Origin of the sequence: Citrobacter sp. Cc139, assembly GCF_030334645.1 — a bacterium.
Taxonomy (GTDB): domain Bacteria; phylum Pseudomonadota; class Gammaproteobacteria; order Enterobacterales; family Enterobacteriaceae; genus Citrobacter; species Citrobacter werkmanii.
The window spans coordinates 1-224,788 of sequence record NZ_JAOWDM010000091.1 but is presented as its reverse complement, the minus strand read 5'-3'; the positions used below and the strand labels follow the sequence as shown (position 1 = coordinate 224,788).

The 224,788-nt window shown below is 52.5% G+C and carries 200 protein-coding genes and 2 tRNA genes; 120 read left to right on the top strand and 82 right to left on the bottom strand.

Going from position 1 to position 224,788, the window contains the following annotated elements; genetic code table 11:
• Both OGV69_RS19150 and OGV69_RS19145 read left to right on the top strand, forming a co-directional pair.
• Positions 1–180: Ogr/Delta-like zinc finger protein (locus tag OGV69_RS19150; protein ID WP_286469234.1), on the top strand; the 180-nt coding region annotated here is incomplete at its 5' end.
• Between the two features lie 634 nt (positions 181–814).
• A complete protein-coding gene (locus OGV69_RS19145) occupies positions 815–2,683 on the top strand; it encodes an ATP-dependent nuclease (RefSeq protein WP_069323369.1) in 1,869 nt (622 codons plus the stop codon).
• Here OGV69_RS19145 and OGV69_RS19140 read toward each other — a convergent pair whose 3' ends face one another.
• From OGV69_RS19140 to OGV69_RS19130, 3 genes are all read right to left on the bottom strand, one after another.
• Entirely contained in the window at positions 2,684–3,850 is a 1,167-nt protein-coding gene (locus tag OGV69_RS19140) for a tyrosine-type recombinase/integrase (RefSeq protein WP_069323629.1), read from the bottom strand. It abuts the gene before it with no gap.
• Positions 3,851–4,010: 160 nt separating this feature from the next.
• A tRNA-Arg gene (locus tag OGV69_RS19135) sits at positions 4,011–4,085 on the bottom strand.
• A 75-nt stretch (positions 4,086–4,160) separates the two neighbouring features.
• Complete coding sequence (locus OGV69_RS19130; protein WP_110498802.1) at positions 4,161–5,093, bottom strand: formate/nitrite transporter family protein; 933 nt, start codon at positions 5,091–5,093, stop codon at positions 4,161–4,163.
• A gap of 297 nt (positions 5,094–5,390) precedes the next feature.
• On the opposite strand from OGV69_RS19130, the gene mlaA reads away from it, so the two are divergent.
• Complete coding sequence (mlaA, locus tag OGV69_RS19125; protein WP_038642393.1) at positions 5,391–6,146, top strand: phospholipid-binding lipoprotein MlaA; 756 nt, start codon at positions 5,391–5,393, stop codon at positions 6,144–6,146.
• 63 nt (positions 6,147–6,209) lie between these two features.
• Here the strand turns inward: mlaA and fadL are convergent, their stop codons facing one another.
• Positions 6,210–7,490, bottom strand: coding sequence for a long-chain fatty acid transporter FadL (gene fadL, locus OGV69_RS19120; protein ID WP_038642391.1), 1,281 nt, complete (start codon positions 7,488–7,490; stop codon positions 6,210–6,212).
• Between the two features lie 371 nt (positions 7,491–7,861).
• On the opposite strand from fadL, the gene OGV69_RS19115 reads away from it, so the two are divergent.
• The 4 genes from OGV69_RS19115 to sixA all read left to right on the top strand — a co-directional run bounded on the left by OGV69_RS19115 (position 7,862) and on the right by sixA (position 12,475).
• A complete protein-coding gene (locus OGV69_RS19115; RefSeq protein ID WP_038642389.1) occupies positions 7,862–8,146 on the top strand; it encodes a YfcZ/YiiS family protein in 285 nt (94 codons plus the stop codon).
• A 176-nt stretch (positions 8,147–8,322) separates the two neighbouring features.
• On the top strand, positions 8,323–9,633 hold the full coding sequence (fadI, locus tag OGV69_RS19110) for an acetyl-CoA C-acyltransferase FadI (RefSeq protein WP_069323371.1): 1,311 nt from the start codon (positions 8,323–8,325) through the stop codon (positions 9,631–9,633).
• Complete coding sequence (gene fadJ, locus OGV69_RS19105) at positions 9,633–11,780, top strand: fatty acid oxidation complex subunit alpha FadJ (protein ID WP_069323630.1); 2,148 nt, start codon at positions 9,633–9,635, stop codon at positions 11,778–11,780. The genes fadI and fadJ overlap by 1 nt, the downstream gene beginning before the upstream one ends.
• A gap of 209 nt (positions 11,781–11,989) precedes the next feature.
• Positions 11,990–12,475 carry a phosphohistidine phosphatase SixA gene (gene sixA, locus OGV69_RS19100; protein ID WP_069323372.1) on the top strand — a complete coding sequence of 162 codons (486 nt, stop codon included), beginning with the start codon at positions 11,990–11,992 and terminating at the stop codon, positions 12,473–12,475.
• Positions 12,476–12,549: 74 nt separating this feature from the next.
• On the opposite strand, the gene smrB is transcribed toward sixA, so the two are convergent.
• Positions 12,550–13,101: an endonuclease SmrB gene (gene smrB / locus OGV69_RS19095; RefSeq protein ID WP_006683613.1), complete on the bottom strand. Its 552-nt coding sequence runs from the start codon at positions 13,099–13,101 to the stop codon at positions 12,550–12,552.
• Positions 13,102–13,267: 166 nt separating this feature from the next.
• Between smrB and prmB the strand changes: the two genes are divergently transcribed.
• From prmB to OGV69_RS19065, 6 genes are read left to right on the top strand one after another with little or no spacing between them, the layout of a single operon-like run.
• Positions 13,268–14,200 (top strand): 50S ribosomal protein L3 N(5)-glutamine methyltransferase, encoded by a 933-nt coding sequence (prmB, locus tag OGV69_RS19090; protein WP_038642381.1) that lies wholly within the window; start codon positions 13,268–13,270, stop codon positions 14,198–14,200.
• 39 nt (positions 14,201–14,239) lie between these two features.
• The gene (gene aroC / locus OGV69_RS19085) at positions 14,240–15,325 is read left to right on the top strand and encodes a chorismate synthase (protein WP_038642369.1); all 1,086 of its coding nucleotides are present in this window, start codon (positions 14,240–14,242) and stop codon (positions 15,323–15,325) included.
• Between the two features lie 3 nt (positions 15,326–15,328).
• Positions 15,329–16,153 (top strand): penicillin-insensitive murein endopeptidase, encoded by an 825-nt coding sequence (mepA, locus tag OGV69_RS19080; protein WP_038642368.1) that lies wholly within the window; start codon positions 15,329–15,331, stop codon positions 16,151–16,153.
• Positions 16,153–16,962, top strand: coding sequence for a sulfite exporter TauE/SafE family protein (locus tag OGV69_RS19075; RefSeq protein ID WP_038642367.1), 810 nt, complete (start codon positions 16,153–16,155; stop codon positions 16,960–16,962). Before mepA ends, OGV69_RS19075 begins: the two co-directional genes overlap by 1 nt.
• Complete coding sequence (locus OGV69_RS19070) at positions 16,962–17,510, top strand: elongation factor P hydroxylase (protein WP_069323373.1); 549 nt, start codon at positions 16,962–16,964, stop codon at positions 17,508–17,510. The genes OGV69_RS19075 and OGV69_RS19070 overlap by 1 nt, the downstream gene beginning before the upstream one ends.
• Before the next feature lie 32 nt (positions 17,511–17,542).
• Positions 17,543–17,818, top strand: coding sequence for a YfcL family protein (locus tag OGV69_RS19065; RefSeq protein ID WP_038642363.1), 276 nt, complete (start codon positions 17,543–17,545; stop codon positions 17,816–17,818).
• Between the two features lie 126 nt (positions 17,819–17,944).
• On the opposite strand, the gene mnmC is transcribed toward OGV69_RS19065, so the two are convergent.
• Complete coding sequence (mnmC, locus tag OGV69_RS19060; RefSeq protein WP_069323374.1) at positions 17,945–19,945, bottom strand: bifunctional tRNA (5-methylaminomethyl-2-thiouridine)(34)-methyltransferase MnmC2/FAD-dependent 5-carboxymethylaminomethyl-2-thiouridine(34) oxidoreductase MnmC1; 2,001 nt, start codon at positions 19,943–19,945, stop codon at positions 17,945–17,947.
• Positions 19,946–20,104: 159 nt separating this feature from the next.
• Here mnmC and fabB point away from each other — a divergent pair, with 159 nt between their 5' ends.
• Both fabB and OGV69_RS19050 read left to right on the top strand, forming a co-directional pair.
• Positions 20,105–21,319 (top strand): beta-ketoacyl-ACP synthase I, encoded by a 1,215-nt coding sequence (fabB, locus tag OGV69_RS19055; protein WP_003028160.1) that lies wholly within the window; start codon positions 20,105–20,107, stop codon positions 21,317–21,319.
• A gap of 235 nt (positions 21,320–21,554) precedes the next feature.
• Positions 21,555–22,733 (top strand): MFS transporter, encoded by a 1,179-nt coding sequence (locus OGV69_RS19050; RefSeq protein WP_038642354.1) that lies wholly within the window; start codon positions 21,555–21,557, stop codon positions 22,731–22,733.
• On the opposite strand, the gene flk is transcribed toward OGV69_RS19050, so the two are convergent.
• The gene (gene flk, locus OGV69_RS19045; RefSeq protein ID WP_069323375.1) at positions 22,730–23,737 is read right to left on the bottom strand and encodes a flagella biosynthesis regulator Flk; all 1,008 of its coding nucleotides are present in this window, start codon (positions 23,735–23,737) and stop codon (positions 22,730–22,732) included. The genes OGV69_RS19050 and flk overlap by 4 nt on opposite strands.
• Before the next feature lie 108 nt (positions 23,738–23,845).
• Here flk and pdxB point away from each other — a divergent pair, with 108 nt between their 5' ends.
• The 15 genes from pdxB (at position 23,846) to hisP (ending at position 37,978) form a co-directional block, all read left to right on the top strand.
• A complete protein-coding gene (gene pdxB / locus OGV69_RS19040) occupies positions 23,846–24,982 on the top strand; it encodes a 4-phosphoerythronate dehydrogenase PdxB (RefSeq protein ID WP_038642351.1) in 1,137 nt (378 codons plus the stop codon).
• 67 nt (positions 24,983–25,049) lie between these two features.
• A complete protein-coding gene (locus OGV69_RS19035) occupies positions 25,050–26,063 on the top strand; it encodes an aspartate-semialdehyde dehydrogenase (protein ID WP_038642349.1) in 1,014 nt (337 codons plus the stop codon).
• Entirely contained in the window at positions 26,063–26,875 is an 813-nt protein-coding gene (gene truA, locus OGV69_RS19030) for a tRNA pseudouridine(38-40) synthase TruA (RefSeq protein ID WP_038642347.1), read from the top strand. The genes OGV69_RS19035 and truA overlap by 1 nt, the downstream gene beginning before the upstream one ends.
• 24 nt (positions 26,876–26,899) lie before the next feature.
• Positions 26,900–27,559: a DedA family protein gene (locus OGV69_RS19025; RefSeq protein ID WP_003028140.1), complete on the top strand. Its 660-nt coding sequence runs from the start codon at positions 26,900–26,902 to the stop codon at positions 27,557–27,559.
• 149 nt (positions 27,560–27,708) lie between these two features.
• Positions 27,709–28,623, top strand: coding sequence for an acetyl-CoA carboxylase, carboxyltransferase subunit beta (gene accD, locus OGV69_RS19020; RefSeq protein ID WP_006683629.1), 915 nt, complete (start codon positions 27,709–27,711; stop codon positions 28,621–28,623).
• Between the two features lie 69 nt (positions 28,624–28,692).
• A complete protein-coding gene (gene folC, locus OGV69_RS19015) occupies positions 28,693–29,961 on the top strand; it encodes a bifunctional tetrahydrofolate synthase/dihydrofolate synthase (RefSeq protein WP_069323376.1) in 1,269 nt (422 codons plus the stop codon).
• Positions 29,951–30,607: a cell division protein DedD gene (gene dedD, locus OGV69_RS19010; RefSeq protein WP_069323377.1), complete on the top strand. Its 657-nt coding sequence runs from the start codon at positions 29,951–29,953 to the stop codon at positions 30,605–30,607. The genes folC and dedD overlap by 11 nt, the downstream gene beginning before the upstream one ends.
• A gap of 202 nt (positions 30,608–30,809) precedes the next feature.
• A complete protein-coding gene (gene cvpA, locus OGV69_RS19005) occupies positions 30,810–31,298 on the top strand; it encodes a colicin V production protein (protein WP_038642339.1) in 489 nt (162 codons plus the stop codon).
• Positions 31,299–31,331: 33 nt separating this feature from the next.
• Positions 31,332–32,849: an amidophosphoribosyltransferase gene (gene purF, locus OGV69_RS19000; protein WP_005129677.1), complete on the top strand. Its 1,518-nt coding sequence runs from the start codon at positions 31,332–31,334 to the stop codon at positions 32,847–32,849.
• Positions 32,850–32,946: 97 nt separating this feature from the next.
• Positions 32,947–33,516 carry a UbiX family flavin prenyltransferase gene (locus OGV69_RS18995; RefSeq protein WP_038642336.1) on the top strand — a complete coding sequence of 190 codons (570 nt, stop codon included), beginning with the start codon at positions 32,947–32,949 and terminating at the stop codon, positions 33,514–33,516.
• Between the two features lie 285 nt (positions 33,517–33,801).
• Positions 33,802–34,584 (top strand): lysine/arginine/ornithine ABC transporter substrate-binding protein ArgT, encoded by a 783-nt coding sequence (argT, locus tag OGV69_RS18990; protein ID WP_006683634.1) that lies wholly within the window; start codon positions 33,802–33,804, stop codon positions 34,582–34,584.
• Between the two features lie 247 nt (positions 34,585–34,831).
• Complete coding sequence (gene hisJ / locus OGV69_RS18985) at positions 34,832–35,614, top strand: histidine ABC transporter substrate-binding protein HisJ (RefSeq protein WP_003028120.1); 783 nt, start codon at positions 34,832–34,834, stop codon at positions 35,612–35,614.
• A gap of 186 nt (positions 35,615–35,800) precedes the next feature.
• Positions 35,801–36,487 carry a histidine ABC transporter permease HisQ gene (locus tag OGV69_RS18980; RefSeq protein WP_038642334.1) on the top strand — a complete coding sequence of 229 codons (687 nt, stop codon included), beginning with the start codon at positions 35,801–35,803 and terminating at the stop codon, positions 36,485–36,487.
• Positions 36,484–37,191 carry a histidine ABC transporter permease HisM gene (hisM, locus tag OGV69_RS18975; protein WP_038642332.1) on the top strand — a complete coding sequence of 236 codons (708 nt, stop codon included), beginning with the start codon at positions 36,484–36,486 and terminating at the stop codon, positions 37,189–37,191. Before OGV69_RS18980 ends, hisM begins: the two co-directional genes overlap by 4 nt.
• Positions 37,192–37,204: 13 nt before the next feature.
• A complete protein-coding gene (hisP, locus tag OGV69_RS18970; RefSeq protein WP_038642330.1) occupies positions 37,205–37,978 on the top strand; it encodes a histidine ABC transporter ATP-binding protein HisP in 774 nt (257 codons plus the stop codon).
• 33 nt (positions 37,979–38,011) lie between these two features.
• On the opposite strand, the gene OGV69_RS18965 is transcribed toward hisP, so the two are convergent.
• The 4 genes from OGV69_RS18965 to yfcG all read right to left on the bottom strand — a co-directional run bounded on the left by OGV69_RS18965 (position 38,012) and on the right by yfcG (position 40,564).
• The gene (locus OGV69_RS18965) at positions 38,012–38,527 is read right to left on the bottom strand and encodes a GNAT family N-acetyltransferase (protein WP_074458484.1); all 516 of its coding nucleotides are present in this window, start codon (positions 38,525–38,527) and stop codon (positions 38,012–38,014) included.
• Positions 38,528–38,598: 71 nt separating this feature from the next.
• On the bottom strand, positions 38,599–39,492 hold the full coding sequence (locus OGV69_RS18960; RefSeq protein WP_069323378.1) for a TIGR01777 family oxidoreductase: 894 nt from the start codon (positions 39,490–39,492) through the stop codon (positions 38,599–38,601).
• Between the two features lie 19 nt (positions 39,493–39,511).
• Entirely contained in the window at positions 39,512–39,874 is a 363-nt protein-coding gene (gene folX / locus OGV69_RS18955) for a dihydroneopterin triphosphate 2'-epimerase (RefSeq protein WP_038642324.1), read from the bottom strand.
• A gap of 54 nt (positions 39,875–39,928) precedes the next feature.
• Positions 39,929–40,564: a GSH-dependent disulfide bond oxidoreductase gene (yfcG, locus tag OGV69_RS18950; protein ID WP_069323632.1), complete on the bottom strand. Its 636-nt coding sequence runs from the start codon at positions 40,562–40,564 to the stop codon at positions 39,929–39,931.
• A 134-nt stretch (positions 40,565–40,698) separates the two neighbouring features.
• On the opposite strand from yfcG, the gene yfcF reads away from it, so the two are divergent.
• From yfcF to yfcD, 3 genes are read left to right on the top strand one after another with little or no spacing between them, the layout of a single operon-like run.
• A complete protein-coding gene (gene yfcF / locus OGV69_RS18945) occupies positions 40,699–41,343 on the top strand; it encodes a glutathione transferase (RefSeq protein ID WP_069323379.1) in 645 nt (214 codons plus the stop codon).
• 55 nt (positions 41,344–41,398) lie between these two features.
• The gene (gene yfcE / locus OGV69_RS18940; RefSeq protein ID WP_069323380.1) at positions 41,399–41,950 is read left to right on the top strand and encodes a phosphodiesterase; all 552 of its coding nucleotides are present in this window, start codon (positions 41,399–41,401) and stop codon (positions 41,948–41,950) included.
• A gap of 56 nt (positions 41,951–42,006) precedes the next feature.
• Positions 42,007–42,561 carry an NUDIX hydrolase YfcD gene (yfcD, locus tag OGV69_RS18935; RefSeq protein ID WP_006683645.1) on the top strand — a complete coding sequence of 185 codons (555 nt, stop codon included), beginning with the start codon at positions 42,007–42,009 and terminating at the stop codon, positions 42,559–42,561.
• 56 nt (positions 42,562–42,617) lie between these two features.
• Here yfcD and yfcC read toward each other — a convergent pair whose 3' ends face one another.
• The 3 genes from yfcC to ackA all read right to left on the bottom strand — a co-directional run bounded on the left by yfcC (position 42,618) and on the right by ackA (position 47,762).
• Positions 42,618–44,138, bottom strand: coding sequence for a putative basic amino acid antiporter YfcC (yfcC, locus tag OGV69_RS18930; protein ID WP_069323381.1), 1,521 nt, complete (start codon positions 44,136–44,138; stop codon positions 42,618–42,620).
• Between the two features lie 200 nt (positions 44,139–44,338).
• Positions 44,339–46,483, bottom strand: coding sequence for a phosphate acetyltransferase (gene pta, locus OGV69_RS18925; protein ID WP_069323382.1), 2,145 nt, complete (start codon positions 46,481–46,483; stop codon positions 44,339–44,341).
• Between the two features lie 76 nt (positions 46,484–46,559).
• A complete protein-coding gene (gene ackA, locus OGV69_RS18920) occupies positions 46,560–47,762 on the bottom strand; it encodes an acetate kinase (RefSeq protein ID WP_006683648.1) in 1,203 nt (400 codons plus the stop codon).
• A 339-nt stretch (positions 47,763–48,101) separates the two neighbouring features.
• Between ackA and yfbV the strand changes: the two genes are divergently transcribed.
• The 4 genes from yfbV to OGV69_RS18900 all read left to right on the top strand — a co-directional run bounded on the left by yfbV (position 48,102) and on the right by OGV69_RS18900 (position 51,716).
• The gene (gene yfbV, locus OGV69_RS18915; protein ID WP_038642312.1) at positions 48,102–48,557 is read left to right on the top strand and encodes a terminus macrodomain insulation protein YfbV; all 456 of its coding nucleotides are present in this window, start codon (positions 48,102–48,104) and stop codon (positions 48,555–48,557) included.
• Between the two features lie 84 nt (positions 48,558–48,641).
• Complete coding sequence (locus OGV69_RS18910) at positions 48,642–49,136, top strand: YfbU family protein (protein ID WP_038642310.1); 495 nt, start codon at positions 48,642–48,644, stop codon at positions 49,134–49,136.
• A complete protein-coding gene (locus tag OGV69_RS18905) occupies positions 49,129–49,806 on the top strand; it encodes a sugar phosphatase (RefSeq protein WP_129694839.1) in 678 nt (225 codons plus the stop codon). Before OGV69_RS18910 ends, OGV69_RS18905 begins: the two co-directional genes overlap by 8 nt.
• A gap of 77 nt (positions 49,807–49,883) precedes the next feature.
• Complete coding sequence (locus OGV69_RS18900) at positions 49,884–51,716, top strand: SLC13 family permease (RefSeq protein WP_069323384.1); 1,833 nt, start codon at positions 49,884–49,886, stop codon at positions 51,714–51,716.
• A 48-nt stretch (positions 51,717–51,764) separates the two neighbouring features.
• On the opposite strand, the gene yfbR is transcribed toward OGV69_RS18900, so the two are convergent.
• Together yfbR and alaA are read right to left on the bottom strand one after the other, a co-directional pair.
• The gene (gene yfbR / locus OGV69_RS18895) at positions 51,765–52,364 is read right to left on the bottom strand and encodes a 5'-deoxynucleotidase (RefSeq protein ID WP_042307093.1); all 600 of its coding nucleotides are present in this window, start codon (positions 52,362–52,364) and stop codon (positions 51,765–51,767) included.
• A 97-nt stretch (positions 52,365–52,461) separates the two neighbouring features.
• A complete protein-coding gene (alaA, locus tag OGV69_RS18890; RefSeq protein WP_005129483.1) occupies positions 52,462–53,679 on the bottom strand; it encodes an alanine transaminase AlaA in 1,218 nt (405 codons plus the stop codon).
• Between the two features lie 927 nt (positions 53,680–54,606).
• On the opposite strand from alaA, the gene lrhA reads away from it, so the two are divergent.
• The 14 genes from lrhA (at position 54,607) to nuoN (ending at position 71,282) form a co-directional block, all read left to right on the top strand.
• A complete protein-coding gene (gene lrhA, locus OGV69_RS18885; RefSeq protein ID WP_286469445.1) occupies positions 54,607–55,545 on the top strand; it encodes a transcriptional regulator LrhA in 939 nt (312 codons plus the stop codon).
• Between the two features lie 626 nt (positions 55,546–56,171).
• Positions 56,172–56,615, top strand: a complete 444-nt coding sequence (nuoA, locus tag OGV69_RS18880) for an NADH-quinone oxidoreductase subunit NuoA (RefSeq protein WP_003028077.1) — start codon at positions 56,172–56,174, stop codon at positions 56,613–56,615.
• Positions 56,616–56,630: 15 nt separating this feature from the next.
• Positions 56,631–57,293: an NADH-quinone oxidoreductase subunit NuoB gene (gene nuoB / locus OGV69_RS18875; RefSeq protein ID WP_003028075.1), complete on the top strand. Its 663-nt coding sequence runs from the start codon at positions 56,631–56,633 to the stop codon at positions 57,291–57,293.
• 85 nt (positions 57,294–57,378) lie between these two features.
• The gene (nuoC, locus tag OGV69_RS18870) at positions 57,379–59,181 is read left to right on the top strand and encodes an NADH-quinone oxidoreductase subunit C/D (protein WP_006683659.1); all 1,803 of its coding nucleotides are present in this window, start codon (positions 57,379–57,381) and stop codon (positions 59,179–59,181) included.
• 2 nt (positions 59,182–59,183) lie between these two features.
• A complete protein-coding gene (gene nuoE, locus OGV69_RS18865; RefSeq protein ID WP_006683660.1) occupies positions 59,184–59,684 on the top strand; it encodes an NADH-quinone oxidoreductase subunit NuoE in 501 nt (166 codons plus the stop codon).
• Complete coding sequence (nuoF, locus tag OGV69_RS18860; protein WP_003839356.1) at positions 59,681–61,018, top strand: NADH-quinone oxidoreductase subunit NuoF; 1,338 nt, start codon at positions 59,681–59,683, stop codon at positions 61,016–61,018. The genes nuoE and nuoF overlap by 4 nt, the downstream gene beginning before the upstream one ends.
• Before the next feature lie 81 nt (positions 61,019–61,099).
• Positions 61,100–63,826 (top strand): NADH-quinone oxidoreductase subunit NuoG, encoded by a 2,727-nt coding sequence (nuoG, locus tag OGV69_RS18855; RefSeq protein WP_069323633.1) that lies wholly within the window; start codon positions 61,100–61,102, stop codon positions 63,824–63,826.
• Positions 63,823–64,800 (top strand): NADH-quinone oxidoreductase subunit NuoH, encoded by a 978-nt coding sequence (nuoH, locus tag OGV69_RS18850; RefSeq protein WP_003028063.1) that lies wholly within the window; start codon positions 63,823–63,825, stop codon positions 64,798–64,800. The genes nuoG and nuoH overlap by 4 nt, the downstream gene beginning before the upstream one ends.
• 14 nt (positions 64,801–64,814) lie before the next feature.
• A complete protein-coding gene (gene nuoI / locus OGV69_RS18845) occupies positions 64,815–65,357 on the top strand; it encodes an NADH-quinone oxidoreductase subunit NuoI (protein WP_003028062.1) in 543 nt (180 codons plus the stop codon).
• Between the two features lie 11 nt (positions 65,358–65,368).
• Positions 65,369–65,923, top strand: coding sequence for an NADH-quinone oxidoreductase subunit J (gene nuoJ, locus OGV69_RS18840; RefSeq protein WP_003028059.1), 555 nt, complete (start codon positions 65,369–65,371; stop codon positions 65,921–65,923).
• Positions 65,920–66,222, top strand: a complete 303-nt coding sequence (gene nuoK, locus OGV69_RS18835; protein ID WP_006683663.1) for an NADH-quinone oxidoreductase subunit NuoK — start codon at positions 65,920–65,922, stop codon at positions 66,220–66,222. Before nuoJ ends, nuoK begins: the two co-directional genes overlap by 4 nt.
• On the top strand, positions 66,219–68,060 hold the full coding sequence (nuoL, locus tag OGV69_RS18830) for an NADH-quinone oxidoreductase subunit L (RefSeq protein WP_069323385.1): 1,842 nt from the start codon (positions 66,219–66,221) through the stop codon (positions 68,058–68,060). Before nuoK ends, nuoL begins: the two co-directional genes overlap by 4 nt.
• Positions 68,061–68,288: 228 nt before the next feature.
• Positions 68,289–69,818: an NADH-quinone oxidoreductase subunit M gene (gene nuoM / locus OGV69_RS18825; protein ID WP_003027692.1), complete on the top strand. Its 1,530-nt coding sequence runs from the start codon at positions 68,289–68,291 to the stop codon at positions 69,816–69,818.
• A gap of 6 nt (positions 69,819–69,824) precedes the next feature.
• Complete coding sequence (nuoN, locus tag OGV69_RS18820; protein WP_038642295.1) at positions 69,825–71,282, top strand: NADH-quinone oxidoreductase subunit NuoN; 1,458 nt, start codon at positions 69,825–69,827, stop codon at positions 71,280–71,282.
• 55 nt (positions 71,283–71,337) lie between these two features.
• On the opposite strand, the gene OGV69_RS18815 is transcribed toward nuoN, so the two are convergent.
• From OGV69_RS18815 to rbn, 3 genes are all read right to left on the bottom strand, one after another.
• The gene (locus OGV69_RS18815) at positions 71,338–72,774 is read right to left on the bottom strand and encodes a hypothetical protein (RefSeq protein ID WP_069323386.1); all 1,437 of its coding nucleotides are present in this window, start codon (positions 72,772–72,774) and stop codon (positions 71,338–71,340) included.
• Positions 72,775–72,967: 193 nt separating this feature from the next.
• Complete coding sequence (locus OGV69_RS18810; RefSeq protein WP_038642291.1) at positions 72,968–73,972, bottom strand: chemotaxis protein; 1,005 nt, start codon at positions 73,970–73,972, stop codon at positions 72,968–72,970.
• A 64-nt stretch (positions 73,973–74,036) separates the two neighbouring features.
• A complete protein-coding gene (gene rbn / locus OGV69_RS18805) occupies positions 74,037–74,954 on the bottom strand; it encodes a ribonuclease BN (RefSeq protein ID WP_069323387.1) in 918 nt (305 codons plus the stop codon).
• Positions 74,955–75,021: 67 nt separating this feature from the next.
• On the opposite strand from rbn, the gene OGV69_RS18800 reads away from it, so the two are divergent.
• The 9 genes from OGV69_RS18800 to pmrD all read left to right on the top strand — a co-directional run bounded on the left by OGV69_RS18800 (position 75,022) and on the right by pmrD (position 83,370).
• Positions 75,022–75,483, top strand: a complete 462-nt coding sequence (locus tag OGV69_RS18800; RefSeq protein WP_038642287.1) for a GNAT family N-acetyltransferase — start codon at positions 75,022–75,024, stop codon at positions 75,481–75,483.
• 63 nt (positions 75,484–75,546) lie between these two features.
• Positions 75,547–75,852 carry a stress response protein ElaB gene (elaB, locus tag OGV69_RS18795; protein ID WP_006683669.1) on the top strand — a complete coding sequence of 102 codons (306 nt, stop codon included), beginning with the start codon at positions 75,547–75,549 and terminating at the stop codon, positions 75,850–75,852.
• A 104-nt stretch (positions 75,853–75,956) separates the two neighbouring features.
• Entirely contained in the window at positions 75,957–77,255 is a 1,299-nt protein-coding gene (menF, locus tag OGV69_RS18790) for an isochorismate synthase MenF (RefSeq protein ID WP_069323388.1), read from the top strand.
• Between the two features lie 87 nt (positions 77,256–77,342).
• On the top strand, positions 77,343–79,013 hold the full coding sequence (menD, locus tag OGV69_RS18785; protein WP_069323389.1) for a 2-succinyl-5-enolpyruvyl-6-hydroxy-3-cyclohexene-1-carboxylic-acid synthase: 1,671 nt from the start codon (positions 77,343–77,345) through the stop codon (positions 79,011–79,013).
• Positions 79,010–79,768, top strand: coding sequence for a 2-succinyl-6-hydroxy-2,4-cyclohexadiene-1-carboxylate synthase (menH, locus tag OGV69_RS18780; protein WP_038642280.1), 759 nt, complete (start codon positions 79,010–79,012; stop codon positions 79,766–79,768). The genes menD and menH overlap by 4 nt, the downstream gene beginning before the upstream one ends.
• 14 nt (positions 79,769–79,782) lie before the next feature.
• Complete coding sequence (gene menB, locus OGV69_RS18775; protein ID WP_038642278.1) at positions 79,783–80,640, top strand: 1,4-dihydroxy-2-naphthoyl-CoA synthase; 858 nt, start codon at positions 79,783–79,785, stop codon at positions 80,638–80,640.
• On the top strand, positions 80,640–81,602 hold the full coding sequence (menC, locus tag OGV69_RS18770) for an o-succinylbenzoate synthase (protein ID WP_038642276.1): 963 nt from the start codon (positions 80,640–80,642) through the stop codon (positions 81,600–81,602). The genes menB and menC overlap by 1 nt, the downstream gene beginning before the upstream one ends.
• Positions 81,599–83,011 carry an o-succinylbenzoate--CoA ligase gene (gene menE / locus OGV69_RS18765; protein ID WP_069323390.1) on the top strand — a complete coding sequence of 471 codons (1,413 nt, stop codon included), beginning with the start codon at positions 81,599–81,601 and terminating at the stop codon, positions 83,009–83,011. Before menC ends, menE begins: the two co-directional genes overlap by 4 nt.
• Before the next feature lie 95 nt (positions 83,012–83,106).
• Positions 83,107–83,370, top strand: coding sequence for a signal transduction protein PmrD (gene pmrD, locus OGV69_RS18760; protein ID WP_038642272.1), 264 nt, complete (start codon positions 83,107–83,109; stop codon positions 83,368–83,370).
• Positions 83,371–83,372: 2 nt separating this feature from the next.
• Here the strand turns inward: pmrD and arnF are convergent, their stop codons facing one another.
• The 8 genes from arnF to nudI form a co-directional block, all read right to left on the bottom strand.
• Complete coding sequence (arnF, locus tag OGV69_RS18755) at positions 83,373–83,759, bottom strand: 4-amino-4-deoxy-L-arabinose-phosphoundecaprenol flippase subunit ArnF (RefSeq protein WP_069323391.1); 387 nt, start codon at positions 83,757–83,759, stop codon at positions 83,373–83,375.
• A complete protein-coding gene (gene arnE / locus OGV69_RS18750) occupies positions 83,759–84,094 on the bottom strand; it encodes a 4-amino-4-deoxy-L-arabinose-phosphoundecaprenol flippase subunit ArnE (protein WP_069323392.1) in 336 nt (111 codons plus the stop codon). The genes arnF and arnE overlap by 1 nt, the downstream gene beginning before the upstream one ends.
• Positions 84,091–85,746 (bottom strand): lipid IV(A) 4-amino-4-deoxy-L-arabinosyltransferase, encoded by a 1,656-nt coding sequence (arnT, locus tag OGV69_RS18745; RefSeq protein WP_069323393.1) that lies wholly within the window; start codon positions 85,744–85,746, stop codon positions 84,091–84,093. The genes arnE and arnT overlap by 4 nt, the downstream gene beginning before the upstream one ends.
• Entirely contained in the window at positions 85,743–86,645 is a 903-nt protein-coding gene (gene arnD, locus OGV69_RS18740; RefSeq protein WP_069323394.1) for a 4-deoxy-4-formamido-L-arabinose-phosphoundecaprenol deformylase, read from the bottom strand. Before arnD ends, arnT begins: the two co-directional genes overlap by 4 nt.
• Complete coding sequence (arnA, locus tag OGV69_RS18735; protein ID WP_069323395.1) at positions 86,642–88,624, bottom strand: bifunctional UDP-4-amino-4-deoxy-L-arabinose formyltransferase/UDP-glucuronic acid oxidase ArnA; 1,983 nt, start codon at positions 88,622–88,624, stop codon at positions 86,642–86,644. Before arnA ends, arnD begins: the two co-directional genes overlap by 4 nt.
• The gene (gene arnC / locus OGV69_RS18730; RefSeq protein ID WP_069323396.1) at positions 88,621–89,604 is read right to left on the bottom strand and encodes an undecaprenyl-phosphate 4-deoxy-4-formamido-L-arabinose transferase; all 984 of its coding nucleotides are present in this window, start codon (positions 89,602–89,604) and stop codon (positions 88,621–88,623) included. The genes arnA and arnC overlap by 4 nt, the downstream gene beginning before the upstream one ends.
• Positions 89,605–89,606: 2 nt before the next feature.
• Entirely contained in the window at positions 89,607–90,746 is a 1,140-nt protein-coding gene (gene arnB, locus OGV69_RS18725; RefSeq protein WP_069323397.1) for a UDP-4-amino-4-deoxy-L-arabinose aminotransferase, read from the bottom strand.
• A 292-nt stretch (positions 90,747–91,038) separates the two neighbouring features.
• Positions 91,039–91,464, bottom strand: coding sequence for a nucleoside triphosphatase NudI (gene nudI, locus OGV69_RS18720; protein WP_069323398.1), 426 nt, complete (start codon positions 91,462–91,464; stop codon positions 91,039–91,041).
• 316 nt (positions 91,465–91,780) lie between these two features.
• Between nudI and OGV69_RS18715 the strand changes: the two genes are divergently transcribed.
• Together OGV69_RS18715 and OGV69_RS18710 are read left to right on the top strand one after the other, a co-directional pair.
• On the top strand, positions 91,781–92,323 hold the full coding sequence (locus OGV69_RS18715; RefSeq protein WP_038642254.1) for a YfaZ family outer membrane protein: 543 nt from the start codon (positions 91,781–91,783) through the stop codon (positions 92,321–92,323).
• Between the two features lie 79 nt (positions 92,324–92,402).
• On the top strand, positions 92,403–93,599 hold the full coding sequence (locus OGV69_RS18710) for a nicotinamide mononucleotide deamidase-related protein YfaY (protein ID WP_042307141.1): 1,197 nt from the start codon (positions 92,403–92,405) through the stop codon (positions 93,597–93,599).
• Between the two features lie 38 nt (positions 93,600–93,637).
• Here the strand turns inward: OGV69_RS18710 and OGV69_RS18705 are convergent, their stop codons facing one another.
• From OGV69_RS18705 to glpA, 4 genes are all read right to left on the bottom strand, one after another.
• Positions 93,638–94,567 carry an Rpn family recombination-promoting nuclease/putative transposase gene (locus tag OGV69_RS18705; RefSeq protein ID WP_069323399.1) on the bottom strand — a complete coding sequence of 310 codons (930 nt, stop codon included), beginning with the start codon at positions 94,565–94,567 and terminating at the stop codon, positions 93,638–93,640.
• A 183-nt stretch (positions 94,568–94,750) separates the two neighbouring features.
• Positions 94,751–95,941, bottom strand: a complete 1,191-nt coding sequence (gene glpC / locus OGV69_RS18700) for an anaerobic glycerol-3-phosphate dehydrogenase subunit GlpC (RefSeq protein WP_069323400.1) — start codon at positions 95,939–95,941, stop codon at positions 94,751–94,753.
• Positions 95,938–97,197 carry a glycerol-3-phosphate dehydrogenase subunit GlpB gene (gene glpB / locus OGV69_RS18695; RefSeq protein WP_069323401.1) on the bottom strand — a complete coding sequence of 420 codons (1,260 nt, stop codon included), beginning with the start codon at positions 97,195–97,197 and terminating at the stop codon, positions 95,938–95,940. Before glpB ends, glpC begins: the two co-directional genes overlap by 4 nt.
• Positions 97,187–98,815 (bottom strand): anaerobic glycerol-3-phosphate dehydrogenase subunit A, encoded by a 1,629-nt coding sequence (glpA, locus tag OGV69_RS18690; protein WP_038642246.1) that lies wholly within the window; start codon positions 98,813–98,815, stop codon positions 97,187–97,189. Before glpA ends, glpB begins: the two co-directional genes overlap by 11 nt.
• Positions 98,816–99,085: 270 nt before the next feature.
• On the opposite strand from glpA, the gene glpT reads away from it, so the two are divergent.
• Together glpT and glpQ are read left to right on the top strand one after the other, a co-directional pair.
• Positions 99,086–100,444 (top strand): glycerol-3-phosphate transporter, encoded by a 1,359-nt coding sequence (gene glpT / locus OGV69_RS18685; protein ID WP_038642244.1) that lies wholly within the window; start codon positions 99,086–99,088, stop codon positions 100,442–100,444.
• A 3-nt stretch (positions 100,445–100,447) separates the two neighbouring features.
• Positions 100,448–101,515, top strand: coding sequence for a glycerophosphodiester phosphodiesterase (glpQ, locus tag OGV69_RS18680; RefSeq protein WP_069323402.1), 1,068 nt, complete (start codon positions 100,448–100,450; stop codon positions 101,513–101,515).
• Positions 101,516–101,575: 60 nt separating this feature from the next.
• Here glpQ and OGV69_RS18675 read toward each other — a convergent pair whose 3' ends face one another.
• Positions 101,576–102,454 carry a LysR family transcriptional regulator gene (locus tag OGV69_RS18675; protein ID WP_069323403.1) on the bottom strand — a complete coding sequence of 293 codons (879 nt, stop codon included), beginning with the start codon at positions 102,452–102,454 and terminating at the stop codon, positions 101,576–101,578.
• 161 nt (positions 102,455–102,615) lie between these two features.
• Here OGV69_RS18675 and OGV69_RS18670 point away from each other — a divergent pair, with 161 nt between their 5' ends.
• Positions 102,616–103,806, top strand: a complete 1,191-nt coding sequence (locus tag OGV69_RS18670; protein WP_069323404.1) for an MFS transporter — start codon at positions 102,616–102,618, stop codon at positions 103,804–103,806.
• Between the two features lie 3 nt (positions 103,807–103,809).
• On the opposite strand, the gene yfaE is transcribed toward OGV69_RS18670, so the two are convergent.
• The 4 genes from yfaE to ubiG form a co-directional block, all read right to left on the bottom strand.
• Complete coding sequence (gene yfaE, locus OGV69_RS18665; RefSeq protein ID WP_038642236.1) at positions 103,810–104,064, bottom strand: ferredoxin-like diferric-tyrosyl radical cofactor maintenance protein YfaE; 255 nt, start codon at positions 104,062–104,064, stop codon at positions 103,810–103,812.
• Positions 104,064–105,194, bottom strand: coding sequence for a class Ia ribonucleoside-diphosphate reductase subunit beta (gene nrdB / locus OGV69_RS18660; protein WP_038642234.1), 1,131 nt, complete (start codon positions 105,192–105,194; stop codon positions 104,064–104,066). The genes yfaE and nrdB overlap by 1 nt, the downstream gene beginning before the upstream one ends.
• A gap of 111 nt (positions 105,195–105,305) precedes the next feature.
• A complete protein-coding gene (nrdA, locus tag OGV69_RS18655; protein ID WP_038642232.1) occupies positions 105,306–107,591 on the bottom strand; it encodes a class 1a ribonucleoside-diphosphate reductase subunit alpha in 2,286 nt (761 codons plus the stop codon).
• Between the two features lie 420 nt (positions 107,592–108,011).
• Entirely contained in the window at positions 108,012–108,740 is a 729-nt protein-coding gene (ubiG, locus tag OGV69_RS18650; protein WP_038642230.1) for a bifunctional 2-polyprenyl-6-hydroxyphenol methylase/3-demethylubiquinol 3-O-methyltransferase UbiG, read from the bottom strand.
• Between the two features lie 158 nt (positions 108,741–108,898).
• On the opposite strand from ubiG, the gene gyrA reads away from it, so the two are divergent.
• Complete coding sequence (gene gyrA, locus OGV69_RS18645; protein WP_069323406.1) at positions 108,899–111,535, top strand: DNA topoisomerase (ATP-hydrolyzing) subunit A; 2,637 nt, start codon at positions 108,899–108,901, stop codon at positions 111,533–111,535.
• Between the two features lie 42 nt (positions 111,536–111,577).
• Here the strand turns inward: gyrA and OGV69_RS18640 are convergent, their stop codons facing one another.
• The 6 genes from OGV69_RS18640 to atoS form a co-directional block, all read right to left on the bottom strand.
• Complete coding sequence (locus OGV69_RS18640; protein ID WP_069323407.1) at positions 111,578–112,762, bottom strand: acetyl-CoA C-acetyltransferase; 1,185 nt, start codon at positions 112,760–112,762, stop codon at positions 111,578–111,580.
• A gap of 30 nt (positions 112,763–112,792) precedes the next feature.
• On the bottom strand, positions 112,793–114,115 hold the full coding sequence (locus tag OGV69_RS18635; RefSeq protein WP_038642224.1) for a TIGR00366 family protein: 1,323 nt from the start codon (positions 114,113–114,115) through the stop codon (positions 112,793–112,795).
• A complete protein-coding gene (locus OGV69_RS18630; RefSeq protein ID WP_038642222.1) occupies positions 114,112–114,762 on the bottom strand; it encodes a 3-oxoacid CoA-transferase subunit B in 651 nt (216 codons plus the stop codon). The genes OGV69_RS18635 and OGV69_RS18630 overlap by 4 nt, the downstream gene beginning before the upstream one ends.
• Positions 114,763–114,764: 2 nt before the next feature.
• Positions 114,765–115,424: an acetate CoA-transferase subunit alpha gene (gene atoD, locus OGV69_RS18625; RefSeq protein WP_069323408.1), complete on the bottom strand. Its 660-nt coding sequence runs from the start codon at positions 115,422–115,424 to the stop codon at positions 114,765–114,767.
• 197 nt (positions 115,425–115,621) lie between these two features.
• The gene (atoC, locus tag OGV69_RS18620; protein ID WP_069323409.1) at positions 115,622–117,007 is read right to left on the bottom strand and encodes an acetoacetate metabolism transcriptional regulator AtoC; all 1,386 of its coding nucleotides are present in this window, start codon (positions 117,005–117,007) and stop codon (positions 115,622–115,624) included.
• Positions 117,004–118,842 (bottom strand): two-component system sensor histidine kinase AtoS, encoded by a 1,839-nt coding sequence (gene atoS / locus OGV69_RS18615; protein WP_069323634.1) that lies wholly within the window; start codon positions 118,840–118,842, stop codon positions 117,004–117,006. Before atoS ends, atoC begins: the two co-directional genes overlap by 4 nt.
• Positions 118,843–119,010: 168 nt before the next feature.
• Between atoS and rcsC the strand changes: the two genes are divergently transcribed.
• Positions 119,011–121,857 (top strand): two-component system sensor histidine kinase RcsC, encoded by a 2,847-nt coding sequence (gene rcsC, locus OGV69_RS18610; RefSeq protein ID WP_286469444.1) that lies wholly within the window; start codon positions 119,011–119,013, stop codon positions 121,855–121,857.
• A gap of 87 nt (positions 121,858–121,944) precedes the next feature.
• Here rcsC and rcsB read toward each other — a convergent pair whose 3' ends face one another.
• Both rcsB and rcsD read right to left on the bottom strand, forming a co-directional pair.
• Positions 121,945–122,595, bottom strand: a complete 651-nt coding sequence (gene rcsB / locus OGV69_RS18605; RefSeq protein ID WP_003027592.1) for a response regulator transcription factor RcsB — start codon at positions 122,593–122,595, stop codon at positions 121,945–121,947.
• A gap of 16 nt (positions 122,596–122,611) precedes the next feature.
• Positions 122,612–125,281 (bottom strand): phosphotransferase RcsD, encoded by a 2,670-nt coding sequence (rcsD, locus tag OGV69_RS18600; protein ID WP_038642214.1) that lies wholly within the window; start codon positions 125,279–125,281, stop codon positions 122,612–122,614.
• Positions 125,282–126,022: 741 nt separating this feature from the next.
• Between rcsD and OGV69_RS18595 the strand changes: the two genes are divergently transcribed.
• From OGV69_RS18595 to mgtE, 6 genes are all read left to right on the top strand, one after another.
• Positions 126,023–127,123: a porin OmpC gene (locus tag OGV69_RS18595; RefSeq protein WP_038642212.1), complete on the top strand. Its 1,101-nt coding sequence runs from the start codon at positions 126,023–126,025 to the stop codon at positions 127,121–127,123.
• 115 nt (positions 127,124–127,238) lie between these two features.
• Positions 127,239–128,291, top strand: coding sequence for an FAD:protein FMN transferase ApbE (gene apbE / locus OGV69_RS18590; RefSeq protein WP_069323411.1), 1,053 nt, complete (start codon positions 127,239–127,241; stop codon positions 128,289–128,291).
• A gap of 79 nt (positions 128,292–128,370) precedes the next feature.
• Positions 128,371–129,435: a bifunctional DNA-binding transcriptional regulator/O6-methylguanine-DNA methyltransferase Ada gene (gene ada / locus OGV69_RS18585; RefSeq protein ID WP_069323412.1), complete on the top strand. Its 1,065-nt coding sequence runs from the start codon at positions 128,371–128,373 to the stop codon at positions 129,433–129,435.
• Complete coding sequence (alkB, locus tag OGV69_RS18580) at positions 129,435–130,085, top strand: DNA oxidative demethylase AlkB (protein WP_069323413.1); 651 nt, start codon at positions 129,435–129,437, stop codon at positions 130,083–130,085. The genes ada and alkB overlap by 1 nt, the downstream gene beginning before the upstream one ends.
• Before the next feature lie 75 nt (positions 130,086–130,160).
• Complete coding sequence (locus OGV69_RS18575; RefSeq protein ID WP_069323414.1) at positions 130,161–131,804, top strand: multidrug ABC transporter permease/ATP-binding protein; 1,644 nt, start codon at positions 130,161–130,163, stop codon at positions 131,802–131,804.
• Positions 131,805–131,909: 105 nt separating this feature from the next.
• Complete coding sequence (gene mgtE, locus OGV69_RS18570) at positions 131,910–133,346, top strand: magnesium transporter (protein WP_069323415.1); 1,437 nt, start codon at positions 131,910–131,912, stop codon at positions 133,344–133,346.
• Here the strand turns inward: mgtE and OGV69_RS18565 are convergent.
• Positions 133,309–134,553 carry a SulP family inorganic anion transporter gene (locus OGV69_RS18565; protein WP_069323416.1) on the bottom strand — a complete coding sequence of 415 codons (1,245 nt, stop codon included), beginning with the start codon at positions 134,551–134,553 and terminating at the stop codon, positions 133,309–133,311. The genes mgtE and OGV69_RS18565 overlap by 38 nt on opposite strands.
• 277 nt (positions 134,554–134,830) lie before the next feature.
• Here OGV69_RS18565 and mqo point away from each other — a divergent pair, with 277 nt between their 5' ends.
• Complete coding sequence (mqo, locus tag OGV69_RS18560) at positions 134,831–136,492, top strand: malate dehydrogenase (quinone) (protein WP_204563734.1); 1,662 nt, start codon at positions 134,831–134,833, stop codon at positions 136,490–136,492.
• 93 nt (positions 136,493–136,585) lie between these two features.
• On the opposite strand, the gene eco is transcribed toward mqo, so the two are convergent.
• Positions 136,586–137,083 carry a serine protease inhibitor ecotin gene (gene eco / locus OGV69_RS18555; protein ID WP_286469446.1) on the bottom strand — a complete coding sequence of 166 codons (498 nt, stop codon included), beginning with the start codon at positions 137,081–137,083 and terminating at the stop codon, positions 136,586–136,588.
• Positions 137,084–137,496: 413 nt separating this feature from the next.
• Between eco and napF the strand changes: the two genes are divergently transcribed.
• The 15 genes from napF to OGV69_RS18480 all read left to right on the top strand — a co-directional run bounded on the left by napF (position 137,497) and on the right by OGV69_RS18480 (position 149,681).
• Complete coding sequence (gene napF, locus OGV69_RS18550; protein WP_069323418.1) at positions 137,497–137,988, top strand: ferredoxin-type protein NapF; 492 nt, start codon at positions 137,497–137,499, stop codon at positions 137,986–137,988.
• Complete coding sequence (gene napD / locus OGV69_RS18545; protein ID WP_038642193.1) at positions 137,978–138,241, top strand: chaperone NapD; 264 nt, start codon at positions 137,978–137,980, stop codon at positions 138,239–138,241. Before napF ends, napD begins: the two co-directional genes overlap by 11 nt.
• A complete protein-coding gene (gene napA / locus OGV69_RS18540) occupies positions 138,238–140,724 on the top strand; it encodes a nitrate reductase catalytic subunit NapA (RefSeq protein WP_038642191.1) in 2,487 nt (828 codons plus the stop codon). The genes napD and napA overlap by 4 nt, the downstream gene beginning before the upstream one ends.
• A 6-nt stretch (positions 140,725–140,730) precedes the next feature.
• Entirely contained in the window at positions 140,731–141,426 is a 696-nt protein-coding gene (gene napG / locus OGV69_RS18535) for a ferredoxin-type protein NapG (protein ID WP_038642189.1), read from the top strand.
• Positions 141,413–142,276 carry a quinol dehydrogenase ferredoxin subunit NapH gene (gene napH / locus OGV69_RS18530; RefSeq protein WP_038642187.1) on the top strand — a complete coding sequence of 288 codons (864 nt, stop codon included), beginning with the start codon at positions 141,413–141,415 and terminating at the stop codon, positions 142,274–142,276. The genes napG and napH overlap by 14 nt, the downstream gene beginning before the upstream one ends.
• The gene (napB, locus tag OGV69_RS18525; protein WP_038642185.1) at positions 142,273–142,722 is read left to right on the top strand and encodes a nitrate reductase cytochrome c-type subunit; all 450 of its coding nucleotides are present in this window, start codon (positions 142,273–142,275) and stop codon (positions 142,720–142,722) included. The genes napH and napB overlap by 4 nt, the downstream gene beginning before the upstream one ends.
• 9 nt (positions 142,723–142,731) lie before the next feature.
• Positions 142,732–143,334, top strand: coding sequence for a cytochrome c-type protein NapC (gene napC / locus OGV69_RS18520; RefSeq protein ID WP_003027548.1), 603 nt, complete (start codon positions 142,732–142,734; stop codon positions 143,332–143,334).
• Between the two features lie 20 nt (positions 143,335–143,354).
• Positions 143,355–143,975 carry a cytochrome c biogenesis heme-transporting ATPase CcmA gene (ccmA, locus tag OGV69_RS18515; RefSeq protein WP_038642182.1) on the top strand — a complete coding sequence of 207 codons (621 nt, stop codon included), beginning with the start codon at positions 143,355–143,357 and terminating at the stop codon, positions 143,973–143,975.
• On the top strand, positions 143,972–144,631 hold the full coding sequence (gene ccmB, locus OGV69_RS18510; RefSeq protein WP_038642180.1) for a heme exporter protein CcmB: 660 nt from the start codon (positions 143,972–143,974) through the stop codon (positions 144,629–144,631). Before ccmA ends, ccmB begins: the two co-directional genes overlap by 4 nt.
• Before the next feature lie 75 nt (positions 144,632–144,706).
• Complete coding sequence (locus tag OGV69_RS18505; RefSeq protein WP_006683732.1) at positions 144,707–145,444, top strand: heme ABC transporter permease; 738 nt, start codon at positions 144,707–144,709, stop codon at positions 145,442–145,444.
• Positions 145,441–145,653 carry a heme exporter protein CcmD gene (gene ccmD / locus OGV69_RS18500; RefSeq protein ID WP_005129320.1) on the top strand — a complete coding sequence of 71 codons (213 nt, stop codon included), beginning with the start codon at positions 145,441–145,443 and terminating at the stop codon, positions 145,651–145,653. The genes OGV69_RS18505 and ccmD overlap by 4 nt, the downstream gene beginning before the upstream one ends.
• Positions 145,650–146,129, top strand: a complete 480-nt coding sequence (gene ccmE / locus OGV69_RS18495) for a cytochrome c maturation protein CcmE (RefSeq protein ID WP_069323419.1) — start codon at positions 145,650–145,652, stop codon at positions 146,127–146,129. Before ccmD ends, ccmE begins: the two co-directional genes overlap by 4 nt.
• Positions 146,126–148,081, top strand: coding sequence for a heme lyase CcmF/NrfE family subunit (locus OGV69_RS18490; protein WP_069323420.1), 1,956 nt, complete (start codon positions 146,126–146,128; stop codon positions 148,079–148,081). Before ccmE ends, OGV69_RS18490 begins: the two co-directional genes overlap by 4 nt.
• The gene (gene dsbE / locus OGV69_RS18485) at positions 148,078–148,635 is read left to right on the top strand and encodes a thiol:disulfide interchange protein DsbE (protein WP_069323421.1); all 558 of its coding nucleotides are present in this window, start codon (positions 148,078–148,080) and stop codon (positions 148,633–148,635) included. The genes OGV69_RS18490 and dsbE overlap by 4 nt, the downstream gene beginning before the upstream one ends.
• Positions 148,632–149,681, top strand: coding sequence for a cytochrome c-type biogenesis protein CcmH (locus OGV69_RS18480; RefSeq protein WP_038642171.1), 1,050 nt, complete (start codon positions 148,632–148,634; stop codon positions 149,679–149,681). The genes dsbE and OGV69_RS18480 overlap by 4 nt, the downstream gene beginning before the upstream one ends.
• 104 nt (positions 149,682–149,785) lie before the next feature.
• On the opposite strand, the gene narP is transcribed toward OGV69_RS18480, so the two are convergent.
• From narP to OGV69_RS18445, 7 genes are all read right to left on the bottom strand, one after another.
• Positions 149,786–150,430 carry a nitrate/nitrite response regulator protein NarP gene (narP, locus tag OGV69_RS18475; RefSeq protein WP_069323422.1) on the bottom strand — a complete coding sequence of 215 codons (645 nt, stop codon included), beginning with the start codon at positions 150,428–150,430 and terminating at the stop codon, positions 149,786–149,788.
• A gap of 490 nt (positions 150,431–150,920) precedes the next feature.
• Positions 150,921–151,421, bottom strand: a complete 501-nt coding sequence (locus tag OGV69_RS18470) for an Hcp family type VI secretion system effector (RefSeq protein WP_069323423.1) — start codon at positions 151,419–151,421, stop codon at positions 150,921–150,923.
• 2 nt (positions 151,422–151,423) lie between these two features.
• Positions 151,424–151,756, bottom strand: a complete 333-nt coding sequence (locus OGV69_RS18465; protein ID WP_069323424.1) for a putative T6SS immunity periplasmic lipoprotein — start codon at positions 151,754–151,756, stop codon at positions 151,424–151,426.
• Entirely contained in the window at positions 151,753–152,316 is a 564-nt protein-coding gene (locus tag OGV69_RS18460) for a type IV secretion protein Rhs (protein ID WP_069323425.1), read from the bottom strand. Before OGV69_RS18460 ends, OGV69_RS18465 begins: the two co-directional genes overlap by 4 nt.
• Positions 152,317–153,049: 733 nt before the next feature.
• Positions 153,050–153,126 (bottom strand) — tRNA-Pro (locus OGV69_RS18455).
• Positions 153,127–153,200: 74 nt separating this feature from the next.
• Positions 153,201–154,961 (bottom strand): LPS biosynthesis-modulating metalloenzyme YejM, encoded by a 1,761-nt coding sequence (gene yejM, locus OGV69_RS18450; RefSeq protein ID WP_038642064.1) that lies wholly within the window; start codon positions 154,959–154,961, stop codon positions 153,201–153,203.
• Positions 154,962–154,992: 31 nt separating this feature from the next.
• Complete coding sequence (locus OGV69_RS18445) at positions 154,993–155,220, bottom strand: YejL family protein (RefSeq protein ID WP_003027506.1); 228 nt, start codon at positions 155,218–155,220, stop codon at positions 154,993–154,995.
• Positions 155,221–155,354: 134 nt separating this feature from the next.
• On the opposite strand from OGV69_RS18445, the gene yejK reads away from it, so the two are divergent.
• Positions 155,355–156,362 carry a nucleoid-associated protein YejK gene (gene yejK, locus OGV69_RS18440; protein ID WP_110497382.1) on the top strand — a complete coding sequence of 336 codons (1,008 nt, stop codon included), beginning with the start codon at positions 155,355–155,357 and terminating at the stop codon, positions 156,360–156,362.
• 118 nt (positions 156,363–156,480) lie between these two features.
• Here yejK and rplY read toward each other — a convergent pair whose 3' ends face one another.
• Together rplY and radD are read right to left on the bottom strand one after the other, a co-directional pair.
• Positions 156,481–156,765 (bottom strand): 50S ribosomal protein L25, encoded by a 285-nt coding sequence (rplY, locus tag OGV69_RS18435; RefSeq protein WP_006683755.1) that lies wholly within the window; start codon positions 156,763–156,765, stop codon positions 156,481–156,483.
• Between the two features lie 124 nt (positions 156,766–156,889).
• A complete protein-coding gene (gene radD / locus OGV69_RS18430; protein WP_069323636.1) occupies positions 156,890–158,650 on the bottom strand; it encodes a DNA repair helicase RadD in 1,761 nt (586 codons plus the stop codon).
• A 151-nt stretch (positions 158,651–158,801) separates the two neighbouring features.
• Here radD and rsuA point away from each other — a divergent pair, with 151 nt between their 5' ends.
• From rsuA to OGV69_RS18415, 3 genes are all read left to right on the top strand, one after another.
• Positions 158,802–159,509 carry a 16S rRNA pseudouridine(516) synthase RsuA gene (rsuA, locus tag OGV69_RS18425; RefSeq protein WP_069323428.1) on the top strand — a complete coding sequence of 236 codons (708 nt, stop codon included), beginning with the start codon at positions 158,802–158,804 and terminating at the stop codon, positions 159,507–159,509.
• 15 nt (positions 159,510–159,524) lie between these two features.
• A complete protein-coding gene (locus OGV69_RS18420; RefSeq protein ID WP_042307254.1) occupies positions 159,525–160,715 on the top strand; it encodes a Bcr/CflA family multidrug efflux MFS transporter in 1,191 nt (396 codons plus the stop codon).
• Between the two features lie 334 nt (positions 160,716–161,049).
• Positions 161,050–161,394: a YejG family protein gene (locus OGV69_RS18415; protein WP_029139605.1), complete on the top strand. Its 345-nt coding sequence runs from the start codon at positions 161,050–161,052 to the stop codon at positions 161,392–161,394.
• 3 nt (positions 161,395–161,397) lie between these two features.
• On the opposite strand, the gene yejF is transcribed toward OGV69_RS18415, so the two are convergent.
• From yejF to OGV69_RS18370, 9 genes are all read right to left on the bottom strand, one after another.
• Entirely contained in the window at positions 161,398–162,987 is a 1,590-nt protein-coding gene (gene yejF, locus OGV69_RS18410; RefSeq protein ID WP_069323429.1) for a microcin C ABC transporter ATP-binding protein YejF, read from the bottom strand.
• Position 162,988: 1 nt separating this feature from the next.
• The gene (locus OGV69_RS18405) at positions 162,989–164,014 is read right to left on the bottom strand and encodes an ABC transporter permease (protein WP_061382084.1); all 1,026 of its coding nucleotides are present in this window, start codon (positions 164,012–164,014) and stop codon (positions 162,989–162,991) included.
• Positions 164,014–165,108 carry a microcin C ABC transporter permease YejB gene (locus tag OGV69_RS18400; RefSeq protein ID WP_003834575.1) on the bottom strand — a complete coding sequence of 365 codons (1,095 nt, stop codon included), beginning with the start codon at positions 165,106–165,108 and terminating at the stop codon, positions 164,014–164,016. The genes OGV69_RS18405 and OGV69_RS18400 overlap by 1 nt, the downstream gene beginning before the upstream one ends.
• Positions 165,109–166,923, bottom strand: coding sequence for an extracellular solute-binding protein (locus OGV69_RS18395; RefSeq protein ID WP_069323431.1), 1,815 nt, complete (start codon positions 166,921–166,923; stop codon positions 165,109–165,111).
• 100 nt (positions 166,924–167,023) lie between these two features.
• The gene (locus tag OGV69_RS18390) at positions 167,024–168,583 is read right to left on the bottom strand and encodes a cyclic di-GMP phosphodiesterase (RefSeq protein WP_069323432.1); all 1,560 of its coding nucleotides are present in this window, start codon (positions 168,581–168,583) and stop codon (positions 167,024–167,026) included.
• A 168-nt stretch (positions 168,584–168,751) separates the two neighbouring features.
• Positions 168,752–169,321: a bifunctional murein DD-endopeptidase/murein LD-carboxypeptidase gene (gene mepS / locus OGV69_RS18385; RefSeq protein ID WP_003027474.1), complete on the bottom strand. Its 570-nt coding sequence runs from the start codon at positions 169,319–169,321 to the stop codon at positions 168,752–168,754.
• A gap of 413 nt (positions 169,322–169,734) precedes the next feature.
• Positions 169,735–170,448 (bottom strand): phosphatase PAP2 family protein, encoded by a 714-nt coding sequence (locus tag OGV69_RS18380; RefSeq protein ID WP_069323433.1) that lies wholly within the window; start codon positions 170,446–170,448, stop codon positions 169,735–169,737.
• Positions 170,449–170,482: 34 nt separating this feature from the next.
• Positions 170,483–171,469, bottom strand: a complete 987-nt coding sequence (locus OGV69_RS18375) for a CobW family GTP-binding protein (protein WP_069323434.1) — start codon at positions 171,467–171,469, stop codon at positions 170,483–170,485.
• Positions 171,470–171,588: 119 nt separating this feature from the next.
• The gene (locus tag OGV69_RS18370; protein WP_069323435.1) at positions 171,589–173,055 is read right to left on the bottom strand and encodes a mannitol dehydrogenase family protein; all 1,467 of its coding nucleotides are present in this window, start codon (positions 173,053–173,055) and stop codon (positions 171,589–171,591) included.
• Between the two features lie 202 nt (positions 173,056–173,257).
• On the opposite strand from OGV69_RS18370, the gene uxuA reads away from it, so the two are divergent.
• On the top strand, positions 173,258–174,448 hold the full coding sequence (gene uxuA, locus OGV69_RS18365; RefSeq protein ID WP_069323436.1) for a mannonate dehydratase: 1,191 nt from the start codon (positions 173,258–173,260) through the stop codon (positions 174,446–174,448).
• A gap of 45 nt (positions 174,449–174,493) precedes the next feature.
• On the opposite strand, the gene pdxR is transcribed toward uxuA, so the two are convergent.
• Positions 174,494–175,966, bottom strand: a complete 1,473-nt coding sequence (gene pdxR, locus OGV69_RS18360; protein ID WP_069323437.1) for a MocR-like pyridoxine biosynthesis transcription factor PdxR — start codon at positions 175,964–175,966, stop codon at positions 174,494–174,496.
• Between the two features lie 165 nt (positions 175,967–176,131).
• Here pdxR and torC point away from each other — a divergent pair, with 165 nt between their 5' ends.
• The 3 genes from torC to torD are packed head-to-tail and all read left to right on the top strand — an operon-like array spanning position 176,132 to position 180,398.
• Positions 176,132–177,265 (top strand): pentaheme c-type cytochrome TorC, encoded by a 1,134-nt coding sequence (torC, locus tag OGV69_RS18355; RefSeq protein ID WP_069323438.1) that lies wholly within the window; start codon positions 176,132–176,134, stop codon positions 177,263–177,265.
• A 9-nt stretch (positions 177,266–177,274) separates the two neighbouring features.
• Entirely contained in the window at positions 177,275–179,776 is a 2,502-nt protein-coding gene (gene torA, locus OGV69_RS18350; RefSeq protein WP_069323439.1) for a trimethylamine-N-oxide reductase TorA, read from the top strand.
• Positions 179,766–180,398 (top strand): molecular chaperone TorD, encoded by a 633-nt coding sequence (gene torD, locus OGV69_RS18345; RefSeq protein ID WP_069323440.1) that lies wholly within the window; start codon positions 179,766–179,768, stop codon positions 180,396–180,398. Before torA ends, torD begins: the two co-directional genes overlap by 11 nt.
• An 800-nt stretch (positions 180,399–181,198) precedes the next feature.
• Here the strand turns inward: torD and yeiP are convergent.
• A complete protein-coding gene (yeiP, locus tag OGV69_RS18340) occupies positions 181,199–181,771 on the bottom strand; it encodes an elongation factor P-like protein YeiP (protein WP_038642029.1) in 573 nt (190 codons plus the stop codon).
• Positions 181,772–181,928: 157 nt separating this feature from the next.
• On the opposite strand from yeiP, the gene OGV69_RS18335 reads away from it, so the two are divergent.
• Entirely contained in the window at positions 181,929–182,183 is a 255-nt protein-coding gene (locus OGV69_RS18335) for a YkgJ family cysteine cluster protein (protein WP_005129254.1), read from the top strand.
• Here the strand turns inward: OGV69_RS18335 and setB are convergent.
• Positions 182,180–183,361 (bottom strand): sugar efflux transporter SetB, encoded by a 1,182-nt coding sequence (gene setB, locus OGV69_RS18330; RefSeq protein ID WP_038642028.1) that lies wholly within the window; start codon positions 183,359–183,361, stop codon positions 182,180–182,182. The two genes, OGV69_RS18335 and setB, sit on opposite strands and share 4 nt — an antisense overlap.
• A 367-nt stretch (positions 183,362–183,728) precedes the next feature.
• Here setB and fruB point away from each other — a divergent pair, with 367 nt between their 5' ends.
• From fruB to OGV69_RS18310, 4 genes are all read left to right on the top strand, one after another.
• The gene (gene fruB / locus OGV69_RS18325; RefSeq protein WP_069323441.1) at positions 183,729–184,859 is read left to right on the top strand and encodes a fused PTS fructose transporter subunit IIA/HPr protein; all 1,131 of its coding nucleotides are present in this window, start codon (positions 183,729–183,731) and stop codon (positions 184,857–184,859) included.
• Positions 184,859–185,797 carry a 1-phosphofructokinase gene (fruK, locus tag OGV69_RS18320; RefSeq protein WP_006683781.1) on the top strand — a complete coding sequence of 313 codons (939 nt, stop codon included), beginning with the start codon at positions 184,859–184,861 and terminating at the stop codon, positions 185,795–185,797. The genes fruB and fruK overlap by 1 nt, the downstream gene beginning before the upstream one ends.
• 16 nt (positions 185,798–185,813) lie before the next feature.
• Positions 185,814–187,502, top strand: a complete 1,689-nt coding sequence (gene fruA / locus OGV69_RS18315) for a PTS fructose transporter subunit IIBC (protein ID WP_038642023.1) — start codon at positions 185,814–185,816, stop codon at positions 187,500–187,502.
• A gap of 145 nt (positions 187,503–187,647) precedes the next feature.
• Complete coding sequence (locus OGV69_RS18310) at positions 187,648–187,884, top strand: YgdI/YgdR family lipoprotein (protein WP_069323442.1); 237 nt, start codon at positions 187,648–187,650, stop codon at positions 187,882–187,884.
• 64 nt (positions 187,885–187,948) lie between these two features.
• On the opposite strand, the gene OGV69_RS18305 is transcribed toward OGV69_RS18310, so the two are convergent.
• Together OGV69_RS18305 and cuyB are read right to left on the bottom strand one after the other, a co-directional pair.
• Positions 187,949–189,247 carry an anaerobic C4-dicarboxylate transporter gene (locus OGV69_RS18305; RefSeq protein WP_038642019.1) on the bottom strand — a complete coding sequence of 433 codons (1,299 nt, stop codon included), beginning with the start codon at positions 189,245–189,247 and terminating at the stop codon, positions 187,949–187,951.
• Positions 189,248–189,320: 73 nt separating this feature from the next.
• Entirely contained in the window at positions 189,321–190,040 is a 720-nt protein-coding gene (cuyB, locus tag OGV69_RS18300; RefSeq protein WP_038642017.1) for a cysteate racemase, read from the bottom strand.
• Between the two features lie 353 nt (positions 190,041–190,393).
• Between cuyB and hypT the strand changes: the two genes are divergently transcribed.
• The 4 genes from hypT (at position 190,394) to OGV69_RS18280 (ending at position 194,820) form a co-directional block, all read left to right on the top strand.
• Positions 190,394–191,305, top strand: a complete 912-nt coding sequence (gene hypT, locus OGV69_RS18295) for a hypochlorite stress DNA-binding transcriptional regulator HypT (RefSeq protein ID WP_069323637.1) — start codon at positions 190,394–190,396, stop codon at positions 191,303–191,305.
• 303 nt (positions 191,306–191,608) lie between these two features.
• Positions 191,609–192,550, top strand: a complete 942-nt coding sequence (locus tag OGV69_RS18290) for a pseudouridine kinase (RefSeq protein ID WP_227409067.1) — start codon at positions 191,609–191,611, stop codon at positions 192,548–192,550.
• On the top strand, positions 192,538–193,473 hold the full coding sequence (locus OGV69_RS18285; protein WP_038642013.1) for a pseudouridine-5'-phosphate glycosidase: 936 nt from the start codon (positions 192,538–192,540) through the stop codon (positions 193,471–193,473). Before OGV69_RS18290 ends, OGV69_RS18285 begins: the two co-directional genes overlap by 13 nt.
• A gap of 96 nt (positions 193,474–193,569) precedes the next feature.
• Complete coding sequence (locus tag OGV69_RS18280) at positions 193,570–194,820, top strand: NupC/NupG family nucleoside CNT transporter (RefSeq protein WP_038642011.1); 1,251 nt, start codon at positions 193,570–193,572, stop codon at positions 194,818–194,820.
• Between the two features lie 43 nt (positions 194,821–194,863).
• Here the strand turns inward: OGV69_RS18280 and OGV69_RS18275 are convergent, their stop codons facing one another.
• The 3 genes from OGV69_RS18275 to OGV69_RS18265 form a co-directional block, all read right to left on the bottom strand.
• Complete coding sequence (locus tag OGV69_RS18275; RefSeq protein ID WP_069323444.1) at positions 194,864–195,952, bottom strand: sugar kinase; 1,089 nt, start codon at positions 195,950–195,952, stop codon at positions 194,864–194,866.
• Positions 195,953–195,954: 2 nt separating this feature from the next.
• On the bottom strand, positions 195,955–196,812 hold the full coding sequence (gene nfo / locus OGV69_RS18270; RefSeq protein ID WP_038642007.1) for a deoxyribonuclease IV: 858 nt from the start codon (positions 196,810–196,812) through the stop codon (positions 195,955–195,957).
• Positions 196,813–196,884: 72 nt separating this feature from the next.
• On the bottom strand, positions 196,885–197,934 hold the full coding sequence (locus OGV69_RS18265; RefSeq protein ID WP_038642005.1) for a YeiH family protein: 1,050 nt from the start codon (positions 197,932–197,934) through the stop codon (positions 196,885–196,887).
• A 244-nt stretch (positions 197,935–198,178) separates the two neighbouring features.
• On the opposite strand from OGV69_RS18265, the gene yieE reads away from it, so the two are divergent.
• Together yieE and lysP are read left to right on the top strand one after the other, a co-directional pair.
• Positions 198,179–199,060 carry a DNA-binding transcriptional regulator YeiE gene (yieE, locus tag OGV69_RS18260; RefSeq protein WP_069323445.1) on the top strand — a complete coding sequence of 294 codons (882 nt, stop codon included), beginning with the start codon at positions 198,179–198,181 and terminating at the stop codon, positions 199,058–199,060.
• A 195-nt stretch (positions 199,061–199,255) separates the two neighbouring features.
• Entirely contained in the window at positions 199,256–200,725 is a 1,470-nt protein-coding gene (gene lysP / locus OGV69_RS18255; protein WP_038642000.1) for a lysine-specific permease, read from the top strand.
• A gap of 62 nt (positions 200,726–200,787) precedes the next feature.
• On the opposite strand, the gene OGV69_RS18250 is transcribed toward lysP, so the two are convergent.
• Both OGV69_RS18250 and fghA read right to left on the bottom strand, forming a co-directional pair.
• Positions 200,788–202,773 (bottom strand): ligand-gated channel protein, encoded by a 1,986-nt coding sequence (locus OGV69_RS18250; RefSeq protein ID WP_069323447.1) that lies wholly within the window; start codon positions 202,771–202,773, stop codon positions 200,788–200,790.
• Positions 202,774–203,051: 278 nt separating this feature from the next.
• Positions 203,052–203,888 carry an S-formylglutathione hydrolase gene (gene fghA, locus OGV69_RS18245; protein ID WP_069323448.1) on the bottom strand — a complete coding sequence of 279 codons (837 nt, stop codon included), beginning with the start codon at positions 203,886–203,888 and terminating at the stop codon, positions 203,052–203,054.
• A gap of 319 nt (positions 203,889–204,207) precedes the next feature.
• Here fghA and folE point away from each other — a divergent pair, with 319 nt between their 5' ends.
• The 6 genes from folE (at position 204,208) to mglC (ending at position 211,126) form a co-directional block, all read left to right on the top strand.
• A complete protein-coding gene (folE, locus tag OGV69_RS18240; RefSeq protein WP_003027410.1) occupies positions 204,208–204,876 on the top strand; it encodes a GTP cyclohydrolase I FolE in 669 nt (222 codons plus the stop codon).
• Between the two features lie 14 nt (positions 204,877–204,890).
• Positions 204,891–206,048, top strand: coding sequence for a DUF418 domain-containing protein YeiB (gene yeiB / locus OGV69_RS18235; RefSeq protein ID WP_069323449.1), 1,158 nt, complete (start codon positions 204,891–204,893; stop codon positions 206,046–206,048).
• 144 nt (positions 206,049–206,192) lie between these two features.
• The gene (gene galS, locus OGV69_RS18230) at positions 206,193–207,218 is read left to right on the top strand and encodes an HTH-type transcriptional regulator GalS (protein ID WP_038641992.1); all 1,026 of its coding nucleotides are present in this window, start codon (positions 206,193–206,195) and stop codon (positions 207,216–207,218) included.
• A gap of 292 nt (positions 207,219–207,510) precedes the next feature.
• On the top strand, positions 207,511–208,509 hold the full coding sequence (gene mglB, locus OGV69_RS18225) for a galactose/glucose ABC transporter substrate-binding protein MglB (RefSeq protein WP_006683804.1): 999 nt from the start codon (positions 207,511–207,513) through the stop codon (positions 208,507–208,509).
• A gap of 70 nt (positions 208,510–208,579) precedes the next feature.
• Positions 208,580–210,100: a galactose/methyl galactoside ABC transporter ATP-binding protein MglA gene (gene mglA, locus OGV69_RS18220; RefSeq protein ID WP_005129207.1), complete on the top strand. Its 1,521-nt coding sequence runs from the start codon at positions 208,580–208,582 to the stop codon at positions 210,098–210,100.
• A gap of 15 nt (positions 210,101–210,115) precedes the next feature.
• Positions 210,116–211,126: a galactose/methyl galactoside ABC transporter permease MglC gene (gene mglC / locus OGV69_RS18215; RefSeq protein ID WP_006683806.1), complete on the top strand. Its 1,011-nt coding sequence runs from the start codon at positions 210,116–210,118 to the stop codon at positions 211,124–211,126.
• Between the two features lie 57 nt (positions 211,127–211,183).
• Here mglC and preA read toward each other — a convergent pair whose 3' ends face one another.
• The 8 genes from preA to OGV69_RS18175 all read right to left on the bottom strand — a co-directional run bounded on the left by preA (position 211,184) and on the right by OGV69_RS18175 (position 218,139).
• A complete protein-coding gene (preA, locus tag OGV69_RS18210; protein WP_069323450.1) occupies positions 211,184–212,419 on the bottom strand; it encodes an NAD-dependent dihydropyrimidine dehydrogenase subunit PreA in 1,236 nt (411 codons plus the stop codon).
• The gene (locus OGV69_RS18205) at positions 212,413–213,654 is read right to left on the bottom strand and encodes an NAD(P)-dependent oxidoreductase (RefSeq protein WP_069323451.1); all 1,242 of its coding nucleotides are present in this window, start codon (positions 213,652–213,654) and stop codon (positions 212,413–212,415) included. The genes preA and OGV69_RS18205 overlap by 7 nt, the downstream gene beginning before the upstream one ends.
• A 233-nt stretch (positions 213,655–213,887) precedes the next feature.
• Entirely contained in the window at positions 213,888–214,127 is a 240-nt protein-coding gene (locus OGV69_RS18200) for a DUF2542 family protein (RefSeq protein ID WP_038641982.1), read from the bottom strand.
• A gap of 2 nt (positions 214,128–214,129) precedes the next feature.
• The gene (gene sanA, locus OGV69_RS18195) at positions 214,130–214,849 is read right to left on the bottom strand and encodes an outer membrane permeability protein SanA (protein ID WP_038641981.1); all 720 of its coding nucleotides are present in this window, start codon (positions 214,847–214,849) and stop codon (positions 214,130–214,132) included.
• A 135-nt stretch (positions 214,850–214,984) separates the two neighbouring features.
• The gene (gene cdd, locus OGV69_RS18190; protein WP_038641979.1) at positions 214,985–215,869 is read right to left on the bottom strand and encodes a cytidine deaminase; all 885 of its coding nucleotides are present in this window, start codon (positions 215,867–215,869) and stop codon (positions 214,985–214,987) included.
• A gap of 148 nt (positions 215,870–216,017) precedes the next feature.
• Positions 216,018–216,713, bottom strand: coding sequence for a CidB/LrgB family autolysis modulator (locus OGV69_RS18185; protein WP_038641977.1), 696 nt, complete (start codon positions 216,711–216,713; stop codon positions 216,018–216,020).
• Entirely contained in the window at positions 216,710–217,108 is a 399-nt protein-coding gene (locus OGV69_RS18180; protein WP_038641975.1) for a CidA/LrgA family protein, read from the bottom strand. The genes OGV69_RS18185 and OGV69_RS18180 overlap by 4 nt, the downstream gene beginning before the upstream one ends.
• A gap of 122 nt (positions 217,109–217,230) precedes the next feature.
• Positions 217,231–218,139, bottom strand: a complete 909-nt coding sequence (locus OGV69_RS18175) for a LysR substrate-binding domain-containing protein (RefSeq protein ID WP_042307328.1) — start codon at positions 218,137–218,139, stop codon at positions 217,231–217,233.
• A gap of 126 nt (positions 218,140–218,265) precedes the next feature.
• On the opposite strand from OGV69_RS18175, the gene mhbT reads away from it, so the two are divergent.
• The 6 genes from mhbT (at position 218,266) to dusC (ending at position 224,263) form a co-directional block, all read left to right on the top strand.
• Positions 218,266–219,624 carry a 3-hydroxybenzoate transporter MhbT gene (mhbT, locus tag OGV69_RS18170; RefSeq protein ID WP_038641973.1) on the top strand — a complete coding sequence of 453 codons (1,359 nt, stop codon included), beginning with the start codon at positions 218,266–218,268 and terminating at the stop codon, positions 219,622–219,624.
• 11 nt (positions 219,625–219,635) lie between these two features.
• Positions 219,636–220,673 (top strand): gentisate 1,2-dioxygenase, encoded by a 1,038-nt coding sequence (gene gtdA, locus OGV69_RS18165; protein WP_038641971.1) that lies wholly within the window; start codon positions 219,636–219,638, stop codon positions 220,671–220,673.
• Positions 220,674–220,688: 15 nt separating this feature from the next.
• The gene (locus OGV69_RS18160) at positions 220,689–221,390 is read left to right on the top strand and encodes a fumarylacetoacetate hydrolase family protein (protein ID WP_038641969.1); all 702 of its coding nucleotides are present in this window, start codon (positions 220,689–220,691) and stop codon (positions 221,388–221,390) included.
• A gap of 8 nt (positions 221,391–221,398) precedes the next feature.
• On the top strand, positions 221,399–222,043 hold the full coding sequence (maiA, locus tag OGV69_RS18155) for a maleylacetoacetate isomerase (protein ID WP_069323452.1): 645 nt from the start codon (positions 221,399–221,401) through the stop codon (positions 222,041–222,043).
• 14 nt (positions 222,044–222,057) lie between these two features.
• Entirely contained in the window at positions 222,058–223,251 is a 1,194-nt protein-coding gene (locus tag OGV69_RS18150) for a 3-hydroxybenzoate 6-monooxygenase (protein WP_069323453.1), read from the top strand.
• 61 nt (positions 223,252–223,312) lie between these two features.
• Positions 223,313–224,263: a tRNA dihydrouridine(16) synthase DusC gene (dusC, locus tag OGV69_RS18145; protein ID WP_069323454.1), complete on the top strand. Its 951-nt coding sequence runs from the start codon at positions 223,313–223,315 to the stop codon at positions 224,261–224,263.
• The last annotated feature ends 525 nt before the right edge of the window (positions 224,264–224,788 follow it).

Sequence of the window (224,788 nt, the reverse complement as noted above, 5' to 3'; positions counted from 1 at the left end):
TGCTATTGCTCTAATGTGGAGTGCGGTCACTCGTTTGTGATGAATGTTGCTTTCTCCCATTCCGTTAGTCCAAGCGCGCTGAATGGGCAGGGGAGGGTTAAAGAGCTAATTGATGCCATTCCACCCGAGGAGCGGGAAAAGGCTTTAAAGTTGCTGCTGGCTGCGCAAAAGAATGGGTAAAGTATGCGTCGGGAATGGCCGATCCGTTCCCGGAACCTGAACACAGGATTTCAGTTTATGCGGACATAAAATTATTATTTTTCATATTGTTATATTTTTCGTGTTTCACGAACCTCCATAAAATTACACACCTAAAATAAATTATCCATTTAATATCATAGTGTTATGTATTCAGGCCACAAATGCGACGGACAGTAAAACTGAAAAAAGCTGAATTTCTTTTCATTCTTTTCAGTTCCTGTCTCGCAGAGCATCCCCAGAACGGGCGCGGGCTGGTGGTATCGTTTGTAAAAAATCACAACTGAAAAATTTTAGTGATATGAAAACCGCAGGCGGGTGCGGTGTAGTGCGATTTTGGTCATTTTGATAATTTTTTGCTGAAAAGTGCAATACTTTGGACTTCTGTTAAGTCCTCTTGATTGCTATTTTGTTAGTGATGTTCATTTTATGAGCATGCAGCATTGTGATTGATTAGGTACAAAAATTGATAAATTGTGATGGATATCATTAATTTTTACTGATAATTAAAACAGTGTATGTAAAGCCAGGTTTAGATACTAGCTTTTTAAGTTGAATTAATGCCTCATTCTTTTTAAGATAATTCCTCTTTTGTTTTTCATAATAGGGAATTTTCATGAGACTCAAATCGCTAAAAGTAAAAAATTTTCGTGCTATAAATGGTGAGAGTAATGTTTTGCAGTTTGATAATAACAATATTGTTTTTTTGTTCGGTAAAAATAATATTGGGAAGTCGAGTATGTTGCATGCGTATAAATATTTTGCAGCCCCAACTCAAAAGGCATTAATTACAGATTTTCTTGATTACGATGAGGGCAATAACATTGTAATTGAAGCAGTATACATCAAAGAAGATTCAGATACCCAAAATTTTGCAGATAAAGGTCTTGATAAATGGGTTAGTGTCAAGACTAATGAAATTAGGTTTAGGAAAACTTGGATAAAAAGGGATCAGGTGGCGAAAAAAGAAACCTTTAACCCTAGCGAAGAGGTTAATGGTTTTGTGGATAATGGTTTTGGAGGTTTGGAGCAAATACTGACTAATGCTACTCCGGTAATTATTTTTATAGAGGCCATCCCTAACATTAAAGAATTAACTGATTGGTTAGATAAACAGATAAAAAGTAATCTATTGGCAAAAATAAAAACATCTTATAATGAAGAATATGAAGAAGCAGCTAAGGCAGTAAAACGGTTACAAGGTAAAATAGAAAGTGCGAATTTTTTAGGTGAAATGAGCAATGCGGCAAATAAATATTTTTGCGAAACATTTCCTTCCTTGGAAATGAGGATTGCATCACTACCCTATAAAGAATCAGATATCGCTAAGATTTTCGAAAAAGATTTTAGCGTTACTATTGGACCTCGTTTAATTCAAGAGCAGGAGCAGGAGCAGGAGCAGGAGCAGGAGCAGGAGCAGGAGCAGGAGCAGGAGCAGGAGCAAGAACAAGAACAGACTGCTCTTACGGAAGAACAGGTAAAAGTAGCTGTTGAACAGGTTTCATTGATCAAAGAGCAGATAGCGGAAATTGAAACAAGGGGAAATGATGGTTACAGGTCTTTTGATCTACAAGGACATGCACTAATTAGACAGGCACTAGTTACCCTTTTAGGGATTTTTAAAAATACGGAGGATGGGAAAAAACATATTATTCTTTTTGAAGAGCCTGAGCTTTATTTGCATCCAAGCAATAAAAGAAAATTCAGAGAGACTCTATATAAACTTGCTAATGGGGATAATTATCAAGTAATCTGCGTTTCACACGATCCTCAATTGATTGATCTCAGTAAACCACATACATCTTTAGCAAGGTTTATTAAAGGTGATGATGGGAAGACTGAGATATATCAAACTGATGAGGACTTATTCGTTAAAGATGTTGAGACAAAAGATAGAGTTCAGATGCTTAACCGCTTTAATCCTCATCTTTGTGAGAGTTTCTTTTCTGATGAGGTTATTTTAGTCGAGGGTGATACTGAAGCAATTATAACGAGGCAGTTACTATTAGAGCATTTCCCAGAAAAAGAAATATTTGTAGTTAATACTGGATCAAAAAATAACATTCCTTTCTTTATTAATGTATTGAGCAATTTTAAGATAAAACAACATATCATTCATGATTCTGATGAACGTTACTTGTATGAGAAAGGAGTTGTTAAATATAATAATGATGGCGAAAAAACATCTAATAGTGCATGGACAATGAATGAAAAAATATGGGATGCAATGCAAATTGCGAGTGCAAGGAATGGCTGCGAAATCAATAGGTATGTTTCAATAAGGAATTTTGAGCATGCACATAATTATTCACACGATTCCAAAAAGGGCAAGCCGTTATCCGCCTTTGAATATGCGAAGACATTAGATATTAATGATGATTCCTTATCAATCGTCAACCAACTTAAAAAAATTGTCGGTGCGATAGAAAATGATGTTGTCTATGATCAGCAATATTTGGAAGACAAAGTTGTAGAGCCATTTTGATCATGAATAGACAATATCAGAGTAGTATTGGATCATAATCTGGCGCTGCTTAATATATTGCGCATGGTTGTAAGTCCCTCGAATGGAGTTCTTATCAACATGCGCAAGTTGCATTTCAATCCATGCGCTTTCAAAACCATGTTCATGCAAAATAGTACTCATGGTATGCCTGAAGCCGTGACCCGTTAACCGACCATGATAGCCCAGTAGTTTTATCACTTTGTTGATACTGGCTTCGCTCATTGGTTTTCTAACGTCGTTTCGTCCAGGAAAAACGAGGCTGTAATTCCCAGTTATTTCTTGCAGCTTTTTCAGGATGCTGATCGCCTGAGTAGATAACGGAACCAGATGGGGGCGGCGTTTCTTCATCCGTTCTTTGGGGATCTCCCATAAGGCATTATCTAAATCAAACTCAGTCCATTCCGCTGCACGTAGTTCAATTGTTCGCACGCCTGTTAGCATCAACAGCTGCGTGGCGTATTTGGTGACTAAACTGCCCTGATAGTTATCCAGAGCATTGACGAACTCGGGCAACTCGCTTTCAGTCAGGAACGGGAAGTGTTGAGTTTTAGGTTTGTTGAGTGCGATAGCTAAATCGGGTGCAAAATTATACTTTGCTCTTCCAGTGGCAACAGCATAACGAAGCACCTCACCACAACGGCGGCGGATCTTGCTGGTTTGCTCTAGCGCACCTCTTTTCTCTATTTTTTGCAGGACGGTTAGCAGCTCTAGTGGTTCAATCTGCTCAATTGGGCGCTGACCGATAAAAGGAAAAATATCCTTTTCCATGCAGTTGAGAACCTCTTTTGCATACCCCTCTGACCAGGTGGTTTTTTTCGATGAGTGCCATTCTCTGGCCACAGACTCAAAGCTGTTCTCATGCGCGAACTGCAAAGCAATCTTATTTGCTTTTCTGGCTTCACTTGGGTTGATCCCTTTGGCTAACATCGAACGCGCTTCATCACGTTTAGCACGTGCCTGTGCCAATGACACATCGCCATATACGCCGAAGGAAATCATCTTAGGCTTACCTGCAAAGCGATAGCGGAAACGCCAGCCTTTACTGCCCGCTGTGTCGATGAGGAGTGATAGCCCCATACCATCGTTAAGCGTATAGGGTTTGTCCTTCGGTTTTGCTCTTTTTATTTGGATGTCAGATAGCAGCATGTGTATAGAAAAAAGATCGAACTCAGTTATACACAATGTTATACGCAAAAATGTATAGATTCCATTAGAAATAATGGCACTTTACTGGACGAATAAAATAAAAGGTATGAACTAAAATCAATGAGTTATGTACTGTGTTGGACTTTGTGAGAAGTGTTCATGGTGTCCCCTGCAGGAATCGAACCTGCAACTAGCCCTTAGGAGGGGCTCGTTATATCCATTTAACTAAGGGGACGAAGCGGCACGAGTATAGCGTTTTTTACCCTCAACGGTAAGTCTCAAGCCGCCTGACTGCTCAAACAGTCACCATTCAAGCCTGTTTTTTCTGGTTTTTCTGTTTTGATTCTTCGCGTTTTGCTTGCTGCCTGGCTTCTTCCTTGCGTTTGTTGCTCATATCATTGCGGATCTGCGCGTGGCTCATCAGCGCAAAGATAAACGTACCGCCGCAGATATTTCCGGCGAGTGTCGGTAACGCAAAGGGCCAGAAGAAATCACTCCAGTGCAGCGTACCATTAAAGACCAGATAGAGAATTTCCACCGAGCCGACGACGATATGCGTGGTATCGCCCAGCGCAATCAACCAGGTCATCAGAATAATGACCACAATCTTCGCCGCACCGGCCGCAGGGAACATCCAGACCATTGTAGCAATCAGCCAGCCAGAAATAATCGCGTTAGAAAACATCTCTGTTGGGCTGTTTTTCATCACGTCCATACCGATTTTGACAAAGGCGTCGCGGGTCTCTTCATCAAAAATCGGCATATATTCAAAGGCCCATGCCGCAATGCCGGTACCGATAATATTACCCAGTAAAACCACCCCCCACAGGCGCATTAGCAGACCAAAATTGCCGAGGGTAGGGTTTTGCATAACCGGTAGTACGGCAGTGACGGTATTTTCGGTAAAAAGCTGTTGGCGGGCCATGATGACGATGATAAACCCGAAGGTATAACCAAGGTTCTCGAGTAGAAATCCACCTGGCACGCTTTCTAATTGCACGTGAAAAATCCCTTTTGCCAGTAACGAAGCGCCCATCGACAGCCCGGCAGCGATGGCCGACCACAGCAGCGCCATCGCATCGCGTTCCATCTCTTTCTCCCCATCCTGGCGGATATGTTCATGAATCGCCATGGCGCGCGAGGGGAGTCTGTCCTCATCGACCTCTATCTTTTTACCTTCTAACTTTTCATCACTTTCGACCTGGATTTCGTCGCTGTGCCGATCAATTTTTTCTTTCTCAATATCATTCATAGCCGAATCCTGCATAAGCACGTATTGCTAAAGCGTAGCGGTTTTTATCCGAAAATCAGCGGGAGAAAGTCTGAGATAGCAAAAATGGTAACGTTTGTTTTTATTGGGTTAGCTAAAATAGAACCGCCGCGTAGTGTGCATAACCAGGCTATGATCAAATCAGTAAGACCGGGTATATAGACATCGTTTGACGTGCTGTTACAATCGCTCACATCTTAACAGGCGGATACGTCATCGTTCCGTCATGGATGGCAATCAGCGATAGCCATATTACACAGGGAGACACTTATGAAGCTTCGCCTGTCGGCGCTTGCGCTGGGAACCACACTTTTGGTGGGGTGTGCGAGCTCCGGTACTGAACAGCAGGGGCGTTCGGATCCATTTGAAGGGTTCAACCGCACAATGTACAACTTTAACTTTAATGTGTTAGATCCCTATGTTGTTCGACCGGTAGCAGTAGCCTGGCGTGATTATGTCCCGCAGCCGGCGCGTAATGGTTTGAGCAACTTTACGGGCAACCTTGAAGAGCCAGCCGTCATGGTCAACTATTTCCTGCAAGGCGATCCTTATCAGGGGATGGTGCATTTTACCCGTTTCTTCCTGAACACCTTGTTGGGTATGGGCGGCTTTATCGATGTGGCGGGTATGGCGAATCCGAAGCTACAGCGCGTTGAACCACACCGCTTTGGCAGTACGTTAGGCCACTATGACGTGGGTTACGGACCGTATATGCAGCTTCCGTTCTACGGTAGCTTCACGCTGCGCGATGATGGTGGCGATATGGTGGATACGCTGTATCCGGTACTGTCCTGGCTGACCTGGCCGTTGTCGATAGGTAAATGGACAGTCGAAGGGATTGAAACCCGCGCACAGCTGCTTGATTCCGACGGTCTGCTGCGTCAGTCTTCCGATCCTTACATCATGGTACGTGAAGCCTACTTCCAGCGTCATGACTTCATCGCGAACGGCGGGAAACTTAAACCAGAAGAAAACCCGAACGCGAAAGCCATTCAGGATGATTTAAAAGATATTGATTCCGAGTAAGGAATTGAGGCAAATAAAAAGGTGAGCTAAAAAAAGCTCACCTTTTTTAATGTCTGCAGAAAATCAGAATGCGTAGTTGAAGTTGGTACCGAACAGCCAGGCTTTACCTTCAGAATCGAAAGTATACGGGCCTTCTTTGACGGTCACTTTCTGACCGTGCATATAAGAAACACCAACATCAATAGATGCGTCATCATTGAATGCGTAAGTCGTACCCGCGCTCAGCCACAGGCGGTCCTGGTCTGGAATGGAGATGGAACGCTTGCTTGCAGGAACCGGGCTGTCGTCATAGGCGATACCGGTACGGAAGGTCCAGCTTTTATCCATATAATAGGTCGTGCCCAGCGCGATGCGGTAAGAATCCTTAAAGCCTTCTTCTTTATAGAACAGCGTCTGGCCGTTGGTGCCGGTTGCTTTCAGCTCCTGGAACTGGCTCCAACTGGTATAAGCCATGCTGTAGTGAATAGCCCATTGCGGAGCGATGCGGTTATAGCCCGACAGTTCCCACATTTCCGGCAGGTTCAGCGTCAAAGAACCCGGGACGGTGGCATTGGTTGTGCCCCATGGGAACGCGGTGCCTGCGCCAGGTAACGCATTGGCCTGGGAACGAATACCGCTTTTGTAATCACCATCGAAGTCGATTTTAACTTCAGAGCGGTAGGTCAAGCCGTAACGGTTATTTTTATCCAGCTCGTACAAAATACCGGCGTTCCAGCCGTAGCCCCATTCGTCACCCTTCAGGCTGGCGATCTTCTGGCTTACTTTCGGCAGTGCGGCGGTCTGCTCACCGGAATAACGCTCAATTTTTGCATCGGCGTAAACGGCATTAAAACCAACACCAAAGCTCCAGCTGTCATTCAGACGGTAGGCACCGCTCAGGTTAAGGTTGACCGTTTTAAGATCAGTCTTCCCACCGTACTCACCGACGATATAGCTGTCATTAAACTCGGTTGCCAGACCATAGTTTGAGGTGACAGAAGCCCCCCAACCAAACTGCTCGTTGATAGGCATCACGAAGTGAGCGTTGGGAACCCACGCTGTAGGGGCGATGTTATCTGCGTCGGTACTACGTCCGGTGAATGGCGATTTACCGGAAATATTAACGTCTGGATCGATATACACCGCGCCCGCAGAAAAAGTGGGGCGATCGAACATCATAATCAGTGCCGGGTTACGACTGGCGTTACCTGCATCATCTGCAATAGCGCCTTCACCCGAATATGCCCGGCCAAGGCCAGAGGAAGAAAATTCGTTTAACTGAAAGCCTGCAGACCAGGCCTGTGTGGAGATAATTGCCACTGCGACTGCGAGAGCAGACTTTGTAAACAGGGTTTTCTGGCTCATGACCATAACCTCATAGATTTATTTTTATACAAACAATGTTACATACCGTAACAGGAGCGCGAAGTGTAGGGTCTGAGGTACGACATAGAAATCAGACCAGTGCCGAGAGTATAGGTCTGACCAGCTGAAATGTTGCAAGTATGTTTATAAATATTTTCAATTCTGATCTCGGAAACGCGATCCAGCTGGCAAAATTGCGGGTATGCGCACTCACCTGTTTGGGTGATTTTTGTTTTAGATCATTTTTAAGTGTGATTTCGGTCACTTATCGCATTTCATACAATTAACGACTGGAGAGGCGAAAGAGGGGAGCGTAAAATATCCCTATCGTTTATCTGGCACCTCAGGTGCGAATACAGAGGAAATCTACAATGAGTAAATGCAGTGCTGATGAAACCCCGGTTTGCTGCTGTATGGATGTTGGCACCATCATGGACAACTCCGATTGCACCGCGTCATACAGCCGTGTGTTCGCGAATCGCGCAGAGGCAGAAGAAACGCTGGCCGCTCTGACTGAAAAGGCGCGTGGCGTGGAATCTGAGCCTTGCCAAATCACCTCTACCTTTACCGAAGAATCAGATGGTGTGCGTCTGGATATTGACTTTGTTTTTGCTTGTGAAGCTGAAACGCTGATTTTCCAGTTGGGCCTGCGTTAATCCCTTCTCTTTATACCCTTGCTGCCTGGTAGCAAGGGTATTTTCGTAACAGTCAGTGATTATTCACTGTGTCTTAGCTCCCACTTTCTTTTCTCTCCGCTTGGCTAAATGTAAAAAATTGGTTAAGACTGTGATCAGGTCAGACCACTTATTTTTATTTTTTACAGGGGAGTGTTATGAGTCAGGCTTTACCGCTGGTTACCCGCCAGGGCGATCGCATCGCCATTGTAAGCGGATTGCGTACGCCATTTGCCCGTCAGGCAACCGCATTTCATGGCATTCCCGCCGTAGATTTGGGGAAAATGGTTGTTGGTGAACTGCTGGCGCGTAGCGAAATACCCGCTGATGTGATCGAGCAACTGGTCTTTGGTCAGGTGGTACAAATGCCTGAAGCCCCCAATATTGCTCGTGAAATCGTACTGGGAACCGGTATGAATGTGCACACGGATGCCTACAGCGTAAGCCGAGCCTGCGCTACCAGCTTCCAGGCAGTAGCGAATGTCGCGGAAAGCCTGATGGCGGGGACAATTCGCGCCGGAATTGCCGGCGGGGCGGACTCGTCGTCTGTCCTGCCGATTGGCGTCAGCAAAAAGCTGGCGCGCGTGCTGGTGGATGTCAATAAAGCCCGCACAACAGGGCAACGCCTGAAACTGTTTTCCCGGCTGCGTTTACGTGACCTGATGCCTGTACCCCCCGCCGTCGCTGAGTATTCTACCGGCTTGCGCATGGGGGATACGGCCGAGCAAATGGCGAAAACCTATGGCATTACGCGCGAGCAGCAGGATGCCCTGGCGCATCGTTCTCACCAACGTGCCGCTCAGGCATGGGCTGAAGGAAAGCTCGCCGATGAGGTGATGACCACCTACGCGCCACCGTTTAAAGATCCTCTTTCCGAAGATAACAATATTCGCGGCAACTCTACGCTGGCCGATTACGCCAAACTGCGTCCGGCGTTTGACCGAAAGCACGGCACCGTCACTGCGGCGAACAGTACCCCGCTGACGGACGGCGCAGCCGCGGTGATATTGATGACGGAGTCGCGTGCGAAAGAGCTGGGACTGGTGCCGCTGGGGTATTTACGCAGCTATGCTTTCACCGCAATTGATGTCTGGCAGGACATGCTGCTGGGACCGGCGTGGTCAACACCGCTTGCGCTGGAGCGAGCTGGACTGACGATGACGGATTTAACCTTGATCGATATGCATGAAGCCTTTGCCGCACAAACGCTGGCGAACCTTCAGTTGCTGGGCAGCGAACGTTTTGCCCGCGAAGTGTTGGGTAGGGCACATGCCACTGGCGAGGTTGATGACAGTAAATTTAACGTGCTGGGTGGGTCTATTGCCTATGGGCATCCTTTCGCTGCTACCGGTGCGCGAATGATCACGCAAACCCTCAATGAATTACGCCGGCGTGGCGGCGGCTTTGGTTTAGTCACCGCCTGTGCGGCAGGTGGTTTGGGTGCGGCAATGGTTCTGGAGGCGGAATGATGGAAATGACATCGGCTTTTACGCTAAACGTGCGTCTGGATAACATTGCTGTTGTCACCATTGATGTGCCCGGAGAGAAAATGAATACCCTGAAAGCGGAGTTTGCTTCTCAGGTTCGGGCCATCCTGAAACAAATTCGCGACAACAAAGCGCTGCGCGGTGTGGTGTTCATTTCAGCGAAACCCGATAACTTCATCGCCGGAGCAGATATCAACATGATTGGTAGCTGCCGCAGCGCGCAGGAAGCCGAAACGCTGGCCCGCCAGGGGCAGCAGATTATGGCGGAAATCCATGCGTTGCCGATCCCGGTTATCGCCGCGATTCATGGCGCATGTCTGGGCGGTGGCCTGGAGATGGCGCTGGCCTGCCATAATCGTATTTGTACCGATGATGCTAAAACCGTACTGGGTTTGCCGGAAGTCCAGCTTGGTCTGTTGCCCGGCTCCGGCGGCACGCAACGCTTGCCACGCCTTATTGGCGTCAGTACTGCGCTGGATATGATCCTCACAGGGAAACAATTGCGCGCAAAACAGGCGCTTAAAGTGGGGCTGGTGGATGAAGTCGTGCCGCTGTCCATTTTGCTGGAAGCTGCCGTTGAACTGGCTAAAAAAGACAGTTCCTCACATCGGAGTCTGCCCGTACGTGAGCGGGTATTAGCGGGGCCGCTGGGGCGAGCGCTGCTATTCCGTATGGCCAGTAAAAAGACGGCGCAAAAAACGCAGGGAAATTATCCCGCGACGGAACGTATCCTTGAGGTCATTGAAACCGGCCTTGCCCAGGGAAGCAGTAGCGGTTATGACGCAGAAGCCCGCGCATTTGGGGAATTGGCGATGACACCCCAGTCTCAGGCGCTGCGGCACATCTTTTTTGCCAATACCGACGTGAAAAAGGATCCAGGTAGTGATGCAAAGTCCGGTCCGCTAAACAGTGTCGGCATTCTGGGTGGCGGTCTGATGGGCGGAGGTATCGCCTATGTGACGGCCTGTAAAGGTGGCTTGCCAGTACGTATCAAGGATATTACTGCTAAGGGAATCAACCACGCGCTGAAGTACAGTTGGGATCAGCTTGAAACGAAAGTTCGTCGCCGTCATATCAAAGCCAGCGAGCGCGATAAACAGCTGGCGTTAATTTCTGGATCTACCGATTATCGCGGTTTTGCGCATCGCGATCTGGTTATTGAAGCCGTGTTCGAAGATCTGGCGTTAAAACAACAGATGGTGGCAGAAGTTGAACAAAATTGCGCACCTCACACTATTTTTGCTTCCAACACCTCATCTTTACCAATTAGTGATATTGCGGCTAAGGCTGCCAGACCTGAACAAGTGATTGGTTTGCACTTTTTTAGCCCGGTGGAAAAAATGCCGCTGGTTGAGGTCATTCCGCATGCAACGACCTCTGAGCAAACTATTACAACAACCGTCAAGTTGGCGAAAAAACAGGGTAAAACACCGATAGTCGTCAGAGATAAGGCCGGATTTTATGTTAACCGCATTTTAGCGCCTTACATCAATGAAGCTATACGCCTGTTAACCGAAGGCGAGCGGGTTGAAGCCATTGACGCCGCGCTGGTTAAGTTTGGTTTTCCGGTTGGGCCAATCCAACTTTTGGATGAGGTCGGAATTGATACGGGCACTAAAATTATACCTGTGCTTGAAGCGGCGTATGGAGAACGTTTTAGCGCGCCTGCAAATGTTGTTGCTTCAATTTTGAATGACGATCGCAAAGGTAGAAAAAATGGTCGTGGTTTCTATCTTTATGGGGCGAAAGGGCGTAAAAGCAAAAAACAGGTCGACCCTGCAATTTATACGCTTATTGGCGCTCAGGGCCAGGCTCGACTCACCGCCACGCAAATTGCTGAGCGGTGTGTCATGTTAATGCTCAATGAAGCAGCTCGCTGTTTCGACGAGAAGGTCGTCCGCAGCGCCCGTGATGGCGATATCGGCGCTGTATTTGGTATTGGTTTTCCGCCATTCCTCGGCGGCCCGTTCCGCTATATGGATTCCCTCGGCGCGGGTGAAGTAGTTGCGGTTCTGCAACGGCTATCAACACAATATGGCTCGCGGTTTACGCCGTGTGAGCAGTTATTGCTGATGGCGGAACGCGGTGAAAGATTCTGGAATAGTAGGGAAACTGACCTGAATTCATGAGGTCAAAGGTAGGATGAATCCGCACTGAATGTATGGCTCATGCTCAAAATGTAAACAGAGATTGACTATACTTACGCCGTTGAGGTAAAAAACAGCGTTTCATTCGGTGAATGGATAAGGCACAATGCCGGCCACCATATCGTTACCACGGTCAATAGGGGACGTGATTAACTGGTGTTGGTGATTCTGGTTAACAAAAGCGGTGCAATATGCAAGTTTTTATCATGCGTCACGGCGACGCGGCCCTCGATGCCGCCAGTGATTCGGTTCGTCCTTTAACCTCTTGTGGTTGTGACGAATCTCGCCTGATGGCGAACTGGCTGAAAGGTCAAAAAGTGGATATCGAACGTGTTCTGGTGAGCCCGTTCCTGCGAGCCGAACAAACGCTGGATGTGGTGGGGGAATGCATGAACCTGCCAGGCGGCGTGGATGTTTTGCCGGAGCTGACTCCCTGCGGCGATGTTGGTCTGGTCAGCGCCTATTTACAGGCTCTGGCCAATGAAGGTATCACCACGGCGCTGGTGATTTCTCACTTACCTTTAGTGGGGTACCTGGTGTCTGAGCTTTGCCCAGGCGAAACTCCGCCGATGTTTACCACGTCAGCGATTGCCAGCGTTACGCTTGATGAAAGCGGAAAAGGGGTTTTCAACTGGCAAATGAGCCCGTGTAATCTCAAAATGGCGAAAGCGATATAAGTAGGCCGAATAAGGCACAACCGCCATCCGGAAAATAAAAGAGCCGCAAACGCGGCTCTTTCTGTTTTTCTGCATCAGGGAAGTTCTGGCGGCAGCCACTCTTCCACTTCAATCAGCACCAGCAGTGCGGCGTCGCCACCATACTCTTTCGGTGCCTGATGAAAGGCCATCACGTGCGGATGCTGTGCCAGCCAGAGAGGCGTTTGCTGTTTAAGAATATGCTTTCCGTGGCCATGCATAACGCAGGCGCAAAACACATGCTCACGACGACAGGCGGCGATCAGCGCGCCTAATTCCTGTTTGGCCTGTTGCTGGGTCAGTCCATGCAAATCAAGAAACAGCTCCGGGGAGTAGTCGCCACGGCGCATTTTTTTGAGTTCGAAATGGCTGACGTCGGCACGTAGATATCTTACCGGGCCGTCTGTGTTCAGCAACGGCTGAAATTCGTCAGAAAAATAGTGGCTGGCATCAGCCTGTTCCTGCAACAGCCTTTTAACCGGGACCTCGGTGATTTTTTTACGTAGCGGTCGGTGAACAATAGTGTCTTGCTTAATTTTACGCGTGCCGGTCATCAGCTGGCGAAACAGCGTCTGATCCTCCTCGCTGAGCGATGTTTTCTTTTTCATTCGAGAGTCTCATCTTTTATTTTCCGTTAGTTTAACCCGACTCGACGGGCATCCGATCGCTTAAAACGCAATTTTCGCGTTCAGGCCCGGTGTGGATGCTGATTTATCGCCGTCTTCGTGGCAAACTAGCCGCCGAAATTAATACGAGCATGCCCTGGAGGAATACGTGGATAAAATTTTCGTCGATGAAGCAGTGAGTGAACTGCATACCATTCAGGACATGTTGCGTTGGGCGGTCAGCCGTTTTAGCGCGGCGAATATCTGGTATGGCCATGGCACGGATAACCCATGGGACGAGGCCGTACAGCTGGTGCTGCCGTCGCTCTATTTGCCGCTGGATATACCTGAAGATATGCGCACCGCGCGTCTGACCTCCAGCGAGCGCCATCGTATTGTTGAACGCGTGATTCGCCGCGTCAACGAGCGTATCCCGGTTGCTTATCTGACCAATAAAGCCTGGTTCTGCGGGCATGAGTTTTATGTTGATGAACGCGTGCTGGTTCCACGCTCACCGATTGGCGAACTGATCAATAATCGTTTTGCGGGCCTCATCAATGAGCAGCCGCAGCATATCCTCGATATGTGTACCGGCAGCGGCTGCATCGCTATTGCCTGCGCGTATGCTTTCCCGGAAGCCGAAGTGGATGCGGTGGATATTTCCACTGACGCGCTGGCGGTGACCGAGCACAATATTGAAGAACATGGTCTGATCCATCACGTGACGCCGATCCGCTCCGATCTGTTCCGCGATCTGCTGAAAGTGCAGTATGACCTGATTGTGACCAACCCGCCGTATGTCGATGCGGAAGATATGTCCGATCTGCCAAACGAATATCGTCATGAACCTGAGCTGGGTCTGGCGTCCGGTAGCGATGGGCTGAAACTGACTCGCCGCATTCTGGGGAACGCTCCAGATTACCTGGCAGATAACGGTATTCTGATTTGTGAAGTCGGAAACAGCATGGTACATCTGATAGAGCAATACCCGGATGTACCGTTTACCTGGCTGGAGTTTGACAACGGCGGTGACGGTGTATTCATGCTGACCAAAGAACAGTTAGTTGCTGCTCGCGAGCACTTCAGCATTTATAAAGACTAAATACACGCGCACAAACACAACACTCATAACGGAGCCGTGATGGCAGGAAACACAATTGGGCAACTCTTTCGCGTAACCACATTCGGCGAATCACACGGGCTGGCGCTCGGTTGTATTGTCGATGGTGTTCCGCCGGGCATTTCTCTGACAGAAGCTGACCTGCAGCACGATCTCGACAGACGTCGCCCAGGTACGTCGCGTTACACTACGCAGCGCCGTGAACCGGATCAGGTGAAAATCCTCTCTGGTGTGTTCGAAGGCGTGACCACCGGTACCAGCATTGGTCTGCTGATCGAAAATACCGATCAGCGTTCACAGGATTACAGCGCGATTAAGGATGTTTTTCGTCCTGGTCACGCCGACTATACCTATGAGCAAAAATACGGTCTGCGCGACTATCGTGGCGGTGGACGCTCATCCGCACGTGAAACAGCAATGCGCGTGGCGGCCGGGGCGATTGCCAAAAAATATCTGGCGGAAAAATTCGGCGTTGAAATTCGCGGCTGTCTGACGCAGATGGGCGATATCCCGCTGGAGATTAAAGACTGGTCTCAGGTAGAGCTTAACCCGTTCTTTTGCCCGGACCCGGATAAAATCGAGGCGCTCGATGAACTGATGCGCGGCCTGAAAAAAGAGGGCGACTCCATCGGAGCAAAGGTCAGCGTGGTGGCAAGCGGCGTACCTGCGGGTCTCGGTGAACCTGTATTTGACCGCCTGGATGCCGACATTGCCCATGCGCTGATGAGCATTAACGCCGTTAAGGGCGTAGAGATTGGCGACGGGTTTGACGTTGTCGCGCTGCGCGGCAGCCAAAACCGTGATGAAATCACCAAAGACGGTTTCCAGAGTAACCATGCGGGCGGCATTCTGGGCGGGATCAGCAGCGGGCAGCAAATTGTTGCACATATGGCGCTGAAACCGACGTCCAGTATTACCGTTCCTGGACGCACGATTAACCGCTTTGGCGAAGAAGTCGACATGATCACCAAAGGACGCCACGATCCGTGCGTTGGGATCCGCGCCGTGCCGATCGCAGAAGCAATGCTGGCGATCGTATTAATGGATCACCTGCTGCGTCAGCGGGCGCAAAACGCGGACGTGAAGACTGACATTCCACGCTGGTAAGACATGAAAAAAACGGCACTTGCGGCGCTGGCTCTCTTTGCCAGCACCGCCTGCCTGGCGGCGACGCCCTGGCAGAAAATTACCCATCCGGTGGCGGGCAGCCCGCAGTCTATCGGCGCATTCGCCAATGGCTGTATTGTTGGCGCCGAGACGCTGCCTGTACAGTCTGAACACTATCAGGTGATGCGCACCGATCAGCGACGTTATTTTGGTCATCCGGATCTGGTGATGTTTATCCAGCGTCTGAGTAATCAGGCGAATAATCTGGGGCTGGGCACGGTGTTAATCGGCGATATGGGTATGCCGGCCGGTGGGCGGTTCAATGGCGGTCACGCCAGCCACCAGACGGGACTGGATGTCGATATTTTCCTGCAGTTGCCGAAAACGCGCTGGACCCAGTCACAACTGCTGCGTCCTCAGGCGTTAGATCTGGTCTCACGGGATGGCAAACATGTCGTGCCGTCGCTGTGGAAGCCGGAGATTTTCAGCCTGATTAGGCTGGCGGCAAAAGATAATGAAGTCACGCGCATTTTTGTGAATCCGGCGATTAAGCAGCAACTGTGTCTGGATGCAGGGACCGACAGGGACTGGTTGCGTAAAGTTCGACCGTGGTTCCAGCATCGTGCGCATATGCACGTACGATTACGTTGTCCTGCTGACAGCCTTGAATGCGAAGATCAACCGTTGCCTCCTCCAGGCGATGGCTGTGGCGCGGAGCTGCAAAGCTGGTTCGAACCTCCTAAACCTGGAACCACCAAGCCTGAGAAGAAGACACCGCCGCCGTTGCCGCCTTCCTGCCAGGCGCTACTGGATGAGCATGTACTCTAATGGATCATTTTGTCTCTCTGTTTATGGTGTCGCCACTGCTGTTAGGTGTGCTTTTTTTTGTGGCAATGCTGGCAGGTTTTATTGACTCTCTGGCCGGAGGCGGCGGTTTACTCACCATCCCGGCATTGATGGCGGCCGGAATGCCGCCCGCGCAAGCGTTGGCCACCAATAAGCTACAGGCCTGCGGGGGATCGATCTCTTCCTCGATCTATTTTATTCGCCGGGGCGTGGTTAATCTGGCGGATCAGAAGCTCAACATCTTCATGACTTTTGTCGGTTCCATGAGCGGCGCGTTGTTGGTCCAGCATGTGCAGTCCGACATATTACGCCAGATCCTGCCGGTGCTGGTTATCTGTATCGGCCTCTACTTTCTGTTGATGCCCAGAGTGGGCGAAGAAGACCGGCAGCGTCGGCTGCACGGTTTGCCTTTCGCGCTGGTGGCCGGGGGCTGCGTTGGGTTTTACGATGGCTTTTTTGGCCCGGCGGCGGGATCGTTCTACGCGCTGGCTTTTGTCATGCTGTGCGGCTATAACCTGGCAAAATCGACGGCCCACGCCAAAGTATTAAATGCCACCTCGAATATCGGTGGACTGTTGCTGTTTGCCCTCGGCGGCAAAGTGATTTGGGCGACCGGGTTTGTGATGCTCATTGGCCAGTTCATTGGCGCACGGATGGGATCGCGACTGGTGCTCAGCAAAGGACAAAAACTCATTCGGCCAATGATCGTCATTGTCTCCGCCGTGATGAGCGCCAAGCTACTTTACGATAATCATGGACAGGAGATTCTCCACTGGCTGGGGATGAACTAATGAATAACACCCATCACTACGAACAGTTAATTGAGATTTTTAACGGCTGCTTTGCCGATGAATTTAATACCCGTCTGATTAAAGGCGATGACGAACCGATCTATCTTCCTGCTGATGCGGAAGTACCGTATCACCGTATCGTTTTTGCGCATGGTTATTACGCCAGCGCGTTACATGAAATTTCGCACTGGTGTATTGCGGGTAAAGCGCGTCGTGAACTGGTTGACTTTGGTTACTGGTACTGCCCGGACGGACGCGACGCGAACACGCAATGCCAGTTTGAAGATGTGGAAGTGAAGCCGCAGGCGTATGACTGGCTGTTCTGCATGGCGGCGGGCTATCCGTTTAACGTCAGTTGCGACAATCTGAACGGCGACTTTGAACCGGATCGCGTGGTATTCCAGCGTCGTGTTCATGCCCAGGTGATGGAATATCTGGAAAAGGGGATCCCGGAGCGTCCAGCGCGCTTTATTAACGCGTTACAGAATTATTATCACACGCCTGAACTTAAGGCGGAACAATTCCCGTGGCCCGAAGCGCTCAACTGAAGCCGCCGCCACGTTTACAATGAGGAAAGAAGATGATCGCGGAGTTTGAATCACGCATTCTGGCATTAATCGACGATATGGTAGAGCACGCCAGCGATGATGAGTTGTTTGCCAGTGGCTATTTGCGTGGGCACCTGACGCTGGCCGTAGCAGAGCTGGACGCTGGCGAGGACCATTCCGCTGAGGCATTGTACACCAATGTGACCAGCAGCCTGGAAAAAGCGATTAGCGCAGGCGAACTTTCGCCGCGTGACCAGGCGTTAGTGAAAGAGATGTGGGACGCTTTATTTCAAAAGGCAACGCAATAATAATTGCAGTGGATTGTGCCGGATGGCGACGCTAAGGCGTCTTATCCGGCCTACGTGGACTGACGATTCGGGTTCAGTTTGTAGGCCTGACAAGCGCAGCGCATCAGGCAATGATGAGAGAGTATTTTATTTCACCGCTTTACCCTTCAATAACTTCCTGACCCACAACCGATTCGGGTTCAGTGCCGCCAGCGTACTGGCATCCATAGGAATGGGTTCATCGCTCATTTGCGCTGCCAGAATTTCTGCACACAGCGGGGCTGAGCACAACCCGCGTGACCCCAGCGCGCCCAGCATAAATAGATCGGCATACACCGGGGCGCTTACCGCGTGCGCTTTGTCTTCGGCAAGCGTGGCGTACTGGCTGAGCGTGGCGTTATAGTCCGCGACATTGCCCACCATCGGGATGTGATCGCGCGTAGCGCAGCGGACCCCGCAGCGGGCGGCATGCGCACTGACGTCCACCTCTTTTGCCCATGCGGCGTGCGGGAAGCAGTCGATTAAACGCTGACGATTTTGCTGCTGGTCATCCTCGCGATACTCAGTCTCCTCACACCCACGATGATAGCTGGCGCCAATGCAGTGTTGCTGGTTTTGCGGGGCATGCGGCGTGAGGTACCCGTCGTAGCACAACACCTGGCGCAGCGCTGACAGCGTAGGCGTGGTGGGGATATGACTCACCTGACCGCCAACGGAATAGACCGGTAACGACTGCGTCTGCTCAAAGCGGTTAATGCGATGGCCGTTAGCCAGAACCACCGCTTCGTGAGTGGCGGTTTCTCCACAGGCAAACTGTAATTGCCAGCTTGCTGTCTGGCGCGTCAGTGAGACCAACGTGTGTTGGTAGCGGGTACGTAATCCCAGCGTTGTGGCATAGTCCAGTACGGCGGCGGTTAACTGCGCTGGGCACAGCCATCCACCTGCCGGATACTGAATCCCGCCGCATCCGGTTTCCACGCCTGTCGTTTGCAACACCTGCTGTGCATCTACGCCGACGGCGAGCGCATCGGGCAGTTCAAGAGACAGCATTTGAGTGATTTTCTGCTGGCTTTTTTCATCCCAGGCGAGCTGCGTCACGCCGCACCAGTCATGTGCGAACTCAACCGGAAGGGCGTCATACAGTCGGCGGGCGAAGGTAAACGCAGTGGGGAAAAAGAGATTAATGGCCGCATCATGCTTGCTGAGTAACGGATAGAGCGCGCCCTGACGGTTACCTGATGCGCCTTCAGCAGGTTTCGCGTCTGCGCAATAGAGCGTGACCTGCCAGCCGCGGCGTAGTAGCGCCAGCGACAGCAATGCGCTGGCGATGCCACCGCCAATAATAGCGGCTTCGCGCTTATCTGTGCCCGTGCGCGTGAACCACGGAGCCGATGAAGAGAGCGCCAGAGTCTGTTCCATGATGCCACAAAGCATTTCGCGTTTGCGGCCAAAGCCTTTGCGTTTTTGCATTGTAAACCCGGCTTCCTGCAACCCCCGTCGCACAAAGCCTGCCGATGTGAAGGTGGCCAGCGTGCCGCCGGGGCGAGCCAGTCGGGCCATCGCGTTAAACAGCGTTGGCGTCCACATGTCCGGATTTTTCGCCGGTGCGAAACCGTCCAGGAACCAGGCGTCCACTTTTTGATTCAAAGAGTCATCCAGTTTACTGGTCAGTTCATTAATATCGCCAAACCACAGATCCAGCGTGACGCGCCCATCATCAAGAAGCAGACGATGGCATCCCGCCAGCGGCAGCGGCCACTGCTCTTGCAGTGCCGTGGCCCACGGAGCAAGCTCCGGCCAGTGCTGATGGGCCAGGGTCAGATCTTCACGCGTCAGCGGATATTTTTCGAAACTGATGAAATGTAATCTTTCCAGGGTAGCGTCAGGGTAGGTATCGCGAAAATCGGCAAATGCCTGCCAGAGCGTCAGGAAGTTAAGCCCGGTGCCAAACCCGCTTTCAGCCACCACGAAAAGGGGACGTGAATGCGCAGGAAATCTCTGTGCGAGATGATTCCCGCCGAGGAAGACGTAACGTGTCTCTTCCAGCCCGTTATCATTGGAAAAATAGACATCATCAAAATCTCGGGAAACAGGTGTACCCTCAGCGTTGAATTCAAGGTTGGCAGGTTGTATAGCGTATTGTTTCACGTAAGTTACTCGTCTGGCAGGCTGTGCCCCGATCTTAGCGATGAGTGCCTGGCTGCGCAAATTTCCACATTAAATGGCTGATCGGACTTGTTCGGCGTACAAGTGTACGCTATTGTGCCACTCGAAACTTTAAAATAGTGCGACTTACAGAGGTATTGAATGAAACGTGCAGTGATTACTGGCTTGGGCATCGTTTCCAGCATCGGTAATAACCAGCAGGAAGTCCTGGCATCTCTGCGTGAAGGACGTTCAGGGATCACTTTCTCTCAGGAGCTGAAGGACTCCGGCATGCGTAGCCACGTATGGGGCAACGTAAAACTGGATACCACTGGCCTCATTGACCGCAAAGTAGTGCGCTTCATGAGCGACGCATCCATCTATGCATTCCTTTCCATGGAGCAGGCTGTGGCGGATGCCGGTCTTGCTGCAGAAGATTACCAGAATAACCCGCGCGTTGGCCTGATTGCAGGTTCCGGCGGCGGTTCCCCGCGTTTTCAGGTGTTCGGCGCTGACGCAATGCGTAGCCCGCGTGGCCTGAAAGCGGTTGGCCCGTATGTGGTCACCAAAGCGATGGCGTCCGGCGTTTCTGCCTGCCTCGCAACGCCGTTTAAAATTCACGGCGTAAACTACTCCATCAGCTCTGCCTGTGCGACTTCTGCGCACTGCATCGGCAACGCAGTAGAACAAATTCAACTGGGCAAACAAGACATCGTGTTTGCTGGCGGCGGCGAAGAGCTGTGCTGGGAAATGGCGTGTGAATTCGACGCCATGGGCGCGCTGTCTACCAAATATAACGACGACCCGTCGAAAGCTTCCCGTACCTATGACGCAAACCGTGACGGTTTTGTTATCGCGGGCGGCGGCGGTATGGTTGTGGTTGAAGAGCTGGAACACGCTCTGGCCCGTGGCGCGCACATCTACGCGGAAATCGTCGGTTACGGCGCGACCTCTGATGGCGCAGACATGGTTGCACCGTCAGGCGAAGGCGCAGTACGTTGCATGCAGATGGCGATGCACGGTGTAGACACCCCGATCGACTACCTGAACTCTCACGGTACTTCTACTCCGGTAGGCGACGTGAAAGAGCTGGGCGCAATCCGTGAAGTGTTTGGCGACAACAGCCCGGCAATTTCTGCAACCAAAGCGATGACTGGTCACTCACTGGGCGCGGCTGGCGTGCAGGAAGCTATCTACTCTCTGCTGATGCTGGAACACGGCTTTATCGCGCCGAGCATCAACATTGAAGAGCTGGACGAGCAGGCGGCAGGTCTGAACATCGTGACCAAACCGACCGAGCAGGCGCTGACCACCGTGATGTCCAACAGCTTCGGCTTTGGCGGCACTAACGCGACGCTGGTCATGCGTAAGCTGTAAGCATCAATATTGCGCCGGATCCGTTATCCGGCTCATGCTGCACAGTAAAGGGAGCCGCCAGGCTCCCTTTTTTATATCGTTGACAATCTATCTGGTTTACAGGCAGACTCCAACTTCAACATTATCCTCTTGATAATGCGTAGGCGTTTAACGTTATCCAACGCACCTTAATCCTGAAAGTCAGGTAGAGGGGGCGTGGGCATTCCTCGCCTTACTCTGCATTTTGGAGTAACGCATGACAGCAGTAACCCAACAAGAAAAAACACCGTCGGCGAACTTTTCGCTGTTTCGTATCGCTTTTGCGGTTTTCCTGACCTACATGACGGTCGGTCTGCCTTTACCCGTCATTCCTCTGTTTGTGCACCACGAGCTGGGCTATGGCAATACCATGGTCGGTATCGCCGTAGGCGTACAGTTTCTGGCAACGGTCTTAACGCGTGGTTATGCCGGGCGCTTAGCCGATCAATATGGCGCTAAACGTTCGGCGCTACAGGGGATGTTTGCCTGTGCGCTGGCGGGCGCGGCGTGGCTTTTAGCCGCGCTATTACCTGTCTCTGTCCCGGTGAAATTTGCGTTGTTGATTGTCGGACGTCTGATCCTTGGCTTTGGCGAAAGCCAACTGCTCACCGGAACGCTGACCTGGGGGCTGGGGCTGGTTGGCCCAACGCGTTCCGGTAAGGTGATGTCGTGGAACGGGATGGCTATTTACGGTGCGCTGGCTGCCGGTGCGCCGTTGGGCTTGCTGATCCATAGCCACTTCGGCTTCGCGGCGCTGGCGGGAACCACGATGGTATTACCGCTGCTGGCCTGGGCATTCAACGGCACCGTTCGTAAAGTGCCTGCGCATGCCGGGGAGCGACCTTCACTGTGGAGTGTGGTCGGGCTTATCTGGAAACCGGGCCTGGGTCTGGCATTGCAGGGCGTGGGTTTTGCCGTCATCGGTACGTTTATTTCGCTTTATTTTGTCAGCAATGGCTGGACGATGGCGGGATTCACCCTGACCGCGTTTGGCGGGGCATTTGTGCTGATGCGCATTCTGTTTGGCTGGATGCCGGACCGGTTCGGCGGCGTGCAGGTCGCCGTTGTTTCATTGCTGGTTGAAACTGCGGGTCTGATCCTGCTGTGGCAGGCTCCCTCTGCCTGGGTAGCTCTGCTCGGGGCGGCATTAACCGGGGCCGGATGTTCGCTTATCTTCCCGGCATTGGGCGTTGAGGTTGTGAAGCGAGTGCCCGCGCAGGTTCGCGGTACGGCGCTGGGCGGTTACGCCGCATTTCAGGATATCTCCTACGGCGTAAGCGGCCCTGTCGCCGGGGTGCTGGCCACCGCGTACGGCTATCCCTCGGTATTCCTTGCCGGGGCGATATCCGCCGTGGTGGGAATTGTTGTGACGTTGCTGACTCTGCGAAAAGGCTAAGCGACCAGCCAGAAAATGGCTAACGCAATCATCAAGGCAATAAATATCAGTCCCGGTCGTGTCGACAGTGATTTAACCGTTTCAATCATCGGCGCGAACGGGCTGTAAATGGGCTGAGGATGGCGCGGATCGTTTAATTCCTGCTCCCGGTCACGTTCCACGCGGCGCAGGAAGATTTGATTCAGCAAGTCCAGCACCTGAACCGTGGTCAGAATCGATTGTGGTTGGATCTGATACGTCTGCTGCGCGTACTCTTTGATTGCCGTCAGCTCATTCGGCTCTAACGGCAGCTTCAGCGCCGCCTGCAGCGTTTGTAAGGTCGGGGCAGTTTGCAGACTGAGCGTCTGGCGCGCCTGCAGCCAGGTGACCAGATGCGAAAATTGTTTGGCGGGGATTAACTCTCCGCTTTTTACCCCAGACAGCTCCAGCATAGACTGCCAGATCATCTTACCGGATTCGCCCGTGGCCGCCGCCAGTTTGGTAACCAACTGGTTCAGCGTGTTGTGCTCTGCGGGGAGTAACGGACGATCGGTAGCCGGACGCTGCTGCGGCTGCGGTATCGAAAGCTGACCTTGTTGTAACAGGGTCAGCACGTTCTTCAATTGCTCAGGCGTGAGTTGGCTAAGCGCCGTCTGCCCGTACTGCTGGCGGATAAAATCACTCACCGCCTGACGGTTATTTCCCTGACTCAATAGCTCCGTGAGCTGCGACAGCACCTGACGATTAGCATGGTTCTGTTGTGCGACTTCCAGCCGCTGGTTCAAATTTTGTTCGGCGGCGGGAAAGTGACGTGACTGCAACGGTGTATCACTTTTGACGCCCAGATCGTGTTTCATTCCGGCCCACACCTCAGCGCTTTGCTGCTGAGTGAGCGAAATCAAACGGGTAATCAGTCGTTCCAGCACGGTACGTTGTATCGTGGATAACGGTTGCTCACCTGCAACGGAGGGGGCATTTTGGCCTTCGCCGGGAGGGCGAGCGGGCGTACCTGAAATGGGCTGCATCGTCTCTGTTCCTTAAATCTGTGCTGACCAGGTCTCGCAGTATGCCTGGCGGCGAGATTATGGCACACTTGCCCGGTTAACTCTCGTTCTCAAACAGGTGCGAAAGACGTGAAAATCCTCGTTGATGAAAATATGCCCTATGCCCGCGAACTGTTTAGTCGTTTGGGGGAGGTCAAAGCGGTTCCTGGTCGTCCGATTCCCGTTGCCGAACTGGATGATGCGGATGCCTTAATGGTGCGCTCGGTGACGAAAGTCAATGAATCACTGCTCAGCGGAAAACCGGTTAAATTTGTCGGTACGGCAACCGCAGGCACGGACCATGTGGATGAAGCCTGGCTTGCGCAGTCGGGAATCGGTTTTTCCGCAGCGCCCGGATGTAATGCGATTGCGGTCGTAGAATATGTTTTTTCAGCGTTGCTGATGCTGGCGGAGCGCGACGGTTTTGCGTTACGCGATCGTACCGTGGGCATCGTCGGTGTTGGTAACGTGGGCGGACGTTTGCAGGCGCGACTGGAAGCGCTGGGGATCCGTACCTTGCTGTGCGATCCGCCGCGGGCCGATCGCGGTGATGAGGGCGATTTCCGCTCGCTGGACGAACTGGTACAGCAGGCCGATGTGTTGACTTTCCATACGCCGTTATTTAAAGACGGTCCGTACAAAACGCTGCACCTTGCGGATGACGCGCTGATTAGTCGGCTGAAGCCGGGCACCATTCTGATCAACGCCTGCCGGGGGCCGGTTATCGACAATACGGCATTACTGAATCGGCTTAACGCCGGGCAGACGCTGAGCGTGGTGTTGGATGTCTGGGAAGGCGAGCCGGATCTCAATGTGGCGTTGCTGGAGAAAGCCGATATCGGCACGGCGCACATTGCCGGGTATACCCTGGAAGGAAAAGCGCGTGGGACCACGCAGGTCTTTGAGGCCTATAGTAAGTTTATTGGTCGCGAACAGCACGTTGCGCTGAACACCCTGTTACCTGCGCCTGAATTTGGGCGTATCACGTTGCATGGCCCGTTAGATCAGCCAACGCTGAAAAGGCTGGCGCATTTAGTGTATGATGTGCGCCGCGATGATGCGCCGCTGCGTAAAGTCGCTGGAATTCCGGGTGAGTTTGATAAACTGCGTAAAAATTATCTTGAGCGCCGTGAATGGTCGTCTTTATACGTGATGTGTGACGACGCAACGGCTGCCGCCTTGCTGTGTAAGCTGGGTTTTAACGCGGTTCATCACCCGGCACATTAATGTCTTCTTAATGCTCCCTGTCGAATAATGCGACAGGGACGCTTATGTATTTCTGGAGTAAATCACCATGTCTGAAGGCTGGAACATTGCCATTCTGGGCGCAACGGGCGCCGTAGGCGAAGCCCTGCTCGATACGCTGGCTGAACGCCAGTTCCCGGTCGGTGAAATTTTTGCGCTGGCGCGTAACGAAAGCGCTGGTGAGCACCTGCGTTTTAACGGTAAATCGGTCATTGTTCAGGATGTTGCAGACTTTGACTGGACGCAGGCACAACTGGCATTTTTTGTTGCGGGCGCTGAGGCCACCGCTGCATGGGTGGAAGAAGCAACCAATGCCGGTTGCCTGGTTATCGACAGCAGTGGTCTGTTCGCACTTGAGCCTGACGTTCCGCTGGTGGTTCCGGACGTTAACCCGTTCGTGCTGGCAGATTACCGCAACCGCAATGTGATTGCAGTCCCTAATAGCCTGACCAGTCAACTGCTGTCTGCGTTGAAACCGCTGATTGATGACGGTGGTCTTTCACGTATTACGGTGACCAATATTCTGTCGGCCTCCGCGCACGGTAAAAAAGCGGTGGATGCGTTGGCAGGGCAAAGTGCGAAACTGCTCAATGGTATCCCGATTGACGAAGACGATTTCTTTGGTCGCCAGTTGGCATTCAATATGCTGCCGCTGCTGCCAGATCGCGAAGGTAGCGTGCGCGAAGAGCGTCGTATTGTCGATGAAGTGCGCAAAATTATGCAGGATGACGGTCTGCTTATCTCCGCTAGCATCGTACAGTCACCGGTATTCTACGGTCACGCGCAGATGGTGAATTTTGAAGCCCTGCGTCCGTTGGCGGCGGAAGAAGCGCGCGATGCGTTTTCTCGCGCTGAAGACGTGGTGTTGTCGGAAGAGACCGATTTCCCGACTCAGGTTGGCGATGCGTCTGGTACCCCACATCTTTCCATCGGCTGTGTACATAACGATTACGGTATGCCGGAGCAGGTTCAGTTCTGGTCCGTGGCAGACAACGTACGCTTTGGCGGCGCGTTGATGGCGGTGAAAATTGCGGAAAAACTGGTGCAGGAGTATCTGTACTAATGTCGGACCTGCAACAGCCGCTACCCCATAAAATTGCGCTGGGCATTGAGTATGACGGCAGCAAATATTATGGCTGGCAGCGCCAGAACGAAGTGCGTAGCGTTCAGGAAAAGCTGGAAAAAGCGCTTTCTCAGGTCGCGAATGAGCGTATAAATGTCTTTTGTGCGGGGCGCACGGATGCAGGCGTTCATGGCACAGGCCAGGTCGTACATTTTGAAACGCACGCTGTGCGTAAAGATGCCGCCTGGACGTTGGGCGTAAATGCGAATCTACCTGGTGACATCGCCGTGCGCTGGGTGAAAGCTGTACCTGATGATTTTCATGCCCGATTCAGCGCCACGGCTCGCCGTTATCGCTACATCATCTACAATCATCGGTTGCGCCCAGCGGTTTTGGGCAAAGGGGTAACCCATTACTATGAGCCGCTGGATGCTGAACGTATGCATCGTGCAGCCCAGTGTCTGATCGGCGAAAATGATTTTACCTCGTTTCGTGCGGTGCAGTGCCAGTCGCGCACGCCGTGGCGTAACGTGATGCACATAAACGTTGAACGTTTTGGCGCATATGTGGTGGTGGATATTAAAGCGAATGCCTTTGTACATCATATGGTCAGGAATATTGTCGGCAGCCTGATGGAAGTAGGCGCCAACAACCAGCCGGAGAGCTGGATAGCAGAACTGTTAGCGGCGAAGGACAGAACGCTGGCAGCGGCAACGGCGAAAGCGGAAGGACTGTATTTGGTCGCGGTAGATTACCCTGACCGGTTCGACCTGCCAAAACCGCCAATGGGCCCGCTATTTCTGGCGGACTAATTTGAGTCGTATAAAGGCAAAACTATGGATCTGATTTACTTTCTTATCGATTTTATTCTGCACATTGATGTGCACCTGGCGGAGCTGGTCGCGGAATACGGTATCTGGGTATACGCGATTCTGTTTCTGATCCTGTTCTGTGAAACCGGGCTGGTAGTGACGCCGTTCCTGCCGGGAGACTCGCTGCTGTTTGTTGCCGGCGCGCTTTCTGCGCTGCCAACTAACGATCTCAATGTTCATCTGATGGTGGCGTTGATGATTGTGGCTGCGATTGTCGGCGATGCGGTGAACTACACGATTGGCCGGTTGTTCGGTGAGAAACTCTTTAGTAACCCGAACTCCAAAATTTTTCGTCGCAGCTACCTGGATAAAACACATGCGTTCTACGAGCGTCATGGCGGGAAAACGATTATCCTGGCGCGTTTCGTGCCTATCGTGCGTACATTTGCGCCATTTGTTGCCGGTATGGGACACATGTCCTACCGCCACTTTGCGATGTATAACGTTGTAGGCGCGCTGCTGTGGGTATTGCTGTTCACCTATGCAGGCTATCTGTTTGGCGATCTGCCAATAGTTCAGGAAAACCTGAAATTATTGATTGTGGCGATTATCGTCCTTTCCGTATTGCCGGGCGTGATAGAAGTGATTCGTCATAAACGGGCTGCGTCACGGGCTGCAAAATAGAAAGTAACTCAGCGGTTCGACCACTTTTTTATCCAAAGTTTCGGGCTGTTATGTTTTAATGTGCAACATTCATGGTCTGTTAGGGGCAAAAATGGCATTATGCGCCCCTTATAACAAAGCTGACTAGGGTTCAGGCAGAAAGGTCACCAATGAGCTGGATTGAACGAATTAAAAGCAACATTACTCCCACCCGCAAGGCAAGCATTCCTGAAGGGGTGTGGACCAAGTGTGATAGCTGCGGTCAGGTTTTATACCGTGCTGAGCTGGAACGTAATCTTGAGGTCTGTCCGAAGTGTGACCATCATATGCGCATGTCGGCGCGCAATCGCCTGCATAGCCTGTTAGATGAAGGTACTCTTGTGGAACTGGGTAGCGAACTTGAGCCGAAAGACGTGCTGAAGTTTCGTGACTCCAAAAAGTACAAAGACAGACTGGCCTCAGCACAGAAAGAAACCGGCGAGAAAGATGCGCTGGTGGTGATGAAAGGCACGCTTCACGGCATGCCGGTCGTTGCGGCTGCATTCGAGTTCGCGTTTATGGGCGGCTCCATGGGTTCTGTCGTCGGTGCGCGTTTCGTCCGTGCCGTTGAGCAGGCGCTGGAAGACAACTGTCCGCTGATCTGCTTCTCCGCTTCTGGCGGGGCGCGTATGCAGGAAGCGCTGATGTCTCTGATGCAGATGGCAAAAACGTCTGCTGCGCTGGCGAAAATGCAGGAACGCGGTTTACCGTACATTTCTGTACTGACCGACCCAACGATGGGCGGTGTTTCCGCAAGCTTCGCGATGCTGGGCGATCTCAACATTGCCGAACCGAAAGCGCTGATTGGCTTTGCGGGTCCGCGTGTTATTGAGCAAACCGTACGTGAGAAACTGCCGCCGGGATTCCAGCGCAGCGAGTTCCTGATTGAAAAAGGCGCTATCGATATGATCGTCCGCCGTCCGGAAATGCGCCTGAAACTGGCAAGCATTCTGGCGAAGCTGATGAATCTTCCGGCGCCGAATCCGGATGAGCCGCGTGAAGGCGAAGTGGTACCTCCGGTACCCGATCAGGAATCAGAGGCCTGATAACTGAAAAGGGCAGGGCCACAGGCGCTGCCCTTTTGCTTTTCTCAACGTAAAGAATCTACAGGCATCATGGACAATAAACGTATTCCTCAAGCCGCGTCGCCTCTGGCGTCGTGGCTTTCTTATCTGGAAAACCTGCACAGTAAAACCATCGATCTGGGCCTCGAACGCGTAAGCCTGGTGGCGCGCAAACTGGGCGTGTTGAAACCCGCGCCATTTGTCTTTACGGTGGCGGGCACCAACGGAAAAGGCACGACCTGCCGTACGCTGGAATCGGTGCTGACCGCAGCAGGTTATAAAGTCGGAGTATACAGTTCGCCGCATCTGGTGCGTTACACGGAACGCGTGCGCGTGCAGGGGGGGGAACTGCCGGAATCCGCGCATACAGCCTCGTTTGCTGAGATTGAAGACGCACGTGGCGATATTTCATTGACCTATTTTGAATACGGTACGCTATCGGCGCTCTGGTTGTTTAAACAGGCTCAGTTGGACGTAGTCATTCTGGAAGTGGGGTTAGGCGGTCGCCTTGACGCGACGAATATCGTCGATGCCGATGTTGCGGTCGTCACCAGTATTGCGCTTGATCATACCGACTGGCTGGGCCCTGATCGCGAGAGCATTGGTCGTGAGAAAGCGGGGATTTTCCGCGCAGAGAAACCGGCCATCGTTGGTGAACCTGAAATGCCATACACTATTGCGGATGTGGCGCAAGAGTGCGGGGCGATTTTGCAACGCTGTGGTGTGGACTGGCGCTATACGGTAACGGATAACGACTGGTCCTTTACGGACACTCACGGCACGTTGGCGCATCTGCCATTGCCACAGGTTCCACAACCGAACGCCGCGACCGCACTGGCTGCGCTGCGTGCCAGTGGTCTTGACGTCAGCGAGCAGGCAATTCGTGACGGAATCAAACAGGCGATTTTACCGGGGCGCTTCCAGATTGTGAGCGAGTCGCCGCGGGTGATTTTTGATGTTGCCCATAACCCACACGCGGCGGAATATCTGACCGGACGTCTGAAAAAGTTAGTGAAAAGCGGGCGTGTACTTGCAGTTATCGGTATGCTACATGATAAAGATATTGCCGGTACGTTGGCCTGGTTAAAAAGCGTGGTCGATGCCTGGTACTGCGCGCCACTGGAAGGGCCGCGTGGCGCAACGGCAGAACAGCTGTTAGAACATCTGGGCAAAGGTGAAGCCTATGACAGCGTGGCGCAGGCATGGTCTGCGGCACTGGCCGAGGCGAAGCCAGAAGATACCGTGTTGGTGTGTGGATCGTTTCACACTGTCGCACATGTCATGGAAGTGATAGACGTGGGGAGAAGCGGTGGCGAGTAAGTTTCAGAATCGATTAGTTGGCACAATTGTGCTGGTCGCGCTTGGGGTGATTGTGCTCCCCGGGCTGCTTGACGGGCAAAAAAAACATTATCAGGATGAGTTTGCTGCGATCCCTCTGGTGCCCAAACCGGGCGATCGCGACGAGCCGGACATGATGCCTGCGGCAACGCAGGCGCTGCCAACGCAACCGCCTGAAGGGGCGGCAGAAGAGGTGCGCGCGGGCGATGCCGCCGCGCCATCGTTGGATCCGTCGCGTATGACAACGGCAAGTAGTGCGGAGTTAGATCCTGTCCCCGTACCTGTTGAACCGCCGAAACCTAAACCGAAGCCGCAACCCGTTGTCGCCACACCGGCGCCAGCTCCAGCGCCGAAACCGGTCGCTGAAGAAGCGCCAGCCCCGACCGGCAAAGCGTATGTTGTGCAGCTCGGCGCGCTGAAAAATGCGGATAAGGTCAATGAGATCGTGGGTAAACTTCGTGGCGCGGGCTTCCGGGTATATACTTCCCCGTCAACGCCGGTACAGGGTAAAATAACCCGCATTCTCGTCGGCCCTGACGCCTCCAGAGATAAGCTGAAGAATTCGCTGGGCGAGCTACAGAAGATCTCCGGTCTGAGTGGGGTTGTGATGGGATATACCCCTAATTAAGGGGCTGTTTCATGCAGGCCGGATACGGTGTTTTCACCGTCTCCGGCCAGTGCCCGAAGAGGCATAAAACCGTATGGCGTTGAAGATTTTTTCAGCGCCATTTTTATTTACGCGTGGAAAGGAAATCCCTACGCAAACGTTTTCTTTTTCTGTTAGAATGCGCCCCGAACAGGACGACAGGGCGTAAAATCGTGGGACACTTATGGTCTGGATTGATTACGCCATTATCGCGGTGATTGGTTTTTCCTGTCTGGTTAGCCTGATCCGTGGCTTTGTTCGTGAAGCATTATCGTTGGTGACTTGGGGTTGTGCTTTCTTTGTCGCCAGCCATTACTACACTTACCTGTCTGTCTGGTTTACGGGCTTTGAAGACGAACTGGTTCGAAATGGGATTGCTATCGCGATACTGTTTATCGCGACACTTATCGTCGGCGCTATCGTTAACTTTGTGATAGGCCAACTGGTAGAGAAAACAGGTCTGTCGGGTACCGACAGGGTGTTGGGGATTTGCTTCGGTGCTCTGCGAGGAGCGCTGATCGTCGCCGCCATACTGTTCTTTCTCGATACGTTTACCGGTCTGTCGAAAAGTGAAGACTGGAATAAGTCGCAGCTGATCCCGCAGTTCAGTTTCATCATCAGATGGTTCTTTGACTATCTGCAAAGCTCGTCAAGTTTCTTGCCCAAAGTATAAACTTTGGGTCGTTGCTGAACGAGGAAAAGACGTATGTGCGGTATTGTCGGTATCGCCGGTGTTATGCCGGTAAACCAGTCGATTTATGACGCGTTAACGGTGCTCCAGCATCGTGGTCAGGATGCTGCGGGCATCATCACTATTGATGCCAACAACTGCTTCCGCTTGCGTAAAGCAAACGGAATGGTGAGCGATATTTTTGAAGCGCGCCATATGCAGCGTTTGCAGGGCAATATGGGCATCGGTCATGTGCGTTACCCAACGGCTGGCAGCTCCAGCGCCTCTGAAGCTCAACCTTTTTACGTCAACTCACCGTATGGCATCACGCTTGCCCACAATGGCAACCTGACCAATGCGCATGAGCTGCGGAAAAAGCTGTTTGAAGAAAAGCGCCGCCACATCAATACCACTTCAGATTCTGAAATCCTGCTGAATATTTTCGCCAGCGAGCTGGATAACTTCCGCCATTACCCGCTGGAAGCAGACAATATTTTTGCTGCTATTGCGGCAACCAACCGCCAGATCCGTGGCGCCTATGCCTGCGTGGCGATGATTATCGGTCACGGCATGGTCGCCTTCCGCGATCCCAACGGCATTCGTCCGCTGGTGCTGGGGAAACGTGATATCGGCGATGGTCGCACCGAGTATATGGTGGCTTCCGAGAGCGTGGCGCTGGATACGCTGGGCTTTGAATTCCTGCGCGACGTAGCACCTGGCGAAGCGGTGTACATCACCGAAAAAGGCCAGCTGTTTACCCGCCAGTGCGCCGATAACCCGGTCAGCAATCCGTGCCTGTTCGAATACGTTTACTTTGCGCGTCCTGACTCCTTTATCGACAAGATTTCCGTCTACAGCGCCCGTGTGAATATGGGAACTAAGCTCGGCGAAAAAATTGCCCGCGAGTGGGAAGATCTGGACATCGACGTGGTGATCCCGATTCCGGAAACCTCCTGCGATATCGCGCTGGAAATCGCCCGTATTCTCGGCAAGCCGTATCGTCAGGGGTTTGTGAAAAACCGCTACGTAGGGCGTACCTTTATCATGCCGGGCCAGCAGCTGCGTCGTAAATCCGTGCGCCGTAAACTGAACGCCAACCGTGCGGAGTTCCGTGATAAGAACGTGCTGCTGGTGGATGACTCTATCGTACGTGGCACCACCTCAGAACAGATTATCGAGATGGCGCGTGAAGCCGGAGCGAAGAAAGTGTATCTGGCCTCTGCCGCACCGGAAATCCGCTTCCCGAACGTTTATGGTATCGATATGCCGACGGCGACGGAGCTGATTGCTCATGGTCGCGAAGTGGACGAGATCCGTCAGATAATCGGCGCAGACGGGCTTATCTTCCAGGATCTCAACGATCTGATTGAAGCGGTCCGCGCTGAGAACCCGGATATTCAGCAGTTTGAATGTTCAGTGTTTAACGGCGTTTATGTCACCAAAGACGTTGACCAGCAGTATCTCGATTTCCTTGACTCCCTGCGTAATGACGATGCCAAAGCGATATTGCGTCAGAATGAAGCGGAAAACCTTGAGATGCACAACGAAGGTTAATGTTTGCTCGCAAGCAAGGGCGCAACCCGCACCCTTGCTTGCAACTCCCCGTAAATTCCTGCAAAGTCGGCCCTGAAGCAAGCAAGGGCGATTAAACATGAAACGACTCATCATTGGTATTTCTGGCGCAAGTGGAGCGATTTACGGTGTGCGCCTGCTGCAGGTTTTGCGTGACGTTACTGATGTGGAAACCCATCTGGTGATGAGCGCCGCTGCCCGGCAGACGCTGGCGCTGGAAACGGATCTCTCTGTGCGCGACGTGCAGGCTCTGGCGAATGTGACTCACGATACGCGCGATATCGCCGCCAGCATTTCGTCTGGCTCTTTTCAGACCGCCGGGATGGTTATCCTGCCCTGTTCAATTAAAACCCTTTCTGGCATCGTGCATAGCTATACCGATGGGCTGCTCACCCGTGCGGCTGACGTGGTATTGAAAGAACGTCGCCCGCTGGTGCTGTGCGTGCGCGAAACGCCATTGCATCTGGGGCATTTGCGGCTGATGACGCAGGCGGCAGAAATTGGAGCGGTGATTATGCCGCCTGTCCCGGCGTTTTATCATCGCCCGCAAACGTTAGATGATGTGATTAATCAAACGGTTAATCGTGTCCTTGACCAGTTTGATATTTCCCTTCCTCAGGACCTCTTCACCCGCTGGCAAGGGGCGTAAGCCGTTCCATCAGCGTGCAAAGAAACATCCGTTGCCCTGTTTCAGGGCAATTTTGTAACCGCGATCATATCCTCAACATTTAATTCGTCAAAACTCAACGAAACGCTGCGTTTCAACCGTCAGACCTGCTATCTTCAAAATCAGGACAATATTGCAACGTTTTATTAACATATTTAACGTCGAATATCCTCAACGACGCGAAAATGGCATAAGACCTGCATGAAAAAGTCTGCAAACACAACACAACGTAAAACATAATAAAATTACGCCACTTGAGGGTTATGTATGAAGAAGACGGTTCTTGCTTTGTCTTTGCTGGTAGGACTTTCCGCAACCGCGGCCAGTTACGCAGCACTTCCGCAGACAGTTCGTATTGGTACAGATACCACCTACGCGCCTTTTTCCTCTAAAGATGCCAAGGGCGACTTTGTCGGCTTTGATATAGATTTAGGAAATGAGATGTGTAAACGCATGCAGATCAAATGCACCTGGGTTGCCAGCGACTTTGATGCGCTGATCCCGTCGCTGAAAGCGAAAAAAATTGATGCCATCATCTCCTCGCTTTCTATCACCGAGAAGCGTCAGCAAGAGATTGCCTTCTCAGACAAACTTTACGCCGCAGATTCTCGTTTGATCGCCGCGAAAGGTTCCCCGATTCAACCGACTCTGGACTCCCTCAAAGGTAAACATGTAGGTGTACTACAAGGCTCAACTCAGGAAGCCTATGCCAATGATAACTGGCGCAGCAAAGGCGTGGATGTGGTGGCCTACGCGAACCAGGACCTGATCTATTCTGACCTGACGGCGGGCCGTCTGGATGCGGCATTGCAGGATGAAGTCGCGGCCAGTGAAGGTTTCCTTAAACAGCCGGCAGGCAAAGACTACGCTTTTGCCGGCCCTTCAGTTAAAGATAAAAAATACTTTGGCGACGGAACCGGGATTGGTTTGCGCAAAGATGATGCGGAGCTGAAAGCGGCTTTCGATAAAGCGCTGGGCGAACTGCGCAAAGACGGCACCTACGACAAGATGGCGAGTAAGTATTTTAACTTTAATGTCTACGGCGATTAATTCATCGACGTGGGGAGTTGGTTGCACCATGGCGGGTAACCATTATGGTGCATCATAAATTCAGTGCACTGTTTTGGTGCCTTTATCGCTGACTTAATAAGCATGAGTGCATACTTAAGCGCTTTTCATGCAAATAAATACCGTCGACAAGGTAGAATGCTTTGCCTTGTCGGCCTGATTAATGGCACGATAACTGCACCTGGTCCTGTAAAGATCCCCTATAAAAGACAGTCTGTTGAGGATAGTTATGAAAAAACTGGTGTTGTCTCTTTCTCTGGTCCTGGCTTTCTCCAGTGCTACCGCAGCATTTGCAGCCATTCCGCAAAAAATTCGTATCGGCACCGATCCTACTTATGCGCCGTTCGAATCGAAAAATGCGCAGGGTGAATTAGTCGGTTTTGATATCGATCTGGCTAAAGAGCTATGCAAACGTATTAATACACAATGTACCTTCGTGGAAAACCCGCTGGACGCGCTGATCCCTTCGCTAAAAGCGAAGAAAATCGATGCGATTATGTCTTCGCTTTCCATTACTGAAAAACGTCAGCAGGAAATCGCGTTTACCGACAAACTTTATGCAGCCGACTCGCGTCTGGTTGTCGCTAAGGATTCTGCTATTCAGCCGACCATTGAGTCGCTGAAAGGCAAACGTGTCGGCGTGCTGCAGGGCACCACTCAGGAAACGTTCGGCAACGAACACTGGGCGCCAAAAGGTATTGAAATTGTCTCCTATCAGGGACAAGACAACATCTATTCTGACCTGACTGCCGGGCGTATTGACGCCGCATTCCAGGATGAAGTCGCTGCCAGCGAAGGCTTCCTGAAACAGCCAGTTGGTAAAGATTACAAATTCGGCGGCCCGTCTGTGAAAGACGAGAAATTGTTTGGCGTGGGTACCGGTATGGGACTGCGTAAAGATGATAACGAGCTGCGCGAAGCACTGAATAAAGCCTTTGCGGAGATGCGCGCTGACGGCACTTACGAGAAGCTGGCTAAAAAGTACTTCGATTTTGATGTTTATGGCGGTTAATCACCGCAGGTGCTGATAAAGCCCGTAGATTTTTGACGCGTTGAATTTATGCCTGATGGCGCTGCGCTCATCCGGCCTACGTTGATTTTGTAGGCCGGATAAGGCAACGCCGCCATCCGGCATTTAATGGTGAGTCTGAAATCAAAAGAGGCTTATTACTCCACCACACACGACAGGACAGGCAGCATGTTGTATGGCTTTTCAGGTGTTATTTTACAGGGCGCAATTGTTACGCTTGAGCTGGCTCTCAGCTCAGTGGTGCTGGCGGTTCTGATAGGCCTTGTCGGCGCGGCAGCAAAACTGTCGCAAAGCCGGGCGTTGGGGCTTATTTTCGAAGCGTACACCACGCTTATCCGCGGCGTGCCCGATCTGGTCTTAATGTTGCTCATCTTCTATGGATTACAAATCGCGCTGAATACCATTACCGATGCAATGGGGGTCAGCCAGATTGATATCGATCCGATGGTAGCAGGGATAATCACGCTCGGATTTATCTACGGGGCTTACTTTACCGAAACGTTCCGCGGCGCGTTTATGGCTGTGCCCAAAGGCCATATTGAAGCTGCGACGGCATTCGGCTTTACCAGTTCACAAATATTTCGCCGCATTATGTTCCCGGCGATGATGCGCTATGCCTTACCGGGAATTGGTAATAACTGGCAGGTTATTCTCAAAGCCACGGCGTTGGTATCGTTGCTTGGACTTGAAGATGTGGTGAAAGCCACTCAGCTTGCCGGGAAGAGCACCTGGGAGCCGTTCTATTTTGCCGTGGTGTGCGGGGTCATCTATCTGGTGTTTACCACAGTTTCTAATGGTGTGCTGCTGTACCTTGAGCGCCGTTACTCCGTGGGTGTGAAGAGGGCTGACCTGTGATTGAGATAATTCAGGAGTACTGGAAATCCCTGCTGTGGACGGACGGTTACCGCTTTACCGGTGTGGCAATTACTTTGTGGTTGTTGATCTCGTCGGTGGTGATGGGCGGCATACTGGCGCTGTTTTTGGCGATTGGTCGCGTTTCCAGCAATAAATTTATCCAGTTCCCGATCTGGTTATTTACCTATGTTTTTCGTGGCACGCCGCTGTATGTACAGCTGCTGGTGTTTTATTCCGGGATGTATACGCTGGAGATAGTCAAAGGAACGGACTTCCTCAACGCGTTTTTCCGCAGCGGATTGAATTGCACCGTACTGGCGTTGACGCTGAATACCTGCGCCTATACGACGGAGATTTTCGCCGGGGCGATTCGTTCTGTGCCACACGGTGAGATTGAAGCCGCGCGCGCTTACGGTTTCTCGTCATTCAAACTGTATCGCTGCATAATTTTGCCTTCCGCGCTGCGTATTGCGCTGCCGGCATACAGCAATGAAGTGATTTTAATGCTGCACTCCACGGCGCTGGCGTTTACCGCCACGGTGCCTGATTTGTTGAAAATCGCCCGCGATATCAACTCGGCAACGTATCAACCGTTTACCGCTTTCGGTATTGCCGCGGTGCTGTATTTGATTATTTCGTATGTCCTGATCAGTCTGTTCCGTAAAGCGGAAAAACGCTGGTTGCAGCATGTATCCTCTAAATAATTCGAGTAACACGATGTCTGAGAATAAATTAAACGTTATCGATTTACATAAGCACTACGGCGAACATGAAGTGCTGAAAGGGGTATCGCTGCAAGCTAATGCGGGTGATGTTATCAGTATTATCGGTTCGTCAGGTTCCGGTAAAAGTACCTTTCTGCGCTGCATTAACTTTCTTGAAAAACCGAGCGCTGGTTCTATTGTCGTCAGTGGGCAGAACATTGGACTGGTGCGTGACAAAGACGGCCAGCTCAAGGTTGCGGACAAAAATCAACTGCGTTTGCTGCGCACAAGACTAACCATGGTCTTTCAGCACTTTAATCTGTGGAGCCACATGACGGTGCTGGAAAACGTCATGGAAGCGCCGATTCAGGTATTAGGATTGAGCAAGCAGGAAGCCCGCGCTCGCGCGGTGAAGTATCTGGCTAAAGTGGGCATTGATGAGCGAGCGCAGGGTAAATATCCGGTGCATTTGTCTGGTGGTCAGCAGCAGCGCGTTTCTATTGCGCGAGCGCTGGCGATGGAACCGGAGGTGTTGCTGTTTGATGAACCCACCTCGGCGCTTGACCCAGAGCTGGTCGGCGAAGTGCTGCGCATTATGCAGCAACTGGCCGAAGAGGGGAAAACCATGGTGGTCGTGACCCATGAAATGGGGTTTGCCCGAAATGTCTCCACGCATGTGATCTTTCTGCATCAGGGGAAAATTGAAGAAGAGGGCGACCCGGAGCAGGTATTCGGCAACCCGCAAAGCCCACGCTTGCAGCAGTTCCTCAAAGGATCGCTGAAGTAATTCAGTTGCCCGGAGGCGCTATGCTTTCCGGGCCTACCGCTTTAACGCATCGCACTCCAGGCGATAAACCCAGTCGTCGTGCGCTACCCCATTAATTTCATACGCTTTTTCCAGCACCTGCGTTCGTACAAAGCCCGTCTTTTCCAGAACACGTATCGACCCCTTATTCTCTGCCAGCACGTAAGCATTTATCGCCGTGACGCCAGCCTGCTCCAGGGCATACTGACACACCGCGCGCACGGCTTCGCTGGCAATACCTTTCCCCTGCGCATGCGGCATGAGGGCGTAACCGAGGTCGGCCTCATGCGGATAAAGATGACTGATTTGCAGACCAATATCGCCGAGCGGTGTCGGGTTGTTATGCTCGCGAATAACAAATGTGTGCTGTGCGGCAAGGCGTCTGGCGAATAACAGACGCGTATCCTTTGCTGGGGCGATGTCGCCCATATAGCGCATGACTTCAGGGCTTTCACGCAGTCTCTGGAAAAATGACCAGTCAGAAAATTGAAACAAAGAGAGGGTAAGACGGGGAGTCGATATTTTTGCCATAACGTCGCCATTGCGGAAGTCAGATCTATAACCTTACCATCGCAACGGCGAATGTGAATAGCGCTTAGCAACTATCGGATAACATCCGCTAGCGCCTCTTCTAAATCGTACCAGCGAAACGCAAAACCGGACGCTTCCAGGCGTTTGGGTAACGCCCGCTGTCCGCCGAGAACCAGCACGGAAGACTCGCCCATCAGTAGACGTATTACGCCAGCGGGAACGCGCAGAATGGCTGGGCGGTTTAATGCATGACCCAGTGCGTGGGCAAACTGCTCATTGTGTACCGGGTACGGTGAAACCATATTGAAGGGGCCACGCAGATCGTTATCCAGCAGCCAGATAATGCCGTTGACCATATCATCAATATGGATCCAGGCCAGATACTGGCGTCCGTTACCAATCGGGCCGCCTAAACCAAGACGGAATGGCGGGACCATTTTCCCCAGAATCCCGCCAGCAGAGGCCAATACCACGCCGGTACGCAACATACACACGCGGGTTTTGTCACTTTGCGCGGTGCTGGCAATTTGCTCCCAGCGGGCGCACAGCTTATGGGTAAATTCGTTATGCGGCGGCTCTTCTTCCGTGACGACAACTTCGCCCAGATCGCCGTAGTAACCGGTAGCGGAACCGGATATTAACACCGCGGGCGGCGTCTCGCTGGCGTTGATTAAATCGACCAGTTTCTGCGTGATGCCCCAACGACTCTGGCACAGGCGCTCTTTTTGCTCAGCGCTCCAGCGCTTATCTGCAATAGGCTCTCCGGCAAGGTTAATCACGGCATCAATGCCATCGAGATTTTGCTGCTCTGCCAGCCCCTTCCATAACGTGACCCGAGAGTCGAGAATCTGACGCGCCTTATCAGGGGTACGTGTCACTACGGTTATCTGATGCCCCAGTTCGAGCAGGCGGGGGATCAGATGACGTCCAATCAGGCCAGTACCGCCGGTAATCAGAATCTGCATGTCGCCTCCCGGGTTACGTTTAGCGCTGCCAGCTCAGCGTCATGGATACTGAGTCGGCGTAACGCAATGCGTGAAGTTTATCGATCTCCACTTCAGCATAAGTGACCCAGTGATGTTCGCGTGCGATATCGAGCACATCTTGAGTTAATTTTTCTAATAGTGAGAAGCGGTTACTCTCCACGTGCGCAATGATGCTTTTGGTGATAGTGCGATAATTCAGCGCGTCGTTGATATCTTCGCTGATACGGGCTTTGTCTGCCGGATAATGAATGGCAATGTTGATGACGATATCCTGGCGGTTAAGGATCTCCTCTTCTTTGATGCCGATAAAGGTGCGCAGACGAAGGTTTTTTATACGAATAATCGCGTCAGGTTGTGACATTGCAGGTTTCCTCCATGTATGAACCTATTCATGATACACGAGAATCGAAGCGTGTTACCGCTTCTCACTCTGCGCTTGCTGCATGGCGCGTTCTGTAGCGGGCCGCGTACGGATGCGCTCATGCCAGTTATTAACCGCCGGGTAATTGTCGAGGTCGATACGCTGACGCTGGTGGGCATGAATCCATGGCCAGCAGGCTATGTCCGCAATGCTGTAGTGATCGCCCCCCAGCCAGGGGGAGGTTTCCAGACGTTTATTCATCACGTTGTACAGGCGCTGGGTTTCAACCTGGTATCTTTCAATGGCGTAGGGAATAGTCTGCGGGGCGTAATGACTGAAATGATGATTCTGACCGAGCATGGGCCCCAGGCCGCTGACCTGCCAGAACAGCCATTGCAGCGTGGTGTGGCGCTCACGCAACTCACCGCTCAGCAGCTTGCCGCTCTTTTCCGCCAGATAGAGTAAAATTTCTCCGGACTCAAACAGGCTGATCGGGCTTCCACCATCCTGCGGCGCATTGTCGATAATGGCCGGGATTTTATTGTTCGGCGAGATCTGCAGAAAATCAGGACGAAACTGGCTACCTTTGCTGATATCGACATGAATCAGCCGATATTGCAGCTGCGCTTCTTCAAGAAACAGCGTGATTTTGTGACCGTTTGGCGATGGCGTGTAATAGAGATCGATCATTTTCAGCGTCCGTTTTGTCATGAACCGGGTCATTACAAGTATAGAGCCTGTTGGCGTGCGTGAGTTTTCATCAAGTGACAGCGAGAGAAAGACTCTATATTTTGAAGGCAAGCCAATACACTTCAGAGGACGTTATGAGTAAACCTGCAATTACGCTGTGGTCAGATGCCAATTTTTTCTCCCCTTACGTGCTGTCTGTTTATGTCGCTCTGCAAGAGAAAGGGCTACCTTTTACGCTGAAAACTGTTGATCTCAGCAGCGGTGAACACTTGCAACCTTCATGGCAAGGTTATGCGTTGACGCGCCGCGTGCCGGTCCTGCAGATTGACGATTTCGAGCTGAGCGAATCATCAGCAATTACTGAGTTTCTGGAAGAGAGCTTTTCTCCGCCGCAGTGGGAGCGCATCTACCCACACGATGTGCAAAAGCGCGCGCGGGCTCGCCAGGTGCAGGCGTGGATCCGCAGCGATCTGATGCCTATTCGTGAAGAGCGCTCAACGGATGTGGTTTTTGCTGGCGTGAAAAAAGCGCCGCTGAGCGACGCCGGAAAAGCCAGTGCGGAAAAACTGTTCGCCACTGCGAGCAGTTTACTGAGGCATGGTAAACAGAATTTATTTGGCGAATGGTGTATCGCTGATTGCGATTTAGCGCTAATGCTTAATCGTCTGGTCCTTAACGGCGATGAGGTGCCAGAAGCGCTTGCGGAATACGCCACCTTCCAGTGGCAGCGCGCTTCAGTTCAGCGTTTTATCGCGCTTTCAGCGAAGCGTTCCTGCTGACCATCGGAGCGTAATCCAGTATCATTACAAGGTAATTTTCAACGAGGAGTGAGTGATGAAACTGATGTTCGCATCGGACATTCATGGTTCGTTGCCAGCCACGGAACGCGTACTCGAACTGTTTAGCGCAAGCGGTGCGCAATGGCTGGTGATATTGGGTGATGTTTTAAATCACGGACCGCGTAATGCGTTGCCGGAAGGCTATGCGCCCGCGCAGGTTGCAGAGCGGTTGAATGAACTGGCAGCGCGGATTATTGCGGTGCGTGGCAATTGCGACAGCGAAGTGGATCAGATGCTCCTGCATTTTCCGATAACCGCGCCGTGGCAGCAAATTCTGACAGAAAACCAGCGACTCTTTTTGACGCACGGGCATCTTTTTGGCCCGCAAAATATGCCAGCGCTCAGCGCGGGAGATGTACTGGTTTATGGCCATACTCATCTGCCGGTTGCCGAGTTGCAAGGGGATGTCTATCACTTTAACCCTGGCTCGGTAAGCATCCCGAAAGGAGGCTTTGCGGCAAGCTACGGGATTCTGGATGATAATGTCCTCAGCGTAATGGCACTCAATGATCAAAGTGTTATTGCGCAGATCGAGATTAATCCGTAATTTACCCCACAAACATAAACGCGCCGTAAGAGCGCCAGAAAAAAGAAGGTTTCCTGATGGTGGAACAGCGTCGTTTGGCAAGTACGGAATGGGTGGATATTGTGAATGAAGACAACGAAGTCATCGCACAGTCCAGCCGGGAACAAATGCGGGCGCAGCGCTTACGCCATCGTGCGACGTATATCGTGGTGCACGATGGTATGGGTAAAATTCTGGTTCAGCGTAGGACTGAGACAAAAGATTTTTTGCCCGGCATGCTGGATGCCACCGCTGGCGGTGTTGTTCAGGCTGACGAGCAGCTACTGGACTCAGCGCGCCGTGAAGCGGAAGAGGAGTTGGGGATTGCGGGTGTGCCGTTTGCCGAGCACGGTCAGTTTTATTTTGAAGACCAGAACTGTCGCGTCTGGGGCGGGCTGTTTAGCTGCGTTTCCCACGGGCCGTTTGCGCTTCAGGAAGAAGAGGTCAGTGAAGTTTGCTGGCTGACGCCGGAAGAAATCACCGCACGCTGCGACGAATTTACGCCGGACTCACTGAAAGCGCTGGCGCTGTGGATGACCCGCAACGCCAAGAATGAAGGGGCGAAAGCCGAAAAGCAGGAAGAAGCCGAGTAACGTCTGCTCATCCGGCCTACAGCGTCGAGAAATCATGTAGGCCGGGCAATCATTTTTTAATGGTAACCCATTATCTGCGCCCCAATCACCACCACGCTGGACATAATAAACAGCAGGCCCAACAGCGTGGCGCCCACTTTCAGCCAGTTACGAAAATCCACCCGACAAACGCCTAACGTTGCCATCAATGATGCCGACGTCGGATAGATAATGTGACTGAATCCGTCGCCAAACTGGAAGGCCAGTACGGTGACCTGACGGTTTACGCCAACCAGATCGCCCAGCGGCGCTAATAGCGGCATGGTCAATGCAGCCTGGCCAGAACCGGACGTGACGAAGAAATTAAATACCGCCTGGAACAGCAGCATAAACCATGCAGCGATAGCGTTATCCAGCCCGCTGATACCGTTGGCAATGCTGTGCAGCAGGGTATTTAATACGCTGGCTTCGCCCGCCTCTCCGTTACCGACCAGCAATAATATGCCCTTGGCGAAACCGACCAGCAGGGCGGGAGCAATCATCATTCGCGCGCCTTCAGTGAATGAAGATGCCATGACGTTGACCGTCATACCGTTGAGACGGAACACAACGCCGATGATGCCAATCACCAGTCCCATCGTGAAGAACTGGCTGGCGATCTCAGGAATAAACCACGCGTTGACGATAACACCCCAGACGACCCAAATCATCACCGCCGTCAGTACCAGCAGCACCAACCAGTCGCCCAGCGTGAAGCGGCGTTCTACAACCTCGTCCTGCTGCTCGCGAAAAAAACGGTCTGACTCATGTACCCGGGAGAGAAGCGGATTTTTTTTGATGCGTGCTGCGTAGGCCAGGGTGAAGGTCAGCCCTATCAGGGTCGCAACGACCCACACGACGATACGCAGACCAGAACCAGAGAGCACCGGGACGCCTGCAATACCCTGTGCGACCACCACGCAGAACGGGTTCATCCATGAACTGGCAAAACCAATCTGGGTGGCGATATAAGTGACCAGAACGGTGGTGATACTATCGTAACCTAAGCGTACCATCAAAGGCGCGATAATAATGGCAAAGGCGACCGCCTCTTCGCCCATGCCAAACACCGCGCCGCCTAATGAGAAGAGAACAAACAGCACCGGGATAAACAGGACCTCGTTACCTCGCGTATGGCGAATGAGCGCCAGGATACCGTTATCAATGGTTCCGGTACGCATAACGATGCCGAATGCGCCGCCAATCACCAGCATAAACATAATAATGCCGACGGCGGTGCCGAATTTAGAGCCGGAGGTTAATCCTTCAAACGGAAAATTCATCAGGCCAGGGCGTTCATCTCCGGTGGTGAAAAACCGCACCCGGTGATACTGCTCTTCACCCGCATCGTTGGTCAGAATACGAAAAGAGTGGGGGTCGACAACTTTACGGGTTTTGGTTTGCCCATCAACCTGATACTGCACTTCCTGGCTGTCGAACATCCCGACCGGAACAACCCATGTCGCCAGGCTGGTTAAAATGGCGACGAAAAAAATAATCACCAGCGTATCGGGCATCGCCCATTTTTTGGCTGGCTGTGATTCTGTGACTGCTGACATGAAAGACTATCCCTGTTGCAATGCAAAAGAGAGTAAGTATGCAAACAGAAGAATAGTTATTCATTGATGCAGCGCATCCTGGCAAATATTTCAGAATGTACCAAAGAAAAAACAGATATAAAAAAACCGGAAATATCAGCTATTTCCGGTTTGATAAGCAGAGGTGTTGCCGGATAAGAGATCCGGCACACCGCAGCAAATTACTTCTGCTGCTGGGAAGACTGGATCGCTGTCAGGGCGATGGTATAGACGATATCGTCTACCAGCGCACCACGGGACAGGTCGTTCACCGGCTTGCGCATACCCTGCAGCATTGGCCCGATGGAGATCAGGTCGGCAGAACGCTGTACCGCTTTGTAGGTGGTGTTACCGGTGTTCAGATCCGGGAAGATGAACACGGTAGCGCGACCTGCAACCGGCGAGTTCGGCGCTTTGGATTTCGCTACGTCAGCCATAACCGCGGCGTCGTACTGCAGCGGACCATCGATCATCAGGTCAGGACGTTTTTCCTGCGCCAGACGAGTCGCTTCGCGAACTTTCTCTACATCGCTACCTGCACCAGAGGTACCGGTGGAGTAGGAAAGCATCGCAACGCGCGGTTCGATACCGAAGGCGATGGCGGATTCAGCGGACTGAATGGCGATTTCTGCCAGTTGTTCAGCAGTCGGATCCGGGTTGATCGCGCAGTCACCGTAAACGTAAACCTGTTCCGGCAGCAGCATAAAGAACACGGAAGACACCAGCGAGCTACCCGGCGCAGTTTTGATCAACTGCAGCGGTGGACGAATGGTGTTTGCGGTAGTGTGAACGGCACCAGAAACCAGACCGTCAACGTCGTCCTGCTCCAGCATCAGGGTACCGAGAACCACGTTGTCTTCCAGCTGTTCGCGGGCAACGGTTTCGGTCATGCCCTTGTTCTTACGCAGCTCAACCAGGCGAGCAACGTAGCTTTCGCGAACCACATCGGGATCAACGATTTCTACGCCAGCGCCCAGCTCAACGCCCTGAGAGGCCGCAACGCGGTTGATCTCATCCGGGTTACCCAACAGAACGCAGGTAGCAATACCGCGTTCAGCACAGATAGCAGCCGCTTTAACGGTACGCGGTTCGTCGCCTTCCGGCAGAACAACACGTTTGCCCGCTTTACGCGCCAGCTCGGTCAGCTGATAACGGAACGCCGGTGGAGACAGACGACGGCTGCGTTCAGAAGTCGCGGTCAGAGATTCAATCCAGTCAGCGTTGATGTAGTTAGCAACGTATTCCTGAACTTTTTCGATGCGCTCGTGATCGTCAACCGGAACTTCCAGGTTGAAGCTCTGCAGGCTCAGAGAGGTCTGCCAGGTATTGGTGTTCACCATGAATACCGGCAGGCCGGTAGCGAATGCACGTTCGCACAGTTTGTTGATGCGCGCGTCCATTTCGTAGCCGCCGGTCAGCAGCAGAGCACCGATTTCTACGCCGTTCATAGCAGCCAGACATGCTGCAACCAGCACGTCAGGACGGTCGGCAGAAGTCACCAGCAGAGAACCTGCGCGGAAGTGCTCCAGCATGTGCGGAATGCTGCGTGCGCAGAAAGTCACAGACTTCACGCGACGGGTGTTGATATCGCCTTCGTTAACGATGGTGGCGTTCAGGTGACGCGCCATATCGATTGCACGGGTAGCGATCAGATCGAAGCTCCATGGCACCGCGCCCAGAACCGGCAGCGGGCTGGATTCTTGCAGTTTAGCCGGATCAACTTTGATCACCTGCGCTTTGGAAGAGTCGTCGAAAATCTCGGACAGATCCGGGCGAGTACGGCCCTGGTCATCAACCGGCGCGTTCAGTTTGTTAACGATAACGCCAGTGATGTTGGTGTTTTTCGCGCCGCCGAAGCTGCTGCGAGTCAGTTCAATACGCTCGTTCAGCTGTTCCGGGGTATCGGTACCCTGAGACATCACGAAGACGATTTCCGCATTCAGCGTTTTCGCGATTTCGTAGTTCAGAGACTGCGCGAACTGATGCTTACGTGTTGGGACCAGGCCTTCAACCAGTACAACTTCAGCATCTTTGGTGTTCGCGTGGTAATTCGCGATGATCTCTTCCATCAGCACATCTTTCTGATTGCTGGACAGCAGAGATTCAACGTGGCTCATCTTCAGCGGCTCAGCAGCTGGCAGGTTAGAGTTCGCACGAACGATAGTAGTAGTCTGGTCTGGCGCATCGCCACCGGCACGAGGCTGAGCGATGGGTTTAAAGACGCTCAGACGAACGCCTTTGCGTTCCATAGCACGGATCACGCCGAGGCTGACGCTGGTCAGCCCGACGCTGGTTCCGGTAGGGATCAGCATAATAATACGGGACACGGTTTATCCTCTTTCGTTACCGCCCATTTCAGGCGGGTTACAAAACAGCACCGCCAGCTAGGCTGGCGGTGTGAAATCAGGCAGTCAGACGGCTCGCGTCTTGCGCGATAACCAGTTCTTCGTTGGTTGGGATAACCACCGCAGGACGGGTACCTTCTTTGTTGATGAAACCAGATTTGCCGAAACGTGCGGCCAGGTTACGCTCGTGGTCAACTTCAAAGCCCAGAACGCCCAGTTTGCCCAGAGACAGTTCACGAACCATCGCTGCGTTCTCACCAATACCACCGGTGAAGACAACCGCATCCAGACGACCATCCATCAGCGCAGTGTAAGAACCGATGTACTTCGCCAGACGGTGGCAGTAAACGTCCATTGCACGTTTAGCGTCTTCTTTGGTTGTGTAGTTATCTTCAACATAACGGCAGTCGCTGGTGACTTCGGTCAGACCCAGCAGGCCGGATTCTTTGGTCAGCATTTTGTTGATCTGGTCAACGCTCATGCCCAGGGTGTCGTGCAGGTGGAAGATGATCGCCGGGTCGATGTCACCGGAACGTGTACCCATCACCAGACCTTCCAGCGGGGTCAGGCCCATGGAGGTATCAACACATTTACCGTTACGGATAGCAGATACAGAACCGCCGTTGCCCAGGTGGCAAGTGATGATGTTCAGTTCATCAACCGGTTTGTTCAGCATTTTTGCCGCTTCCTGAGTAACAAAGAAGTGGCTGGTGCCGTGCGCGCCGTAACGACGAACGCCGTGTTCTTTGTACAGGCTGTACGGCAGAGCATAGAGGTAAGACTCTTCCGGCATAGTCTGATGGAACGCGGTGTCGAACACAGCGACGTTTTTGTCTTTCAGGCTTGGGAAGGATTTCAGCGCTTCTGCGATACCGATCAGGTGAGCCGGGTTATGCAGCGGTGCGAAAGAGGCAGAATCTTTGATGCCCTGGATAACGGAATCATCGATAACCACAGAGCTGGTATACTTCTCGCCGCCGTGTACGATACGGTGACCGATAGCGGTCAATTGCGCAGACAATTCTGGTTTTTGTGCCAGAATAGTGTTAACGATAAAGTTCAGCGCTTCACTGTGAGCGGCGCCTGCACCTAAAGCCGCTTCTTGTTTACCGCCGTCCATTTTCCACTTGATGCGTGCTTCTGGGAGATGGAAACATTCGGCTAAACCAGAGAGGTATTCTTCACCGTTTACTGCATCGATGATGGCAAATTTCAGTGAGGAGCTACCGCAGTTCAGAACCAGTACTAACTTACTCGACATGGAAGTACCTATTTATGATACGTGGCTAAAAAAACGTCAGGGAGTCATAGAGCGTAGCGCATGATGACACCGACGTTTATGATTAACATCATGCGCCAGAGTCTTTTTGGGCACGATGGAATAAATACCTTTGAGTCTATGTCATTTTGCGTATTTTTCAGCCAGTGGCATACTGTATGCCAATTTGACGACTCAATGATTTTGGACTAAAGGCCTTACAGGCCGGCACAGGATACCTGAATGTGGGTATCAAAGACAAAATGTTTTGAACGATGTCCTTTATAGTTGTTGTTTTGCACAAATTTTTTAATTTTTATATGTGAAGTTGAGGTAACCGCCATGTCGACACCGGATAATCGTTCCGTCAATTTTTTTAGTTTGTTTCGCCGGGGGCAGCACTATGCGAAGACGTGGCCAATGGAAAAGCGCCTCGCGCCCGTATTTGTTGAGAACCGCGTCATCCGTATGACGCGTTACGCAATCCGTTTTATGCCGCCCATCGCTGTTTTCACCTTATGCTGGCAAATTGCTTTAGGCGGGCAGTTGGGACCCGCCGTGGCGACGGCGCTGTTTGCGCTCAGTCTGCCGATGCAGGGCATGTGGTGGCTGGGTAAGCGTTCTGTCACGCCGCTGCCGCCTTCAATACTCAACTGGTTCTACGAAGTTCGGGGTAAATTGCAAGAGGCCGGACAGGCGCTCGCTCCGGTAGAAGGAAAGCCTGATTATCAGGCGCTGGCTGACACGCTTAAGCGCGCCTTCAAACAACTGGATAAAACTTTCCTTGATGATTTGTAATTGACCCCTGATTACGCATATAAAAGAAGGCATCAAGATGCCTTCTTTTTTTTCATCGTAGTAGTAGTGATACAGGAGTCCCAAATGGAAATGACCAACGCTCAACGTCTGATTTTGTCTAACCAGTACAAAATGATGACTATGCTCGATCCCACTAACGCCGAGCGTTATCGTCGTTTGCAGACGATTATTGAACGCGGTTACGGCTTGCAGATGCGCGAGCTGGATCGTGAGTTTGGTGAGCTGACGGAAGAAACCTGTCGTACGGTTATCGATATTATGGAGATGTATCACGCATTACATGTGTCCTGGACTAATCTAAAAGACGCGCAGTCTATTGATGAGCGCCGCGTGACCTTCCTCGGCTTTGACGCTGCAACGGAAGCCCGTTTCCTCGGGTATGTACGGTTTATGGTCAATGTGGAAGGGCGTTATACCCACTTTGATGCGGGTACGCATGGCTTCAACGCCCAGACCCCGATGTGGGAAAAATATCAACGTATGCTGAATGTCTGGCACTCTTGCCCGCGCCAGTATCACCTGAGCGCGAATGAAATTAACCAAATCATTAATGCCTGAGGGGGCGAGCGTGCAGTGCAAAGGTTTTCTGTTTGATCTGGATGGAACGCTGGTCGATTCCTTACCCGCAGTAGAGCGCGCGTGGTGCAACTGGGCCGATCGTTTTGGCCTCGATCACGCCGAGGTGCTCGGCTTTATTCATGGTAAGCAGGCCATTACCTCCCTGCGACACTTTATGGTGGGCAAGTCCGAGGCGGAGATCGCTGCGGAGTTCACCCGCCTGGAGCAGATCGAAGCGACGGAAACCGCGGGGATTACCGCGCTGCCAGGGGCGGTTGACTTGCTCAACCATCTCAACAACGCGGGCATTCCATGGGCGATTGTGACTTCCGGTTCAATGCCGGTCGCACGGGCGCGTCATCGTGTCGCAGGACTTCCTGCTCCTGAAGTGTTTGTCACTGCCGAACGGGTAAAAAGAGGTAAGCCAGAGCCAGACGCCTATCTGTTAGGCGCTCAGCTACTGGGCCTGGCGCCACAGGAATGCGCGGTAGTCGAGGATGCGCCCGCAGGGGTGCTCTCGGGACTAGCGGCAGGGTGCCATGTAATAGCGGTAAATGCGCCAGCGGACACGCCGCGTCTGGATGAGGTCGATTTTTCGCTGACCAGTCTGGAACATATTTCTGTGACCAAGCAGCCCAACGGAAATGTGGTCGTTGTAAGAAATACCTGATCATGATTTAGCCCCAGATTGTTGGGGCTTTTTTATGGCAGAATCGCTCCATCCCCCTCATTTAACAAGGATATGTTGTGAACGGTGAATTGATATGGGTTCTCTCATTGCTGGCGATTGCCGTCGTCTTGTTTGCAACTGGCAGAGTGCGTATGGACGCGATCGCTTTGCTGGTCATTATTGCCTTTGTTCTGAGTGGAACATTGAGCATCACAGAAGCTTTTTCCGGGTTCAGCGATCCTAACGTTATTTTGATCGCGGCTTTATTTATTATCGGCGACGGTCTGGTGCGTACCGGGGTGGCGACGGTGATGGGGGCCTGGCTGGTGAAGGTCGCCGGCAGCAGTGAAGTCAAAATGCTGGTGTTGCTGATGATAACCGTGGCCGGGCTCGGTGCGTTTATGAGTTCGACCGGCGTGGTTGCTATCTTTATACCGGTTGTCTTAAGCGTTTCCATGCGCATGCAAATTTCTCCCTCACGTCTGATGATGCCGCTGAGCTTTGCCGGATTGATAAGCGGTATGATGACGCTGGTGGCGACACCGCCAAACCTGGTCGTCAACAGTGAGTTGTTACGCGAAGGACTTAACGGCTTCAGCTTTTTTAGCGTCACTCCGCTGGGGCTGGTGGTTCTGGTGCTTGGCATAATTTATATGCTGCTGATGCGCTTTATGCTGAAGGGTGAAGACTCCGGGCAGCCGGGAGACGGTTGGAAACGCCGGACTTTTCGCGATTTAATCAAAGAGTATCGCCTCACGGGGCGTGCCCGCCGTCTGGCGATTCGTCCTGGTTCACCGATGATTGGCCAGCGTCTGGATGACCTGAAGCTGCGTGAGCGTTACGGAGCAAACGTGATTGGCGTGGAGCGCTGGCGGCGCTTTCGTCGCGTGATTGTTGATGTTAACGGGGTTTCTGAATTTCGCGCCCGTGACGTGCTGCTGATTGATATGTCTGCAGCGGATGTCGATCTGCGAGAATTTTGCAGTGAGCAACTGCTGGAGCCGATGGTGCTGCGCGGGGAATACTTCTCCGAGCAGGCGCTTGATGTGGGCATGGCCGAGATCTCACTGATCCCTGAATCGGAACTGATTGGCAAAACGGTACGGGAGATAGCCTTTCGTACGCGTTACGGTCTGAATGTGGTCGGCCTGAAACGCGATGGTACGGCGCTGGCAGGCGCGGTGGTGGATGAACCGTTGCTGATGGGGGATATCATTCTGGTGGTGGGTAACTGGAAGCTCATTACACTGCTGGGACAAAAAGGGCGCGACTTCGTGGTGTTGAACATGCCGGCTGAGGTCAGTGAAGCCTCCCCGGCGCACAGTCAGGCGCCGCATGCCATTTTCTGCCTGGTGCTGATGGTGGCCCTGATGCTTACCGATGAAATTCCTAATACGGTTGCCGCAATTATCACCTGCCTGCTGATGGGGAAATTCCGCTGTATCGATGCCGAAAGCGCCTATAAAGCGATTCACTGGCCGAGCATTATTTTGATCGTCGGGATGATGCCCTTTGCACTGGCGCTACAAAAAACCGGCGGTGTCGATCTGGTAGTAAAAGGACTGATGGACGTCGGCGGCGGGTATGGCCCGTACATGATGTTGGGTTGCCTGTTCGTCCTGTGCGCGAGCATCGGGTTATTTATCTCAAATACTGCGACGGCGGTACTCATGGCGCCAATTGCCCTGGCGGCGGCAAAGTCGATGGGGGTTTCGCCGTATCCTTTTGCAATGGTGATTGCAATGGCGGCATCCGCAGCCTTTATGACACCAGTCTCTTCGCCGGTGAACACGCTGGTGCTGGGGCCGGGTAACTACAGCTTTAGCGATTTCGTGAAAATTGGCGTGCCGTTTACGGTGATCGTGATGGCGGTGTGCGTGGTGATGATCCCAATGCTGTTCCCGTTTTGATTTTTATGTGCCGGATAAGACGTTGACGTCGCCATCCGGCAACATCGTTTAAAGCGGTGAATCCTGGCTGATCTCATCTAATGAGAGGTGAAAGCTCGGGACAAACACCTCCATAAAATAGTCCATCTCTTCGCTGCGCCGCGACTCCAGCGTTTTTTCCAGCCGCGTTTTCGCCAACAAGAACTCATTATTGCCCGCCGAAAGTTCTTCCAGACACTTCAGATAAGCGCACAGCGCATCGGCCTGCTTGACGATAGATTTCTCTTCTTCGCTGTAAGCATGTTCATCAATCAGCGGAGCAAAAATATCGCGCAGCTCATCGGGAACCATATCGACCAGCTTTTGCTGGGCAATTTTCTCTATCGCTTTATATTCCTGGGCGATTTGTGAGTTGAAGTATTTTACCGGGGTAGGGAGGTCACCGGTCAGCACCTCTGAAGCGTCATGGTACATTGCCAACAGGGCAATGCGCTCTGCATTAAGCTGACCACCAAATTTACGGTTTTTGATCGCGGCCAGCGCATGAGCGACCATGGCGACTTGCAAACTATGCTCGGACACATTTTCGGTGCGCACGTTGCGCATCAGCGGCCAGCGGTTAATGAGCTTCAGGCGGGAGAGGTGGGCAAAAAAATGGCTCTGCTTCATAACGACCCTTATATGATGGCAACCTAAGAGTCATTGTGCGCAGAGAAGGCTGTCAGATGCAAATACTCGTCATACTGATCCAACAGCCCGTGTTTTATTACAGCTGGTGATACCCTGACAGGAAGCGCTCAAATTTACTCAGCGACATTTCGATATCGTCAATGCGCGGGAGCGTGACGATGCGGAAATGATCCGGCCACGGCCAGTTGAACGCCGTCCCCTGAACCAGCAGCACTTTTTCCTGCAACAGGAAGTCGAGCACCATTTTCTGGTCGTCATGAATGTTGAAGCGTTTAGCGTCGATTTTCGGGAACATATACAGCGCGCCGCGTGGTTTCACGCAGGAGACGCCGGGAATATCATTGAGTAACTCCCAGGCGCGGTTGCGTTGTTCATACAGGCGCCCGCCAGGCATGATAAATTCACTGATGCTCTGGTATCCGCCCAGCGCGGTCTGAATCGCATGTTGCGCCGGAACGTTAGCACATAAGCGCATAGAGGCCAGCATCTCAAGACCTTCGATGTACCCCTTGGCATGTTTCTTCGGCCCGTTCAGCACCATCCAGCCCTGACGGAAACCGGCAACGCGATAGGTTTTTGACAGGCCGTTGAAGGTAATAGTCAGCAGGTCCGGCGCCATCGCGGCGATCGAGTGGTGTTCAGCATCATCGTAGAGAATTTTGTCGTAAATCTCATCCGCAAAAATGATGAGGTTGTTCTGGCGAGCAATTTCAACAATCTCCATCAGCAGCTCTTTGGAATAGACAGCGCCGGTTGGGTTGTTGGGGTTAATGATGACGATCCCACGCGTACGCGGGGTAATTTTGGCGCGAATGTCGTCAAGGTCCGGGAACCAGTCAGATGATTCGTCACACAGGTAATGCACGGCATTACCGCCGGAGAGCGATACCGCTGCCGTCCACAGTGGATAATCAGGTGCCGGAACGAGCATTTCGTCCCCACTGTTCAGCAATGCCTGCATGGCCTGCACAATCAATTCGGAAACGCCGTTACCGATATAGATATCTTCCACGGTCACATCGCGCATCCCGCGGGCCTGGTAATGCTGCATGATCGCTTTACGGGCTGAATAAAGACCTTTGGAGTCGCAATATCCTTGCGCTGTTGGCAAATTGCGGATCACATCAACCAGAATTTCGTCTGGCGCTTCAAACCCGAATGGCGCCGGGTTGCCGATGTTAAGTTTCAGAACTTTATTGCCTTCTTCTTCCAGGCGCTTTGCTTCCTTCAGAACCGGGCCGCGAATGTCATAACAGACGTTTTCTAATTTGCTGGATTTTTCAATGGGGGACATGAACGTTGACCTTTTTAGCTGTGAATGCCACTCCCTGCCGTGGAAGTCAGCCCAGCACAATGTACTCCCACGACGGTAAGTTTTGAAGGGTCTTTAGTAGAAGATTTTGAAAATCCATGAAGTTATAATTAACTGTTAATAACTAAATAATGCAATTATCATGAAATAATAATCTGGAGAATTGTATTATATTGGTGATATGTTTTGTGGTGTTGGTTTGGGTGTGGTGGTTTGTCTGGTCAAAAAAACTTAACTCTGTAAAGCAAAAGATCGCCGACACATAAGCGGTATGACGTCATTCGAAAATACTGAGGTTTTATCTGCGAGGGCTGTTATCGGCCTGATCCGTGCGTGGTACGGTGTGAATTCATTGTTAAATATAATTAATGAATTGAAGGATTCTTAATTAATTATTATTTAATATTTAAATCGCATTAAATTGAATTGCCTAATAATACGAAAACCGCAGGTCAGACATAACCTCAGGTAGACTCGAATTATTCGCGATAACACTTATAAATATAGTGGTTTTAGGTTAAGATAAGTCTCATGAAATGGTGCGTAGTACGAATTTTACGATAATTCAAATGTTTGTTGGTTGTTCCTAACGTACTGAAAAGTTAGTTTTTAATGTGTAAATTATTGTTCGTTAAGTTTTTTTTAAATTTACAAAATTTACATGTTTTCCATTAGTCAGAATCATCCAGCAGCTAAAAATATGGCCCTTTCTCGTTGCTATATTCCGATGAGTGTCACGGTTATTATATAGCGTAGAAAGAGAATTGTTTCGTTTGTTAAACCAAATACATCCTTATTTTCACTTGGTTACACTAAGCGAAACTGCAAGGAAGGCAGATAACAAATGGAGTGGTTTGATTCTGAATGCACAGCATTAACCCGGTATGACCCGCGAGTAAGTGAAAAACTATGATAAATGCAAATCGTCCGATAATTAACCTCGACCTCGATCTGCTGAGAACCTTCGTTGCTGTTGCCGACCTGAATACCTTCGCGGCTGCGGCAGCTGCGGTATGTCGCACTCAGTCTGCGGTGAGTCAGCAAATGCAGCGTCTTGAGCAACTCGTGGGGAAAGAGTTGCTCGCGCGTCATGGACGCAACAAACTGCTGACCGAACATGGTATACAGCTGTTGGGTTACGCCAGAAAAATATTGCGTTTTAATGATGAGGCATGCTCATCATTAATGTTTAACAATCTTCAGGGAGTGTTAACTATTGGCGCTTCTGATGAATCAGCCGATACGATACTGCCTTTCCTGCTCAACCGTATAAGCTCGGTTTATCCGAAGCTTGCATTGGATGTAAGGGTCAAGCGCAACGCCTATATGGTGGATATGCTGAAGTCGCAAGAAGTGGATTTGGTGGTAACGACTAACCGTCCGGGCGATTTTGAATGCCTGAATCTGCGCACCTCGCCGACGCACTGGTATTGTGCGGCCGAATATATCCTGCAAAAAGGTGAGCCGGTCCCGTTGGTGCTGTTGGACGATCCGAGCCCGTTCCGCGATATGGTGTTGGCAACGCTGAATGCTGCGCAGATCCCGTGGCGCTTAGCGTATGTTGCTTCAACATTGCCTGCGGTTCGTGCTGCGGTCAAAGCCGGTCTGGGCGTTACTGCGCGTCCCGTTGAAATGATGAGCCCTGATTTACGCGTACTGGGCGCGGCGGACGGATTACCGCCATTGCCTGATACCGAGTATCTGTTGTGCTGCGATCCGGCTACACAAAATGATTTAGCTCAGGTGATTTTTAACTCGATGCAGACATATCAAAACCCTTGGCAATACAATCAGTTTACCCCCGAAGGGGGAGATGATTCGCTCCTTATTGAAGGCGACTTCGAGTAACGCGTCACAAAAAACGTTTTAAAATGTAAGTGTAAAAAAAGAGCCGCTAATGATGAAAAAACATCCAGCGGCTCTTTTTTTATGCAAATAACATTGGTTTATGTCATTTGCTATACTAAAACTTAACAAAATCAGCGGGTAAAAAACAGCCAGCAAATAGGGTGAAAAATAATCAGCAGAAGTGTTAATTGTTTCCATGTTAAAAAACTAGAGAAATTGTTGCTGTTTTTTATGGTGAATTAACAAAAGCGTGTCACAGATCAAGAAAATACTCCCATTTAGGGGGAGGCATTAGTGTGAATTCCTGTCAAAATAGACGAGTATTATCTTTTTTACTTCACTACGGACACGATTCAACAACATTAAAAAAGACCGATGATGCAACCGAAATGGCTGTAAACAGCACTTTATGTTAATGAGGTTGGAGTGGTGTAAAATAATGTGAGGAAACTTTTGTTAAAGTTGACAAAAGGTTATAGAAAGGAGTAAAAAACCCCATCAATTGGCTGTATAAAATGGTTTTCTACAGTGATTGTAAGGTTTTTTTTATTCCTCCCCATGAATCGATGTGGCGTTCATCTGCCGAAAAGAGCAGAGAATTTGGCGCTACTTTTGATGAGTAAGCAATGAGTATGTCAACATCCACTGAAATCATCGCTCATCACTGGGCATTCGCTATCTTTCTTATTGTCGCCATTGGCCTGTGCTGCCTGATGCTCGTCGGCGGCTGGTTTTTAGGTGGTCGCGCGCGCGCGAGATCTAAAAACGTGCCGTTTGAATCAGGTATCGACTCGGTCGGCACCGCCCGCTTGCGCCTGTCTGCCAAGTTTTATCTGGTAGCCATGTTCTTCGTTATCTTCGACGTTGAAGCGCTGTATCTGTTCGCATGGTCAACATCTATCCGTGAAAGCGGTTGGATTGGCTTTGTGGAAGCTGCAATTTTTATTTTTGTGTTACTGGCTGGTCTGGTTTATCTGGTGCGTATTGGCGCGCTGGACTGGACGCCCGCGCGTTCACGCCGCGAGCGTATGAACCCGGAAACGAACAGTATCGCTAATCGTCAACGCTAACCGCGAGGCATTAAGATGGATTATACGCTCACCCGCATAGATCCTAACGGTGAGAACGACCGTTACCCCCTGCAAAAACAGGAGATCGTAACCGACCCCCTGGAGCAAGAAGTTAATAAAAACGTGTTCATGGGCAAGCTCCATGACATGGTTAACTGGGGCCGTAAAAACTCAATTTGGCCATATAACTTTGGCCTTTCCTGCTGCTACGTTGAGATGGTGACCTCGTTTACCGCTGTGCATGATGTGGCCCGTTTTGGTGCGGAAGTACTGCGTGCATCGCCGCGTCAGGCTGACCTGATGGTCGTGGCTGGAACCTGCTTTACCAAAATGGCACCGGTTATTCAGCGCCTCTACGATCAGATGCTGGAACCAAAATGGGTTATTTCCATGGGCGCATGCGCCAACTCCGGCGGTATGTACGACATCTATTCTGTGGTGCAGGGCGTTGATAAATTTATTCCGGTCGATGTGTACATCCCGGGATGCCCGCCGCGTCCAGAAGCGTATATGCAGGCTCTGATGCTGCTGCAGGATTCCATTGGCAAAGAACGCCGTCCGCTCTCCTGGGTGGTTGGGGATCAGGGTGTTTATCGCGCCAATATGCAGTCAGAACGCGAGCGTAAACGCGGTGAACGTATTGCTGTAACGAATCTTCGTACACCAGACGAGATTTAATTTGCGCCTGTCGGCAGCCGCACTTCCTTCGCTTATCACTACATAAATAGCGCGAAGCACTGCCGACTACCACGGACCATTTACAATGGTGAACAATATGACCGACTTAACCGCGCAAGATGCTGTATGGCAAACACGGGATCACCTTGATGACCCGGTCATTGGCGAACTGCGCAACCGTTTTGGGCCGGATGCCTTTACCGTTCAGGCGACTCGCACCGGGGTACCCGTTGTTTGGGTCAAGCGTGAACAATTACTGGAAGTTGGCGATTTCTTAAAGAGACTGCCGAAACCTTACGTCATGCTGTTTGACTTACATGGCATGGACGAACGTCTGCGTACGCACCGCGAAGGGTTACCTGCCGCGGATTTTTCCGTTTTCTATCACCTGATTTCTATTGAACGCAATCGCGATATCATGCTCAAGGTGGCGTTGTCTGAAAACGATCTGCGTGTACCGACGTTTACCAAACTGTTCCCCAACGCCAACTGGTATGAGCGTGAAACCTGGGAAATGTTTGGTATCGATATCGAAGGCCACCCGCATCTGACGCGTCTGCTGATGCCGCATACCTGGCAAGGCCACCCGCTGCGTAAAGATTACCCGGCGCGTGCGACCGAATTCGATCCGTTTGAGCTGACCAAAGCCAAACAGGATCTGGAAATGGAAGCGCTGACCTTTAAACCCGAAGACTGGGGCATGAAGCGTGGTACCGAAAACGAGGACTTCATGTTCCTCAACCTCGGCCCTAACCACCCGTCTTCTCACGGCGCGTTCCGTATTGTGCTGCAGCTTGATGGCGAAGAAATCGTCGACTGCGTGCCTGACATCGGCTACCACCACCGTGGCGCTGAAAAGATGGGTGAACGTCAGTCCTGGCACAGCTACATTCCGTACACTGACCGTATCGAATATCTCGGCGGCTGCGTCAACGAAATGCCTTACGTACTGGCGGTTGAGAAACTGGCGGGCATCACCACGCCGGATCGCGTCAACGTGATTCGCGTTATGTTGTCTGAATTGTTCCGTATCAACAGCCACCTGCTGTACATCTCCACGTTCATTCAGGACGTCGGCGCGATGACGCCGGTTTTCTTCGCCTTTACCGATCGTCAGAAAATTTATGACGTGGTGGAAGCGATCACCGGTTACCGTATGCACCCGGCCTGGTTCCGTATCGGCGGTGTCGCACACGATCTGCCGCGCGGTTGGGACAAGCTGCTGCGTGACTTCCTCGACTGGATGCCAAAACGTCTGGATTCCTACGAGAAAGCTGCACTGCGTAACACCATCCTGAAAGGTCGTTCCCAGGGCGTTGCCGCCTATGGCAAGAAAGAAGCGCTGGACTGGGGTTGTACCGGTGCTGCGCTGCGTGCGACCGGTATTGATTTCGACGTGCGTAAAGCCCGTCCATACTCTGGCTACGAAAACTTTGACTTTGAAGTTCCGGTTGGCGGCGGCGTGTCTGACTGCTATACCCGCGTAATGCTGAAAGTTGAAGAGCTGCGCCAGAGTCTGCGCATCCTTGAGCAGTGCCTCAACAACATGCCGGAAGGCCCGTTCAAAGCGGATCACCCGCTGACTACGCCGCCGCCGAAAGAGCGCACGCTGCAACATATCGAAACCCTGATCACCCACTTCCTGCAGGTTTCGTGGGGACCGGTTATGCCGGCAAACGAGTCCTTCCAGATGGTGGAAGCGACCAAGGGTATCAACAGTTACTACCTGACCAGCGATGGCAGCACCATGAGTTACCGTACTCGTATCCGTACCCCGAGCTATGCGCACCTGCAGCAGATCCCGGTAGCGGTACGCGGCAGCCTGGTGTCCGACCTTATCGTCCATCTGGGTAGTATTGATTTTGTTATGTCAGATGTGGACCGCTAATTATGCACGAGAATCAACAACCACAAACCGAGGCTTTTGAGCTGAGTGCGGCTGAGCGTGAAGCGATTGAGCACGAGAAGCACCACTACGAAGACCCGCGTGCGGCGTCCATTGAAGCGCTGAAAATCGTTCAGAAGCAGCGTGGCTGGGTGCCGGACGGGGCGATCTATGCGATCGCGGATGTGCTGGGTATCCCGGCAAGCGACGTAGAAGGTGTTGCCACGTTCTATAGCCAGATCTTCCGCCAGCCGGTAGGTCGCCACGTGATCCGCTATTGCGATAGCGTGGTGTGCCATATCAATGGTTATCAGGGGATCCAGGCTGCGCTTGAGAAAAAACTCAACATCAAGCCGGGGCAGACGACCTTTGATGGTCGCTTTACGCTGCTGCCGACCTGCTGCCTGGGGAACTGTGATAAAGGGCCGAACATGATGATCGATGACGACACTCATGCTCACCTGACCCCGGAAGGCATTCCTGAACTGCTGGAGCGGTATAAATGAAAGATATTATCCGTACTCCCGAAACACATCCGCTGACCTGGCGTCTGCGTGATGACAAACAGCCAGTCTGGCTGGACGAATACCGTAGCAAAAACGGTTACGAAGGTGCGCGTAAGGCCCTGACCGGCCTGTCACCGGACGAAATCGTCAATCAGGTAAAAGACGCTGGCCTGAAAGGGCGCGGCGGCGCGGGCTTTTCCACCGGTCTGAAGTGGAGCCTGATGCCGAAAGACGAATCCATGAACATCCGTTACCTGCTGTGTAACGCCGATGAAATGGAACCGGGCACCTATAAAGACCGCCTGCTGATGGAACAACTGCCGCACCTGCTGGTGGAAGGCATGCTGATTTCCGCGTTTGCGCTGAAAGCGTACCGTGGTTACATCTTCCTGCGCGGTGAATATATCGAGGCGGCTGTGCATCTGCGCCGTGCGATTGCCGAAGCAACCGAAGCCGGTCTGCTTGGCAAAAACATCATGGGCACCGGTTTCGACTTCGAACTGTTTGTCCATACCGGGGCAGGGCGTTACATCTGTGGTGAAGAAACCGCGCTGATCAACTCCCTCGAAGGTCGTCGCGCTAACCCGCGTTCCAAGCCGCCGTTCCCGGCAAGCTCTGGCGCATGGGGTAAGCCGACCTGTGTTAACAACGTCGAAACCCTGTGTAACGTACCGGCCATCCTCGCCAACGGCGTGGAGTGGTATCAGAACATCTCGAAGAGCAAAGATGCGGGCACCAAGCTGATGGGCTTCTCCGGTCGTGTGAAGAACCCTGGCCTGTGGGAACTGCCGTTTGGCACCACTGCGCGTGAGATCCTCGAAGACTACGCGGGCGGTATGCGTGATGGCCTGAAATTCAAGGCCTGGCAGCCGGGCGGCGCGGGAACCGACTTCCTGACCGAGGCGCATCTTGACCTGCCGATGGAGTTCGAAAGCATCGGTAAAGCAGGCAGCCGTCTGGGTACTGCGCTGGCAATGGCCGTTGACCACGAGATTGGCATGGTACCGCTGGTGCGTAACCTCGAAGAGTTCTTCGCCCGCGAGTCCTGCGGCTGGTGTACGCCGTGCCGTGACGGTCTGCCGTGGAGCGTAAAAATTCTGCGTGCGCTGGAGCGTGGCGAAGGCCAGCCTGGGGATATCGAGACACTTGAGCAACTGTGTCGTTTCCTCGGCCCGGGTAAAACCTTCTGTGCACACGCACCGGGCGCGGTGGAGCCGCTGCAGAGCGCCATTAAATATTTCCGCGAAGAATTCGAAGCTGGCATCAAGCAGACCTTCAGCAATACCCACGCTATTGGTGGTATTCAGCCGAACCTGCTGAAAGAGCGCTGGTAATTGCAGGTTATCCCCTGCATCGCGATAAGTAATTCGATTAACGCTTAGTCCCTGACTAAGCCAACTGGAAGCATGCTGACTATGGCTACGATTCATGTAGACGGCAAAGAATATGAGGTCAACGGAGCGGACAACCTGCTGGAAGCTTGTCTGTCTCTCGGCCTTGATATTCCGTACTTTTGCTGGCACCCGGCGCTGGGCAGCGTCGGTGCTTGCCGCCAGTGTGCGGTGAAGCAATATCAAAACGCGGAAGATACGCGTGGTCGCCTGGTGATGTCTTGTATGACACCAGCCACCGAAGGCACCTTTATTTCTATTGATGACGAAGAAGCGAAACAGTTCCGCGAAAGCGTTGTGGAGTGGTTGATGACCAACCACCCGCACGACTGTCCGGTCTGCGAAGAGGGCGGTAACTGCCACCTGCAGGATATGACCGTCATGACCGGTCATAGCTTCCGTCGCTATCGCTTCACGAAGCGTACGCACCGCAACCAGGATCTGGGGCCGTTCATCTCTCACGAAATGAACCGCTGTATCGCCTGCTATCGCTGCGTACGTTACTACAAAGATTACGCCGATGGCGCGGATCTGGGCGTGTATGGCGCGCATGACAACGTCTACTTCGGTCGCCCGGAAGACGGTACGCTGGAAAGCGAATTCTCCGGTAACCTGGTCGAGATTTGCCCGACCGGCGTGTTCACCGATAAAACGCACTCCGAGCGCTACAACCGTAAGTGGGACATGCAGTTTGCGCCGAGCATCTGCCAGCAGTGTTCCATTGGCTGTAACACCAGCCCGGGCGAGCGCTATGGTGAACTGCGTCGTATCGAAAACCGTTACAACGGTACCGTTAACCACTACTTCCTCTGCGACCGTGGTCGTTTTGGCTATGGTTACGTGAACCTGAAAGACCGTCCGCGTCAGCCGGTACAGCGTCGTGGCGATGATCTGATCACGCTCAACGCCGAACAGGCGATGCAGGGCGCGGCAGATATTCTGCGCCAGTCGAAGAAAGTGATTGGTATCGGCTCCCCGCGTGCCAGCGTTGAAAGCAACTTCGCGCTGCGTGAACTGGTCGGCGCGGATAACTTCTATACCGGTATCGCCCAGGGTGAGCAGGAACGTCTGCAACTGGCGCTGAGCGTGCTGCGTGACGGCGGTATTCATACCCCGGCGCTGCGCGAAATCGAATCCTACGATGCGGTGCTGGTGCTGGGCGAAGATGTCACCCAGACCGGCGCGCGCGTTGCGCTGGCGGTGCGTCAGGCAGTGAAAGGTAAAGCACGCGAAATGGCGGCGGCGCAGAAAGTGGCCGACTGGCAGATTGCGGCAATCCTTAACATCGGACAGCGCGCTAAGCACCCGCTGTTTGTGACTAACGTCGATAATACCCGTCTGGATGATATCGCTGCATGGACCTACCGTGCGCCGGTTGAAGATCAGGCGCGTTTAGGTTTCGCTATCGCCCACGCGCTGGATAACAACGCCCCGGCGGTTGACGGTATCGATCGTGACCTGCAGAACAAAATTGACGTGATCGTTCAGGCATTAGCCGGAGCGAAGAAACCACTGATTATTTCCGGCACCAACGCCGGTAGCGCCGAAGTAATTCAGGCTGCTGCCAACGTGGCGAAGGCGCTGAAAGGTCGTGGCGCTGACGTCGGCATTACCATGATTGCGCGCTCTGTTAACAGCATGGGCCTGGGTATGATTGGCGGTGGTTCTCTTGACGATGCGCTGACCGAGCTGGAAACAGGTCGTGCTGACGCCGTTGTGGTGCTGGAAAATGACCTGCATCGCCATGCTTCAGCAACGCGTGTTAATGCCGCGCTGGCGAAAGCGCCGCTGGTACTGGTTGTTGACCATCAGCGTACAGCAATTATGGAAAACGCCCATCTGGTGCTTTCCGCCGCGAGCTTTGCCGAAAGCGATGGGACGGTGATTAACAACGAAGGCCGCGCGCAGCGCTTCTTCCAGGTCTATGACCCTTCCTACTACGACAGCAACACCGTGATGCTGGAAAGCTGGCGCTGGCTGCACTCGCTGCACAGCACCATGCAGAGCCGTGAAGTGGACTGGACGCAGCTCGACCATGTTATCGACGCGGTTGTTGAGAAGCTGCCGCAATTGGCTGGGATCAAAGATGCCGCGCCGGATGCAAGCTTCCGTATCCGTGGACAGAAACTGGCGCGTGAGCCGCACCGCTACAGCGGTCGTACCGCGATGCGGGCTAACATCAGCGTCCATGAACCTCGTCAGCCGCAGGATAAAGACACCATGTTCGCCTTCTCGATGGAAGGGAACAACCAGCCGTCTGCGCCGCGTTCACAAATTCCGTTTGCCTGGGCTCCGGGCTGGAACTCCCCACAGGCGTGGAACAAGTTCCAGGATGAAGTGGGCGGTAAACTGCGTCATGGCGATCCGGGCGTGCGTCTGATTGAAGCCTCTGCGGGCGGTATGGATTACTTCACTACCGTTCCGGCGAGCTTCGAAGCTCAGGATGGTCAGTGGCGTATCGCGCCGTACTACCATCTGTTTGGTAGCGATGAATTGTCCCAGCGTGCGCCGGTCTTCCAGACCCGTATGCCGCAGCCGTACATCAAACTTAACCCGGCAGACGCCGCGAAGTTGGGTGTTAATGCCGGTACCCGTGTTTCTTTCAGCTACGATGGCAATACGGTCACGCTGCCGGTTGAAATCGCTGAAGGATTAACGGCAGGGCAGGTTGGTTTACCGATGGGTATGCCTGGCATCGCGCCGGTTCTGGCAGGCGCGCGTCTTGAGGATCTGCAGGAGGCACAACAATGAGTTGGATTACACCCGATCTGATTGAGATCCTGCTGAGCATTCTCAAAGCGGTGGTGATTCTGCTGGTGGTGGTCACCTGCGGGGCATTCATGAGCTTTGGCGAACGTCGTCTGCTGGGTCTGTTCCAGAACCGTTACGGGCCGAACCGTGTTGGCTGGGGCGGTTCGCTCCAGCTAGTTGCGGACATGATCAAGATGTTCTTTAAAGAAGACTGGATCCCGAAATTCTCGGATCGCGTCATCTTTACCCTGGCGCCGATGATCGCCTTTACCTCGCTGCTGCTGGCTTTCGCCATCGTGCCGGTGAGCCCAAACTGGGTTGTTGCTGACCTGAACATCGGCATCCTGTTCTTCCTGATGATGGCAGGTCTCGCGGTATACGCGGTACTGTTCGCTGGTTGGTCGAGCAACAACAAATACTCGCTGCTGGGGGCGATGCGTGCTTCTGCGCAGACGCTGAGCTACGAAGTGTTCCTCGGACTGTCCCTGATGGGCGTGGTGGCGCAAGCCGGTTCATTCAACATGACCGACATCGTCAATAACCAGGCTGATATCTGGAACGTTATTCCGCAGTTCTTTGGTTTTGTCACCTTTGCCATCGCGGGCGTGGCGGTATGTCACCGTCACCCGTTTGACCAGCCAGAAGCCGAACAGGAACTGGCCGACGGTTACCACATTGAATATTCCGGTATGAAATTCGGTCTGTTCTTCGTGGGCGAGTACATCGGTATCGTCACCATTTCTGCACTGATGGTTACCCTGTTCTTCGGTGGCTGGCATGGCCCGTTCTTACCGCCATTCGTCTGGTTCGCGCTGAAAACCGCGTTCTTCATGATGATGTTCATTTTGATTCGTGCGTCGTTACCGCGTCCTCGTTATGACCAGGTAATGTCCTTCGGCTGGAAAGTCTGTCTGCCGCTGACGCTCGTCAACTTGTTGGTAACGGCGGCTGTCATTCTGTGGCAGGCGCAATAAGGGACACAAAGACCATGACCTTAAAAGAATTGTTCGTAGGTTTCGGCACCCAGGTACGCAGTATCTGGATGATCGGCCTGCATGCGTTCGCGAAACGCGAAACGCAGATGTACCCGGAAGAGCCGGTCTATCTCCCGCCCCGTTTTCGTGGTCGTATCGTTTTGACCCGCGACCCGGACGGTGAAGAGCGCTGCGTTGCCTGTAACCTGTGCGCGGTAGCATGTCCGGTAGGCTGTATCTCTCTGCAAAAAGCAGAGACCAAAGACGGCCGCTGGTATCCGGAGTTTTTCCGCATTAACTTCTCACGCTGCATTTTCTGCGGCCTGTGCGAAGAAGCCTGTCCGACAACGGCTATTCAGCTGACTCCAGATTTCGAGCTGGGTGAGTACAAGCGCCAGGACCTGGTTTACGAGAAAGAGGATCTGCTGATCTCCGGTCCGGGCAAATACCCGGAATATAACTTCTACCGGATGGCAGGTATGGCAATCGACGGCAAAGATAAGGGCGAAGCAGAGAACGAAGCCAAGCCTATCGACGTCAAGAGCCTGTTACCGTAAGGAGAGGGGCAATGGAGTTCGCTTTTTATATCTGTGGCCTGATAGCCATTCTCGCAACCTTGCGGGTGATCACCCACACCAATCCGGTACACGCACTGCTGTATCTGATTATTTCGCTGCTGGCGATTTCCGGGGTGTTCTTCTCGTTAGGCGCTTACTTCGCCGGTGCGCTGGAAATTATCGTCTACGCGGGCGCCATCATGGTGCTGTTCGTGTTCGTGGTAATGATGCTCAACCTCGGTGGTTCTGAAATTGAACAGGAACGCCAATGGCTGAAACCGCAGGTGTGGATTGGTCCGGCGATTCTGTCGGCCATCATGCTGGTGGTGATTGTGTACGCCATTCTTGGCGTTAACGATCAGGGCATCGACGGTACGCCAATTAGCGCGAAAGCGGTCGGTATTTCCCTGTTCGGACCGTATGTACTGGCGGTCGAACTGGCTTCGATGCTGCTGCTGGCGGGCCTGGTTGTGGCCTTCCACGTGGGTCGCGAAGAGCGTTCAGGTGAAGTACTGAGCAATCGCACCGATGACCGTGCGAAAAGAAAAACGGAGGAGCACGCATGATCCCCTTACAACATGGACTGATCCTCGCGGCTGTCTTATTCGTGCTGGGCTTAACCGGTCTGGTTATCCGCCGCAATCTGCTGTTTATGCTGATTGGGTTGGAAATCATGATTAACGCCTCCGCGCTGGCCTTTGTGGTCGCCGGAAGCTACTGGGGCCAGACCGATGGTCAGGTGATGTACATTCTCGCCATCAGCCTCGCGGCTGCGGAAGCGAGCATTGGACTTGCGCTGTTGCTGCAACTTCATCGCCGTCGCCAGAACCTGAACATCGATTCAGTAAGTGAGATGCGTGGATGAACATGCTTGCCTTAACCATTATTCTGCCATTTATTGGCTTTGTATTACTGGCGTTCTCTCGCGGTCGTTGGTCAGAAAATCTGTCCGCTACCGTGGGCGTTGGCTCTATTGGCCTGGCTGCGCTGGTGACGGCGTTTGTTGGCGTTGACTTCTTTGCTAATGGTCAACAAGCCTACAGTCAGCCGCTGTGGACGTGGATGTCTGTCGGTGACTTCAACATCGGCTTTAACCTGGTGCTGGATGGTCTGTCGCTGACTATGCTCAGCGTGGTGACCGGCGTCGGTTTCCTGATCCACATGTTCGCCTCCTGGTATATGCGTGGAGAAGAGGGCTACTCTCGTTTCTTCGCTTACACCAACCTGTTTATCGCCAGCATGGTGGTTCTGGTACTGGCGGATAACCTGCTGCTGATGTATCTCGGTTGGGAAGGCGTGGGCCTGTGTTCCTATCTGCTGATCGGCTTCTACTACAGCGATCCGAAGAATGGCGCTGCGGCAATGAAAGCCTTCGTGGTGACCCGTGTCGGTGACGTGTTCCTCGCCTTCGCGCTGTTCATCCTCTACAACGAGCTGGGCACGCTGAACTTCCGCGAAATGGTCGAACTGGCGCCTGCGCACTTTGCCGACGGCAACAACATGCTGATGTGGGCGACCCTGATGCTGCTGGGTGGTGCGGTAGGTAAATCCGCGCAGCTGCCGTTGCAGACCTGGCTTGCTGACGCGATGGCCGGCCCGACGCCTGTCTCCGCGCTGATCCACGCCGCGACGATGGTTACCGCTGGTGTCTACCTGATTGCACGTACCCATGGTCTGTTCCTGATGACCCCGGAAATCCTGCATCTGGTGGGGATTATCGGTGCGATCACGTTGGTGCTGGCAGGTTTTGCCGCGCTGGTACAGACCGACATCAAACGCGTTCTCGCATACTCCACCATGAGCCAGATTGGCTACATGTTCCTGGCGCTCGGCGTTCAGGCATGGGATGCGGCGATTTTCCACTTGATGACTCACGCCTTCTTTAAAGCGCTGCTGTTCCTGGCGTCCGGCTCGGTTATCCTGGCCTGTCATCACGAACAGAACATCTTCAAGATGGGCGGCCTGCGTAAATCTATTCCGCTGGTGTATCTCTGCTTCCTGGTGGGCGGCGCGGCGCTGTCGGCTCTGCCGCTGATTACCGCGGGCTTCTTCAGTAAGGATGAGATTCTGGCCGGTGCGATGGCGAACGGTCATATCAATCTGATGGTTGCAGGACTGGTCGGTGCGTTCATGACCTCGCTGTACACCTTCCGTATGATTTTCATCGTATTCCACGGTAAAGAACAAATTCATGCTCACGCCGGGAAGGGGATTACCCATCATCTGCCGCTGATTGTGCTGATGATCTTGTCCACATTTGTTGGTGCGCTGATCGTACCGCCGCTGCAGGGAGTACTGCCTGCAACGACCGAACTTGAGCATGGTCGCGTCATGACGCTGGAAATTACCTCTGGTATCGTCGCGATTGCGGGCATCCTGATCGCAGCATGGCTGTGGCTGGGTAAACGTACGCTTGTGACGTCGATTGCCAACAGTGCGCCAGGCCGTCTGCTGGGTACCTGGTGGTATAACGCCTGGGGCTTTGACTGGTTGTACGACAAAGTATTTGTTAAGCCGTTCCTGGGCATTGCCTGGCTGCTGAAACGCGACCCGCTGAACTCAATGATGAACATTCCGGCTGTCCTTTCCCGTTTTGCAGGTAAAGGCCTGCTGTTAAGCGAGAACGGTTATCTGCGCTGGTATGTGGCATCGATGAGCATTGGCGCCGTCGTTGTGCTGGCACTGTTGATGGTACTGCGTTGAGTTTGAGGGTTGGTATTGTGCCCGACACAACAAACCCAAAGAGAATTTTTAAAATTCGTTGAAAATCAGGTCCAAAAGGACAGGCGTTATCGGCGAAGTCAGAGTGGACACCGCCTGCGCACAGCAACCGGAGCGTACTGAAGTACGTGAGGGTTGCGAGCACAGCCGGGGTTCGCTATGACGAGTGAGATAGCCTGAACGGGACTTAAACAAGGAACAAAGATCACCATGTTATTACCTTGGTTGATATTAATCCCTTTCATCGGTGGCTTCCTGTGCTGGCAGACCGAACGCTTTGGCGTGAAGGTGCCGCGCTGGATCGCGCTGATTACCATGGGACTGACGCTGGCGCTTGGCCTGCAACTGTGGTTGCAGGGCGGCTATTCACTGACGCAATCTGCGGGTATTCCGCAGTGGCAGTCTGAGTTTGTCCTGCCGTGGATCCCACGTTTTGGCATCTCTATCCATTTAGCAATCGACGGCTTGTCGCTGCTGATGGTAGTGCTGACCGGTCTGCTCGGCGTTCTGGCGGTCCTTTGCTCCTGGAATGAAATCGAAAAATACCAGGGCTTCTTCCACCTGAACCTGATGTGGATCTTAGGCGGCGTGATCGGCGTGTTCCTGGCCATCGACATGTTCCTGTTCTTCTTCTTCTGGGAAATGATGCTGGTGCCGATGTACTTCCTGATCGCGCTGTGGGGGCATAAAGCCTCTGACGGGAAAACGCGTATCACGGCGGCGACCAAGTTCTTCATTTATACCCAGGCGAGTGGTCTGGTGATGTTGATTGCCATCCTGGCGCTGGTGTTTGTGCACTACAAAGCGACCGGCGTGTGGACCTTCAACTATGAAGAGCTGCTGAATACCCCGATGTCTCATGGCGTGGAATACCTGCTGATGCTGGGCTTCTTCATCGCCTTTGCGGTGAAAATGCCAGTGGTTCCGCTGCATGGCTGGTTGCCGGACGCGCACTCCCAGGCTCCGACCGCAGGTTCCGTTGACCTGGCGGGGATCTTGCTGAAAACCGCAGCCTACGGTCTGCTGCGTTTCTCTCTGCCGCTGTTCCCGAACGCGTCGGCGGAGTTTGCGCCTATCGCCATGTGGCTTGGCGTAATTGGTATCTTCTACGGCGCGTGGATGGCCTTTAATCAGTACGACATCAAACGTCTGATTGCCTATACCTCCGTATCCCACATGGGCTTCGTGCTGATTGCTATCTACACCGGCAGCCAACTGGCCTACCAGGGCGCGGTAATTCAGATGATTGCGCACGGTCTGTCCGCAGCCGGTCTGTTCATCCTGTGTGGTCAGCTGTACGAACGTCTGCACACGCGTGACATGCGTATGATGGGTGGTCTGTGGGGCAAAATGAAATGGTTGCCTGCGCTGTCCATGTTCTTCGCAGTCTGTACGCTGGGTATGCCGGGTACAGGTAACTTCGTTGGCGAATTTATGATTCTGTTCGGCAGCTACCAGGTGGTTCCGGTTATTACCGTGATCTCGACCTTTGGTCTGGTGTTTGCCTCTGTATACTCGCTGGCGATGCTGCATCGCGCTTACTTTGGTAAGGCGAAGAGCCAGATTGCCAGTGTAGAACTGCCAGGGATGTCGCTGCGTGAGCTGTTTATCATCCTGTTGCTGGTCGTGCTTCTGGTACTGCTTGGCTTCTATCCGCAGCCGATTCTGGATACCTCGCATTCTGCGATGAGCAACATCCAGCAGTGGTTTGTTAATTCCGTTACTACTACAAGGCCGTAAATCGCCATGACAATAACTCCACAACACCTGATTGCGCTGCTACCGCTGCTGATCGTCGGCTTGACGGTGGTGGTTGTGATGCTCTCCATTGCGTGGCGACGCAATCACTTCCTCAATGCCACGCTGTCGGTCATTGGGCTTAACGCCGCGTTGGTTTCGCTCTGGTTTGTTGGCCAGGCGGGCGCCATGGACGTCACCCCGCTGATGCGGGTTGACGGTTTCGCCATGCTCTATACCGGGCTGGTGCTGCTGGCGAGTCTTGCCACCTGTACCTTTGCTTACCCGTGGCTGGAAGGTTACGACGACAACCGGGAAGAGTTCTACCTGCTGGTGCTGATTGCTGCACTCGGCGGTATTCTGCTGGCAAATGCTAACCATCTGGCGGCGCTGTTCCTCGGTATCGAACTGATTTCTCTGCCGCTGTTTGGTCTGGTTGGCTATGCGTTCCGTCAGAAACGTTCTCTGGAAGCCAGTATCAAATACACCATTCTGTCTGCCGCAGCGTCTTCCTTCCTGCTGTTCGGTATGGCGCTGGTGTACGCGCAGTCTGGCAACCTGTCGTTTGTTGCGCTCGGTAAGAGCCTTGGCGACGGCATGCTGCACGAACCGCTGCTGCTGGCGGGCTTCGGTCTGATGATTGTTGGCCTCGGCTTTAAACTCTCGCTGGTTCCGTTCCACCTGTGGACGCCAGACGTATACCAGGGCGCTCCGGCTCCGGTTTCCACCTTCCTGGCGACGGCGAGCAAAATCGCTATCTTCGGCGTAGTGATGCGTCTGTTCCTGTATGCGCCGGTTGGCGACAGCGAAGCGGTACGTACCGTGCTGGGCGTGATCGCCTTTGCTTCCATCATCTTCGGTAACCTGATGGCGCTGAGCCAGACCAACATCAAGCGTCTGCTCGGTTACTCCTCCATCTCTCACCTCGGCTATCTGCTGGTGGCGTTGATTGCCCTGCAGAGCGGCGAGATGTCGATGGAAGCGGTTGGCGTTTACCTGGCCGGTTACCTGTTCAGCAGCCTCGGCGCGTTCGGTGTGGTCAGCCTGATGTCCAGCCCGTACCGTGGCCCGGATGCAGATTCTCTGTTCTCCTACCGTGGTCTGTTCTGGCATCGCCCGATCCTCGCGGCAGTGATGACGGTAATGATGCTGTCTCTGGCGGGTATCCCGATGACGCTGGGCTTTATCGGTAAGTTCTACGTGTTGGCGGTCGGTGTGCAGGCTAACCTGTGGTGGCTGGTTGCTGCCGTGGTGGTCGGTTCCGCGATTGGTTTGTACTACTACCTGCGTGTTGCCGTGAGCTTGTACCTGAGCGCGCCGCAACAACTGAACCGCGATGCGCCGTCTAACTGGCAGTACAGCGCGGGTGGGATCGTGGTGCTGATTTCTGCTCTGTTGGTGCTGGTGCTGGGTATCTGGCCGCAACCGCTGATCAGCATTGTACAGTTAGCGGCACCGCTGATGTAATACATCATGCTGTAAACAAAAAAGAGTCTGGGCAATGTCCAGACTCTTTTTTTATCTATATAGTGATGCCATAGGCCTGAAGTTTCTGTATAAATTTAATCGCACCCTTAAAGTTTAAGTGGTCGCCATCCTGAAAGTCGTGACGAGTAAAGTCCGGGTCACCACTCATATCGATAAGTACAATATTTTCCTTATTTAATGTGATTTGTTGATAAAATGAAAAAGCCTCATTGACCATTTCTTTATTAATGTTTTCTATATATTTCTGCGGCTGAGGGGGAAATACTATATACATAGCGTATTTATTCTTCTCAGCATTGTGGACCATTTTCTCAATATTACGAGAATTCGAACTCAATGATTCCTTATGACGAAAAAGTTTGGAATGATTGCTGCCACGCTGTATGCTGAGTTTATCCATTTCTTCTTCGCACATTGAACTTTCATTTCTTTGCTCATCAATTGCCATATGAAAGTCAAAGTTGAGATATTTATGGTTAACAATGTCTGTTATTGCGGCTATCAACTTTGCTTCAGATATAAATAAACTTAACAGGTTTTTTTCAATGCTACTGCTAATTGACGCTGGTTGGTATATCTCATCATGATTGCTGGTGAAAATTTCTTCATCATATTGAATGTATGTGATATTGTTTTTTTTGGCGAAAAATTTAAGCTCCTTAAATACGCCACTGTTAAAGCTGCCTTTACTTCTGGCCAATTCATGGTGTAAATCAAAAAAACTCGTGATATGAATATGGTTTTTTAACTTGCCACTCTGAGACAGATGTTCAGTGATAGCCAGGGCAAAGGCAGTATCACCACTTTTAACGGACATATTGGCTGTACAGGTAGTCAATTGTGTTGGTACACCCCACCAGGCATATGACGACCCGGTAACGACATTATCAATAATCTGTGTATTGTATTTTTTGTATTCATGTTCCAGATACATGGCATATTTTTTGTTAGTCCCACAGGTCACACGTAGAGGACTATAGTAGATGTAAGAGAAGACATTCGCGCAGTCGAATTTTCTTCTTAAAATATGGCTTCCTTCATCATCATAGATGAGAATTTTAGTTGCATTATCGGGTGACGGATGATTGATGGACTGGATACAGTGTTCAACGTCTGCGGTGATGTCCAGATGTACAAGTTGTGACTGAAAACAATCCGCGATAATGGTACTAAAACTGAGATAATGACTATGGGTGCCATAAAAGAAAATCTTATATTGCGCGGAGCGCAGGAGCGTCATCCAGTATTCTGAAATTATAGGAAGAATAATGTCTACGTCTTTTTCAGTGATATCTCTTGTCGTGAGCGGTATGAGGTTATTGATTAAGGTGACAGATTGTTCATTCTCCTCTATATGTTGCTGGCCTGCGATTAAAGTATTCTTGATATTGTCGATGTCTAAATTAAGTTTGTATTTGGCCAGGGATTTTGCATGTTTTTGGAGATCTTTTATGAAACGGTGTTTATCCACGTCACTGCCTGCTTAGAAATGTGAAAATCATGTAGGATAATTGTTGAGGCTATTTTTTGACTCAACGGCTGATATCTAAAAGCGGCAATTTTTAATGATAATTAAAGGGAGGGGATGGTAAGGAGATTATTTTTGTGGGGGAACGACTCCCTTACTCGTTGGAGAACCGCAGAGTAAGGGGGCTGGTTGGGCGTCAGGCCGAAAGCTGACGGCTCACCAGTGGACCGCTAATGTCTTTCGCTGCGCGCTCCATGACTTCCTGAATCACAGAAGAGAGCTCATTGACCTCAAATTTTGCCACATAACCATCAGCTTTAACCCGGCGAACGTGATCTTCATTGGCGCTACCGGAAAGCGAGGAGTGGATAACGACCGGGATTTTCTTCAGGCGTTCATCGGTCTTGATTTTACGGGTAAGCGTAAAACCGTCCATCTCCGGCATTTCCAGGTCGGTGAGCACCAGGGCTATCTTCTCAGTGATTGGCTTGCCTTCCGCCTGCGCTTCTGCGGAAAGCTGCTGGATTTTTTCCCACGCATCCTTACCTGTCACATGCATCTGATGCGGGATTTCCATGGCGTTAAGCCCTTTCTCCAGCATTGCGCGCGCGACTTTCGAATCTTCTGCCACAATCGCCACCGCACCCGGCGTGATGTTGAATTTACTGGTTTTCAGGTCTGTCGCGCGTAAATCGTGATTGGACGGTACGATGTCGTAAAGAATTTGTTCAACATCAAGTACCAGCGCCAGGTTGTTGGTCTCTTTGTCGTCATCCAGGCAGGCGATACTGGTGATGTAGCGACCGTTGACGGCTTTCTCGGCGGTATGTACCTGTTGCCAGTCCAGACGCATAATGTTTTCCACTGACTCCACCGCAAACGCCTGTACGCTGCGGGCGTATTCCGTAATGAGCAGGATGTTGAGCCCGGTCTCTGGTTTACAGCCCGCCACCGCCGGCAGGTCAATCACCGGGATCACTTGATCGCGAATATTCACCATACCTAACAGCGGAGCTTTCATTCCCGCCGGACGCGTAAACGTCGGCATCGGCACGATTTCACGCAGTTTGAATACGTTGATGCCAAACAGCTCTGATTTCTGCTCCTCGATGGATTTGCCGAGGCGAAACAGCAGCAGTTCAAAACGGTTAGACAGGGTTAGATTGGTCCTGTCATCAATATCTTTCTGGAAATTGTTCATCCTGTCCTCAGTGTGAAAGCCAGCCTTTTCTCTGTTATCGGCACTGAGGCGAAAAAATAGAGCGTTAAACGGTGAAAATGGCGAAATCGTGAGCCAGTTCTGTTGCCGGGAATAGCGTTCTGCACTCTTCGAGTAATCGCTGACAGCCTTTTTCATCGTAGCGTGAGCTAACATGGGTCATGATCAAGCGTCCGACACCCGCTTTAAGCGCCAGTTGCGCGGCTTGTCGGGTTGAACTGTGTCCACGGCTATTGGCCTTCTCCTCCATTGACGCGTCCAGTGTAGTTTCATGCACCATCACATCTACGCCATTTGCCAGTTCGAAGGCACTTGCGCAAGGGCCTGTATCGCCGAAAATCGCCACGGATTTTCCCTTGGTGCCCGGGGCAAGAAAGTCGGCACCGTTAATTACGCGACCATCTTCCAGGACGATGGTTTTCCCGGCTTTCAGCTCCTGGAACCACGGACCGGATTTAACACCAGCCGCCTTCAGCGCACTGGCGTTTAGCGCACCTGGTTTGTCGTGTTCTTCAATGCGAAAACCATAGCATTCCAGCGGATGTTCCAGTGGATATGCCGTTACCTTACGTAGGCCGTCATCGACGATTTCACCCGCGGTGATTTCCACAATATCCAGAGGATAGTCAGTCCATGAACCGCTCAGACGCAAAGCGGTTTCGGTAAATTCCCGTAATCCTTTTGGGCCGTAAAGCGTCAGTGGCTTGACGTTCCCGGCCATCGAACGACTACACAGCAATCCAGGTAAACCAAACAGGTGGTCGCCATGCAGGTGGCTGATAAAGATACGGTCGAGTTTTCCCGGATTGAACGGTGTGGCGAGCATTTGATGCTGTGTTCCTTCGCCACAATCGAAAAGCCACAGCCCCGGCTGAGTCGGGTGTTGCAGATTCAGTAAAATTGCCGTTACATTGCGTGAGCGGGTAGGAACTCCCGCTGACGTGCCTAAAAATAATAATTCCATCTTTGCGTTACACTTTTCGCCATCGCTAAGGCAGGGTGTTCAGGTTATCACAACAAAGGGGCAGACAATGATTCACTGGCAAGATCTCCACCATGCAAAGCTGAGTACACAAGAACTGTATGCCATTCTTCAGCTTCGCTGCGCGGTATTTGTTGTTGAACAACAGTGTCCATATCAGGATGTAGATGGCGACGATCTGGTTGGCGAAAATCGGCACATTCTGGGCTGGCACAATGATGAGCTGGTGGCGTATGCGAGGATTCTGAAAAGCGATGACGATCTGGAGCCGGTGGTCATTGGCCGGGTGATAGTCAGCGAAGCGCTACGCGGCGCAAAACTGGGACAACAGTTGATGACCCAGACGCTGGCATCCTGTGCGCAACACTGGCCGCACAAGGCGCTGTATCTGGGCGCGCAGGCGCATCTGCAACCGTTTTATGCGCGCTTTGGTTTTATGCCGGTGACGGATATTTATGACGAAGACGGGATTCCACACATCGGAATGGCGCGAGAAGCACATCAGGCTTAAACAGGCGCAAACGGTCCAGGTTGTCTATAGTTAGCGGATACGTCAATAGAAAGGGAGAATACAATGTCTTTTCAATCTTATGAATCACGTATCGATGATGATCTGGAACTCTTGAGCGAAACGCTGGAAGAGGTGTTGCGTTCTTCCGGCGATCCGGCCGATCAAAAATATCTTGAGTTAAAAGCGCGGGCGGAGCGGGCGTTAGAAGAGGTGAGAAATCGCGTCAGCCATGCTTCTGACAATTATTATTTCCGCGCGAAAAAGGCCGTTTGCCGGGCGGATGACTATGTGCATGAAAAACCCTGGCGCGGAATTGGCGTTGGCGCCACGGTCGGTTTAGTGATGGGATTATTGTTAGCGCGGCGATAAATTCCGCTCCGTCATCGCATTTGTTCGTACTCCCTAACTCGGGGTACTGCTTTTTCTGTTCAGTACCCCGTATAATGAGAGGTTTTTAACAGGGAGAGGTCCGCGTGCAATCAATCACTACTGCGCTGGAAGGTCTGATGCGTCATTTGTCGCAAGAGATACCGGCAGCACCTGGAATTCGTATTTACGACATACCTTTCCCTCTGAACGATGCGTTTGACGCTTTAGGATGGCTGGCCAGTCAACCCGTCTGGCCCCAGTTTTACTGGCAGCAGCGTAACGGCGACGAAGAAGCCGCTGTGCTGGGGGCTGTCGCCACGTTTTCCTCGCTGGCATCTGCTCAGCAGTTTTTACGTCAGCACGACAATCAACCTGACCTGCGTATCTGGGGCCTCAATGCGTTCGAGCCTCGGCACGGCAATTTGTTGTTACCGCGACTGGAATGGCGACGCTGCGCCGGAGTGGCGAGCTTACGGTTACACCTTTACAGTGATGTTTCGCTGCGTGAAGACGCCGCACGCGCGGTTGAATTTATTTCCACGCTGGCCAATGTTAAACCATTGCCCGCGCTGCGTTTGAGTTTGACGGGAGAACAGCACTGGCCTGATAAAGCCGGTTGGATAGATCTGATAAAGCTTGCCACGCACACCATCAATGGCGAAGAACTCGACAAAGTTGTGCTGGCGCGAGCGACAGATTTACAGTTTTCACAGTCGGTGAATGCCGCTGCGGTGATGGCTTCCAGCCGTCGCCTGAACCTTAACTGCTACCATTTCTTTATGGCATTCTCTGCCGACTCCGCTTTTCTTGGCTCTTCCCCTGAACGTTTGTATCGGCGGCGCGGCGCGGCGCTGCGCACCGAAGCGCTGGCCGGAACCGTTGCCAATCACGCCGAGGATCATCGCGCCTGGCAGTTAGGCGACTGGTTGATGAAAGATGATAAAAACCAGCGCGAGAATATGCTGGTGGTCGAGGATATTTGCCAGCGGCTGCAAGGCTGTACGCAAACCCTTGATGTGCTCCCCCCGCAGGTGCTCAGACTGCGTAAGGTGCAGCATCTACGCCGTTGTATCTGGACGGAACTGAATCAGGCCGACGATACGCTCTGCCTGATGCAACTCCAGCCTACGGCGGCAGTTGCAGGCATTCCGCGTGAGCTGGCGCGCGAATTCATCCGGCAAAATGAACCCTTTGAGCGCGAGTGGTATGCCGGTTCTGCGGGGTATCTTTCTCTGCGCCAAAGTGAATTCTGCGTGTCATTACGTTCGGCGAAAATTAACGCCAACGTGGTCCGCCTGTATGCCGGCGCGGGAATCGTGCGTGGTTCAGATCCTGAGCAAGAATGGCAAGAAATAGACAATAAAGCGGCAGGGTTACGCACCTTATTACAGATGGAAGGATAGTGATTTCGTGTATATTTCCGATTCATATCAAAAATCCATTTATTCGATTCTCTATACTGTGTCGCAATATTGATACCGGACAATCTCATGTCAGTAAGCGCATTTAACCGACGCTGGGCGGCGGTCATACTGGAAGCACTCACTCGCCACGGCGTCAGGCATATCTGCATTGCCCCTGGCTCTCGTTCTACACCGTTGACGCTGGCAGCAGCGGAAAATCCTGCTTTTATCCACCATACCCATTTTGATGAGCGTGGTCTTGGACATCTGGCTTTAGGTCTGGCAAAAGTGAGTCGCCAGCCAGTCGCCGTGATTGTCACGTCCGGTACGGCGGTGGCGAACCTGTATCCCGCATTGATTGAAGCGGGCCTGACCGGTGAAAAACTGATTTTACTCACGGCTGACCGACCGCCGGAACTTATCGACTGTGGCGCTAATCAGGCGATTCGTCAGGCCGGCATGTTTGCTTCTCATCCGTCGCAAACGCTCTCTTTACCGCGCCCGACGCAGGACATTCCGGCGAGCTGGCTGGTGTCCACCATTGATAATGCCCTGGCCGCGCTGCATAGCGGGGCGGTTCATATTAATTGCCCCTTTGCGGAACCGCTGTATGGCGACATGGACGAAACGGGTATTGCCTGGCAGCAACGCCTCGGCGACTGGTGGCAGGACGACAAGCCCTGGCTACGTGAAGCGCGTCGGCTGGAAAGCGACAAACAACGTGACTGGTTTTTCTGGCGACAAAAGCGCGGCGTCGTCATCGCGGGTCGTATGAGCGCGGAAGAGGGCAAGAAAGTTGCGCAATGGGCGCAGATGCTCGGTTGGCCGCTGATTGGCGATGTCTTGTCGCAAACCGGACAACCCCTGCCGTGTGCTGACCTGTGGTTGGGGAATGCGAAGGCGGTGACTGAGTTACAGCAGGCGCAGATAGTGGTGCAGCTTGGCAGTAGCCTGACCGGAAAACGACTCCTGCAATGGCAGGCCAGCTGCGATCCGCAGGAATACTGGATTGTCGATAATATCGAAGGTCGCCTCGATCCGGCGCATCATCGTGGGCGCAGGCTGGTGGCGAAGGTGGGTAACTGGCTGGATCTACACCCGGCGGAAAAACGCCAACCCTGGTGCGTGGAAATCCCGCGCCTGGCGCAACTGGCATGGCAGGCGGTGGAAGCCCGTCGCGACGTGTTTGGTGAAGCGCAATTAGCCCATCGTATTCACGAATATCTGCCCGAACAAGGGCAACTGTTCGTGGGTAACAGTTTGGTCGTGCGCCTGATTGATGCGCTGTCGCAGCTTCCGGCTGGTTTTCCAGTTTATAGCAACCGCGGCGCGAGCGGCATTGACGGTCTGCTGTCAACGGCGGCGGGCGTACAGCGCGCCAGCGCAAAATCAACGTTGGCTATCGTCGGTGATTTATCTGCACTGTATGACCTCAATGCGCTGGCGTTATTGCGTCAGGTTTCCGCGCCGTTTGTCCTGATAGTGGTCAATAATAACGGTGGGCAGATATTTTCCCTGCTGCCGACGCCGGCAAGTGAACGTGAACGGTTCTATCTGATGCCGCAGAACGTGCACTTTGAGCATGCCGCGGCCATGTTTAACCTCAAATATCAGCGCCCAGAAAACTGGGAGCAACTGGAGAGCGCGTTGACAAATGCCTGGCGTACTCCTGCGGCAACGGTTATTGAGCTGGTGGTGAACGAAACTGACGGGGCGCAAACCCTGCAGCAACTGCTGGCGCAGGTAAGCCATCTATGATCCTGCACGCCCAGGCGAGCGTTAGCCAGAGTGGATCACCTTGGCTGGTTTTCCTGCACGGGTTCTCCGGCGACTGTCGGGAATGGCAGACGGTCGGCGAAGCGTTTCAGGATTATTCGCGGCTGTATATCGACCTGCCGGGACACGGCGGTTCCGCCGACATCAAGGTGAGCGGGTTCAATGATGTTTGTATGCTATTGCGTAGCACTTTGCTTAGTTACAACATACTTAGCTACTGGCTGGTGGGATACTCTCTTGGCGGCAGAGTCGCGATGATGGCGGCCTGTCAGGAGATGCCCGGGCTTTGCGGTCTGGTCGTTGAGGGTGGACATCCTGGTTTGCAAAGCGAGGAGGCGCGCGTTCAACGTCGCCTTTCAGATGGCCGCTGGGCCGCGCGTTTTCGCGCTGAACCGCTGCGTGAGGTATTTAATGACTGGTATCAACAGCCGGTATTTTCCTCGCTGAATGCGGCGCAAAGAGAGGCGCTGGTCGATCTGCGTAGCCAGAATAACGGGCATACGCTGGCGGCGATGCTGGAGGCCACCTCGCTTGCCGTACAACCTGATTTACGTGCGCGACTCACTGCGCGCACATTTCCGTTTTATTATTTATGTGGTGAACGTGACGATAAATTCCGCGCGCTGGCGACGGAAATGTCAGTACCAAACCATGTGATTCGTAATGCCGGACACAACGCGCATCGGGACAACCCCGCTGGCGTGGTGGACTGTCTGGCTCAGATTCTGCGTCGCTGACTATAGGACATTTTATGATCTATCCTGATGAAACAATGCTTTACGCACCGGTAGAATGGCACGATTGCTCTGCAGGCTATACCGACATTCTCTACGAGAAATCCACCGACGGTATCGCCAAAATCACCATTAATCGTCCGCAGGTACGCAATGCTTTCCGTCCTGTTACCGTAAAAGAGATGATCCAGGCGCTGGCGGATGCCCGCTATGACGATAACATCGGCGTGATCATTTTGACCGGTGCGGGTGACAAAGCGTTCTGCTCAGGTGGCGATCAGAAAGTGCGTGGCGACTACGGCGGATATCAGGATGATTCCGGTGTGCATCACCTGAACGTGCTGGACTTCCAGCGTCAGATTCGTACCTGCCCGAAACCGGTCGTGGCGATGGTAGCAGGGTACTCCATTGGCGGCGGCCATGTGCTGCATATGATGTGTGACCTGACCATTGCGGCAGAAAACGCCATCTTTGGTCAGACCGGCCCGAAAGTGGGTTCCTTCGACGGCGGTTGGGGTGCCTCTTATATGGCCCGTATCGTTGGTCAGAAAAAAGCGCGTGAGATCTGGTTCCTGTGCCGTCAGTACGATGCGCAACAGGCGCTGGATATGGGCCTGGTCAACACCGTGGTTCCGCTGGCAGATCTGGAGAAAGAGACCGTACGCTGGTGCCGTGAGATGCTGCAAAACAGCCCGATGGCGCTGCGTTGCCTGAAAGCGGCGCTGAACGCCGACTGCGATGGGCAGGCAGGCCTGCAAGAGCTGGCCGGTAACGCCACCATGCTGTTCTACATGACGGAAGAAGGTCAGGAAGGCCGTAACGCCTTTAACCAGAAACGTCAGCCTGACTTCAGCAAATTCAAACGGAATCCGTAATGCGTAGCGCGCAGGTATACCGCTGGCAGATCCCCATGGACGCGGGGGTGATTCTGCGCGACAGGCGGTTAAAAACGCGTGATGGGTTGTATGTTTGTCTGCGTGACGGCGAGCGTGAAGGGTGGGGAGAGATCTCCCCGCTGCCAGGCTTTAGTCAGGAAAGCTGGGAAGAGGCGCAAACCGAGCTGCTGGCCTGGGTGAAAGGCTGGCTGCAAGGGGATGCTTCTTTACCACAACTGCCTTCTGTCGCTTTTGGCGCAAGCTGTGCGCTGGCCGAACTGGCAGACGCTCTGCCGGAGGCTGCAGACTATCGTGCTGCGCCTCTGTGTACGGGCGATCCTGACGATCTGGTGCTGCAACTGGCGGATATGCCGGGCGAAAAAGTCGCCAAGATCAAGGTTGGGCTGTATGAAGCGGTTCGCGACGGGATGGTAGCCAATCTGCTGCTGGAGGCGATTCCGGAGCTGCATCTGCGACTTGACGCCAACCGTGCCTGGACGCCGTTGAAAGCCCAACAGTTCGCGAAATACGTCAATCCTGAGTATCGTGGGCGCATCGCCTTCCTTGAAGAACCATGTAAAACGCGCGATGACTCACGCGCATTCGCGCGTGAAACCGGCATCGCTATCGCCTGGGACGAAAGTCTGCGCGAAGCGGATTTCACCTTTGAAGCCGAAGAGGGCGTCAAGGCTGTGGTTATCAAACCGACGCTGACCGGTAGTCTCGACAAAGTGCGTGAACAGGTTGCGGCAGCGCATGCGCTTGGTCTCACCGCCGTTATCAGTTCATCTATTGAGTCGAGTCTCGGCTTAACCCAACTGGCGAGAATTGCCGCCTGGCTGACGCCGCAGACCATTCCGGGTCTGGACACGCTGAGTCTGATGCAGTGCCAGCAGGTACGCGCCTGGCCGGGTAGCGCGTTGCCGTGTATTGCCGTTGATGCGCTGGAACGCCTGCTATGACCTCATGGGAAACGCCTGCTAGCGCGAGCTTAGCGGGCACTGACTGGCCCTGGCGCGACTGGCGACAGGTTCGTGCGCAGGCGCCAGCCCTGCGCCTCAACGATGAAGTATTAAGCTGGAGTGAGCTTTGCACGCGCGTCGATCATCTGGCCTGCGGGTTTGCCGCTCAGGGCGTGGAAGAGGGCGATGGCGTCCTGCTCCGCGCATGGAATCATCCGCGAGCCTTACTGGCCTGGCTCGCGCTGCTGCAATGTGGGGCGCGGGTTTTACCTGTGAACCCGCAGTTGCCACAGTTGTTGCTTGACGCGCTGGTTCCGGACTTAACGCTACGTTTTGCGTTGGATCTGGAGGCGGCTACCGCGTTCCCGGGGCTGAATCCGTTGCAGATGCAGGCGCTACCTGGCGCACATGCCGCCGCGTGGTTGCCTCAGCGCTTGAGCACAATGACGTTAACCTCAGGTTCCACCGGATTGCCAAAAGCGGCGGTTCACACCTGTCAGGCGCATCTGGCAAGTGCGCAGGGGGTGCTGTCATTAATGCCGTTTGGCGCTGAAGATGACTGGCTGCTTTCACTGCCGCTGTTTCATGTCTCCGGCCAGGGTATTTTATGGCGCTGGTTGTTTGCCGGAGCGCGAATGACCGTGCGCGACAAGCAGCCGCTGGAACAAATGCTGATCGGCTGCACCCATGCCTCGCTGGTCCCTACTCAGTTGTGGCGCTTGTTGGTCAATAAAACGCCGGTTACGCTCAAAGCGGTGCTGCTGGGCGGCGCGGCTATTCCTGTTGAGTTGACGGAGCAGGCGCGCGATCAGGGGATTCGCTGCTGGTGCGGTTATGGACTGACGGAATTCGCTTCCACCGTCTGTGCGAAAGAAGCGGATGCTCTGGCAGATGTCGGTTCAGCCTTAGCGGGCAGAGAAGTCAGAATCGTGGATGACGAAGTCTGGCTGCGTGCGGCCAGCATGGCGCAAGGCTACTGGCGCAACGGGCAGCTTACCCCTCTGGTTAACGCGGAAGGCTGGTTTGCCACCCGCGATCGTGGGGTGTTAAAGGACGGCAAGTTAACCATTATCGGTCGCATGGACAATCTGTTTTTTAGCGGCGGGGAAGGCATACAGCCAGAGGAAGTGGAACGCGTGATTGCAGCGCATCCGCAGGTTCTGCAGGCCTTTATTGTCCCGTTAGAAGATAAAGAGTTTGGTCATCGTCCGGTGGCGGTCGTTGAGTATGACACCGATGCTGGTGACGCCAATCTTGCAGAGTGGGTTCAGGATAAGCTGGCCCGTTTTCAGCAACCGGTTTGTTGGCTGACGTTGCCGCCCGAGCTCAAAGCCGGAGGGATTAAAATCTCTCGTCGCGCGTTGGCGGATTGGGTAAGTGCTTCATCATTAACATTAAGAAAACATTAATTACATTTCTCATTTTTGCCATTCCGTCGCTATTGTCGTTTTGTTTATCAGCTAAAGTGTAACCTGATGTGAAATTCATTAACAAAAGGTGCGCTATGGAATGGCATGTGAAGAAGTCTTGCTGCCATAAGAAAACAGGGAGGCTCTATATCGTACTTTGCGATAGCGGTGGATCACTTAAGATGCTTGCTGAGGCGCAATCTTCCGAACGGGTTAAGCCCGGCGATCTCCTTTCACCGCTGAAAGACGCCCAGTATTGTGTTAATCGTGATGCATCTCGCGTGATTAAAATAATCGATGCCAGACAGTACATATGTGACGAATGGGAGCGCCTGGTACGACTGTCGGCAGATAAATGAGCTCAGCGCCGATGCTGGTCAGCAGGCAGAAAAATCGCCATTAAACCCGCCATGATGCACAGTACCCCAACCAGCGCCTTCACTGAAAATGTGCCCTGCCAGCCGGGCAGAATTATGGATGCGATCCAAACCAGAACATAGCTCAGGCTGAGCAGGGCATAAGCCTTGCTCAGGGCGAGCTGATGCAGGGCCTTATGCCAGCAAATTACCGACAGTAAATATCCCGCCAGCCCACTAAAAAGAGCAAATGCGCCAGCGTTGAGGGCGAATACGGCGGATAGAAATTTCAACGGTTGCAGCATCGGCGGCAGGTTATCCATCGCAAAGCCGAGACTCAGTTGGGCGGCCGAGGTGATAATAACGCTACATAATCCCCAAAAAATGCCCATTACACCGCGCTCCCAAGAATGAATATGCCGGTGATTATCAGCCCCACACCCAGCCAGTGGCGCGTTGCGACCGGTTCGCGCCAGATTTTCCAGGCGGCCAGCGTCACCCAGACAAAATTCAGGCTCAGCATGGGATAGGCGATGCCAACAGGGATATTCTGCAACACCACCAGCCACAGCAGCATAGCCAGGCCGAGGCTTGCCAGGGCCAGCCCAATCCATTGCGTAATATGGCGTTTTCGCCTGCCTGATGGTACCGGACGGGTTGCCTGCTTCTGGCATAACTGTCCGCATACGCTGAGCAGGCTGGCGAAAACTAAGACTATCCAGATCATTTCGGTCGATACTGAATCAGGACCAGGCGCCCCTGATTATCGATATAATCAGCGGGAGGAATGGCTAGTTGATTAATATCTTCATTCTTATCAATCGAGAGCACGAGGGTAATATTTCCTTGCTGACGGTGTTGGGCTAACCAGTCGACAAAGTCCGTCCGACTGACAAAGCGCCCCTGGGCATCCGGATAGTTGAGGCCGTATTTCAACTCGCCTGTTTGTCCGTATAGCATGATGTCGTCACGCTTCAGGCTCCAGGCCAGCCCCGCAGCGACGCCAACGCTGTCGGTGAGAATATAGCGGCTGGATTCCAGCGACTCTTTGGTCATCTCGACAAAAAACTGCGGTTGTTTAGATTCCATGACCCGATCGGGAATGGAGAAGCCAAACAACAGCGCCAGTCCTAATGGGCAAAACGCGGCAAATTGCCAGTTCTTCTCGCGGTTATTTAACGTATACCAGCCAAAGAGCGTCCAGGTGAGAAAAATACCCCATGCACAAAAAACCTTATAGGTTTCGATATGCGACCAGACAGGCGTTTTCAACGGTCCCAGCGTGGAAACAATAAACGTGGCGATAATGCCCGCCACACCAAACAGAACGTTGATCCAGCCATTCACACGCAGCGCGGCTGAACCTTTTTGCGCGGCCTGCAGGCCGAACCGCGCCGTTAATATTGCCAACGGCGCGAAGCAGGAAAGAATATAGGTCGGCAGTTTTCCTTTTGCGATGCTGAAAAACAGGATCGGCATGATAATCCAGCTTAGCAGGTATAGTGTGCTGCGCGAAACATCGCGTTCCCGCCAGCCCGTGCGTAGCGCGCCGGGAAGCAGCCCGAGCCACGGTAACGCGCCAGCCAAAAGCACGGGAATGTAGTACCAGACAGGGGCTTTATGTTGGGCATCATCCTGGGCGAAGCGTTGAATGTGTTCGACCCAAAAGAAATAATGCCAGAAGTCCGGCTCACGCTGAGCAATCGCAACTCCCCACGGCAGCACAATCACGACGCAGCCGACGACTGCCAGCAGGCCGTAGATGATCAGGTCTTTCCAGCGTTTTTGCACGAAAACCCACGGCAGTACGCTGAGCACAGGAACGGCAAGCGCCAGGAAACCCTTGGTCATCACGCCCATACCGCAGGTTAACCCTAACAGCAGAAAGGCGAGAATTTTGCGTGTTCTGGTCGTGGCCTGCATCCCCACCCAAAAGCAGCACATGCCCGCCATCAGCCAGAGTGCGATCATAGGATCGAGTACCGCGTAGGTGCCGATGCCATAGACCGAAAAAAAGGTTAAAAAGATGACTGAAGAGAGTACTGCGGTACGCTTATCCTGCCATATTCGCATAGCAAGCCAGGCTACCAGTAGCGCAGTCAGCAAGGTGGCAAAAATCGCCCCCGCTCTGACGCCAAAATTATTGGCGCCAAACAGCCATTGCCCGATGCTGTTCAACCAGTATCCGGCAATCGGTTTTTCAAAATAACGCAGTCCTAAAAAGTGCGGAACGATCCAGTCGCCAGAGGTCAGCATCTCCCGACTGATTTCGGCATAGCGCGTTTCATCAGGCTGCCACAGCAGGCGGCTATTAATGGGGAGAATAAAATACAGCGCGATAAAAGCGATAAATGCCAGGGCGTTACGTACCGATTTCATTGTGTCATATCCACGGGTTGCTGACAGCCGAGCCATCCCTCTCTGCCGGGAATTTTCCCACGCACGATCCGCCCTGTTGGCAGCGTACTGATATCGTCCGGTAGCAGATCCCCGAGCGGGCAAAACGTAATACCCATGTCGGCAGCGCGAGTGAGCAGCTCGTCAAAATTCTGCTGAAAGGCAATACCTTCCACTTCTGCATGAATGGTGTATACCGGCGTCTCTCTGCTCATCCGGATGTGGGAGAGAATATAAGCGTTAAAGTCCACCGCCTGAACCTCCTGACCCACCACTTCATCCCATGTGGGTAATGTGACAGGAATTTGCGGCGTACCTGCTTTCCCGGACGCCAGCACAGGACGGAATAACGACGTTCCCCGACAGTCGCTGTTATAACGCAGATGGAATGTTTCTTTGGCATGGACGACGCGGTCGTCGGCACGCCATCCGGCAACGGCGGAGCAGGTAACGGGCTGATTGATGATAGCTTCAAGGGCGGTAATGCCACGTGAAATATCGTCAATCAGCTCTTTGTCATTCCAGTTTCCGCTTCGCGCCTGCCAGGCATGGTGATCCCAGGCATGCAAACCGGTTTCATGAAGCAGGGCGGTTTGCGCAATCATTGCCGCATTGGCCTGGCCGATCTCTTTTCCCGGCCATGCTGTACCCGCCAGCAAAATATCCCACCCGTAGAGCGATGCTGCGTTTGAGCGCAGCATCTTCCACAGAAATTGTGGCTTCACAAGACGCCAGAGATGGCGTCCCATGTTGTCAGGTCCGACGCTAAAGAAAAAACTTGCCCGAACGTTATGTCGGTTCAATGTCTCCAGCAGGCGGGGCACGCCCTCGCGCGTCCCCCTGAACGTGTCGACATCAATGCGCAAGCCAACTTTGGTCATGATGTGTGTTCCGTGATATCCACACTGCGTAAGAAGAAGTCCAGCGTCTCTTCTACCGTTTCCTGCATCTCAATGGTGGGTTCCCAGTTCAGGCAACGTTTTGCGTTACGAATATTGGGCTTACGATGCTCAACGTCCTGATAACCTTTACCATAGTAGCTGCTGCTTTCGACGTCGCGGAAACCGGCAAACGGCGGAAAATGCTGACGTAATGGATGTTTTTCAAAGCAGGAAAGCAGCATTTCTGCCAGTTCCTGAATACTCGCTTCGTTCTCCGGGTTACCGATATTGATAATCTCGCCGTCACAACGTCCGCCTTCATTTTCAATAATGCGGTACAGGGCTTCGATACCATCGCGAATGTCGGTAAAGCAGCGTTTTTGCTTGCCGCCTTCAATCAGCTTAATCGGTGAGCCTTCCACCAGATTGAGAATCAATTGGGTAATGGCGCGTGAGCTGCCGATTCGCGCGGCATTCAGACTGTCCAGACGCGGTCCCATCCAGTTAAACGGACGGAACAGGGTGAAGCGCAATCCCTCTTTTTCGCCGTATGCCCAGATCACGCGGTCCAGCAACTGTTTGGAAACGGAGTAGATCCAACGCGGTTTATTCACCGGACCGACGATCAGATTCGAGCTGTCCTCATCGAAGACTTTATCAGTACACATGCCGTAGACTTCGGACGTTGACGGGAAAATGATGCGCTTACGGTACTTCACGCAGTAGCGAATGATTTTCAGGTTCTCTTCAAAATCAAGCTCAAACACGCGCAGTGGGTTACGGGTATATTCGATTGGCGTGGCGATCGCGACCAGCGGCAATACGACGTCGCATTTTTTCACATGATATTCAATCCATTCGGAGTGAATACTGATGTCGCCTTCAACGAAATGGAAACGCGGATGTTGCAGGAAACGCCCAATGGCGTCGCTGCCAATATCGAGTCCATATACTTCGTAATTGTCTTCTTGCAGCAGGCGCTCGGTCAGATGGTTACCAATGAAGCCATTAACGCCGAGGATCAGCACGCGAGTACGACGTTTGCTGGTGGTAACTGACTGGCTGTTCAGACGAGAACCGGGTACGAGGCCCAGAACCTGCGCCAGCTGTGAGCCCTGCATTGCAATACCATCGCCAGCTTGCCCGGTAATAATCTCCAGTGCGCCATCGACACAGGCGATCAGCAAAGGCGACACGGAGATGACGGTGCCCGGTTGGGCTGTAAGGTTATTTGTGCAAACACGCGATGACCAGACGGTGAACTTTTGCGTGCCGACATAGCTAAATGCGCCCGGCCACGGATCGCTGACGGCGCGGACCTGGTTATGCAGCTCCGCGGCGGGTTTGTTCCAGTCAAGGAAGCTATCTTCCGGTGTGCGGCGGCCAAAACAGGTAGCCTCTGCTTCCTGTTGAGGGCGTTCTGCGTAATCCCCCGTTTTAATCGCGGGCAGCGCCTGTTCCAGCAGGTGACGCGCAGCCTGGCACAATTTATGGTGCAGCGTTAACGCCACATCATCCGGAGAGATAGCGACAGACTGCTGGGCGATAATAGCGCCCGCATCCGCGTGTTTGATCATACGATGAAGCGTGACGCCGGTTTCGGTTTCGCCATTGACCAATACCCAGTTCAGCGGCGCGCGGCCGCGGTATTTCGGCAGCAGCGAGCCGTGCAGATTAAATGCTCCCTTAGGCGCAAGACTGAGGATCTCCTCACTCAGTAAATGGCGATAGTAGAACGAGAAGATAACATCGGGTGCCAGTTGGCTAATGCGCTCGATCCACAAAGGATGATTAACCTCGTCCGGGGCGTAAACCGGAATACCGGCGCTGGCGGCGAGGCGGGAAACAGAGCCAAAAAACGCTTTTTCACCCGGGTTGTCGGTGTGGGTAAAAATTGCGGCGATTTCATAACCTGCATCCAACAAGGCCTGGACACCCTGACATCCCATATCGTGATAGGCAAATACGACGGCTTTCATGCGCGGTTTTCCTCGGTTGACTGCGTGGTTTGTGGGCGAATAACGTGTTGAACAAAATAGCGGGGGCGGGCGCGGACATCGTTATAGATGCGACCGATATATTCGCCGAGTAAACCCATGCCAATGAACTGTGCGCCGATAAAGGTAAACAGGACGGCAAACAGCATGAATACCCCTTCCGCGGCCCACTGCGGGCCGAGCGTCAGGCGCAACACAACAAGCAGAACGGACAACGTAAAGCCCGTGGCGGCAATCACGCTGCCGAGCAGGCTCAACATACGTAACGGTGTGGTGGTCAGACAGGTCACCAGGTCATACATCAGGTTGATCAGACGCATGAAGCTGTATTTAGAATCACCAAATTCACGCTCTGCATGGTGTACCGGGATCTCCGTGGCGCGACGGGCAAAAATGTTGGCCAGAATCGGAATAAAGGTGCTGCGCTCCTGACAATGCAGCATGGCATCGACAATATGGCGACGGTAGGCGCGTAGCATGCAGCCGTAGTCGCCCATTGCTTTACCGGTAGTACGCTGAATCAGGTGGTTGATCATGCGCGAAGCGGTCTTACGAAATACACTGTCCTGTCGGTTCTGGCGTACCGTTCCGACCACATCGAAGCCTTCATCTGCGGTGGCGACCAGCCGGGGGATCTCCTCCGGCGGGTTTTGTAAATCGGCATCCAGCGTGATGATCAAGTCACCGGTGACATGGCTGAAACCGGCCATAATCGCCGAGTGCTGGCCGTAATTGCGGTTCAGCAGAATAGAAACAATACGGCTGTTCGGCGCCTGAGACGCGTCCATCATCAGTTGCGCGGAATGGTCGCTGCTGCCGTCATCGATCAGCAAGATTTCATACTCTTTGCCCAATTTTTCGCAGGCGGCGCTGGTACGTCTGATTAGCTCTGGCAGGCTTTCCTGTTCATTAAAAACGGGAATGACCACCGAGACTTTTTTGATCGGTGCTGCTTCAAACATGGTTATTGTCCTGCAATCTCGCGAAGTGCCGTAATAACTCGCTGGGTGTCAGAGGCGGTCATATCGGGGAACAACGGCAGCGAGCAGATGCGTGCGCTATTCCACTCTGTATTGGGCAGCGAAAGCGTGGTGAAGCGTTCGCGATAATATTTTTGCGTATGGGCCGCACGAAAATGCAGACCGGTGCCGATATTTCTGGCCTTCAGCGCTTCCATTAAGGCATCTCTGTTCAGGCCACAGCGCGCTTCGTCAACACGAATGATAAACAGATGCCAGGCGTGAACGTGAGACCACTGGGGCAGGCTCAACGGTTGAAACGGCGTATCGGCCAGCGCCTGTTGATACTCCCGGGCAATTTGTGCGCGGCGTGAGTTCAGTTGCTCCAGTTTCTTCAGCTGTACCAGCGCGATGGCGGCATTGATATCCGTGAGGTTGTATTTGTATCCTGGCGCCAACACTTCAGCCTGCGGCGCGCGGCCGTAGGTTTGTCGATCAAAAGCATCAACGCCCAGGCCGTGAAACTTCAGACTGCGAAGCCGCTGGGCAAGCTGGCCGTCGTCGGTAACAATCAGCCCACCTTCCGCACAGGTAATATTTTTGATGGCGTGAAACGAGAAAATAGCGGTGCCGTGCGCGCCGACATGACGATTCTTATATAACGTCCCTGCGGCGTGCGCCGCATCTTCGATGATCGGAATGCCATAGCGCTCGCCAATGGCATAAATCGCGTCAAGATCGGCCGGGGCGCCTGCGTAATGTACCGGAACAATCGCTTTGGTTCGCGGCGTGATGGCCGCTTCAATTTGCTCTGGCGTGACCATGAGCGTATCACGATCAACGTCGACCATGACCGGCGTCGCACCCAGCAGGACAATCATATTGAGGGTAGAAACCCACGTCATTGATGGCGTGATGACCTCATCACCCGCACCGATGCCCAGCGCCATTAGCGTGATGTGCATTCCAGCGGTGGCGGAGCAGACGGCGACGGCATGCTGATTTCCCGTGAGCTTGCAGAAGGCTTGTTCCAACTGCTGATTTTGCGGGCCGGTGGTTATCCATCCCGAGTCCAGAACCGCCTTCACTGCGGCAAGCTCTTCAGCTCCCATCGCCGGGCGAGAGAAAGGCAAAAAGTCAGACATCATTATTCCTTCAAGCCATTTAACGCCACCGACGTTTTATTTTTCGCGATAAACAGGGGCGTCGTTAATTATTTATCAGGCTTCAAAGGTTAATGACTGAAGGTTAATTTATCCTTAAGAGTTTAAGGTTCGAGATATAAAGGAAAATAACGGTGTTTTTAATTTATTGTTTTGAAATTAAATGAATTTTACAGAAATGGCGTGGCGTAAACGGCATTGCTGGTTGCTGTAGCCAGGTCAATGCAATGCCGCAATTCAGGAAGGTATTTTATGTCGCTATTAGAATGATAATTTACAGTAATCCTTTCAGGGTTAACGTTTTACGCGTGGCGACATTTAAGTCGTACGTGCCGAGATCTTCCGGTTTAACCCAGGCGAATGCCTGAAACTCTTCGTTAATGTTCACTTCACGATTCGCCGCGACACAATCAAAGATGAGGTAAATCATGTAAATCTCTTCCTGGCTGCCATCGGCATAGGTTTTGGTGCGAATATCATCACTGAAGGTCCAGGGGGTAATTTCTGACAACGCGAGCTGTTCGCCCAGCTCTTCCCTTACTTCCCGACGCAAAGCCTCTTCAATGCGTTCGCCCGCTTCAACACCGCCGCCAGAAAGTGCCCACTGGCCGGGGAAAACGCCACGGTCATCAGCCATTTTGCACAGTAAATAACAGCCATTATTTTGAATTAATGGACAAACAATCGTTCTTTGGCGCATAGGTTGGGTCCTTGTAGGGGGATGCTGAGAATTCCATTGTGTACCCATCTTACCTTTTGCTGGCGGCAGAAAAAACGCTTCCGTGACGTTTAACCCTGCTTTATCAGGGAAGAAGGGGATGTTTGTTGAAAACGGGGGCCTGCTATGTCGATTCTGCAAATAGCCCTGGAATTTAACCTTAACTCAAATTTGTAAGTAGTATTTGGTTACAATATGCCATTGCATCGCTTTTTTAGCTCATTGATTCCTTGTCATCTGGCAGTACAATTCCTCGGTTTTGGGGCTATGTTTTGATTCTTGCTGGAAAGGATAGAAAATGAAAAAAAGTTTAATGTTGGGTTTTGCCGGAATGCTGTTTGTTTCCGCATCGGCGAGCGCAATTAGCATTAGTGGCCAGGCGGGCGAAGATTACACCAACCTTGGGTTTGGTATGGGGACTGAATCTACCGGACTGGCGGTCAGCGGTAACTGGATGCATAACGATGACGACGGCGATGCAGCCGGTCTGGGACTGGGTCTGAATATTCCACTTGGTCCGTTGCTGGCAACCGTCGGAGGGAAAGGTATTTATACTAACCCTAATGATGGTGATGAAGGCTACGCGGCGGCAGTTGGTGGCGGTTTGCAGTGGCCGATTGGCGATAGTTTCCGCCTGTTTGGCGAGTACTATTACTCTCCTGATTCACTTTCCAGCGGTATCGACAGCTATGAAGAAGCCAATGCCGGTGCGCGTCTGACAATTATGCGCCCGCTGAGCATTGAAGCCGGTTATCGCTACCTGAACCTGGCGGGTAAAGATGGTAACCGCGATAACGCGATTGCTGATGGTCCGTACGTTGGGGTTAACGCCAGCTTCTGACATTTCTGGCGCGGCGTTCAGTCGCGCCTTCCCCCCTCCATGCGCTATAGTGTTTTCATCATAAAAGCAGGAGAACACGATGTTAAACGTGGAGATGCTATCCACCGGGGATGAAGTGTTGCACGGACAAATCGTCGACACCAATGCCGCCTGGCTGGCTGATTTTTTCTTTAATCAGGGATTACCGTTAACCCGCCGTAATACGGTAGGGGACAATCTTGACGATTTGGTCGCTATTCTACGTGAGCGTAGCGAACACGCCGATGTGTTGATCGTTAATGGCGGTCTGGGGCCAACCAGCGATGATTTAAGCGCGCAGGCGGCGGCAACGGCAAAAGGCGAGGGGCTGGTATTGCATGAAGCCTGGCTGGCCGAGATGGAGCGTTATTTCCGCGACCGTGGCCGCGTGATGGCGCCGAGCAACCGCAAACAGGCTGAGCTTCCTGCCAGCGCTGAATTTATCAATAATCCTGTCGGCACCGCGTGCGGGTTCGCCGTGAAGCTAAACCGCTGCCTGATGTTCTTTACGCCTGGCGTGCCATCGGAATTTAAAGTCATGGTTGAGCATGAGATTCTGCCGCGTTTGCGTGAGCGTTTTTCTCTGCCTCAACCACCTCTCTGCCTGCGATTAACCACCTTTGGCCGTTCCGAAAGCGATCTGGCGCAGAGTCTGGATCCGCTGCCTTTGCCGCCGGGAGTGACAATGGGTTACCGCTCGTCGATGCCGATTATTGAGCTGAAGCTAACCGGGCCTGATTCCCAACGAGACGCCATGCTGGCGCTGTGGCCTGAGGTGAAGCGGGTTGCCGGACAGAATATGATATTCGAAGGTACGGAAGGTTTGCCGGCGCAAATCGCCCGCACGTTGCAGGAGCGACAATACAGTCTGACGCTGAGCGAACAGTTCACCGGTGGCTTAGTTGCACTCCAGCTCTCTCGCGCTAATGCTCCTCTGCTAGCGAGTGAAGTGGTTCCACCTCAGGAAGAAACGCTGGCGCAAACGGCGCACTGGATTACCGAGCGACGCGGCAAACACTATGCCGGGCTGGCGCTGGCAGTATCGGCATTCGAAAGCGAACATATTAACTTTGCGCTGGCAACCCCGGATGGGACACATGCCTTGCGCGTAAGGCTTAGCGCTAATCGCTACAGTTTGCCGATTCGTCAGGAAGTTTGCGCGATGATGGCGCTGAATATGCTGCGTCGTTGGCTAAACGGCCAGGATATCGCCAGCGAACACGGCTGGATAGAAGTGGTTGAATCGCTGACGATTTAAACAATGATTGGGAAGGCTACAAACCTTCCCAACCTGACTCACTCTGTAACATCGCCAGGCAATAGCCCGGTAATTAACTGAACCAAATTATGATCAATTCCATTTTCCAGCATCATGCGAGCGATACGTAAGGCTTCTTCTTGCGTACCTTTTTGCACTCCCTGTTCTAATCCTTGCTGTATCCCTTCTTGTAGGCCATGGTGGTGGCCTTCTTGTCTTAGCCTCTCTGCGATCGTCATCAACCTCTCCTTGTGATGGGGGGAACGTTCGGCAACCTCATGGATAAATGCGCTGACGTGAGAAACATTGCCGTATCGTAGCAGGTAATTTAATAGCGTTTGCAACTGGCTGTCATTAGCGGTGCTTGTAACTAAAAGCGAGACCAGACGGTCCACCAGCCCCATCAAATCACGATCGCGAATATGTTTTTGCATTAATTCAAGCAACGCGACGCGCCGATGTTGCGCAATCTCATCGTCCGGTATTACGGTGATGTCCACCAGCGGGAAAGCCTCTGAATACAGTTGTCGTGCCAGTTGCGGACAGTCAAATTCATCCAGCCAGTTGAGTGACCAGGGGTAGGGACTTTGCTGGCCGTGATAAAACAACATGGGAACGACCAGTGGCAGCGTTTTATTTCCAGCATCAAGATGATGCTGCATCGCAGCAATGGCATAACGCATCAGGCGAAATGCCATATGCTGTACCGCTGTACTCTGATGTTCAATAACACAATAAATATAACCCTGGCCTTCGCGGGTTTTTAACGACCACAATACGTCGGAATAGAACGCGCGGAGATCCTGTTCGATAAAACTGCCGGGCTCCAGCTTCAGCGTTTGCAAATCGCACATTTCACGTAATGCTGGAGGAAGGTGAATATCCAGAAAATCCCGAGCCATCTCAGGGTAAGACATTATCTTCTTAAAAACGGCATCATGCGGTGTAGCGGTGGTTGATTCATCCATGGTAGTCCGTCACCTGAAGGAGAAGATGGCATGACGGTACTCACTTTTAATCAGAGCTGCATTGGGGGATTTGGCTATTTGCGTGAGTGAATCAGAGATAAATACGCCCGATTGCAACGTATTCAGATAGGCGGAACAGAGTACGCAAAAATGCCCGGTAACAAACGCCACCGGGCAACAGAGTTAACCCAATGCTTTGGCAAGCAGGGTGATCGGATGTTCACAGCGAAGGCTTGTAGACATCTCTATCTGCCATTTACAGGTTTCACAGTCGGTGACAACGATATCGGCACCGCTTTCTTCAATCTGGCGGAATAACGGTGCGCCAATCGATTGTGACGTCGGGTAGTTTTCCTTTTTAAAGCCGTATGTTCCGGCGATTCCGCAACACTGAGAATCTAACACCGTCAGCTCCAGTCCCGGAATTTGGCGCAGCAGCTCCAGCGTGTAGAGCGTCCAGCCCATTTTCTCCATATGGCAAGGCGTGTGATAGACCACTTTCAGCGGTAGCGTCTTCAGCGGCAACGTTTTGCCTTCATCCAGCTTGCGCCACAGCCAGCGGGTCGCCAGCTCAATATGTTCGCGCAGGCCGGTGTTGTCGACGTCCAGCACTTCCGGGTACTCATCGCGGAGTGCAAAGGTACAGGTTGATGAGGTGGCGATCACCGGAATACCTTTCCCGTCAATTGCTTCCCTGAGCGAGGCCACGTTGCTGACCGCCTGCTTGCGCGCTTTATCGGTAAAGCCGTTGGCGATCAGCGGTACGCCGCAGCATTTCTCTTTGCTCAGCAGCTGTACGCCGGTTCCCATGGCGTTCAGGACCTTGATCAGGTCTTTACCGAGTTGCGGATGGTTGTAATTAACAAAACAGCCGTGGAAAAAGGCGACCTGCTCCGGATACTGCGCCTGCTGTGCGGCAACGCTGCGATACCAGCGGCGGAACGTACCAAAGGAGTATTTCGGCAGCGTACGGCGATGGTCGATTTTCAGCGCGTAGTCCAGCAACTGGCGTACCGGTTTCAGCGAGGTGGCGGTATTCACTATCGGCGCGAACGGGGTGGATACACTTCCCATTAAATCCGTATGGCTTAAAACAAAATTACGCAGCGATGGACGCGTAGTGTCATATTTGGCGCGCGCACGCTGGATGATATCGCCAATTTTCACATCTGACGGACACGCCACTTCGCAGCGCTTACAGTTGATGCAGTATTTCAGCGCATCGTCGTATAACGCGCCATCTTTCAGACGCAGACGCTCGCCGTCCGGTCCGCCCTGTTTTGGGCCAGGGTAGCCCGGATTGACGCGGCTTACCGGGCAGGCGGTGGTGCACACCGTGCACTTGATACAACTTTCAAAACGTGTGTCGCTCATTGCTGTCCTCCTGCACGTTTCGCAATGTCATGTGCGGCGTGTAAGGCGCTGACTGCGCATACGCCGCCTCCGCAACCCTCGGCAATAGGGTCAAAACCACCGAGAACAGAACCGATGGCATACATGTTCTCTACCGTTTTCCCCGCCAGCGACGGGCGCAAAGTGGCATCGGTTGTGACGCCAAACTGTTGCCACGGTTGTGGGTCGAAGACATCACGCTGATACCACTCGGCGCGGGTGGCGGTTTGCTGTACATCCAGTCCGAGGATCGGTTCGTGGATGGCCTCGCGCGTGGCGACCAGACCGCTGCTGAAAAAGCTGCCGCTGGCGAGCACGGCGAAGCGTGGACGCAACGGGATATCGGCATGGTTACGGGTCCAGACTTCACTGACGACGCCATTCTGACAGGTGATTTTCTTCACTTCATCACCCGGCATCCAGACACCGCCCTGGCGCACAAACTGGCGCTGTAATTTGTTGTGCAGACGCATACCCAGTACCGAAGGCGGTAGAGTCGGTAACAGCGTCAACGAGCAGGGAAGGCGCTCGTTAAGCCAGTGCCAAAGGCGCTCATCCGCCAGGCCGAAACAGGCTGGCATAATAATCATGTCGCAGGTTTTTGCCAGTGGCAGTAAAGCATCATAGAGCAGCGACCATTTATCTTCGTTGTCCAGCAGGCGCGCAATATTGACAGCGCGAAACTCGGTTGGGTTATCACGCAGGACATCCAGTTCAGGCAGATCGATTTCCGCCGTCTCGACGCTGAGATTGTGCTGGCGCAGCGAGGCCGCGGCGAGATGCGCCTGAAAATCCAGTAAACCGCTGATACCGACAACGCAGATACGCTGTGCGGACAGTGGCCACACCGGAACTTCTGGGGAACTTAACCAGGTTGAGCGCAGGGTTCCCAACGGGGTTACGCGTTGATGTGACTGGTGTACTTTGCCCTGCAAATGCGTTCCGCATTCTTCCAGCAGATCCTGCGCCTGCTGGGCAAGATCCAGGACGTTCTGTGTTCCGATGATGCTATACGGATGCGTGGGCGCCTGAGTACGCAGCGCATTCAGACCGGCTTCTATCTCCATCACCGGTTGACCATCGGGCAAGTTGCTGAGCAAATCCAGTGAGCCGGAGGAAAAATGCAAGGCGCTTTGGCCGCGCGTGACAATCGTACAGCGCAACCCGCTTTTTTGCAGTTGCAGGCCGCACAGCAGTCCTGCCAGGCCGCCGCCGATAATGACGGTATCAAATTTCATCCTGGTGCTCCTTTTCCAGACCGCACAATCCCTGATAGACCCAGCGCGTGAATTCGCTTTCGCGCAGCGCGTCGCCCCAGGCGATAGGCTGCACGCCTTTCCAGCGCTCGTTGAGGAAATCGGAAAGCTGGGTAATAGATTGCGCAGCGGTGGTGACATTAAAACGTTGCAGCAAACCTGCGGCGCGGCAGGCGCACAATTCGCCCTGGCAGGTCCCCATACCAACGCGGGTACGGCGACGCAAATCCAGCAGGCTGTTGACGGTTAAATTCTCGACGGCGTATTGCACTTCGCCCGCGGTGACCGCTTCACATTCACAGACCAGGCTACGGTGCTGACGACCTTCGCTAAGCCACGCCGGGGTGCGATCGCCGTGACGGTAGACCGCCGAACCGCGCAACGGCGCGGGCAACGAAATTACGCGTTTCAGCGTGTGCTCGGTGGATTCCTGCGAGCCGGGCAGTGCGGTGTCTGCGGTGGTGCAAGGTTGAGAATTGCCCAGCTTACGGCAAACGGCATCGGTGGCCCATTCCGCCATCAGACGGTAGGTCATCAGTTTGCCGCCGGTAATGGTGATAAACCCATCCAGTCCGTCACGTTCAGCGTGATCGAACAGCACAATACCGCGGCTGACGTTACGACCGCTTGGATCGTCGTCGCTGGCGACCAGCGGTCTCACACCGGAGTAGGCGCGTAAAATGCGTGTTTTCGCCATAATCGGCGCCAGTTTCTCACCTTCGCGCAGCAGAATATCGACCTCTTCTGCGGTGACGCGGTTGCTGTCGATATCGTCATAATCAATGTGCTGCGAGGTGGTGCCGATGAGCGAAATGGTATCGCCAGGCACCAGAATATCGGCGTCAGAAGGTTTACGGCAGCGATTAATGACATGCTGGTTTATGCGATGATCCATAATCAGCAGCGATCCTTTGGCCGGGAACATCCGGATACTCAGATCGGCATATTCGGCAATGCGCTGGCCCCAGATCCCGGCGGCATTCACCACCACCGGCGCATGCAGGGACTGCATCTCACCCGTCAGGTGATTGCGCACGTTAACGCCGCAAACCGTTGTCCCTTCGCGAATCAGCCCCGTCACTTCATGGGCCGTTAAGATAACTGCGCCATGCTCACGCGCATCCAGCATGTTGGCGGCGGTTAAGCGGAAGGGATCGACCGTACCGTCGGGCACTTTGACCGCGCCAATCAGCTGTGGGTTGACGGAGGGTTCGATAATGCGCGCCTGCTGAGGGTCAATCGCTTCTGCGCGAATACCGGCCTCTTCACAGGCGCGAATGAAGGTAGCCTGGAAGGAGAGCTCATCCTCCGGCAGGGTAATAAACAGACCGTCCGTCGGCTCAACGCAATGACGGGCGATACGTTTCAGAATCTGGTTTTCGCTGATGCACTCACGGGCAGATTCAGCGTCGGTGACGGCGTAGCGCGCACCGCTGTGCAGCAGGCCATGGTTACGTCCGGTCGCGCCCGTGGCGATATCGTGGCGTTCCACTAAGATGACGCGCAACCCGCGCAGCGCACAGTCGCGTGCGATCCCTGCACCTGTTGCTCCTCCACCAATGATAATCACGTCACTTGTTTGCGAGTCGCGAGTTTTCATTGTTTTTCCTCACAGTTCGTTTTTTATCATTTAGCCACATAAAAAACATGGATTGTTTGATTTCGCGCATAATCGCTCATTATTCGAAAATGAAACGTGATTTCGTGCGCCTTTATGAACATTTGTCATAAATCTGTAACAATTTGTGCTGCGTTTCACATTTTTGTTAGGTATCTTTCCTTAACATCGCGGCCACACTGGAAGCGGTAGGGTAGTAGTGACGAACTGCAGTGTTTACTTCGAATGAAAGACGGCCACGGAGGCTACGCTATGTTGAGTATTTTTAAACCAGCGCCACATAAGGCGCGTTTGCCTGCTACGGAGATCGACCCGACATATCGTCGATTGCGTTGGCAGATTTTCCTGGGGATTTTCTTTGGTTATGCCGCGTACTATCTGGTACGTAAGAACTTTGCCCTGGCGATGCCATATCTGGTTGAGCAGGGTTTCTCTCGCGGCGATCTGGGTTTTGCCTTGTCCGGTATCTCCATCGCTTACGGATTTTCGAAATTCATCATGGGGTCCGTTTCGGATCGCTCGAATCCGCGCGTTTTCCTGCCAGCAGGTTTGATTCTGGCTGCCGCAGTGATGTTGTTTATGGGCTTTGTGCCGTGGGCGACATCGAGCATTGCGATTATGTTTGTGCTGCTGTTCCTCTGCGGATGGTTCCAGGGGATGGGGTGGCCGCCGTGTGGCCGTACCATGGTGCACTGGTGGTCGCAGAAAGAACGTGGCGGCATTGTTTCCGTCTGGAACTGTGCGCACAACGTGGGCGGCGGTCTGCCTCCTCTGCTGTTCCTGCTCGGTATGGCCTGGTTCAATGACTGGAAAGCGGCGCTGTATATGCCTGCTTTCGGTGCGATTGTGGTTGCGCTGTTCGCCTTTGCGATGATGCGAGATACGCCGCAGTCTTGCGGTCTGCCGCCTATCGAAGAGTATAAGAACGACTACCCGGACGACTACAACGAGAAAGCCGAAGAAGAACTGACCGCCAAGCAGATCTTCATGCAGTATGTACTGCCAAACAAACTGTTGTGGTACATCGCTATCGCCAACGTGTTCGTTTATCTGCTGCGCTACGGCATCCTGGACTGGTCACCAACCTACCTGAAAGAAGTGAAGCATTTCGCACTCGATAAATCATCCTGGGCCTACTTCCTGTATGAATACGCGGGTATTCCGGGCACGCTGCTGTGTGGTTGGATGTCGGATAAAGTCTTCCGTGGCAACCGTGGCGCGACCGGCGTGTTCTTTATGACGCTGGTGACTATCGCGACCATTGTTTACTGGATGAACCCGGCAGGTAACCCGAACGTTGATATGGCTTGTATGATTATCATCGGCTTCCTGATCTACGGCCCGGTCATGTTGATCGGTCTGCACGCGCTGGAACTGGCGCCGAAAAAAGCGGCGGGTACGGCAGCAGGCTTTACCGGACTGTTCGGTTATCTCGGCGGTTCTGTGGCGGCGAGCGCCATTGTCGGCTACACCGTTGACTTCTTCGGCTGGGACGGCGGCTTTATGGTGATGATTGGCGGTAGCGTGCTGGCGGTCATTCTGCTGGTGGTCGTCATGATTGGTGAAAAACGTCACCACGAAGAAGTACAGCTGAAACGTAACGGGGGCTAATTAATGAAAACCACATTGAAAAGTCTCAGCGTGGCGCTGATGCTGGCTGGTATGGTTGTTAGCAGCGCGGCGGTCGCCGCCGATAAAATCGTGATTGCGCATCGTGGGGCAAGCGGTTATTTACCGGAGCATACGCTGCCCGCGAAAGCGATGGCCTATGCTCAGGGCGCGGATTATCTGGAGCAGGATTTGGTAATGACCAAGGATGACCATCTGGTCGTCCTGCATGACCACTATCTGGACCGCGTCACCGATGTCGCTGAGCGTTTTCCGGATCGTGCGCGTAAAGATGGACGTTATTACGCCATCGACTTTACGCTGGACGAGATCAAATCGCTGAAATTTACCGAAGGCTTTAATATCGAGAATGGCAAAAAGGTACAGACTTACCCTGGGCGCTTCCCGATGGGTAAATCTGATTTCCGCGTGCACACTTTCGAAGAAGAGATTGAGTTCGTTCAGGGACTGAATCACTCAACCGGTAAAAACATCGGCATTTACCCGGAAATGAAGGCGCCGTGGTTCCATCACCAGGAAGGGAAGGACATCGCAGCGAAAACGCTGGAAGTGCTGAAAAAGTACGGGTATACCAGCAAAAACGACAAGGTTTACCTACAGTGTTTTGATGTCGCGGAGTTAAAGCGCATTAAAAACGAACTGGAACCAAAGATGGGGATGGATCTCAATCTGGTGCAGTTGATTGCGTACACTGACTGGAATGAAACCCAGGAGAAAAAGCCGGACGGTAGTTGGGTTAATTACAACTACGACTGGATGTTTAAACCGGGTGCCATGAAGCAGGTGGCGCAGTATGCGGACGGCATTGGGCCGGACTACCACATGCTGGTTGATGAGAAGTCGAAAAAAGCCAATATCTCGTTAACTGGCATGGTTCAGGACGCGCATCAGAACAAGATGGTGGTGCATCCTTATACTGTTCGTGCCGATCAGCTACCGGATTACACTACTGACGTAAACCAGCTGTATGACATTCTGTATAACAAGGCGGGCGTTGACGGGTTGTTCACCGACTTCCCCGACAAAGCAGTCAAATTCCTGAATAAAGAGTAATGGCACAAGGCCTGTGATGCACCTCCGGTCACAGGCCTCATTGGAGAACGTTATAAACTGTTAGATAAGGCCGTCTGCTGTCAACGTTTCCATACAAGCCTGCAGGAGAAATAAAGGGCTGCCGTCCACCGGCGGCTCTTTTGCCAGTAACGATATCTGTCGATAGAACGTCGGCTCCAGCGCCACCGAGCGTATCTCCCCGCCAACGGCCTTCAGCGTTAACTCCGGTAATAACGCAATACCCAGTCCCTGACGAATAAAACTCATCGCGGTATCCGGATGGTTAAATTCGTATTTAATAACCGGCTCGATACCTTTCTCTTTAAATAGCGTCATGATGCTTAATTCATAGCGACCTTTACTGATAATCAGCGGTTCTCCCACCAGTTGTTCAACCGTAACCGCGGTATTGGCTGCCAGAGGATGGCTTTCGGGAACCACAACGGTAAATTTATCGCGATAGACTGGTACGCAGTACATACCGCTCACCGGAAAATGCACAAATCCGGCATCAATGTCCCCACTGCGCAGGGAATCAACGATCGCCGTGCTGTTCTCTTCAAAGGGAATGATTTTGATGTGCGGATGATGCTGCTCGAAGTGGTGGATAATGCCCGGTAAAATGCAGGCGCAGGCGCTGGGAAAGCAGCCGATGCGCAGGGTTCGGGCTGGGTTTTTTCGCTCCTGCTCGGCAATTTCTTTTACCGCGTTGGTTTCTGCAACGATCATGCGCAGGTGCGGAACGATCCGCCTTCCAACCGGGGTGAGCTGAATGTCTTTACGGCGCTCGCGGATGAGACATTCGACTCCCAACTCTTCTTCAAGCGCCGAAATGGCCTGGCTTACAGCGGATTGGGTCATATACAACCGCTTACTGGCTTCGGTAAAACCGCCGCATTCAAGCACGGTAAGCAGGGCGTGGATCTGGGTTAATGTCATTAGTTCCTTCTAATTAACAATATTAAAACGATTAATTTCTCTAATATGATGAATCTGTTTACACTTGCGGTCTACCGTATAAATCACATTTTGACGCACCTCTCCGTTGCTCAGTTGAGCTGAGCGTTGCCTGCGTGCGCCGTCTGGACAGGCTGTCGAATATGAAAGAAAAACTGTGGACGAAAGATTTTTGGGCAATCACGATCATTAGCTTCATTATATTCTTTGTGTTTTATGTCCTGCTCACGTTATTACCGATCTATATTTCGGATCGCCTGCACGCCACGCCGGATAAAGCCGGCTTATTGGTCACCTTCTTTTTAGGTGCCGCAATTGTTGTGCGTCCGTTCGCCGGGCAATGGGTGGGGAAATATTCGAATAAAACGATTCTGGTGCTCTCTTCTCTGGCCTTTTTGGTTGTCACTGCGCTGTATCCTGTTTGCCACTCAATTGAATCGCTGCTGTTTATTCGGGTGCTTCATGGGGTGACGTTTGGCGTCATTACCACGGTAAAAGGAACGATTTCCGCGCGGCTGATACCGGCCTCCCGACGTGGGGAGGGCATCAGTTTTTTCTCTTTGGCCATGGGACTGGCAATGGTTGTGGGGCCGTGGGTAGGGCTGAATATGGCACGCTGGGAAGCTTTTACCACCGCATTCTGGCTGTGTAGCGCGGTTGCCGTACTGGGTATTATCCTGTCATTGATCGTCGCCGTACCGCCGGTCATCCGTCATGCCGACGGCTCAAAACCGAAGCTGGGATTTGCGGCAATGTTTGATCGCGCCGCGCTGCCTTTCGCGATGGTGACGTTTTTCATGACTTTCTCCTATGCGGGTGTTTCTGCTTTTCTCGCGCTGTATGCGCGCGAGTTGGATCTGATGGCCGCCGCCAGTAATTTCCTGTTGTGCTACGCCATTTGTCTGATGATCTGTCGAACCTTTACCGGCAACATTTGTGATAAAAAGGGGCCGAAATACGTGGTATATCCGTGTTTGCTGGCCTTTACCATCGGACTGGTGGCGCTTGGCTACACCAACGGCAGTATCATGATGATTACTGCCGGGGGATTAATCGGCATTGGTTACGGCTCAGTCACGCCGGTATTCCAGACACAAATTATTAGCTCGGTGGAGCCGCATAAAATTGGCATCGCCAATTCGCTTTTCTTCAATGCGATGGATGCGGGAATGGCGATCGGCGCGTTCATTATGGGGATGATGGTCGAGGGCGTGGGCTATCGGGCGATTTATCTGGTAGGGGCCCTGCTGGTGGTTTTAGCCGGGGCGCTGTACATTGCGCAGATGAAGCGCCGCGGGGCGATGCCGTTAGTTAGCGCACACGAAGTGCACTAACCGTTACAGCTCGATTTCAATATCGCCTTTTGCCCGGCAACAGCAGGGCAATATTTCGCCCGGCTGAATAAAGGCCAGAGGCTCGGCGATCCAGTCCACCTGTCCCGCCACCAGGCGGGTACGGCAGGAACCACAGTAACCCTCACGACACTGGTATTCGACTTCAACATTGTGCGATTCGAGTGCGGCAAGCAGGGAGGGGTGTTCATCCTGGCACAGCAGCTGTGTGCCAGAGATGCGCAGAGTAACGCGGCCCATCAGAGCTGGAAGTTACTCAGATCGTCGGTATCAACCTCGGAGTCGATCTGGCCGACCAGATAAGAGCTGACTTCCACTTCCTGCGGCGCAACCTGTACGTTATCGGACACCAGCCAGGTGTTGATCCATGGGATCGGGTTAGAACGCGTCTGGAACGGCAGATCCAGCCCAACAGCCTGCATACGAATGTTGGTGATGTACTCAACGTACTGGCACAGAATATCTTTGTTCAGACCGATCATCGAACCGTCACGGAACAGATAGTCCGCCCACTCTTTCTCTTGCAGCGCGGCCTGCACGAACAGGTCGTAGCACTCTTGCTTACACTCTTCTGCGATTTCCGCCATCTCTGGGTCGTCTACACCGCTGCGCAGCAGGTTCAGCATGTGCTGTGTACCGGTCAGATGCAGGGCTTCGTCGCGGGCGATCAGACGAATAATTTTCGCGTTGCCTTCCATCAGTTCACGTTCGGCGAAGGCGAAGGAGCAGGCGAAGCTGACGTAGAAGCGAATGGCTTCCAGCGCGTTCACGCTCATCAGGCACAGGTACAGCTTTTTCTTCAGCTCACGCAGGTTCACGACAACCGTTTTGCCATTAACGCTATGGGTGCCTTCACCGAGAAGATGCCAATAGCTGGTCATCTCGATCAATTCGTCATAGTAGCTGGAAATGCCTTCCGCGCGCTTCTGGATCTGCTCGTTGGTGACGATATCGTCAAACACCACCGCCGGATCGTTGACGATGTTACGGATGATATGGGTATAAGAACGCGAGTGGATCGTTTCAGAAAACGCCCACGTTTCGACCCAGGTTTCCAGTTCAGGAATCGAGATTAACGGCAGCAGCGCGACGTTCGGGCTACGTCCCTGAATGGAGTCCAGCAGCGTCTGATACTTCAGGTTGCTGATGAAGATATGCTTTTCATGCTCCGGCAGCGCCTGGAAGTCGATGCGATCGCGGGAAACATCGACCTCTTCCGGACGCCAGAAGAAAGAGAGCTGCTTTTCGATCAGTTTTTCGAAGATGTCATATTTTTGCTGATCGTAGCGGGCGACGTTCACCGGCTGGCCGAAGAACATCGGTTCCAGAAGCTGATCATTTTTCGTCTGTGAAAAAGTGGTGTATGCCATTAATGTGAATCCTTTGTGGGATGAGCGCCGGATGCGGTACAAACACCTTATCCGGCCTACAAACCGTGCAATCGTAGGCCGGGTAAGCGTAGCGCCACCCGGCAATATTCATCAGATCTTACATGCGCCGCTTTCGCAGCCATCGTCCTGAATAGACGGCACCAGATCGTCCTGAGTATCTTCCGCGCCATCGCGGGTGTTCTGATAATACAGCGTTTTGACGCCAAATTTGTAGGCGGTGAGCAGGTCTTTCAGCAACTGCTGCATCGGCACTTTTCCTGATGGGAAACGCGTCGGATCATAGTTGGTGTTGGCGGAAATCGACTGATCGATAAACTTCTGCATGATACCTACCAGTTGCAGATAACCGTCGTTGCTCGGCATTTCCCACAGCAGTTCGTAGGCGTCGTGCAAGTGTTCGTAGTCCGGCACGACCTGACGCAGAATCCCATCTTTAGACGCTTTGATGCTCACGTAGCCGCGCGGTGGTTCAATACCGTTGGTCGCATTAGAGATCTGCGAAGAGGTTTCCGACGGCATCAGCGCGGACAGCGTGGAGTTACGCAGGCCGTGCGTCTTGATGGACTCACGCAACGCTTCCCAGTCTAGGTGCAGCGGCTCGTCAGAGATAGCATCAAGGTCTTTCTTATAGGTATCGATCGGCAAAATACCCTGGGAGTAAGTGGTTTCGTTAAACCACGGGCACGCGCCTTGCTCTTTTGCCAGCTCGTTAGAAGCTTTCAGCAGGTAATACTGAATGGCTTCAAAGGTTTTGTGGGTCAGGTTATTGGCGCTACCGTCAGAATAACGCTTACCGTTTTTCGCCAGCCAGTAGGCGTAGTTGATGACGCCAATACCCAGCGTACGACGGCCCATTGCGCCGCGTTTGGCGGCCGGGATTGGGTAATCCTGATAATCCAGCAGTGCATCCAGCGCGCGTACCGCCAGTACGGCCAGCTCTTCCAGCTCGTCCAGGCTGTTGATAGCACCCAGGTTAAATGCGGATAGCGTACACAGCGCAATTTCGCCGTTTTCGTCGTTCACGTCGGTCAGTGGTTTGGTCGGCAGGGCGATTTCCAGACACAGGTTGGACTGGCGCACCGGCGCAACAACCGGATCAAACGGGCTGTGGGTGTTGCAGTGGTCAACGTTCTGGATGTAGATACGGCCGGTAGAGGCACGTTCCTGCATCATCAGGGAGAAAAGTTCAACCGCTTTCACGCGCTGTTTACGGATGCTGTCGTCGTTTTCATATTGGGTGTACAGACGTTCGAACTCGTCCTGGTCAGCGAAGAACGCATCATACAGGCCCGGGACGTCGGACGGGCTGAACAGGGTGATGTCGCCGCCTTTCAGCAGACGGGTATACATCAGCTTGTTGATCTGCACGCCGTAGTCCATATGACGCACGCGGTTGCCTTCAACGCCGCGGTTGTTTTTCAGCACCAGCAGGCTTTCGACTTCCAGATGCCACATCGGGTAGAACAGGGTGGCCGCACCGCCGCGCACGCCGCCTTGCGAACAGGATTTCACCGCGGTCTGGAAGTGCTTATAGAACGGAATACAGCCAGTGTGGAACGCTTCACCGCCACGAATAGGGCTGCCCAGCGCACGGATGCGGCCGGCGTTGATACCGATACCGGCGCGCTGAGAAACGTATTTTACGATAGCGCTGGAGGTGGCGTTGATGGAATCCAGGCTGTCGCCGCACTCGATCAGTACGCAGGAGCTGAACTGGCGGGTTGGGGTACGCACGCCGGACATAATTGGCGTCGGCAGAGAAATTTTGAACGTTGAAACGGCATCGTAGAAACGTTTTACATATTGCAGACGCGTTTCACGTGGATAGTTAGAGAACAGGCAGGCCGCTACCAGAATGTAGAGGAACTGCGCGCTTTCATAAATCTCACCGGTGACACGGTTTTGCACCAGATATTTACCTTCTAACTGCTTCACCGCAGCATAGGAGAAGGTCATATCACGGTCGTGTACGATGAACGAGTCCATCTGCTTGAACTCTTCTTCCGTGTAGTCTTCCAGCAGATGATTGTCGTATTTGCCCATTTCAACCATTTTCACGACATGGTCGTAAAGTGCAGGCGGTTCAAACTCGCCGTAGGCTTTTTTACGCAGGTGGAAAATGGCCAGGCGGGCAGCCAGGTACTGATAATCCGGTGCCTCGCGGGAGATCAGGTCGGCGGCTGCTTTGATGATCGTCTCATGGATATCGGACGTTTTGATACCGTCATAAAACTGAATATGAGAGCGCAGCTCGACCTGAGAAATCGATACGTTATTCAGTCCTTCTGCCGCCCAATCCAGAACTCGGTGGATTTTGTCGAGATTGATGCGCTCTGTACTACCATCACGCTTTGTCACCAGCAGACTCTGATTCATGTGGTTTTTTACCTGTCCGTGAAAGAAAAAATATCCCCCATATTATCCACAGAGTCATGTTGTGACTAAGTCTGTGGATAAATACTATATGTAGGGGTTGTTTGATAAAATAGACGCTATATGGTGAGTATTCTAGTAGGGATTCTTTTCAGCACAAGAGTTGATTTTGACGTTAAATTGAGGTTGCAAAAGGGTAAGAATCGCTAAGTGCGCGTCTTATAAGGCCTGGCGGGGATGTCAATAATTGAGAAAAAAAATAGAAAATTTGATCGAGTGCTGATTTCTTCATCTAAGGCGAAGAAAGTTCTTATGATCTGGCACAGGAATTGTAGGCCTGATAAGCGAAGCGCCATCAGGCCCTGTTCCTGTCGGCATGCCGAATAGCAGCGTTGGACGCCTTATCCGGCCTACAGGAAGCGGTTAATCAACGCTGGCAGTGGTATGGACCATATAGTTCACATCTACGCCCGGACCGAGTTTAAAGCTGTTGGTGATCGGGTTGTAATGCAGGCCGGTCATATGACGCTCTTTCAGCACGGTCTGATCTACCCACTGTAATAACTCTGCAGGCTTAATAAATTTTTTCACATCGTGCGTGCCTTTCGGCACCATGCGCAAAATATATTCCGCTCCGACCACGGCCATCAGCCAGGATTTGCCGTTGCGGTTAAGTGTGGAGAAAAACACTTCGCCGCCCGGTTTGACTAGCCTGGCGCAGGCGCTGACCACCGACTGCGGGTCCGGCACGTGCTCCAGCATTTCCATGCAGGTCACCACGTCATACTGGTGCGCATGTTTTTCCGCGTGCTCTTCGACGGTTTCCTGGACGTACTCGACCTGGATACCGCTCTCCAGCGCATGCAGCTTTGCTACCTGTAACGGTTCAAAGCCCATATCCAGGCCCGTGACGGTTGCGCCTTCGCGCGCCATACTTTCCGCCAGAATGCCGCCGCCGCAGCCGACGTCGAGTACCTTTTTACCAAACAGGCCGCCTGAGCGCTCCGTGATGTAGCCCAGACGCAGCGGGTTAATGCGGTGCAGTGGCTTAAATTCCCCCTCAAGGTCCCACCAGCGTGACGCGACTGCTTCAAACTTGGCAATTTCTTCATGGTCAACGTTGTGACTTACCGGGGGTTTTTCGGCATTCATTGGGGCTTCTACTCCTAAATTTGCGATGCAAATGAGTATATCAGCCTGACGGGATGAATAAAGCCTCTGTCAGGGGGAATCCATTTACCTGAATCTGTGCGAATGTGTTATAATTTGCGACCTTTGAATCCGGGATACAGTAGAGGGATAGCGGTTAGATGAGCGACCTTGCGAGAGAAATTACACCGGTCAACATTGAGGAAGAGCTGAAGAGCTCATATCTGGATTATGCGATGTCGGTCATTGTTGGCCGTGCGCTGCCAGACGTCCGAGATGGCCTGAAACCGGTTCACCGTCGCGTACTTTACGCCATGAACGTATTGGGCAACGACTGGAATAAAGCCTATAAAAAATCTGCCCGTGTCGTTGGTGACGTAATCGGTAAATACCACCCTCATGGTGATATCGCCGTTTACGACACCATTGTTCGTATGGCGCAGCCATTCTCCTTGCGTTACATGCTGGTAGATGGTCAGGGTAACTTTGGTTCTGTCGATGGCGACTCCGCAGCGGCGATGCGTTATACGGAAATCCGTATGTCGAAAATCGCCCATGAGCTGATGGCTGACCTGGAAAAAGAAACGGTTGATTTCGTCGATAACTACGACGGCACCGAACAAATTCCTGACGTCATGCCGACCAAAATTCCTAACCTGCTGGTGAACGGTTCGTCCGGTATCGCGGTAGGTATGGCAACCAACATTCCGCCGCACAACCTGACGGAAGTGATCAACGGCTGTCTGGCATACATTGACGATGAAGACATCAGCATTGAAGGGCTGATGGAGCATATTCCGGGTCCGGACTTCCCGACCGCCGCGATCATCAACGGTCGTCGTGGTATCGAAGAAGCCTACCGTACCGGTCGTGGCAAAGTGTACATTCGCGCCCGCGCGGAAGTCGAAGCCGACGCCAAAACCGGCCGTGAAACCATCATCGTCCATGAAATTCCGTATCAGGTGAACAAAGCGCGCCTGATCGAGAAAATCGCCGAGCTGGTAAAAGACAAACGCGTTGAAGGCATCAGCGCGCTGCGTGACGAGTCTGATAAAGACGGTATGCGCATCGTGATTGAAGTGAAACGCGATGCGGTCGGGGAAGTGGTTCTGAACAACCTTTATTCCCAGACCCAACTGCAGGTTTCTTTCGGTATCAACATGGTTGCGCTGCACCATGGTCAGCCGAAGATCATGAACCTGAAAGATATTATTGCCGCGTTTGTACGCCACCGTCGTGAAGTCGTAACGCGCCGTACTATCTTTGAACTGCGTAAAGCCCGCGACCGTGCGCATATCCTTGAAGCGTTGGCGATTGCGTTGGCGAACATTGACCCAATCATTGAACTGATCCGCCGCGCGCCGACCCCGGCAGAAGCGAAAGCTGCGTTGGTTGCGCGTTCGTGGGAACTGGGTAACGTGTCCGCCATGCTGGAACGTGCCGGTGATGACGCCGCGCGTCCTGAATGGCTGGAGCCGGAATTTGGCGTGCGTGACGGTCAGTACTACCTGACTGAACAGCAGGCCCAGGCGATTCTGGATCTGCGTTTGCAGAAACTGACCGGCCTTGAGCATGAAAAACTGCTCGACGAATACAAAGAGCTGCTGGAGCAGATTGCTGAACTGCTGCATATTCTGGGTAGCGCAGATCGTCTGATGGAAGTTATCCGTGAAGAGATGGAGCTGATTCGCGAGCAGTTCGGCGACGAACGTCGTACCGAAATCACCGCCAACAGCGCTGACATCAATATCGAAGATCTGATTAGCCAGGAAGATGTTGTCGTGACCTTGTCTCATCAGGGCTACGTGAAATATCAGCCGTTAACCGATTACGAAGCACAGCGTCGTGGCGGTAAAGGCAAATCAGCAGCACGTATTAAAGAAGAAGACTTTATTGACCGCCTGCTGGTGGCCAACACCCATGACACGATCCTCTGCTTCTCCAGCCGTGGTCGTTTGTACTGGATGAAGGTTTATCAGTTGCCGGAAGCCAGCCGTGGCGCGCGTGGACGTCCAATCGTCAACCTGCTGCCATTGGAAGCGAACGAACGTATCACCGCTATTCTGCCGGTACGCGAGTACGAAGAAGGTGTGAACGTCTTTATGGCGACCGCCAGCGGTACCGTGAAGAAAACCGCGCTGACCGAGTTCAGCCGTCCGCGTTCCGCCGGTATCATTGCGGTTAACCTGAACGAAGGCGACGAGCTGATTGGCGTTGACCTGACGTCCGGTAGTGACGAAGTCATGCTGTTCTCTGCCGCGGGTAAAGTAGTGCGCTTTAAAGAAGATGCCGTTCGTGCGATGGGTCGTACCGCGACCGGCGTACGCGGTATCAAGCTGGCAGGCGAAGACAAAGTCGTTTCTCTGATTATTCCGCGCGGCGAAGGCGCTATCCTGACCGTGACGCAAAACGGCTACGGTAAGCGTACCGCGGCAGAAGAGTATCCGACCAAGTCTCGTGCGACTCAGGGCGTTATCTCCATCAAAGTGACCGAGCGCAACGGCTCTGTTGTTGGCGCGGTGCAGGTTGAAGATACCGACCAGATCATGATGATCACCGATGCAGGTACGCTGGTGCGTACTCGCGTGTCGGAAATCAGCGTAGTAGGGCGTAACACCCAGGGCGTGATCCTCATCCGTACTGCAGAAGATGAAAACGTTGTGGGTCTGCAACGCGTTGCTGAGCCGGTTGATGATGAAGAACTCGACTCCATCGACGGAAGTGCCGCTGAGGGCGACGAGGATATCGCGCCTGAAGCAGAAACCGATGATGATGCAGCGGATGACGCTGACGAGTAATTGAGATGTTATGAAAAGGGCCGGAGAAATCCGGCCCTTTTTTTAATTCATGCGTTCCACAATCATTGCGATTCCCTGACCGCCACCAATGCACAGCGTGGCAAGCCCAAGCGTTTGATCGCGTGCCTGTAGCGCATGCAGCAGCGTAACCAGAATTCGTGCGCCGCTGGCGCCAATAGGATGTCCCAGCGCAATGGCCCCGCCGTTGACGTTAACCTTTTGCGGATCGAACCCCAGCATTTTGCCGACGGCAAGAAACTGCGCGGCAAATGCCTCGTTGGCTTCGATAAGATCGATATCGGACAGCTGTAGCCCGCTCAGCTGTAGCGCTTTTTGCGTGGCCGGAACCGGCCCCATCCCCATCATCGCCGGTGCCACGCCGCCGCTGGCCCAGACTTTGATCCGCGCCAGCGGTTTCAGCCCTGCCGCCAGTGCCGCAGACTCTTCCATTACCACTAATGCCGCCGCACCGTCGTTGATCCCCGAAGCGTTGCCTGCGGTGACGGTTCCTGTTTTATCAAAGGCCGGGCGTAAGGCGGCGAGCCCTTCCGCCGTTGAGTCAGCTTTGGGAAACTCGTCGCGCTCAAAGATGATGGTTTTTTTACGGGACGACACGCTGACGGGCACGATTTCAGCCTCGAATGCGCCGGACGCGATGGCAGCCACGGCTTTACGTTGCGACTGCAGTGCCAGTTCATCCTGCATTTCGCGGCTGATGCCGTACTCTTTGGCGACATTTTCTGCGGTGATCCCCATGTGGTACCCATGCTCGGCGCAGATTAGGCCGTCGCGCAGAATAACGTCTGACAATTGCCCATCACCAAGACGATATCCCCAGCGGGCCTTTGCGTCTAACAGGTAGGGGGCCTGGCTCATGTTTTCCATCCCTCCCGCCACGATCGCCTGAGCTTGTCCTGCCTTAATTGCGAGGGCGGCAAGCGCTACGCTTTTCAGGCCCGAGCCGCACACTTTGTTGACGGTAAAGCCGCAAACTGTGTCGGACAGGCCGCTTTTTAACAATGCCTGACGCGCCGGATTTTGTCCGAGTCCTGACTGCAACACGTTGCCCATAATCACCTCGTCCACGCGTTGAGGGTCAAGGTGTGAACGCTCAAGGGCGGCTCTAATGACGGTGGCTCCAATCTCGACGGCACCCGTTGTTGCCAGTGCGCCGTTAAAACTGCCGATTGCGGTACGTGCCGCGCTGACGATGACACAGTTTTTCATTTTTCAGTTCCTTTTAATAAGTTGTTGCCGTCAGAACAGGGTCAATCCAATAACAAAAATGACGCCGGAGAAGAGCAGGGCGGTGATGCAGTACCCCATAATGTCGCGCACGCCCAGCCCGGCGATGGCCAGAGCCGGTAGCGCCCAGAATGGTTGTGCCATGTTCATCCACTGCTCCCCGTAGGCGATGGCCATCACTGATTTGCCAAGATCGGCACCCAGCGCCTGCGCCGCAGGCATGACGAACGGTCCCTGAATAACCCAATGGCCGCCGCCGGACGGCACGGCAAAGTTAATCAGCGCTGAACTGAAGAAGGTCATCAGCGGGAAGGTATCTTTGTTGGCGACGTTAATGAAAAATTCGGTAATAAGCCCACCGAGACCGGAGTGCTCCATCATCAACTGAATACCGGCGTAGAAGGGGAATTGCACCAGAATTCCGGCGGTGCTACGTGCGGCAGCGCTGACGGCGCGCATATAGGCCATCGGTGTTTTATGCAGCAGCAGACCGGCAATCATAAACATCAGGTTGACGGTATTGATGGTGATGTTGAAACCTTTCTCGGCAAAGTAGATGCCCAGATAGGCAATACCTAATGCACCGATGATCAGTGCCAGAATGCGGCTTTCTTCCAGTTTTTCCGACGGCGGCGCGTCTGGTGGCAGCTTCTTCTGAAAATCAGCTTCTTCCAGTAATAGTTTCGGATCGATGCTCACCACATCTGTAGGTTTTGGCGTCATCATGCGCGTGATGAACGGCATTACCACAATCAGCGCCACGGTGATGAAGATATTGAAGCCGGTGAACAGGGTATCCGCGACGGGAATTAATCCCGCTATGTGCTCGACCGGGTTGCCAGGCGTTGCCGCCAACAAAGGCATTGAGCCGGAAAAACCACCGCCCCAGGTCAGGAAGCCGATGTAGGCGCAGGCAATCAGTAACGGATAATCGGAACCCGGTACCCGACGAGCGACTTCGCGGGCGAACATCGCCCCGACCACCAGACCGAATCCCCAGTTGATAACGCAGGCAACCGAACCAAAAAAAGTGACCAGCATTACGCCCTGGGCGGGGGTTTTGGCAGCGGATGCCGCCGTACGCAGCAGGCTTTTCACCGGCCCGGAACTGGCTAACGCATGGCCGGTCACGATGATTAGCGCCATCTGCATACCAAACGCCAGCAGGTTCCAGAAACCGTCACCCCAGAATTTCACCATGCTGATGGGCGTCTGTGGCGTTAACCATAGCGCGATGCCGAAGGTCAGCAATGTTAACAACATGGCGAAAATCAGCGGGTCGGGCAGCCAGCGGCTGACCACCCGTGTCATAAAGCGAGCGATGCGGCCAATCATGCGTCACCTCGCAGGATGAGCAGATCGTCGGCAATAGCAAACTGCGCTTCGGTTTTTTCACGCAGCGTGGCGATATCACATCCTTCGACAATTTCAGTCAGCCACATTTTGCCGTCAATAAAGCGGAATACGGCAAGTTCAGTGACCAGCATGTGCACAGCATGCTGCGCGGTGAGCGGCATGGTGCATTGCCGCAGGATTTTCGCTGAGCCGTCTTTCGCGCAATGCTCCATGGCAATAATGACTTTCCGTGCACCGGTCACCAGATCCATAGCGCCCCCCATGCCGGGCACCATCTTGCCGGGAACCACCCAGTTGGCAAGGTTTGCCTGCTCATCGACCTGTAACCCACCCAATACACAGGCATCAACGTGACCGCCGCGAATCAACGCGAACGACATGGCGCTATCAAACATCGCCGCGCCTGGCAAAATACCGCACGGTTGGCCGCCCGCGTTTACCAGGTCAGGATGCGCGGTGGTCACCGGGCCCAGTCCCAGAAAACCATTCTCAGATTGCAGCGTAATGTGAATATCTGCAGGCAAGTAGTTGGCTACCATGGTTGGCAGGCCAATACCTAAGTTGACGATATCGCCATCGCGAAGCTCTTGCGCCACCCGGCGCGCAATACGTTGTTTAGCATCCATGATTAGCTCTCCTGTGGAATGACGATATGGTCGATAACGGCGCCGGGGGTAACAATCTGGTCAGGCTGCAGCTCGCCTGTTTCAACCATTTCATCCGGTTCAACCAGCGTGATGTCAGCGGCGAGAGCAATCAGAGGGTTAAAGTTTCTGGCGCTGAGCTGGTAGGTGAGGTTGCCAAGCATGTCAGAGCGATGGGCGCGAATAAGCGCTAAATCGGCGCGCAATGGGCGTTCAAGAAGCCAGGTTTTGCCCTCGAGCGTGATGGTCTGCTTACCATCTTCCACGATGGTGCCAACGCCGGTAGGCGTCAGAAAACCACCAAGACCCGCGCCGCCGCAGCGAATTTGCTCGATCAGGGTACCTTGCGGAACCAACTGTACGTCCATCTCGCCGGCAATCATGCGACGACCGGTTTCCGGGTTGGTGCCAATGTGCGAGGCAATGACTTTGCTCACCCGTCCATTGACGATCAGTGGCCCGATACCGGTATCGACAAATGCAGTATCGTTAGCAATCAGCGTCAGATCTCTGACGCCGGATTCCAGCAGGGCTTCAACCAGGCGAGGCGGTGTGCCAACCCCCATAAAACCACCGACCATGATGGTCATGCCGTCACGAAAGAAGCCTGTAGCGTCTTGTAAGGTAATCAGTTTTGTTTTCATTATGTTTCCCTTTTGCATACTCCATTTTGGGTACGCTCAGGGAAGTGCAAGCAGAATGCCAGGATGCTTTAAAAAACGTATTAATTTTAATTGTTTGAATTTATTAATGTATTTCTATATTTCTAACGGAGAGGGAAAGCGAGGGGCTATGCAGAATTTTGCGCAGTGTGCAAAATTCTGCATAGCAAATTTGCGTATCAGGAACCCGAAGGGTCGATGCCGTACTCTTGTAATTTATACATCAGGGCGCGTCGGCTAATCCCCAGCATCAAGGCCGTGCGGGTGCGGTTGCCGTCCTGACTGTCGAGGACTTCGAGGATAATGCGTTTTTCCTCACGCTTAATCTCTTCTTTCAGATTGCGCTCCCCGGAGTGAGTCGGTTTTGTCTCTGTCGTGGCGCTCACCGGGTTGCGGAAAGCGTCGGGGAGATCGTCGGCAAAAATTATCGCGCCAGTATTCATAATGACGGCACGTTCGATGACGTTTGACAGTTCACGAATGTTACCCGGCCAGGGCCAGGCGGTGAGCATCGACATTGCCGTCGGGTCGATCTCGATAATATCGCGCTGATTTTCAGCGCTGAATTTTTGTAAAAAGTGGTTGGCGAGTAAGGCAATGTCTTCACGACGCTCGCGTAAGGGAGGCAAAGTTAAATGGATAACGTTGAGCCGGTAAAACAGGTCTTCGCGAAACGTTCCTTCCTTCACCATGGTTTGCAGGCAGCGGTTGGTAGCGGCGACGATACGAATATCAACGCGAATGGTCTGGTGCCCGCCGATGCGTTCAAATTCTCTCTCCTGCAAAATACGCAGCAGTTTGGCTTGTAACACCAGCGGCATCTCACCAATTTCATCAAGCAACAGCGTTCCCTGATGAGCGCGCTCGAACAATCCCTGACGCAACGTCTGTGCCCCGGTAAAAGCGCCTTTTTCGTGACCAAATAGCTCGCTTTCCAGCAGCGACTCCGGCAGAGCCGCGCAGTTAACTTTGATAAATGGGCCATTGGCGCGTTTGCTGTTGTAGTGAATGGCGCGGGCGATCAGCTCTTTTCCTGTGCCGCTTTCACCGCTTATCAGAACATTGGCCTGTGAGAGGGCGATTTTCGCTGTGTCTTTACAGATATCCATCATACGCGGACTGTTGGTCAGAATATGCCCCCACTGCCAGCTGGTGCTCAACGCTTTGTGTAGATTGCGGATTTCCTGTTTCATCTCCTGCAGTTGCAATGCGCGTTGAATCACCATGCTAAGCTCGTCGAGATCAAAGGGCTTAATCACGTAATCAAATGCGCCGCTACGTAGCGCTTCTACGGCGGTTTCGACTTCGGCATACGCGGTCATCAGAATGACAGGGATACGGGGGTGCTGGGCGCGCATCACTTTCAGCGCGTCGATGCCGTCCATCTCCGGCATGCGAATATCCATCAGCACGACGTCTGGCTGCGTTTCGCTAAACAGGCTCAGCGCGGCTTTCCCGTCGCTGGCGCAATGCGTTTCATGCCCTTGCAGGGAAAATGCGGTGGCAAGCATACGGCGAACATTTTCTTCATCATCAACGATGAGAATACGGTATGTCGTTTTCATTCTGACGGATTTCCCAGCGGGTTAAGAGGTAAAATCAGGGTAAATATCGCCCCACAGCCAGGCTGGCTGGTTACGTGGATATCCCCCTGATGCGCATTGATGATGCGCTGGCTCAGCGCCAGTCCAAGACCCGTGCCTGACGCTTTCGTTGTATAAAAGGGATCGAATATTTTCTTCTGAATGGCGAGATCGATACCATTGCCATTATCTTCAATCATCACGGCCTGTTGTGAGGCCGAGTATTGCCAGGTGCGAATGCGAATTTCGCCTCGCGCAGCGATCGCCTGTACTGCATTGATTAAAATGTTGAGGATCACCTGCTTGAGGAGTTCGCGATCGGCGACGATCGGCGGCAGGCTGGGATCTAGTTCCGTGGTAAAACCAATCCGTGCCTGAAGGCCGGCGGTTTGCACCAGGATTAGCGTCTCTTCAATCAACGCATTGAGCTGAATCTGCTGCCACTGGCTTTGTCGCGGACGTGAAAAATCTAACAGCTGTTGAATAACTTTATTGATGGAATCAATTTCGTTAAGCACAACAGATAAATACTCCTGATGTTCCGGCAGGGAGGTTTGCTGGCGGATGATCTGGACGTAGCCACGGATTGCGGTCAGCGGGTTTCTCACTTCATGCGCGACCCCGGCCATCAGTTCACCCAGAGTGGCGAGCCTTTCGGTTTGCGCCAACCGACGCTGGGTCTCTTTCCGGGCGGTTAAATCGGAGAAAATAACCAGCGCGCCAATCAGTTCGCCGTGTGCGTTATGGATCCGGCTGGTGGTAACACTTATCTCAATGGTGCGTTCACGTCCCGGAAAGCTAATCTCCTGAGCCACGTGCTCAGTACCGTGCTCGAGAGTATCCAGTACCGGGCTATGAAACTGCGTGTTGGCAAACAGCGTCGCATAAGACTGCCCCACCAACTCATGCAGCGAGTAGCCCGTTATCTGCTCTGCCGCCGGGTTCATGGTGGTGACGTCACCTTGTCTGTCGATGGCGATCACACCATCTGCGGCATTTTCAATAATCAGATCGTTGAGGGTTTTGGTGTCCCGTAGCGTTTGCGCCAGCGCATTAACGCTACGGCTGATTTGTCCCAACTCGCCGGGGAGTTCAGGCAGTCGGGCGGGCGTTTTTTGTGCCAGCGTTGAGAGTCCATCAGTGATAATGTCGATATTCGCACTGAGTCGGCGTGAAAAATGCACGATCAACAGCAGGCTAAAGATGAGCCCGGTAACCAGTACGGCAATTATCCTGACGTCCATTCTCCAGGCCTGCTGGCGAATATCTTGGGTTAGTTCATTGGCCCAGATATACCCAATAACCTCTCCCTGGCGCTCTATTGGGATCATGGAGTTGAGTATGTCGCCACGAACCTGTCGCCCTGAATAGACCACTGGCGCATTGTTACTCATTACTTCGCGTCCCGGATGATCGTCGGTGATAGTGATACCTACATTGCTCTGATACAGCGCAGAGGGCGCGTAGGTGATAATGGCATCCAGCGCTTTGTGGTAATACCCTGCGCCAACGCCGGGAAACGCCCGGGTAATTCGCTCGGTAACGGGAGCTAACTCATGATTAAGCGCCCGAATGCGCTCTTCGCGCGGCAGGTTATCGTAGTCGTTAAAGCTGTCGCCCAGCGCATCGTTTAGCAGCGCTATGACTGATGACAGTTTTTTCTCTTTTTCAGATAAGACTGCTGAACGGCCTTCAGTTTCTACGATATAACCTATGGATATCGTCGGAATGATGACCATCAGAATGGCCATCATGATCATTTGGTTGCGTAATCGTCGTGGATATAACCGACGAGCCAGCCATCTCAGGTCGCGCATTCTGACATCCGTGCAGTGTGTTTCAGGCAAACGACGATTATCACGGGTTAAGACAACGGTTTCAGAGCGGTGTATCATATTCCCGTAAAGAGAGGGCATTGCGACGCCGGACATTTACCGCTACCTTAACCACACTCTATTAATGCCCTGAGGCGGAGCTTCGCCCCTTTGAAATACCTTGCTTCCGTTCATTCAACCCTAAAAGTCTCACGCTACCTGTTCAGAGCGTTGGCGCTCCTGATCTGGTGTCTGATCGCTTTTGCTTCTGTGTTCTACATTGTGAACGCGCTGCACCAGAGAGAGTCTGAGATCCATCAGGAACTTAACCTCAGCTCCGATCAGGCCCAGCGTTATATCCAGCGCACATCGGATGTTATTAAAGAGCTGAAATATATTGCCGAGAATCGCTTAACGGCGGAAAACGGCGTGATGTCGCTGCGGGCGCGGGATGACAAAACCGTCGTACCTAATTTTGAGCCGCTGTTTGCCGACTCCGACTGTTCGGTGATGGGCAACGCCTGGCGAGGTTCTCTGGAGTCGCTGGCGTGGTTTATGCGCTACTGGCGCGACAATTTTTCTGCTGCCTATGATTTGAATCGCGTATTCCTGATCGGCAGCGATAATCTCTGTATGGCGAACTTTGGTCTGCGTGAGATGCCCGTCGAACGTGACCAGGCCCTGAAAGCGCTGCATGAGCGCATTATTAAGTATCGCAATGCGCCGCAGGATGAAAACGGTAATAACCTGTTCTGGATTAGCCAGGGGCCGCGTCCTGGAGTGGGCTATTTCTATGCGCTGACGCCGGTTTATCTTGCCAACCGTCTGCAGGCGCTGCTGGGCGTGGAACAACCTATTCGCATGGAGAACTTCTTCACGCCGGGCAGTTTGCCGATGGGGGTGACCATTCTCGATGAAAATGGTCATGCGCTGATTTCGCTCACCGGCCCTGAGGGGAATATTAAGGCTGAACCACGCTGGATGCAGGAGCGTTCCTGGTTTGGCTATACGCCGGGTTTTCGCGATCTGGTGCTGAAGAAAAATCTCCCGCCGTCATCGCTGAGCATTGTGTACTCTGTTCCGGTTGATCTGGTGCTGGAGCGGATCCGCATGATGATCCTGAACGCTATTCTGCTGAATGTGCTGGTCGGCGCGGCATTGTTTATGCTTACGCGTATGTATGAGCGGCGTATTTTTATTCCTGCGGAAAGCGATGCTCAGCGCCTGGAGGAACACGAGCAATTTAACCGTAAAATCGTGGCTTCCGCGCCGGTGGGAATTTGTATTTTGCGCACGCTGGATGGCATTAACATCCTGAGTAATGAACTGGCGCATACCTATCTGAACATGCTGACGCATGAAGACCGGCAACGGTTAACGCAAATCATCTGCGGCCAGCAGGTTAATTTTGTCGATGTGCTGACCAGTAACAATACCAATCTGCAAATCAGCTTTGTGCATTCGCGCTATCGCAATGAAAACGTGGCAATTTGCGTCCTGGTTGACGTCAGCGCGCGCGTTAAAATGGAAGAGTCGTTGCAGGAGATGGCCCAGGCGGCAGAACAGGCGAGTCAGTCCAAATCGATGTTCCTTGCGACAGTGAGCCATGAGCTGCGCACGCCGCTGTATGGCATTATCGGTAACCTCGATTTGTTGCAAACCAAAGAGTTACCCAACGGGGTGGATCGCCTGGTGACGGCGATGAATAACTCTTCCAGCCTGCTGTTGAAAATTATCAGCGATATTCTCGATTTCTCGAAAATTGAATCTGAACAGTTGAAGATTGAACCGCGCGAGTTCTCACCGCGTGAAGTGATGAGCCATATTACGGCAAACTATCTGCCGCTGGTGGTGCGTAAGCAGTTGGGATTGTACTGTTTTATCGACCCGGATGTGCCCGTCGCGTTGAATGGCGATCCTATGCGTTTACAGCAGGTGATCTCCAATCTGCTGAGTAACGCGATCAAGTTTACCGATACCGGCTGCATTGTGCTGCATGTGCAGTGTGACGATGATTACCTCAGTATCCGTGTGCGTGATACCGGGGTGGGTATCCCCGCCAAAGAAGTGGTCCGTTTGTTCGATCCTTTCTTCCAGGTGGGCACTGGCGTACAGCGTAATTTCCAGGGAACCGGGCTCGGTTTGGCTATCTGTGAAAAACTGATCAGCATGATGGATGGCGACATTTCCGTTGATTCAGAACCGGGAATGGGCAGCCAGTTTACGCTGCGTATTCCTCTTTATGGCGCCCAGTATCCGCAGAAAAAAGGCGTAGAAGGACTGGCTGGCACCCGTTGCTGGCTGGCGGTGCGCAACGCATCGCTGTATCGCTTTGTCGAATCCAGTCTGATGCGTAACGGGGTGACGGTGCTGCGTTATGAGGGGCAGCGCCCGGATGCTGATGACTTGTTGGTTGCCGACGATGTGCTGGAACAGGCGTGGCAAGGACGTGCCGCGGTGATTTTCTGCCGCCGCCATATTGGGATTCCGTTGGAAAGGGGGCCAGGGGAGTGGGTGCACAGCGTGGCGTCACCGCACGAACTGCCCGCGCTGCTGGCGCATATTTACAGCGTTGATCTGGGGAGTGAAGAACTCTCGACGGCGCTACCCGCTCCGGATAAAGTCGGCGCTACCAACGATGACATGATGATACTGGTGGTCGACGATCATCCTATCAACCGGCGTTTACTGGCCGATCAACTGGGATCGTTGGGATATCAGTGTAAAACGGCGAATGATGGTGTCGATGCCCTCAATGTACTGAGTAAAAACCATATCGACATCGTGCTGAGCGACGTCAACATGCCAAACATGGATGGTTATCGCCTGACTCAGCGCATCCGCCAGTTAGGTTTAACGTTGCCGGTTGTGGGCGTGACGGCAAACGCGCTGGCTGAAGAGAAGCAGCGGTGTCTGGAATCCGGTATGGATAGCTGTCTTTCCAAGCCAGTGACATTAGATGTATTGAAGCAAACGCTGACGGTCTATGCGGAAAGAGTGAGGAAGGCGCGGGGATAAAGATGCCGGATAGCGGGGTTTGCCTTACCAGGCCTACGGAACAAACTGTTCGTAGGCCTGATAAACGCAGTGCCATCAGGCAGTTAATTACTCTTTATCTGAAGGACTCAGCGTCACGGAAGAGAGGTAATTCAACAGCGCGATATCGTTTTCCACACCGAGTTTCATCATCGCCGATTTTTTCTGGCTGCTGATGGTTTTAATACTGCGGTTGAGCTTTTTGGCAATTTCAGTCACCAGGAAACCTTCGGCAAACAGGCGCAGAACTTCGCTCTCTTTCGGTGACAGGCGTTTGTCGCCATAGCCACTGGCGCTGATTTTTTCCAGCAGACGAGAAACGCTTTCCGGAGTAAATTTCTTCCCCTTTTGCAGCGCGGCCAGCGCTTTCGGCAGGTCTGTTGGCGCGCCTTGCTTCAGGACAATCCCTTCAATATCGAGATCCAGCACCGCGCTCAGGATAGCCGGGTTATTGTTCATGGTCAGTACAATAATCGACAGGCTCGGGAAATGGCGCTTGATGTATTTTATTAACGTGATCCCATCACCGTATTTATCTCCTGGCATGGAGAGGTCGGTAATCAACACATGAGCATCTAACTTAGGCAAATTGTTGATCAGTGCTGTGGAGTCTTCAAATTCGCCGACAACATTAACCCACTCGATCTGTTCAAGTGATTTACGAATACCGAACAGTACAATCGGGTGGTCATCGGCAATAATTACGTTCATAGTGTTCATGTATTGGGCTACCTTGCTACAGCAAGCTCTTGACGTATGCGTCAATGTCGCTGATGTATTTTTCTATACCTGGAGCATCTTTCTCTTGAATAAGATGTTCCAGCGCTTCACATAACTGCTTGCCGGGTACCAGATTAAGCATGGCAAACACGCCTTTCAGGCGATGAGCCGTTTGGGCTAACGCAGCGAAATCACTGATTGCTGCCTCAGTATACAACCTCTTAACATCATCCGGTACTGTGTCTACAAAGAGTGCATAGTAACCGCTGGCATGAAGTTCGGCGTTTGCATCTCCGCCGAGGGGGAGCTCCTGGAGCTCTTCTTGTGCCAACTGCTCTTCTATCAGCTCGAGGACAGCTTCCTGCATAGCATTGCTCATATTAAAGTTGACGCGCAGCTGACCGGGGCCAATTTTCCGTACGCCAGACTCATCATCGCTTAAAAGCAAGCCCGAGGCAGTAAGATTAGACGGATTATCTGTTAAAAAGAGATCATATTCTTGACTATTCAACCGTTCGTCGGGCGTGATGCAGGTTGCCCCCCAGTTTTCCAGTTGACGTAATACAATGCTCCGTACGTCATTAGACGTCACATCAACCATCACGCAGACGTCATCTAACAGGCGCTCTTCACTATCAGCATGTTGATCGTGCAGTGGCATTTTAACATGGACTATATAACGTGTTCCAAGCTCTTCCCGCGCTTTAATGTTCAGGTGTCCACCCAGCTTACGGGCTAACTGATCGCACAGCCAAAACGTTAACGGGTTGGCTTTGCCATAACGATCGCCTTGTGTGTCATTAATGAACGGGAAATGCAGGTTATCAACTTCCTGTAACGTGACGCCTTCCCCGGTATCCAGAATGCGGAAGGTCAGACGTTCAGCTTCCGATTCATCCTGATCGACCTCCAGTGTGATTTTACCAATCTGCGTGGTGGTTACCGCATATTGAATCAGCAGCAGCAAAATACGACGCAGGGCATCGCGGTCGCCACGGCGTTCGTCATGAGCGCTAAGGTGATTTTTAATCAGTAGCTGCAGCCCTTTACGCTTAATGGCCGGCAACACCTCCGGGACCACGTCGTCAATCAACGCCTGCACGGAAAACAGCGTCGATTCACCTTTCCAGGCGTCGCTTTCCAGCAAGTTAGCCAACTGGATTTCATCCACCATGCGAACCAGAACGTCGGCCTGATTGGCCAGTTTTTGGCTGTCGGGGGTATTGAGCGCGGCGGCATTAGCAGCCAGTGTTTTAGCCGGGTCCTTCAGCGCATTACCAATATTCTGCATAAAGGCCGCGCGGGCCTGCTGGTTTTTCTCATACAGCCGCTGCGCTTGCTTCAACTTCTTATTAACCAGTACTTCACGGTCCTGGTCACGAATGATAAAGATCTGCGTTCGCGATGAGATCTGGCTGCGAAACAGCCTGATTTCATACAGTTCATTATTGATAGTGGCCTGAATGACGCCCTGATGTTGTTCCGCCATACTGGTAATATTTTGCAGATTTAAATGCGGCAGCAGGTGGTCGGCAATTTTATTGCTAATTACCGTGCGGTTGGCTTCTTGATCGTGCACCAACAATCCCAGCGGCAGCAGGGAAACAATCTCTTCATTGATCGCACGCAGGATCCGCAGTTCATTATTTGCCGCATGATTTGGCGCCACTTCGGTTGAACGGGCAGGGAGGTGACGAAAGGTGGTATAACCAAACAGCGCCAGGGCCAGCAACGCGATGTTCAGTAACAGCGGCAGCAGAATGTTTTGCAGCGTATCGAGTAGCAATGAGCCAAATGGAACCTGCCAGACCAGCCGCATATCCGTCGTGTCCAGCGCCGATGAGATCTCAATTTTACTGTTGTTGAAGCTAATACTGACGCTGTCAGGCGACTCTTTTTCATTAACATGTTCAGTCGTTGAACTGGCATCAGGGACCAGATGGAAACTGTCCAGCGGCATGCCGGCAGGGATCAGGTCATTAATCGGCAGGTCAAAGGCGACAACCGTTGCCAGATGTCCCGGCTGATTAAAGGTCGTGCGCAGCGTGAAGTAATGTCCGTTTTGCCAGACCAGACGGCGCAACGACGAGAAGCTTTCGCGCTCATCCAGCGCATTGGCCTGCTGCAACATTTCAGCGCGCCGGGAGTCGACAATATTACCGATCGTCGATTCCTTAAAGCCGGAAGTCAGATCTTTTAGCGGCAATGTTGAGATAAGGATCAGGCTATTGTCCTGACCATTAAGGTAATACATTGACCATGGAATATTTTCCGCGCCCCACAGCGTATCCAGATAGGTTGAGATTCGTTGGGTCATCTCCAGCGTAGAGCTGTCATGCGAGCCGAAAATCAGCGCCTCGGTTTTTCTGCGAGGTTTTTCAAGATAGTAGACATCTTGTTTCAGGCGAGTTTCCTGCAGCCCTTCTGCGCCAGGCGAGCTCGGCGTGGCGGCAATATTGTCATAAATTTGCCAGGTCACGTATCGCCAGGTATCGACCCTTTTATGAATGGCATGGGTGATATCGACAATCTGATAGCTCTTATCCTTTAGCCAGGTATTGACGGCGCTCTGGACCATGACGCCCATCATCACCAACAGCACCACGATCAGTAATAAGAAGTAACGGGTAATATTTCCCGGTAGTAGGGAGAATCGGGTAGAAGCCGTTGTGTCAGACTGACTCATTCGTGTTTATGACCTGTTAAACGACGCGAAAGTTGAAGGGGCAGTATAAAGGGTAATGTATGAATTGCCATACCTGGACCATGCCACAGAGTTTGCATTGTCTACGTCACATTTTGCTGCAACCCTTGATGGTGCAAAGGTGTACAGCGGATAATAACGGGTACAAATATTTTGTAGTGAATGTATACATTTAGCATTAAATAACAAGAAATTAATAATAAGGTTTATTTCTGATTTCGACGTGACGGGGTGATTAATAGACGTGATAGTTTTTCATCGGTAGCACAGAGCAGTCAGCTTTGTGTAAAGAAGAGTAAAAAAAAACCGAACGCAGAGCATTCGGTTGAAATAGGGGTAAACAGACATTCATGAATGAATGACGGTAATAAATAAAGTTAATGATGATAGCGAGTCTATTTTAGTTGCGAGTGAAGATTTTTTTTTATCATTCAGTGCTATGGTTGTCATTTGTTTAATTTATTGATTTATATATACTTTATAATGATTCTTGACTATTTGTGCTTATTCTCTCCATTTTCTTAATTAAAAAAAGTTCCCTTTTGTTAATATTTTGAAACATCTACATAGATAAATGAAACATCTTTAAAGTATTAGTATCATATTCGTGTTGGATTATTCTGTGTTTTTGCGGAGAATGAAGTTGCCGACTGGTTAATGAGGGTTAGCCAGTGAGCAGTGGCATAAAAAAGCAATAAAGGCATATAACAGAGGGTTAATAACATGAAAGTTAAAGTACTGTCCCTCCTGGTACCGGCTCTGCTGGTAGCAGGCGCAGCAAATGCGGCTGAAATTTACAACAAAGACGGCAACAAATTAGACCTGTACGGTAAAGTCGATGGTCTGCACTATTTCTCTGATGACTCTACTAAAGATGGCGATCAGACCTATATGCGTATCGGCTTCAAAGGCGAAACCCAGGTTAACGACCAACTGACCGGTTATGGCCAGTGGGAATACCAGATCATGGGTAACTCCTCTGAAAACGAAAACAACGCCTGGACCCGTGTGGCGTTTGCTGGTCTGAAGTTCGCTGATGCAGGTTCTTTCGACTACGGTCGTAACTACGGCGTGGTTTACGACGTAACGTCCTGGACCGACGTTCTGCCGGAATTCGGCGGCGACACTTACACTTCTGACAACTTCATGCAGCAGCGTGGTAACGGCTTCGCGACCTACCGTAACACCGACTTCTTCGGTCTGGTTGATGGCCTGAACTTTGCCATTCAGTACCAGGGTAAAAACGGTAGCCCGGAAGGTGAAGGTATGACGGGGGTGACCGGCAACGGTCGTGATGCACTGAATCAGAACGGCGACGGCGTTGGCGGATCTATCACTTATGATATCGGTGAAGGTTTCTCCCTGGGTACTGCAGTCACCAGCTCTAAACGTACTGACGAGCAGAACAAGCTGAACTTCGGTACTGGCGATCGTGCTGAAACTTACACTGGTGGTCTGAAATACGACGCGAACAACGTGTACCTGGCAGCACAGTACACCCAGACCTACAACGCAACGCGTGCGGGTAACCTGGGCTGGGCTAACAAAGCGCAGAACTTTGAAGCTGTTGCGCAGTACCAGTTCGACTTCGGTCTGCGTCCGTCCGTGGCTTACCTGCAGTCTAAAGGTAAAGACCTGAACAATGGTTACGGTGACCAGGACATCGTGAAATATGTTGATGTTGGCGCAACCTACTACTTCAACAAAAACATGTCCACCTATGTTGATTACAAAATCAACCTGCTGGATGACAACCAGTTCACCCGTGATGCTGGCATCTCTACCGATGATATCGTAGCACTGGGCCTGGTTTACCAGTTCTAATCTGCGTTCATGTTGTTAAAAGGCCCTGCGGGGCCTTTTTTAATGCTATTTTTTCGCCGTACAAACAACGATTTTTGGTGTACTCTTGCGCCCGTTCGCATGAGGATAATTACGTATGGAAATGAATTTTTATCGCGCAGCGCTAATAGCTGTGACGATCTTTTTTGTCGGGTGCGATGAGGCCCCGAAACCGGCTCAGGCCACACAATCCGCCACCGTTCTGGAAGGTAAAACGATGGGCACTTTCTGGCGGGTCAGCGCGGTGGGCGTGGATGCCAAACGCGCCAGGGAGTTGCAGGCGAAGATCCAGACTCAGCTTGATGCTGACGATCAGCTTCTTTCAACCTATAAAAATGATTCTGCTCTGATGCGCTTTAATCTGTCGAAAAGCTTGTCGCCGTGGCCGGTTAATGACGCTATGGCGGATATCGTCACGTCGGCGCTGCGAATTGGCGCGAAAACCGATGGGGCGATGGATATTACCGTGGGACCGTTGGTCAACCTGTGGGGTTTTGGTCCGGATCAGCAACCCGTGCACATTCCCACTCAGGCGCAAATTGACGCCGCAAAAGCGCAAACCGGACTTTCACATTTGAAAGTGATTAATGAGGCTCATCGGGATTACCTGCAAAAAGATCTGCCCGATCTGTATGTAGATCTGTCTACCGTTGGTGAAGGTTATGCCGCCGATCATCTGGCGCGACTGATGGAGCAAGAGGGGATCGCCCGTTATCTTGTTTCCGTTGGCGGTGCGCTAAACAGTCGTGGTATGAATGCGGAAGGCCATCCATGGCGGGTGGCGATCCAGAAACCCACCGATCGTGAAAACGCGGTGCAAGCGGTTGTCGACATTAACGGGCACGGCATCAGCACCTCCGGTAGCTACCGTAACTATTACGAGCTGGACGGTAAACGCCTGTCGCATGTTATCGATCCGCAAACCGGTCGTCCGATCGAACACAATCTGGTGTCTGTGACGGTGATAGCGCCTACAGCGCTGGAGGCTGACGGCTGGGATACCGGTTTGATGGTGCTCGGCCCGGAAAAGGCTAAAGAGGTGGTGCGTCGTGAAGGGCTGGCGGTGTATATGATTATGAAAGAGGGGCAAGGGTTTAAAACCTGGATGTCGCCGCAGTTTAAAAGCTTTCTGCTCAGCGAAAAAAATTAAAAAGCAAGATTGCGGGTTTTTATACCTGGCTATCAGGACACACTGAGGCTAAGCGCTATGCTTAACAAAGGAGTCCATAATGAAAAGTCGTTTACACATAACTGATGATGACCGCTGGCAGTCTGTTGTGGATCGTGATGCTGACGCCGACGGTCAGTTTGTTTTCGCCGTCCACACCACCGGTATTTTCTGCCGTCCGTCCTGTCGGGCGAAACATGCGCTGCGCAAAAATGTCAGTTTCTTTGCTGATGCCGAGCAGGCGCAGGCCGCCGGGTTTCGGCCCTGTAAACGCTGCCAGCCGGATAAAGACAGCGCGCAGCAGCATCGGCTGGACAAAATAGCCCACGCCTGTCAGTTGCTGGAGCAGGAGTCGCCCCTCACGCTGGATGAGCTGGCGCAGCAGGTGGCGATGAGCCCGTATCACTTGCACCGTCTGTTTAAAGCCACGACGGGCATGACCCCGAAAGCGTGGCAGCAGTCCTGGCGCGCTCGTCGTCTGCGCGATGCCCTGGCAAAAGGGGCGCCAGTAACCGAGGCGATTCTGAACGCCGGATTCCCCGACAGCAGCAGTTATTACCGAAAAGCGGATCAGGCACTAGGGATGACCGCCAGGCAATTTCGCAAAGGCGGCGACAACGTTTCTGTGCGCTATACCCTGACAGATTGCGCCCTGGGTCGTTGCCTGGTGGCGGAAAGCGAACGCGGTATCTGCGCGATCTTGCTGGGTGATGATGATGCTACATTGGTTGCGGAACTGCATGAGCTGTTTCCCGCCGCTCAGGATGAGGCAGCCGATGCTGATTTCCAGCAGCATGTGCGTGAGGTCATTGCCGCGATTAATACGCGCAATACGCCACTGTCGCTGCCGCTGGATATCCGCGGGACCGCATTCCAGCTGCAGGTGTGGCAGGCGCTGCGCGCAATCCCATGTGGTAAGACGGTTAGTTACCAGCAGTTAGCCAGCGCCATCGGTAAACCGAAAGCGGTGCGCGCGGTGGCCAGCGCCTGCGGAGCCAACAAACTGGCGATTGTCATCCCGTGTCACCGGGTGATCCGTAATGATGGTGCGCTTTCGGGCTACCGCTGGGGTATTGCGCGCAAGGCGCAGTTACTGCAACGAGAAATCTCTGGGGAGGAAACGTAATGCTTGATCTCTTTGCGGATGAGAAACCCTGGCAGGAACCGCTGGCATCCGGCGCGGTAATTTTGCGGCGTTTTGCCTTTGAGTCCGCACCGTCTTTGCTGCAGGCGATCGCGACTGTCGCCCGACAGTCGCCGTTTCGCCAGATGGTGACGCCCGGCGGTTACACGATGTCGGTGGCGATGACCAACTGTGGTCATTTGGGCTGGACGACGGATCAACATGGCTACCTTTATTCTCCGTTTGACCCGCTTTCCGGTGCGCCATGGCCGCCGATGCCGGATGCTTTCGCTGCGCTGTGCCAGCAGGCGGCTACGGCGGCGGGCTATGCCGATTTTCAACCCGATGCCTGCCTTATTAACCGCTACACGCCAGGGGCGAAACTGTCATTACATCAGGATAAAGACGAACCTGACCTGCGGGCGCCTATCGTTTCTGTTTCGCTGGGGTTACCGGCCATCTTTCAGTTTGGCGGTTTGCGCCGTAACGACCCTTTAAAACGTTTACTGCTGGAGCATGGCGATGTCGTGGTATGGGGTGGGAACTCACGGCTGTTTTATCATGGGATCCAGCCGCTTAAGACAGGGTATCATCCGTTAACCGGTGACTGTCGTTACAATCTGACGTTTCGCCAGGCTGGTAAAAAAGAATAAAAATAAGAATTATTATTGCTGTCGGCAAAGAGATGTTTAAACTGCGGGCTGTTATTACTTGTCCGGGTTGTTTGCATGGAACTTTTACTTCTTGTCTGGCGGCAGTATCGCTGGCCATTTATCAGCGTCATGGCGCTCAGCCTCGCCAGCGCTGCATTGGGAATTGGGCTGATTGCGTTTATTAACCAGCGCCTGATTGAAACGGTCGACACCACGTTGATGGTGCTGCCGGAGTTTCTTGGCCTGCTGCTATTGTTGATGATTGTTACCCTTGGCTCACAGCTGGCGTTAACCACGCTGGGACACCACTTTGTTTACCGCCTGCGTAGTGAATTTATCAAGCGTATTCTGGACACCCACGTCGAGCGTATCGAACAACTTGGCAGCGCCTCGTTGCTGGCCGGTTTAACCAGCGATATCCGCAACATCACCATCGCTTTTGTTCGTCTGCCTGAGCTGGTGCAGGGGATTATCCTGACCATTGGGTCGGCGGCATATCTGGCGATGCTATCAACCAAAATGCTGCTGGTGACGGCAATCTGGATGGCAATCACCATCTGGGGCGGGTTTGTGCTGGTCGCGCGGGTATATAAACATATGGCGACCCTGCGCGAAACAGAAGACAAATTGTACAACGATTACCAGACGGTGTTGGAAGGGCGCAAAGAGTTGACGCTCAACCGCGAGCGCGCCGAGCATATCTTTAATCAATTATACGTCCCGGACGCTAAAGAATATCGTCACCATATTATCCGTGCCGATACCTTCCACCTCAGCGCGGTGAACTGGTCGAACATTATGATGCTGGGCGCCATTGGCCTGGTGTTCTGGATGGCTAACAGTCTGGGCTGGGCGGATACCGCCGTGGCGGCGACCTATTCGCTGACGCTGTTATTCCTGCGTACGCCGCTGCTTTCTGCCGTTGGCGCATTGCCGACGCTGCTCACCGCACAGGTCGCTTTTAACAAGCTGAATAAATTCTCACTGGCGCCCTTTAAGGCCGAATTCCCGCGACCAACCGCGTTTCCGGACTGGCAAACGCTGGAGCTGCGTAACGTGGTATTCCACTATCAGGATAATGCGTTCTCTGTCGGACCGGTAAATCTGACTATTCGTCGCGGGGAACTGATCTTCCTGATTGGCGGCAATGGTAGCGGGAAATCCACACTGGCTATGTTACTCACCGGGTTGTATCAGCCGCAGTCAGGCGAGATCCTGCTCGACGGCAAAGCGGTTGCTGTCGAAAAACCAGAGGACTATCGCCAGCTGTTCTCCGCCGTGTTTACCGACGTCTGGTTGTTCGACAAACTGCTCGGTCCGGAAGGTAAAGAGGCCGATCCGGCGCTGGTGGCGAAGTGGCTGGAACATCTGAAGATGGGTCACAAGCTTGAGCTGAACGATGGGCGTATTCTCAATCTCAAGCTGTCGAAAGGGCAGAAAAAACGCGTAGCGCTGCTGCTGGCGCTGGCGGAGGAGCGTGACATTATTCTGCTGGATGAATGGGCTGCCGATCAGGACCCGCACTTTCGCCGTGAGTTCTATCAGGTGTTATTGCCGCTGATGCAGGAAATGGGTAAAACCATCTTCGCTATTAGCCATGACGATCACTATTTTGTTCACGCCGATCGTCTGTTGGAGATGCGTAACGGACAGTTAAGTGAATTAGTGGGCGATGAGCGTGACGCCGCCTCGCGAGATGCCGTCGCTCGTACTGCGTAATCCCAGCAACCGCCGGTTTTTTAGCCGCCCGGCGGTTGCGTTTATTGTTATTTACATAAATCGGCATCATGATTAATGATATTTCATATCATGGATTTATGATTAATGTCCGCATTCAACAAAAACAGCGCCAGACTGCGTGATGAAGAGCGCGCGCGCCTCATCTGGCTGCTGACCACTGATAAAGCCATTATTTCCACGCTGTTGGGCAAGCTTACCCTGGCTGAGCAATATGACGTCGGTACCTTAGCCGACGATATTGCTGAGGTAGGGGCGCTGGTGGCGCACCTGCCGCCGCCCGATCTGGCCGATACCCTCGAAGCATTACCTTCTGAAGAGCGCCACGCCCTGTGGCGGCTGGTCCAAAATGAAAAACGCGGTAACGTCCTGCTTGAGGCGTCAGAAAACGTCTGGGACGATCTGATTGATGAGATGAGCGACCGCGAGCTGCTGGATGCCCTGCAATATCTCGACATCGATGAACAGATTTATCTGGTCCAGCATTTGCCGCGTAATCTCACAGGCCGTCTGCTGGCAACGTTACCCGCAGAGGAGCGGGCGCGCGTGCGCCAGGTATTGCACTACGAGAAGAATCGCGTCGGTGCGATTATGGAGTTCGAAGTCATCACCGTGCGCCCGGACGTGACGCTGGAAGTGGTGCAGCGCTATTTACGGCGGCTGGGCAGGATGCCGGAGAACACCGATAAACTTTTCGTGACCGATCGCAATAAGGTGCTGGTCGGCGAACTGACATTAACCTGTATCCTGCTCAATGATGTGCAGCGTAAAGTCAGCGAGGTGATGGAAGATGACCCGCTCACCTTTTCCCCGGAAGACATTGCCGAAAACGCCGCGCGTACGTTCGAACGTGACAACCTGGTCAGTGCCGCGGTGGTTGATCCTGCCGGTAAGTTGATGGGCCGTTTGACCATTGATGAGATCGTTGATGTGGTATACGAAGAGACCGATACCGATCTGCGTCGAATGGGGGGCTTGAGCGCCGAAGAGGATGTGTTTGCTCCTGTTACCAAAGCGGTAAAAACCCGCTGGGCATGGTTGGCCATTAATCTCTGTACCGCCTTTATCGCCTCGCGGGTCATTGATGGCTTTGAACATACGATCTCGCAACTGGTGGCGCTGGCCTCGCTGATGCCGATTGTGGCAGGGATCGGCGGCAATACCGGAAATCAAACTATCACCATGATCGTTCGCGCGCTGGCGCTACAAAATATTCAGCCGGGAAACCTGACATTTTTGATCCTGCGCGAGATGGGCGTGGCGCTGGTAAATGGCCTCGTCTGGGGTGGGATTATGGGCGGCATTACCTGGTGGTTGTACGATGATATGGCGCTCGGCGGCGTGATGACCCTGGCGATGATGCTTAATCTGCTGATGGCGGCGTTGATGGGGGTGATTATTCCCATGACGATGGTGAAGCTTGGGCGCGACCCGGCGGTCGGCTCAAGCGTCATGATCACGGCCATCACCGATACCGGCGGTTTCTTTATTTTTCTCGGTCTGGCAACGCTATTTCTGATGTAGCCGCGCGTTTACGTCTGACGATGCGCGGCAGGATGAGCATCGTCATCACCCCGGCAACCACGCCAATCGCCAGGTTGCCGGTAGCGACCGTTGCGCCGACGGTTATCAGCATGACCAGCGTTTCAGTAACGGGGATTTTCGTCAGTGTCGCGGGCTGGATACTCTGCCAGCTGAAGGTTTTCACCGCCACAATCACCATAATTCCCGCCAGCACCGACATGGGTATTTTCGCCATGACTTCGCTCAACGCGGTGACTAGCAGCAGCAACACCAGCCCGGCGGCAATCGTCGAAACGCGGCTGCGTCCTTTGCCCATCTCGACGTTAACGATGGTTTGACCAATCATCGCGCACCCGGCAATGCCGCCATAAAATCCGGCCAGAATATTGGCTATCCCCAGTCCAGTGCTCTCTCGATTCTTGTTCGACGGTGTCACCGTCAGATCATCCACCAGACGGGCGGTTAACAGCGACTCCATTAAACCGACAAAAGCGATGCTCAGCGCACAGGGCCAGATAATGACCAATGTTTGCAGGTTGAGCGGCACTAACAACTGCGTTAACCCCGGAAGGCTACCGCTCATTGAACCTTCACCACCGACGGTTGGTAACAGTTGCCCACTGCTTACAGTAAATATCGTCAGCAGCACAATGGCGATAAGCGGCGCGGGGATTGTTTTAATCAATCGCGGAACCCACAGCACAATCAGCAACGTCAGGATAAACAGTCCCCAGATTAGCGGGCTTTTCCCCCAGAAATGCGGGACCTGGGCAAAGAAAATCAAAATGCCCAGGGCGTTGACAAAGCCGGTCATGACGGCTGTAGGAATGAATCGCATCAGACGCGCCATCCCTGATACGCCAAACAGGATCTGAATCATCCCAGCCAGCACCACCGCTGGCAGAATGTACTGCACGCCATGTTGATGCACCATCGGACCAATCACCAGCGCAACCGACCCTGCCGCGGCGGTAACCATTGCCGGACGGCCACCTAAAAAAGACATTGCCAGGCACAACACGACGGAAGCTATCAGGCTGACTTTAGGATCGACGCCCGCAATAACGGAAAAAGAGATCACTTCCGGGATCAGCGCCAGGGCGGTTACCACCCCCGCCAGCGTTTCTCGTACCAACAGGCGGGGTTGTCGCAGTACGGCGCGGGTGCTCTGTTCCGTCACCACAGGGGAGGAGTGTGTTGCAGACATAGTAACTCTCAGGTCAGAAAGGGCCTGATAACAGCAGACCGACAGGCATCCGTGCGTGAATAGCAAAGCGCAGCATAGTACGCGTCTGGCGGGCAGGTTTCCAGAAGTGATTGTCAATAACCGTATAAATTATCAACGTATTAATAACATTTTTAAAATTAAAATATAATTTATAAACAATATTTAATTATTTTTACTTAAGTGTTACCGTTGGTGCCGCTCGATTTTCACCTGCATTAAAAGCAAAAAGCGATACTAAAAGTAAGGCATTAACATTATGAAAAAAGTGACTGCCATGCTCTTCACCATGGCTGTAGGGCTGAATGTTGTCTCGATGGCGGCAAAAGCGAAAGCGGCGGAAGAGCAGGAAACGGATGTACTGTTGATTGGCGGCGGTATCATGAGCGCCACGCTGGGAACCTATTTACAAGAGCTGGAGCCACAATGGTCAATGACCATGGTCGAGCGACTGGATGGCGTTGCTCAGGAAAGTTCGAACGGCTGGAACAACGCCGGAACCGGCCACTCCGCACTGATGGAGCTGAACTACACGCCTAAAAAGGCCGACGGTAGCATCAGCATTGAAAAGGCAGTCGAAATCAACGAAGCCTTCCAGATTTCCCGTCAGTTTTGGGCTTATCAGGTTAATAATGGCGTGATGCATGAACCGCGCTCATTTATCACTACCGTCCCGCATATGAGTTTTGTCTGGGGCGACGAGAACGTGAATTTCCTGCGCGCCCGTTACACCGCACTGCAGCAGAGCACTTTATTCCGTGGTATGCGTTATTCCGAAGATCACGCGCAGATTAAAGAGTGGGCGCCGCTGGTTATGGAAGGTCGCGATCCGAAACAGAAAGTCGCGGCAACGCGCACCGAGATTGGTACTGACGTTAACTATGGTGAAATCACGCGCCAACTGATTGCCTCGTTGCAGAAGAAGCCCAACTTTGCGCTGCAACTGAGCACCGAAGTACGAGGCTTTAAGCGTAATGCAGACAATAGCTGGACCGTTACGGTCGCCGATCTGAAAAACAACGAAGCGGAACATGATATCAAGGCGAAGTTTGTCTTTATCGGTGCCGGTGGCGCGGCGCTGAAGCTATTGCAGGAAACCGACATTCCAGAAGCGAAAGGCTATGCCGGATTCCCGGTTGGCGGCCAGTTCCTGGTGGCAGAAAACCCGGACGTAGTGAATCGCCACCTGGCGAAAGTGTATGGTCAGGCCTCTGTGGGCGCGCCGCCGATGTCGGTACCGCACATCGATACCCGTATCCTGGATGGTAAGCATGTCGTGCTGTTTGGGCCATTCGCGACATTCTCCACCAAGTTCCTGAAAAACGGTTCATTGTGGGATCTGCTCAGCTCGACCACGACGTCGAACTTTATGCCGATGGTCAACGTAGGTCTGGATAACTTCGATTTGGTGAAATATCTGGTAAGTCAGGTGATGTTGAGCGATGACGACCGTTTTGCCGCACTGCAAGAATACTATCCGCAGGCGAAAAAAGAGGACTGGCGTCTATGGCAGGCGGGGCAGCGTGTGCAGATCATTAAAAGTGATGCAGAAAAGGGCGGCGTGCTACGTCTGGGAACTGAAGTGGTCAGCGATAAAGAAGGTACGATTGCTGCACTGCTGGGCGCTTCGCCTGGTGCATCAACCGCGGCGCCGATCATGCTGCATCTGATGGAAAAAGTGTTTAAAGATAAAGTCGCCAGCCCCGAGTGGCAGGCGAAGCTGAAAACGATTATTCCGTCTTATGGTACTAAGCTGAACGGAAACGTTGAGGCAACTGAACAAGAGCTGCAATACACCAGCGAAGTTCTGGGTCTGAAATACGACAAGCCGCAGGTTGCCGATGAAGCGCCAAAACCGCAGTTGAAACATCAGGCTCAACCGCAGCCTGAGCAGAAAGCTGTGGCGGATATCGCGCTGTAAATAAAATGCCGGATAAGCGCAGCGCTTATCCGGCCTGGTTCACGCGTCTGTAGGCCGGATAAGGCGGAACGCCGCCATCCGGCACATTCTCACTTAGCGCGCGACTGCGTCCTGAATCTTCTCTTCCGCTTTCCAGATACGGTATTTCACTTCCACGTTTTCCGGGGTGTAGACCACAATCGGCAACTTGCTGTTGTAGCGCAGCATACCGTCATCACCCAGATACGCGGTAATAAATTTCTTCTCTTTTTTACCGTCCGGGCAGGCCATCATGGTTGAAACCGGAGAGGTGACTTTGTCGAAAACATAGTAGTCGTATCCCCAACCTTCCAGCGTTTTGCTATCCAGTTCTCCGCCCAGGCGATATTGGTTGCAGTCGACCTCCAGCGTCTGGCCGATTAATAGTTCTACTTTCAGGGTAGATTCATCTTTCTCAGGGGGAAGCTGGATTACCTGGCGCTTCATACCCTTTTCCGCTTTAGGATAAGTGGCGACCTTTTCCAGCGGCTGAGCACCGGTATCGTTACTGCCAGCCCAGGCAGAGGTGCTGGCAAAGGCGGCGAAAAGCACGGCAGGGACAATTGTCTTCATCTTATTGTTCACAGTGTTTCCTTTCTTCTGTCTTATGAACGAGTCTGGGGCAGGTTAACATATTTGCATTATCTATTAATCTTGATTTACTTATATTTTCAGTGATTATTCGAGTGTTGTCGGTTGTGTGTAGCGATATATTCTAAGATTTATCTTAATTTTAAGATTATTCTCTTTGTGACGCGTCCGTTATGTAATTTATTATACAACCCATTGAAATGTGAGCAAAAGCGCATTTTTTCCCGTCAACTCAACACTCTTTTGATCCGGCAACAGCATTTACCCCGATCGGGGTATGCTCCTCTTACACATCCTGAAATATCTTACGACTAAAAATAACTACTCATAAATAGTGCAGTTTTTTATGTCGTTCAACCCGCCGGGGGAGAGCGTCATTATGGAAGGACAATGTCATGGTTGATTTATCCCGTCGAGGCATGTTGACAGGCAGTTGGCGTAACGCCAACGCAGGGATCCGTCCGCCGTGGAGCAAGGAAGACTCTCACTTTCTGGCCCATTGCCTTCGTTGTGACGCCTGCATCCAGGCGTGTGAAACCGACATCCTGCAGCGAGGCCAGGGTGGTTATCCGAGCGTAAATTTCAAACACGGCGAGTGCAGCTTTTGTTATGCCTGCGCAGAGGCCTGTCCCGAATCACTTTTTCTTCCGCGCCACACCAGGGCATGGGATCTGAATTTTACGATCGGGGAAAACTGTCTCGCACACCAGTCAGTTGAGTGTCATCGCTGTCAGGATAGCTGTGAACCCATGGCCATAACCTTTCGCCCCATGCTGTCCGGTATTTATCAGCCACAGCTCGACAATCAGGCCTGTAACGGATGCGGCGCGTGTGTCGCTATTTGCCCGGTATCAGCCATTAATGCGGAGTACAACCATGGACAGTAACTGGCAGGTCTGCAGCCTGGTCGTTCAGGCCAAAAGTCAGCATATCAATGATATCGCCACGCAGTTGCGTTCGTTTCCGGGTTGCGAAGTTGCACTTAGCGATGTGGAAAGCGGCCAGCTCATTGTGGTGGTGGAAGCAGAGCAAAGTGAAACGTTAATGAAAACTATTGAGTCAGTGCGCAACGTTGCGGGCGTGCTGGCGGTGTCGCTGGTTTATCACCAGCAGGATGAGCAAGGTGAGGAAACACCATGAAACTCAGTCGTCGTAGCTTTATGAAAGCTAACGCCGTTGCGGCCGCTGCGGCGGCTGCCGGGTTAAGCGTGCCGGGCGTAGCCCGCGCGGTAGTCGGTCAGCAAGAAGCCATCAAATGGGACAAAGCCCCGTGCCGTTTCTGCGGGACAGGCTGTGGCGTATTGGTCGGGACGCAGCAAGGGCGTGTAGTGGCATGCCAGGGCGATCCGGATGCGCCGGTTAACCGTGGGCTTAACTGCATCAAAGGTTACTTCCTGCCAAAAATCATGTACGGAAAAGACCGTTTAACACAGCCGATGCTGCGCATGAAGGACGGGAAGTATCACAAAGAGGGTGAATTCACGCCGATTAGCTGGGAGCAGGCCTTTGACGTGATGGAAGAGAAATTCAAAACGTCCATGAAAGAAAAAGGCCCAGAGTCTATCGGCATGTTCGGCTCGGGTCAGTGGACGATTTGGGAAGGTTACGCCGCCGCCAAATTGTTTAAAGCCGGCTTCCGTTCTAATAACATCGACCCGAACGCGCGTCACTGCATGGCGTCAGCGGTGGTTGGCTTTATGCGTACCTTCGGTATGGATGAGCCGATGGGTTGTTATGACGATATTGAGCATGCCGATGCTTTCGTCTTGTGGGGCGCGAATATGGCGGAGATGCACCCGATTCTGTGGTCGCGCATCACCAACCGTCGTCTGTCCGATCCGAATGTTACCGTCGCAGTGCTCTCCACCTTCCAGCATCGTAGTTTTGAGCTGGCGGATAACGGTATGGTCTTCACGCCGCAAACCGATCTGGTGATCCTCAACTACATCGCAAACTACATCATTCAAAACAATGCGATCAACCAGGATTTCTTTAGCAAGCACGTTAACCTGCGTAAAGGGGTGACGGACATCGGCTACGGCCTGCGTCCAACTCATCCGCTGGAAAAAGCGGCGAAGAATCCAGGTTCCGATGCCTCTGAACCGATGAGCTTTGAGGATTACAAAGCCTTCGTTGCTGAGTACACGCTGGATAAAACCGCCGAAATGACCGGCGTACCGAAAGATCAACTGGAACAGTTGGCGCAGTTGTATGCCGATCCGAAGAAAAAAGTCATCTCCTACTGGACGATGGGCTTTAACCAGCATACCCGCGGCGTGTGGGCCAACAACCTGGTCTATAACCTGCACCTGCTGACCGGTAAAATTTCTCAGCCAGGCTGTGGTCCGTTCTCATTGACCGGTCAGCCTTCCGCCTGCGGTACCGCGCGTGAAGTTGGGACGTTCTCCCACCGTCTGCCTGCGGACATGGTGGTCACCAACGAAAAACACCGCGATATCTGTGAGAAGCACTGGAATATCCCATCAGGGACCATTCCGGCAAAAGTCGGGCTGCATGCCGTGGCGCAAGACCGTGCGCTGAAAGATGGCAAACTCAATGTCTACTGGACGATGTGCACCAACAACATGCAGGCCGGTCCGAACATCAACGAAGAGCGTATGCCGGGCTGGCGCGATCCGCGCAACTTCATCATCGTCTCCGATCCGTACCCGACGGTCAGCGCCCTGTCAGCCGACCTGATCCTACCGACCGCAATGTGGGTAGAGAAAGAAGGGGCTTACGGCAACGCGGAACGCCGTACTCAGTTCTGGCGTCAGCAGATTAAAGCGCCGGGTGAATCGAAATCGGATCTGTGGCAACTGGTGCAGTTTTCCCGTCGCTTCAAAACAGAAGAGGTATGGCCGGAAGAACTACTGGCGCAGAAACCGGAGCTGCGCGGCAAAACGTTGTATGACGTGCTGTTCGCCACGCCAGCCGTGACCAAATTCCCGGTAGCTGAACTGGCTGAAGATCAGCTCAACGATGAATCCCGCGAGCTGGGCTTCTATCTGCAAAAAGGGCTGTTCGAAGAGTACGCCTGGTTTGGCCGTGGCCACGGGCACGATCTCGCACCATTCGACGATTACCACAAAGCGCGCGGTTTACGCTGGCCGGTCGTTGAGGGCAAAGAGACTCAGTGGCGCTACAGCGAAGGCAACGACCCGTACGTGAAAGCGGGGGAAAGCTACAAGTTCTATGGTAAGCCGGACGGCAAAGCGGTCATCTTCGCGCTGCCATTTGAACCTGCCGCTGAAGCGCCGGATAAAGAGTATGACCTGTGGCTTTCCACTGGACGTGTGCTGGAGCACTGGCATACCGGCAGCATGACGCGTCGTGTGCCTGAACTGCACCGCGCCTTCCCGGAAGCGGTGCTGTTTATCCACCCGCTGGATGCAAAAGCGCGCGATCTGCGCCGTGGCGATAAAGTCAAAGTGGTTTCCCGCCGTGGCGAAGTTATCTCGATTGTTGAAACGCGCGGGCGTAACCGTCCGCCGCAGGGGCTGGTATACATGCCGTTCTTCGATGCCGCACAGCTGGTGAACAATCTGACGCTGGATGCGACGGATCCGCTCTCCAAAGAGACGGATTTCAAGAAGTGCGCCGTGAAACTGGCGAAGGTGTAACGCGTTATGTCCCGGTCAGCAAAACCCCAAAATGGCCGCCGCCGTTTTCTGCGCGACATGGTTCGCGCGGCGGGCGGGCTGGCCGTCGTTGGCGTGGCGCTGGGGCTACAACAGCAAACCGCACGTGCAACCGGCGTGCGGTTACGCCCGCCTGGCGCACTGAGCGAGGAGGCATTCGCCAGCGCCTGTGTGCGTTGCGGTCAGTGCGTTCAGGCATGCCCGTATGACACGCTGAAACTGGCGACGCTGGCCTCCGGGCTGGCAGCTGGTACGCCGTATTTTGTCGCCCGCGATATTCCTTGCGAAATGTGTGAGGACATTCCGTGCGCCAAAGTCTGCCCCAGCGGCGCGTTGGACAAGGAAATTGAATCCATTGACGATTCGCGTATGGGGCTGGCGGTACTGCTGGATCACGAAAACTGCCTCAACTATCAAGGGCTACGCTGCGATGTTTGCTATCGCGAGTGCCCGAAAATCGATGAGGCTATCACCCTTGAGCTGGACCGCAATATGCGTACCGGCAAGCATGCGCGGTTTATTCCAACCGTCCATAGCGATGCCTGTACCGGCTGCGGGAAATGCGAAAAAGTCTGCGTACTGGAGCAGCCAGCAATAAAAGTGCTGCCACTGTCGCTGGCGAAAGGGGAGTTAGGACACCATTACCGCTTCGGCTGGCTGGAGGGGAACAATGGCAAATCGTAAACGTGACGCCGGGCGTGAAGCGCAGGCAAAAAAAGGGTGGTGGAAGAGTCATCGCTGGCTGCTGCTGCGTCGTCTGAGTCAGTTTCTGATACTGGCGATGTTCCTGAGCGGCCCGTGGCTTGGCGTATGGATCCTGCATGGCAATTACAGTGGCAGCCTGCTGTTGGATACTGTCCCATTCACCGATCCGCTAATTACATTGCAAAGCCTGGCCAGCGGACACCTGCCGGCAACGGTTGCGTTAACGGGGGCGGTCGTCATCACGGTGCTGTATGCCCTTGCGGGTAAGCGTCTGTTTTGCAGCTGGGTTTGTCCGATGAACCCGGTCACCGATTTAGCCAGTTGGTTACGCAGAAGGTTTGACCTGAATCAGTCCGCGACCTTGCCGCGCTATATACGGTACGTCCTGCTGGTGGTTATCCTGGTCGGTTCCGCCTTGACCGGTACGCTGCTGTGGGAATGGATAAATCCCGTCTCTCTGCTCGGACGGAGTCTGATAATGGGATTTGGCAGTGGAGCGCTGCTGATTCTGGCGCTGTTTTTATTTGATCTACTGGTCGTTGAGCATGGCTGGTGCGGGCATCTCTGCCCACTGGGCGCACTGTATAGCGTGGTGGGAAGTAAAGGTGCATTAACCGTTTCGGCAAAAGAACGTAACAGATGTAACCGCTGTATGGATTGTTTTCATGTTTGCCCGGAACCGCATGTGCTACGTGCGCCGGTGCTGGATGAGCAAAGCCCGGTGCAGGTAACCAGTCGCGATTGCATGGCCTGCGGTCGCTGCGTGGATGTCTGTTCTGAGGATGTTTTTACAATAACAACACGATGGAGTTCGGGAGCGAAATCATGAAAAGCCATGACCTGATTAAAAAGCTGAGTCAATGGACGGCCCTGCTTGCCCTGGTCGTCAGTGGGGCCGTTTGGGCTGCAAACGGAGTGGACCTAAGCCAGTCACCGGAAGTCTCAGGGACACAGGAAGGGGCGATTCGCATGCCGAAAGAGCAGGAGCGTATGCCGCTGAACTATGTGAATCAACCGCCAATGGTTCCGCACAGCGTTGAAGGGTATCAGGTGACGACCAATACTAACCGCTGCCTGCAGTGTCACGGTGTGGAAAGCTATCGCACCACCGGCGCGCCGCGCATCAGTCCGACGCACTTTATGGACAGCGACGGCAAGGTATTGGCTGAAGTCGCGCCGCGTCGTTATTTCTGTCTGCAATGTCACGTCCCGCAGGCTGACGCTGCGCCGATTGTTGAAAATACCTTCACCCCCTCGAAAGGTTACGGGAAATAAGAGGTCATTATGGAAAATTCTAACCGTAAACCAGGCTGGATTAAGCGCGTCTGGCAATGGTGGCGTCGCCCCAGCCGTCTGGCGCTCGGCACGCTGTTGTTAATCGGCTTTGTGGGCGGCATTATTTTCTGGGGCGGCTTTAATACCGGTATGGAAAAGGCCAATACGGAAGAGTTCTGCATTAGCTGTCACGAAATGCGCAATACGGTGTACCAGGAATATATGGAAACCGTACACTACAACAACCGCAGCGGTGTGCGTGCGACTTGCCCTGATTGCCACGTCCCACATGAGTGGGGCCCGAAAATGATCCGTAAGATCAAGGCCAGTAAAGAGCTGTACGCGAAGGCGCTGGGGTTAATAGATACACCGCAGAAATTTGAAGATCATCGTCTGACGATGGCGCAAAATGAGTGGCGGCGTATGAAAGATAATAATTCGCAAGAGTGTCGCAACTGTCACAACTTCGAGTTTATGGATTTAACCGCCCAGAAAGGCGTTGCGGCCAAAATGCATGACCAGGCCGTGAAAGACGGGCAAACCTGTATTGACTGTCATAAAGGGATAGCGCACAAACTGCCTGATATGCGCGAAGTCAAACCGGGCTTTTAACAGGATGTAGATAACCAGGTATGCTTGAAGCCAGAGAATTACTTTGCGAGCGGGATGACAGAATACTGTTCAGCGATCTGTCATTTCGCGTCAACGCAGGGGAATGGGTACAAATTACCGGCAGCAACGGCGCGGGGAAAACCACTTTGCTGCGGTTGCTTACCGGGCTGGCGCGTCCCGACGCAGGGGAGGTTTGCTGGCAAGAGCAACCCCTGCATCACGTGCGGGACAGCTACCATCAGCAATTGCTGTGGATCGGACATCAGCCGGGAATAAAAACCCGGCTTTCGGCGTTGGAGAACCTGCGTTTTTTCCATCACGATGGCGACATCGCACAGTGTCTGGACGCGCTGGCGCAGGCGGGACTTGCCGGATACGAAGATATTCCGGTAAATCAACTTTCCGCCGGACAACAGCGGCGCGTGGCGCTGGCCCGTTTGTGGCTGACCCGCGCCCGGCTGTGGATCCTTGATGAACCCTTTACCGCCATTGATGTAAACGGCGTTGAGCGACTGACTCAGCGTATGGCGCAGCATACGGAACAGGGCGGTATTGTCATTCTCACTACCCACCAGCCGCTTAATGTTGAGACCAATAAAGTGCGACGTATTGCGCTGACCAGCGAGAGGGCAACGCAATGATGTGGCGAATCTTCCGTTTAGAACTGCGAGTTGCGTTTCGTCATAGTGCGGAAATCGCCAATCCTTTATGGTTCTTTCTGATTGTTATCACGTTGTTTCCTCTGAGCATTGGGCCGGAGCCACAGCTGCTGGCGCGTATTGCGCCGGGCATCATCTGGGTTGCTGCGCTGCTGGCGTCATTGCTGGCGCTGGAGCGCTTGTTTCGTGATGACTTACAGGACGGCAGCCTTGAGCAACTGATGCTGCTGTCGCTGCCGCTTCCGGCGGTCGTGCTGGCGAAAGTGATGGCGCACTGGGTCGTAACCGGTTTGCCGCTATTAATCCTCTCTCCGCTGGTGGCATTACTGCTGGGCATGGATATGTACGGCTGGAAAATTATGGCGCTGACCTTGCTGCTCGGCACGCCGACGCTGGGTTTTCTCGGCGCGCCTGGCGTAGGTCTGACGGTGGGTTTAAAGCGCGGCGGCGTGCTGTTAAGCGTGCTGGTTCTCCCGCTTACCATTCCACTACTGATTTTTGCGACCGCGGCGATGGATGCGGCCTCCATGCACTTGCCTGTTGAAGGATACATGGCGATTCTGGGGGCGTTGTTGGTAGGCAGCGCCACGTTAAGCCCGTTTGCCACGGCTGCGGCGTTACGGATCAGCGTGCAGTAATGCGACAGGATTTGCAGGCCGGGCAAGGCGCTCCGGCAAAACGGATATTAATTAATGGAGTCTGGTGACTGAACTATGTGGAAAACACTTCATCAATTGGCGATGCCCCCTCGGCTCTATCAGATCTGCGGCTGGTTTATTCCGTGGCTGGCAATTGCCAGCGCGGTGGTACTGATAACCGGATGGGTGTGGGGCTTTGGCTTCGCGCCAGCTGATTATCAGCAGGGACAGAGCTATCGCATCATTTATCTGCACGTTCCGGCGGCAATCTGGTCGATGGGAATTTATGCCTCGATGGCTGTTGCGGCGTTTATCGGCCTGGTCTGGCAGATGAAAATGGCCAATCTGGCGCTGGCTGCGATGGCGCCCATTGGCGCTGTGTTTACCTTTATCGCGCTGGTGACGGGGTCCGCATGGGGCAAACCGATGTGGGGAACCTGGTGGGTCTGGGATGCCCGACTCACCTCTGAACTGGTGTTGCTGTTTCTCTACGTTGGCGCCATTGCATTGTGGCATGCGTTTGACGACCGCCGCCTGGCAGGGCGTGCCGCCGGTATTCTGGTGTTGATTGGTGTGGTCAACTTACCGATTATTCACTACTCGGTCGAGTGGTGGAACACGCTGCATCAGGGGTCAACCCGTATGCAGCAAAGCATCGATCCGGCAATGCGCGCACCGCTGCGTCTGGCGATTGTCGGTTACCTGTTGCTGTTTGTCACGCTGGCGCTAATGCGCATGCGTAACCTGATTTTGATGATGGAAAAACGCCGCCCGTGGGTGAGCGAACTGATCTTAAAAAGAGGCCGCCAATGACCCCTGCATTTGCATCATGGAGTGATTTTTTCGCGATGGGCGGTTACGCCTTGTATGTCTGGCTGGCTGTCGCCATGAGCGTTATTCCGCTGCTGGTGCTGGTGCTACATTCTGCGTTACAGCATCGCGCAATTTTACGCGGCGTGGCCCAGCAGCGGGCGAGGGAAGCGCGCATGCGCGCAGCGCAAGTACAACGGGAGGCGGCGTGAATATTCGACGTAAAAATCGGCTATGGATAGCCTGCGCGGTACTGGCAGGTCTGGCGTTGACCATTTCGCTGGTGCTCTACGCGCTGCGTTCCAATATCGATCTGTTCTACACCCCGGGAGAGATACTCTACGGTAAGCGCGAGACACAGCAGATGCCTGAAGTCGGTCAGCGTCTGCGCGTGGGTGGGATGGTGATGCCGGGCAGCGTGAAGCGCGATCCGCAATCGCTAAAAGTAACTTTCAGCATCTATGACGCCGAAGGTGTGGTGGATGTGACCTATGAAGGCATTTTGCCGGACCTGTTCCGCGAAGGGCAGGGGGTCGTTGTTCAGGGCGATCTGGACAAGGGAAATCATGTGCAGGCTAAAGAGGTTCTGGCCAAACATGATGAAAATTACACCCCGCCGGAAGTCGAAAAAGCGATGCAGGAAAACCACCGTCGCCCGGAAAGTGTTTATAAGGATAAAACGTCATGATGCCGGAAATTGGCAATGCGCTGTTGTGCCTTGCGCTTGGCGTTGCACTACTGCTGTCGGTCTATCCGTTGTGGGGCGTGGCGCGCGGCGACGTGCGGATGATGGCCTCAGCACGGCCCTTTGCCTGGGTCTTGTTTATCTGCGTGATGGGCGCGTTCCTGATTCTGGTTAATGCCTTCGTGGTTAATGACTTTACCGTGACCTACGTCGCCAGTAACTCCAATACCCAGCTTCCTGTCTGGTACCGGGTGGCAGCGACATGGGGCGCGCATGAAGGTTCGCTGCTGCTGTGGGTGCTGCTGATGAGCGGCTGGACGTTCGCCGTCGCGGCGTTCAGCCAGCGCATGCCGCTGGACATTGTCGCCCGCGTGTTGGCGGTGATGGGGATGGTCAGCGTCGGCTTCCTGCTGTTTATCCTGTTTACCTCTAATCCGTTTGCCCGCACGTTGCCCAATTTCCCTGTTGAAGGGCGCGATCTGAACCCGCTGTTGCAGGATCCGGGACTGATTTTCCATCCGCCGTTGCTGTACATGGGGTATGTCGGTTTCTCGGTAGCTTTCGCGTTTGCGATCGCCGCGTTGATGAGCGGGCGTCTGGACAGCACCTTCGCTCGCTTTTCGCGTCCATGGACGCTGGCGGCGTGGGTGTTTCTGACGCTGGGGATTGTACTCGGTTCGGCCTGGGCCTATTACGAGCTGGGCTGGGGCGGCTGGTGGTTCTGGGATCCGGTTGAGAACGCCTCCTTTATGCCATGGCTGGTAGGCACCGCCCTGATGCACTCGCTGTCGGTAACCGAACAGCGCGCCAGCTTCAAAGCCTGGACGCTGCTGCTGTCAATCTGCGCCTTCTCGCTGTGCCTGTTGGGGACTTTCCTGGTACGTTCCGGCGTACTGGTTTCGGTGCATGCTTTCGCCTCTGACCCGTCGCGAGGGATGTTTATTCTGGCCTTTATGGTGCTGGTGATTGGCGGTTCCCTGCTGCTGTTTGCAGTGCGTGGGCATAAGGTTCGCTCGCGGGTAAACAACGCGCTGTGGTCGCGTGAATCGCTGCTATTGGGCAACAACGTTCTGCTGATCGCCGCTATGCTGGTGGTGTTGTTGGGCACGCTGCTGCCGCTGGTGCACAAACAGCTTGGGCTGGGCAGCATTTCGATTGGCGAGCCGTTCTTCAATACCATGTTTACCTGGCTGATGGCGCCGTTTGCGCTGCTGCTGGGCATTGGGCCATTAGTGCGCTGGGGCCGTGACCGGCCGCGTAAACTGAAAACGTTACTGATTATCGCGTTTGTCACCACGCTAATTCTGTCGCTGCTGTTGCCGTGGCTGTTTGAGGATCGCATTGCCGCCATGACGGTGGTGGGGCTGGCGATGGCGTGCTGGATTTTTGTGTTGGCCATGTCCGAAGCGTACCTGCGCATTTCTCGTGGAACGAAGCTGACGCCCAGCTACTGGGGGATGGTATCGGCTCACGTTGGGCTGGCGATTACCATTGTTGGTATTGCCTTTAGCCAGAATTACAGCGTGGAACGCGATGTCCGTATGAAAGCGGGTGATAGCGTCAGCATCCATGACTATCAGTTTACTTTCCGTGAAGTGAAAGATATTACCGGACCAAACTACCGGGGCGGGGTCGCCATTATTGGCGTCACGCGTGATGGTAAACCGGCAGCCACGCTGCATGCGGAGAAACGCTTCTATAACAGCACCAGTTCGATGATGACTGAAGCGGCGATTGACGGCGGGTTCACGCGCGATCTGTATGCTGCGCTGGGTGAAGAGCTGGATAACGGCGCATGGGCTGTACGTTTGTATTACAAACCGTTTATTCGCTGGATTTGGGCCGGAGGATTGCTGATGGCGCTGGGCGGGGTGTTCTGCCTGTTTGATCCATGCTATCGCCAGCGCACGCGCCCTCGCGCCGCGGTGCAAAAAAATGCGTCGGAGGCTGTATGAAGCGCAACGCACTGTTAATTCCGTTTATTATTTTTCTCATTATTGCGGCGGCGCTGCTGTGGCAGTTAGCGCGTAACGCGCAGGGAGACGACCCTACTAATCTGGAGTCGGCGTTGATCGGCAAACCTGTTCCGACGTTCCGCCTGGAATCGCTGGAAAACCCGGGTCAGCATTATCAGGCCGATGTGCTGACGCAGGGCAAGCCAGTGTTGCTGAACGTCTGGGCGACCTGGTGTCCGACCTGTCGCGCCGAGCATCAGTATCTGAATCAGCTGTCTGCGCAAGGCGTAAGGGTAGTGGGTCTGAACTATAAAGACGATCGTCAGAAAGCCATTGTCTGGCTGAAAGAACTGGGCAATCCTTACTCATTAAGTCTGTTTGACGGCGACGGTATGCTCGGCCTCGATCTTGGCGTGTACGGCGCGCCGGAGACATTCCTGATCGACGGGAAAGGTATTATTCGCTATCGCCATGCAGGTGATCTTAACGCCCGGGTGTGGGAAAGCAAGATCAAACCGTTGTGGGACAAGTACAGTAAGGAGGCTGCGCAATGAGATTTTTATTGGGCCTGCTGATGCTGGTTATCTCGGGATCCGCGCTGGCGACTATCGATGTAATGCAGTTTAAGGATGAAGCGCAGGAGCAGCAGTTCCGCCAGCTTACCGAGCAACTGCGTTGTCCTAAGTGTCAGAACAACAGCATTGCCGACTCTAACTCAATGATTGCCACCGACCTGCGGCAGAAAGTGTACGAACTGATGCAGGAAGGCAAAAGTCAGAAAGAGATTGTTGACTACATGGTGGCGCGCTACGGCAACTTCGTCACTTACGATCCTCCGTTAACTCCGCTGACCGTGCTGCTGTGGGTGATGCCGGTGGTAGCGATTGGTCTCGGGGGCTGGATTATTTTCGCCCGTACTCGCCGACGCGTGCGGGTGAAACAAGAAGAGTTTCCTGATGACATCATCCCGGATGGCAAGCGCGGTGGATTCGGACTCTTTGTGCCCGGCATCGTGGTGGCGCTGGTGGTCGGCGCGGTGAGCTATTACCAAACCGGGAACTATAAACAGGTGCAGGTCTGGCAACAGGCCACCGCTCAGGCACCTATGCTGCTGGAGCGGGCATTAGATCCAAAAGCCGACCCGTTGAATGAAGAAGACATGACGCGTCTGGCGCTGGGGCTGCGCACTCGCTTACAGGCCGATCCCGCAAACGTTGAAGGCTGGATTATGCTTGGACGCATTGGCATGGTGCTCGGCAACGCCAGCACGGCTACTGAAGCCTATGCCAATGCTTATCGGCTGGATCCGAAAAACAGTGATGCGGCGCTGGGCTATGCGGAAGCGCTGACCCGTTCATCCGACCCTGATGATAACCGTCGGGGCGGGGAGCTGTTACGTCAACTAATACGCGGCGAACATGCCAACGTGCGCGTATTGAGCATGTACGCGTTTAACGCTTTCGAACAGCAGCGCTTCGGCGAAGCGGTTGCGGCGTGGGAGATGATGCTGAAATTATTACCTGCTAACGATACCCGTCGGGCGGTAATCGAGCGCAGTATTAAACAGGCGATGGAGCAGCTAACCCCGCAGGAGAAGTAAGAGTGAAAGATGCCGGATGGCGACGCAACGCGTCTTATCCGGCCTGGCGATGCACGTGACGTGTAGGCCCGATAAGCGTAGCGCTATCGGGCAATATCTGGTTATTACATACCGCGCGTTTGCAAAAACAGAATAGTGGCAGCAACGCGAGAGCGCACGTTGAGTTTGCGCAGCAGGTTGCGAATATGCACCTTCACCGTCTGTTCGGAAATATTCAGCACTGAAGCAATCTGTTTATTCGACAGCCCCTGAGCCAGTTCATGCAAGACATCCAGCTCGCGTTCGGTGAGAATGCTGAACGGATCTTCTTGTGCCCCGAACAGGTCGCGTTCGCGCAGATATTCACTGACGCGTGTACTGAACGCTTTACCGCCTTTGGCGCCGCTGCGAATGGCTTCCAGCAGGACTTCAGGATCGCTGTCTTTGAGCAAATAACCATCCGCACCCGCGTCAATTAGGGCGTATACATCGCTGGCGGCATCCGAAACGGTCAGAATGATAATTTGTGCGGTCACACCGTCCCGACGCAGCGCATTCAGGGTATCCAGCCCACTCATACCTTTCATATTGAGATCCAACAGGATCACGTCAAGGTCCAGACGGTTTGCCAGATCGATCGCACTTGCGCCGTCACCTGCTTCAGCTACTACGTTAAATGCGGGATCCAGTTGCAATAATTGACTAATTCCCCGCCGCATCAGTGGGTGGTCATCGACAATCAGCACCCGAAAAGGCGTTGCTTCAGGCATACTATTCTCCTGAGTTTTATTAGTATCATTATTGTTTTCAGCGCATCAATCGTCCAGATTCATCGCGCTGATGAGAGGATAAATTTTACCCCAATTTGTGCATGGGTAAGTAGTAAAACCTGTGCTGAAGAGAGGGAGAATACATGGACAATGTGAGGTTCAAGAACGGTAAGACGCCGTGAGGGTGCTGGGGGGCGGGGGAAAATGGGATCAGGCTATGGCATAACTTTTCAGTGTCTGTAATCGGGCCGATCCTGCATACGGTTACGGTTCTGTCAGTAATGTATAGTTACAGCGCCTTATTGAGAACCAACGTTCACAAATGGTTATGGTGTAACAATCTGGAGCATTGAGGATCGACCCGTACGTCTTTACGCATCAGCCGTCGTTCTTCATCAGGAATGGGTACCCAGGTACAAAAACGTTACCCACGTTCTGATATTGTTGAGTTTAAAATTGATTGATGAAATAGAGGGCGCGTGATGCCCGTTTATTTATTGTTGCTGTTCTTTTTTTCTGGTTTCATCCAGGCATCATTGTATTTAATATTCCCTCTAACATAATTCCATTCAATGTCACGGAATCTAAGACCTACTACCTCATGCATATTAGGGGACGAACTACCGGGATAGTAGACATGTGTAAAATCTACAGAGGATATAACGACATCTTCCAGAGTAATATTATAAATCTCTACTTCGATCCCTGCTTCTATAGTCTCATAATATTTAATGACTGCCTTTTGCAGTCTCTTCCCTTCACAAACAGCTACAGCCAGGTAAGGGCTGACTTTATCAAGTTGCTTATGCACAATTACGGGATTATGCTGCCTACAGCCTGTCATGCTGCCAGTGTTGCTATCAACAGGCTGTCTAACACCGTAACTACTATTCATGACTTCTATAGCACCTTCACGGCCTAAGGATAAACAATCTCCCGGAATCTGCATTCCGTTTTCATCATATAAAAATAAATAAGCTGGTAATGACATGATTAATAGTTTCCATCGTTATCTATAAAGAATGAATCTGAATAGCTTTTATTATTGAGAGAATAAGATATATTATATATATATCCGTGCTTTAATTTAATTTTAAAACAAGTGTCAGGATATTTTAGAGAGATTCCATCATCTGCTTTAATAACTGTATATTTCCTGCCAGGCGAATAGTAGATACTATAACGCTCTAAAACATCTGTTTTATTTACAGTGAAGCAAATAGTATCGCCTTGTTTAAAAACACTACGTTGCTGTGGAACTGGTACACCTCCACCGGGGCAGCCTGACAGAAGAAATATTAAGGGGATAATAGTTGATTTTTTCATCCGGGAAATCCTTTCATAACAGCTTTGTATTTTGATATTAAAGAATAAACTGATTCATTAGGATTGTAATCTCTGTATACAGATAAATATAAGGTGCCACTATTAAATCCATATGTGAGAAGTAACCAATAATCACTGGCTATTGATGCTTGCTGTTCTAATCCGTAATGAAGAAAATCAGCCTTATCTAAACTGTAACTGTAATCAGCGAAACGAGAGAACAAACCTCTGGTTCTGACAAACATTCCCTTCTGTGCTTGCCAGGCGTGAACCATCTCATGCATGAATCTGTGCTTTTTCTGTATGTCACGTTCCAAAGAGAAATCAGGTGAATAAGTTCCCTCTCTAAACCAAAGTTCACCGTTTGGCGTCATGGCAACATTTACGGGTTGCATATTGAAGGGGAGATAGCTTTCAAGGTGTACCCACACCTTGCTATAGATAATACTTCCACCAAACAGCGTCCTTGCTAGTGCAATCTCTCCTATTGTAAGTTGCCTGACCCCTCCGGGGACTATGGGAGTTCCCGACGTGGGGTTTATTGTCCAGTCTACGGGCATAGCATATCCATATTATTTGTATTGTTTTATGCGCTAATGGTACTCCTACCCTAAAGCATTGGGAATGTTTCTTTCCGGGATAAATTCTGAATTCTTTAAAATTAAATTATTATAAATCATCTGTTTACTGAATAAATCAGCCTTGTCATTACAAAGTGAATGCAGGGTATTATGATTGGGCTGGGGCCTGTGTGACTTTAAAACCTTCTTGGCTTCATTCTCTTTGGGAAGCGTTCTGTACGCGGTGTATTTGGCTGGACAGAAAACGATAAGTGATGATAAATCAAAAATAGCAGCCTTTGCTATGTCGATGGTTGGCTACTTTAGCAACTTTGTAAATTTGACGTTGCTAATACGAAGTTGTCTGTGGTTGAAGACCATTGTGGGGAAATTATCTACGACATCAGAAATGGGTAAGCTATAGGTAGATGATGGCGATGTGGAAAGGGAAGCTCAACTGTTTCAGAAAAAGCAACAAAAGGATGAGTTCCTTAAATTCGTTTTCTCTGACAATAGCATTGCTTCAGGATATCTTTTGCACCGGGCAGACTATCAAAATTCCTTTTTCATAAATGAGGTTGATGACTTCCCGGTGATGTGTATAGCTGAAATTTTACCGCGAAGTCGACGCTTTGCGTCGGGGATTTTTCCCCGATTAATCCCCGTTACTTCCCCGTTCAGAAAACAGGCATAAAAAAACCAACCACAGGGGTTGGTTATTTTTAGGGATTTTTGGTCGGCACGAGAGGATTTGAACCTCCGACCCCCGACACCCCATGACGGTGCGCTACCAGGCTGCGCTACGTGCCGACGCTATGGCTGACAATACTACTGCTTTCCAGCGTGAATGCAAGAGGATGGTTTGCTAACTGATTTATAATTAATCAGTTAGCAATAAATCGTTTCTCATCCGTCAGAACTTGTAGCAGCAGGCTCAGCTGCGGTTTCTGATCTTTTATCTTCTCACCGTGTAAATCATAGGTCTGATAGTTACCGTTGTTGTTAAGCACCAGCGTCATCTCTGGCGTGGTAATCGCCAGCGTGCTGCCGTCGGCGGCGGTAACCCAGTAATGGCGGCGGGTTGCATTAAACAAATCCTGGCCCTGCGAGTACTCGTTAGCTGGCGTGCTGACGTGGAGCAGACGTTGCATGAGCGTCGTCATCAGGTCCGTATGATCGGTCAGGCTATTGATGCGCTGAGCAGGTGTTCCCGGCCAGTGAATAATCAGAGGAACCTGCAGATGACCGCGCGACCAGGCAAAATTGTTCTCTTCCTGAGTCAGCGGTACGCCCCGACCCGCGGTAATAATCACCACCGTGTTGTTCAGTTTACCGGAGTCGCGCAGGGCGCTAAGGATCCGGTTAATGTTGGCATCCACATCCTGAGCGGCATTGGCGTAGCGTTTGGCAAAGTTCTTCTGGTTGCTGTCGTTCAGGTTCGTCCCGTTAAAGGAGACCCAGGAGAACCAGCGGTTATCTTCCTGCGCGTAGCGGCCCAGCCAGTTGATCCACTGGCTGGCGGTCTGCTCGTCAGACTGCGTTTGCACGCTCGGCATAGAGAAATCTGACAGTAGCGCCTGGCGATAAAGTGGGCTGGTAAAGCCATCCGAGGAGAATAGCCCCAACTGATATCCCTGCTGGTTCAGCGCAGAGATCAGCGCCGCAGGCGTTCGGGTCGACAAAATGCCGTCCATATAGCTTGGAGAAACGCCATAGAACAGACCAAAAATCCCGTTATCCGTGGTGTTGCCTGTGCTCATGTGACGCGTAAAGGCGATATTCTGCTCAGCGAATTCAGCCAGCGCTGGCATCTGTTTTTCAAAACGGGAGTAGTTCAGGCCGTCTACGGTGATCAGCAGAACGTTCTGTCCGGTTCCCATATCGCGGTAGCGCAGTTCGCTGAGCGGGTACTGCACGGAAACCGCTTCCGGGTTTCCCTGCTCGATCAGGCGGCGTTGATATTCTTGCGCATCCAACAGACCATGTTTTTCCAGAAACTTGCGTGCCGTCATCGGGTAGGAGAGCGGCAGGTTCGCGCGTTGCATGGTAATAGGGCGATAGAAATTGGCGTCTGCCCAGATGTACACCACATGCGAAGCGATAAAGGAAACGAAGAAGAATGCGGCTAACGGTTTAGCAAAATGGCGACGACGCGTCAGGCTGCGTAGTTTTTGCCAGCTCCAGGTCGCAAACAGCATTTCGATTAACAGAATAACCGGCACGCTGATAAACATCAGTTGCCAGTCACGCGCCGCTTCATTCTGGTCAGGGTTAATGACCAGTTCCCAGACGATCGGGTTGAGGTGCAGGTGGAAGCGGGTAAAAACTTCGCTGTCGATTAACAACAACGTCATGCCAGCTGTCGCCAGAATAGCTGATAAGAATCGCATCAGCCTCTGGGACATGACGATAAACGTCAGGGGAAACAGGATCAGCAGATAGGTGGCAAACACCAGGAAGCTAAAATGCCCGACAACGCTCAGGTAGGAATAAACGCGCCCTGCAAGCGTAGTCGGCCAGTCGGCGACAAACAGGTAACGGCTACCGAGTACCATGGCCAACAGAATGTTGAACAAAGCAAACCAGTGCCCCCAGCTAACCATCTGGGAGACTTTCTCACGGTAGCGCTGACGATGAGTTACCATAAACTGTTGTTCGTTTCCCCGGATCAGGCTCTTAATGCGCTTGGTCGTCGTTTACCGAAGACTGTAATGCGCGGGCAAAAGAGTTGGCAATCGCCTGGCGCTGGGCCGGTGCGATGCTTGTATTGATAAGGTTAGTCACCATGTTTCCCAGTACCATCAGGGAAAGATCGGTCGGCGCCTTATGTTTTTCCAGTACGTTGAGCATCTCATTCAGCAGTTGTTCAACGTGTTCGTCACTATAGCGGGAAATTTGTGGCATAAATCGAAATCAGTCTGTTCATGAAAGGGCAACATATTACCGTACGGACAGTTTTTTTTCTGCTTTTTTATCTTCTATTGCGTCACTGCCCGGCAGGTGGTTGAATACCGCCCGGTCTAAAAGGAGAGTTTATCATGAGTCTGGATATCAACCAGATTGCCCTGCACCAGCTTATCAAACGTGATGAGCAAAACCTTGAGCTGGTCTTGCGCGATTCATTACTGGAACCGACAGCGACCGTTGTCGATATGATGGCTGAACTGCATCGGGTGTATAGCGCCAAGAATAAAGCCTATGGCCTGTTCAGCGAAGAGAGCGAGCTGGCGCAAACGCTGCGTTTACAGCGTCAGGGTGAAGAGGATTTTCTGGCCTTTAGCCGTGCCGCGACAGGGCGTTTGCGGGACGAGCTGGCGAAATATCCTTTTGCCGATGGTGGTATTGTCTTGTTCTGCCATTACCGCTATCTGGCGGTAGAGTATCTGCTGGTTGCCGTACTGAACAATTTAAGCAGCATGCGCGTCAATGAAAATCTGGATATCAATCCGACGCACTATCTGGATATCAATCATGCGGACATCGTGGCGCGTATTGATTTAACCGAGTGGGAAACCAATCCGGAGTCCACACGCTATCTGACGTTCCTGAAAGGGCGGGTAGGGCGCAAAGTCGCCGATTTCTTCATGGACTTTCTCGGCGCCAGCGAAGGTCTGAACGCCAAAGCGCAAAACCGCGGTCTGCTGCAGGCGGTTGATGACTTCACCAATGAGGCGCAACTGGATAAAGCCGAGCGCCAGAATGTGCGGCAGCAGGTGTACAGCTACTGCAACGAGCAGCTACAGGCCGGTGAAGAGATTGAGCTGGAGTCGCTGTCTAAAGAGCTTTCCGGCGTCAGTGAAGTCAGCTTCAGCGACTTCGCTGCTGATAAAGGCTATGAGCTGGAAGAGAGCTTCCCGGCGGATCGCAGTACGTTGCGCCAATTAACCAAATTTGCCGGCAGCGGCGGTGGGTTAACCATTAATTTTGACGCCATGCTGCTGGGCGAGCGTATTTTCTGGGATCCGGCTACAGATACCCTGACCATCAAAGGTACGCCGCCGAACCTGCGCGACCAGCTCCAGCGCCGCACGTCGGGCGGGAAATAAAACCGTTTGCCGGATGGGGCGCAAACGCCTTATCCGGCCTGCGTGATTCATCTTTACCGCGAACAAAATTCCATAAAAAAACCCCGCCGAGGCGGGGTTTTCTTCAACTTCCAGGCGATTACGCGCGAACGAAGTCGATGTGAGTCAGCTTCGGCTTGAAAGCGTGACGCTGTACAGCCTGAGCTTTAACTTTAACTTCTTTACCGTCAACAACGATGGTCAGAACTTCGCTGTAGAATTCAGCTTTAGCTTGCATGTTCATAACTGCATCGTGATCCAGTTCGATAGCAATCGGGGCTTCTGCGCCACCGTAGATGATTGCCGGGAACTTGTTAGCGGCACGCAGGCGGCGGCTCGCACCCTTACCCTGCTCTTTACGTACTTCAGCGTTGATAGTAAACATTTAAATCTCTCTTTAATAATTCCTGCTACAGGCGACCCAGCAACAGGTAAGTGATCTGCTTTGCGTATGCAAAAGCGGGCGAGATTCTATACTCAAACGGCTGGTACATCAATCAAAAGTACAATTAACCGCGTAATTCATGTGCCCGGCGAAAGCGACCTTCATAATCGAAGACCTTTTCACGCACCTGCCAGTACTGACCTTTCATGCGCGCAACCACGAAATCAGGATGGCGTAACAGCGCCTGCTGGGCGAGGATATCGGCGGCGGTTATCCAGCGTAAGGGAATACCGGGGGTACGGGTGTGCGGGCGAATAAACAGTTGTTCGAATGCCGTACGCTGCGCGGGAGTGTGTAGACGAAAGCGTTCGCTGACGTCGGCTCCGTCTTCATCGTAATAGGTGATTTTTAGCCATTCGCCTTTTTCATCCTGGCCATTTTGTAACACCATACCGCTACAGCGCAGGACCAGCGCATCTTTTAGCCTCAACGCCGCTTTCAGCATATCATCCGGGTCGACCAGCACCGTATCGCATTCACGGCAGCGGCGGGCGGCAATGTCATTTTCCGCGTTGCACTGCGGGCAATTTTTAAACCGGAAACGAAAGTTGCACTGTTCGCGATGACCGTCATCATCTTCAAACCATCCCTGGCAGCGGCGACCAAAATGTTCAATCAGCGTGCCGTCAGCCGTTGTTTTGCCCCAGAAGGTGTTGGCAAATCCGCAGGCAGGGCAAAACACCTGCACCGGCACGTTGTCGCTTTTTCCCTTCGGCGCGCCCACTTCCGGGGCGTACAGGTCATGGGGATTGCCCGCGTAATCGAGGATCAGACAGTCGGTTTTACCTGGGGCCAGGCGCAGTCCGCGACCAACAATTTGTTGGTACAGGCTGACTGATTCCGTCGGGCGGAGAATGGCGATAAGGTCGACGTGTGGGGCATCGAAGCCGGTAGTCAGGACCGACACATTCACCAGAAAGCGAAAGCGCTGGGCTTTGAAATCTTCAATCAGTACGTCACGCTCCGCGCCCGGCGTATCTCCGGTAATAAGTGCGGCATCGTCAGCAGGCAGCAGGCCCAGAATTTCTTTGGCGTGTTCAACGGTGGCGGCGAAAATCATCACCCCTTTGCGCGTCTGGGCAAACTCAACAATCTGGCTGATGATATGCGGCGTGATTCGCTGCTGCTTTTTTAATTCCCGATTAAGGTCCGCCTCGCTGAACAGGCCGTTACTTTGTGCCTGCAGGCGGCTGAAGTCATACTGCACGACCGGCATGTCGAGGCGTTCCGGCGGCGTCAGGTAGCCGTGTTTAATCATATAGCGCAGCGGTAATTCATAAATGCAGTCGCGAAACAGCGCTTTTTCATCGCCGCGCACCATTCCGTGATAATGAAAGTGGTAAATCCAGCCTTTACCCAGACGAAAAGGCGTGGCGGTAAGCCCCAGCAGGCGTAAGTGGGGATTGACGTTGGTCAGGTGAGTGAGGATTTGCTGATACTGACTCTCTTCATCATCACCGATGCGGTGACATTCATCGACGATCAGCAGGGAAAACTCTCCCTGAAATGCATCCAGATTACGCGCCACCGACTGTACGCTGCCAAATACCACTTTTCCGTGGCTCTCTTTACGCTTCAGCCCGGCGGCAAAAATATCGGCCTCCAGCCCCAACGCGCAATATTTGGCGTGGTTTTGCGCGACCAGCTCTTTGACGTGCGCCAGTACCAGCACGCGACCACGCGCCACGCGGGCCAGTTCCGCTATCACCAGGCTTTTGCCCGCGCCGGTTGGCAGGACGATAACCGCCGGCGTGCGGTGGTGGCGAAAATGGTTGAGCGTGGCGTCCACGGCTTCTTTTTGGTACGGGCGAAGAGTAAAAATCATGGGCTCACTAAGGTAAACAGTAACAATGAATAGTATGCCATGAATCATTTCCCTTGAGGGATGGTGTAACACCGCTATACTGGGCGGATAACAGTCCCACTTTTCGGGCGCAAACCCGATTCTCGTATTTTTACAGGCAAAAATCACACTCATGCGACTTGATAAATTTATCGCTCAGCAACTCGGCGTCAGCCGCGCTATTGCCGGGCGTGAGATCCGTGCTAACCGCGTTACCGTCGACGGTGAAATCGTCAGAAATAGCGCCTTTAAGCTGCTGCCAGAACATGGCGTCGAATATGACGGCAATTCCCTGGTTCAACAGAATGGCCCGCGCTATTTTATGCTGAATAAGCCGCAGGGCTATGTTTGTTCAACGGATGATCCGGATCACCCGACGGTTCTTTATTTCCTTGATGAACCCGTCGCACACAAATTACATGCGGCAGGCCGTCTGGATATCGACACCACCGGACTGGTGCTGATGACCGATGACGGACAGTGGTCGCATCGCATCACTTCGCCACGTCACCATTGTGAGAAAACCTATCTGGTGACGCTGGAATCGCCGGTGGCGGATGATACCGCCGAACAGTTTGCCCGTGGCGTACAACTGCATAACGAAAAAGACCTGACAAAGCCGGCCGTGCTGGAAGTCATTACGCCAACTCAGGTGCGATTGACCATCAGCGAAGGGCGCTATCATCAGGTGAAACGCATGTTCGCCGCCGTGGGAAACCACGTTGTAGAACTGCACCGTGAACGGATCGGCGCCATTAAGCTTGATGATGACCTTGAGCCTGGCGAATACCGTCCATTAACTGAAGAAGAAATTGCCAGCGTTAACTTAACCCCGCGTTAATCTCAGGAGCTAAATGTGACCACCCGGCAGAACTCGTCAATTGCCATTGTCTTTATCCTTGGCTTGTTAGCCATGCTGATGCCGTTGTCGATTGATATGTATCTTCCGGCGCTGCCTGTTATCTCTGAACAGTTTGGTGTGCCTGCCGGTAGCGCGCAGATGACCCTCAGTACCTATATTTTAGGTTTTGCGGTGGGGCAGTTGCTGTATGGTCCAATGGCAGACAGCATTGGGCGTAAGCCGGTAATACTGGGCGGAACGCTGGTGTTTGCGGCGGCGGCAGTTGCTTGTGCGCTGGCGCAAACTATCGATCAACTGATCATAATGCGTTTCTTCCATGGTCTGGCGGCTGCGGCGGCGAGCGTGGTTATCAACGCCCTGATGCGCGATATCTATCCGAAGGAAGAGTTCTCGCGCATGATGTCATTCGTCATGTTGGTCACCACGATAGCGCCATTGCTGGCACCCATTGTGGGCGGCTGGGTGCTGGTATGGCTGAGCTGGCACTATATCTTTTGGATCCTCGCCGTGGCGGCTATTCTGGCTTCAGTGATGATCTTTACGCTGATCAAAGAAACATTGCCCGTAGAGCGTCGCCAGCCGTTTCGCTTGCGCACTACTCTTGGCAACTTTGCCTCGTTGTTTCGTCATAAGCGCGTACTGAGCTATATGCTGGCCAGCGGGTTCAGCTTTGCCGGAATGTTTTCTTTCCTTAGCGCCGGGCCTTTTGTCTACATCGAGATTAACCATGTTTCACCGCAGCATTTCGGTTACTACTTCGCGCTGAATATTGTTTTCCTGTTCGTGATGACCATCATCAACAGCCGCTTTGTTCGCCGGGTTGGGGCATTGAATATGTTCCGTGCGGGGCTGTGGATCCAGTTTGTGATGGCGGGCTGGATGGTTTTCAGTGCGCTATTCGGGGTAGGTTTTTGGGCGCTGGTGGTGGGCGTGGCGGCATTTGTCGGCTGCGTGTCGATGGTGTCATCTAACGCGATGGCGGTCATCCTGGATGAATTCCCGCACATGGCGGGAACGGCATCATCTTTGGCGGGGACGTTCAGATTTGGCATTGGCGCTATTGTTGGGGCACTGTTGTCTCTGGCGACCTTTAACTCGGCCTGGCCGATGATTTGGTCGATAGCGTTTTGCGCCACCAGCTCTATTCTCTTCTATCTCTACGCCAGTCGCGCTAAAAAACGGTGATCTAATACACAACCTGGAGGTCATAAGGCCTCCAGAGTTGATGTATATCAACCGCAAATCTATCAATTCTCCTGCTTATGTTTATTTTATGTAAAATCAATTTATGTAAAAAGTCACATCATTGTAGTTAAAAAGGTTGAGTTAGATCGCAGAAACGAGTACATATAGCCCGGAAATTTGCCAGAACCATTGAATAAATTTAAATACCTGGTTCGGAAAGCAGCATATGGACATGGGTGTAAACGTTTACCAACTGTTTAAAGACGTTTTGTCAATGATGTGTTAATATTGATGTAAAATAATTGTGAAGTGATTGTGCTTCCAGGGAAAGAAAGTGATGACATTACAACTCTCAATCGTTCATCGTCTGCCGCAGTGCTATCGTTGGTCGGTGGGTTTCGCAGGTTCGAAAGTTGAACCGATTCCGCAAAACGGCCAGAGCAATGAGAACAGCCTGGTGGCGCTCAAATTGCTCAGCCCGGATGGTGATAGCGCGTGGTCAGTCATGCATAAACTCAGCCAGGCCCTCAGTGACATTGAGGTTCCTTGTTCCGTTCTGGAATGCGAAGGGGAGCCGTGCCTGTTTGTGAATCGTCAGGATGAGTTTGCTGCGACCTGCAGACTGAAAAATTTCGGCGTGGCAATCGCAGAACCTTTTTCAAATAACAATCCGTTTTGAGCGTCAGCTTAGCGCGAGCAGCTGACGCGTATAGGCCTGTTGTGGCGCGTTAAATACGTGCTCGCATTGCCCCTGTTCCACAACTTCTCCCTGCCTTAGCACAATAACCTGATGGCACAACGCGCGTACGACATGCAAATCATGGCTGATAAAAATATAGGCCAGACGATGCTTTTCCTGTAAGGACTTTAACAACATCAGGATTTGCGCCTGTACGGTCCTGTCGAGTGAGGATGTCGGTTCATCCAGAATGATCAGCGAAGGTTTTAGAATCAACGCCCGGGCAATGGCTATGCGTTGACGTTGACCACCGGAAAACTCTGCGGGATAACGATGTCGCGTTTCGCTATCCAGCCCCACTTCCGTCATGACCGCTTTCACCTGCGCTTCACGTTGTTCGGCAGTAAGTGTCGGTTGATGAACGCGTAGTCCCTCCTCAATAATTTGTAGCACGCTTAAGCGTGGGTTTAGCGAGGAGTTAGGATCCTGAAATACCACCTGAATGCGGTGACGTACGGGTAACAGCTGGCGACGATTTAAGGTATGCAACGCCTGGCCATCGAACACAATACTCCCCTGCGATGTGATTAGCCTCAGTAGCGCCAGCCCGGTGGTGCTTTTCCCGGAACCTGACTCACCGACCAGCCCCAGCGTTTCACCGGGCCGCAGGGAAAAACTGACGTCGTTGACCACAACGTTATGGTCTACTACGCGCTTCAGAATGCCTTTGCGGACAGGGAAGGCGACGCGGAGTTTTTCCACTTCCAGCAAGGGAGCTTGCCCTACAGGTAAGGGGACCGGGTCACCGGAAGGTTCGCTGTTTAACAATTTCTGCGTATACGGATGCGAGGGCGCAGAGAGCAGTTGTGCGGCACGATTTTGCTCAACGCACAGGCCGTTTTGCATGACCGCCACGGTATCGGCCAGCTTTTTCACAATGCTGAGGTTATGGGTGATGAACAGTAATCCCATATTCAGCTCTCGCTGTAACTCCCGTAACAATTGCAGGATCTGCGCCTGGACGGAGACATCCAGCGCGGTGGTGGGTTCATCGGCAATCAGCAGTTCTGGCCGCGTTAGCAGCGCCATGGCGATCATCACACGTTGGCGCTCACCGCCGGACAACTGGTGCGGGTAATCTGCGAGACGTTTGGCCGCCTGACGGATCCCGACGCGGTCCAGACAGGTCAGAATCTCTGCCCGGGCGGCCTCGCGACGCATTCCCTGATGCAGCGACAGCACCTCGTAAAGCTGTTTTTCCAGGTTGTGAAGCGGGTTCAGTGACACCATCGGCTCCTGGAAAATCATGGCGATTTTGTTCCCTCGTACGCCGCGAAGCGTCTGCTCGTCGGCGTGAAGCAATGATTCATCATGGAAACGAATATCTCCGGCAAGATAGACCGCAGGAGGGGACGGTAATAAGCGCAGAATAGAAAGCGCGGTCACACTTTTCCCTGAGCCAGATTCGCCCACCAGCGCCAGCGTTTGCCCGGCATCAACCCGCAATGAGAGAGTGTTGACAACGGTGCGCACGCTCTCCTGGTGGCGAAAACCTACCGATAAATTCTCAATAGCTAACAGAGGTTGTGTCATTTTAAATCGCCTTATTGGGATCAAACGCGTCGCGTACCGCTTCACCAATAAAGATCAGTAGCGATAAAAGCAGGGCAACGGAGATGAACGCAGTGATCCCAAGCCACGGCGCCTGCAGGTTATTTTTACCTTGTAACAGGAGTTCTCCCAACGATGGCGAGCCAAGCGGTAAGCCGAATCCGAGGAAATCCAGCGAGGTCAGGGTGGTTATCGAGGCGCATAATATAAACGGTAAAAAAGTCAGGGCGGCGACCATCGCGTTGGGTAGCATATGACGCAGAATAATACTGCGATCGCTCACGCCGAGCGCCTGCGCGGCACGAATGTAATCAAAGTTTCGGGTACGTAAAAATTCCGCACGCACCACGCCAACCAGACTCATCCAGCCAAACAGCACGGTAATGCCCAGCAGCCACCAGAAGTTGGGCTGGACCACGCTCGACAGCAGAATGATCAGAAACAGCGTTGGCATACCAGACCAAACCTCAATGAATCGCTGCCCCCACAGGTCCACTTTGCCGCCATAATAGCCCTGAATAGCGCCAGCCATGATACCCATCACGCTGGAACACAGGGTCAGCATTAAACCAAACAGGACCGAGATACGCGTGCCGTAGAGGATACGCGCCAGCACGTCGCCGCCGTTGGCGTCCGTCCCCAGCCAGTTTTGCGCAGAAGGTGGGGAAGGGAAGGGCTTATCAGTGGCAAAGTTAATGCTGGTGGCCCCAAAGCGTACGGGTGCCCACAGGATCCAGCCCTGCTTCTCCAGGCGCTGCTGTAGCCAGGGATCCTGATAATCAGCTTTGGTCGCCAGTGGTCCGCCAAAGTCGCTTTCACTGTAGTTTTTGAACAGAGGGAAATACCAACTGCTGTCATAGCGCACCAGCAGCGGCTTATCGTTGGCAATCAGTTCGGAACACAGGCTAAGGCCAAACAACACCAGAAAAATCCACAGCGACCAGTAGCCGCGGCGGTTATGACGAAAACGCGCCCAGCGGGCCTGATTGACGGGGCTTAATCGCGACATTAGCGTCCCTCAAAATCAATACGGGGATCGACCAGCGTATAGCTGATATCACTGAGAATATTCAGCAGCAGTCCGATCAGGGTGAAGATATAGAGCGTGCCAAACATCACCGGGTAGTCGCGTGATACGGTGGATTCATACCCCAGTAACCCCAGTCCGTTAAGCGAGAACATGACTTCAATCAGCAGCGAGCCGGTAAAAAACATGCTGATAAACGTTGCCGGGAAACCTGCTATCACCAGTAACATCGCGTTGCGAAACACATGTTTCCATAGAATATTTTTCTCGCTTACCCCTTTGGCGCGCGCGGTGACGACATACTGTTTGCGGACTTCATCCAGAAATGAGTTTTTAGTTAGCATGGTCAGCGCGGCAAACCCGCCAACCACCGTCGCCAGCACCGGCAGGGTAATATGCCACAGGTAGTCGGTCACTTTCTGATACCAGGGCAGAGAATCAAAGTTGGCGGAAACCAGCCCGCGCAGCGGGAACAGATCGTAGTAGCTTCCCCCGGCAAAAAAGACGATCAGCAAAATCGCAAACAGAAAGGCCGGTATGGCATAGCCGATAATAATGAATGCGCTGCTCCACACATCAAATCGGCTGCCATTGTGCACCGCTTTACGGATACCTAGCGGGATCGACACCAGATAAATGATGAGCGTACTCCACAGCCCCAGCGTGACGGAAACGGGCAGGCTGTCTTTGATAAGCGTCAGCACCGAAGCGCTACGAAACAGGCTGTCGCCGAAATCGAAACGAATGTAGTCCCAGAGCATTTTGAAGTAACGCTCATGAATAGGTTTATCGAACCCGTAGCGACGGGTGATTTCTGCAATCACTTCCGGATCCAGACCGCGGCCTCCGCGATAATTGCTGTCGCTGATGTTACCCACGCCGGTTTGCGCGTGGCTGGCGCGAACGCCTTCGCTGCCCGCGCCGGGTAAGGCGCCACTTTGCCCGAACTCAATAGCGGCGACGGCCTGCTCAACGGGACCGCCGGGGGCAATTTGCACGATAAAAAAGTTGATGGTGATGATGGCCCAGAGCGTCGGAATCACCAGCAGCAGACGTCGAATCAGATAAGCGCCCATTTACTCTCCCTGTCGTCTGGCTGCGGGAAGCTTCGCCGCTTTGTTGACGTCATACCACCAGTTGTCGAGGCCGATGGTGTAAATTGGGCGAATAGCAGGATGTGAAAATTTGTCCCACCAGGCGATACGATCCTCGGCCATGTACCACATCGGCAACATGTAGTAGTTCCAGGTTAATACCCTGTCCAGCGCCCGTCCCAGCGGGATCAGTTTGGCTTTATCACCTTGCGCCGCGATGATTTGATTGATCAATTTATCAATCACCGGGCTTTGCACGCCGGGCGCATTGTAGCTGGAGTCAATGTATTCAGAAGCCCACAGAATTTGCAGGTCTGAACTCGGCCACGGCATCGCGCGATACAACCTCGGCATCATGTCATAGTCGCGACTGCGCAGGCGGTTCGTGATTTGCGAATTATCAACCTGGCGGATGTTCATGGTGATGCCTAAGCGCTGCAGGTTGTGCTGGAACGGCAGTACCCACTGGCTGTTACTGCCCGCCGGGAGCAACAGTTCGAAGCTCAGGGGTTTACCGCTGACGCTGTTCACGCGCTGCTGTCCCTTTAGTATCCAGCCAGCCTGTTCCAGTAAGGTATTGGCTTTCAATAAGTTATCACGATCGTAGCCATCACCTGTTGATTTCGGCGGCTGATAAATTTGGCTGAAGACCTCAGGGGGGAGATCTTTTTTCAATGGCGCGAGTATCACCAGTTCATCCGCATCGGGGTAATTTTTTGCGGCATACTCGGTATTCTGAAAATAGCTGTTTGTCCGGCTCCAGGCGTTATAGAACAGGGCTTTATTCATCCATTCAAAATCAAAGGCCAGCGTGATGGCTTCACGTACGCGTCGATCGCTGAATACCGGACGCTGAATATTAAAGGCCAGCCAACGCGTATCCTGTGCGGATTCGTTTTTCTGCTCATCTTTGATGATGTAATGATTTGCGAAATTTTTGCCGGTATAACGTGTCGCCCAGTTTTTGGCATCGTTCTCCAGACGCAGATCAAACGCACCGGCCTTAAACGCTTCAAAGGCGACGTTGTCATCAAGATAGTAATCGTAGCGGATGGTATCAAAGTTCCAGCGCCCGCGGTTAACGGGCAGGTTCGCGGCCCAATAATCTTTGACACGCGAATAGACAATATACTGGCCCATTTTCCACTGGGTGATACGGTACGGGCCGCTGGCAAGCGGTGGGGAAGATAAGGGATCGCTGAGTTTATGATCCTTCCAGTATTTCTCAGGCATCACGGGTAATGAAAACAGGCTGAGCATATCCTCTTTGCCCGGTTTGGCTAATTCAATACGCACGGTTAACGGTGCAATGGCTTTTACCGTTGTGCCTTTGTAGACGAGGCGAAACTGCGGCACGCCTTCAGTCATAAATTTGTGAAAGGTGAAGGCGACATCGCTGGCGGTAATGGGGGAGCCATCGTGAAAACGCGCCCGTGGATTAATGGCGATTTCTACCCAGGAATAGTCGTCAGCATAGCGCGCGCTGTCGGCAATGAGCGGGTAATAGCTGCCAGGCTCGTCGTCAGAGGTGGTAAAAAGCGTATCGTACAGCGTTTCGGTGCGCGCGCCGGGATTGCCACGCATTGCATAGCGGTTGAAGTTATCGAACGTACCAATCGCGGAGAGGGTGATTTGCCCGCCTTTGGGCGCGGCTGGGTTAACGTAATCAAAGTGGTTAAAGTTAAACGCGTACTTCGGTTCGCCCAGTACGGCAAACGCATAGCTTTCTTTGATGGATTGCGCCTGAACGCTAAACCCGATGAGGGCGATAAACAGCAGCAGTAGGCGAGGGATCATATAAAAGCGCTTTCCTTTTCCTGTCACAACCCGACGGGCATCATGCCTGAGAGATAAGGGGTGTGGCGGCGAGTAAGAGTATATGAATCGCAAACTGCGATCACCACGTTGGCTTATTGGGCTGCGCCATCCAACGCACGAAATCAGCAAGCTTTAACGGTCGGCTAATCCAGTATCCCTGGAAAAAATGTACTCCACGATCGCGCAGCCAACGAGCTTGCTCAGGTGTTTCTACCCCTTCAGCAACCGTCAGCATATTAAGACGCTTAGAGAGTGTCAACACGGCGTCCAGAACCGGAGAGGTCAGGGTTTCTGTGCCGATGGCGTTAATAAACCCACGATCGATTTTCAGGTAGTCAACGGTGAAGCGTTCCAGATAGATAAGCGCGCTATGACCAGTGCCGAAATCATCAATAGCAATTTCAAAGCCAACAGAGTGTAGCCATTCGAATAGCTGTGTCGCCTCGTGTTGATTAAGCATATCGCGTTCAGTGATTTCCAGCACTAACTGAAAATGGTTCGCGGGAAGCGAGGCGCGCAGCCGTCGAATGTCATCTTTAAAACTCTCGCCGTGCAGGTGCGTTGGTGCGATGTTAATCCCCAGTTTGGCGCCAGCAGGAAACACTTTTTGCAGCGTCGGGGCGTCCTGCGCTATTAACTTAAAGAGGTGTTGGGTCAGCGGGACAATCATTTTCTGCGATTCTGCATAATGAATGAAGGCATCCGGTGGGATCTCACCCGTTGATGGATGATGCCAACGTAATAACACCTCAACACCTTTTACCTCCAGCGTTTGCATCTCTACGACGGGCTGGTACACCACATAAAATTGATTATGTTTGATGGCGTGGAGGATATCTTTACCAGGGCGTAACCGGACAGTGAAGATGTAATACCAGAGGAGAACCCCGGTGATAATCCCGGCCATACATCCCAACATAATCGCGTACCAGATGTCGTTGTACGTCCACTCTTGCGCATACAAACGAATCTTCAGCGGTACCTCTTTAAGCGTCGCCTGGCGCCATGGCGTGTTAGGCAGCGCAGAGACGTCCATAATTCGGGATGAAAATGTTGAAATAGCCGTGTCGCCAGCAATAACGGCAATACCATTAAAATTATCCTCGCGGGCGGTATAAAGCAGATAGGGCGCCAGGTTGATATTCAATGAAGAAAATACACCGCTGTTATGGAACGAGGGATTGCGGTGCCAAATCATTATCGCTGGCTTATCCGGCATCATGGGCGTCCCGGAAAGTATTTCCACATCAACATCTTTGTTGATATTCAGCTTGGGGATCAGCGACAAAATGGGGGCGTTCATTGCGCCTGTTGCGGAGGAGCAAAAAGCAATGCCGTCTTTTACCAGCAAAAAAGCGCGAACGTTGAGGTTAAAAGCCGCACTGGAGGTAAGCTTTGCAGCGACTTGCTGGCAGTTCTTTTCCAGCAGGGGTTGAAGCGCATCTGTGGTGGTTTTGAGATCTGCAAAGTAACTACTGACATAATTCTGGATATCGGCAAGCAGCGTTTCGTACTTTACCTCTCGCTTATGCCAGGTAACCAAAAATTGCAGGGTACTCACCAGCAATGCGACGATAAGCCCCGTTAACATACAGGAAAGCAGGATTTTCCGACCGGATGAAGAGCTGCGTCTGAACATAGTTCCTTATGTTTACCTGTAGTAACCGCTTATTCTGTATGAATATAACCTGAAATGGTCCATGCTGTGAGATTTTTCTTAGTCGAGAGGCGAAACAAAAAAGCACCGCCGAAGCAGTGCTTTTGATATGTCTCATCAGGATAGCCAAGGGATAGCTGCCAAACGAAATTAACTGCGGCTCAGAACCCGGCGAGCTTCGTTGTAACGTTTTTTCCAGTAAGGCTCGTTCATGCTGGAAATGATAACGCCACTGCTGGTCGAGGCATGAACAAACTGGTTGTTGCCGATATAGATACCGACGTGGCGGCCGGTGGAGCCAGCACGGAACAGAACCAGATCGCCTGTGCGCAGATTAGTACGCGAAACGGATTTACCCGTTTCCTGTTGTTCGTAGGTTGAGCGCGGAAGCTCTAAACCAAACTGCTCACGGAACGTACGCTGTACGAAGCTGGAGCAATCAATACCTTTTTTGGTGCTGCCGCCAAGGCGGTAACGCACGCCTTTCCAGTCAGCATACTGATCCATAATACGTGATTTAACATCGATATTACGGACCATATTTTCAAATTCATCCTGAGAGGCTTGCAGTGAAGAGTTATCTCCATTGCCCACAGCATGCGTCTCAGAATGCATATTCCTGGCGGTGTTCGTGGTACTACATGCGGAAAGCAGAACCGCAACTGCTATCGCGGGTATGCCCCGCAAGATATATCTCAAAATCGGTTGAGATTTGACCATTTTGTTTGTTTTCCCTTGAAGTCCTTAACGATAAATATCGTTATAAAAAATGCCAAACGTGACGAGACTAATTACCATCGCACGATGAGACAATTCCTTAAGGTCAAATCTGTGGCAGAACGCACAAATTTATTCAGAAAGGGAATAATTGTCCCGCGAGGCAAAACGAGTTCGAGGTTACCCGATCGCCCCAGTCATTGCGAGAGATTTTATGTGATTTCTTATAAGAAAAATTGATACAGAAAGTGAATAAACGGCATTGGCTAAATTAAGAACAATTAGCGTAAAAAATATGCAAGCCATTCATTCTAAACATGAATAAAATGACAGGAGAATGACAATCAGAATGATGGAATATCGGTCGTCATCATCAGGGAATCAGAAGTTTCCCTGATGATGTTAATTGTTTTGCGTTATTTGTTTGAAAATTGTTTGTTTTTGCCGGGCAGATAATTCACAAACAGCGTGACCAGACGATCGCTTAATGGCGTCATTAGCCACCAGGGTAAGCCAATCAGCACAACCGTCATGGAGCCGACCACGATATCGGTGAGCCAGTGAGCGCCGATCATTACGCGTGGAAAAGCAAAAACCACAGCGATAATAAGGCCGATTATGCCTGCAACTTTTCCGAAATAACGCAGCATAAATGCGGAAAAAATAAGCAGCATCATGCCGTGATCGCCAGGAAAACTGTCTCTGGAGGCATCTTTGGTGGGAATATGCAGCAGTTCGCTGACGCGATAAATATTATCCAGCATCAGAGTAGGGCTGGCGCGTTTAACCGGAATAAGCGCCTGGCCCAACTGATTTAATACCACTGCGGTGAGCAGCATCACCAGACCAATAGCCACAATACGCCGGCGACCTTCCGCCGTATCCTTCAGCCAAAAGTGCAGCATCAGTGCGCCCATAGCCAACAGCGAGCAGCCATCAAATGCCCGGTTATTGGTGATCGCAACAATCCACAGAAACAGCGGGCTTTCAACCAGCTTCTGATTGAAGAAACGGAAGACGCCCGTATCCAGTGAGGACCAGAACCCGTGCCCGGCGGGAATATACCAGGACAGAAACAGCGCTATACCTGCAATATTGAGCAGTATAATAAGAGGGTATCGGGTTTTCATCGTCGTTTACCATTGCTATAAAACGAAGGCAACCTTACGCGCTACCGTCTAAACGAAGTCTCAACAATGCGCTCTGTAACGTATTCCAGTCGGTGTCGGTATCGGAGATGAGTTCAATACGGCTATCCGGCGGAGCGACGTTTTGCGTCTCAATATGCCAGTCGTCTCCCTGACGGTTAATGCGCACCAGCCCCTCTTTGATACGCATTACACCTTTTACACGCCCTACGGGGGCAAGGCGCGACCATTCCAGCAGGCCGATGGTATCGAACACCGTATCGGCGTCAAAAATCCAGCCGCAGGCCTGATGACCCTGACCGCTGTTCAGGCTGCGACGCCAGCGCTGTTGTGCGGGCAAACTTAACGCCGCCAGCCCTTTTTTGTCAGCATGACTATGGGCGTGCTCAGCGCTTGCGGGAAGCTGCGCCAGGTTTAGTCGGGGCAAATCCAGTAATTGACCGGCAATATTTCCATGATCGGCATGAACCAGTTGACGATTGCCGCCATAGTGCTGCCACCAGGTTTGCAGGGCGTTTTCGCTTTCCGTTGTGGCGCGGTCGGCTTTGTTGGCGACGATGATATCGGCGGCAGCCAGTTGATCGCGGAAATTGTCATTGGCGACGCTTTTTTCATCCAGTAGCTGGCGAGGATCAAGAATACAAAGGGTCGCGCGCAAATCGATCCACGGTTCGTAAACCGGCGCGGTAAGTAAATCCAGAATCTGTTTGGGATGTCCGAGACCGGTAGGTTCAATGAGCAGTCGGTCAGGTTTTCCCTGACGCAACAATGTATTGAGGCCAACCTGCATTGGCAGACCGTTAACACAGCACATACAGCCGCCGGGGATCTCTTTTAGCAATGCGCCGCTGTCGGCTAACAGGGCGCCATCAATACCGACTTCGCCAAACTCATTGACCAGTACGGCCCACTTCTCTGCGGGATCTTTGTTTGCCAATAAATGAAGAATAGAGGTGGTTTTGCCACTGCCGAGAAAACCGGTGATGAGATTGGTTTTAGTCACATTTACTCCAGAATCATAAATTGCCGTAATGGCATTTAACAATCCTGGCGAAAAACGGGGAAAAAGAGAAGGGGTGAGAGGACGAAGACGCGCTTCGTCCTGATTAATGGCAGAAATCGTTAACTTTTTAACGTCTCAATGACAGCCTGATGCGCACCATATTGGGCAATACGCTGCCAGGCGAGCTGAATAGCCGCAACAAACTGCGGATTCTGTACCAGATCGGTGGCGAAAATCTCATGCAGAGAAAGCAGGGCGCTGACGCGTTCTGAGTCTGTACTCTGCTTCACAAGCGCGCTGATTTTCTCGCTCAATGGATCACGAATATCAATGGCCGCACCTGAATCATCCACTCCGCTCACGTAACGCATCCAGCCTGCGACGCCGAGCGCCAGCAGCGGCCACTCGCTGCGCCGTGCTAAATGTACGCGGATCCCTTCCAGCATACGCTGGGGTAATTTTTGGCTACCATCCATCGCGATTTGCCAGGTTTTATGTTTCAACGCCGGGTTGGCAAAGCGTTCCAGCAGGCTAGCGGCATACTGGTCTAAATCAACATCGGTGATTTGCAGGGTAGGCGCCTGTTCGTTGAGCATCAGACGGTAGGCGGCTTCACGAAAAGCGCTGTCCTGCATGCAGTCGCTGATGTGCTGAAACCCGGCCAGATAGCCGAGATACGCGAGAAACGAATGACTACCGTTCAGCATCCGCAATTTCATTTGTTCCCACGGTAGAACGTTTTCAACCATTTGTACGCCGGCGGTTTCCCACTGCGGACGACCACACACAAAATTGTCTTCAATCACCCACTGAATAAAGGGCTCGCAGCTGATTGCGCAGGGATCGGCCACCCCCAACTCACGGGCGATTTCAGCCAGTGACTCTTCGGTGGCGGCAGGAACAATCCTGTCCACCATGGTACCCGGGAAGCTGACATGTTCCTGGATCCAGTGGGCCAGCTCAGGTGAGCGTTTCTCCGCCATTCCCAGTACGGCGTTTTTTACCACATGGCCATTATCCGGGATATTATCGCAGGAGAGGACGGTAAAAGGCTGCAGCCCGCGTTCACGTCGGCGGTGCAGCGCTTCAACTATAATGCCGGGGGCCGAGTGTGGTTCAGCCGGAGTTTGTAGATCATGAACAATGCGTGGATGAGAAAGATCCAGCGAGCCTGTTGCCGGATCGATGCAGTAGCCTTTTTCCGTAATCGTTAACGAGACAATCGCCACCTGAGGTTCACAGAATTTTTCGATAATGGCCGCCAGCGAATCCAGCGTGGCGTTCAGACACTCTTTGACGGAGCCGATAACAATCGGTTGGTTGCCATTCGCCCCTTTTTCTAACACGGTAAATAAATGATCCTGCTCGCGAAGCTGACTCATTAGCCGATCGCCGCTGAACAGACTTATCTCACAAATTCCCCAGTCCCCACCCTGTGCATTTAGTACCCGGTCGGTCAGTAATGCCTGATGGGCACGGTGAAAAGCACCGAAACCAAAATGCACAATCCGCGTTTTTAATTGTTGGCGATCGTACTGCGGCATCATGACATTTTTCGCGAGCGGCACTGAGGCAATAGTTTTCATTCAATACACCTGATTAACCATTAATTAACAATGGCAGTATAAAGTTATATGACAGCAAATTGAATTGGTGTGCCTCATTTATCCGGGTAATGTGAGCTGGATCAACCAATCATTGCGGATTCGTTGATCCTCGCCCAGATGCCTGTATGGTAGTCGTCATTAAGTGAGTCTAATTTGGTATAACAACTTGTGAGGTGAAACAATGGAACAAACCTGGCGTTGGTACGGACCTAACGATCCAGTATCGCTTGATGATGTGCGTCAGGCTGGCGCAACGGGTGTTGTGACCGCCTTGCACCACATTGCCAACGGTGAAGTCTGGCCGGTAGAAGAGATTAAAAAGCGCCAGGCTATTCTGGCTGAAAAAGGACTGACCTGGTCAGTGGTGGAAAGTATCCCCGTCCACGAAGATATCAAAACGCACTCTGGTCAATATCAAACGTGGATTGCCAACTATCAGCAGAGTATCCGTAATCTGGCGACCTGCGGCATCGATACCGTGTGCTATAACTTCATGCCGATCCTCGACTGGACGCGTACTGACCTCGAATATCAGTTGCCGGACGGCTCCAAAGCGCTGCGTTTTGACCAGATCGCTTTTGCTGCCTTTGAGCTGCATATCCTCAAACGTTCGGGGGCTGAAGCGGATTACACCCCGGAAGAACAACGCCAGGCGCTGGACTATTTCAATGCCATGAGCGAAGCCGATATTGAAAAACTGACGCGCAATATCATCGCAGGTCTGCCCGGTGCCGAAGAGGGCTATACCCTGGATCAGTTCCGTGCGCGCCTTGCTGAATATGACGGCATCAGCAAAGACGACTTGCGCAATAACATGGCGGTATTCCTGCGGGCGATAGTGCCAGTGGCAGAAGAAGTCGGCGTGCGTCTGGCCGTACACCCGGACGATCCGCCGCGTCCGATCCTTGGCCTGCCGCGCATCGTTTCGACCATCGAAGATATGCAGTGGCTGAAAGACACCGTCGACAGCATCAATAACGGTTTCACCATGTGCACCGGCTCCTACGGCGTACGCGCCGATAACGATCTGGTGAAAATGATTGAAACCTATGGCGATCGTATTCACTTCACGCATCTGCGTTCAACTTGCCGTGAAGATAACCCGAAAACCTTCCACGAAGGTGCGCATTTGCAGGGCGATGTGGATATGGTATCGGTGGTGGCGGCGATTCTGAGCGAAGAGCAGCGTCGTAAAAAGGCGGGCGATCTGCGTCCAATCCCGATGCGCCCCGATCACGGGCACCAGATGCTTGATGATTTGCATAAGAAAACCAACCCGGGCTACTCTGCGATTGGTCGTCTGAAAGGACTGGCGGAAGTCCGTGGCGTTGAGCTGGCGCTGAAACAAACACAGTTCCGCGATCTGCTGTAAGGCGAACAACAGGGATTGAGCGGCAGGCTCGATCCCTGTAATCCATTAAGGCTGCGATAGCGCCTGCTCCAGTACCGCCAGGACTCTTTTTATCTGCTGTAACTGCAATCCACCAAATCCAAAAAACATAACTGCGTCGCTGTTCTCTTCACGCCATGCGGCTTCTGAGCCATTTTCTATATCTGGCAACGTATCGAAACGAATCCCGGCCAGCAGGCAGCGTTGTTGTAGCCTGGCGATAATTTCGGGGGACCAGGCAATGCGTAATGAGAGATGCAGACCTGCCGTTGCGCCAGCGATTTTCCCTTCGGGAAACAGTGCGGATAGGCCGTCGCGTAATAGCGTAAGACGTGCCGCATAATTGCAGGCCAGCTTGCCGATATGCGTATAAAACACCTGATTTTGCATTAATTCAGCCAAAAATTGCTGCAACAACCACTGGCTCCCGTTGTTGTTGAGCGCTTTCATATTCTGTACGGCCGGAAGCAGTTCGTCAGGGCAAATCAGATAGCCAAGACGTCCTCCTGGTCCCAATGTTTTGGAAAATGTCCCTATATAGATAACCCGGTTGTGATAATCCATGGCTTTCAGCGCGGGAAGGGGATTTTCTCCATAGGTAAAAACGGCATCGTAATCGTCTTCAATAATGTAAGCGCCGACGCGCTGCGCCCATGTTAATAATGCCTGACGCCGCTCCAGTGACAGGACGCTACCCAGCGGATACTGATGCGCTGGAGTAACATAACAAAGCTGGGTAGCATATTCCGGTAAATTATCTGTTTGCAGTCCGTGGTTATCGACAGCAATTGGCGTAATGTCTGCGCCGTAATAATTAAACAGATGCCAGGCACCCGAATAACAAGGGGACTCGGTTACAATATGGCACTTTTTTTGCTGACTGAAAGTATGATGGTTAATAAAGAGTTGAGTGAGCAGTGACAGTCCTTCCTGAATCCCGTTAGTAATAATGATGTTCTCTGCTCGAGTATTAATACCGCGAGATAAATTAAGGTATCTGACCAATTGTTCACGCAGTGAAAATAATCCATTTGGTGAATGATATCGGGTGAATAATTGTTCCTTGAGGATGCTGGGGGCGTTATTCCATTTGCGCCAGCTTGACCAGGGAAAAGCATTGGGATCGGGAACGCTCATTTGGCAATAGCACTCTCGCCCAGGCTCTGCATAAACATCGGTGGGGATCCCAGCCGCTTTAGGTTTCATCGGCGGGGAACCCTGCGCGACGGGCACGATTGCTGGCGTTGTGCGTACAGGTGTGGTGAAGATGACCTCGTAGCCGATACCTTGTCGACTCTTAATTAATCCCGCGGCCATGAGCTTATCGTAGGCCATCACGACCGTTATTTTGGCAACGTTTAATACCTGCGCCTGCTCGCGAATAGAGGGAAGTTTATCTCCACAAAGCAAATCACCGCGCTGAATGGCCTGGAAATAAAATTGAAATATCTGCAATTGCAGCGGGGTACGGCTTTCTCGATCGAGAGTCAGTGTTAGCATGAGAAATTCCTTATGTATATATACGCACTATATTACGAGCTTCTCTTCTTTACGTTTTGATGCACCTCATAGAGTAGATGCTGTTCCTATAAGCTGCTTTTGCTGTCTCTATTTTTGATTTTTATGATCGCTTAGCGTGTCGCTATTAAAAAAATGGAGGCAAGCATGTCGTGGATAAGAAAGAACGCACTGTGGTGCGCATTCGTCGGGGCAGTAACAATGGCCCTTGCAATTTGGGGGACGTGGCAAGGCGTTCATTACACCAGTACCACCGAATTTTGTTTATCGTGTCACTCGATGCGCACACCAGGAGAGGAATATAAAACCAGCGTGCATTTTCGCAATGCTTCTGGCGTGCGTGCTGAGTGTAAGGATTGTCATATTCCTCCAGGGATCGTCCCGACGCTGGTTCGTAAAACGGAAGCCTTAAACGACCTCTACCACACCTTTATCTCTCCTTCGATTGATACCCCTGAAAAATTTGCCGCAAAACGAGCGGAATTGGCCCAGCGGGAGTGGGCGCGAATGAGCGCTAACCATTCAGCGGCATGTAAATCTTGCCACAGCTATGAGGCGATGGATCACGGCAAACAATCTGCGAATGCGGTGGCGCAAATGACCGCGGCGGCGGCAAAAGACAGCAACTGTATTGATTGCCATAAAGGTATTGCCCATCACAAACCCGATATGAGCAGCGGTTTCCGCGATCGCTATAAGCAGTTGCAGCAGCAGGGAGCGTCTTTATCGAATGCGAGCACGCTGTTCTCGTTAAGCGAAAAAGCATTGACGCCAACGGCCGGAAGCCCCGCAGGTAAAGCGCTGTTATTTCCTGCCACCGAGGTCAAAGTGCTGAAAAAAGAGGGCAGCAACGTGCAGCTTGAACTGACGGGCTGGCGTGAAAGCAAAGGACGCGGGCGGGTGATAACCCAGTATATGGGTAAGCGTGTGTTCTCGGCCGTGCTTGATGACGCCTTGATGGCGAACGTAAAAGTACTACAAACCCAGGTCGATCCTGACTCACACCAGCAATGGCAGCAGGTGAGCGTGACAGCCTGGACCTCCGCCCAGGGGCTTATCAGCAATATTGCACCGATCTGGGAATATTCGGATCAAATGCTGCAATCCACCTGTAGCGCCTGTCATAGCACTCCTCCTACGACCCGATATACCGCCAACGGCTGGATCGCCGGATTGAAAGCGATGTCCACCTATTACCGACTGAATCCGGTGGAGGAACGTACGTTGTTGAAATACCTCCAGACCCATGCCAGCGATGTGTCTGAACTTAACAAAAATTAAGGAAAATATATGGATATTCATGACTTTAACCCATCTCGCCGCCGTTTTCTGAGCGGTATGTTGGCGGTGGGCGCGGCCAGTGCGCTGGCGCCGAATCCACTGATATCAAAAGTATGGGCAGCGGGAGAAAACCCCGCACAGTGGATTCAATCCGGTTCGCATTTTGGCGCTTTTGAAGCCAAGGTTGTCAACGGCGAGTGGACAGAAACCCGGCCTTTCAAACATGACAAATACCCTTGCGATATGCTGAACGCGGTGCGTGAAGTGGTCTATAACCCGTCGCGGGTGCGTTATCCAATGGTTCGTCTGGACTGGTTACGTAAACGCGAGAAATCGGATCGCAGCCAGCGCGGAGATAATCGTTTTGTGCGGGTAAGCTGGGATCAGGCGCTGGATCTGTTTTACGAAGAGCTGGAACGGGTACAAAAAACCTACGGCTCATCGGGGGTATTTACCGGGCTGGCCGACTGGCAAATGGTAGGGAAATACCATAAAGCGGGCGGGGCGATGGACAGAGGGCTTGGTCTGCATGGTAGCTATGTGACGACCGTTGGCGACTACTCTGCAGCAGCTGCGCAGGTTATCTTGCCGCATGTGATTGGTTCGCTGGAAGTTTATGAACAGCAAACGTCACTGCCGCTGGTTATTCAGAACAGTAATACCATCGTGCTGTGGGGGTGCGATCCGATCAAAAACTTGCAGATCGAGTTCCTGGTTCCCGATCACGATGCGTTTGGCTACTGGCAACAGATTAAAGAAGCGGTTGCGCAGGGTAAAATGCGCGTTATCAGCGTCGATCCAGTGCGTAGCAAATCGCAAAACTACCTTGGCTGTGAACAACTGGCGCTACGACCACAAACCGATGTCGCGCTAATGCTGGCACTCGCCCATACGCTGTATGAAGAAAAACTGTATGACACGGCGTTTATTAACGATTACACCGTGGGTTTTGAGCAGTTTTTGCCCTATCTGCTTGGGGAGAGTGATAAGCAGCCGAAAAATGCCGAATGGGCAGCGGAAATCTGTGGCCTGACGGCGGATCAGATCCGTGATTTCGCCCGCCTGCTGGTCAAAGGCCGGACCCAATTTATGGGCGGTTGGTGCGTACAACGCATGCATCATGGCGAACAGTATCCCTGGATGCTGGTGGTGCTGGCCAGTATGGTTGGGCAAATTGGCTTGCCGGGCGGCGGCGTAGGGTTTGGCTGGCATTACAACGGCGGAGGTACGGTGACATCCACCGGACCTGTACTGTCCGGGCTGGGAGGGATCGCGAATCCTCCACCGGCGAAGTATAAAGCGGATTTTCGCGGCGCATCGGAGCATATCCCCACCTCACGCATCGTTGACTGCCTGCTGGAGCCGGGCAAAAAGGTTGCCTTTAACGGCGAAACGTTAACCTGGCCTGATATTAAAATGGCGATCTACAGCGCGGCGAATCCATTCCATGCGCAGCAGGATCGTAATCGCATGATCAAGGCATGGAAGAAGCTGGAAACCGTGGTGGTATTGGATCATCAATGGACCGCGTCGTGTCGATTTGCCGATATCGTCCTGCCTGTTACCACCCGCTTTGAACGTAACGATATTGAACAGTTTGGTACGCATTCGAACAAAGGGCTGATGGCCCTGCATCAGATTGTTAAACCGCAATATGAAGCGCGGCATGATTTTGACGTTTTTGCCGGATTATGTAAGCGCTTTGACAAAGAGGCGGTGTACCGCGAGAACCGTGATGAAATGCAGTGGATACAGGCGCTCTACGACGAAGGCGTGAAGATGGGCGCGTCGCTCGGTGTCTCCTTACCGGACTTTACGACGTTCTGGCAGGGCGAAGGATACATTGAATATCCGGCCGGACAGCCGTGGGTGCGTCACGGTGAGTTTCGCGACCAACCAGATCTTAATCCCCTGGGAACGCCGTCAGGTCTGATTGAAATCTACAGTAAAACCATTGCTGGCTTTGCTTACGAGGATTGTCCCGGTCATCCAGTATGGATGGAACCGTTTGAACGTAATCATGCCGCTAAAAAAAATAAATATCCGCTGCATCTGCAATCCTGCCATCCGGATAAACGTCTGCACTCACAGTTGTGCTCGAGCGAGGCGTTTCGCAATACCTATGCGGTTGCCGGAAGAGAACCGCTTTATATCAGCGCGCAGGATGCCACTGCCCGTGGTCTGAAAGCAGGTGATATTGCTCGCGTCTTCAACGACCGTGGTCAGGTGCTGGCTGGGGTGGTGATTAGTCCGGATTTTACCCCTGGCGTAATCCGCATTCATGAAGGGGCGTGGTATTCCCCGCAGGAGGGTGGAAAGGCCGGGACGTTATGCACTTATGGCGACCCGAATGTCCTGAGCGCCGATATTGGTACTTCACAGCTGGCGCAAGGCCCTTCAGCGCATACCGTGCTGGTGGAGGTCGAACGTTATCAGCAGAAAAAAGCGCCACCGGTAACGGCATTCGGCGGCCCGGAGACAGTAAAAGAGGAGGGGGGAAGTGCAGCATAACCAAATACATCAGCAGCGGGTGGACATGTACCAGTGGTTCTCGCAATTGCTGTTCCGTGAGCTGGACGAAAAGCAACTTGCCAGCCTTGAAAACGACGATAATCGGGCGTGGATTGTCTCACTGGCGGCGATTCCTGGATTGTCTGGCAAGGTTAAGCATTTTGAGCGTAGTCTGACCCGGATTTTATGCCGTGATTCCCGACAGCTGGAACTCGCCGCGGATTTTGCCTCGCTGTTTCTGCTGGCGCCGCCTGGCGGAGTCTCTCCCTATGCAGGGCACTATCCGCATACGACCGCGTCAGCAGAACGTCAGCAAATGAATGCGCTGCTGATCGAACACGGTCTGACCGCGCGGGAAAATGAGCCATCCGATCATATCGCCATTCAACTGGCATTGATGGCGAAGATGGTTGCTAAAGAGGAGGCGGTATCTGCGCAGTATTACTTTTTGCATCACCATATGATGTGCTGGGCGCCATTGCTACGCGATGCCTGCCTGGCGCGAGATGAACAGGGGTTTTACCCGCAGGCGGTCAATCTGATAGTGAGTTTTATGCGCGAGGATGAACAGTATCTGGAATCGCTGTTAATGGATGATTTTTATCTCAGCAGTCAGCGTTGAAAATGAAAAGGGACAGCTGGTGCTGTAATGCCAGCCAGTTAAGCATTATGGAGAATATTTTATTGCAGCATAGGGTTCCGTTCACCTCAGCGGAGTCATTTCTGTGAAGCGCAGATACCCGTGAACGTGCAAGGGAGGCTCACCGCCGCCTCCCTTGCAACCCAGGCTCCCGGCGGGAAAATCGTCGCTGCGCGAGTTATTCGTCTTATGCCATCTGACTGTCGGGTCGGGGCCGAGCCTGCGTCCATGCAGGCCATCCCCTCTGCCCGCATCCCTGCGGGCAGACCCGGTCAGCCGTCAACGACTCATCGATTTTCAGCCGGACCGGGGTCATCGCTTCAACTCTCTGACTTTCAGTTAAATCTCTTTTGCTGTTCAGATATATTCAAATAAAAATACAGATGGTCAGGTGCGGGCTGGTCCGGCTGAAAATTGCCGACGTGTTTCCGTAAGGCCGGGAGAACCCGCAGGGATGCGGGTTCAGGGCGCGCTTTACAGGGACGTTACATCGCGCCCGGCCCGGAAGCCTGGAGGAATGAGCGGAGGGAACCACGAAGTGGCAATTTTCCCGCCGGGAGCCGGGATTGTTAAGGGTACGGCGATAGTACCCTTAACACGTTCACAGACAGTATCGTTTCAGAGAAGTGATAAACATAGGGTGAACGTCACAATACGCCGGAGGTAAAAGATTCAATACCTCCGATTGTTCCACTCTCAGATATCGTTACGATCATTCATCTTTGTAAACTAACAAGCCTTACAGCCTGCGCTGTCCCTTTTCGTCAATGGGGAGCAAAAAATTAGTCTGCACGGCCCATGTAGCGACGTTCTTCGATATGAATACGGATTTTTTCGCCCGCACTCAAATACTCAGGAACCAGGATCACCAGGCCGGTAGTCAGGGTAGCAGGTTTGTTACGCGCGCTTGCTGAAGCACCTTTAATGCCGGGCGCTGTTTCAACAATTTCCAGGTCTACCGTTTGCGGCAGTTCCAGCGCCAGCAGTTGGCCGTCCCAGGTCAGAACCTGCATGTCCGGCATTCCGCCTTCCGGCATGAACAACAGTTCTTCTTCAATCTGGTCTTTGGTGAAGGTATACGGGGTATAGTCTTCTTTATCCATAAAGACATATTCGTTGCCATCGACATAGGAAAAGTCAACGCCACGACGGCTCAGGGTGACAGTATCAACGATATCATCGCCCTTGAAACGCTCTTCAACTTTCAGGCCGGTACGGACATCAGAAAAACGCATTTTGTACAGTGTGGCGGCGCCACGTGCGGTTGGTGATTGAATATCAATATCTTTTACAATCAGCAGCTTGCCGTTGTAATTCAGTACCATACCTTTTTTAATTTCGTTCGCTCTTGGCATCGAAAAAATCCTGTAGTGAGGAGTGTCTAAAATATCGCGTAAAACTACTCGCGCCGGGGCATTCAGGCAAGTGGAATTGATGCTTTTGCTGGTGCAAAAAAGGTGTTACTGTGCGCTTCTCTCACAATCCGATGGTTTACGATAAAGAGAATACTGTATGGAATGCCGTCCGGATTGTGGTGCATGCTGTACCGCGCCTTCAATCTCCAGCCCTATCCCTGGTATGCCTGATGGCAAGCCCGCTAATACGCCATGCGTTCAGTTGGATGAATCCTTGCGCTGCAAAATTTTTGCTTCGCCGCTGCGGCCAAAAGTATGTGCCGGTTTGCAGCCCAGTGCGGAAATGTGTGGGAAGACGACGCACCAGGCCATGCTGTATCTTATTGAGCTTGAAGCGCTGACCGCGCCTTAAACATCTTTGATGCGCGCCAGGCACACGATGGTGGCGACGATCATCACCAGCGCAAACCAGAACACGGCGTGATAATTCCAGATTTCAGCGGCAATACCTGCCAACGATCCGGCAATAATCCAGCCTACGCGAATGGTATTCGTATAAAGGGTCGTGGCTGAACCTGCTTGTCCTGGCATCAAATCCTGGAAATAGAGCATGCCAATCCCACCAAGGATGCCGATATAAATCGCGTTCAGCAGCTGTAAACCAAGCAATACCGCCGGAGAGTGGGCCAACAGCATACCGGCATAAAAGAAAAAGCCGGCCACGACGGCAATTCGCATCAACAGACGCTTGCCCAGACGCTTAGCAAAGTATCCGGCAATCAACATGGTCGGGATTTCCAGCCCGGCAGCGGTTCCCATCATGATACCCGCCAGTTTTTCCGGCAGATGCAGTTCATTGATAATAAACAGCGGCATATTAATGATATAGAGGCTATTGGTCCCCCACATTAATGTGCAGATAACAAAAAGGAGCAGCGTGTCGCGACGATTGCGCCGTGGCGCCTCCACTACGCCAGTGGCGAGAGGCACATTTTTACTCATCGACGGTAAGAATAACCAAACCATTGCGCCGCAGACAATAAAAGCAACCGCCGCGCTGAGGTACATCACCGTGAAGCTAAATCCCATTGCCAGTGCGTAGGCCAGCGGCGGGCCAATTACCCAGGCCAGCGATACCTGCGCACGTAAAATTGAGCTGAACATGACCGCTTCCCGGCCTGTACGGTCGGCATGCTCGCGAGCGAGAGCAAACATTTGCGGGTTGGCGGTTGAACCAAAGCTGCTGAGGAAGACGCCGACAAACAGCAAAATAAAATAGTTACGGTTCCAGGCAAACAGCACGCAGGCCAGCATGCCCAGTACACAACAGAAGACAATCAGGTTTTTGCGATCGCCTTTTTTATCCGAGCGCCCGGCCAGAAACTGACTCACCAGGATACCGATTACGGCGCTGCCGGTAAAAAAGAACCCGACCATACCGGGACGGGCATGGACTTCATCGGTCAGAAAAAGACTCAGCGTTGGTGTCTGCAAAGCGCCGGCGATACCCGTCAGAAACGCGACAAGCAGGAACGCCGCAGACGTTAAATCGAACGCCTTAGGTGTGGCGGCTACGGGGGTGTTATGCATGTTTTGATATCAATGATGTGAAGAGACGCGGAGTTTACGCTGCTTGCCAGAAAATAAACAGGTAGCCAAATCAAAATCGGCATCAAAAATCAAAATAGCATTTCAGTCAAAGAATGCTGTTTGCTGATGTTGCTGAATCTGACACGTTGATGCCATTTTTGCTTCAGCAATTTTATCTCCCCCAGAAGAAAATGTGCGTTATCTCTAAATTCAGCAAGTAATTTGTCAACTTTACTTGTGTGCTGAAGAAAAAAGATCAAGACTTCTTGAAACGTTTCAGCGTCATCTTGCCATAACTGATGGAGTCAGGTGACGCCTTTTTTCTCATATTGGCTGAATCGTTTCAATTCAGCGGGAGAGGAGAACCATGTTCCAGTTATCTGTTCAGGATATTCACCCGGGCGAACAGGCCGGGAATAAAGAAGAGGCTATTCGCCAGGTTGCCGCGGCCTTAGTGCAAGCGGGTAACGTTGCGGAAGGCTACGTCGATGGCATGCTGGCGCGTGAACAACAAACGTCCACGTTTCTAGGCAACGGTATTGCTATTCCTCACGGGACGACGGACACGCGCGATCGGGTGCTGAAAACCGGTGTGCAGGTGTTTCAGTTTCCGCAGGGCGTGGTCTGGGGCGAAGGACAGGTCGCGTATGTGGCGATCGGTATTGCCGCCAGCTCTGATGAGCACCTCAGTTTACTGCGTCAGCTAACGCATGTGTTGAGCGATGACTCCGTTGCTGAACAGCTGAAATCAGCGACTTCGGCGGAAGAGCTGCGCGCGTTGCTGATGGGCGAAAAGCAGAGCGAACAATTAAAGCTTGATAACGAAACGCTGTCGCTGGACGTCGTTGCCAGCTCGCTGGTGACGCTGCAGGCGCTCAACGCTGCGCGGCTGAAAGAAATTGGTGCGGTTGATGCCGCATTTGTCGCCAGGGCAATCAATGAGCAGCCGATGAATCTCGGTCAGGGGATCTGGCTGAATGACTGTGCTGAAGGTAACGTGCGCAGCGCCGTTGCGGTCAGCCGCGCAGCAACGGCGTTTGATGTCCAGGGGGACGCGGCAGCCCTGCTGGTAACCGTCGCGATGAATGACGATCAACCGGTTGCGGTGCTGAAGCGCCTTGGCGATCTGCTGCTGAATAATAAAGCTGACCGTTTGTTGAAAGCGGATGCGGCAACGGTGCTGGCGCTGCTGACCAGCGATGACGCCTTAACCGATGATGTACTGAGCGCCGAATTTGTTGTGCGCAATGAGCATGGTTTACACGCCCGTCCGGGCACCATGCTGGTGAATACGATTAAACAATTTAACAGTGAAATTACCGTGACAAATCTTGATGGAACCGGCAAACCGGCAAATGGACGCAGTCTGATGAAAGTTGTGGCATTAGGCGTGAAGAAAGGACATCACCTGCGCTTTACCGCCCAGGGCGAGGATGCTGAACAGGCGCTGAAAGCGATTGGCGAAGCCATCGCTGCAGGTCTAGGGGAGGGCGCGTAATGAGCAGACGTGTTGCTACTATCACCCTTAACCCGGCCTACGATCTGGTGGGTTTCTGCCCGGAAATTGAACGTGGCGAAGTGAACCTGGTGAAAACCACCGGTCTGCATGCGGCGGGAAAAGGGATTAACGTCGCTAAGGTTCTGAAAGATTTAGGTATCGATGTCACGGTGGGCGGTTTTCTGGGTAAAGACAACCAGGATGGTTTTCAGCAGTTGTTCAGCGAGCTGGGTATTGCCAACCGTTTTCAGGTTGTACAAGGGCGTACCCGTATCAACGTCAAGCTGACCGAAAAAGACGGTGAAGTCACCGACTTCAATTTCTCTGGCTTTGAAGTCACCCCCGCTGACTGGGAACGCTTTGTGAACGATTCGCTGAGCTGGCTGGGCCAGTTCGACATGGTGTGCGTTAGCGGTAGTTTGCCGACCGGCGTGAGCCCGGAAGCTTTCACCGACTGGATGACGCGTCTGCGCAGTCAGTGTCCGTGCATTATCTTTGATAGTAGTCGTGAAGCGTTGGTGGCAGGTCTGAAGGCGGCGCCGTGGCTGGTGAAGCCAAATCGTCGTGAACTGGAAATCTGGGCGGGTCGTAAACTGCCTGAAATGAAAGATGTGATTGATGCGGCGCATGCGCTGCGCGAGCAGGGTATTGCTCATGTGGTGATTTCACTCGGTGCGGAAGGCGCGCTGTGGGTCAACGCTTCGGGTGAGTGGATCGCAAAACCGCCGTCAGTCGAGGTGGTCAGCACCGTTGGCGCGGGTGATTCGATGGTTGGTGGTCTGATTTATGGCCTGCTGATGCGTGAGTCCAGCGAACATACCCTGCGTCTGGCGACGGCTGTTGCCGCTCTGGCGGTAAGCCAAAGTAACGTGGGTATTACCGATCGTCCTCAGTTGGCCGCAATGATGGCGCGTGTCGACTTAAAACCGTTTAACTGACAGCAGGAGAGGCATAATGAAAACGCTGCTGATTATTGACGCCAATCTCGGCCAGGCTCGCGCTTACATGGCGAAAACCCTGCTTGGAGCGGCGGCGCAAAAAGCGCATCTGGAAATTATTGATAATCCGAATGATGCAGAACTGGCGATTGTTCTGGGCGACACGCTTCCTGCTGACAGTTCGCTGAACGGCAAAAAAGTCTGGCTCGGCGATATCGGTCGTGCGGTTGCGCATCCTGAACTCTTCCTCAGCGAAGCGAAAGGTCATGCAAAACCTTACAGCGCCCCGGTTGCGACAACGTCTGTTGCCAGCAGTGGCCCAAAACGCGTGGTGGCGGTGACGGCTTGTCCGACCGGCGTTGCCCATACGTTTATGGCTGCTGAAGCTATTGAAACAGAAGCGAAAAAACGTGGCTGGTGGGTAAAAGTTGAAACCCGTGGCTCGGTCGGGGCAGGCAATGCCATTACCCCGGAAGAGGTGGCTCAGGCGGATCTGGTGATTGTGGCGGCTGACATTGAAGTTGATCTGGCGAAGTTTGCCGGAAAACCAATGTACCGCACGTCTACTGGCCTGGCGCTGAAGAAAACCAAACAGGAGCTGGATAAAGCGCTGGAAGAGGCGACGCCGTATCAGCCAACCGGCAAGGCGCAGTCTGCGGCAACCGAAGGGAAGAAAGAGAGCGCTGGCGCGTATCGCCACCTGCTGACGGGCGTGTCCTACATGCTGCCGATGGTTGTTGCTGGCGGTCTGTGTATTGCGCTCTCATTCGCCTTTGGTATTGAAGCGTTTAAAGAGCAGGGCACGCTGGCGGCGGCGCTGATGCAGATTGGCGGCGGTTCAGCCTTTGCGTTGATGGTGCCGGTTCTGGCGGGGTACATCGCGTTTTCCATCGCTGACCGTCCGGGTCTGACGCCAGGTCTTATCGGCGGTATGCTGGCAGTAAGCACCGGTTCTGGCTTTATTGGCGGGATTATTGCCGGTTTTCTTGCCGGTTATGTGGCGAAGCTCATTAGCACCAGGCTGAAACTCCCACAGAGTATGGAAGCGCTGAAACCGATTCTGATCATTCCGCTGCTTTCAAGCCTGGTGGTGGGTCTGGCCATGATCTACCTGATCGGTAAACCGGTAGCCGGCATTCTGGAAGGTCTGACCCACTGGCTGCAAACCATGGGTACGGCGAATGCGGTGCTGCTCGGTGCGATTCTTGGCGGTATGATGTGTACTGACATGGGTGGTCCGGTTAACAAAGCGGCGTATGCTTTTGGTGTGGGCCTGCTGAGTACGCAAACTTATGCGCCGATGGCTGCCATTATGGCGGCGGGGATGGTACCTCCGCTGGCGCTGGGTCTGGCAACGCTGGTTGCGCGTCGTAAGTTCGACAAAGCCCAGCAGGAGGGCGGTAAAGCTGCGCTGGTGCTGGGCCTGTGCTTTATCACCGAAGGGGCTATCCCATTCGCCGCGCGTGATCCGATGCGCGTTCTGCCTTGCTGTATCGTTGGTGGCGCGATTACCGGCGCTCTCTCCATGGCGGTAGGGGCTAAGCTGATGGCGCCACACGGCGGTCTGTTCGTGCTGTTAATCCCTGGCGCAATTACGCCGGTGGTTGGTTACCTGCTGGCCATTATTGCCGGTACGCTGGTAGCCGGTCTCTCCTACGCGGTGCTGAAGCGCCCGGAAGCAGAGGTTGTGGCAAAGGCGGCCTGATTAAGCGCTGAAATCCAGGGCAGAGATTTCTCTGCCCTTTTTTATGCCTTAACCCTTACCGTTACAGCATCGCCACAATAATCCATCCTGCCTTAAGCAAATTCGATAAAGTGCCTTTAAATCAAACTGGTCACGGAAATCGAATATGAAAAAAGCGCCCATTTTTGCTGCTCTGTCACTCGCGACGCTTCTACTGTCGGGATGTTCAACCACCTGGGTGATGACAACAACGTCAGGTGCAACAATAGAGACGCAAGGCAAGCCTGAGCAAGACCCCGGGACAGGACTGACAAAATATGCTGACGCCTATGGTTATCACCGCGTGATTAAAAGCAGCGATGTGAAGCAAATAGATAAAGGTAAGACGGTATTGATGTGGTGAGCCGGGTCAAGTGAATAGAGAATCATTCAGGGGCGAAATCTTTCGCGCCCCTGAATAAGACGGCTCAGGCAATCATTGGGGCGATGATAAAGCCAAAGGCAACGCCCGCGATGATCCCACCCAGTCCCGGCAACATAAACGGATGGTTTAAGACATACTTACCTACGCGCGTTGTCCCGGTGGTGTCGAACTCCATCGCCGCCAGTGAAGTTGGGTACGTTGGGAGAACAAACACGCCGGTCACAGCCACATAGGAAGCCAGAATTGCCCAGGTGGGAACGCCAAGCGCGACGGCAAGCGGGATAATCAACGGCGTGGTGGCTCCCTGCGAATAGAGCAGCGCGCAGGTGCCAAACAATACCAGAGCCAGCAGCATCGGGTAGGCCTGCAGAATATTCCCCGCGATGTCCTTAATCTCCGCTAGGTGCGCGTCAATGAATGTGGTTCCCAGCGTAACAATGCCGAGAATGACTGCCAGCGAACTCATCCCGGCGCGAAAAGTTGACGTCAGGACAATGGCATCTGTAGATGTTTTGCACAGCACCACCATCAGGCAAGCGGCAGCCAGCATGCAGATGATAATGATATCCCGCGTATTCATTGGGCTGCCAACATCAAATCCAGGGCGTAGCTGCGGGAATGCGGCAAGAATAACGATGAGCACCGTGGCCAGCATAAACAGGGCGACGGAAAGTTTTGCACCCGGTGTGGTACTGTTTTGCCCTTCGTATTTGCGCACCAGCCCTTTCTGCAGGCGTTCCAGATAGACCTCATCGTCCTGGAGTTCACATCCCTGGCGCGAGGCGATGAATGCCCCAACCATCGCGGCAACAAACGAGGCGGGCAGACATACCGCCATAACCTGGATAAAGCTGATACCGTTGCCTTCCATGATGGTCAGCATTGCGGCCATTGCGGCGCTGATCGGCGAGCCGGATATTGCAACCTGGGACGCCACTACGGAGCCTGCGAGCGTACGAGAAGGGCGGATGCCTGACTCTTTCGCAACTTCGGCAATCACCGGCAGGGTAGAAAAGACAATGAAACCTGTTCCCGCCATTATGGTCATCGACCAGGTGATAATCGGTGCAATAACATTGATATATTTAGGATTACGACGCATAAAATTACCGGCAATGCGTACCAGATAATCCATGCCTCCGGCTGCCTGTAGCGCTGATGCCGCCACAACCACCGTCATAATAATAAGAATGACGTCCACAGGCGGCGAGCCAATTTTCAGACCAAATCCCAGGGTTAAAATAGCCAACCCCAGCCCACCGCATAAACCGATACCAATTCCGCCGAGGCGGATGCCGAAAAATATTGCGCCTAATACTACGAGAATTTCCAACCAAAGCATAATGGCCTCCGCCAGATAATAATTCGCTATAAGAATGGCTTTTATTAAATGTGATGATTAAATGGTGGTTTTTTTATTGCGCCAGAAGGTGGCTTTTTCCAACGCGTTTTTCATACCACTTAATTCCGGCACGAACCAATGAACCGGTTGAATCAATATATTTTTCTGGTGATGTCTTGACGGCTTCAGCAAGGATGACGGGGACTTCAGTACATCCCAGAACGATGACTTCCGCGCCGCGTGCAAAAAGTGCTTCAGCCTGTTCATTCATTAATTTTTGTGCTTGCTTAACATCTCCTGCTTTCAGGCAATAAATACTTTCCATGACTTTTTCCTGGCTGGAAGAATCAGGGCTGACGCAGGTTAACCCAAGAGACTCTATCCCTTTTTGGTAGAGACCCATGTACAACGTGGCATTGGTAGCCAGCAGTCCGATGCGCGATTTTCCGCAGCTTCTGACCTCATTCAGGGTTGTCTCCACAATACTCAGCAACTCCGTATGACAGGATTCTTTTAACTCTTTAAACCAAAAGTGGGCGGTATTACACGGGATCACAATACACTCCGCGCCAGCATCTTCGAGTTTATGCATATAATCGCGCATGGCCGGAAGGGGGGAATTACCATGACGCATTAATGCGTCAGTACGGTCGGGTATATCAGGAATGGATGAAATAATTAATGGAATATGTTCCTGATCGCGTTGCGCTGCAGTAAATGTGACGAATTTATTAAATAGATCGACGGTTGCAGCAGGTCCCATACCACCAAGTACGCCAATTAAACCTTTCACGATATATACCTCGTTTAACCATTAAATAATATTCAGGCTATGTTTTATCTTGCCCTAATGTTTAACAGCAGAGCGTCGCGACGAGAAATGCAATAATGTTTGGCTTAATGCAAAAACCGCATGACTGTAGTTTTTTTCGCCGTTCTATGAGGTCAGGATAGGGTGCGGAGCCTGAAGATCTGCAAGCAGAGTAGGGTTGCGGCTGGATGGTGACGCTGACATGTTAATGTCAAAAACGAAGGCTTGATGCAAAAAACGAATCATTATGGGCTAATCGTCAATACCATCTCTGGAATTCTTCAGGCATGATGTTGTTAGGCTCATCAACATATTTAAGCATCCGCGTGACAGGCATGAAAAATATTGAGACAAAATGGTTATATGATTTCCTGACGCTGGAGGCATGCCGTCATTTTTCCCAGGCTGCGGAGGAGCGCAATATATCTCAGCCGGCATTTAGCCGGAGGATCAAAGCGCTCGAATCAGCCGTGGGGGTGCAGCTGTTTGATCGCACGACGACGCCGCTGCAATTGACGGAGGAGGGCAAGTTATTCCATTCGCAAACGCGTAGCCTGCTACAACAGCTGGAATGTAATCTGGACGAACTCAGTGGTCACAATCTGCTTGGGGTCCCCAACATAAAAATCGCGGCAGCGCATTCTTTGTCGCTGACCATGTTGCCCCGGTTAGTGCATTCCATGGCGGCCTGGGGGGAAGAATTTGTCTGGCACGTCGAGGCGATTGATGTGGTGCAAGCGGTGAATACCCTGCGCGAGGGGAAAAGTGATTTTATTATCTCGTTTCGTGACGAGGATTTAATGCAGTCGCCTTTCTGTGGCTTGAAGGTTTTTGAGTCAGAGCTCTATCCTGTCTGTGCTACCGATGGACAGGGGAACGCGTTGTTTGATATCTATCAGCCGCAGGCGCCGATTCTGAACTATACCAGCACATCCTACATGGGAAGATTGGTAAATCGTCAGTTAGCGGAAGTTGGCGGCATTTCAGCACGAACGTTGTTTATGTCTTCGATGAGTGAGTTGTTGAAAAACATGGCGCTGGATGGGCATGGGATCGCCTGGCTACCAGCGTGGTCGATCGTCAACGAGCTGCGCGATAAGCGTCTGGTGCGCCTGGATACACCTGAACTGATGGTACCTATTCAGGCCTATATTTACCGGATGGATACCCGATTGAATAAAACGGCTGAACATTTCTGGCGTATTTTGTACAACCATATGCCAGAGGACCTGGTTTCGCTTACCTGAGACGCGCCAGCTCGCCTGGCGCATCTGAAAAATTTCCGGTTATACCGGAGTTATACTTTTTAGTCTGCTTAATTTGTGTACTACCTCTCATTTTCTCTCTCCCTTACAAACTGTATCTATAAAAAATTGTGATTCTGTTCATATCTATTGACTTTGGTTCTTGCAGATAGATTTACTTTGTCAAAAACACGCTTACTATAAACACATGTTCGATACTGAACATGTGCTCTAATAATTTTGTGTGTGGCGGTGGTTATTCTTAACGAACTCATTTGTGGCAAGATAATTGCCAGGGGACGTGCTATGCGTGAAAAGGAATACATAGTAACTATTGGCTCGGCCAATATGGATGTTGCTGGGTATTCGCATGCTTCTCTAAATTATGCGGATTCGAATCCAGGAAAGATAAAATTCACCCCTGGCGGAGTTGGACGCAACATTGCACATAATCTCGCGCTATTGGGTAAAAATTCGTGGTTACTGACTGCGGTTGGTAATGATTTTTATGGTCAATCGTTATTGGCGCAAACTAATCTATCCGGAGTACATGTTGATAAGTGTCTTATCGTTCCGGGAGAGAATACATCGAGTTATTTATCTCTGCTTGATAACACCGGTGAAATGCTGGTTGCCATTAATGATATGAGCATTACCGAACATATTTCACCGAGTTTTTTAGCGCAGCAGCATGATTTTATTCGGCAGGCGAAAGTTATCGTCGCCGATTGCAATATCAGCGAAGACGCCCTGGCATGGGTGCTGGATAATGCCGGAGATGTTCCGGTGTTTGTCGACCCGGTATCGGCATGGAAATGCGTCAAAGTTCGCGAGCGGCTTGGACAAATTCACACCCTCAAACCTAACCAGCTTGAAGCCGAAACGCTGAGCGGTATTGCGCTTTCCGGGCGTGATGATGTTGGCAAAGTGGCCACCTGGTTTCACGATCGCGGCTTAAATCGCCTGGTGCTCAGCATGGGCGGTGACGGAGTTTATTACAGTGATATTGCGGGGGATTGCGGTTGGTCGCTGCCGATTAAAACTCACGTCATTAATGTTACCGGGGCTGGCGATGCGATGATGGCGGGACTGGCTTCCTGCTGGGTAGACGGCATGCCCTTTATTGATTCGGTTCGATTTGCGCAGGGTTGTTCATCAATGGCATTAGCCTGTGAATATACCAATAACCCTGATTTGTCTGTTGCGAATGTTATCTCAATCGTGGAGAACACAGAATGTCTGAATTAACTCTTTCCTCTGAATTATTACAAATATCTCCAGAAGTACAGGAAGCATTAAACAGTAAAAAACCGATTGTTGCCCTCGAGTCAACCATTATTTCTCATGGTATGCCATTTCCGCAGAATGCCCAGACCGCTATTGAAGTAGAAGAAACTATTCGTAAGCACGGGGCAGTTCCTGCGACCATTGCCATTATTGGCGGGGTAATGAAAGTTGGTTTAAGCAAAGATGAAATTGAATTGCTTGGAAGAGAGGGGCATAGCGTTACTAAAGTCAGTCGTCGTGATTTACCATTTGTGGTTGCTGCAGGAAAAAATGGTGCGACGACAGTTGCCTCAACCATGATTATTGCCTCCCTGGCTGGAATTAAAGTATTTGCGACGGGCGGGATTGGTGGTGTTCACCGTGGTGCTGAACATACCTTTGATATTTCCGCAGATCTGCAAGAACTGGCGCATACCAATGTCACGGTAATTTGTGCCGGGGCGAAATCTATTCTTGATCTCGGTTTAACGACCGAATATTTAGAAACCTTTGGCGTGCCGTTAATTGGATATCAGACCAACGCATTGCCGGCATTTTTCTGCCGAACCAGTCCGTTTGAGGTCAGTATCCGTCTGGACAGCGCAAAAGAGATTGCCCGTGCCATGGCGGTGAAATGGCAGACAGGTCTCGACGGCGGTCTGGTTGTTGCAAACCCAATCCCGGAGCAGTTTGCGATGGCTGAAGAGAAAATTAATGCGGCAATCGATCGGGCGGTAAAAGAAGCGGAAGAGCAGGGGGTTGTGGGCAAAGAGAGTACGCCGTTCCTGCTGGCGCGCGTTGCGGAGCTGACCGGTGGTGACAGCCTGAAATCAAATATTCAGTTGGTGTTCAACAACGCGGTACTGGCTTGTGAAATTGCGAAGGAGTATCAACGCCTCGCCTGACCAAATTTTCCGGGCAGAATGCGGTCGCCCGCGGATAGCAAACCTACCAAAACCTGGCGGTAACGCCGGGTTTCCTGGCATGAAGGGAATTTCATTATGGATATAATGAGAAGTGTTGTGGGTATGGTGGTATTACTGACTATCGCGTTTCTGCTGTCAGTAAATAAAAAGCGTATTAGTCTGCGTACGGTCGGGGCAGCACTGGTGCTGCAAATTGCAATCGGCGGCATTATGCTCTATTTCCCGCCGGGGAAATGGCTGGTTGAACAGGCCGCGCTCGGTGTCCACAAGGTGATGTCATACAGTGACGCGGGTAGTGCATTTATCTTTGGCTCCCTGGTCGGGCCAAAAATGGATGTGCTGTTCGACGGAGCCGGGTTTATCTTCGCCTTTCGGGTGCTCCCGGCCATCATTTTTGTGACCGCGCTGATCAGTCTACTCTACTACATTGGCGTGATGGGGCTGTTGATCCGCATCCTTGGCGGTATTTTCCAGAAAGCGTTAAACATCAGTAAGATCGAGTCATTTGTCGCAGTAACCACGATTTTCCTCGGGCAAAACGAGATCCCGGCAATCGTGAAACCGTTTATTGACCGGCTGAATCGCAATGAGCTATTTACCGCTATCTGTAGCGGGATGGCCTCGATTGCTGGCTCAATGATGATTGGTTACGCTGGAATGGGCGTTCCGATTGACTATCTGCTGGCGGCATCGTTGATGGCAATCCCTGGTGGTATTTTATTCGCGCGTATGCTGAGTCCGGCAACTGAAGAATCTCGCGTCACCTTTGAGAACCTGTCATTTACCGAAACGCCGCCGAAAAGCATCATCGAAGCAGCGGCGAGTGGGGCGATGACTGGGCTGAAAATTGCCGCAGGCGTGGCGACGGTAGTAATGGCATTTGTCGCCATTATTGCGCTGATTAACGGCATTATCGGCGGAATTGGTGGTTGGTTTGGTTTTGGTCACGCCACCCTGGAAGGGATCTTTGGCTATGTGTTAGCCCCGCTGGCGTGGATTATGGGCGTTGACTGGAGCGATGCGACGCTGGCAGGTAGCCTGATTGGACAGAAGCTGGCAATCAACGAGTTTGTCGCCTATCTCAACTTCTCGCCGTATCTGCAAACCGGCGGGACACTGGATGTGAAGACCATTGCGATTATCTCGTTTGCGCTGTGCGGGTTCGCTAACTTTGGTTCGATTGGCGTTGTCGTCGGCGCATTTTCGGCGATAGCGCCACAGCGAGCCCCGGAAATCGCGCAGCTTGGAATGCGCGCGCTGGCAGCAGCAACGTTGTCAAACCTGATGAGCGCCACCATAGCGGGTTTCTTTATCGGTATAGCATAGTGAGAATAATGCCGGATAAGCGTGGCGCTATCCGGCATTACATTTAAGCTGTTTGCAGCAAATATAAGGCGTTATCTGCCGAGAGGGTTGGGTTGTTAATGCTGACGCTGGCTCGCGATAATGCCGCGCAGGCCATGGCAAAGTGAGCGCTTTCACGGAACTCGCTACCTTCCAGAAAGCTGTACAGCAATCCCGCCATAAAAGCGTCATCGGCGCCAAAACTGTCTACGATCGTATGATTGGGAGGCGTCAGTAAAAACTGCTCTCCGTCCTTTTCGCTGCAAAAAACAGATTCATCTTCCAGACAGACAAAGATCCGTTTTACCCCTTGCTGATGCAGACTATTGACGGCCAGTACGCGATCGGCATCTGAATGGATAGGTTGACCCCACAAAATCGCCAGCTCTTTCTGCGTTGGTTTTAGCGTATGAATACGCGTAAACCATGTCTTCATTTTTGCCGCTTTGAACTCTGAAACGGTGTCAATGAATACCGGAATATCATCTGCAATAGTAAAGACCCACTCAATGGCTTCGGCGGTCAGATTGCAATCTGCCAGTACGACACCGGAATGGCGGATCAAATCTCGCGACCCGTTCAGCAACTGCGGCGTTAATTGCTGCAGGATATGGGTATCGTTAATTGCCAGTACGGTTTCTTCCTGCTGATTAGCGATCGACAGGTAGGTTGAGGTGTTATGCCCATGCAGGCGTATGCAACTTGCAACGTTAACACCGGCCTGACGCGTTTGTTCCAGCAATGTTTCTCCATAGAAATCACTGCCAACAGCGGAAATTAAGTGAACGTCACGGCCCAGCAGCGCCAGGTTGTGGGCGATGTTGCGTCCTACGCCGCCTGCCGAGCAGTGAATGCTGCCAGGATTAGAGGCAGCCTGAGGATAATGGATGTCTGCAACACCACGAATATCCATGTTGATTGCTCCGACAACCACGCAATAATCCTGTTCGGTAAGGATATAACCTTTACCTTTGATCATGCCTTTACGCATCAAATCCATAATATGCGCAGCGACGCGTGAACGGCTGATTTGCAGAATATCGGCGATTTCATTCTGCTGAATCAACGGATTGCGACGCAGGATCTTAAGGATCTGCTTTTCCCTGTCGTTCATGATTACGCCACCGCTTGTTCTGTTTGCTGGGCTTTCAGCCAGGCAATCTCTTCTGCCCAGATATCCGGATTAATCGTTTCCAGCACCAGCGGAATGCCATCAAAACGACTGTCCTGCATGATCCAGCGAAAAGCGTCGTGGCCAATATTCCCTTCACCTAAGCTGTGGTGGCGGTCGACGCGACTGCCAAACGTGCTCTTGGCGTCGTTCAGGTGCATACCGCGTAGATAGCTGAAACCGACAATACGTTCAAATTCCGCAAACGTCTTTTCGCATTCCTCGACAGAACGCAAATCGTAACCGGCAGCGAAAGCATGGCAGGTATCAATACAGACGCCAACACGGGATTTATCTTCAACACCATCAATAATGGCGGCAAGGTGCTCAAACTTAAATCCGAGATTGCTGCCCTGTCCGGCGGTATTTTCGATAACTGCCGTAACCCCTTGGGTCTGAGCGAGGGCGATGTTGATAGATTCAGCAATGCGCGCCAGACATTCATCTTCCGGGATCTGCATCAAATGGCTGCCCGGATGAAAGTTGAGCAGCGATAAACCGAGCAGTTCACAGCGCTGCATTTCATCGATAAATGCATCGCGTGATTTTTCCAGCGCATCGCTGACCGGGTGGCCGAGATTAATCAGGTAGCTGTCGTGAGGCAGGATCTGAGCGGAAGTATAGTGATACTTCTCGCAAGCGGATTTGAAATCATCAATGATTTCAGTGGTCAACGCCGCGGCGCGCCACTGACGCTGATTTTTGGTGAACAGGGCGAATGCGGTAGCTTCGATTTCTGCGGCCCGAATAGCGGCGTTAGCCAGACCGCCAGCGGCGCTTACGTGCGCTCCGATGTATTTCATGAATTAAACCCGCCATACTCAAATTCAAAAAAGGAAGAGTATAGCGGGTCAACTAACGTTAGTCGTGATCGTTTATGCCATTAGCGCGTGGATAGCGAAGTTAATCGCACCACCGCCTACAATCAGCCAGACAAACAGCAGTAGCGCCATCAGCAAAGGTTTAGCACCAGCTTTTTTCAGGGCGCTCACGTGAGTGGTTAGCCCCAGTGCGGCCATCGCCATTGCCAGCAGCACGGTATCCAGCGTCACCAGCATACTCACTACCGACTGCGGCAGCAGGTGGAAAGAGTTAAAAATCGCCACCACAATGAACATGATGGCAAACCATGGAATGGTGATTTTGCTCTTCTCACCACCGGTTGCCGGAGACAGTTGTTTTACTCGTGCGGCCAGCAGGATGAGGAACGGCGCCAGCATCATGACGCGCAGCATTTTGGCAATAACCGCGGCGTTTTCAGCATCCGGGTTAATGGCGTGTCCGGCGGCAACAACCTGCGCAACTTCATGCATGGTGGAGCCAATGTAAATCCCGTAAGTCTCGGGAGTAAACCAGTGCGCTAACAGCGGATACATCGCCGGATACAGGAAGATAGCGATAGTACCGAAGATAACCACTGTGGCGACGGCGACCGTCACCTTACTGGCTTCGGCTTTAACGACAGGCTCTGTTGCCAGTACCGCGGCGGCGCCACAGATGCTGCTGCCCGCGCCAATCAGCCAACTGGTGTGACGGTCCAGACCAAACACTTTCTGCCCAAGGAAGCAGGCAATCATGAAGGTGCTGCTGAGCGTTAATATGTCGATTACGATACCGCTGACGCCGACGTCAGCAATTTGCGCGAAGGTAAGGCGGAAACCGTAGAGGATTATCCCCAGGCGTAATAAATGTTGTTTAGCAAACAGTACGCCGCCATCGCAGCTTTTCCAGATTTGTGGATACACGGTGTTGCCGATAACCATCCCAAATAAGATGGCTAAGGTGAGGGCGCTAAACCCGGCACCTGCGACGGCGGGAATGGATCCCCCCCATAAGGCGGCCCCAGTGATAACTGCACTCAGGGCAAGCCCCGGAATAAAATGCCACGCTGTACGACGATGAGTCTGTAAGGTGAGTTCTGTCATATCCTTCTCCTTTATCTGGGTAAAAGAGTACGGCGATGTGGTTTAAAAATAAAATTGATTATATATTTATAATTAATCTATATAAGTGGTATACCCGTCATACTTCAAGTTGCATGCGCGTTGGCTGCGCTCGTTCACCCCAGTCTCGTACTTAAGTACGCTCCCGGGGATGCTCTCTCTTGCCGCCTTCCTGCAACTCGAATTATTTAGGGTATAAGTAACGGATATCCGGTGGAAAACGACTATGCATATCACCCTGCGACAACTTGAAGTGTTTGCTGAGGTACTGAAAAGCGGCTCGACGACTCAGGCATCTGTCATGCTGGCATTGTCGCAGTCGGCGGTGAGTGCGGCGCTTACCGATCTGGAAGGGCAGCTTGGCGTACAGCTCTTCGACCGCGTTGGCAAGCGGCTGGTGGTCAATGAGCACGGGCGCTTGCTCTACCCGCGCGCGCTGGCGTTACTTGAGCAAACGATAGAAATCGAACAGCTTTTTCGTGAGGATAATGGCGCGATTCGCGTCTATGCCAGCAGCACCATTGGCAATTACATTTTGCCCGCCATGATCGCCCGCTATCGCCAGGATTTTCCCGATTTACCGCTGGAGCTAAGCGTGGGTAACAGCCAGGATGTGATCAATGCTGTTCTGGATTTTCGGGTAGATATTGGGCTGATCGAAGGACCTTGTCACAGCACAGAAATTATCTCTGAACCATGGCTGGAGGACGAACTGGTGGTGTTTGCCGCCCCATCTTCGCCGCTGACAAAAGGTCCCGTGACGCTGGATCAACTGGCTGCTTCGCCGTGGATTTTACGTGAGCGAGGCTCCGGTACGCGTGAACTGGTAGATTATCTGTTGTTATCGCATCTGCCGAGATTCCAGATGGCGATGGAGTTGGGTAACTCCGAGGCCATTAAGCATGCGGTCCGCCATGGGCTCGGTATCAGCTGTTTGTCGCGTCGGGTCATTGCAGAACAGTTACAGGCGGGTACGCTGAGTGAAGTCCCTGTGCCGCTGCCGCGTTTAGTTCGCACGCTCTGGCGCGTTCATCATCGACAAAAGCATCTCTCTAATGCCATTACGCGCTTTTTACATTACAGCGATCAGGTTGCGCAGGGCGAATAAGGCACTCACTGGCGTAATAGCACCTCTATGCATAACGGCGGTTTCGTCTTAACCGCCATGCTCCGCCCATTTTCTGCTTTACTTATAATCCGCGGCCAGTCATGAAGGTCTCTTATAACAGCGCATTTGTGCCGGAAGAAAGCCCTTTCGTCTGCTACAATCGCGCCTCATTTTTTGGATGGATAGCATTTTCACATGGTTTCCGAAACTAAAACCACAGAAGCGCCCACGCTACGTCGTGAACTGAAGGCGCGTCACCTGACGATGATTGCCATCGGAGGCTCCATCGGTACAGGTCTTTTTGTTGCATCTGGTGCAACTATTTCTGCGGCGGGTCCTGGCGGCGCGTTGTTCTCGTATATTCTGATTGGTCTGATGGTGTACTTCCTGATGACCAGTCTCGGTGAACTGGCAGCCTTCATGCCGGTTTCCGGTTCGTTCTCCACCTACGGTCAGAACTATGTAGAAGAAGGCTTCGGCTTCGCGCTGGGCTGGAATTACTGGTACAACTGGGCGGTGACAATTGCCGTTGACCTGGTAGCCGCACAGTTGGTAATGAGCTGGTGGTTCCCGGACACGCCAGGCTGGATCTGGAGTGCGCTGTTCCTCGGCGTTATCTTCCTGCTGAACTACATTTCCGTGCGCGGGTTTGGCGAAGCGGAGTACTGGTTCTCACTGATCAAAGTGACCACCGTGATTATCTTTATCGTGGTTGGCGTAATGATGATCTTCGGTATCTTCAAAGGCGCTCAGCCGGTGGGCTGGAGCAACTGGACGACCGGTGATGCGCCGTTTGCCGGTGGTTTTGCCGCGATGATTGGCGTGGCGATGATTGTCGGCTTCTCCTTCCAGGGAACTGAGCTTATTGGTATCGCGGCAGGTGAATCAGAAGATCCTGAGAAGAATATTCCACGCGCGGTGCGTCAGGTGTTCTGGCGAATCCTGCTGTTCTATGTGTTCGCGATTTTGATTATTAGCCTGATCATTCCGTACACCGATCCAAGCCTGCTGCGTAACGATGTGAAAGACATCAGCGTTAGCCCGTTCACGCTGGTATTCCAGCACGCGGGTCTGCTGTCTGCGGCGGCGGTAATGAACGCGGTTATCCTGACGGCGGTACTGTCTGCGGGTAACTCCGGGATGTATGCCTCAACGCGTATGCTTTACACCCTGGCCTGCGACGGTAAAGCGCCGCGTATCTTCGCCAAACTGTCTCGTGGTGGTGTGCCGCGTAACGCACTGTATGCAACTACGGTGGTGGCGGGGCTGTGCTTCCTGACCTCAATGTTTGGCAACCAGACCGTATACCTGTGGCTGCTGAATACTTCCGGGATGACGGGCTTTATCGCCTGGTTAGGGATTGCTATCAGCCATTATCGTTTCCGTCGTGGTTATGTGCTGCAGGGGCATGATGTGCAGGATCTGCCGTATCGTTCTGGCTTCTTCCCGCTGGGGCCGATCTTTGCCTTTGTGCTGTGCCTGATCATCACTCTGGGTCAGAACTACGAAGCGTTCCTGAAGGACAGTATTGACTGGGGCGGCGTGATGGCAACCTATATCGGTATTCCACTGTTCCTGATTATCTGGTTTGGTTACAAGCTGACGAAAGGCACTCATTTCGTTCGCTATAGCGAAATGAAATTCCCTGGACGCGTGAAGAAATAACCGTATAAAAAGCATAAAAAACCCCGGCATGATGAGTGCCGGGGTTTTTTATTGCGCCAGACTTAGAAGCTGTAAGTCAGGCCAACCGTGTAACGACGGCCATCAAGAACGGTGTCGTAGGTGTCATAATCGATTTGCTTATCCAGCACGTTATACACGCCGGCGGTCATCAGCAGATCCTTGGTAGCATAGTAGCGTAAACCAACATCGACCTGCGTATACGATGGCGTACCCTGTGCCATGGAGGTACGGCTCAGGTACTCAGACGTTTTCCCGCGCAGATTCAGACGACTCCAGAAACCGAGATCCTGCGTTGCCTGCCAGTCCAGGGTGGTGTTAAACATATGCTTTGGCATTTTGTTTAATGGCTGACCGGAGAACTGACCGCTTTTCTGCTCAGATTCCGTATAGGTGTAGTTCGCCGTCCAGTTGACGTCGGAGGTGATTTTCCAGCCGAAGGTGGATTCTACGCCGCGCATATTGGCTTTATCGACGTTCACACGATCGCTGACGAAATCATAATGGGTGCCACCGATGGTGCAGGCCGGGTCGGAACTACTGTTACAGCGACGCACTTCGGTAATTTTGTTTTTGAAGTCGGTATTGAACAGCGTCACGCCCGCGTTGAGGTCGTTGCCGTTATCCCACAGTAACCCGATCTCTTCGCTCAGGCTTTTCTCTGGCTTCAGATCCGGGTTGCCGACAATGATCCCGCTCAGACGGCCGCCGCCGGTGACCTGTCCCCAACTTGCAGAAGACTGACGCAGATCCGGTGCGCGATAGCCTGCGGATACGCCACCTTTCAAGGTCCATTGATCGCTCAGATGCCAGACGCCGTAACCGCGTGGTGTCCAGTTGTCGCCGTAGTTTTCATCTTTATCCATACGCAGACCGCCTGTCAGCGCGAAGGTATCGGTAATAGCCCATTCATCTTCAGCAAACAGCGCCCAGCTCCAGCGGGTCAGTTTGTTCAGCCCATCGGCAGCTTGCAACTGATTGCCGTTATCGCGCAGTTTCTCATAACGGTACTGTCCACCCACTGTCAGGGTGTGCGCCCCGAGGAAAATCTGGTTCTGATTGTTAAAGATGGTGTTGTAGGACTTCATCTGGCGACCAGGGTTGTCGGTCTCTTCCTGCTGGATATAGCTGGTGGAGTTGAAGTCGTCGTAATAGCCGCTATGGGTGAGTGAATATGTGGTGTGCACATACTTGCTTTCGCTTTTACTGTTGGGCTTACAGCTTCCGTTGCGGCAGATTTCTTCAGCCCTGGATTTGCCCGGCGTACTGTCACGATCCTGCAGTTCACGTGCGTAATCGAAGTCGATGTCGTTTTTATCATCCGGCGTGAAGTTCAGGGTTAAACCCCCGTTACGCATACGCTGTTCATTGTAGCCATTGAGGATTTCATCTTCGGCACGATGAGAGAATAATCCGGTCACCTTCGCACCGAGTAACCCGTCAATCAGCGGCCCGGACGCATAGGCATTCGTCTGGTAAATATCACCGGAATCCCTGTCTTCCTGGAAAGTGGCATCGCCATGTAAGGAGCCGGTCCAGGCTTTGGTATTCGACACTTTTTTGGTGATGACGTTGATAACGCCACCCATCGCATCAGAGCCGTAAAGCGATGACATTGGCCCACGGATAACTTCGATGCGCTCGATGGATTCCAGCGGCGGTAACCAGCCTTGTTCAATCCCTGAGTTATCGCTGTTAGGTCGTGTGCTGCGTGTGCTGATGCGTTTGCCGTTGACCAGGAACAACGTGTATTGCGAAGCCATACCGCGAATACTGATATCGCTGCTGCTGCCGCCACCGGTGACGACGACGCCAGGGACATCTTTTAGCGCATCGGTGACATCGCGATAGGCTTTGTCTTCAATTTGCTGCTTGGTAATAACAGATATCGACGCGGGGGCGTCCTGAATTTTCTGCTCGAAGCCGGTAGCGGTGACGACGACGGTGTCCTGTTCAGCGGCATGGCCGAGTGATGGGAGACTGGCGACGCATACTGCGGCAGCTACAGCCTTAACGTGAGGTATAGTCATTTGTATCATTCCATTTAAATGAATCAAACTGCGCGTCATGTGAAAGGCCATGACAATTGTATGTATTTGTCTTTTAAGGACTCTTTTCAGTAAAGAAGCGAATGGATTGTACAAAAGTATGAATTTTTGTAAACACAAATGATAATCGAAATCATTTGTGTTTGACATGGTTTGAGGGGAAATTATTATTAAATCAATAAGATAAGTGAAAAAGAAAAATGGAGAAAAAGTGAAGGGATGATGGCGAAATGAAGAGGGCTTTCGCCCTCACTCAGGCGTTACTTCAGTAAATATTGCGCATGGAAGCGCAGGTGATCCTCAATAAACGACGCAATAAAGTAATAGCTGTGATCGTAACCCGGCTGGATGCGTAACGTCATCGGCCATGCGGTCTGACGTGCCGTTTCGGCCAGTACCGCGGGCTGCAACTGATCGGCAAGAAACTGATCGTTGTCCCCTTGATCGATAAGCGTCGGAATCGCATCTTCGGGCCTGCTGGTCAACATTAACGCGCAGCTATCCCATTCGGCCCACAGCGATTTATCTTCACCCAGATAAGTGCTAAAAGCCTTCTCGCCCCACGGAACACGGCAAGGGTTAACGATGGGGGCAAAAGCGGAGATGCTGGTGTATTTCCCCGGATTTTTCAGCGCCATAATCAACGCCCCGTGACCACCCATGGAATGTCCGCTGATGGCGCAACGATCGCTGACGTTAAACTGCGACTGGATCAGTGCCGGAAGCTCATCACGCAGATAGTCATACATGCGAAAATGGCTTGCCCACGGTTGCTGGGTGGCATTGAGGTAAAACCCAGCCCCCTGGCCTAAATCGTAGCCATCATCGTTGGCTACTTGATCGCCGCGTGGACTGGTATCCGGCATCACCAGCACAATACCCAGCTCAGCCGCCACACGTTGCGCACCCGCTTTGGTGGTGAAGTTTTCGTCATTGCAGGTCAGGCCCGACAACCAGTACAGCACCGGAGGCGGGGTATTCTCACGAGGCGGGGGAAGAAAGATGCTGAAAGTCATAGCGCAATTTAACGTGGCGGAGTCGTGACGCCAGCGTTGCTGCCAGCCTTCAAAACAGCGGTGCTCTTCAAGCATTTCCATGCGTGGCTCCTTGTTGTGTTGAACCTGAATATGTTTGCGAATTCATCATAATACAGATTATTCATTGCACTGTGAGTAACTTTCACTTCCGCATTGGGCAAACATACTTCATCATCTATATAACTTTACATTAACACTCAACATCGCCGGGCTGAACGCTACGTGAATTTGGTACGCTGAAAGGCTGTGCCAATTTCAATAATTATCGCGGTGAATACTGGATTATGTGCGCCGCCTCACGCACAATGTTCTGGCTGACACAGCCTAAAAACTTTGCCCCATGCAGGGCAGAGGCGCCACACCTGCAGGAGAAAAAGAAATGTCATCACTCAGTAAAGAAGCGGCTTTGGTTCATGAAGCGCTGGTCGCGCGTGGTCTCGAAACACCACTACGCCCGCCTGTGCAGGAGATGGATAACGAAACGCGCAAACGTCTTATCTCGGGCCATATGACCGAGATTATGCAATTGCTCAATCTCGATTTGAGCGATGACAGTTTGATGGAAACTCCGCATCGCATTGCGAAAATGTATGTCGATGAGATTTTCTCCGGTCTCGATTACGCCAACTTCCCGAAAATCACCGTCATTGAAAACAAAATGAAGGTGGACGAGATGGTTACGGTCCGCGATATCACGCTGACCAGCACCTGCGAGCATCACTTTGTCACTATCGATGGTAAAGCGACGGTGGCGTATATCCCGAAAGATTCAGTCATTGGCCTGTCGAAGATCAACCGCATTGTGCAGTTCTTCGCGCAGCGTCCGCAGGTGCAGGAACGTCTGACCCAGCAAATTCTCACCGCGCTGCAAACGCTGCTTGGGACGAATAATGTTGCGGTGTCGATTGATGCGGTGCATTACTGCGTGAAAGCGCGCGGTATTCGCGATGCGACCAGCGCGACCACCACCACTTCTCTGGGTGGATTGTTTAAGTCCAGCCAGAACACGCGTCAGGAATTCCTGCGCGCAGTACGTCATCACAACTGATTAGGGCAGGGGCCATGGAGCGTAATGTCACGCTGGATTTTATTCGTGGCGTCGCCATTCTTGGCATCCTGCTTCTCAATATTAACGCCTTTGGCCTGCCAAAGGCGGCATATCTCAATCCCGCCTGGTATGGCAATATCACCTTATCCGACGCCTGGAGCTGGGCGGTGCTTGATCTCTTCGCACAGGTCAAGTTTCTCACGCTGTTTGCATTACTGTTTGGGGCAGGGCTGCAAATGCTGCTCCCGCGCGGCAAACGCTGGATCCAGTCGCGGCTTACGTTACTGGTGCTGTTGGGTTTTATTCACGGTTTACTCTTCTGGGACGGCGATATCCTGTTGGCGTATGGCTTAATTGGTCTGATTTGCTGGCGGTTGATTCGCGATGCCCCTTCGGTAAAAAGCCTGTTTAACACCGGCGTCCTGCTTTATCTGGTGGGGATTGGCGTACTGTTGCTGCTGGGCGTTATCTCCGGCGGGGAAACCAGTCGGGCCTGGACGCCGGATGCCTCAGCTTTGCTATATGAAAAATACTGGAAAGTGAATGGCGGTCTGGAAGCGGTCAGCAATCGCGTGGATATGATGTCCAATAGCTTGCTGGCACTGGGCGCGCAGTACGGCTGGCAACTGGCTGGGATGATGCTGCTTGGCGCAGCATTAATGCGCAGCGGCTGGCTGAAAGGGCAGTACAGTTTGCAGCATTATCGACGTACCGGCGTACTGTTGGTCGTTATTGGGATGGCGATTAACCTGCCTGCTATTATCATTCAGTGGCATTTGGAGTGGGCCTACCGTTGGTGTGCTTTCCTGTTACAAGCTCCGCGCGAGCTGGGCGCGCCGTTGCAGACTATCGGCTACGCCGCCCTGATGTTTGGCTTCTGGCCACAGCTGAGCCGCTTAAAGTGGGTGATTGCCATCGCCTGCGTGGGACGTATGGCGTTAACTAACTATCTGTTGCAAACCTTAATTTGCACCACGCTGTTTTATCAATTCGGCTTGTTTATGAAATTCGATCGGCTGGAGCTGCTCTGTTTCGTCATTCCTGTCTGGGCCGTTAATCTTCTGCTCTCCGTCATTTGGCTGCGTTTTTACCGGCAGGGCCCGGTAGAGTGGCTGTGGCGTCAATTAACCCTGCGTGCTTCAGGGACATCATTACCACGTACATCCAGATAACGATCTGGATCACATTCATTAACAAAATGGATGTAAGCGCTTTCATTCCTGTGACATCACTCACGCAGTCCGTTTCATTGTGCTGACAAAATACCCAGCCTGGGGTGTCTGTGGCTAACCGCAATCTAAAACAGGGCAGTGAATATGGTAACCATCCGTGATGTGGCACGACAGTCTGGCGTATCTGTAGCGACCGTTTCCCGCGTACTGAACAACAGTGCGCTGGTGAGTCCCGACACGCGTGAAGCGGTGATGAAAGCAGTCACTCAGTTAGGCTATCGACCTAACGCCAATGCGCAGGCGCTGGCGACACAGGTAAGTGACACCATTGGTGTGGTGGTGATGGATGTGTCAGATGCATTTTTTGGCGCGCTGGTTAAAGCTGTCGATATGGTTGCCCAGCAGCATCAGAAATATGTCCTGATTGGCAATAGCTATCATGAGGCTGAAAAAGAACGCCATGCTATCGAGGTTTTGATTCGCCAACGCTGTAACGCTCTGATTGTTCACTCTAAAGCGCTCAGCGATCGGGAACTGGCAGAGTTTATGGATCAGATCCCCGGCATGGTGCTGATCAATCGCCTTGTTCCGGGTTACGCCCACCGTTGCGTCTGCCTGGATAATATCAGCGGCGCCAAAATGGCGACCCGCATGCTGCTGAATAATGGTCATCAACGCATTGGTTACCTGGCATCAAGCCACCGTATTGAAGATGATGCGATGCGCAAAGAAGGGTGGTTATCGGCCCTGAAAGAACAAGGAATTGATGCGGCGGAAAGCTGGATCGGTACCGGTTCGCCCGATATGCAGGGCGGAGAGTCTGCCATGGTGGAGCTGCTGGGGCGCAATTTGCAACTGACGGCGGTCTTCGCCTACAACGACAACATGGCAGCGGGCGCACTGACCGCGTTAAAAGACAACGGCATCGCCATCCCATTACATCTTTCTATCATTGGCTTTGATGATATTCCCATTGCGCGTTACACCGATCCGCAACTGACAACCGTACGCTATCCCATCGCCTCAATGGCAAAAATGGCGACGGAGCTTGCGCTGCAAGGCGCGGCGGGCACGTTAGATCCTGCGGCGTCGCATTGCTTTATGCCGACACTGGTGCGTCGTCATTCTGTGGCATTGCGGCAGAATGCGGCACCGATCACTAACTCATAAAGTCGAACTATGTAACCGCTTTCAATATGTGAGTAAATTCACAGTATATTAACAATGCGATAGCTATGATGACACTGTTTGTTGCGCTGTAACTACTATGTAACGGTGAATAATCACTTTCATCGAGGTATTGGTGCCTTAAACAAAAATTAAAGCCAGTTTTTGGAGCGTTGCCAGGCACGGAAGAATTATTTTTAAAAGTGAGCTTCGGCGTTCAGTAACACTTCAGTAACGTTCTGCCTGCCGAGCATTTATCTCAAGTACTACCCTGCATAATAAAACCGGAGATACCATGAATAAGAAGGTGTTGACCCTGTCTGCTGTAATGGCAAGCATGTTATTCGGCGCGGCTGCGCACGCTGCTGATACCCGCATTGGTGTGACGATTTATAAGTACGACGATAACTTTATGTCTGTGGTACGTAAGGCTATTGAAAAAGATGCCAAAGCGGCGCCTGACGTACAGTTGCTGATGAATGACTCGCAGAACGATCAGTCCAAACAAAACGACCAGATCGACGTATTGCTGGCAAAAGGCGTTAAAGCACTGGCGATTAACCTGGTTGACCCGGCAGCTGCAGGCACGGTAATTGAAAAAGCACGCGGTCAGAACGTCCCGATCGTGTTCTTCAACAAAGAACCTTCTCGTAAAGCGCTGGACAGCTATGACAAAGCGTATTACGTCGGTACTGACTCTAAAGAGTCTGGCATTATTCAGGGTGACTTGATTGCTAAACACTGGGCTGCTAACCCGAACTGGGATCTGAATAAAGACGGTAAAATCCAGTTTGTTCTGCTGAAAGGCGAACCGGGACACCCGGATGCTGAAGCACGTACCACTTACGTGATCAAAGAGCTGAACGACAAGGGCATTAAAACTGAGCAACTGCAGTTAGATACCGCGATGTGGGATACCGCTCAGGCGAAAGATAAGATGGATGCGTGGATGTCCGGTCCGAACGCTAACAAAATTGAAGTGGTTATCGCCAACAACGATGCGATGGCGATGGGCGCAGTTGAAGCACTGAAAGCGCACAACAAAACCAGCGTACCGGTGTTTGGCGTGGATGCGCTGCCTGAAGCGCTGGCCCTGGTGAAATCCGGCGCCATGGCCGGTACCGTGCTGAACGATGCCAACAACCAGGCGAAAGCGACCTTCGATTTGGCGAAAAACCTGGCTGATGGCAAAGGCGCAGCAGACGGCACGAACTGGAAAATTGACAACAAAATTGTTCGCGTTCCGTACGTCGGTGTCGATAAAGATAATCTGGCTGAGTTCACTAATAAATAAATCTCCGTCTATGGGCGCAATGTCATTGCGCCCTTAATAACGCGCTTTGCAAGGCCAACAAGGTATATTTATGGTCAGCACACATACTCAGTCGTCAGGCGAATACTTGTTGGAAATGACCGGCATTAACAAGTCTTTCCCCGGCGTTAAGGCTCTTGATAACGTTAATTTAAAGGTCCGCCCGCATTCAATTCACGCCTTAATGGGCGAGAACGGCGCGGGGAAATCCACATTATTGAAATGTCTTTTCGGCATCTATCAAAAAGATTCCGGTAGTATTTTATTTCAGGGTAAAGAAATCGATTTTCATTCGGCGAAAGAAGCGCTTGAAAATGGTATTTCGATGGTCCACCAGGAATTAAACCTGGTATTACAACGTTCCGTGATGGATAACATGTGGTTGGGGCGCTATCCCACCAAAGGTATGTTTGTCGATCAGGAAAAAATGTACCGTGATACCAAAGCGATATTTGATGAGCTGGATATTGATATCGATCCGCGGGCGCGCGTCGGTACATTATCCGTTTCACAAATGCAGATGATCGAAATTGCGAAAGCCTTCTCCTACGATGCCAAAATCGTCATCATGGATGAGCCGACGTCATCGTTAACCGAGAAAGAAGTTAATCATCTGTTCACCATTATTCGTAAGCTGAAAGAGCGTGGATGCGGTATTGTTTATATTTCTCACAAAATGGAAGAAATTTTCCAGCTGTGTGATGAAATTACCGTGCTGCGCGACGGGCAGTGGATCGCAACCCAGCCGCTGGAAGGGCTGGATATGGACAAGATCATCGCCATGATGGTTGGACGTTCGCTGAACCAACGTTTTCCCGATAAAGAAAACAAGCCTGGTGAAGTGATACTGCAAGTGCGTAACCTGACCTCATTGCGTCAGCCGTCGATTCGTGATGTCTCGTTTGATTTACACAAAGGGGAAATCCTCGGGATTGCCGGTCTGGTAGGCGCAAAACGCACTGATATCGTTGAAACGCTTTTTGGTATTCGTGAGAAATCATCGGGTACGATTACGTTACACGGCAAAAAAATTAATAACCACAGCGCCAATGAAGCCATCAACCATGGCTTTGCACTGGTCACGGAAGAGCGCCGCTCAACCGGTATTTATGCGTATCTGGACATTGGTTTTAACTCGTTAATCTCCAATATCCAAAACTATAAAAATAAAGTCGGTCTGCTGGATAATTCCCGCATGAAGAGTGATACCCAGTGGGTGATTGACTCTATGAGGGTGAAAACGCCGGGCCATCGTACGCAAATCGGTTCACTTTCCGGAGGGAATCAGCAAAAGGTGGTTATTGGCCGTTGGCTATTAACGCAGCCAGAAATCCTGATGCTGGATGAACCAACACGTGGTATCGATGTCGGCGCAAAATTTGAAATTTATCAGTTGATAGCCGAACTCGCGAAAAAAGATAAGGGGATTATTATTATTTCCTCTGAAATGCCGGAGCTGCTGGGTATTACCGATCGTATTCTGGTGATGAGCAATGGTCTCGTTGCCGGAATTGTTGACACTAAAACGACAACGCAAAACGAAATCCTCCGTCTTGCGTCTTTGCACCTTTAAGATTAGGGGCTCCTCATGAGTGCGTTAAATAAGAAAAGTTTTCTTACTTATCTGAAAGAAGGCGGAATATACGTTGTTCTTTTGGTTTTGCTGGCAATTATTATTTTCCAGGATCCCACTTTCTTAAGTTTACTCAACCTGAGTAATATTCTGACGCAATCCTCAGTGCGTATTATTATCGCATTGGGTGTTGCCGGACTGATTGTGACGCAAGGGACAGACCTGTCGGCAGGGCGTCAGGTTGGTCTGGCGGCAGTGGTGGCGGCAACCTTACTGCAATCGATGGATAACGCCAACAAGGTATTCCCGGAAATGGCGACGATGCCGATCATCGTGGTGGTACTGATTGTTTGCGTCATCGGCGCGATTATCGGTCTGGTGAACGGTATCATCATCGCGTATCTGAACGTGACGCCGTTTATTACCACCTTGGGTACGATGATCATCGTCTACGGGATCAACTCCCTGTACTATGATTTTGTCGGCGCATCGCCAATTTCTGGCTTTGACAGCGGATTCTCTACCTTTGCGCAGGGCTTTATCGCGCTGGGCAGTTTCCGACTCTCTTATATCACCTTCTATGCGCTGATTGCCGTGGCCTTTGTGTGGGTGCTGTGGAACAAGACCCGCTTCGGTAAAAACATTTTTGCTATCGGCGGTAACCCAGAGGCGGCGAAAGTGTCTGGCGTGAACGTCGCGCTGAACCTGCTGATTATCTATGCGTTGTCTGGTGTGTTCTATGCCTTCGGTGGTTTGCTGGAAGCGGGACGTATCGGCTCGGCGACCAACAACCTCGGTTTTATGTATGAGCTGGATGCGATTGCGGCGTGCGTGGTTGGCGGCGTCTCGTTTAGCGGTGGGGTAGGAACCGTCTTCGGCGTGGTGACAGGTGTGATTATCTTTACCGTCATCAACTACGGGCTGACTTACATCGGCGTTAACCCATACTGGCAGTACATTATTAAGGGCGGCATCATCATCTTCGCGGTGGCGCTGGACTCCCTGAAGTACGCGCGTAAGAAGTAACGATAAAACGCCAACAGGCCGGTGCAGCGCAATCTGCATCGGCCTTTTTTGTCCGCGTTATAATGTTAGCGCGTGCTCTTTCTCTCCGGGTTTAAATTTTACTTCACCCAGGTCGATACAGGCGACCGGGCAAACGTGGCCGCACAGCAAGCATCCCACACATTTTTCCGTGTCGCAGTGTGGGGTTCGGGTTTCCTCATTCCATTCCATCGCCTGATGCCCGCCGTCATAACAGGAAATGTAGCAGCGACCACACCCCACGCATTTATCGAGATGGATGTTTGGGTAGACGATGTAGCTACGGTCAAGATCTTCAGCGGGGATGATATTGGCATTGGCAAGGCCCACCATCTCCTCCAGTGAGTCAAATCCTTGATCGGCGAGGTAATGTGACAGCCCGCTGGTCATGTCCTCCACTATCCGATAACCATACTGCATTATCCCGGTGGTCACCTGCAGCGTGGCCGCGCCTAACAGTAAAAACTCGGCGGCATCTTCCCAGTTTTCTATACCCCCGATGCCGCTAATCGGGAAATCGCGCAGTTCAGGGTGCATGCGCAGTTGCTGAATAAATCGCAGGGCGATAGGTTTAACGGCCTTGCCGGAGTAGCCGGAAATACTGGATTTACCGTTGACGACCGGCATCCCAATTTTCCGGTTCAGATCGATATTGGTAATGGATTTAACCGTATTGATGGTTGCGATACCGTCGGCGCCACCGCGTTTTGCCGCCAGCGCAACCTCACACATATCACCGATATTCGGTGTCATTTTAGCCAGCATCGGCAGGGTAGAGCCGCGTTTAACTGCCCGACAATATTTTTCGACCAGCTCAGGGCTTTGCCCAACATCGCTACCCATGGCATGTGAGGTCATTTGCGGGCAAGAGAAGTTGCATTCGATCATGTCTGCACCTGCCTCTTCGACCAGCCGTGCCAGCTCCTGCCACTGCTGTTCATTTTCCCCCATGATCGATGCAATCAGAACTTTATCCGGGTAGTCCTGTTTCAGCCGGCGAATAGCGGCCAGATTTTCCTCCAGCGGGTGCTCGGCAATTTGCTCCATATTTTTGAAGCCAACAAAGCCGGTATCTTCTTTGGTCAGATGGTCAAAGCGTGGAGAGACTTCATTTGCAATAAAGAAACCAATGGTTTTAAAAACAATACCGCCCCAGCCGGTGTCATAGGCTTTGGCGCACATGTCATAGCAGTTGCCCACCGGAGAAGAAGAGAGGCAGAACGGGTTGGGGAATTTGACGCCGCAAAAAGTAATAGAAAGATCTTTCGTTAACATGAGCAAGCTCCCTCTAAGTAGTGATGAATGGCCTGAGCGGCTTCTTTTCCGGTTTTCACGGCGTAAACCACCGTTTTATCGCCTTTTACAATATCGCCCGCGGCAAACAAAGCGGGATCGGCGGTTTGATAATTATCCGTATCGATAAGATTGCGCTGTGGCTTTAACGCGGCGAAATTTTCAAGTTGAGCATGTTGACCAACGGCGAGAATAATATGTTCAGCTTCAAGCGTCAGTTCTCCCGGCAGGCGTACGTGTTTAAAAGTAACCCGGTTTCCGCTAACCGCCACAGGCGTGAAACCGTCAATAATCGATACCCCTAACGCTTGTGTGCTGCTGAACTCTTTATCGCTGGCTGGGAAATCGGCCAGTTCTTCACGGGCGACACAGGTAACTGACGGGCAGCCCAGCAGTTTCAGCGTGCTGGCGACATCCATCGCGACATCGCCGCCGCCGATGATCAATGCGCTTTGCGCGACGGTAATATCGCCGCTGGTTTGCCGGGCTCGTTGCAGAAAATCGACGGCAATTTCAACGTGATTGGCCTTCTCGAACAGCGGTAACGTTGAACCGTAAGACATCCCTACGGTAACCAGTACGGCGCGGTATTCTGTTTTGAGTTGCTCAACGGAAAGGGCGGTGCCGACTTCACAATTGCATTTGAGGGTTACGCCCATTTCAACGATACGAGCAATTTCGTTATCTAAAACAGCATGCGGCAGACGAAACTCTGGAATGCCATAGCGTAACCAGCCGCCAGGTTGGGCCTGCTTTTCATAGATAGTGACGTCATAGCCCAGATTGCTCAGCGTTACGCTGGCTTGTAATCCTGCCGGGCCTGCGCCAATGATGGCGATCTTGCCCCGTGTTTTTGTGGCGGGTTGATAAATTTTCATTGCGGTCTGCTGCTCAAAGTCGGTAATAAAGCGTTGCAGACGTGCAATATCAATCGGCTTATCAATACCTGAGCGTGTACACCCGCGTTGGCATAACTTTTCGGTTGGGCATACCCGGGCGCATACTGCCCCAAGTGCATTATTTTCACGAATAGTTTCGGCTGCACCCTTAAAATTACGAAAATAAATGGAGCGAATAAATTTTCCCGGGTCAGTTTGCGCCGGACAATCCTGGCTACAGGGGGCATCGTGACATAATAAACAGCGAGAAGCCTCTTTTATGGCTAATAATGGCGTAAAAGCAGGCGTGAGCTCATCCAGATAATTTTGTTGTGGCATATTTTCTTCCTTAATGCGTGAGTAAATTAAGGCAAACCGTTAATAACAAAATATAAAAATCGAAAGGCTATTCTTAAGGCTAAGCACTGCAGGAAGAGTATTCTGTGAAAGGATTCACAAATAGAAGAGTGTTGGCGGGAAATGCTGGCGGGCAGCATTAATCCCTTAATTTGAAATGGTAACCGTTATCATAATATTAGCTATTCTCAAACGCTAATATAAAAATAATATCTTTATCGATAGAAAATTAAGTAAATAACCATACCGAAGGATAAACATCCGCATCCGGCATAAACCAACACATAGGACCAAAATTGCAGGGGCTCTTGATGGCGATAAGCGTATACCGGTTCGCGCGTATTCTTCTTAATTTTATCTACGGCCCCGGTGCGCCAGCCTTTCCAGGCCTCACGGAAACAAAACACAGGAATGAGCAGAAAGGCCAACACGACAAAGAGGGTTTGTACATCCATGCTTATTTTCCTTGTTTCTTTTGTAATTCGAGTAATTGTTCAGGCGTAACCGCCGGATACCCCTGCGCATCGTCGGGTACCTGATGCATGGTAGGGATGGGCACCAGTGGGCCTAAAAAACGGGGTTCACGTTTAAAAATATAGAGATCGGCGAGTGCGCCAAAACGCGCGCCGAATTCGCGTACCCGCACGGTAAGCATATCTTTTGGTGAAGGCACCGCATAGCACTGGGCCTGAATGCCCATATGCAGCGCAATAAACAAGGCGCGTTCACAGTGGAATCGCTGAGTAATAATGATGAAATCGTTGGTATCGAATACCTTACGGGTACGCACGATGGAGTCGAGCGTACGGAACCCGGCGTAATCAAGCACAATGTCAGCCGGATCGACGCCTGCGGCAATCAGATCCTTACGCATCGTCATGGGTTCATTATAGCTTTGCTGCGCGTTGTCGCCGCTCAGCAACAGATAGTTTACCTTCCCGCTGTTATAGGCGTTCAAGGCGCCCTGAATACGGTAGCGGTAATACTGGTTGATAACGCCGGTTCGATAGTATTTTGCCGTACCCAGGACCACACCGACCTGGCGGTAGGGTAAATCCTGTAATTCGTCGTAGATATAGGGGGCAGTCTTCCAGCTCATCCATCTGTCGAGTCCAAGCACAGTCAACAGCAGCAGGCCTGACAGGACTAACAGGCTGTAAAACACGCGCTTTAACATGCAGAAAACTCGTTATTTGGGTGGAATTTCAATCAGGCTACTGTACCGGAAGACGTAGCGCAAGAAACAGCAGTCTGATTGAGGGGATTTTAGTCACTGTTACCCGGTTAGCGCAGCGCCACCGGGCTTTATGAGTTAACTGAGCAGCACGCGCTCAATATTGTTGCAGCCCAGCGCGTGCAGGGTGGCGGAGGTCGCATCCCACTGGATTAACGGCGCATCGGCTTTTTCTGCCAGCACCGCGCGTTGAATGTCCGGATAGTCGTAACCGTTCAGACTCAACAGGTTTAACGCGCCTTGCAGCGGTGGGAGAGTGGGATTAAAGGCGGCGTTTTCAGCATAGCTGCCACTGAAAATTCGCCCGTCTTTACACTCGAGCGCCACGCCGCTTGGCGATTTGCTGTACGGCATATGGCATCTGTTGGCGGCGGTAATTGCCGCCTGGGTCAGGGCGTCGCCCTGCAGCGCGAAGCCGTGATCCTGGTCGTCCATCAGTAGCGTTTTGATGTCGAGATCTTTTGGCCCGAACGCGTCCGGGAGATAGTCGCGCAGTGCGTGTGGTTCGCGCCCAGGCAGGTGAATGCGTAAATCCAACCCGCTGTTCAGTTCGTTCATAAACTGGCGGCAGTGGCCGCAAGGGGTGTAGTTTACGGTGATGGCGGCGAGGCCTTTTTCTCCGCGCAGCCAGGCGTGGCTGATGGCGCTTTGCTCGGCATGAACGGTTTGCTGCATTGTTGCGCCCAGGAACTCCATGTTGCCACCGAAGTACCAGGTGCCGCTAATGCCGCGAGAGATCGCGCCCACGTTGAAGTTGGAAAGCGGGGTACGTGCGCAGGCCGCAGCCAGCGGCAGCAGAGCGAATGCCAGCGCGTCTTCGTCCAGTCCCGATTCGCGTTTCAGCAAAGAGACCTGCTCAGCAGTCAGCATGGCGGGGAAATGCGTATCCGCCAGAACAGGGGCCAGGGCTGATTGCAAGTTATCCGCGAGTTGGGCAAAAGCAGTTTGAAAACGTGGATGCATGGCGATGCCTCATAACAATGTAATGGAATCGTAGTTTACGGGCCTGTTACGGCTTTATATGTGATCCAAATCTCATTGTGTGTGCAACTTATGAAACTTAAATGAAAAATGTGCAACGCATCGCAAATAAATAACCAAAAAGTGAAGGTTAGCCGACCACTGCCAGAATAACCGGGAACAGGAACGGGGCGACCAACGAGGTGATAATGCCGCAAATGACCAGCGCCAGAGAGCTAAACGCGCCTTCCTGATAATCCAGTTCTGCGCAACGCGCGGTTCCCAGGGCGTGCGAAGCGGTACCCATTGCCAGTCCTCGCGCGGCCTTCGTGCGAATGCGCATAGCATTCAGTAAAGTATGACCAAATACCGCCCCGAGAATGCCGACGAAAATGACGCACACCGCGCTGATGGCCGGAATACCACCAATACTTCCTCCTACCGCCATAGCGATAGGTGTGGTGACCGATTTCGGCATGATTGACGCGGCAATTTCCGGTGAGGCGCCCATCAACAGGGCGATTGTTGTGCCGGTAACCATCGCCACGACGCTCCCCGCAAAACAGATAGCGATTATCGATTTCCAGCGCGCGCGAATTTGGTGCAGCTGTTCGTATAACGGATAGGCCAGCGCGACCACGGCAGGTTGCAGTAAATCGTTCAGCACCTCGCTGCCTTTGAAATAGTGATCGTAGGGAATTCCGGTCAGCATCAGAATGGGAATAATCACCACCATCGCGACCAGCAGCGGATTCAGCAGCGGCATTTTAAAGCGTGCTGCTAGCTTACGTGCGCCAAAGAACACCGCGAGAGTTAAGGGCAACGACCACCAGATATATGTCATCATTCTTTCGAACCTTTTTGGCCAACAATTTTGCGTTCACCGTGTACAAGATGCGAGCTCCAGCTCACCACGAGGAAAACAACCAGCGTACTGATGGTGCATGACACCACCACCGGGCCAAATTGTGCGCGGAGCAAATCAAAGTACTGCATGATCCCCACGCCAATCGGGACAAATAACAGGGCCATATAGCGAATCAGGACATAACAGCCGGGATTAACCCATTTTGCCGGTAATACCTGCAATGCCAGTAAGACAAACAGAATCAGCATGCCAATGATGCTGCCCGGAATCGTGATCGGCAGCAGCGAAGCGATAAAAATACCTGCATAGAGGCAGGCATAGATCAGGACGAATGCGCGCAAATATTGCCAGATAATGTTCAGTGATTTGCTCATAATTGAAACCCTTGACGAGACTGATTCATCATACAATTAAACTTCAAAACGTGCTACCGATCACATCATGAATTCTAAGCATAGAGGAAATAGACATCCGGAACATTGCGCACATGACCGCGCTAAACCTGTGCCAGGTAATACAAAAAACGATTCAGGGCGGTGGTGGGCGTTTCATTGTTGCGCCAGAATACGCCTACGCTGCCTTTTTGTTCAATCTTCGGCAGATTCAGGATAGCCAGTTGTCCCTGGGCGGCATAACGCTGCGCCAGACGCAGAGAAAGAATAGAAACCATGTCGCTACTTTGCAGCAGGTTGGTGCTGACGTTTATCGACGCTGATTCAATGGTGTTTTCCGGCAGCATTACGCCATTATCGACCAGCGCGTTGTCAATGCTAATGCGAATGGGGGTGCCTGTCGGCCAGACAATCCAGCGCCAGTTAGCCAGATCGTTCCAGGTGAGCAGGGGATATTTTGCCAGCGGATGATCGGGGCGGGCGACAAAACAGACCGGCTCGGTATAGAGCACCTGGTAATTAAGCGGCAGCTGAAGCGCCCGGCCGCCAACGCGACCGACGACGACATCCACTGAACCCGCCAGCAGATCGTGCAGTAACGGGGTCATCACTTTCTCTTCAATATTGAGATGCAGAGTGGGTAGCTCCGTAAGCAAGCCCAGTATTGCCTGTGAAACGCAGTCGGTCGCCACCGGCGAGCAGCCAATCTTCAGACTTCCCACCAGACCGCCTTGCTTGAAACGGGCAATTTCGTACTGCGAACGCTCCATATCATTGATCAGGCGTTGAGCATGTTGCAGCAACAGCTTGCCGCCTTCAGAGGGGCGTAAGCCTTTGCTATGTCGTTCAAAGAGCGTGATGCCAATCTCATCTTCGAGCTGTGATAACCATTTGGACAAGGCAGGCTGGGTGATATTCATCATTCGGGCGACGTGAGTCAAATTTCCCTGTTCCCCTAGCGCGACCAGCGTTTGCAGGTGGTGCAACTTCAGTTTCTGTGCCCAGTTAGCCATTTGCTATAACCTCCAGGTTATGCCTCTGCATGAAAAGCCATTGTACATTTCATCTCCAAACATACAAAGTCGCAACATACCTAAAACAAAACAGACATCTACTCTACCTGCACTGAGGCATTCACTATGACTCAACAACGTGATCTACAAGCACTAATAGATTCCGCCCCCGTCGGTAAGACGCAGTGGCGCGTGATTATTTGCTGTTTTTTGGTCGTCATGCTCGACGGTTTTGATACCGCGGCGATTGGTTTTATCGCACCCGATATACGCACTCACTGGCAATTGACCGCTGGGGATCTGGCGCCGCTTTTTGGCGCAGGACTGCTGGGGCTAACTGCTGGCGCGTTGCTCTGCGGCCCGCTGTCCGATCGTTTTGGCCGTAAACGGGTGATTGAGCTTTGCGTGGCGCTGTTTGGCGCGCTGAGTCTGATCTCTGCTTTTTCGCCCGATCTGCAAACGCTGGTTATTTTGCGTTTCCTTACCGGGTTAGGTCTGGGCGGCGCGATGCCTAATACCATCACCATGACGTCGGAATACCTGCCTGCCCGTCGGCGTGGCGCATTGGTCACCATGATGTTCTGCGGCTTCACTCTCGGATCGGCTATGGGCGGCATCGTCAGCGCTCAACTGGTGCCGGTTGTTGGTTGGCACGGCATTCTGGTGCTGGGAGGCGTTTTGCCGCTCATGCTGTTTGTCGCCCTGCTGTTTGCGCTACCGGAATCCCCGCGCTGGCAGGTTCGTCGCCAGCTACCGCAAAACGTAATTGCCAGAACTGTCAGCGCTATTACCCGGGAACGTTATGACGATACCCATTTTTATCTCAACGAAGGGTCAGCGATTGCCAAAGGCAGTATCCGCCAGCTGTTCGTCGGGCGACAGTTGCCCATTACCCTGATGTTATGGGTGGTGTTCTTTATGAGCCTGCTGATTATTTATCTGCTCTCCAGTTGGATGCCAACGTTGCTTAACCATCGAGGAATCGACCTGCAACATGCCTCCTGGGTGACTGCGGCCTTCCAGATTGGCGGTACGTTAGGCGCGCTGGCGCTGGGCGTACTGATGGATAAATACAATCCTTTCCGCGTGCTGGCGGTGAGCTATGCGCTGGGGGCGGTATGTATCGTCATGATTGGCCTGAGCGAAAACGGCCTGTGGCTGATGGCGTTGGCGATTTTTGGCACCGGCATCGGGATTAGCGGTTCTCAGGTGGGTCTCAATGCGTTAACCGCCACCCTTTATCCGACGCAAAGCCGGGCGACGGGCGTCAGCTGGTCTAATGCCATTGGCCGCTGCGGCGCGATTGTCGGTTCGCTTTCCGGCGGTGTGATGATGGCGATGAATTTCTCATTCGATAACCTGTTTTTCATTATTGCCGTTCCGGCGGCCATCAGCGCGGTGATGCTTACGCTGCTGACGGTTGTTGTTCGCCAGTCGGCCTCTGTCCCTGACGCCTTGCCACGCGCAGGCATCGTGAATGAATAAGGAGAATCCCTATGTCTGAACTGAATCAGGATGTTAAGAACAGCCGTCAGCAGTTTTACCAGCATATTTCCGGGCAGAATCTGACCCCGCTGTGGGAGTCGTTGCACCGTCTGGTGCCGTCAACGCCGAACGCGAATTGCGCGCCTGCGTACTGGAACTATCAGGAGATCCGTCCGCTACTGCTGGAAAGCGGCGATCTGATTGGCGCGAAAGAGGCGATTCGCCGCGTGCTGGTGCTGGAAAACCCAATGCTGCGCGGACAGTCTTCCATCACCCCGACGCTGTACGCGGGATTACAGTTGATTATGCCGGGCGAGGTTGCGCCGAGCCACCGCCATAATCAGTCTGCGCTGCGCTTTATTGTCGAAGGGAAAGGGGCATTTACCGCCGTCGATGGCGAGCGCACCCAGATGCATGAAGGCGATTTTATTCTGACGCCGCAATGGCGCTGGCACGATCACGGCAACCCAGGTAGCGAACCGGTAGTGTGGCTGGACGGTCTGGATCTGCCGCTGGTGAATCTGCTGGGCTGCGGCTTTGCGGAAGACTACCCGGAAGATCAGCAGCCGGTCACGCGCAAGGAAGGGGATTATTTACCGCGCTATGCGGCCAACATGCTGCCGCTGCGTCATCAGAAGGGTAACTCATCGCCCATTTTCAACTATCGCTACGATCGTAGCCGTGAAGCACTGCATGACCTGACCCGCATGGGTGAAGCCGACGAGTGGGATGGTTACAAGATGCGCTACGTGAACCCCGTAACCGGCGGTTATCCCATGCCGTCAATGGGGACCTTCCTGCAATTGTTGCCGAAGGGCTTTTCTTCACGGATGGCGCGTACCACTGACAGCACTATCTACCATGTGGTGGAAGGAAGCGGGCGGGTCACCATCGGCAACGAAACCTTCAACTTTTCGCCAAAAGACATCTTCGTGGTACCGACCTGGCACGGTGTGTCGTTCCAGGCCAGCGAAGATGCCGTCTTATTCAGTTTTTCGGACAGACCGGTTCAGGAAGCGCTGGGGTTGTTCCGTGAAGCACGCTATTAATTTGGGAGAGAGAAAATGACGCAATACGTATTCGAACCACAAGCGCCTGTTACCGTTCCGGTGGTTGGTAGTGATGAACAATTTCCCGTGCGCCGCGTTTACTGTGTGGGGCGCAACTATGCTGCACATGCGCGTGAAATGGGCTTTGACCCGGATCGCGAACCGCCGTTCTTCTTCTGTAAACCGGCCGACGCGGTGGTTCCGGTGGCGGCTGGTCAAACTCTTGAACTGCCGTACCCGTCGCAGACCGATAACTATCACTACGAGATAGAGCTGGTGGTGGCGATTGGTAAAAAGGGCAGCGATATACCGCTGGAAAAAGCGCACGAATATATCTGGGGCTATGCCACCGGTCTGGATATGACCCGTCGTGACAGGCAGATGGAGATGCGCCAGATGGGGCGTCCGTGGGAAATCGGCAAAGCGTTTGATCTCTCTGCGCCCATCGCGCCGCTGCATAAAGCCAGTGAAATCGCTGATGTTAACAATGCGCCTATCTGGCTGCAGGTTAACGGCGACGATCATCAGCGGAGCGATATTCGCCACCTTATCTGGTCTGTGAATGAAACCATCAGCTATCTGTCCGGATTTTTCGAACTGCAGCCGGGCGATCTGATCTACACCGGTACGCCGGAAGGCGTGGGGGCGGTAGTGAAAGGGGATGTGATCACCGGCAACGTAGACGGTTTAACCCCCATCGCCGTGAAGATTGTCTGAGGTGGATGATGAAGTTGTACAGTTTCTTTAATAGCTCCGCGTCATATCGCGTGCGTATTGCGCTGGCGCTGAAAGGGCTCGATTACCAGACGGTGGGCGTCAACATTCGCATCGGTCAGCAGAACGAGCTGGCCTACCGGCGGATGAATCCGGTGGGGCTGGTGCCGACGCTGGTGACCGACGACGGAGAATCGCTTGGACAATCGCTGGCGATAATCGACTGGCTGGATAGCCACTTTCCGCAGTCGCCGCTGCTGCCTGCTGACTTCCCGATGCGCAGTCGGGTGCTGGAAATTGTTTATGCCATCGCTTGTGATATCCACCCCGTGAATAATCTGCGGGTACTGCGCTACCTGAGCGACGAATTAAAGATCAGTGAAGAGGATAAAAAACGCTGGTATGCGCACTGGATCCAGCAAGGGTTAAGCGCAGTGGAACAGATGCTGCGCCAGAGTCATTCGGGGGCGTTCTGCGTGGGTGATGCGCCGACGCTGGCGGATTGCTGCCTGATCCCGCAATGGGCGAACGCGCTACGTATGGGCTGCGATTTGAGCGCATATCCACGCTGTAAGGCGGTCTATGATGCCTGTACCCAGCTTCCGGCGTTTATCGCCGCCGCGCCCGAGAATCAACAAGATAAAATTCCGGCCTGATAAGGAGAACGACAATGGCTAAAGTGACACGCGCAATTATCGTGGGTGGTGGGATTGGCGGCGCGGCGACCGCGTTATCGCTGGCCCGTCAGGGAATCAAAGTGATGTTGCTGGAGAAAGCGCATGAGATTGGCGAAATCGGCGCGGGCATTCAGCTCGGGCCAAACGCGTTCTCTGCTCTCGACAGCCTTGGCGTGGGAGAGGTTGCCCGCCAGCGCGCCGTTTTTACCGATCATATCACCATGATGGATGCGGTAAATGCGCAGGAAGTCGTGCGTATTGAAACCGGACAGGCGTTCCGCGATCACTTTGGCGGTCCTTATGCGGTTATCCATCGGGTGGATATTCATGCTTCTGTGTGGGAAGCGGCGCTGGTTCATCCCAACGTTGAGTATCGCACTTCAACTAACGTGGTTGATATTCGCCAGACCGAGAATGACGTGACGGTATTTGACGAGCATGGTAACAGCTGGACGGCAGATATTTTGGTCGGCTGTGACGGTGTGAAGTCGGTTGTCCGTCAGTCTCTGATTGGCGATGCGCCACGCGTGACCGGGCACGTGGTCTACCGCGCTGTGATTGATTGCGATGATATGCCGGAAGATTTGCGCATTAACGCGCCGGTGCTGTGGGCCGGACCGCACTGTCACCTGGTGCACTATCCGCTGCGCGGCGGCAAACAATACAATCTGGTGGTGACCTTTCATAGTCGTCAGCAGGAAGAGTGGGGCGTGAAGGATGGCAGTAAAGAGGAGGTGCTCTCCTATTTTGCCGGTATTCATCCACGTCCGCGCCAGATGCTGGATAAACCGACATCATGGCGGCGCTGGTCCACCGCTGACCGCGAGCCGGTCGAGAAATGGGGTACCGACTGCATTACGCTGGTGGGTGATGCCGCGCACCCGGTGGCGCAATATATGGCGCAGGGAGCCTGTATGGCGTTGGAAGATGCCGTCACGCTTGGTAAGGCGTTACAGCAGTGTGACGGCGATGCGGCTGATGCCTTTGCCCTGTATGAGTCGGTGCGCATTCCGCGTACGGCGCGGATTGTCTGGTCGACGCGCGAAATGGGCCGCGTTTATCACGCCGCGGGCGTCGAGCGCCAGGTGCGTAATCTGCTGTGGAAAGGTAAATCACAGGCGGAGTTTTATCGGGGTATGGAGTGGCTGTACGGCTGGAAAGAAGATAACTGTCTGTTGCCGCGCTGAGCCTCTTTAATCTCCCGAACGGAGGCGCTACCATAGCGCCTCTTTTTTTGCGGGTGACGATATGCGTGTTTTACTGGCGCCGATGGAAGGCGTGCTCGATTCCCTGGTGCGCGAGCTGCTGACTGAAGTGAATGATTACGATCTGTGCATCACCGAGTTTGTGCGCGTGGTGGATCAGCTCCTGCCGGCAAAAGTATTTCACCGGCTCTGCCCGGAACTGCATAATAACAGCCGCACGCCATCCGGCACGCGGGTGCGCATACAGCTGTTGGGCCAGTACCCGCAGTGGCTGGCGGAGAACGCGGCCCGCGCGGTCGAACTGGGATCGTACGGTGTCGATCTGAACTGCGGCTGTCCGTCGAAGCTGGTCAACGGCAGCGGCGGTGGCGCGACGTTATTGAAAGATCCTGAGCTCATCTACCGCGGCGCAAAAGCCATGCGCGAGGCGGTGCCGGACCCTCTCCCGGTGACGGTGAAAGTACGCCTGGGCTGGGACAACAGCGACCGGCAGTTTGAAATTGCCGATGCCGTCCAGCAGGCTGGCGCCAGCGAACTGGTGGTGCATGGCCGTACCAAAGAGCAGGGCTATAAGGCCGAGCATATTAACTGGCAGGCGATTGGTGAAATTCGCCAGCGACTTACCATTCCGGTTATCGCAAATGGTGAAATCTGGGACTGGCAGAGCGCCCAGGATTGTATGGCCATCAGCGGATGCGATGCGGTGATGATCGGTCGTGGTGCGTTAAATATCCCGAATCTGAGTCGTGTGGTGAAGTACAACGAGCCGCGTATGCCGTGGCCTGACGTCGTGATGCTGCTGCAAAAATATACCCGTCTCGAAAAGCAGGGTGACACGGGGTTGTATCATGTGGCGCGTATTAAGCAGTGGTTAGGGTATTTGCGTAAAGAATATTCAGAAGCCACGGCGTTGTTTCAGGAGATTCGCGCGTTAAACAATTCGCCGGATATCGCTCGGGCGATTCAGGCCATCGATATAGCTAAATTGTATTAACAAATGAACCAGCCACCGTAGTAGAAGTTCTTGTCAATTAAGAATTATTGAGAACATGTGATTCTTGCTCAGGGTTCCGTTCACCTCAGTGGTGTCATTTCTCTGAAGCGCTGATGCCCGTGAACGTGCAAGGGAGGCTCACTGCCGCCTCCCTTGCAACCCAGGCTCCCGGCGGGAAAATCGTCGCTGCGCGAGTTATTCGTCTTATTCCGTCTGCCTGTCGGGTCGGGGCCGAGCCTGCATCCATGCAGGCCGTCCCCTCTGCCCGCATCCCTGCGGGCAGACCCGGTCAGCCGTCAACGCCTCATCGATTTTCAGCCGGACCGGGGTCATCGCTTCAACTCTCTGATTTCCAGTTAAATCTGTTTCGCTGTTCAAATAAAAGTGCAGGAGGTCAGGTGTGGGCAGGTCCGGCTGAAAATTGCCGACGTGTTTCCGTAAGGCTGGGAGAGCCAGCATGGATGCTGGCTCAGGGCGCGCTTTGCAAGGACGCTACCTCGCGCCCGGCCCGGTAGCCTGGAGGAA

Excerpts from the sequence above, each read along its gene's own strand:
- OGV69_RS19145 (WP_069323369.1), top strand. The coding sequence starts at position 815 with ATGAGACTCAAATCGCTAAAAGTAAAAAATTTTCGTGCTATAAATGGT.
- OGV69_RS19140 (WP_069323629.1), bottom strand. The coding sequence starts at position 3,850 with ATGCTGCTATCTGACATCCAAATAAAAAGAGCAAAACCGAAGGACAAA.
- mlaA (WP_038642393.1), top strand. The coding sequence starts at position 5,391 with ATGAAGCTTCGCCTGTCGGCGCTTGCGCTGGGAACCACACTTTTGGTG.
- fadL (WP_038642391.1), bottom strand. The coding sequence starts at position 7,490 with ATGAGCCAGAAAACCCTGTTTACAAAGTCTGCTCTCGCAGTCGCAGTG.
- OGV69_RS19115 (WP_038642389.1), top strand. The coding sequence starts at position 7,862 with ATGAGTAAATGCAGTGCTGATGAAACCCCGGTTTGCTGCTGTATGGAT.
- fadI (WP_069323371.1), top strand. The coding sequence starts at position 8,323 with ATGAGTCAGGCTTTACCGCTGGTTACCCGCCAGGGCGATCGCATCGCC.
- fadJ (WP_069323630.1), top strand. The coding sequence starts at position 9,633 with ATGGAAATGACATCGGCTTTTACGCTAAACGTGCGTCTGGATAACATT.
- sixA (WP_069323372.1), top strand. The coding sequence starts at position 11,990 with ATGCAAGTTTTTATCATGCGTCACGGCGACGCGGCCCTCGATGCCGCC.
- smrB (WP_006683613.1), bottom strand. The coding sequence starts at position 13,101 with ATGAAAAAGAAAACATCGCTCAGCGAGGAGGATCAGACGCTGTTTCGC.
- aroC (WP_038642369.1), top strand. The coding sequence starts at position 14,240 with ATGGCAGGAAACACAATTGGGCAACTCTTTCGCGTAACCACATTCGGC.
- mepA (WP_038642368.1), top strand. The coding sequence starts at position 15,329 with ATGAAAAAAACGGCACTTGCGGCGCTGGCTCTCTTTGCCAGCACCGCC.
- OGV69_RS19075 (WP_038642367.1), top strand. The coding sequence starts at position 16,153 with ATGGATCATTTTGTCTCTCTGTTTATGGTGTCGCCACTGCTGTTAGGT.
- OGV69_RS19070 (WP_069323373.1), top strand. The coding sequence starts at position 16,962 with ATGAATAACACCCATCACTACGAACAGTTAATTGAGATTTTTAACGGC.
- OGV69_RS19065 (WP_038642363.1), top strand. The coding sequence starts at position 17,543 with ATGATCGCGGAGTTTGAATCACGCATTCTGGCATTAATCGACGATATG.
- fabB (WP_003028160.1), top strand. The coding sequence starts at position 20,105 with ATGAAACGTGCAGTGATTACTGGCTTGGGCATCGTTTCCAGCATCGGT.
- OGV69_RS19050 (WP_038642354.1), top strand. The coding sequence starts at position 21,555 with ATGACAGCAGTAACCCAACAAGAAAAAACACCGTCGGCGAACTTTTCG.
- flk (WP_069323375.1), bottom strand. The coding sequence starts at position 23,737 with ATGCAGCCCATTTCAGGTACGCCCGCTCGCCCTCCCGGCGAAGGCCAA.
- OGV69_RS19035 (WP_038642349.1), top strand. The coding sequence starts at position 25,050 with ATGTCTGAAGGCTGGAACATTGCCATTCTGGGCGCAACGGGCGCCGTA.
- truA (WP_038642347.1), top strand. The coding sequence starts at position 26,063 with ATGTCGGACCTGCAACAGCCGCTACCCCATAAAATTGCGCTGGGCATT.
- OGV69_RS19025 (WP_003028140.1), top strand. The coding sequence starts at position 26,900 with ATGGATCTGATTTACTTTCTTATCGATTTTATTCTGCACATTGATGTG.
- accD (WP_006683629.1), top strand. The coding sequence starts at position 27,709 with ATGAGCTGGATTGAACGAATTAAAAGCAACATTACTCCCACCCGCAAG.
- folC (WP_069323376.1), top strand. The coding sequence starts at position 28,693 with ATGGACAATAAACGTATTCCTCAAGCCGCGTCGCCTCTGGCGTCGTGG.
- cvpA (WP_038642339.1), top strand. The coding sequence starts at position 30,810 with ATGGTCTGGATTGATTACGCCATTATCGCGGTGATTGGTTTTTCCTGT.
- purF (WP_005129677.1), top strand. The coding sequence starts at position 31,332 with ATGTGCGGTATTGTCGGTATCGCCGGTGTTATGCCGGTAAACCAGTCG.
- OGV69_RS18995 (WP_038642336.1), top strand. The coding sequence starts at position 32,947 with ATGAAACGACTCATCATTGGTATTTCTGGCGCAAGTGGAGCGATTTAC.
- argT (WP_006683634.1), top strand. The coding sequence starts at position 33,802 with ATGAAGAAGACGGTTCTTGCTTTGTCTTTGCTGGTAGGACTTTCCGCA.
- hisJ (WP_003028120.1), top strand. The coding sequence starts at position 34,832 with ATGAAAAAACTGGTGTTGTCTCTTTCTCTGGTCCTGGCTTTCTCCAGT.
- OGV69_RS18980 (WP_038642334.1), top strand. The coding sequence starts at position 35,801 with ATGTTGTATGGCTTTTCAGGTGTTATTTTACAGGGCGCAATTGTTACG.
- hisP (WP_038642330.1), top strand. The coding sequence starts at position 37,205 with ATGTCTGAGAATAAATTAAACGTTATCGATTTACATAAGCACTACGGC.
- OGV69_RS18965 (WP_074458484.1), bottom strand. The coding sequence starts at position 38,527 with ATGGCAAAAATATCGACTCCCCGTCTTACCCTCTCTTTGTTTCAATTT.
- OGV69_RS18960 (WP_069323378.1), bottom strand. The coding sequence starts at position 39,492 with ATGCAGATTCTGATTACCGGCGGTACTGGCCTGATTGGACGTCATCTG.
- folX (WP_038642324.1), bottom strand. The coding sequence starts at position 39,874 with ATGTCACAACCTGACGCGATTATTCGTATAAAAAACCTTCGTCTGCGC.
- yfcG (WP_069323632.1), bottom strand. The coding sequence starts at position 40,564 with ATGATCGATCTCTATTACACGCCATCGCCAAACGGTCACAAAATCACG.
- yfcF (WP_069323379.1), top strand. The coding sequence starts at position 40,699 with ATGAGTAAACCTGCAATTACGCTGTGGTCAGATGCCAATTTTTTCTCC.
- yfcE (WP_069323380.1), top strand. The coding sequence starts at position 41,399 with ATGAAACTGATGTTCGCATCGGACATTCATGGTTCGTTGCCAGCCACG.
- yfcD (WP_006683645.1), top strand. The coding sequence starts at position 42,007 with ATGGTGGAACAGCGTCGTTTGGCAAGTACGGAATGGGTGGATATTGTG.
- yfcC (WP_069323381.1), bottom strand. The coding sequence starts at position 44,138 with ATGTCAGCAGTCACAGAATCACAGCCAGCCAAAAAATGGGCGATGCCC.
- ackA (WP_006683648.1), bottom strand. The coding sequence starts at position 47,762 with ATGTCGAGTAAGTTAGTACTGGTTCTGAACTGCGGTAGCTCCTCACTG.
- yfbV (WP_038642312.1), top strand. The coding sequence starts at position 48,102 with ATGTCGACACCGGATAATCGTTCCGTCAATTTTTTTAGTTTGTTTCGC.
- OGV69_RS18910 (WP_038642310.1), top strand. The coding sequence starts at position 48,642 with ATGGAAATGACCAACGCTCAACGTCTGATTTTGTCTAACCAGTACAAA.
- OGV69_RS18905 (WP_129694839.1), top strand. The coding sequence starts at position 49,129 with ATGCCTGAGGGGGCGAGCGTGCAGTGCAAAGGTTTTCTGTTTGATCTG.
- yfbR (WP_042307093.1), bottom strand. The coding sequence starts at position 52,364 with ATGAAGCAGAGCCATTTTTTTGCCCACCTCTCCCGCCTGAAGCTCATT.
- alaA (WP_005129483.1), bottom strand. The coding sequence starts at position 53,679 with ATGTCCCCCATTGAAAAATCCAGCAAATTAGAAAACGTCTGTTATGAC.
- lrhA (WP_286469445.1), top strand. The coding sequence starts at position 54,607 with ATGATAAATGCAAATCGTCCGATAATTAACCTCGACCTCGATCTGCTG.
- nuoA (WP_003028077.1), top strand. The coding sequence starts at position 56,172 with ATGAGTATGTCAACATCCACTGAAATCATCGCTCATCACTGGGCATTC.
- nuoB (WP_003028075.1), top strand. The coding sequence starts at position 56,631 with ATGGATTATACGCTCACCCGCATAGATCCTAACGGTGAGAACGACCGT.
- nuoC (WP_006683659.1), top strand. The coding sequence starts at position 57,379 with ATGGTGAACAATATGACCGACTTAACCGCGCAAGATGCTGTATGGCAA.
- nuoE (WP_006683660.1), top strand. The coding sequence starts at position 59,184 with ATGCACGAGAATCAACAACCACAAACCGAGGCTTTTGAGCTGAGTGCG.
- nuoF (WP_003839356.1), top strand. The coding sequence starts at position 59,681 with ATGAAAGATATTATCCGTACTCCCGAAACACATCCGCTGACCTGGCGT.
- nuoG (WP_069323633.1), top strand. The coding sequence starts at position 61,100 with ATGGCTACGATTCATGTAGACGGCAAAGAATATGAGGTCAACGGAGCG.
- nuoH (WP_003028063.1), top strand. The coding sequence starts at position 63,823 with ATGAGTTGGATTACACCCGATCTGATTGAGATCCTGCTGAGCATTCTC.
- nuoI (WP_003028062.1), top strand. The coding sequence starts at position 64,815 with ATGACCTTAAAAGAATTGTTCGTAGGTTTCGGCACCCAGGTACGCAGT.
- nuoJ (WP_003028059.1), top strand. The coding sequence starts at position 65,369 with ATGGAGTTCGCTTTTTATATCTGTGGCCTGATAGCCATTCTCGCAACC.
- nuoK (WP_006683663.1), top strand. The coding sequence starts at position 65,920 with ATGATCCCCTTACAACATGGACTGATCCTCGCGGCTGTCTTATTCGTG.
- nuoL (WP_069323385.1), top strand. The coding sequence starts at position 66,219 with ATGAACATGCTTGCCTTAACCATTATTCTGCCATTTATTGGCTTTGTA.
- nuoM (WP_003027692.1), top strand. The coding sequence starts at position 68,289 with ATGTTATTACCTTGGTTGATATTAATCCCTTTCATCGGTGGCTTCCTG.
- nuoN (WP_038642295.1), top strand. The coding sequence starts at position 69,825 with ATGACAATAACTCCACAACACCTGATTGCGCTGCTACCGCTGCTGATC.
- OGV69_RS18810 (WP_038642291.1), bottom strand. The coding sequence starts at position 73,972 with ATGAACAATTTCCAGAAAGATATTGATGACAGGACCAATCTAACCCTG.
- rbn (WP_069323387.1), bottom strand. The coding sequence starts at position 74,954 with ATGGAATTATTATTTTTAGGCACGTCAGCGGGAGTTCCTACCCGCTCA.
- OGV69_RS18800 (WP_038642287.1), top strand. The coding sequence starts at position 75,022 with ATGATTCACTGGCAAGATCTCCACCATGCAAAGCTGAGTACACAAGAA.
- elaB (WP_006683669.1), top strand. The coding sequence starts at position 75,547 with ATGTCTTTTCAATCTTATGAATCACGTATCGATGATGATCTGGAACTC.
- menD (WP_069323389.1), top strand. The coding sequence starts at position 77,343 with ATGTCAGTAAGCGCATTTAACCGACGCTGGGCGGCGGTCATACTGGAA.
- menH (WP_038642280.1), top strand. The coding sequence starts at position 79,010 with ATGATCCTGCACGCCCAGGCGAGCGTTAGCCAGAGTGGATCACCTTGG.
- menB (WP_038642278.1), top strand. The coding sequence starts at position 79,783 with ATGATCTATCCTGATGAAACAATGCTTTACGCACCGGTAGAATGGCAC.
- menC (WP_038642276.1), top strand. The coding sequence starts at position 80,640 with ATGCGTAGCGCGCAGGTATACCGCTGGCAGATCCCCATGGACGCGGGG.
- menE (WP_069323390.1), top strand. The coding sequence starts at position 81,599 with ATGACCTCATGGGAAACGCCTGCTAGCGCGAGCTTAGCGGGCACTGAC.
- pmrD (WP_038642272.1), top strand. The coding sequence starts at position 83,107 with ATGGAATGGCATGTGAAGAAGTCTTGCTGCCATAAGAAAACAGGGAGG.
- arnF (WP_069323391.1), bottom strand. The coding sequence starts at position 83,759 with ATGGGCATTTTTTGGGGATTATGTAGCGTTATTATCACCTCGGCCGCC.
- arnE (WP_069323392.1), bottom strand. The coding sequence starts at position 84,094 with ATGATCTGGATAGTCTTAGTTTTCGCCAGCCTGCTCAGCGTATGCGGA.
- arnT (WP_069323393.1), bottom strand. The coding sequence starts at position 85,746 with ATGAAATCGGTACGTAACGCCCTGGCATTTATCGCTTTTATCGCGCTG.
- arnD (WP_069323394.1), bottom strand. The coding sequence starts at position 86,645 with ATGACCAAAGTTGGCTTGCGCATTGATGTCGACACGTTCAGGGGGACG.
- arnA (WP_069323395.1), bottom strand. The coding sequence starts at position 88,624 with ATGAAAGCCGTCGTATTTGCCTATCACGATATGGGATGTCAGGGTGTC.
- arnC (WP_069323396.1), bottom strand. The coding sequence starts at position 89,604 with ATGTTTGAAGCAGCACCGATCAAAAAAGTCTCGGTGGTCATTCCCGTT.
- arnB (WP_069323397.1), bottom strand. The coding sequence starts at position 90,746 with ATGTCTGACTTTTTGCCTTTCTCTCGCCCGGCGATGGGAGCTGAAGAG.
- nudI (WP_069323398.1), bottom strand. The coding sequence starts at position 91,464 with ATGCGCCAAAGAACGATTGTTTGTCCATTAATTCAAAATAATGGCTGT.
- OGV69_RS18715 (WP_038642254.1), top strand. The coding sequence starts at position 91,781 with ATGAAAAAAAGTTTAATGTTGGGTTTTGCCGGAATGCTGTTTGTTTCC.
- OGV69_RS18710 (WP_042307141.1), top strand. The coding sequence starts at position 92,403 with ATGTTAAACGTGGAGATGCTATCCACCGGGGATGAAGTGTTGCACGGA.
- OGV69_RS18705 (WP_069323399.1), bottom strand. The coding sequence starts at position 94,567 with ATGGATGAATCAACCACCGCTACACCGCATGATGCCGTTTTTAAGAAG.
- glpC (WP_069323400.1), bottom strand. The coding sequence starts at position 95,941 with ATGAGCGACACACGTTTTGAAAGTTGTATCAAGTGCACGGTGTGCACC.
- glpB (WP_069323401.1), bottom strand. The coding sequence starts at position 97,197 with ATGAAATTTGATACCGTCATTATCGGCGGCGGCCTGGCAGGACTGCTG.
- glpA (WP_038642246.1), bottom strand. The coding sequence starts at position 98,815 with ATGAAAACTCGCGACTCGCAAACAAGTGACGTGATTATCATTGGTGGA.
- glpT (WP_038642244.1), top strand. The coding sequence starts at position 99,086 with ATGTTGAGTATTTTTAAACCAGCGCCACATAAGGCGCGTTTGCCTGCT.
- glpQ (WP_069323402.1), top strand. The coding sequence starts at position 100,448 with ATGAAAACCACATTGAAAAGTCTCAGCGTGGCGCTGATGCTGGCTGGT.
- OGV69_RS18675 (WP_069323403.1), bottom strand. The coding sequence starts at position 102,454 with ATGACATTAACCCAGATCCACGCCCTGCTTACCGTGCTTGAATGCGGC.
- OGV69_RS18670 (WP_069323404.1), top strand. The coding sequence starts at position 102,616 with ATGAAAGAAAAACTGTGGACGAAAGATTTTTGGGCAATCACGATCATT.
- yfaE (WP_038642236.1), bottom strand. The coding sequence starts at position 104,064 with ATGGGCCGCGTTACTCTGCGCATCTCTGGCACACAGCTGCTGTGCCAG.
- nrdB (WP_038642234.1), bottom strand. The coding sequence starts at position 105,194 with ATGGCATACACCACTTTTTCACAGACGAAAAATGATCAGCTTCTGGAA.
- nrdA (WP_038642232.1), bottom strand. The coding sequence starts at position 107,591 with ATGAATCAGAGTCTGCTGGTGACAAAGCGTGATGGTAGTACAGAGCGC.
- ubiG (WP_038642230.1), bottom strand. The coding sequence starts at position 108,740 with ATGAATGCCGAAAAACCCCCGGTAAGTCACAACGTTGACCATGAAGAA.
- gyrA (WP_069323406.1), top strand. The coding sequence starts at position 108,899 with ATGAGCGACCTTGCGAGAGAAATTACACCGGTCAACATTGAGGAAGAG.
- OGV69_RS18640 (WP_069323407.1), bottom strand. The coding sequence starts at position 112,762 with ATGAAAAACTGTGTCATCGTCAGCGCGGCACGTACCGCAATCGGCAGT.
- OGV69_RS18635 (WP_038642224.1), bottom strand. The coding sequence starts at position 114,115 with ATGATTGGCCGCATCGCTCGCTTTATGACACGGGTGGTCAGCCGCTGG.
- OGV69_RS18630 (WP_038642222.1), bottom strand. The coding sequence starts at position 114,762 with ATGGATGCTAAACAACGTATTGCGCGCCGGGTGGCGCAAGAGCTTCGC.
- atoD (WP_069323408.1), bottom strand. The coding sequence starts at position 115,424 with ATGAAAACAAAACTGATTACCTTACAAGACGCTACAGGCTTCTTTCGT.
- atoC (WP_069323409.1), bottom strand. The coding sequence starts at position 117,007 with ATGAAAACGACATACCGTATTCTCATCGTTGATGATGAAGAAAATGTT.
- atoS (WP_069323634.1), bottom strand. The coding sequence starts at position 118,842 with ATGCGCGACCTGAGATGGCTGGCTCGTCGGTTATATCCACGACGATTA.
- rcsB (WP_003027592.1), bottom strand. The coding sequence starts at position 122,595 with ATGAACACTATGAACGTAATTATTGCCGATGACCACCCGATTGTACTG.
- rcsD (WP_038642214.1), bottom strand. The coding sequence starts at position 125,281 with ATGAGTCAGTCTGACACAACGGCTTCTACCCGATTCTCCCTACTACCG.
- OGV69_RS18595 (WP_038642212.1), top strand. The coding sequence starts at position 126,023 with ATGAAAGTTAAAGTACTGTCCCTCCTGGTACCGGCTCTGCTGGTAGCA.
- apbE (WP_069323411.1), top strand. The coding sequence starts at position 127,239 with ATGGAAATGAATTTTTATCGCGCAGCGCTAATAGCTGTGACGATCTTT.
- ada (WP_069323412.1), top strand. The coding sequence starts at position 128,371 with ATGAAAAGTCGTTTACACATAACTGATGATGACCGCTGGCAGTCTGTT.
- alkB (WP_069323413.1), top strand. The coding sequence starts at position 129,435 with ATGCTTGATCTCTTTGCGGATGAGAAACCCTGGCAGGAACCGCTGGCA.
- OGV69_RS18575 (WP_069323414.1), top strand. The coding sequence starts at position 130,161 with ATGGAACTTTTACTTCTTGTCTGGCGGCAGTATCGCTGGCCATTTATC.
- mgtE (WP_069323415.1), top strand. The coding sequence starts at position 131,910 with ATGTCCGCATTCAACAAAAACAGCGCCAGACTGCGTGATGAAGAGCGC.
- OGV69_RS18565 (WP_069323416.1), bottom strand. The coding sequence starts at position 134,553 with ATGTCTGCAACACACTCCTCCCCTGTGGTGACGGAACAGAGCACCCGC.
- mqo (WP_204563734.1), top strand. The coding sequence starts at position 134,831 with ATGAAAAAAGTGACTGCCATGCTCTTCACCATGGCTGTAGGGCTGAAT.
- eco (WP_286469446.1), bottom strand. The coding sequence starts at position 137,083 with ATGAAGACAATTGTCCCTGCCGTGCTTTTCGCCGCCTTTGCCAGCACC.
- napF (WP_069323418.1), top strand. The coding sequence starts at position 137,497 with ATGGTTGATTTATCCCGTCGAGGCATGTTGACAGGCAGTTGGCGTAAC.
- napD (WP_038642193.1), top strand. The coding sequence starts at position 137,978 with ATGGACAGTAACTGGCAGGTCTGCAGCCTGGTCGTTCAGGCCAAAAGT.
- napA (WP_038642191.1), top strand. The coding sequence starts at position 138,238 with ATGAAACTCAGTCGTCGTAGCTTTATGAAAGCTAACGCCGTTGCGGCC.
- napG (WP_038642189.1), top strand. The coding sequence starts at position 140,731 with ATGTCCCGGTCAGCAAAACCCCAAAATGGCCGCCGCCGTTTTCTGCGC.
- napH (WP_038642187.1), top strand. The coding sequence starts at position 141,413 with ATGGCAAATCGTAAACGTGACGCCGGGCGTGAAGCGCAGGCAAAAAAA.
- napB (WP_038642185.1), top strand. The coding sequence starts at position 142,273 with ATGAAAAGCCATGACCTGATTAAAAAGCTGAGTCAATGGACGGCCCTG.
- napC (WP_003027548.1), top strand. The coding sequence starts at position 142,732 with ATGGAAAATTCTAACCGTAAACCAGGCTGGATTAAGCGCGTCTGGCAA.
- ccmA (WP_038642182.1), top strand. The coding sequence starts at position 143,355 with ATGCTTGAAGCCAGAGAATTACTTTGCGAGCGGGATGACAGAATACTG.
- ccmB (WP_038642180.1), top strand. The coding sequence starts at position 143,972 with ATGATGTGGCGAATCTTCCGTTTAGAACTGCGAGTTGCGTTTCGTCAT.
- OGV69_RS18505 (WP_006683732.1), top strand. The coding sequence starts at position 144,707 with ATGTGGAAAACACTTCATCAATTGGCGATGCCCCCTCGGCTCTATCAG.
- ccmD (WP_005129320.1), top strand. The coding sequence starts at position 145,441 with ATGACCCCTGCATTTGCATCATGGAGTGATTTTTTCGCGATGGGCGGT.
- OGV69_RS18490 (WP_069323420.1), top strand. The coding sequence starts at position 146,126 with ATGATGCCGGAAATTGGCAATGCGCTGTTGTGCCTTGCGCTTGGCGTT.
- dsbE (WP_069323421.1), top strand. The coding sequence starts at position 148,078 with ATGAAGCGCAACGCACTGTTAATTCCGTTTATTATTTTTCTCATTATT.
- OGV69_RS18480 (WP_038642171.1), top strand. The coding sequence starts at position 148,632 with ATGAGATTTTTATTGGGCCTGCTGATGCTGGTTATCTCGGGATCCGCG.
- narP (WP_069323422.1), bottom strand. The coding sequence starts at position 150,430 with ATGCCTGAAGCAACGCCTTTTCGGGTGCTGATTGTCGATGACCACCCA.
- OGV69_RS18470 (WP_069323423.1), bottom strand. The coding sequence starts at position 151,421 with ATGTCATTACCAGCTTATTTATTTTTATATGATGAAAACGGAATGCAG.
- OGV69_RS18465 (WP_069323424.1), bottom strand. The coding sequence starts at position 151,756 with ATGAAAAAATCAACTATTATCCCCTTAATATTTCTTCTGTCAGGCTGC.
- OGV69_RS18460 (WP_069323425.1), bottom strand. The coding sequence starts at position 152,316 with ATGCCCGTAGACTGGACAATAAACCCCACGTCGGGAACTCCCATAGTC.
- yejM (WP_038642064.1), bottom strand. The coding sequence starts at position 154,961 with ATGGTAACTCATCGTCAGCGCTACCGTGAGAAAGTCTCCCAGATGGTT.
- OGV69_RS18445 (WP_003027506.1), bottom strand. The coding sequence starts at position 155,220 with ATGCCACAAATTTCCCGCTATAGTGACGAACACGTTGAACAACTGCTG.
- yejK (WP_110497382.1), top strand. The coding sequence starts at position 155,355 with ATGAGTCTGGATATCAACCAGATTGCCCTGCACCAGCTTATCAAACGT.
- rplY (WP_006683755.1), bottom strand. The coding sequence starts at position 156,765 with ATGTTTACTATCAACGCTGAAGTACGTAAAGAGCAGGGTAAGGGTGCG.
- radD (WP_069323636.1), bottom strand. The coding sequence starts at position 158,650 with ATGATTTTTACTCTTCGCCCGTACCAAAAAGAAGCCGTGGACGCCACG.
- rsuA (WP_069323428.1), top strand. The coding sequence starts at position 158,802 with ATGCGACTTGATAAATTTATCGCTCAGCAACTCGGCGTCAGCCGCGCT.
- yejF (WP_069323429.1), bottom strand. The coding sequence starts at position 162,987 with ATGACACAACCTCTGTTAGCTATTGAGAATTTATCGGTAGGTTTTCGC.
- OGV69_RS18405 (WP_061382084.1), bottom strand. The coding sequence starts at position 164,014 with ATGTCGCGATTAAGCCCCGTCAATCAGGCCCGCTGGGCGCGTTTTCGT.
- OGV69_RS18400 (WP_003834575.1), bottom strand. The coding sequence starts at position 165,108 with ATGGGCGCTTATCTGATTCGACGTCTGCTGCTGGTGATTCCGACGCTC.
- OGV69_RS18395 (WP_069323431.1), bottom strand. The coding sequence starts at position 166,923 with ATGATCCCTCGCCTACTGCTGCTGTTTATCGCCCTCATCGGGTTTAGC.
- OGV69_RS18390 (WP_069323432.1), bottom strand. The coding sequence starts at position 168,583 with ATGTTCAGACGCAGCTCTTCATCCGGTCGGAAAATCCTGCTTTCCTGT.
- mepS (WP_003027474.1), bottom strand. The coding sequence starts at position 169,321 with ATGGTCAAATCTCAACCGATTTTGAGATATATCTTGCGGGGCATACCC.
- OGV69_RS18380 (WP_069323433.1), bottom strand. The coding sequence starts at position 170,448 with ATGAAAACCCGATACCCTCTTATTATACTGCTCAATATTGCAGGTATA.
- OGV69_RS18370 (WP_069323435.1), bottom strand. The coding sequence starts at position 173,055 with ATGAAAACTATTGCCTCAGTGCCGCTCGCGAAAAATGTCATGATGCCG.
- uxuA (WP_069323436.1), top strand. The coding sequence starts at position 173,258 with ATGGAACAAACCTGGCGTTGGTACGGACCTAACGATCCAGTATCGCTT.
- pdxR (WP_069323437.1), bottom strand. The coding sequence starts at position 175,966 with ATGCTAACACTGACTCTCGATCGAGAAAGCCGTACCCCGCTGCAATTG.
- torC (WP_069323438.1), top strand. The coding sequence starts at position 176,132 with ATGTCGTGGATAAGAAAGAACGCACTGTGGTGCGCATTCGTCGGGGCA.
- torA (WP_069323439.1), top strand. The coding sequence starts at position 177,275 with ATGGATATTCATGACTTTAACCCATCTCGCCGCCGTTTTCTGAGCGGT.
- yeiP (WP_038642029.1), bottom strand. The coding sequence starts at position 181,771 with ATGCCAAGAGCGAACGAAATTAAAAAAGGTATGGTACTGAATTACAAC.
- OGV69_RS18335 (WP_005129254.1), top strand. The coding sequence starts at position 181,929 with ATGGAATGCCGTCCGGATTGTGGTGCATGCTGTACCGCGCCTTCAATC.
- setB (WP_038642028.1), bottom strand. The coding sequence starts at position 183,361 with ATGCATAACACCCCCGTAGCCGCCACACCTAAGGCGTTCGATTTAACG.
- fruB (WP_069323441.1), top strand. The coding sequence starts at position 183,729 with ATGTTCCAGTTATCTGTTCAGGATATTCACCCGGGCGAACAGGCCGGG.
- fruK (WP_006683781.1), top strand. The coding sequence starts at position 184,859 with ATGAGCAGACGTGTTGCTACTATCACCCTTAACCCGGCCTACGATCTG.
- fruA (WP_038642023.1), top strand. The coding sequence starts at position 185,814 with ATGAAAACGCTGCTGATTATTGACGCCAATCTCGGCCAGGCTCGCGCT.
- OGV69_RS18310 (WP_069323442.1), top strand. The coding sequence starts at position 187,648 with ATGAAAAAAGCGCCCATTTTTGCTGCTCTGTCACTCGCGACGCTTCTA.
- OGV69_RS18305 (WP_038642019.1), bottom strand. The coding sequence starts at position 189,247 with ATGCTTTGGTTGGAAATTCTCGTAGTATTAGGCGCAATATTTTTCGGC.
- hypT (WP_069323637.1), top strand. The coding sequence starts at position 190,394 with ATGAAAAATATTGAGACAAAATGGTTATATGATTTCCTGACGCTGGAG.
- OGV69_RS18290 (WP_227409067.1), top strand. The coding sequence starts at position 191,609 with ATGCGTGAAAAGGAATACATAGTAACTATTGGCTCGGCCAATATGGAT.
- OGV69_RS18285 (WP_038642013.1), top strand. The coding sequence starts at position 192,538 with ATGTCTGAATTAACTCTTTCCTCTGAATTATTACAAATATCTCCAGAA.
- OGV69_RS18280 (WP_038642011.1), top strand. The coding sequence starts at position 193,570 with ATGGATATAATGAGAAGTGTTGTGGGTATGGTGGTATTACTGACTATC.
- OGV69_RS18275 (WP_069323444.1), bottom strand. The coding sequence starts at position 195,952 with ATGAACGACAGGGAAAAGCAGATCCTTAAGATCCTGCGTCGCAATCCG.
- nfo (WP_038642007.1), bottom strand. The coding sequence starts at position 196,812 with ATGAAATACATCGGAGCGCACGTAAGCGCCGCTGGCGGTCTGGCTAAC.
- OGV69_RS18265 (WP_038642005.1), bottom strand. The coding sequence starts at position 197,934 with ATGACAGAACTCACCTTACAGACTCATCGTCGTACAGCGTGGCATTTT.
- yieE (WP_069323445.1), top strand. The coding sequence starts at position 198,179 with ATGCATATCACCCTGCGACAACTTGAAGTGTTTGCTGAGGTACTGAAA.
- lysP (WP_038642000.1), top strand. The coding sequence starts at position 199,256 with ATGGTTTCCGAAACTAAAACCACAGAAGCGCCCACGCTACGTCGTGAA.
- OGV69_RS18250 (WP_069323447.1), bottom strand. The coding sequence starts at position 202,773 with ATGACTATACCTCACGTTAAGGCTGTAGCTGCCGCAGTATGCGTCGCC.
- fghA (WP_069323448.1), bottom strand. The coding sequence starts at position 203,888 with ATGGAAATGCTTGAAGAGCACCGCTGTTTTGAAGGCTGGCAGCAACGC.
- folE (WP_003027410.1), top strand. The coding sequence starts at position 204,208 with ATGTCATCACTCAGTAAAGAAGCGGCTTTGGTTCATGAAGCGCTGGTC.
- yeiB (WP_069323449.1), top strand. The coding sequence starts at position 204,891 with ATGGAGCGTAATGTCACGCTGGATTTTATTCGTGGCGTCGCCATTCTT.
- galS (WP_038641992.1), top strand. The coding sequence starts at position 206,193 with ATGGTAACCATCCGTGATGTGGCACGACAGTCTGGCGTATCTGTAGCG.
- mglB (WP_006683804.1), top strand. The coding sequence starts at position 207,511 with ATGAATAAGAAGGTGTTGACCCTGTCTGCTGTAATGGCAAGCATGTTA.
- mglA (WP_005129207.1), top strand. The coding sequence starts at position 208,580 with ATGGTCAGCACACATACTCAGTCGTCAGGCGAATACTTGTTGGAAATG.
- mglC (WP_006683806.1), top strand. The coding sequence starts at position 210,116 with ATGAGTGCGTTAAATAAGAAAAGTTTTCTTACTTATCTGAAAGAAGGC.
- preA (WP_069323450.1), bottom strand. The coding sequence starts at position 212,419 with ATGTTAACGAAAGATCTTTCTATTACTTTTTGCGGCGTCAAATTCCCC.
- OGV69_RS18205 (WP_069323451.1), bottom strand. The coding sequence starts at position 213,654 with ATGCCACAACAAAATTATCTGGATGAGCTCACGCCTGCTTTTACGCCA.
- OGV69_RS18200 (WP_038641982.1), bottom strand. The coding sequence starts at position 214,127 with ATGGATGTACAAACCCTCTTTGTCGTGTTGGCCTTTCTGCTCATTCCT.
- sanA (WP_038641981.1), bottom strand. The coding sequence starts at position 214,849 with ATGTTAAAGCGCGTGTTTTACAGCCTGTTAGTCCTGTCAGGCCTGCTG.
- cdd (WP_038641979.1), bottom strand. The coding sequence starts at position 215,869 with ATGCATCCACGTTTTCAAACTGCTTTTGCCCAACTCGCGGATAACTTG.
- OGV69_RS18185 (WP_038641977.1), bottom strand. The coding sequence starts at position 216,713 with ATGATGACATATATCTGGTGGTCGTTGCCCTTAACTCTCGCGGTGTTC.
- OGV69_RS18180 (WP_038641975.1), bottom strand. The coding sequence starts at position 217,108 with ATGAGCAAATCACTGAACATTATCTGGCAATATTTGCGCGCATTCGTC.
- OGV69_RS18175 (WP_042307328.1), bottom strand. The coding sequence starts at position 218,139 with ATGGCTAACTGGGCACAGAAACTGAAGTTGCACCACCTGCAAACGCTG.
- mhbT (WP_038641973.1), top strand. The coding sequence starts at position 218,266 with ATGACTCAACAACGTGATCTACAAGCACTAATAGATTCCGCCCCCGTC.
- gtdA (WP_038641971.1), top strand. The coding sequence starts at position 219,636 with ATGTCTGAACTGAATCAGGATGTTAAGAACAGCCGTCAGCAGTTTTAC.
- OGV69_RS18160 (WP_038641969.1), top strand. The coding sequence starts at position 220,689 with ATGACGCAATACGTATTCGAACCACAAGCGCCTGTTACCGTTCCGGTG.
- maiA (WP_069323452.1), top strand. The coding sequence starts at position 221,399 with ATGAAGTTGTACAGTTTCTTTAATAGCTCCGCGTCATATCGCGTGCGT.
- OGV69_RS18150 (WP_069323453.1), top strand. The coding sequence starts at position 222,058 with ATGGCTAAAGTGACACGCGCAATTATCGTGGGTGGTGGGATTGGCGGC.
- dusC (WP_069323454.1), top strand. The coding sequence starts at position 223,313 with ATGCGTGTTTTACTGGCGCCGATGGAAGGCGTGCTCGATTCCCTGGTG.